This is a genomic window from Aeromonas dhakensis (genome assembly GCF_000820305.1).
Classification (GTDB): domain Bacteria; phylum Pseudomonadota; class Gammaproteobacteria; order Enterobacterales; family Aeromonadaceae; genus Aeromonas; species Aeromonas dhakensis.
The window spans coordinates 283,188-477,450 of the sequence record NZ_CDBH01000045.1 but is presented as its reverse complement, the minus strand read 5'-3'; the positions used below and the strand labels follow the sequence as shown (position 1 = coordinate 477,450).

The window sequence follows — 194,263 nt, the reverse complement described above, 5'->3', positions numbered from 1 at the left end:
CAGCCTCATCATCGGCGGCCACACCCACAGCCTGCTGGGGGAGCTGGCGCCGCTCGGGCTCGACAGCGAAGGCAGCTACCCGCTGATGGTGAACGGGGTGGCCGTCCTGCACGCCGCCCACAGCGCCCTCTGCCTCGGGGTGTGCGAGCTGACCTTTGACGAGCGCGGCCGGGTAGCGCGCAGCCGCGGCCAGCTGGAGTGGCTGCCCTGGCAGCCCTGGCCCTTTGCCGGCAATCCGCCGGCCGGGCTCACCTTCTGCGACCCCGATCCCGAACTGGAACAGCATCTGGCCAGGCGCTACCGGCCCGAGCTGGAGACCATGACCCAGCGCATCGTGACCCGCCTTGACGAGCCGCTGCACCACCAGCGGCTGCCCGATGCCAACCTGCCGGCCGGCAGCCAGGTCGCCCCCCTGGTGGCGAGCGCCATGCTGGCCAGCGCCCGCGAGCAGGTCGGTCAGGTGGACTTCGCCCTGCACAACGCCGGCGGGGTGCGCTGCTCCCTCGAACCCGGGCCGCTCAGCGAAGCGGACATCGCCGGCCGCCTGCTGCCCTTCGCCATCCCGCTCACTCTCTATCGGGTGCACGGTCATGAATTGGCCGAAGCGCTGGAGGGGGCCATCGACAACGCCACCAACAACGGCGTGACGGGCAATGGCAGCGGCAGCTTCCCCTACACCGCCGGAGTGCGCTTCTGTTATCAGGCGGATCAGCCCAAGGGGCGCCGGATCACCCGGCTGGAGTGGGAGCGTGCGCCTGATGAGTGGCAAGCGGTCGACACCGACGCCATCTATCGGGGGGTCTCCAGCGCCTACACCGCCTCCGGCAAGGAGGGCTACACCGCCCTTGCCCGCACCCTGACCCAGCACAATCAGGAGCTCGGCATCACCCTGGCGGATGCCTTCATCCGCTGGGCCCGCTATCTGCCGGCGCTCACCGCCATGCCGGCGCGGGTGGAGTATCAGGGGCCGACCGCCGGCTGAGCCCCCGCCAGCCGGGGCGAAAGCCGGACTCGGCTTCGCCCTTTGTCCCCGTACGCCATAAAACGTGCCGCTTTCTTGTCGTAAAGCGGCACTTTTGCAAATTATTTCAAGCACATTCCCCTGGCCCATTGCATCGTGTGGTCAGGCTCGGCAAGATAGGCCCGCTTTCGAGACTTCCCAGCAGGAACAGGTCACCCATGAATCATGCCATCCGTTTTACTCCTCCTCGCGTCAATCCAGGCCTGCGGCCGCTGGTGATCCTGCTCACCGGTTTGCTGGCCTTGCTGTTCTGCCTGCGCAACCCGCTGTTCCACGGCATGGCGCCGGGCTTCGACGCCTCGCTGTTTGCCGTGATGGGCAAGATGTGGAGCGAGGGGGGCGTGCTCTATCGGGACATGATCGACATCAAGGGCCCCATGATCTTCGCCCTCGACGCCTTCGGCTACGGCCTCGGCGGCTTCTTCGGGATCTGGCTGCTGGAGTGGGCGCTCTGCTGGCTGGGACTGATGGCCAGCTGGCAGGCCTTCGGTCAGCTCGGCCTCTCATTGCGGGCCCGACTCGGCAGCATGCTGGCGGTGCTGGCGCTCTATGGCACCCGCTACTACTACGGCAACATGACCGAGGACTGGACGTTCCATCTGGCCCTCATCGCCCAGTGGGCCTTCATCACCATGCTGCTGGACAAGCGCTGCAGCTGGGGACCGGCGCTGGTGGCCGCGCTTACCTTTGCCATCGTCGCCTGGATGCGCACCAACAACGGCGCCTTCTGGGGCGCCTGGTATCTGGTGCTGTTCTGCCACTGGTGCCTGCGCGAGCAGTGGCGCTGCGCCCTCTCCCTGCTCTGCTCCAGCCTGCTGGGGCTGGCGCTTGTCGGCGGTCCGCTGCTGGCCTACTTCCAGCACCACAACCTGCTGGCCGAATTCAAGTACTACGCCTTCGACATCTTCTTCGAGGGGAGCTACGGCAACGGCTTCTCGCCGGATGTGGGCAGCGTCGGCCTGCTGCGTACCGGCCTCATCATGCTGCTGCCCGCCTTCATCGTGCTGATGATGAGCCGGCGTCAGGAGTGGTACCTGCCGGTGCTGTGCGCCACCCTGTTTGGGGTCATCTTCACCCTGATCGCCAACTCGGTCTCCGGCCACGTGTTCGATCACTACGACGTGCTCTATCTGCAGCTGGCCCTGCTGCCGCTGGCCTGCCTGCTGGATCGCAGCGAACAGCAGGCCGATGCCCTCGGTCTGCTCTGCATCTCGCTGGTGGTGCTGACCGCCAGCTGGCTGCTGGCCCAGCAGCTCGGTTACGGCTGGAGCACCAAGGAGTGGTCACTGGAACGGGTACGTGAAGTGCTCGGCAACAGCCTGCTGTGGGCGCTGCCGGTGCTCATTCTGGTGCCGCTCTGGCGCGCCTGGGACGTGCGCAGTGCCACCCCCTGGCTTGCTTCGCTGGCCATGCTGGCCCTGATGCTCAACAACGCCTGGGAAGGCAGCCAGAAAGGCAGGCCCTTCAACCCACCGGCCCAGGTACGGGTCGACCGGATCCTGGCCGAAAGCACCCCTGCCGACAAGATCTGGGTGGATGGCATCCAGCCGCAATATTACCTCTGGACCGATCGCCAGCCGGCCTCCGCCTACCTGTTCTTTGCCAACGTCAACCCGCCCTACGACGTGCGTGAACGGGTGCTGGCCGACCTCAAGCGCCAGAGCCCCAAGTTCATCATCGCCAAGCCGGATCGGGTGGCCGATGAGCTCAAGAAGCCAAGTTCCCCCTCCAGCCTCGCCTTCTATCAATACCTGGTGAGCCAGTATGAAGAGGTGGATCCGGGTCTCTATCGCAGACGCTGAGCCCCCCCTTGAGCGCACAGGGCCGTCATCCCGCGATGATGGCCTTTTCATTGCGGTGAGGCAGGCCCGGCCCGAAACGGTAGGCAAGCGGCGACGCGCTGACTACAATGGCGCTCTTTTGATGTATTGAGTAATGCAGACATGGCGGAACTGACCTATCTCGGTGGCTACCCCGAGCCCCTCAAGGCCCAGGTGCAACAGCTGATCGCGGCGGGCAAGCTCGGGGAGGTGCTGGCCAGGCGCTATCCTGAGACCCACCTCATCCAGAGCGACAAGGCGCTGCTCGCCTACACCATGGAGCTGAAGAACCGCTACCTGAAGAGCTCGGCGCCGCTTTCCAAGGTGATCTTCGACGGCAAGATCAACGTGATCAAGGATGCCCTCGGCCTGCACACCTATGTAAGCCGGGTGCAGGGCAGCAAGCTCAAGGCCAAGAACGAGATCCGCATCGCCGCCCTGTTCAAGGAGGCCCACCCGGCCTTCCTGAAGATGATCGTGGTGCATGAGCTGGCCCACCTGAAAGAGAAGGATCACAACAAGAGCTTCTATCAGCTCTGTCAGCATATGGAGCCGGACTATCATCAACTGGAGTTTGATCTGAGGCTCTGGCTCACCTGGCGTGATCTCGAGCGTGCCGCACGCTGACCCATCGCAGGTTTCAAGGAGGAGACATGACCCCGTTGCGCCGACCACTTGCCCGCTGGTTGATGGCGGCACTCTTGCTGAGCCCTTCCCTCTCGGCGGCTGAACGCTGGCAGAGCGATGCCTATCTCACCGCAAGCTTCTTTGAGATCGCCATGAAGCGGGAGTACGGCCACGAACAGAACGTGCGCTTCTCCCGCTGGCAGCAGCCCATCCGGCTCAAGCTGGTCAACGAGTTTGGCGACAAGGCGCTGCAAAGCGAGGTGGTCAGGGTGCAGAGCCAGCATCTGGCCGGCATCATCGGCCGCCCCATCGCCCTGGTCAGCGAGCGGCCCAACATCACCCTGATCATGACCGAACGCGCCAAGATGGCGAGCTGGGCCAAGCGCACTATGGGGCAGGATGCCTCCGTCAAGACGGCGCTCAAGGAGGGACTCTGCATGGCCAACTTCACCACCAATACCCGCCGCGAGATGGCCCGCGCCACCATCATCATTCCGGTGGATTACAGCCGGGCCAAGGGGCGCTTCCTCGACTGCGTGGTGGAGGAGCTCACCCAGGTGATGGGACTGCCCAACGATTCGGACAAGGTGTTTCCCTCCATCTTCAACGACAACAGCATCGACAGTTTCCCGACCGGGCTCGATTACGTGCTGCTCAAGCTCGCCTATCACCCGGCCCTGCAGGCCGGCATGACGGCCAGCGAAGTGCGCGCCGCCCTTCCCATCGCCCTCAAGGCGCTGCGGGCCAGCGGCGACATCGCCCAGGCCGATCAGCGGGTGCAGGTCAACAGCCTCAAACGCTGGGCCGGGCTCTAACACTTGCTGCCTGTTCTGGGCTTTAAGGATTGAGGATTAAGGGCTGAGGGCAGAGAGCACGACAAGCACTGGCTCCCATCCCGCGAAAACAAAAAACGCAGCCGAGGCTGCGTTTTTCTGTCTATCTGGCTTGCATATGCTCGACGCCCGCCCCGCCTGGCTCAGGAGGCTGCACTCTCCGGCATCCAGCTGTCTGCGTTCTCCCACACCTCCTGCACCATGGCTTCTGCCAGCTCCTTTTCCTCCTTGCTGGCCCGGCTGACGGTCAACGCCATGGCACTGCCGGGGGCGACGCGAACATGCAGGTCGGGGAATTTCTCGCCCAGCTGCTTGAGCAGCTCCTGGCGCAGCGCCTCCATGGTCGAGGTGGGCACCTGATGTTTCTTGTCGATGATGATTTCCAGACGCATAGGATACTTCTCCATGATTTTTACTGTATTTTTATACAGTAAAAATCAAAAGTAAAGAGGGCGCCAGCGGCTGACCAAAAACTCTTTCCTGCAAGACCTTCTCCCCTGATGCAATTGGCTGTCTATTCAAGCGGTCAACCGAGCAAACGGCGCAACGCGGCAACTTCATTCTCCTCGCTCAACCCTGATGCAGTGCAAAAAGTTGTTGATATTGATTCTCAACGGAGGCATTATTTTATTGTTATAACATAACACGAAATCACACAGAGCAAACCATCATGCGTCCAGACATTCACCCCGAGTACCGTCAGGTTCTGTTCCACGACCTGACCGCCAACACCTATTTTCTGGTGGGTTCCACCCTCAAGACCGATCGCACCAAGCTGTGGGAAGACGGCAACACCTACCCCTATGTGACGCTGGATGTCTCCAGTGCGTCACACCCCTTCTACACCGGCAAGCAGAAGCAGGTCAGCAAGGAGGGTCAGGTCGCCCGCTTCGGCCAGCGTTTCGGTCAGTTCTTCAACAAAGGAAAAGCGCAGTCATGAAAGTCCTCTCTTCCCTCAAATCAGCCAAGTCGCGCCACCCCGATTGCCAGATTGTCCGCCGACGCGGCAAGCTGTTCGTGATCTGCAAGAGCAACCCCAGATTCAAGGCCCGTCAGCGCTGATCCACAGCATCACAAAAACAAGGCCCTCCTGCGAGGGCCTTGTCCATTTATCACTCCGGCATCACGCCGAATCTGCCGCTGTTGAAGTCATCGATGGCCTGCACTATCTCCTCATGGCTGTTCATCACGAAGGGGCCGTGACCCACGATAGGCTCCTCGATGGGCTCGCCGCTCAGCAGCAACACAGTGGCGTCGCTGTTTGCCTCGATCATGACCTGCCGCCCTGCCCGGTCCAGCACCACCATCTGCGCCTCCCGGGCGATGGCACTGCCGTTGACCTGCACCGACCCCTTCAACACGATGAGCGCGCCGGTCCAGCCTTCGGGCAACTCAAGTGTGCTGATGCTGCCCTTTACCAGACGCAGATCCCAGACATGCAGCGGACTGAAGGTATGGGCCGGGCCACGGCCCCCCTCAAACTCGCCCGCGATAACCCGTACCGACCCCGCGTCGTCGGCAAGCGCCACCGTCGGAATGTCGCGTGCCAGGATGGGCTGGTAACCGGGCGGCGTCATCTTGTGCCGGCTCGGCAGATTCACCCACAGCTGCACCATCTCGAGCTCACCGCCTGACTTGCTGAAGGCCGGGGCATGAAATTCCTCGTGCAAGATACCCGCGCCGGCGGTCATCCACTGCACGTCACCCGGGCCTATCACGCCGCCCCGACCGGTCGAATCCCGGTGCGCCACTTCGCCCTTGTAGACGATGGTCACCGTCTCGAAACCGCGATGGGGATGTTCACCCACTCCGCGCGGCCGGCTGCTCGGCGTAAAGTTGGCCGGGCCGGCATAGTCGAGCAGCAGAAACGGGCTCAACTGCTTGCCGTGGCTGCTGTAGGAGAAGAGGGAGCGTACGGGAAAGCCGTCGCCTACCCAGTGAGGACGGGGTGCACTGTAAACGCCGAGGATCTTTTTCATCTGTCGCTCCTGACATATCTGGTGGAATTGAACACTGGAGACAGCATAGTTTCGAGACGAACAGGTGGGTAGACTGCTAAATTAGGCATCAGCGTCCTATTTTTGGAACGATGAGAGCACTCTATGCAGGATCTGAACGATCTCTACTACTTCGTCCAGGTGGTGGATCACGGCGGTTTTGCCCCCGCTGGCCGCGCCATCGGCATGCCCAAATCCCGCCTCAGCCGCCGGATAGCACAGCTTGAAGAGCGGCTCGGCGTGCGGCTGCTCCAGCGCTCGACCCGCCAGTTTGCGGTGACCGAGCTGGGCCGTACCTATTACGAACACTGCAAGGGGATGCTGGTGGAGGCCGAGGCGGCGCAGGCTGCCATCGAGATGACCCGAACCGAGCCCTGTGGTCTCATCCGCATGAGCTGCCCCATCGCCTTGCTGCATACCCATATCGGCCCCATGCTGGCGGATTTCATGGCCCGTCACCCGCAGATCAGGGTCGAGCTGGAAGGGACCAATCGGCGGGTCGACCCCATCGCCGAAGGAGTCGATGTGGCGATCCGGGTCAGGCCGCCACCGCTGCAGGACAGCGAACTGGTGATCCGGACACTGGCACAGCGTCGCCAGTGCCTGGTGGCCAGCCCGGCACTGATAGCACAACGGGGCTTGCCTGCCGCGCCGGCGGATCTGCACGGCTGGCCCAGCATGGGGCTGGGAGCGCCACGGCAGCACTATGTCTGGTCGCTGTTCGGGCCGCAGGGGGCCCATGTCGAGCTCGCCCACCAACCCCGTTTCGTCACCACCGACATGGTGGCCCTGCGCAGTGCCGCGCTGGCCGGTATCGGCGTGGTGCAGTTGCCGCTGTTGATGGTGCGGGAGCAGCTCGATGCCGGCACCCTGATCAAGGTGGTGCCCGCCTGGGAGCCAAAGCCCGAACTCATCCACGCTGTGTTCCCCTCCCGGCGCGGCCTGCTCCCCTCTGTACGGGCGCTGATCGACTATCTGGTGGCTCGATTCGCCGCCATCGACGAGGAGTAACCTGCCGTGCCCGGCCGCGATCGCCAGGCTGGGCATCCATCCTCGATGTCCGGCACACTGTCGGACGCGGCCAGAAGAAACCGTTGAGACATGCCTTTGTCTTAGAAGATCATGGAGTTGCTCATCTCACCGGGCTGGCCAACCTGCCGCGGCCAATAAACCGCCAACCACGACGACTGCCCTTCGCTCTGCCTGCGCTATGGTTTACCATGCAGGCAACCGAGGTGCATGGCACCCCCACCCAGGCGCCAGACGCCGCCGTCATCGGATATCCCTCTCGAGCAACATGAGCAAAACAGCACACGCCGGCAGCGAGCCGACCTTCTACTTCCACGATTACGAGACTTTCGGCATCAGCCCGGCTAGGGACAGACCGGCGCAGTTTGCCGGCATTCGTACCGACGGGGATTTCAACCTCATCGGTGAGCCGCTGGTCATCTATTGCAAGCCGCCGGCGGACTATCTGCCGGAGCCGGAGGCGTGCCTCATCACCGGCATCACGCCACAAAAAGCGATGAAGGACGGGCTGTGCGAGGCGGATTTCATCCGCCAGATCCACGAGCAGTTCGCCACCCCAGGCACCTGCGTGCTGGGCTACAACAGCATCCGCTTCGATGACGAGGTGACCCGCTACACCCTCTATCGCAACTTCTATGACCCCTATGCCTACGCCTGGCAGAACGGCAACTCCCGCTGGGACATTCTCGACATGCTGCGGGCCTGCTACGCCCTGCGCCCGGAGGGGATCGAGTGGGCGTTTGACGAAGAGGGCAAGCCGAGCTTCAAACTGGAGAAGCTCACCGTCGCCAATGGCGTATCCCACGCCAACGCCCACGATGCGCTCTCCGACGTGCTGGCCACCATAGAGATGGCCAGGCTGGTGAAAAAGGCCCAGCCCAAGCTGTTCGATTATCTCTTTGATCTTCGCAACAAGAACAAGGTGAAGGCCCTCATTGACGTGGTGACCATGAAGCCGCTGGTACACGTCTCCGGCATGTTCTCCCCCTGGCAGGGGTGCGCAAGCTGGGTGTCGCCGCTCGCCTGGCACCCCAGCAACCAGAACGCGGTGATCATGGTGGATCTGACCCGCGACCCCACCCCGCTCATCGAGCTCACCAGCGAGGAGATACGCGAGCGCCTCTACACCAAGAAAGAGGATCTCGGGGATCTTGCCGGCATTCCGGTGAAGCTGGTGCACATCAACAAATGCCCTGTGCTGGCGCCGGCCGCCACCCTGACGCCGGAGCGGGCGGACGAGCTGGGCATCGACCGGGCTCAGTGCCGCAAGAGCCTGGATCTGCTGCGCGCCCACCCCGAAGTGCGGGAAAAACTGGTGGAGGTATTCAATCAGGAGTTTGCCGGCAACAATGACGGTGATCCGGATACCCAGCTCTACGCCGGCTTCTTCGGTCACGGCGACAAGTCCACCATGGATCTGGTGCGCGCCACCCCGGCGGATCTGCTGGGCGAGCGGGAGTTTGCCTTCACCGACGCCCGGCTGCCGGAGATGCTGTTCCGCTACCGCGCCCGCAACTGGCCGCACACCTTGAGCGAAACGGAGCAGAAGCGCTGGCGGCTGCACTGCAGCGACTACTTCAGCCGTCGTCTGCCCGACTATGTGCCACGCCTGGAAGCGCTGGCCGAGCAGAATCAGGGTAACGATCGGAACTTTGCCATCCTCAAGAGCCTCTATCACTACCTCGAAAATCTGTGAGATGTGACCCGCCTCACGGTTAAATGACTGTACGCTCCCCCGCCCCGCGACATAATGGGAAGGGGAGCAAAGACTCCTGATGTTTCAATTATTTGTGCGCTAACATTGCACTAACGGCCGGTTGGCCTATCGACCCTTGGGGATGCCTCATCCGATGCGTTCAGGATTATCCGGTTTTGGTTTGCTCATCTGCGCCCTGCTGCCATCGACCAGCATGGCGGGTGTGCGCTTTGATATCCCCGACTACCTGCTGCAGTTGCCGCAGCAGACCTATGAGCTGATCGAGAGCAACTTCAGTCGCCTCTATCGGCAGACCGATTTCACCCCCCAGATCACCAACAGCTATTTCAACCGCTCCGATCTCTACAACTTCGTCGGCGTGCCACTGGCCATCACGCCCCAGGCCGGTTTTCAGCTGGAGGTATTCGGCCAGCTCTACAACCGCGCCTCCCAGAGCTATGTGCACATGAGCCAGGACATGTCGCTCTATCGGATGATCCGGGCCGACATGATGGGCAACACCAACGACGAGGTGGCCCTCGGCATGGGGCTCGGCATTCCGCTCACGGCGCAGCTCACCTTCAAGGCCCTGCTCTCCAGCAACGAGATCCCGGGCTATGGCGCCGCCAACTACGCCATCGGCTTCGAGTGGCGTTATTGACTCCGCTATAGCAGCTCCTTTCACAATAAATTCAGGCTCCCACGGGAGCCTGAATCATGATTGCCAGCCTGCTCAGCGGTAGCGGATCACCCGCCCCTCACCCCCCTGCAGGGTGAGCGCGGTACCGACGGCCCCCTCTTCCCAAAAATCCTCGCCACCCGCTGGCAGCAAAAACTCCTGAGGCTGCGCCTCCCAGTTGAAGAGACAGAGCAGGGTACCGCCCTCGGGCAGGCTCACCTCGCCGCAGGCAAAGTCCATCGACTCGAAACGGGCGCAAGGGGCCCGCGCCGCACAGAGCTCGAGCAGCTTGCGCAGTTGCGCCGCCTGTACCTCGTCGAGATCCTGCAGCCTGTCCCCGGCCAGCATCATGCCGCCGCTTGCCACCAGCGCCGCCAGATGAAAACGGTACTCGGCAGGGCTCGCCTGCTGGCTCGGCAGATCCCGCAAACAGATGCAGTCAGGATCGAGGGCCCACAGCCGGTCGCTCTGCCAGGCGCGGCAGAAAGCCTCGCGAGCGATCTGGCGATAGCGCTGGCCATTGCGCTCCACGTCATCGCTCACCCGCATACCGTGCACCAGGCCAAGGCTTGGCCAGATGGGCGCATTGCAACCGAGCAGGAAGGCCCCCTCGCCCGCCCCGCGCAGGATGGCGGCCATGCCGCGCCGGTAGGCCTCGACCCGGGTGGCAGCCGGGTCGTGGAAGCAACCGCCGTGGATGGCCCCCCAGAAGTTGGCGTCAAGCTTGAAGTAGTGGATGCCCCACTGCTCGCGCAGGGTGCGAAACACCCGCTCGAGGTGAGCCTGCACCTCGGGGTGGGTGCCATCCAGCACGTACCAGGGGGTACAGCGCCAGCCGCCGTAGGTAACCCGCTCGGAAGGCAGCGGTAGCCCGTCCTCCCCCTTCACGAACCAGTCGGGGTGATCCTGAAACACCTGGGAGCCGGGCTCGGCGATAAAGGGTGCGACCCAGAGCGCCGGCTCGCAGCCAGCGTCTTTGATCTCGGCGGCCAGGGATGCCACCCCCTGCTCGAACTTGGCCGACGGGGTGAGCCAGTCGCCCATCTTGGCCTGATAACCGTCGTCAATCTGCACGTAGCGCAGGGCTGGGAAACGCTCGGCACGCACCTGCAGGTTCTCGCGAATGTCGGCGGCGCTCACGTCCGCGTAGTAGTGATACCAGGAGCACCAACCGCTGGGGCGCTCGCCAACCTGGCCGATCAGCGAGCCATGCTCGGCCTCGATCCGCTGCGCCAGCTCGGCCAGCAGCGCCTCCCGATCTTTTCCTTCAAGGCAGAGCAACGCCTCGCTCTGCCAGAACTGGCCGGCCGGGAGTGCACGCCCCTCGCCGTTCATCAGGATCTGCAGCCGGCCATCGGGGTAGAGCCGAAACTCCCCGCCAAAGCGCTGGCAGCTGGCAAAGGCGAGCAGCAGCCAGCCCTTGTCATGCTCCACCAGCAGCAGGTTGTGCACCGTGTGATAGCCCTGATCGTCGGTGATGCGATAGACGCCGGCATCGGGGCAGCGGCCGACCGGTTGCGGCGCTTGCCAGCTGCCCATGGTCTGGGCCAGCATCTGGAAGCCTTCGCCGTAGATGGCGCTCGCAGGCGAGAGGCCGAGTTTGCCGTCAAACAGCGTCCAGTGCCCGACCCGGGCCTCGCTGCTGCCGGTGTTGTCGAGCCGCACCCGGCACAGGGGGCCTTCCCACTGGCGGGTTTGCAGCAACGAAGGGGGGAGATGGTGGTCGTCCGCCAGCTGACGCAGGCGGGACAAGAGAGATGTCATGGCGACTCCTTGTGGTTCGAAAAGGGTTCTATCTGAAAATCTTCAATGAAATCAGCCTCAAACGAACTGATTTCAGCTGTTATTGTTTTAATGCCGCGACCCTGTCTCTCTGGTAGACTGGCGTATTCCTTACTTTACCGTTACCAAGATGGGGCTCCTGTGATCGCGCAACGTGCCTTGCTGTACCTTCGTGACTTTCTGGTCATCGTCGCCTGCCTGCTGGCGGGCAAAGCCCTGGCAGCCATCCTGCCGTTCGCCTTTCCCGGCAGCATCATCGGCATGCTGCTGCTGTTCGTGCTGCTCTCCCTGCAACTGGTGAAACTGCACTGGGTCGAGCAGGGCGCCGGCCTGCTGCTGCGCCACATGGGGGTCTTGTTCGTGCCGGTGGCGGTCGGGCTGGTGGCCTGGCTGGAGCCGCTGCGCCAATCCTTCGGCCTCATCATGCTCTGCATCGTGCTCGGGATCGTGCTGATCCTCGGCACCGTCGGCCGTCTCTACCAGAGGATGAACAGATGATCTTCTGGCTGGCCATTCCCTTGACCCTGGCACTCTATTTCGCCACCCGGGCCCTCTATCGCAAGCTGCCCTGGCCCATCATCAACCCGGTGCTGGTACCCACCGCCGTCATCATCGGCCTGCTGCTCTGGTTCGATCTGCCGCTGGAACAGTACGAGAGCGGCACCCGCCCCATCACGGCGCTGCTGGAACCGGCGGTGGTGGCGCTGGCGCTGCCCCTCTATCAGCAGGCCCGCCAGATCCAGGCCAGGCTCAAGCCCATCCTGATCTGCACCCTGAGCTCGGTCCTGATCTCGGTCTGCACTACCTTGGCAGTCGGTCATTTCATGGGCGCCAATCCGGCACTGCTGGCCTCGCTCGCCACCAAATCCATCACCACCCCGCTCGCCATGAGCGTCAGCCAGTCCCTCGGCGGCATTCCTGCCATCGCCGCCGCCGTGGTGGTGGTAGTCGGGATCGTCGGCGCCCTGGTCGGCTTCCCCCTGCTCAGGCTGATGCGGGTCACCGACCCTGAAGCCCAGGGGCTGGCCATGGGGGCCTGCGCCCACGCCATCGGCACCGCCACCTCCGCCGAGCAGGGCATCACCCAGGGCGCCTTTGCCTCGCTGGCCATGGTGGTATGCGGCATCCTCACCGCCGCCATGGCCCCCCTGCTGTTTGCCATTTACCACTGGTTGAGCTGAAGCGCACCCTTTTCCGCTGCGGCGGGCCTGCAGGCCCGCCGATGTGCGACCTGCCGCACAATTTGCACAAGACAAACGTTTCCATTAACATCCCCCTCCGTTTGCCCGTCAGGGCGTGAGCACGCTCACACATTTAGCCGAGCTTGCTCCCTACAATGGCCCCCCAATTGGCCTTTGAGGACACACTATGCATCCCCGTTTTGCCAAGCCACTCGATACCCTGTCCGCTCCGCTCAAGGCAGCCCTGCTGCCCATGCTGGGCGATGACTTCCAGGCCCGCTTCACCGCTGATCAGGTCGCGACCCTGAAAGCCGCTACCGGTCTTGACGATCGCGCCCTGCGCCTGGCCCTGCTGCCGCTGGCCGCCGCCTGCTCGGTGGCCCCCATCTCCAAGTTCTTCGTCGGCGCCATCGCCTGCGGCCTGAGCGGCAACTGGTATTTCGGCGCCAACATGGAGTTCGCCGGCCAGGGACTGTTCCACTCGGTGCATGCCGAGCAGTCCGCCATCTCCAACGCCTGGCTGGGCGGCGAGACCGGCATCTCCGAGATCACCGTCAACTACACCCCCTGCGGTCACTGCCGCCAGTTCATGAACGAGCTGAGCACCGCCAAGACCCTCAAGGTCTCCCTGCCTGACGACTTGAGCGCGCTGCAATCCTTCCTGCCCCACTCGTTCGGCCCGGCGGATCTGGACATCACGGACGCCCTGATGAGCCCGCAGTCCCACGACGAGCTCCAGCTTGAGAGCGATGATCCGCTGTGGCAGGCCGCGCTGGCCGCCGCCCGCCAGAGCTACGCCCCCTACAGCCAGGGTTATGCCGCAGTGGCACTGCAGTTCGCCGACGGTCGCATCTTCTGCGGCCGCTACGCCGAAAACGCCGCCTTCAACCCCAGCCTGCCGCCGATGCAGATGGCCTGCGCCCATGCGGTGCTGGGCGGCGAGGATCTCGCCACCATCCGCCGCGCCGTGCTGCTGGAGAGCAAGGATGGCCAGATCAGCCAGCAGGACTCCGCCCGCGCCACCCTCAAGGCGCTCGGTTCGGTCGAACTGGAGTATCAGGCGGTCTGATCGGCCATGGCCTGAAACAACAAGGGGAGCCAGTGGCTCCCCTTGTTGCTTTGCGGTGATCAGCTGATCCCCGTCAGGACTCCCAGACGATGCTCTGGGAGGAGGACCAGGCGTCCCCCAGGTTCGCGTACTTCTGCTCCAGCAGGTGGCGGCGGATCTTCATGGTGGGCGTCAGCACCCCGTTCTCGATGTTCCAGGGGCTCTTCACCACCAGGATGCCACGAATTTTGGCATGGGACTCCAGCTGTTCGTTGACCCGGTTGCGGGCCGCCTCCAGCTGGGCATTGACCTGACTGCGATCCCCCTTCATGGCGTGTTCAGCCAGCTGCACCAGCGCCACCGGCTGCGGCATACCGTAGCCGATCACGCACAGCTGCTCGATGATGGGCTCCTGGCCCAGCAGCCCCTCGATGGGCACCGGCGCCACATACTTGCCCTTGGCGGTCTTGAACACGTCCTTCATGCGGCCGGTGATGGTGAGGTAGCCCTCCCGATCCAGCTTGCCCATGTCGCCGGTGTGCAGCCAGCCCTCTTCATCGATGGCCTCGCGGCTGTGCTCGGGATCCTTGTAGTAGCCCAGCATCATGCCCTCGCAGCGACAGAGGATCTCCCCCTCGTCGGAGATCTTGATGTTGACCCCGATCCCCGCCTTGCCGACCGTGCCTATCTTGTCGGCCCTGAACGGGTAGTTGATGGTCGAGTAGGCGTGGTTTTCGGTCATGCCCCAGGCTTCGGTCACCTGAAGGCCGATGCTCAGGTACCACTCAAGCAGGGCCGGCGACACCGGCGCCGAGCCGCAGCCAAGTACCCGCGCCTGATCCAGCCCCAGCCCCTTTTGCAGCTTGCGCTTGATAAGGCCCGAGACGAAGGGGATCTTGAGCAGCAGTGCCAGCTTCTGCTGAGGCAGCTTCTCGAGGATCTTGATGCGGAACATGGCCCACAGCCGCGGCACCGAGATGAACACGGTGGGACGGCAGCGTTTGACGTCCTCGATGAAGGTATCGAGGGACTCGGGGAAGGCGATGGTGGCGCCGCCGTAGAGGCTGCCACCGTAGATGTAGACCCGCTCTGTGATGTGGGCGAGCGGCAGATAGGAGAAACCGCGGTCGGACTGGGTCAGGCCCACCGTCTCCACCAGCTTCTCGCACGACCAGGCGTAACGTTCGACGCTCAGCATGGCCCCTTTCGGCTTGCCGGTGCTGCCGGAGGTGTAGACCAGGCTCAGCAGGGCGTCAGGCGCCTGCACCGGGCTGTCCGGGATCGGTTCGTGGCGATCCAGCAGTTCGTCCCACTGGTGGGCCGCCGGCATGGTGTCATAGGGAAAGGCGATGCGCAGCAGATCGGCAGGCACCCCCGCCTCCTGGCTCTTCCAGTCATCGAGCTTGCCGACGAAAATGGCCTTGGCCTCGCTGTGGCGCAGCACATATTCGATGGTGTCGACGTTGGCGGTGGGGTAGATGGGGACGCTCACGTACTGCCCCATCTGCATGGCGAGATCGGCGATGAACCACTGGGCGCAGTTCTTGGAGAGCAGTGCCACCTTGTCGCCGGCCACCAGCCCCAGTTGACGCAGTGCCGTCACCATGCGGCGGGCCTCGTCGGCCACTTCGCCCCAGGTGAAGTCCACGTATTCTCGGTTGATGGTTTGACGCAGATAGACTCTGTCAGGAGACTGCCGCTCCCAGTGATAGAGCATTTCGAGCGGCAGTTTATTGGCAATACGCGAGGAGGAAGCCATAGTTTAATCCCTGAAACAAAAGGCGAAACTTATTATTAACCTTTCACTAACCTCAGGGAAGAATAAACTTAAACTTCTGTTTGAACTGTGTAACCGATCAAGCTTCTGCCTGTTGTTGCAAACGAATCCACATCGCCTGCACCAGCTTCTCATCCTCTTCCGAGAGTTCACCCTGCAAAATGGCCTCGTTCAGGCTGCGCAGCACATAGCTCTTTACATCCCGCACCAGGGTCTTGCCTTCCAGCTCGGCCCGCGCCACCGCCAGCGAGATGTGGCCGCGCAGGTAGCCCCCGGCAAACAGCTCGTCATCGGTCGCCGTGGCCACCATGCTGTCTATCAGTCCCAACAACTTGTGCTCAAATTCATGAATCGTCATTTAACGCAGCCTCATTTTCCGGGATTGCCGGCAAAATAATTCGGGGGAGTGGAACCGCGATCCGGTTGATCGCGGCTCTCTGGCGCCAGGCCAGCCGCATCCTTGATGTCCTATTCCGGGTTGGCCACCGGGTAGATGACCTGATCCTTGTATCCCGTGGTGATCCGCAGATAACCACTTAACGACCGGTTCAGCGCCGGATCATCGGTATCCACCAACAGCGGACGGCCAGCGAGGGCTGCCAGCTTGGCTTTGGTGGCCAGGACCTGGATCTGGTCCCGCCCGACGGCCCGGATCACCTCTGGACTCAGTTGCTGATTTCCGCGCCCGAACAGATGTCCCTGACCGCCGATCAGGGTGATGATCAGCCGGCAGCGACGACCGCGGATCCGGGTCAGGATCTCGGCGGCGCAGAGATCCTGCCCGATAAGCCGGCCATTTTCCACCAGATCCACACCGAGCAGGGTATTTTCCAGACCCAGCTCCGCCATGCAGGCCGCCACCGTGCTGCCGGATCCCATCAGATAGAGGGTATCGGGCTCCATCTGCTCGACCACACCGGCGGCGATGTCCGCCAGCACCAGCTCTTCGGACTCCCGTCCCCCCTGCTTGACCGCCTGCACGTAGCGCAGATCGCCGGGCACCTGCAGCTGGCCATAGTGGCGGGCGCGCACCTTGCCGGCGCGAAACGCCTCCTCGTCGATGTCCATCACCTCGGCATCCACCAGGCTCAGCAGTTCGCCTGCGATCATCCTGGCCGCCACCCGGCCGCTGGCGGCGGGGGTCACCCCGTACACCCCGGAGTGGATCTTGCAGCCGGCCGGAATGCCCAGCACATGGCACGACTCCCCCACCGCCGCACAGATGTCCCGCGCCGTGCCGTCACCGCCGGCAAACAGCAGCAGATCGACGCCGGCCTCGCGCAGCGCCAGCGCCGCCGCGCGGGTATCGGCCGCCGTGGTGGGCACAGTGGCGGGCTGGTAGACGATGCGACAGGGCAGACCGAGCTCGCCGGCAAGCCCGGCCCCCATCTCCCCCGCCACCGTCAGCAACTCGAAACGCTCCGCCAGTTCACACAGTGGCAGCAGCGCCTGACGAGCCCGCTCGCAAGCCTTGGGCACGGCGCCACGAGCCAGCGCCTCGGCCACCATGCCGTCACTGCCCTTGAGACCGACCGCGCCGCCGATGCCGGCGACCGGATTGATGATGAGTCCTAAACGAAACATATGTCCCTCCCGTTGGATGGTCGCCATTTTTATCTTTTCCAGCCACTGGGACAAGCCATAACCCCCTGCTAGAATGCGCGGTTCCAACCCTCAACCAAAGTTAAACCAAGGTTTCATCATGCTGGAATGGATTGCAGACCCCTCCGCCTGGGTCGCGCTCGCCACCCTGACCCTGCTCGAGATCGTGCTCGGCATCGACAACATCATCTTCATCTCCATCCTGGTCGGCCGCCTGCCGGAAGCCCAGCGCCAGAAGGCGCGGATCCTGGGCTTGGGCCTCGCCATGGGCACCCGCATCCTGCTGCTGCTCTCCTTGGCCTGGGTGATGCGCCTCACCGAGCCGCTGTTCACCGTGCTGGGCGAGGCCATCTCGGGCCGCGATCTCATCCTGTTGCTGGGAGGCCTATTCCTCATCGGCAAGAGTGCCCACGAGATCCACGCCACCCTGGAGGGGGCCGCCGAGCCCGAGAGCGTGAGCACGGCCGCTTCCGGCTTCATCAGCACCCTGATCCAGATCGCCATTCTCGACATCGTCTTCAGCCTGGATTCGGTCATCACGGCGGTGGGCATGGCGGATCACGTGCCGGTCATGGTGCTGGCCATCATGATCGCCGTCTTCATCATGATGTTCGCCGCCAAGGCCATCGGCGACTTCGTCGACAACCACCCCACCATCAAGATGCTGGCCCTCTCCTTCCTCACCCTGGTGGGCTTTGCGCTGATGGCCGAGGGGATGGATCTGCACATTCCGAAGGGCTACATCTACTTCGCCATGGCCTTCTCGCTGACGGTGGAGATGATCAACATCCGCCTGCGCAGTCACCACGACCGCGAGAAGCTCAAGCAGCAATAACGGCGAGCCACAAAAAAGAGCGCCTGATGGCGCTCTTTTTGTATCTACACAACCGTGTCATTCATTGCTGATGACAATCGCCACGCGGCGGTTCTCGGCCCGACCGGCAGCCGTCTTGTTGTCGGCTATCGGATCGCGCTCGCCACGGCCCCGGATGTCCAGGTTGGCCTGCGGCATGCCGACCGAAACCAGCACGTCGGCCACCGACTGTGCCCGCTTGTAGGAGAGCTGATCGTTATAGTCCGCCGCCCCGTTGGAGTCGGTATGGCCATCGATCCGCGCCCGGTTCAAGCCCACTTCCAGCAGAGTCGTCCCCAGTTTTTCCACCACGACGCGCGTCTTGGGGGTCAGGGCATCCGCGTTGTTGGCAAACAGCACACGGTTGGAGAAGTCCAGAGTCCAACCCTCGTCGGTCAGGCGAAAGCCTTGCTCCTTGAGTACGGCGATCTGCTCTGCCGTGAGGCCGTGGGGGGCACTCTGGCAACCCATCAGCACGCTCAGCAGCAGACCGATCAAGCCGGTTTTCATCAGGACATGGATCTTCATTGTTATTTTTCCTCAGCAGAGACATCAAATTCCAGCTGCTCATGGAGTGCAAGCTCCCGACGCAGCCGTTTGGCTTGGTACATGGCATGGTCCGCCTGCTGCAGCAGATCGGCGGCACTCTGCCCCTGATCCGGATACAGCGCGACGCCAATGCTGACGGCCGCCACCAGCTGGCTGCCGTCCCCCAGTACCACGGGGTCCGCCATGGCCTGCTGGATGCGGGCAACCACATCCTCCGCCTCCTCCACCAGGGAGAGGGGGGTGAGCAGGATGGCAAACTCGTCGCCCCCCAGACGGCATACCAGATCCATCGGCCGCAGCTGATGTTGTACCCGTCTGGCCAGCGCGATCAGCACGTCATCCCCGGCGGCATGGCCCAGGGTGTCGTTGATCTGCTTGAAGCGATCACAATCGAGGTAGAGCAGCGCGAAGCGCTCGTCATGCAGCCGGCCCGTGGTGACCGCCTGATCCAGACGAGCCTCAAACAGAGCACGATTGGGCAAGCCGGTCAAGGCATCGTGGGTGGCCTGGTGCAGCAGGCTGGCATTCTCCCGCCGCTGGTGGGCCTGCCAGGCCTCCAGTTCGTCGAGCAGGGAGTTGAAATCCTGACCCAGCTCGTGCAGCTCGGCGATGTTGGCCTCCGGCACCCGCATGGCGAGGATCCGCTGGCGGCTCACGCTGTGGGCCACCTGGGCCAGCTCCTTGAGCGGCGCCGTGAGGGAGTGTTGCATCCGGTGCGCCACATAGAGGGCCCCCAGGGTGCTGAGCACCAGGCAGAGCAGCATGGCCAGCAGGGTTTGCAGCAGGAACAACAACAGATACTGGCCGTGCCCCACCAGGTGGATGTGGGCGATCTCCATGCCCCCCCGCATCATGGGCTGATCCACCGGCCCCGGCAGGATGATCCGCGCCAGATACTGCTCAAGGCCGGACCAGGGGGTGCTCATGGCCCGGCTCCAGCTCGCCAGCAGCTGGCCGCTCGGCAGATAGATGCTGGCCTGCGCCACGTCTTCGTGCGTGAGGATGGCCTCCAGCGCCTCCCGGGCCGCCTCCTCGTCGTGGAACACCACGGCCGCTTCGCTGGTATAGCCGATGGCGCGGGCGACCAGCTCCAGATTGTGATCCGCATAGAGCCGCAGCGCCAGCAGGGCGATGCCGGTCAGCAGCAGACCGGCCATGCAGACCGCGGTCAGGGACGTCACCAGGTGGGTGCGTCCCAGACTCTGTCGCAAGGTGAGGCGCTGGGAAGGGGGGCGGAACAGACCTATCATGCCCCCCCCTCATCGGCCTTGGCCAGTTTGAGCACCGCCGGATGCACCCGCACTCCGCTCCTGGCCAGGGCATCCAGATTGACCCTGAACCGGATCCGCTCCTTGCCGATCTGCAGGCAGAAGACGGCGTCGGCCACGCACTCGGAGCTGGATTCGCTGATGCTGAGGATGGGGTAGCCACGCAGCCGTTCAAACAGCGGCAAGCGCCGCTCGGAGGAGAGCACCCCCAGATAGAGCACGTCGCACTGGGGGCCGATCGCCTCGTCATCGATTTCGTAGCGATGGACGCTGACCGGTCGGCCGTTGGCCTGCTGCTTGATGGAAAAGAGCGCGGTGGCGTATTCCGTCGGTGCCGCCACGCACAGGCGCAGCTCGCTCGGTTCATTCGGCCAGCGGGTATAGCTGAGAATGTCGAGCACGGTCTGGCGTACCTGCTCGGACCGCAGCTCGGCCGCGGTGAGCGGGGGCGACTCGCCGGAGAGGGCCAGCGAGCAAAACAGGGGCGCCAGCCAGACCAGGATCCTGAACAGTGAAAAAGTGTGCATCATGCCTGCGCTTACACCCGCCTCAGCAACCACACAGGGCACAGGCCCGAAGGGGGTGAGCCGGCAGGAGATAGTATGGAACTTGTCAGCAGCATGACAAGGCGCAGCCCGCAGAGCAAGGGGCTGACCGGGCTGGCGTCACAATAATGAAGAGGGCCCACCCCGGCGTGAGCCCTGCGATAAGTTACATTCATGGGGTTACTTCTTGCTGATCCCGTATTCCCGCAGTTTGTTGGCGATGGCGGTGTGCGACACCCCCAGCCGTTTGGCCAGCTGACGGGTGGAGGGGAACGCCGGGTAGAGCCGCTCCAGCAGCCGGCTCTCGAAGCGTTTCACCGCCTCGTCCAGCCCCCCTTCGAACCACTCGTCGATGAGCGGCATGGCGTCGGCCGCCACCGGCAAGTCCACGTGCTCAGGGCCGATCTCGTCCCCTTCCAGCAAGGTCATGGCGCGATAGAGGCAGTTGCGCAGCTGGCGCACGTTGCCGGGCCAGCGATAGGCGGTCAGGTACTCGGCCATGTTGCGGGTAAAGCGCGGGCGCGGACGCTGCAGTTCGCTGGCAAAACGGGAGACGAACTGCTGGGCCAGCGCCATGATGTCCGCCTTGCGCTCGCGCAGCGGCGGCAGCGCCAGACTCAGCACGTTGAGGCGGTAGTAGAGATCTTCCCGGAACTTGCCCTCGTGCACCAGATCCAGCAGCTGCTTCTGGGTAGTGCAGATGAAGCGCACATTGACCTTCACCTCCTGCTCGTCGCCGACCCGGCGGAACACACCGTCTTGCAACACCCGCAGGAACTTGGTCTGCAGATGGGGCGACATGTCGCCGATTTCGTCCAGCATCAGGGTGCCACCGCTCGCCAGCTCCAGTACCCCGCGCTTGCCCTCAGTGTTGTTGCCAAAGGCGCCGGGGGCGTAACCGAACAGCTCGCTCTCGGCCACGTTGTCCGGCATGGCCGCGCAGTTGAGCGCCATGAAGGGATGGCTGGAGCGCAGACTGGCACCGTGGCAGGCGCGGGCCAGCAACTCCTTGCCGGTGCCGGTCTCGCCGACGATCAGCAGCGGCGCATCCTGCATCGCCAGCTTGCTCGCCTGGGCCAGCACCTGTTTCATCTTCTGGCTCTCGGCCTGCAGGTGCTCAAAGCCCCCCACTTCCACCGCGTGGAGCGCGCTGAAGTGCATGCCGACCCGGCGGGCGGACTTGAGCACCACCACGGCGCCGGCCAGGGCCTGCTTGCCCTTCTCCTCGGCCACGAACAGCGGCATCAGATCCGCCAGATACTCCTCGCCGCCGATGCTGAGCTTGCAGGTCTGCGGGCGGATCTCGCTCGCCTCCAGCCAGCGGCTGAAGGAGAAGCCCTTGACCAGGGAGCCGAGCGCCGCGCCGCGCACCTCCTCCACCGGCAGGGCCAGGGTGGTGAGGGCGGACTGGTTGGCCTGGGTCACCTTGCCCTTGGCATCGAGGGAGAAGACCAGATCCGGCAGCGCCTTGAGCAGCGCCTCAATCTCGTGGTGCTCCCGCTCGGAGGGCATGTAGGGGATGGTCTTGACGTCATAGACGCCGGGAATGCGGCGGATCTCCGGCATCAGGTGCTGGAAATCACGAAACTCCAGCTCGGGAAAGTTGAGATAGATGATGCCTGAGGTATCGATTTCGATGCCGCGCAGATCGATGTTGTGCTCCACCAGGCGGTCGAGCAGTTCCCGGGTCAGGCCCAGGCGGTCTTCACAGCTGACTTCAAGACGCATTCGGGACACACTTCCTAGCTAACTCTATGAATGACCGGATAATACAGACTCGATCCCGCCAGTGCGAGCGCCAGCCCATAAAAATGCGGGCCCGCCCCGTTTTCACCAGGCAGGCCCGCGTCATCTACAGGCGTTTATTTGAGCGACTTGTCGATGAACGATGGCCTCTTCACTTCAGCAGCTCATCCGTGCGCGCCGCCATGATGAAGTCGTTGCGGTGCAAGCCACCTATCTTGCGGGGCCACCAGCTGGCGGTCACCATCTCGCCCACTCGGTGAGTGAGGGCGTCTTCACTTCAGCAGCTCATCCGTACGCGCCGCCATGATGAAGTCGTTGCGGTGTAATCCGCCAATTTTGTGGGTCCACCAGCTGACGGTCACCTTGCCCCACTCGGTGAGAATGGCGGGATGATGAAACTCTGCCTCCGCCAGCTCGCCCAGGCGGTTGGTGAAGGCGAGCGCCTCCTTGAAGTTGCGGAAGGTGAATTCGCGCCGCAGCTGCAGCTCACCTTTTACCACCAGCGGCTGCCAGTCGGGGATGAGGCGCATCAGTTCGCTCAGCTCCTGCTCGCTCACCTTGGGGGCATCGCCGCGGCACGCTTCACACTGCTGGCTGGCCAGTTCGGACATGGGACTCTCCTTGTGTATCGATGAAAAGGGGTAATCAAATACCGGCGGGCGACTCAACTCGCCTGCTTGCCGCCGGCCGGTGCAAAACGGGGGGGACGCAGCCCCAGACGGCGCGCCTCGGCCACCATGGCCATGATATCCTGCTCCGCCAGACGATAGAGCTCATCAAGCTCGGGCAGCACGAAATAGGTGGGCTGCATGATGTCGATGCGATACGGGGTGCGCAGCACCTCGATGGGATCAAAGGGTTGCAGCACAGGTTGGCCACCGAGGGCATAGGCGGTCTCACCGATGGAGGAGAGAATGCCGCCACCGTAGATGCGAAGTCCCTTTGCCGTAGCCAGCAGGCCAAACTCCACCGTGAACCAGTAGAGCCGCGCCAGAAAGACCCGCTCCTCCTTGCCGGCCCGCTGGCCGAGCTGGCCATAGACATGGGTGAAGTGGGCGAAGGCGGGGTTGGTCAGCATGGCGCAATGGCCGAAGATCTCGTGAAAGATGTCGGGCTCCTGCAGGTAGTCGAGCTCGTCCCGGCGGCGGATGAAGGTGGCCACCGGAAACTGGCGGTTGGCCAGCAGGGCAAAGAAGCGGTCAAAGGAGATGAGCGCCGGCACCGCCGCCACCGACCAGCCGGTGGCCGGTTGCAGCACGGCGTTGATCTGGGCCAGCTGGGGGATCCGATCCCGGGGCAGGTCGAGCCGCGCCAGCCCGGCCTGGTACTCGTCACAGGCCTTGCCCTCAAGCGCCGCCAGCTGACGTGCGATCAGGATCTGCCAGGTACCGTGCTCCTCGTCCGAGTAGTGGATCGTGCCCGCTTCATCCGGCTGGTGGGCGGTGTAGATACTTGCCATGGGTGACTCCATCCTCTGGGTTGCAACCCGCCATCCGGGCGGTGTGGCGCCATTGCGCGATGAGATCACTGTAACGGTTTGCCCCCCAAAAAAGCAGCCGACCCAGGGGTCGGCTGCCGCGGACAATTGTAAATAATTTGTGACAACCACAATCGAGCCCCTGGCCTGGTGCTCACCCCTTGTTGAGGTAGCCCGCCAGCTGACCGATCAGCCGCTTGCGAAGCTCTCCCAATCTCGGCTTCTCGTCCGCGCACCAGGGCAGCGGGCGGCACGCCTCTATGGTGCGCAGGCCGAGGCGGGCGGTGAGCAGCCCGGCCCCCACCCCTTGCGCGGCGCGGGCAGAGAGCTTGGCGGTGAGCTCGGCCCCCAGCAAGTCCATCCCCACCTCGGTCACCAGCTCGGTGGCGCCGGCGTAGAGCATGTTGCGAAACACCTGACGGATGAGGCGAATGCGGCTCCAGTAGCCGAGCTCGATGGCGTAGACGTCGGCGATGTCCTCGATCATCCGCAGGTTGCGCCACAGCATCAGCATCATGTCGACGGTGGCGAGCGGACTCAGGGCCACCAGCACGGCGGCCTCCCCCGACCATTTGGCCACCCGCGCCTGGGCCAGCTTGTCGCGCTCACCGAGCACCAGCTGGCTGTAGAGGGTCAACACCTCCCGATCGTTGTGGCTCTCGTCGAGCTGGGCGAGCCAGGTTTGATACCCCTCGCGCCCCTTGTCGCCGCTGCGCTCGGCCAGCCCTTCGCAAAACCCCTGACCCTGGCCGACCCCCTGATGGGCCAGCAGATCCTCGGCCCGCGAGCGTACATCCTGGCGCCGTTTGAGGGTGCGCAGGCGCAGCCACTCGCGCCCCACCACCCCGGCGGTGCCCGCTGCCACCAGTGCCGAGGCCGCCAGCCAGGCACCGCCCCAGAGCGGGGTGGTGAGAAACTGCTCGTAGAGAAAGGCGCCGTACTGGCCCAGAGAGAGCAGGCCGACCGCTCCCAGCCCCCAGGCCAGCAGCCGATGACGGCGGCGCGGCTTGATGACGAGGGCACTCTCCACCTCGGTGAGCTCTTCCAGCTCATCGAGGCGCTCGAAGCTCGCCTCCTCCAGTCGCTGGGCGGGTGCCGGCGCTCGCTGGTCGTCAGCTGTCGTCAAGGTGGGCTCCAGGATCACCTTGCCCTGCAGCGGCGGCTGCGCTTTTGTCTGATCGTTCATCGCTTCTCCTGAAAACCGTCTTCTGGGTGCGGCGACGGAAACAACCCCGGCCGCACACCCTTATTCGAGGTGATCCCCGAGCAGAAACTCCAGCGCCGCATCGAGCCGGATATGGGGCAGCGCCTGATGGGCGCTCATGGGCAGCGGGCGAAAAGCCTGAAAATCAAAGCCCTGATTGTTCCACCACTGCGCAGGGGGGATATGGGATGGCACCTCACCCGGAAACAGCAAGAGCGGCTCACCCGAGAGGCTGGTGCCACGGATGGCGGGGAACTCGCGGCCATCGGCCACCCCCTTGCCCACCTCGGTCGCCTTGATGGCGGCCAGCGCCAGACACTCGGTGGCAATCCCTTCAAAACGGGCCTGGCCGCGGCCGCTGCGCACCAGGTGCTGCAGCAGGGAGACCATAGAGCCATGCTGCTCCGGGGTGACGTGATCGGCCTTGCTCGCCACGAACAGCAGCTTGTCGATGCGCGGTGAGAAGAGCCGCCGCCACCAGTTGCTCTTGCCGTAGGCAAAGCTCTCCATGATGCGGGCGATGGCCTGCTGCATGTCGCCAAAGCTGGCCGCCCCGGCGTTGAGGGGCTGCAGGCAATCCACCAGCACGATCTGGCGATCGAAACCGGCGAAGTGCTGCTCATAAAACCCCTGCACCAGATGCTGCTTGTACTGCTCGAAGCGCTGTTTGAGGGTGGCGTAGAGAGTCCCCTCGGCGGGCTCGCCGGCAGGCTTGTCCCACACCCAGGGCACAAACTGCAGCATGGGGGCACCGACATACTCCCCCGGCAGCACGAAGCGGCCGGGCTGGATCAGGTGCAGCCCCAGCTCACGCTTGCAGGCGTGCAGATAATCGGTGTAGCGCTCGGCGAGCTGGGCCACCGGCCGCTCCTCGAAGTCCTGCTCCGCCTGCCATGCGGGTGCCAGCCAGCCGGCGGCCAGGGTCTGCAGCTCGGGGCGGCGTAGCTGCTCGCGCACCTGCTCGCTCCACTGCTCGTAGCTCATCTCCAGCAGCGGCAAGTCGAGCAGCCACTCCCCGGGGTAGTCCACCAGATCCACGTAGAGGGTAGAGATCTCCCCCAAGTGTTTGCGCAGCGGATGACGGGTGCGATAGCGAATTTCGAGGCGTACCTCGGCCACCCCGCGGGTCGGCTCGGGCCAGGCCGGCGGATCGCCAAACAGAGAGTCGAGGCCACGCTCGTAGGGGAAGGTGGGAATGTGGGCATTTTGCTGGGGTACCCGGCGAGCGCCGAGGATGCGCCCCTGGCGCAGGGCATCCCACAGGGGCAGCCGGCCATCGATGGCCGCGTGTTCCAGCTGGTTGACCAGCGCCGTGATGAAGGCGGTCTTGCCGCTGCGAGAGAGGCCGGTCACCGCCAGCCGGATGTGGCGATCCCGTACCCGGTTCACCACGTCGCTTGCCTTGTGCTGCAGGCGATTGAATTGCTGTTCCAGTTTATTGAGTATCAAGGCTTGTTCTGTTCTCCCGTAGCTGCCCGGCGAAGCGGGTGGCAGGCAGCACCACCCTCGTCATGATCCCCGCCCGCCTCCCCTGCCATCAGAGGCAAGTCCAGGCCGGCGGGGCCATCGTACCGCTCAGGCCTTACAAGTTGCGAAACTCCCGCTGCAGGGTGAACTCCTTGGAGGTCACCAGCTTCTCGATGCGCTGCACCCTGGGCTCTAGCGCATCCAGCTCCTGGCCGATGCGGGCAAGGGCCTGATGAGGCGTGACGCCTGCCTGCCAGCTGCGCGCCTTCATCCGCACCTCGGCAAAGTCGGCATCCTCCTGGGCGTAAAGGGTGACCGGCTTCTTGTCGAGCAGAAACCAGGCGGCGACGTAGGCGGTGAAGGTGATGAAACCGGCGAAGATGAGGCCGCTGATGGCCAGCAACCGCACGATCCAGGTCTCCACCCCGAAGTATTCTGCCAGACCGGCACAGACCCCGGCTATCTTGCCGCGCTGGGGGTCACGATAGAGGTTGCGCCCCTCTTTGCTCCACTGTGTCATACCTTGTTTCTCCAACCAGGAACCTCGGCATCCAGAATCGACTCCAGGGCGCCGACCCGCTCCTGCATCTTCTCGGCACGCACCAGCAAACCCTGCAGCTGTTCACGCTCGCCATCGGCAAGACCGGCGCCAATGCGCCCCTTGGCGCGGTAGTGCAGCACCAGCCAGATGGGGGCCACCACTACCATGAAGACCACCATGGGAACCATCAACACACCCAGCAGATCTTCCATCTGTTATTCTCCCTGTTTCGGCGTGGTGTCGCTCTGCAGCTTCTGGCGCATGGCTTCCAGCTCTTTGCTTATTTGATCGTCGGCTTCCAGCTCGGCAAACTGCTGGGCCAGCGCCTTGTCGGACTGCCCCAGATCGGCGCGGGCCTCCATCTCGTCGATGCGGCGCTCCATGCGTTCGAACTTGCTCACCACCGCCTGGCTGTCGCCACGGGCCACCTGGCTCTGCACATTGAGACGGCTGCTGGCCGCTTCGGTGCGAATGGCCATCGCCTTCTGGCGGGCACGGGCATCTTCCAGCTTGGCTTCCAGCTGACGGATCTCCTCCCCCAGCTTCTCGATGCCGCTGTCCACCGCCTGCTGCTCACGCAAGAGGGAGTCGGCCAGCTCGGCCTGCTTCTTCTTCTCGATAAGCGCAGCGCGGGCCAGGTCTTCCCGCTCCTTGCTCAGGGCCAGCTCGGCCTTGCCCTGCCACTCGGCGACCCGCTCCTGATGGCGGGCGACCTGGCGGCCGATCTCTTTCTGGTTGGCGAGGAAGCGGGCCAGGTTGGATCGCTCCTTCACCAATTCGTCTTCCATCTCCTGGATGATCAGGCGCACCATCTTCTGGGGATCTTCTGCCTTGTCGAGCAGGGCCGTCAGGTTGGAATTGATGATGTCGGCCAGGCGGGAAAAAATACTCATGATTGTACTCCTGTGGTTGGCATACGTTGTTTCTCCATTGACAATGGCAACTTGTGTGCCAATCTGGAACAGAATTTAACTTGTTGATTTATATGGGGCTGCTCGATCGTATTTCAAGAGGCACCACACAAGTAATGATTAGAATCACCAACTTTTGGTAAGATTGACCAGCTTTCACCGACTCACGGGGATGACTATGACCACGGCCACGGAAAGCCTGTTGGGGGAATCCAACGCATTTCTCGAGATCATTGAGCAGGCCTCCCGCCTGGCGCCGCTGCGCAAGCCCGTGCTGATCATTGGCGAACGGGGTACCGGCAAGGAGCTGATCGCCCACCGCCTACATTATCTCTCGGCGCGCTGGGATCAAAGCTTTGTGACCGTCAACTGCGCCACCCTGAGCGAGAGCCTGCTGGAGACCGAGCTGTTCGGCCACGAGGCGGGCTCCTTCACCGGCGCCGCCAAGCGTCACCAGGGCCGCTTCGAGCGGGCCGATGGCGGCACGCTCTTCCTTGACGAGCTGGCCACCACCAGCGCCCGGGTGCAGGAAAAACTGCTGCGGGTCATCGAATACGGGGAGTTTGAACGGGTGGGCGGCGCCAAGGCCCTCAAGGTGGATGTGCGGCTGGTGTGCGCCACCAACGAGGATCTGCCGGCGCTGGCCGACAAAGGGCAATTTCGCCACGACCTGCTCGACCGGCTCGCCTTCGACGTCATCACCCTGCCCCCCTTGCGGGAGCGGCGCGACGATATTCTGATGCTGGCGGAGCACTTCGCCCACGGCATGACCCGGGAGCTCGGCTATCCACTGTTTGCCGGCTTCTCGCGCAAGGCGACCCAGCTGCTGCTGGATTACCCCTGGCCAGGCAACGTGCGGGAGCTGAAAAACGTGGTGGAGCGCAGTATCTACCGCCAGGGCAACCCCCAGTTGCCGCTGGCCGAGCTGGTGCTCAACCCGTTCGATTCCCCCTGGCGGCCCTTGGCTCGCACCGACACCGCCGCGGCGCTGCCGAGCGAGGCGCAACCGGCGCCCGTTGCGGCCACTGCCACCCTGCCGCTGGACCTCAAACAGGCGGTGGCGGGCTACGAGATTAATTTACTCAAGCAAGCGTTGCAGCAATCCCAGTATAATCAGCGCAAAGCCGCCCAACTGCTGGCCCTGAGCTATCACCAGTTCCGCGGCATGCTGCGCAAATACCAGTTGCTGGACAGTGACAACGATGCGGATTAATAACCCGGGCAGCCCGTGCCAGAGCGGCTTCCACCCCTTGCCGGCCCCATCGCCGGCAATTTCGTATAAAAACATGGTTCGACAATGAGAATGCTCAAACCCCTGCTGCTTGGTGTGCTGGTGCTGCTCACCGGTTGTCACAAACAGGATGACGCGTCCAAGACGGGACTCATCTATTGTGCGGAAGGCTCGCCCCAGACCTTCAATCCCCAGGTCTCCAACTCGGGGGTGACCTTGGATGCCAGCTCGCGCCCCCTCTATGACCGCCTGCTGGAGGTGAATCCCAACACCCTGGCGCTCGAAGGCGGGCTCGCCACCCGCTGGCAGGTGAGCGAGGATGGTCTCTCCTATACCCTGACCCTGCGCCAGGGGGTGACCTTTCACCACACGCCCTGGTTCAACCCCTCCCGTCCCCTCAACGCAGACGACGTTGTGTTCACCTGGCAGCGGCTGCTCAACAAGCTGCACCCCTATCACGAGGTGTCCGGCGGCGAATACCCCTACTTCTACAGTCTGGGGCTGGATCAGCTGATCAAGCGGGTCTACCGGAAGGGGGCCGATAAAGTCGTGTTCGAGCTCATCCGGCCGGATGCCTCCTTCCTCGCCACCCTGGCCAGCGACTACGCCATCGTGCTCTCCGCCGAGTATGCCGAGCAGTTGCAAAAGGCCGGCACCCCGGGGCTCATCGACAGCCGCCCGGTGGGCACAGGGCCGTTCAGCTTCAAGGAGTATCGCCACAACGAATACGTGCGCTACCTGCGCCACCCCGGTTACTGGGGCGGCGAGGCCAAGATTGAGCAGCTCATCTACGACATCACCCCCAAATCCTCCAAGCGGCTGGCCAAACTGCTGACCGGCGAGTGCGACGTGATGAGCACCCCCTCCGCCAGCCAGCTGTCGGTGATCGACAAGGATCCCGACCTCAGCCTGGCGGTGCAGTCCGGCATGAACGTCGCTTTCCTCGCCCTCAACACCCGCAAGGCACCGTTCAACAAGGTGCAGGTGCGCCAGGCCATCGCCAACGCCATCAACATCGACAACCTGCTGCAGGCGGTCTATTTCGAGACGGGCCAGCCCGCCAACAGCCTGCTGCCGCCGCTCTCCTGGGGTTACAACCCCTCCCTGCCGATGCGCCAGCCGGATCTCAAGCGGGCGCGCCAGCTGCTCAAGGAGGCGGGACTGGCGCAAGGCTTCGAGATGCAGGTGCTGGTGCAGCCGGGCTCGCGCGCCTACAACCCGGATGCCCTCAAGACCGCCCAGCTGATGCGAAGCGATCTGGCCAAGATCGGCATCAAGCTCAAAATCGTGCAGCAGGAGTGGCCGGTCATCGAGGCCCGCCTCGCCCAGGGTCAGTACGACAGTCTGCTCAGCGGCTGGATCGCCGACAACGCAGACCCGGACAACTTCTTTCGCCAGCTGCTGAGCTGCGCCGCCGTCGAGCGCGGCAACAACTACAGCCGCTGGTGCAGCCCGGCGTTTGATCAGCTGCTGGACGACGCGGTGACCACGCCCCAGCTGGCGTTTCGGCTGCGCAACTACTATTACGCCCAGACCCTGCTCAACGAACAGATGCCGCTCATTCCGCTGGCCCATGCCCTGCGTACCCAGGTCAGCCGCAGCGACATCGAGGGGCTCTCCCTGATGCCCTTTGGCGGCACCGTCTTCAACCAGGCCTATCGGGAGTAAGCATGTTTCTCTATATCCTGCGTCGCATCAATCTGCTGCTCATCACCCTGCTGGCGCTGACCTTCGTCGCCTACCTGCTGGACGTGCGTCTCATCGGCCAGCAAGCCAGCTTCTGGAGCGGCTACCCCGACTTCCTGCGCCGCATTCTGGATGGGGATCTGGGGCTCTCCAGCGTCTCCGGCCTGCCGGTGCTGGACGAGATCCGTCACTACTTCCCCGCCACCCTGATCCTCTGCGGGGCGGCCTTTGCCATCTCGCTGCTGGTGGGCATTCCGCTCGGCACCCTGGCGGCCCTCTCCCAGGGCAAGCCGCTCGATCTCACCATCATGACCGCCGGCCTCATCGGTTACGCGGTGCCGGTGTTCTGGCTGGCACTGCTGGTGGTGATGTTCTTCTCGCTGGAGCTGGGCTGGCTGCCCGCCTCCGGCCAGATCAGCCTGCTCTATGACGTGCCCTCCATCACCGGCATCGCCCTCATCGACGTCTTGATGAGCCACGAGCCCTGGCGCCAGGCTGCCCTGCACGACGCCCTGCGCCACCTGATCCTGCCCTCGCTGGTGCTGGCGGTGGTGCCCACCACCGAGGTGATCCGCCACGTGCGCAGCTCCCTCATCGACGTGATGAAGCAGAACTACATCAAGGCAGCGGCCAGCCGCGGCCTCTCCCGCCGCCAGATCGTCTGGCGCCACGGCCTCAAGAACGCCCTGCCGCCGGTGCTGCCGCTGCTGGGCCTGCAGCTGGGCAGCGTGCTCACCTCCGCCATGATCACCGAGGTGGTGTTCGAGTGGCACGGCATCGGCCGCTGGCTCATCAACAGCATCGCCCTGCAGGACTACGCCGCCATCCGCGGTGCCACCCTGGTGGTGGCCAGCTTCGTCATCTTCATCAGCGTCAGCACCGAGCTGCTCACCACCATCATCTACCCGGCGCGGCGCAAAGAACTCTATGCAAAACAAGACTGAACGTGCTCATGGCATGACCCGGAGCCAGGAATCCTATGCAAGACAAGACTAGCCTCTACCCCGAGCTCAAGATCCTCTCGCCGCTGGAGCAGACCTGGGCCTCCTATCGCCGCAATCCGCTGGCGATGGCAGGACTCTGGTGCTTCGTGATCCTGCTGCTCATCACCCTGCTCGGCCCGCTGGTGGTGCCCTACGGCATCGACGAGCAGCACAGCTCCCGCCTGCTGCTGGCCCCCTCCTGGGCCAACAGCGGCAACATTGACTACTTCCTCGGCACCGACGATCTGGGCCGCGACATCCTCTCCCGGCTGGTGGTGGGCGCCAGGCTCACCTTTGGCAACGCCCTGCTGGTGGTGGTGATCGCCATGGTGGTGGGCACCGCCATCGGCATCCTCGGCGGCATGAGCAAGGGGCTCAAGTCGAGCGTGCTGCACCACCTGCTCGATACCCTGCTCTCCATCCCCTCCCTGCTGCTGGCCATCATCATGGTGGCCATTCTGGGGCCGGGTCTGTTCAACACCCTGATCGCCATCACCCTGGCGCTGATCCCGCCCTTCATCCGGGCCACCTACAACGCGGTCCACACCGAGATGCAGAAGGAGTACATCATCGCCAGCCGGCTCGACGGCTCGCCCCCCTTGCGGATCATGCGCCTCGCCATTTTGCCGAACATCGTCGAGACCCTGGTGGCCCAGACCACCCGCACCCTGTCGGCGGCCATCCTCGACATCTCGGCGGTGGGTTTTCTCGGCCTCGGTGCCCAGTCACCGCAACCTGAGTGGGGCGCCATGCTGGCGGACTCCAGCGATCTCATCTATCTCGCCCCCTGGACCGTGACCCTGCCGGGCATGGCCATCCTGTTCAGCGTGCTGGTCACCAATCTAGTAGGTGAAGGCATTCGCGAAGCACTCAAAGAGGGGAACGACTGATGCAATGCTCTGTGCCCAAGATAGGCATGCTCACCCTTGTCCCCCGCCAATTCCTGTACGGCGTGCAGGTCAACCCATCGCTGGTTGGCGAGGGCATTCGCGAAGCACTCAAAGAGGGGAATGACTAATGCCTCTGCTCGACATACGCAACCTCACCATCGAGATCGACACCCCGCAGGGCAAGGTCAAGGCGGTGGACAAGGTGAGCCTGACCCTGGCCGAGGGGGAGATCCGCGGCCTGGTGGGAGAATCCGGCTCCGGCAAGAGCCTGGTGGCCAAGGTGATCGTCGGCATCCAGAAGGACAACTGGACGGTGCGCGCCGACCGGATGCGCTTCAACGACATGGACCTGCTGACCATGGCGCCCCGCGAGCGGCGCCGCATCATGGGCCGCGAGATCGCCATGATCTTCCAGGACCCCATCAGCTGTCTCGACCCCTCCGAGGAGATCGGCACCCAGCTGGAAGAGGCGATCCCGACCGACTCGTTCGAGGGGCAGTTCTGGCAGCGTTTCCAGTGGCGCAAGAAGAAGGCCATCGCCCTGCTGCACCGGGTCGGCGTCAAGGATCACCGCAAGGTGATGCGAGCCTACCCCCACGAGTTGTCGGACGGCATGTGCCAGAAGGTGATGATCGCCATGGCCATCGCCAACCAGCCGCGCCTGCTGGTGGCGGACGAGCCCACCAGCGCCATGGAGTCCACCACCCATTCGCAGATCCTGCGGCTGCTGGACAAGATGAACAAGCTGGGCAACACCACCATCCTCATCATCAGCAACGACATCGCTGCCATCGCCAACCTGACCGACACCATCAACGTGATGTATTGCGGCCAGATGGTGGAGGTGGGCACCCGGGAGCAGATCCTGGAGACCCCGCACCACCCCTATACCGATGCGCTGCTCAAGTCGATCCCCGACTTTGACAAGCTGGTGCGCCACAAGTCGCGCCTCGAGACCCTGCCCGGCGTCATTCCGCCGCTGCAGCACCTGCCCATCGGTTGCCGGCTCGGCCCCCGCTGCCCCTACGCCCAGAAGCAGTGCGTGCAGACACCGCTGATGAGCAAGATCAAGGGGCACCAGTTCAGCTGCCACTTCCCGCTGAACATGGAAGAGCCCAAGAAGTGAATTCAATCCCGAATCAGAGCGTGGCAGCATGCCCTCTCACCAAGGAGTCAGGACAGTGATCGAACCCTCTCTGCTGCAGGTCAGGGGCCTGTGCAAGACCTATCAGAACCGCACCGGCCTGTTTCGACGCCGGGCGGTGGAAGCCATCAAGCCGCTCTCCTTTGATCTCGAGGTGGGCCAGACCCTGGCCATCGTCGGCGAGGCCGGCTCCGGCAAGAGCACCCTGGCCCGCATTCTGGCGGGCATGATAGAGCCGAGCGGTGGCGAGATCGCCATCGAGGGGCAGCCGATGATCCATGGCGACTATCAGACCCGCTGCAAGCTGCTGCGGATGATCTTCCAGGACCCCAACTCCTCCCTCAATCGCAAGATCCGGGTCGGCCAGATCCTGGAGACACCGCTGCGCCTCAACACCGAGATGACCGAGGAGGAGCGCCGCGACAAGGTGATACAGACCCTGCGCATGGTGGGCATGCTGGCGGATCACGCCCTCTTCTACCCGCAGATGCTCTCCGCCGGCCAGCAGCAACGGGTGGCGCTGGCGCGGGCGCTGATCCTCAACCCCAAGATAGTGGTAGCTGACGAGGCGCTCTCCACCCTGGATATCTCGGTGCGCTCGCAGATCATCAACCTGCTGCTGGAGATGCAGGAGACCATGGGGCTCAGCTATGTGCTGGTGGCCAACGATCTGGGGGTGGTGAGCCACATCAGCGACGAGGTGCTGGTGATGCACGAAGGGCGGGTGGTGGAGCGCGGCAAGACCCTCAAGGTATTCGCCGATCCCCAGCATGAGGTGACCCGCCGCCTCATCCAGAACTACGACAACGAATACCGCCGCTGAGCCCTGCCCGGCGGCCTGCCGCCGGCCCTTTCCCGCTGTTTCCGCTGCCCCGAAAATGAAACAAAAAAATCCCGGCTCAGGGGCCGGGAATTGCGCTCAAAAGTAAATGCGTCGCTCGTAGTAGGAACGCTGCAATGGTAGGCAGCCCCCTTCGCGTCAACAACTGTCAGATCTGACAGGAAGACCGCTATGGAACCTGAACTGCGGATCCGGCGAGCGGATCAGCTCCGCCTCCAGCTGGCCGAAGAAGGCCACCCGCTCGCTGATGTCCTCCCCCGCATATTGCTCGGCCAGCGCCAGATAATCCTGATAGTGGCGCGCCTCTGAGCGCAGCAGGGAGACGTAGAAGCGACCCAGCTCCTCGTCCAGATGGGGTGCCAGCTTGGCAAAACGCTCGCAGGAGCGCGCCTCGATATAGGCGCCGATGATCAGCTTGTCGACTATGGTGGCGGGCTCGTGGGTGCGCACGTGCTGCATCAGGTTGCGCGCGTAGCGGGAGGCGGTCACCGGGCCGTAGGGGATGTCGCGGGCGGCCATCAGCTCCAGCACCTGCTCGAAGTGGTGCAGCTCCTCCTGAATGAGCCGCACCATGGGAAACAGCAGCGGATTGCGAGAGAGCTCCTCGAACACGGTGCGATCGGTCTCTCCCATGGTCCGCTTGCCCAAGATCTCGGCCTTCTCCGGAATGGCGTCCAGCTCCCGATAGAACTCCAGCTTGGGCAGCAGATGTCGCTTGCCCTTGGGCAGGCAGTAGCGGCGCACCAGGCTGTGGGCGGTGAGCGCAGCCTTGTTTTCGCAGTTGGCGTGATCGATGAGCAGGGTCGGCAGCTGGGCGGGATCCCGCGCCATCTCGATCCACGCATCCGGGGTCTCGCAGTGCAAAAACTGGCGCACGGGGGCTAGCAGGTCATCCATCTGAACTCTCGTCTGGTCGGGTTGATACGGCGGCGGCCCATGCTAGCGGATCCCGCCGCCACTGCCCATAGCTGCGGCTACAAACGCTGCTTTTTCAAGCAGATGCAGAGCCCTTTTTGGCAAGCGGAAACAACAATGGGGGCCTTGGCCCCCATCTCGTTGCAACACCTCAGCGTGGAAAACGTTTAACTGCCTTCGTTAAAAATTTCCAGGTTGCTGGTGCCTTCCTGCCACTCGCGCACCGCCTTGTTGTCATCGCTGCGCATGGCGTTGAGGTGGTCGAGGTAGGACTGATCCACGTCGGAAGTGACGTAGTGGCCGTTGAACACCGAAGTCTCGAAGTGACGCAGCTCGGGGTTGATCTCCCGCACCGCCGCTTCCAGATCTTCCAGATCCTGGAAGATGAGGCCATCGGCACCAATCAGTTTGCACACCTCTTCCACTTCCCGGCCATGGGCGATCAGCTCGTTGGCGGTGGGCATGTCGATGCCGTAGACGTTGGGGAAGCGAATTTCCGGCGCCGCCGAGGCGAAGTAGACCTTGGCGGCCCCCGCTTCACGGGCCATCTGGATGATCTGCTCGGAGGTGGTGCCGCGCACTATGCTGTCGTCCACCAGCAACACCTTCTTGCCCTTGAACTCGGAGCTGATGGCGTTGAGCTTGCGACGCACCGACTTCTTGCGCTGGGTCTGGCCCGGCATGATGAAGGTACGGCCGATGTAGCGGTTCTTCACGAAGCCCTGACGGTACGGCAGATCCAGGGTGTGGGCGATTTCCAGCGCCACGTCGCAGGAGGTCTCGGGGATGGGGATGACCACGTCCACGTCGAGATCTTCCCACTCGCGGGCGATCTTCTGACCCAGCTTGCGACCCATGTTGAGGCGGGCGGCATAGACCGACACCTTGTCGATGCACGAATCAGGGCGAGCGAAGTAGACGTACTCGAAGATGCAGGAGCTCATCTGCGGGTTCTCCGCACACTGCTCGGAGAAGAGCTGGCCCTGCTCGGTGATGTAGATGGCCTCGCCCGGGGCGATGTCGCGCACCGTCTCGAAACCGATGGCATCGAGCGCCACGCTCTCGGAGGCGAGCATGTACTCCACCTGCCCCTGCTCGTCGACCCGGCGACCCAGGATCAGCGGGCGAATGCCGTTGGGATCGCGAAAGCCGATGAGGCCATGGCCAATCACCAGGGAGACCACCGCATAGGCACCGCGGATCTGCTGATGCACCTTGCGCACCGCAGCGAAGATGTCCTCCGGTTGCAGGGCCATCTTGTCGCAGCGATCCAGCTCGTGGGCCAGCACGTTCAGCAGCACTTCGGAATCCGAGGTGGTGTTGATGTGGCGGCGGGCCACCTTGAACTGCTGCTCCTTGAGCTCCTTGGCGTTGGTGAGGTTGCCGTTGTGGGCCAGCACCATGCCGTAGGGAGAGTTCACGTAAAAAGGCTGGGCTTCAGCGGCACTGGAGCTGCCTGCGGTGGGATATCTGACATGTCCTATGCCGATATGCCCTTTCAGGCGCTGCATGTGACGCACTTCAAACACGTCCTTCACCAGGCCGTTGGCCTTGCGTTGCCGGAAGTTTCCACTGTCAATGGTCACGATCCCGGCGGCATCCTGTCCCCTGTGCTGCAACACCGTCAAGGCGTCGTAGAGGGCCTGATTGACGGGGGTGGTGCCAACTATACCGACAATACCACACATGTCTTTGCTACCTCGAAGTCACTATACCTGTTTAAGAAAACTGGACGAGTTCAGCATGAACCCGAAGAACCACTGGATGACCGGCTTGAACTCGGGCACCAGCTTGGATGCCACCCACCAGTCGCTCTGGGAGAGGCTGGTGAAGGTATCCATGAAAAAAAGCAGGGCACTGACGATCAGTACCCCGCGAATTGCGCCAAAACAGATGCCGAGCACCCGGTCGGTGCCGGACAGCCCCGTCTTGTCTACCAGCAGGCCCACCACGTAGTTGACCACGCTGCCCAGGATCAGGGTCGCCACGAACAGGGCGGCGATGGCCAGGCCATTGCGCACCAGGGGATCGCTGAACGAGGTGAAATAGACGGCTAGATCGGGATAGAAATGGCTGGCGATGAAGAAGGCGACGAACCAGGTGACAAGAGACATGGCCTCCTTGACGAAGCCGCGCACCAGGCTGATGAGAGCAGAGAAACCGACGATGCCGATGATGGCGTAATCAATCCAGACCATAGAAAAAGATGTCCTGCGAAATTGCGGCGCAGTCTAACAAAAACGATTGCGCAATGCTTGATAAAATTGTGTTACATGTTCAAAGAGGCGCTGGCAACGCAGATTTATTCACGATTAAAACGGTTGACCGGCGCCAGAATGCACAACGCCATGGCATGCCATGGCGTTGTCGTCTGCAATGAGCGCTTACCCGATGTGGGTCAGGCCGCCCATGTAGGATTGCAGCGCAGCCGGGATGGCGATGCGGCCATCTTCCTGCTGGTAGTTCTCCAGCACCGCCACCAGGGTGCGACCCACCGCCAGGCCAGAGCCGTTCAGGGTGTGCAGCAGCTGCGGCTTGCCATCGATGCGCACGCGAGCCTGCATGCGGCGTGCCTGGAAGTCGGTGCAGTTGGAGACGGAGGAGATCTCGCGATAGGTGTTCTGGGCCGGCAGCCACACTTCCAGATCGTAGGTCTTGGCAGCGCAGAAGCCCATGTCACCGGTAGAGAGTGCCATCACGCGATACGGCAGCTCCAGCAGTTGCAGTACCTTCTCGGCGTGACCCACCATCTCTTCCAGCGCGTCCCAGGATTTTTCCGGGTGTACCAGCTGTACCATCTCGACCTTGTCGAACTGGTGCATGCGGATGAGACCGCGGGTGTCACGGCCGTAGGAGCCCGCTTCGGAGCGGAAGCAGGGGCTGTGGGCGGTCATCTTGATGGGCAGTTCCTGCTCGTCGAAGATCTCGTCGCGGGCCATGTTGGTGAGCGGCACTTCGGAGGTCGGGATCAGGGAGAACTTGCGTACCTTGCCCTCTTCTTCCCCTTCCCCTTCGATGCCGGTATTGAAGAGATCCTGAGAGAACTTGGGCAGCTGACCGGTGCCGTACAGGCTGTCCGGGTTGACCAGATAGGGCACGTAGCACTCGGTGTAACCGTGCTGCAGGGTGTGCAGGTCCAGCATGAACTGGGCCAGAGCGCGGTGCAGGCGGGCAATCTGGCCCTTCATCACCACGAAACGGGAACCGGAGAGTTTGACGCCGTTCTTGAAGTCGACGCCCTTGGCCGCTTCACCCAGATCGATGTGATCGCGTACCTGGAAGCTGAACTCGCGCGGGGTACCCCAGCGGCGCACTTCTACGTTGTCGTTCTCGTCACGACCGACCGGCGTGGTGTCGCTCGGCAGGTTGGGGATGGCGTCGGCGATGGTCTTCAGCTCGGCCAGCAGGGCATCCAGCTCGACCTTGCTGGTCTCGAGCTCTTCGTTGATCTTGGAAACGATGGACTTGAGGGGGGCAACATCTTCGCCGCGACGGGCAGCCTCACCGATGGATTTGGAGCGGGCGTTGCGCTCGGCCTGCAGCTCCTGGGTACGGGACTGCAGATCCTTGCGTTTCTCTTCCAGAGCATTGACAGCCGCTACGTCCAGAGCGTAGCCACGTGTCGCCAGACGAGCGGCGGCATCGTCGATGTCGCTGCGCAGATATTTGGGATCCAGCATGGTTTACCTACTTTTTTAAAATGGGATCTGGGCCTGAGTCATCATGACGGGCTGGGAAACAGATCCGGAAGTTAACATCGGTTGGCACACCCCTGTCGTCTTTTTGCATCGGGCCAACAAGAGCAAGCCTTCGAAATCAAGAAGATGGCACCAGGCCAAGACAAGCGGGGTCAGAGGGGCAGTGTATCAGACCGCCCCCCCGCCCGAACAGGGACTATTGCGCCCGTTTTGCCCTGTTTTCCGGGGGATGACGACCTGGATCAAATCGGCTGACCAATTAACGTGCAATCGGCCCGAATTGGTCAGGCAGAGGCACGGCCACTCCCCTGCCCCGGCCGGTTATTTCTCCCGCTGACGCGGGCTCTGCTTGTCCAGTTCGTGCAGGTAGTCGAGCTTCTGGCCGATCTGCTTCTCAAGGCCGCGATCGGTGGGCTGATAGTACTGCTTGCCAGCCAGCTCAGGCGGGAAGTACTGCTCGCCGGCGGCATAGGCGCCCGGCTCGTCGTGGGCATAGCGATACTCGGCGCCATAGCCCAGCTCGCTCATCAGCCTGGTCGGTGCGTTGCGCAGGTGCGGCGGCACCTCGAAGTCCGGCAGGTTCTTCGCATCATGAAGCGCCGCCTTCCAGGCGGTATAGACCGCATTGCTCTTGGGGGCGCAGGCGAGATAGACGATCGCCTGGGCGATGGCCCGCTCCCCTTCCGCCGGGCCGATGCGATGGAAGCAATCCCAGGCCGAGAGCGCCACCTGCATGGCACGGGGATCGGCGTTGCCCACGTCTTCCGAGGCAATCGCCAGCAGCCGGCGCGCAATATAGAGCGGATCGCAACCGGCGCTCACCATGCGGGCATACCAGTAGAGCGCCGCATCCGGTGCCGAGCCGCGAATGGACTTGTGCACCGCCGAGATGAGGTCGTAGAAGTGATCGCCACCCTTGTCGAAACGCGCCACGTGTTCCCCCACCACGGCGGCGAGCAGGCTGCTGTCGATCACCCGCGCCCCGGCACTGTCGGTTTCGGCCATGTCGGCCAACAGCTCCAGATAGTTGAGGGACTTGCGCCCATCCCCGTCCACGGCTTTCGCCAGCGCCTCCTTCACCCCGGGGGCGAAGGCGAGGCTCGGGTCATTGAGGCCACGGGGGTCCTGCATCGCCTGATCGATCATGGCGAGGATATCCTGCTCCTCCAGCCGTTTGAGCAGATAGACCCGGGCCCGGGAGAGCAGCGCGTTGTTCAGTTCGAACGAGGGGTTCTCGGTGGTGGCACCGATGAAGGTGATGGTGCCGTCTTCGATGTGGGGCAGGAACACATCCTGCTGGCTCTTGTTGAAGCGGTGCACCTCGTCCACGAAGAGGATGGTGCGCACCCCGCGCCAGCTGTTCTCCTTGGCCTTGTCGATGGCGGCGCGGATCTCCTTGATGCCGGAGGTCACCGCCGAGAGCCGCTCCACTTCGGCCTGGCAGTAGTGAGCAACCAGTTCTGCCAGCGTGGTCTTGCCGGTGCCAGGAGGGCCCCACAGGATCATGGAGTGGCAGTGGCCCGCTAGGATCGCCTTGCGCAGCGGTTTGTCGGGCCCGAGGATATGTTGCTGACCTATGTACTGCTCGAGGGTTTGCGGCCGCATCCGGGCCGCCAGCGGACGAAAGTCCGACGAGAAATCCAGCGATAAATTGCTCATCTGCATTGACCGTCAGGAAGGGTGCAGGCCGCCGTTGCCGGGCGGCCTGCCAATAAAGCCAGCGCCTGCTTGCGCATCAGCGCTGATCGTCCAGTGCGACCCCCGCAGGCGTCTTGAAAACAAATTCGTTGCCCTTGAGCGCCGGCTTGCGGTTGAAGTTGCTCAGGGTGAACTCGCTCCACTGCCCCTGGGCCTCTTTCACGTCGAAGCGGTTGATGTTGTTCTGACGGTCGAAGGTGATGCGAAAGGAGGCGATCAACTCGTCCTGGTTGCGGCTGGTGACTGTGTAGACATCCCCCTGCTGGGTCACGTCGTAGTTCTTCCAGAGCGAATCGTCGTTGCCGGCGATCAGCACGAAGGGGGTGTTGAGCACCGCATCCTTGAGCTTGAGGGCAGTGACCTGCTCGACGAAGGGATCGTAGATCCAGACATCCTTGCCATCGGCCACGATCAGGTTCTCGTCCGGCGTGGTGGTATGCCAGTTGAAACGGTTGGGACGCTGCACCAGCAGGGTACCGCCGGCACGCTGCAGCTCCTTGCCCTTGCTGTCATAGACCACCTGGGCAAACTTGGCGGAGAAGAGACTCACCCCCGCTAGCTTCTGCTTGAGATCGCTGGCCGCATCGGCCCACGCCTGGCTGCTGGCCACCAGCAGCACAGTGCCCATCAACAGTTGTTTTTTCATCACGCTTTTCATAACGGCTATCTCGATAAAAGGCCATGCCCGCAGAGGGCATGGCCAGGATGATAGAGGGGTGAGCCTTAGTCCCGCACCGGCGGCGGGGCCAGCACGTCGCGCTGACCATTGCCGCCCGGGGCGCTGACGATGCCCTGGTTTTCCATCTGTTCGATGAGACGGGCCGCCCGGTTGTAACCAATCTTGAACTTGCGCTGCACGCTGGAGGTGGAACCACGGCGCGACTCCACCACGAAGGCCACCGCCTCGTCGAACAGGGGGTCGAGCTCTTCGTCGTCACCACCGCCATATTCGCCGCTGCCGCCCTCGCCGCCCGACTCACCGGAGAGGATCTCCTCGATGTAGTTCGGCTCGCCGCGCAGTTTCCAGTCCGCCACCACCTTGTGCACCTCGTGGTCATCGACGAAGGCGCCGTGCACCCGGGTCGGGTTGGAGGTACCGGCCGGCATGTAGAGCATGTCGCCCATGCCGAGCAGGGATTCGGCCCCACCCTGGTCGATGATGGTACGGGAGTCGATCTTGCTCGACACCTGGAACGAGATACGGGTCGGGATGTTGGCCTTGATGAGGCCGGTGATGACATCCACCGACGGACGCTGGGTCGCGAGAATGAGGTGGATACCGGCCGCCCGCGCCTTCTGGGCGATACGGGCGATAAGCTCTTCCACCTTCTTGCCGACGATCATCATCATGTCGGCAAACTCGTCCACCACCACCACGATATGGGGCAGTTTTTCCAGCTCAGGCGGCATCTGATCCATGGAGTCGCCCGGACGCCACAGCGGATCCAGCAGGGGGTCGCCCTCTTCGATGGCCGCCAGCACCTTGTCGTTGTAGCCCTTGAGGTTGCGCACCCCGACCGCCGACATCAGCTTGTAGCGACGCTCCATCTCGCCCACGCACCAGCGCAGGGCATTGGCGGCGTCCTTCATGTCGGTCACCACCTCGGTCAGCAGATGGGGGATCCCTTCGTAGACCGACAGCTCCAGCATCTTGGGGTCGATCATGATGAAGCGCAGATCGTCCGGCGTCGACTTGTAGAGCATGGAGATGATCATGGTGTTCACCCCCACCGACTTGCCGGAGCCGGTGGTACCGGCCACCAGCAGGTGGGGCATCTTGGCGAGGTTCACCACCACGGGTTCGCCGGCAATGTCCTGACCCAGGCCCATGGTGAGCGGGTTGCGGCTGCCCGAGAACGCCTCGCAGTCGAGGGTCTCGCGCAGGTAGACGGTCTGACGCACCCGGTTGGGCAGCTCGATCCCCACATAAGTCTTGCCCGGGATCACCTCCACCACCCGCACGCTGCTGGCCGACAGAGAACGGGCCAAGTCACGGGAGAGGTTGGTGATCTTGCTCGCCTTCATGCCGGGCGCCAGATCCAGCTCAAAGCGGGTGATGACGGGGCCCGGATAGACGCCCACCACCTTGGCCTGCACGTTGTAGTCGGCGAGTTTCGCCTCCACCAGCCGGCCCATGCGTTCCAGCTCGTCCTTGCTCATCATCTGGGTCTTGGCGGGCGGACGGTCCAGCAGCTCGATGCTCGGCAAGGGGGGCAGCCCTGGTTGCAGACGGCGCTTGGGCTTGCCAGGAGTTGGGGCAGCCGGGACCGGCGCCTCCTCATCCCCTTCGGCCCAGGGCAAGTCGAGATCATCGTCCTCGTCATCGGCCGTCACCAGCGCGGGCTGACGACGGGCGCCGGTCGCGGCGGCCCGCTTGGTGCGGGTAACCGGCGCAGGCGCGTCATCATCGTCGTCGTCAAACTGCGGATCGAACTGGAAGGTATCCTCGTCGAGCTCGGGCAGCCACTCCTCGGACTTGGCCTTCTGGCCCTTGGCGGTCACCTTCTCCTTTGGGCGACGGGTCCAGCCGGTATGCGGCTCATCCTCCTCGTCGTCACCCAGCTCGATGGCACCTACGCCCCCTTCCAACAGGGGATCCGGCCCCTCGTAACGGGGCTGGCGCCAGCCACCGGTGAGCCAGCGGCCCAGGGTGGCAGGAAAGTGATAAACGGCGCTGACCGAGCCGGTGCAGGCGGCACCGATCCGCTCGACGATGGTGAGCCAGGACCAGCCGGTAAACAGGGTGATGCCGGTGGCCACGAAGCAGAGCAGCAGCAGGTTGGCCCCGACGCCGCCAAACAGCGGCACCACGGCGGAGGAGATGACGTCCCCCACCAGGCCGCCGGCGGAGAAATTCTGCAGATCGTTGAAGTTCATGCTGGCGATGGCGGACATGCCGAGCACGGTCAGGATGAAACCGACGATGCGCACCGACAGGGTGAGGTAGTCCACATCGAGCAGGCGGCTCGGGCGCCAGAACAAGCTCCAGCCAAGCAGCACGACCAGGGGGGGCACCAGGTAGGAGAAAGCCCCGAAGGTAAACATGGTGATATCGGCGAGCCAGGCCCCCGCGCTGCCGGCGAGGTTCTTCACCTCCCCTTGCCAGGAGGTCTGGGACCAACCGGGATCGGCGGGGTGGTAGGACAACAGGGCAAGCAAGAGATAGGCAGCCATCAGGGTGATGGCGATCAAGACGGCTTCGAAGATCCGTTGTGTACCTGATAAAGGAGTAAACAGCTTTTTATCGGCCAAACTCCGGCTCCTTTCTGAAAACATGTAATGCAGGGGGATAAGGGGGCCTAGTATCCCTGAAAAGCCCACCGGTTGTCAGCCAGTGCCCGATGTGCCGACCGTATTCACAACCGGCACGATAAGAAGAAACGAGCGGACCGGCCGCTCGTTTCTGAATGTCGTGACTTGTCGCAAGGCTGGCAAGCCACAGCATAACCCAACTCAACGGGTGCTGATCACCAGCCGACTGCTCTGTTTGACCTCTTCCATCACCACGTAGGTGCGGGTGTCGTTGACGCCGGGCAGACGCAGCAGGGTTTCCCCCAGCAGGCGGCGGTAGGCCGACATGTCGCTGACTCGGGTCTTGAGCAGATAGTCGAAATCGCCGGAGACCAGATGGCACTCCTGGATTTCTTCGAGCACCTGAACAGCCTTGTTGAACTGTTCAAATACATCCGGGGCACCGCGATTGAGGGTGATTTCCACGAATACCAGCAGAGACGCATCCAGATAATGAGGGTTCAGAATGGCGGCATATCCTTCGATATACCCTTGTCGCTCGAGGCGACGAACCCGTTCCAGACACGGTGTGGGACTCAGGCCAACACGTTTGGACAACTCAACGTTCGAAATTCTGCCATCCTTTTGCAGCTCATTCAGAATGTTGCGGTCAATCCTGTCCAAATCCTTTAGCCGACTCTTAGCTTCCATCATTTATTCCATCCTTTGGCTATTTTTTGGTAAGAATCACCAGTCATTTTATAATTATGGTCACAAATCCTGTCAATACCTGAATATGCTAGGCGCAAATGTTGCGGAAAACGAACGCAACACAAAACACCAATCGATAGTCGAGGGATAGCATGATTATCGGTGTACCTGAAGAAATAAAAAACCATGAATACCGCTTAGGCATGGTTCTGGCCAGTGTACGTTAACTAACAGCACGAAACCATACCGTTTTCGCCCAAAGCGGCGCAGGAAGCGGCAATGAGTTTGCCAATGCAGATTATCACGCTGCCACTGCTGCTATTTTGTCCTGTGTTGCCGAGCTTTTCGCCAGGGCAGAGTCACCACAACGATCAGCCAAGGCCGCCAAGCCGGCTGCAGCCCTCTCGTGTTTCCCTCCTTTCTATAGATATGCACCTCACCGCTCCAGCGTGTTTTGCATCCGATGTGCCATAACGAGGGCGTTTCTTCGGCAAGAGAGCTCAGGCCCCTCCCCCAAGCTGTGCCGCCGAAGCGACTCTCGCTGACAACCGGGCCTCCTGGTGAGCCCCATCGAAGCCAAATTGCCCCACCCACGGCGGGCCCCATTGCGCCAGAAGCTGTCAATCCTGGCGAGCTTGTCTCCATGTGAGCGGGGTCTGGTTCACTTGTGCCGGCAATCAGTACGCACGAGCCCCACTCCCCTTGTTGTCGGCTGTAGGGCCACCAGGCATTGCTCGCCCGGGCCCATGACGACTGCCAGGGACAACCTGTGACAAGAGAGCGCTTCCCCTTCATGAAGGGCCTTGAGGCCGATTGATGCAATCGACGCACTGGCCTTTGACCCCATATCACGAATTACCTACAATCGCGCAAACTCATCACGTCTCGGAAATCACATCATGAGCCAAGTCACTCATAGCAAACTGCTGATCCTGGGCTCCGGCCCGGCTGGTTACACCGCGGCCGTCTACGCCGCCCGTGCCAACCTCAATCCGCTGCTCATCACCGGCATGCAGCAAGGCGGTCAGCTGACTACCACCACCGAAGTGGAGAACTGGCCCGGTGACCCCGAGGGTCTGACCGGTCCGGCCCTGATGGAGCGCATGAAAGAGCATGCGGAGAAGTTCGATACCCGCATCCTGTTCGATCACATCAATGAAGTGGAGCTGACCCAGCGTCCGTTCCGCCTCAAGGGCGACAACGGCGAATACACCTGTGATGCGCTGATCATCGCGACCGGTGCCTCCGCCAAGTACCTGGGCCTGCCTTCCGAAGAGGCCTTCAAGGGCCGCGGCGTCTCCGCCTGCGCTACCTGTGACGGCTTCTTCTATCGCAACCAGGAAGTGGCCGTGGTCGGCGGCGGCAACACCGCCGTGGAAGAGGCACTCTATCTGGCCAACATCGCCAAGAAGGTGCACCTGATCCACCGCCGCGACGAGTTCCGCGCCGAGAAGATCCTGATCAAGCGCCTGCACGACAAGGTTGCCAGCGGCAACATCGTGCTGCACACCCACCAGACCCTGGACGAAGTGCTGGGTGACGACATGGGGGTGACCGGTGTGCGCCTGCGCAACACCCAGAACGATACCACCACCGACCTGCCACTGATGGGGGTATTCATCGCCATCGGTCACCAGCCCAACACCCAGATTTTCGCCGGCCAGCTAGAGATGCAGAACGGCTATCTGAAGGTGCGTGGCGGCCTGGACGGCTTTGCCACCCAGACCAGCATCGAAGGGGTTTTTGCCGCCGGTGACGTGGCTGACCACACCTACCGTCAAGCCATCACCTCCGCCGGTACTGGCTGTATGGCCGCCCTCGATGCAGAGCGTTATCTGGACGCGCAATAAGCACAAGGGATATAAAAGGCATGCCGCAAGGCATGCCTTTTTGCTTTAAGGAGCCGGATGAAACAGAAAATATTGATTGTCGAGGATAGTCTGACTATTCGTCGCATGCTGATCCAGGCCATTGCCCAGCAAACCGGGCTGGAAATCGATGCGTTCGAAACCCTGGAAGGGGCCCGACACTGCCGGGGAGAAGAGTATGTGGTTGCCCTGGTGGATCTCACCTTGCAGGATGCCCCCAGCGGAGAAGCGGTCAAGGTATTGCTGGAGCGCGGCCTGCCGGTGGTGATCCTCACCGCCGACATCAGCGAGGAGAAACGGGAAGCCTGGCTTGAGGCCGGGGTGCTCGATTACGTGATGAAAGATTCACGCCACTCCCTGCAGTATGCCGTCAGCCTGGTCCATCGCCTCTACCTCAACCAGCGCATCGAAGTGCTGGTGGTCGATGATTCCCGTACCTCCCGCCACCGCACCATGGCCCAGCTGCGCAAGCAACTGCTGCAGGTGCACGAGGCGAGCCATGCCCGTGAAGCGCTGGCCCAGCTCGAACAGAACCCAGCCATCCGGCTGGTGCTGGTCGACTACTATATGCCAGAAATTGACGGGATCAGCCTGGTACGCATGTTGCGCGAGCGCTACAGCAAGCAGCAGCTCGCCATCATCGGGATCTCGGTGTCGGACAAACGCGGCCTCTCCGCCCGCTACCTCAAACAGGGTGCCAACGACTTCCTCAACCAGCCGTTCGAGCCGGAAGAGCTGCAGTGCCGGGTCAGCCACAATCTGGAGGCGCTGGAGCAGTTCAACAGCATCCAGGAGTCGGCCAATCGTGACTACCTGACCGGGCTCTACAACCGGCGCTACTGGTTCAACGAGGGTCAAAAATGGTTCGAGGAACACCAGCGCCAGGAGACGCCGCTTGCACTGTGCGTGCTCGATGTAGATCACTTCAAGCAGGTCAACGATCACTGGGGTCACGCCATCGGCGATCAGCTGTTGTGTCACCTCACCCGTCTGCTCACCCAGTTCTTCCCCGATGCCATGATCGCCCGCTTTGGCGGCGAGGAGTTTGCCCTGATGGTGCCTCACTGCACCGTGCCCGTGCTGCTCAAGCGGCTGGAAGGGTTGCGCCAGCAGATGCGCCAGCAACCGCTGTCACGGGAAACGCCGCTGTTCGTTCGCGCCAGTTTCGGGGTGATCCAGGTCGGGCGCGTCTCCATGGACGAGGCATTGAGCGAAGCGGATCGCCTGCTCTATCAGGCCAAGAACACCGGTCGTGACAAGATAGTGTCTCAAGGCTCAGCGGCCTGATCGCACCATCCCGGATGCTCGTCGTGTAGTACCGCCCGACCGCAGCCCCTCCCCGGGCACACGTCGGGTTCCCCTCCTGTTACCTCCCCGTCATGCCACAGCCCTGCTCAGTAGGTCTTGTCGACCCGCACGCCATCGTCGAAATAGAGGATGCGCACCTTGTCACCGTTCATGAATACCATGGCCGGATCGTAATCCTGAATGACGTTGACCAGCCCGTTCTGTTCGTTGCGAATGAGCAGTTCCACCAGCTTGTTCTCCACCACTGTGCCGCCGGATTGATACTGCTGCGCCGCAGCGGCGCCCGCCAGAGCCCCGACGGCAGTGGCGATTTCCCGACCATGGCCGCCACCGAACTGGTTGCCAAGCAGACCACCCAGTACGGCGCCGCCCAGGGTTTTCCAGCCTGAACGCTCGGACTCCAGGATCTGACGCTGGGTAATGTTGCGCACCGTTTCAACTTGGCCAAACACCACCTGATTCACGGGCCTGGCGGTATTGCGCTCGTAGACCTGGGCCCAGGCGGGCGCAGTGACAAAGCAGAACAAGCTGGATACTATCAGGATAATGGCCTTCATCTATGAACCTCGTTGCCTTATGTCTCGCTATCTTACCCAATTGGATGATGAGCTGTGCTGGTTTCCCGACCCCGAGCACGCCCTGGATGAACCCAACGGCCTGCTGGCGATCGGTGGCGATCTCTCCCCCGCCCGTTTGCTGGCAGCTTACCACAAGGGGATCTTCCCGTGGAACGAACCCCACCAGCCGCTGCTGTGGTGGTCACCCGATCCCAGAGGCGTTGTACTGCCGACGCAACTGCACATCGGCCGCAGCCTGCGCAAATTTATCCGCCGAACCCCATTCGATATTTCCATCGATCGCGCCTTTAATGAGGTGATAGCGGCCTGCGCCGCCCCCCGTCGCAGTGCCAGTGGAACCTGGATAAGCACACCCATGATCGACGCCTATCGACAACTGCACCGCCTTGGCCATGCCCACTCCGTCGAGATTTGGCAGGATGGCCGGCTGCAGGCCGGCCTCTACGGCCTCTCCCTCGGCCGGGTGTTCTGTGGCGAGTCCATGTTCAGTCGCATCGACAACGGCGCCAAGCTGGCCATGGTAGCCCTCTGCCAGCACTTTGCCCGGCATAACGGGGCCCTGATCGATTGCCAGATGCAGAACGACTTTCTGGCCACCATGGGAATAGAGGAGTGGCCGAGAAGCAAATTCCTGACGACGCTGACCCAGCTGAGTCGGCAACCACTGGCGGCCGGCTGCTGGCAGGCGGGGAGCATGACACTATGACCGAAGAAGTGATCCTCAAGGTAGGACTGACCCCCAAGCATCAATGCAGCTATCTGGGTCATGAACAGGAACAACTGCTGGTATTGATGGATCACAGCCTGCTCAACGCCAGCGGTTACGAGCGCCTGCTGACGGCCGGCTTCCGGCGCAGTGGCAACGACATCTATCGCCCCCACTGCCCGGCCTGCAATGCCTGCCAGTCACTGCGCATCCACAGCGAACGGTTCGTGCCCAGCCGCAGCCAGAAGCGGATCCGCCAGCTCAACCGGGATATCGAGCTGGTGCTGAGCTACGATGACAAGCCCGAATACTATCAGCTCTATGAGCGCTACATTCGCGAACGCCACCATGACGGCAGCATGTATCCCCCCAGCCGCACCCAGTACAAGGGGTTTCTCCATTGCGACTGGATGCCTCCCCTCTATCTGGAAATGCGCAAGGATAATCGGCTGATCGGGGTTGCTACTACGGATCTGCTGCCCCATTCCCTCAGCGCAATGTACACCTTCTTCGACCCGGCCCATGCCGATCGCTCACTCGGTACCTTTGCCATTCTGAGCCAGTTGGAACTGGCCAGGCGTACAGGCCGCAGCTGGCTGTATCTGGGCTACCTGGTGGAGGAGTGCCGCAAGATGAATTACAAGAGCCAGTACCTGCCTCATGAGCGTCTGATACAGGGAGAATGGAAAAATATCGACAGCAAGCCCGAGTAAACTTTACACATAGCCTTAAATCCGGCATGATCCAGCGGATTTTTGTTGTGGCTTATCAAGAGGATTCAATGGCTAAAGAAGACAGTATTGAGATGCAGGGCACTATTCTCGAAACCCTGCCCAATACCATGTTCCGTGTGGAACTGGAAAATGGTCACGTGGTTATCGCTCATATTTCCGGCAAGATGCGCAAAAACTACATCCGTATCCTGACTGGAGACAAAGTAACGGTAGCTCTGACTCCGTACGATCTCTCCAAGGGACGTATTGTTTTCCGCTCTCGCTAAGCCAGGAATTCAGCAAAAAACCCCAACCTTTCGGTTGGGGTTTTTTGTGGTCTTTCAACTGTTCAATGCTTAGTGGGAAACGGCTTCAACATTGACCTGATAGTCAAAGCTGAGGCTGTCGTTTATCAACTCAACCTTCACAACCCCCCCATCGACCAGCGCCCCGAACAGGATCTCGTTGGCCAGGGGTTTCTTGAGGTGTTCCTGGATGACCCGTCCCATGGGTCTTGCCCCCATGGCCCTGTCATACCCTTTCTCGGCCAGCCAGTGGCGGACACCCTCGGACACTTCAAGGGATACCCCTTTCGCATCCAGCTGAACCTGCAACTCGACGATGAACTTGTCGACCACCTGATGGATGATCTGCATGTCCAGATGGTTGAACCAGATGATGTGATCAAGCCGGTTGCGAAACTCCGGACTAAACGTCTTGTTGATCACCGCCATGGCATCGTGGCTCATATCCTGTTGCTGGAAGCCGATTGACTTGCGCTGGGTCTCCTGTACCCCCGCGTTGGTGGTCATCACTAGGATCACGTTGCGAAAATCCGCCTTGCGCCCGTTGTTGTCAGTCAGGGTGCCGTTGTCCATCACCTGCAGCAGCAGGTTGAACACGTCCGGATGCGCTTTTTCGATCTCGTCCAGCAGTACCACTGAGTGCGGATGCTTGAGGACAGAGTCGGTCAGCAGGCCTCCCTGCTCGAACCCCACATAACCGGGAGGCGCCCCGATAAGGCGAGAGACGGTATGGCGCTCCATGTACTCGGACATATCAAAGCGCAGCACCTCCACGCCAAGCGCCTTGCCGAGCTGCTGGGTGACCTCGGTCTTGCCTACCCCGGTCGGGCCGGCAAACAGGAAGCAGCCCACAGGGCGACGCTCGTTGCCCAGCCCTGAGCGGGAGAGGCGAATGGAGTCTGTCAGTACCTCGATGGCCTTGTCCTGGCCAAAGACCACCATCTTGAGATTGCGCTCCAGGTTCTTCAGCACTTCCTTGTCGGAAGAGGAGACAGATTTCTCCGGGATGCGGGCAATCTTGGCAACAATGGTTTCGATCTCCTGCACATTGATCACTTTCTTGCGCTTGCTCACCGGCAGCAAGCGTTGACCCGCCCCGGCCTCGTCGATCACGTCGATCGCCTTGTCCGGCAGATGGCGGTCATTGATGTATTTGGCGGAGAGCTCCACCGCGGCACGAATGGCCTTGACGGTGTAACGTACCCCGTGGTGAGCCTCATAGCGGCTCTTGAGGCCCATCAGGATGCGCGTAGTGTCATCCACGCTGGGCTCGACAATGTCGATCTTCTGGAAGCGACGCGCCAGGGCGCGGTCTTTTTCAAAGATCTGGGAGTATTCCTGATAGGTGGTAGAGCCGACGCAGCGCAGCAAGCCATTGGAGAGCAGTGGCTTGATGAGGTTTGCGGCATCGAGCTGGCCACCGGACGCGGCCCCCGCCCCTATGATGGTGTGGATCTCGTCGATGAAGAGGATGGCCCCCTCCTGACGCTCGATCTGCTTGAGCAGCACCTTGAGGCGCTTCTCGAAGTCACCGCGATATTTGGTCCCCGCCAGCAGCGACCCCATATCCAGGGAGTAGATGGTACTGCCCGCAATCACCTCGGGCACATCACCCTTGACGATACGATAGGCCAGCCCTTCCGCGATGGCTGTCTTGCCCACCCCGGCTTCGCCCACCAGCAAGGGGTTGTTCTTGCGACGGCGGCAGAGCACCTGAATGGTACGGTTGAGCTCCTGATCGCGCCCGATGAGGGGATCGATACGCCCTTCCAGTACCAGCTGATTGAGGTTGGTGGCAAAGCTCTCAATCTGGGCAGCAGAGACCTCATCGTCAGACTCGACGTTGTTGTTGCTGTTGTCCGGTTTGCTGTCTTTGCGTACCCCATGGGAGAGGAAGTTGACCACATCCAGCCGGCTGATCTCGGCCTTTTTCAGGAAGTAAGCAGCTTGGGACTCCTGCTCGCTGAAGATGGCAACCAGCACGTTGGCTCCACTGACCTCGGTGTTGCCGGAGGACTGAACGTGAAACACGGCGCGCTGCAGCACCCGCTGGAAGCCCAGTGTGGGCTGGGTCTCGCGGTCTTCATCATCACGGGGGATAAGCGGGGTTGTTTGACTGATGAATGCGCTGATCTCTTTGCGCATCTGCTCCACGTCAGCACCACAAGAACTCAGCGCCTCATTGGCTGAGCTGTTATCCAGCAGGGCTAACAACAGGTGCTCGACGGTCATGAATTCGTGGCGCTCGTCACGGGCCAGTTTGAAAGCCTCGTTCAGCGTCTTTTCTAGATCTTTATTCAACATAGGCACCTCCCCTAGTACAGCAACAATGTGGTGTCGTCATCGCCATCAAGTCATCAGATTCAAGCCTTTTCCATGGTACAGAGCAGTGGATGTTCGTTGTTACGTGCATAGGTGTTGACCTGGACCACTTTGGTTTCGGCAATCTCGGCGGTGAATGTGCCACAGACTCCCTTACCACTATAATGCACGCTCAGCATCACCTGAGTGGCCTTGTCCAAATCCATACCAAAGAACTTTTGCAGCACCTCCACCACGAACTCCATCGGTGTGTAGTCGTCGTTGTTCAGGACGACCTTGTACATGGGTGGCGGTTGCAGCTTGGTTTTCTCTGCCTCTGCAATCTCTTCATTAGCAAAGAGTTCTTTCTGCTTGCTCATAGTCGCGCTTTGGTACCTCTAGATTACTACCGCCTAACACAAGATTGGTCAATAGACTTGTTAACCAGATCACATCAGTTGTTAACAACTCCTTGACTCGCTCAAAAGTTAGACTAGATTGGTTACTTGCTAATCGGCGCCCGTCTGCTATGGGCTATGTTACTAGTTATAAAGGGCTGGCGCAGGTTACTCAACGACTTCAAGGTAATCAATAAAAGGATGTAGATGTATGGCAACCGGAACAGTCAAGTGGTTTAACAACGCAAAAGGATTTGGGTTTATCTGTCCGGAAGGAGGTGGCGAAGATATTTTCGCCCACTACTCCACGATACAAATGGAAGGCTACAAGACGTTGAAAGCAGGTCAAGCAGTCAACTTCGAACTGCAGCAGGGGCCGAAAGGCAATCATGCCTCTGTCATTGTGCCAAACGAAGCACAGAACTTGTAAGAGTCGAACTGGATAAATAAAAAAACCGGCAACCTTGCGGCTTGCCGGTTTTTTTATTGCTGCGATCCTAGAGGAGAAGTGCATTCTCTTGGCGGATCAGGCAAAGATCATCGCGCGTTGTCGTGATAGTCCTGACAGGCGCTCAGAGTGTTTTCCATCAGGCTGGCGACCGTCATGGGGCCCACCCCACCCGGTACGGGCGTGATGAAGGATGCGTGGTTGCGGGCCGTTTCAAACTCCACGTCACCGACCAAAGAGCCATCCGCCAACCGGTTGATACCCACGTCGATCACCAGTGCCCCCGGCTTGACCCACTCACCCGGGATGAAATTGGGTTTACCAACGGCGACCACCAGCAGATCAGCACGGCGAACCTGCTCTTCCAGATCCTGAGTGAAACGGTGGCAGGTAGTGGTAGTGCAACCGGCCAACAGCAGCTCCAGCGTCATCGGCCGGCCAACGATGTTGGACGCACCGACCACCACCGCATGCAAGCCGTGTGTCTTGACCCCGGTCGTTTCAATCAAGGTCATGATGCCCTTGGGCGTGCAGGGACGCAGTGCCGGAATACGCTGTGCCAGCCGACCCACGTTGTAGGGGTGGAAACCATCCACATCCTTGTCAGGACGAATACGCTCCAATACCTGAGTCGTATCGCAGTGAGCCGGCAAGGGGAGCTGCACCAGAATACCGTCAACGTCTGCGTCTTCATTCAGTTTATCGATCAGTGCCAGCAACTCTTCCTGGCTTGCCGTCGCATCCAGATCGTAAGAGCGGGAGATAAAGCCCACCTCTTCACAGGCACGCCGCTTGCTGCCGACATAGACCTGAGAGGCAGGATCTACCCCGACCAGGATCACCGCCAGACCCGGCGCCCGTTTTCCTTGTGCCAACCGCTGTTGGACTTGCGCTGCGACCTGATTGCGAATCGTTTGCGCAACCTGTTTTCCATCAATGATTTTGGCAGACATCGTTCTTCACTCACCATGTGTTCAACTGCCGCGCATTGTCGCATTTTTTTGCCACGGGTGTTAGCGGCTCTCGCATGGAGGGCAATAAGTAGGCATTTGAATTCATTGGTGGAAAAATTCGTTGACGCTGGCTTTCCCGCTTGGGTATGATGCCGGCCCGTTGCCCAGTACAGCCGCTGTCGCTATGCTGGAGACGAGATTTTCGGTGATTAGCGCAGCCCGGTAGCGCATCTGGTTTGGGACCAGAGGGTCAAAGGTTCGAATCCTTTATCACCGACCAGGTTTTTCGACATGCCGCCAGGCTTGTCGAGGCAATGCGCCCTTAGCTCAGTCGGATAGAGCAACGGCCTTCTAAGCCGTGGGTCGCAGGTTCGAATCCTGCAGGGCGCGCCATTGATGATATGCATCTCCCCGATGCAAGCATTGATGGTTATCTTCAGTGGTGGCTGTAGCTCAGTTGGTAGAGTCCCGGATTGTGATTCCGGTTGTCGTGGGTTCGAGCCCCATCAGCCACCCCAATATCTCCTTTCAGAAGACATCCAGTCTTATCTATTTAAATCCGGTAGAAATAAACCCCTTTTTTCATCCGGGTGGTTCACTGCAAGATGTCTGCAATAGGTTTCATTCGTGCTCATTCCAAGTGGCATCAACGTCGGTACGGGCGGTCTGAGTGGCGTATGACAACGTCACGACCTGCACGCCAGATACGACTGTTTGTTGCGCCTCGAGAAAAACCACCAAGAACAAACGATTGTGCTCAATGACGAGCAAATTCGCCTGCTCGAACGCTTCAGTCCCGAGTTCATAGAACACTATATTGAGGTTCACTACACCGGAAAGCTGATGGCAGTCGACACCTTCGCTCAAGGGGATTGGTGAGGTGTACCTGCAAGCTGTATAGGTTGCTACAACCAACACACCTGAGGACGACGCTACCGCTGCAAGCAGCCGGTGACCCCGGTCCATGCGCTCAATGAAACGCACAGCTGCTCTTCGAAGTCCATAGGCGCAGTTTTATACTGTCTCGTAAGTTCTAGCAGTGTCCTTACCATCATCCCTACGATCTGTTCCTGCACCTGAAAGGGATTCGCCACCGGAAAACCAAGGTGCATAGGCCACAAAGCAACAGCTTTATCGAGCGGTTACATCAACCTCTGCTCGATGAGCGCTGCCCGGACGAACCGGTGGAGCAGATGCAAACAGGCCTGGACAGCTACCTAGAACACGACAACAACCAGTGATCTCGTCAGGGCCTAATGATGGAGGGACAGTCCCCCTTATTACATGTTCAAGAAGGCTATGAAATTGGTACCGAAGAAGATGTGTAGTGGTCAACTAAATCCGGACACACAGTTAAGCCGATTCTCGGCCTCTGCTGGCGGTATCCCGTCATTGTATTGATGTGGACGCCGCCAGTTGTAGTAATCCATCAGGTAATAACTAATATCCCGCTTCGCTTCCCGCAGGCTCATGTATCCCGTTGCCGGGAGCCACTCTGACTTCAGGCTTCTGAACAACCGCTCCATCGGGGCGTTATCCCAGCAGTTTCCACGCCGACTCATACTCTGGGTCATGCGATAGCGCCACAGTCGTTGCCGATATGCCCGACTGCCATATTGGCTGCCCTGGTCGGAGTGAAACAGCACGCCGGGCGGACAACCCCGCTGCTTATACGCAATCTCAAGTGCTTTCACGGCCAGCTCGGCATCTGGTTTATCTGACATCGCCCACCCCACAACCCGCCGGGTATGCAGGCCAAGCACCGCTGCCAAGTAATGCCAACGGCCACCTGCCCAGACGTAGGCGATATCGCCACACCACACCTGATTGGGTTGCTGGACATCAAATTTGCGGGCCAGCAGATTGGGAATGTCCGGTCGTTCAGACTGTGCCACCTTATAACGGTGTGCGCCCGGCTGCTTGGATGCCAGCCCGGCTTCCTTCATCAAGTTACGTATTTTGAATCGGCCAATCTGATACCCCAACTCCCGCATCATCGACATCAAGGCCCGGCTGCCTGCCGAGTCCCTGCTCGCTTTGAACAACCGGCGCAACTCACTGCGCTGCTGCTGCATACGCTCATGGTTAATCGTCCGCCTGCGAGCCAGATAATCGTAAAAACACAGGAGGTGGGAACATCGAAAGCGCAGCAGACCAAGGTGATGGGGGCTTGCTCCCTTAATCGGTCTATCAGCGCGTACGTGTGAACTCGTCCGCCATCAAGAGAGCTGTAGCCTTTTTTAGAATGTCCTTTTCACGTTCGAGCCAGTTGATACGGGCCTCCAGCTCCTGGATTTTCTGCTGCTCCGGAGTCAGCGCTTTGCTGATTGGGGTAGTGCCACAGCGTTCGGATTGAAGCTGCTGAACCCAGCGGCGAAGTACGGTTTCACCAACATCCAGTAAGCGGCTGGCTTCTGGGACAGAATATCTCTGGTCGAGCACCAGGGATGCGGCTTCGAGTTTGAATTCAGCAGTAAATGAGCGACATACTCATGTCATTGAACACCTCAGGTCAAGGTGGTGACTGTACCACCTAAAATGGTGTCCGGGATGATTAGACCACTACAATGACGATAAAACAACACCGGCGCTAGGCCGGTGTTATGTAATAGCTACTCGCTTTATCTTATACCTAACACCCTCATAGCACACAGATGATCTCACCCGGTTGAAAACGCTAGCTATAAACTGAAAATTACTTTTCAGTCATCAGATACCATTCATTTTCATCTTTTAACAACTGACTATTTAAATAAAATTTATTGTTTTTAACTTTGATTTTAAACTGTGGTGATGGGGAGTCACAAAAATAGTCTTTCCCATTGACTGATACATTCCATGAAAGCGATATGATACCATTATTATTTATAGCAACATAGTTCCCATCGCAGGAATACATAGAATGCCATGACTTTATCTTTAGAAAGGCTTTATTGCCATCAAAATCAAATATATATGTTTGACTAGCCATGCTACCATCAATCAATTCCTCTTGCTTTTGATTTAGGATTAATTTTTTATTAAATACACTAGAAAAAGCCTCTACTGGAAAAACACAAGAAAAAATAAAAATCAAAACCATTGCTTTTTCTGAAAGAAATTTATTCATACATAAACCTATCGCAATCTGGTTTAACACTATATCCCAGAGAATAGTATACATGACTATTGATTTTTTTGTTTATAGAAAGTGTGTACAAGTGAACACCCTCTTCAGACTTACAAACAAATCCTTTATTCATATCCCCATCAACATTAATAACGTATTGCCCCCCCTCTTTTATTAAACTTATCCTAGATAGATTTTTTTTATTCAAAAAATAGTATGCAATTGTAATTTCATTTTTAATATTTATACCTGAAACCTCGTATCTATAAACTTTATTGAAGTTAATCTCATCGCTAGAATTTAAATCCTCCCCTTTATTAAGCATATACGAAGAGTCTACTTCCTTGTAACATTTAGAGCCTTCACATTCATCAGCGACCAGCAGTACACCTCCACTATTAATACCACCACTTACAATAAAATTATATTTACCATTAGAATTCTTTACAAATATTCCGGGTTGATAAGAATCGGAAGCATAACTCCCCCACGCGATAGAGCTTATAAAGAAAAACAAAATATATTTCAAAATATTATCTCCCATCAATGGACCAATGCGGAGGGTCACTTACCAACTTAAAGACATTATAACTGGCTCCAACACGGTGCAGGTCATCGCTATTTTTTATCTCAATAAGCTTCCCATTATTCGTTTTAATAAATAGACCTCGAACTCCAGTGATTGTCATATCTATGGCTTTTTTCTCTGTATGTCGAGAGGTTAAAGATGGCTTATATATTATGTTGTATGCTGCTACCATTTTTTTAGCTGCCATGATTGCAGCTTGCTTATCTGGTATGCCACTTTCATTATTATGTTCCCAATCAATATCAACACCTTGAATCTTTGGTACTTTTTCAGGAGCAAACCCCTCTTTAGCAATTCGCCAACAATAATGCATCAAGTAAGCACGTTCAACTGGCCGATAGGTTGCAGAAATTCTAACTTGCCCACCAGCAGACTCTATCGCAGATATAAACTTCCTTACATTTTTAGAAAATCCAAGTTCAAGGTCATCTATACTCTTGCTTGTTGGATAGCGGCTTACCCATTTTTCGCCACTCAATTCTAAACGAGAGAGTTCTTTTTTAGAGATACCACAGCAGCACTCGTTAATGTACTCCTCCCCCTCAACCATTAATTTCCTCAACCTTGACAATAGTTCTTTCTTTTGGATTTTCTGATCATTGTTACCTTCATTACCATGAAGATTTGAATCTAAGCTACTGTTGCTCTTATAATAATCAACCCCAAATTCATTATCATCTTGTTTACTATAAAGAACATAATCATCATCTTTTCCAACACCTTCAGGACAGAAAATAAAAAGATATATATCCTCCGGTCCATTGAATTTTTCTAGAAGGTCTTTTCTTGATGTGAAGTATTTCTTTACATAATCCAACTGTTCAAGTTCATCCATTAACGCCAAATCTTGTTTGGTTATATTGGTAGAATGAACTTTGTTAATTTGCTGGACCGCAGGTCCAGTAAATTGTATTAAGCCAACCGGATTTTTTTTAGCAATACTTACATCATTTATAATTTCTTTTTTAGGTACAGGTTGATATGATTTTTTAATCCTACCATTTTTATTATATATATATGCACCATTAGTATCTCTAAGTGGTTTAAGAAGAATCACCGAAGAAGTGAATATCCTTGATGTTTCAACAGCCATACAAGCCATTAAAACATTTGCATACTCAATTTTTTTATTCTCACCCCACACTTCAGCACATATATCAACAACTCTACGTCTGAACTCACAAGCTTTTTCGCTTCCTAATGAAACTGTTACTTTCTGCCCCCAAAGCAATCGATAACATGAATTGACTTTTTTATTAATCAATACTAGCAATGGATTAAAATGCCAGACCTCCTTATCAAGCTTTAGCTTGGCAGCACTCTGCATCCACTCCAGCTTATCGATACGCTGTTTCTCGTGATCCACCAAGAGGTCAAAATCAGGCAAACCAATTTTTTTCATTAATTTATCTAGCCAAAGATAACTACTGGCTGATGATTTTTCATACCACTCACTGGGATGCTTGACGATTAGTTTGTGAAGTTTTTCTGCATTGCTGCTGTTTTGCAAGGCCGCCTGTATTTCTTCACTGCTAAGCTCACCACTCTTATCAGTATCGAAACTCTTTACCAATTCGGTAAAGAAGCTGGGTGGCGCATCGGGATCCAGATAGCCATCGGAGCCTGAACCATCGACCTTTTTAAAACCAATCTTCAGCCAGTCATGCTGGCTCAACAGTTCGACTTGCTCTTTCTTGACATACTTTCCTGACGAAACACAAACCCACTCCTGTTTGGCGGCATCTTTTTCAAACTTTGGTGACTCAACCAACTCTTCCAGACTCTTGTCACCGGTTGCCACCCAAAGATCTTTATCTTCCTGCTTTTTCTTTTCGTGCAAGACGAGTCCCGCCGGGACCTTGGCATAGGTAGCACCACCTTTTGTTCCCGCCTTGTTGGCCAGCACATCGTCAAGACGAGGATCCTGGGTGAAAACTTCAAGATGGACTTGATACTTGCTCTTTTTGCCTCCCATCAGAGAGCCTGGCGTTTCCACCAGACCGAGATAGCCTATGGTCTCACCTGCGGCAATGGCCACGGGAGATGGCAACACATAGAGTTCGCCAAGATGAGAAGGTGTACGCGCATTTACCTTGATAAATTCATCTTCGACGCACACCCAGGCCATACCGCAATTACCCGCAGCACCATCTGCATTCGGTGTCACATATTCGCATCTTGCCATCTTGCGCGCCTTGTCACCCACCCAATGGAATTCGAGTTGGTGGGCATCATACGTCACTTTTGTTCCTGCGGGCAGAGAAACGCTTCGGTCTCCCGCCATCAGACGGCCTGTAGGCCCATTGAGAACAGGATCCGCACGACCAACCATATTAGTCAGCAGTTCCGCCTCTATCTGATCGAATAGCCAAGTAGGCAGGTTGGGTTTAATCACCTCAACAGCGGCCGGACTATTGGCGATCCAGACCGAACTCCCTTGACTGACCACAACACCGGCCTTCTCAGCCTCTTTCATCTGGGTATTGGAAAGCTGACTCTTGATCGTCACCCTGATGAAATCATACTCCTTGCCTCCCACAATCCCCTTTTGAGAAGGCGTACCGTTGTCCATTTCCATTTCGGTATCTTTTGGCAGGGTGAAACGGGGCAAGGTGGTATTGGCACGAGCCTGCTCGGCATCAGGAACGGAATTTCGTGCATTCCACCCCTTCTTCAGTATCAGCTTCTCTGTACTTTGGTACTGACCCCAAGGCAGCAGATGCATATAGAGCGAGTAGAAAGTGAACTCGTTTTTCGCCTTGGTCTCTGCATTCACTTCACAATATTCATGCTGTACCAGGCAGAAGCAGTTGGAATAACGCAAGGACTCCCCCTGAAATTCAGAGGTCAGGTAATCCTTCATCATCCGGAAGGCCACCACCTTGCCATCGGCCATGGCTCTGACAGGGTACTTATCCTTGCACCAAGGAGCACTCTTGTCGCTGATATGAATGCCGCCATGCCATTTGTTGTGATTGCCAAGAAGATAGTGACCCGATTGCTCGCCATTGATCAGCGCCGTCAGTGCCTTGACGTCCTTGAACTCTTCCCCTGTGGCAGTGAGGATGGGAAATGCAAACTTCATGCTGTTTCCTTATTCAGAAAAGAGGTAAAACGCACCGGGCTTCTCTTCTTTCAAGAGCGCCTCCATCGCCTTCTCGGTAGGGATGGCCTTGACCAGCTCGACCAGTTCGGGAGCCTTGACCACTTCTACTCCCTTGGGCACCACGGGAGCCTTCCCCCCCCAGCCAGAGCCTGAACCTGCGCTGCCGCCGGCATTGAGTTTGATGGCGGGGCCGACCAGCTTGATGCCGCTCGGGTCCACTTTCACAAAGCTGCCACCTCCCTTGAGGGTTATTTCAGAACCCGCCTCCAGCACCAGCTTGTCGCCCACCTTGATATGCACTTCCTGCCCGGCTTCAACCAGCAGTGACAGCCCCAGCTTCTGATGCAGACTGGCATCCACCGTCAGCGAGTAGTCAGCTTTTATCTGGTCGCGCTTCTCACCCTCCACCGTCAGGTGGTCGTTGCCCTTGATGCGGGTCACCCGCTCGTTGTCGATGTCCCGATGCTCGTCGTGCTTGATGTGCCAAGCCGCATCGTTTTCGATGAGCACGTTCAGGTCTTTCTGACCGTGGATATAAATCTCTTCCTGCCCCGCCTGGTCTTCAAAGCGCAGTTCGTTGAAACCCTCCCCCTGGTGGGTCTCGGTGCGCAGCACGGTGCGGGTCTTGTTGGCCGGTAACTCGTAAGGCGGGCGGTTGGTGGCGTGGTAAGTTCGACCCGTCACGATGGGCTGGTCCGGGTCCCCTTCTAGGAAACTCACGATGACCTCGTGGCCGATGCGTGGGATGGCCATCATGCCGTATTGACCGCCGGCCCAGCCTTGCGAGACTCGCACCCAGCAGGAACTCTGGTCGTTGCTCGAACCATAGCGGTCCCACGGGAACTGCAGCTTCACCCGGCCATGTTCGTCGCAGTAAATCTCCTCCCCTTCGGGACCCACCACCATGGCGATTTGCGGGCCATCCACCATGGGCTTGTGAGGGGCTTCCGGGCTGCCGATGCGGGCCCGCCAGGTGGAGCTGGCTTTCACCACGCCGAATTCGTTGTGATAGACGGTGGGGCCGCTGCCCCCCTCCTCTTCCAGCGCCTGTGGCTGCAAGCCGGTGTGCTGGATGTGCACCACTTGCCAGTCGGTGTTGAGGCTGCCGTTGGGGTGTTCGGTGAGGGAAAACATCTGCCCCGGCAGCAAGGCGGCGCAGTTGGACTTAGCCTGGCCCGCCACCGCATCGTTGCGCAGCGCATCGAGCCTGTGCTGGGCAAAGGCCTTGCCGCTGCCATCCTGCTTGTAGCGACCCGGGTAGTCGAAGTGCTGATAGGTATCGCGCTGGTGCTCGAGTTCTGCGCCCTGCTTTTTATGGGGGAGACCATAGGCCGGGGTCTTGAAGCTGTAGTCCTTGAGCTCCACATCCGAGGGGCGCACAGCCTCCCGGTAGTGGAACTGGCGCACATAGGGCCCCTGCTCCAGCGAGCGGTTGCCGAGGTTGAAGAAGAGTTCGGGGCCTTGAGTCAATGCCGCCGCGTCATCGGCAAACACGATGCGGTGCTTGCCCGCTTCAAACTCGTGGAAATAGAACATCCCCTCTTCGGCGGCGAGGCGGTTCACGAAATCGAGGTCGGTTTCCCGGTACTGGACGCAGTACTCCCGCTTGGCATGCTCATTCTTGAGCGCAAAGGCGTAGTCGGTGATGCCGTGCTCTTGCAGAAGAATGCTGAGAATTTCATCGGGCTTCTGCGCCTGGAAGATGCGGGAGTTCTGGCGAAGTGACAGCCGCCACAGCGCCGGCTGCACCATGAGCTGATAGCGGGTACGACGAAAGCCGCTGTCACCCTGCGCCATGTCACTCACCACCCCACAGACCCGGCGCTGCAGCTCGCCGCTGTACCACACCAAGAGCTCGCAGGGCTGATCCAGCACGGCGCCAAAGTCGATGTCGGGCTGGGCACTTGCCAGCTCAAGGCGCAGGTTGAATGGCCGGTTGAGCGCTTCATCCAGCGCAAACTCGGCCACCACGAAGGTGCTCTCGGGCAAGGCCCCCACCTTGACGGTAAATTGTAATCCTGTGATGTCTGCCATGAAGCGCTCCTTAACCTGCCTGTCCGCTGCCCGAGCCAATCACCACACCGCCGCAACCGACGGCGGTGCCGGTCACGGCGATGGGCTTGCCGTTGACCAGCACAGAGCCGACCCCGCCCGAGATACTGCGCGGATGGGGAGGATTGTTGGGTTTGTCGTGGGGGGCCAGCGGATCACCCTGGCGGGCCACCGGTTTGCCATCGAGGAACACATCGGGACTGGCGGCAATCACGGGGGATGGGTGGAAACCCTCGTGGTCGGTGCCGATGTCACCGAGCAATGCAATAGAAGGACACATCTGGATTCTCCGTGGGGCAACCATGGTGCAAGCGCAGCCTGGTGCAGAGACAGTTGAAGCGGCGACCCAGCAGCCTCCATGCCATGGCAAAGTCACCCACAATCACATTAAAAATCAGTCAATTACGATTCAATCTCGTTGAATCTGACAAATCTGCTGCAATCCATTGCGCAAGACAGGGCAAGTTTTCCGGCAAACCTTGCCTTGCCAGTCAAATTCACCACGCCTTGCGCAACTCTTTGCTCAGATCAGCATTTTCAGCTACCAGAAGCGCCCTGTTGCAGCTGATAGAGGCGGATGTTGAGCGCTTTCAGATCATTTTCCAGGCTCTTGAGCTCGGCTGCCGTGATGGGCTCCTGGGAGGCTTTTCTCGCCTCCAGTTCATCCAGGCGCAGACTGAACGGGATGTTTTGCATCAGGTTCTTCTGCACTTCGTAGAGCTGGGATTTGAGGTAGGAGATAGTCACCGTCTTGCGCTGGCGCTCCAGCTCCAGCAGCTGATCAAGCAGCGCATCCACCCCGGCGCGGGCATCCAGATAGGTGGGCACGCTGATGACATCCCCCTGCTGGCTGCCAAGCTGCGTCTGCCACTGTTTGTCCAGCGCCTTGACCGCCAGCGAGTCGGGATAGAGCATCTGTAACGAGTTGCGCAGTCCCTCGCCGTAGCGATACCAGTAGAGCGGCGACGTCTGCTCGAGCCGGGTCAACTGGTTCTGGTAGCGGGCCACCAGATCGCTCTCCATGTTCTGCAGGGTCTGCTCCCCCAGCACGATACGCGCCTGACGAATGTCGTCATAGCTGAGGGCTCGGGGCAGCTCGGCGGCCGGCTGTACCAGGCGCTGGGCCGCCACGGTTTTCTCCTGCTGATGTTGCTGCCAGCCCAGCCACCCCATCACCGGCAGGGCGCAGCTGAGCAGGCCGCAGCCAAACCAGAACCAGGCGGGACGCTGCCGACGGTGCTGCTCTATCTTGAGTACGGTGGGCTTGACCTGCCCCTTCTCGCGCCCCACCAGAATGCTGCCCTGGGGCAGGTGCGGGGTCGATGCCGAGACCGTGCCGCCGTGATCACTTTCCATGTCTGACTTGAAGAACACCATGGGCGGGATCTGCAGATCCTCCTTGAGGCCCGGCTCGTCGGAGACGATGACGATCTCGGTCTCATCGAACAGATGGGTATACCCCTCGATGAAGTGCACCAGATTCTCGACCCGGGGAATGCGGCTCAGATCCGCGTTGTGCAGCTTCTCGCTGATGAGCTGCAGCGCCCGCTCGCAGCGATAGATCAGCCGCTTGTCCTCGTGACTGATCTGGTACTGGCGAATGACGTCGCTGATGCGGGCGATGAACCAGTCGAGCATCTCGATGCGGGCCCGCTCCTGATGCACCGGCGGCCAGAAGCTCTCCCACTGGGTGACGATGAGGTTGGCGAGAAACTCGCACCCTTCGGTAAAACCGCTCAGCCCCTGCAGGCGCGAACGGGCCAGGGTGAAATAGATGGCGGTCTGCAGATCCACCCCGTGTTTTTCGAAGATAAGGCTGGCGAGCTGATGGATCCGCTGCCAGTCCACCTCGGGGCGCGAAGCGTGGCTGAGCTTGTTGATCTCGGCCCGCAGCGCCTCGTACTCCGGCAACATCCTGGGGTCGCGCCCCACTTTCAGGGCCTGCTGACCTTGTTGATTCTGTGACATATGAACTTCCAACACAGGAAGGGGGCACAGCGTGCCCCCGACGCGATCAATAGAGGGATTCGGGCAGTCTGAACTGGCTGAACAGACCGCCGGTGAAGGGGTTTTGCGCGCTGTCGGTGTAGACGCGATAGGTCATGGCCCCCTGATCCACCGGGAAGCGCACATCGAAGGTGGCGTCATTGACCTGGGTCAGCTCCCCCTTGTCCATCAGGCGGAACATGGCCCAGGGGCCGACGAAGCCTTCGCTGCGCGGTGAACGCTCGCGGGCGGCCGGCACCAGGGTTATCTTGCTCTCGGCCCCGTCGCGCATGGTGTTGGGCCACACCAGCGGGATCTTGGTACGGCGGCCATGGGCATATTCCAGCAACTGGCCATCCAGGTTCAGCACGCTGCGCCGCTTGTTGGCGGTGAGCTCGATGGGCTCGAGGGCGAACTGCACCTCCAGGTTGCCCTGCTGGCTGAAGAAGATCTGACGGATGCGGGCAGCACGGTCCAGCTGCTTGACCAGCTCGGCCTGGATGGGCGAGCTGAACTCCCCTTCCATCAGGCCGCTCTCCACCATGGGTTTGAGGTTGACCTGATAGAAGCTGTCCAGCGTCCCGCCCGGCGCAAAGAAGCGCTCCATCTCGGAGAGGGGCACATCCTTGTTCGAGCTCGGATCAAACGGATAACGGCCGGCCAGCTGGCTGTTGAAGGGCGCCAGCACCTTGTCCTGCCACTCCTGATTGAGGGAAGACATGGCAAGATCGATCACCAGCCGCGAGCTCTGCTCGGAGAGCTGACCCACCCAGCGATCGAGCGGGGCCGGCAGGCTGCGGGCATATTGCTGCAGGGCGAACACCGGATCGGCGTACTTGTTGGTCATGCGCAGCTGCACCGCTTTCAAGGCGGACTGACCCGGCTCGGTGGCGTTGACGATGAGCTCCAGGTAGTGCTGCAGCTCCACCAGCTTCTGGTTCACCTCCTGAATGAGCGGCCCCTGCTCACCACGTCCAGCCAATACTCCATTAGTGGCCATAAAGGGACGACCGATGCGGGCGCTGATGGCCTGAGCCGGGTCCCCTTCCACGTCGGAGATCTTGCGAATGCGGGTGTTGTCATCCAGCGAGGCCAGCACCCGCTGGAACGGCTGATCGTTGCCGGTGATGGCGGCAAGCACGTCCAGCGCCTGCTCAGGGCTCTCCAGGGTTTGCACATCCAGATTGGTCAGCAGTTTTTGCCACTGGTTGACGTAATCGGTGACGTAACGGTCGTTGACCTGACGAGTGATCTCCTTGCGATCCGCCTCGCTCAACTGGCTCAGCTTGCGCTGGCCCAGCACCCAGGCATCCATCGCGGTGAGATCGATGAGGGCCTTGTCTTGTTTCAGGAAGAAGTCGTTGAAACCGGGCCAGGTCAGCAGCCGGGGCACCTGGCCGGCGTTGTCGCTGCGCAGGGCAAACACGGTGTCAAAGGTGGGGCCCACCTCGTCACGCACGTTGAGATCCGGCGGCAACACCTCGTCCGCCTTCACCACCAGGTTCTGGTAGACCCGCTGATACATGGGCAACTTGCCGAGCTCGCGCTGGGCACCGTAAACCGGCTCCTTGAAGGGCACGAAGGCGGTGATGGCGGCCTGATCCCGCTCGGCTCTGGCACCATACCAGTTGGTGTGATCGAGGGCATAGTCCAGGTGCCCCATCAGCTGCTCCTGCACCGCCCCCTGCCCCGGGAAGGCCTTCTGCCAACGGCTCGCCATGTACTGCGCCACCAGCTCCTTGTTGCGACCGGACGCATCGTCCAGCATCCGCATCACCCGCAGGATGGCAAGCTTCTCCTCGCTTCCCGCAGGTGCCTGGTTGAGATCCTCAAGCAACCCCTGCATCTGGGCCGGCAGGAAGCGCAGGCTCAGCAGTTGCAGGTAGGAACCCTCCACATAGGGACCAATTTCGTCCCCCTGGTAGAGGCCGAGGTCGGCCACCAGCGGCATCCGCTCGCGGTAGTTGCCAAAGGAGAGGGTCGCCTCGCGAATGAGGTTGAGGCGCGGCAGCTGGCTCACCCCGAAGGCGTGGGCATCAGCCACCTCGTTGGTCTCCATAAAAGCCTGGGCCTTGGTCAGTACGTTGCGGCCCGCCTCCTCGTTGACCCGGTAGAAGTAGTGCCAGCCACCGATGAGGGCGGCCGAGAAGAGCGACAGGCAGCTGAGGCCGATGGCCATGCGGCGACGGCGATAGAGGGTGTGCAGCCGGTTCTCGCCGGCCAGATGGGCCTCCGGGAAGATGATGGAGGAGAACAGCTGGCGCACGAAATAGGTGTTGGACTCCCCGCGCAGGGCCGAGTGGATGGGCTCTGGCAGGTTGTAGCGACGGGAGGCCGCCTGGGCAAACGCATCGAACGGCACCCCTTGCTGATAGACGGAGCTGACATAGACCCCGCGCACCAACAGTGGCTTGCTCTCCTCGATGGCCAGGGTCTCGGCCAGCAGGCTGGTCACGTAATCCTTGAGTCCCGCCAGCTGGCGCACGAACGAGAACAGCGCGTTGCGCTGGGCGGCATCGAGCCGGCTCAGCATCAGCTCGGGCAGATTCTGGTTGAGGTTGTCCACCCACTGATCCCAGAACAGGGCCAGATCCTGCTGCCAGTCGGCGCCCGGCTTGAAGGTCACCCCCAGCACGGCCTCGCGGGCCTCCTTGTCTAGCTGCTGGTAGATCACGTCAAAGCCGCGCAGCAGATCGAGCTTGGTGAAGGTGACATAGAGCGGCAACCGGGTATTCATGGTGGCCGACACCTCCTGCAGGCGCGAGCGCATCAGCTGGGCATAGGCCTTGCGCTCGGCCACGCTGGCGTGGGAGAGCCAGGCCAGATCCACGGTCAGCACCAGGCCGTTGAGGGGCTGGCGACGACGGTGTTCATTGAGCCAGCCAAGCAGGTGCAGCCAGAGTCGCTCATGTTTGCGCGCCTGCGGATCCAGTTCGGCTTCGCTCTGGGAGAGCAGTACCCCGGCCGGATCCAGCATCACCGCCTGCTCCCCCAGCCAGCAATCCACCAGCTGATCCTGCGCCACGTCGCGCAGCTCGGTGTCGAGTCTCGGGTTGAGCTTGTTGGCCGGGTTGGCGCGGTGAATGAGGCTGCTCTTGCCGCTGCCGGGCAGCCCCAGCACCAGATACCAGGGCATGGCGTAGAGCGCCCCCTTGCCCAGATGGGTATTCAGCGCCTGCAGCCAGCGATCGAGGAACAGCGCCTGCCTGTCGATGAGCCCCTTGACAGGATCCTGCTCCAGCACCTGTTCGTGCTGACGCTCGGCCTTGAGTTGCTGCATCTTGCGCCACACCCGCCAGGAGACCCCCCCCAGCAGCAGCCAGAGCCAGAGCAGGGTGAACACCACCCGCCCCCACAGCGGCTCGAACGGCTTGGCACCGCGTACCTCGAGACGAGGGCCCAGCCACCACACCAGGATGAGGGCGAGCACCCAGAGCACAGCACCGAGCAGGGGCCAGGAGGGTTTCAATTTCGGCAGCTGTTGCCGCAGAAAAGTAAAAATGGTTTTGAACATAAAATGTGATCCAACTCCGACTCAATGACTCATTTCGGCACTCATTTCGACAACGGCGCCGCCAGGCTCTCCAGGCGGTTGACCAGCCCGGGCTCCCAGTGCGACAACCCGAGGCGACTGGCCTCTTGCCACAAGTGTTGATAGTGCTGGCGCGCAAGCGCCTCCATGCCTTCCTGCGCCAACAGCTCCGCCTGCACCAGCAAGGCGTGGAAACGATCTCTTGGCTCTTTCAACTGCGCAATCCGCTCATCGAGCAGGGCGAGCGCCGCCGCGACCCCCTGCTCGCCATGGCGCTGTGCGACCTCCTCGGCCAGCCCTGTTTCGCCACTGCCGGCACTGCCGCCCTTGGCCGGTTGCAGCCAGCGGCTGCACTCGGGGGGGAGAAACGGCGAGCCGTCGCTGAAGGCGAGCTCCCGCAGGGCCGGCAGGCGCTGCAGAAAAGTCCCGAGCTCCTCGGCGATCGCTTGGGCCACCGCTCCAAAGCCGAGTTTCTGGGCCACCTCGGCCGAGAGCCTGTGCCCCTCGAACCAGTAAGGCGCCAGGGTCAGGCTCTGCTCGATGCGCTGCCAGAGCCCCTGATCAGGGGCGTTCATGGCGGCGCGGTACTCATCCACCATGTCCGCCGACATGGGCGCCAGCGGGGTTTTATTGCCCGCCCCGCTCATGGGAACCGCCGTGATCCCGGCCCAGACGGCATGACGGCGCAGCCGATAGCCCACTGCCGCCTCCGGCTGGCGCTCGATCAGGATCTCCGCCACCTTGAGCTGAGTCTGGCGCCAGGCGCGATCGTTGGAACTGTCGACATCGACGCCGGCACTGCCGCCACCGCCGCTGAGTACCATGGCGCCGCTGGCACTCGGCCCAGCCGCTGTCGGGTTACTCGCTGCCGCCGCGCCGCTGCTCTGGGGCTGCCCGGCGGCATCAGCCTGCGCCTGTGCCACCTGCTGGCGCTGGGCCCGTTTCAACCCCATCACCAACGGGTCGAGCAGCTCTCCCTTGTCGGGACACTGCGCCAGCCAGACCCGCTCCAGTTGCTCGGCCTGGGCCAGCAACTGGGCCAGCTCGGCCGCCGAAGCGCTCTCGCAAATGCGCGGCAGGGCCCCTTCGAAGCGCTTGACGATCTGCACCATCAACCGCTGTTTCTGGCTGGCATTGCCGGGCCAGGCCAGCAGCCAGTAAGCCTGGATCCAGGCCTCCAGCAGGCTGATCGCCGCCCCCAGCGGGGTCGCCTTGGCCGGATGCTGCAGGCAGCGCAGCAGCTGGGCCAGCACCCGCATGTCCTTGGTGCGGCTCTCCAGCAAGCCGAGGCAGGCCTCGGCCACCGCATTGAGATCGACCTGGCTGTGAGCGAGGGAGCCCAGCTTGACCAGCTCGGTCTCCACATAGTCCCAGCGCGGCTCGTCGGCCAACACGGCGCCTCTGATCTGTTCATCCGGCAGGCTGGTGAGCAGGCGTGCACACCAGGGGTGTTGATAGCTCATCTTCCCCCCTACCAGCGGCACTGCTGACGCAGCGGTGCCAGCGCCTCTTTCAGGCCGCTCAAATCGACCCGCAAGAGGGCACCGTTGTCGGCCCGCACCTGCAGCTCGCGATGGCCCAGCCAGCGTTTGAGCTCCTCGATGGCGGGCAGACCGCGGCCATATTCCAGCAACAGACCCTGATCCCGAATAAACCAGCTCTGGGAGCCGGCACTCGGCTGACCATCCAGCTCGACCTGCACCTTCTCGCCACTCCAGGGCTGATCCAGCCGCAGCCGGATATGGGTGATGCTGTCGACGCAGCCGATGGAGAGCGTCGCCCCGCGCAGCGCCGGACGGGTCAGGGTTTCACTGCCACGCGCCTCATCGCTTTGCAGGAGGAAGGGGGCGCTCGCTGGCGTGCGGGCCAGCTCCTGAGCCCAGATGGCATGCCAGGCCGCCGATTTTGGGGAATCCCCTTCGGTGGCACTGGCCGCGCCATTGCCGATGGCGTCGTAGCAGGCGAGTCGCACCAGCGGCGAGGGCTCCTGCCGGCAGGCCTGCCAGCGCGCCATGTCCAGCGGGATTTCGGCCGCACTGGTGGCCAGCAGCAGAGGCAATAGGGCGATGACGCTCATCAGTTCACCTCCAGTTTCTGGCACTTGTGATCCAGGGTGCGCTTGGGAATGTTGAGACTCTCGGCCACCAGCATCCGGTTGCCGTGGAAGTGGCGCAGGCGCGCCTCGATGACGGAGGCCTCGTACTGCTGCATGGCCCGGCGCAGATCGCGGATGTGGTTGTAGTCGTCCATGTAGCCGGGCAACTCGACGCAGACCCGCTCGCGCAGCTCTGGCGGCAACGCCTCAAGCCCCACCTCCTCCCCGGAGCGGGTATGGGCACAGGCCACCTCCAGCAGGTTGCGCAGCTCGCGCACGTTGCCGGGGAAGTCATAGGTCTGCAGCTGTTTCAAGAACTTGCGCTGCAAGCCGGCGAGCGTCTTGCCATCCTGGGCGGCAAACTGGGCCATGAAGTGCTGGCAGAGCAGCGGCACATCCTCGATATGCTCGCGCAGGGGGGCGATCAGCAGCAGGCACTGACAGAGACGGTGGTAGAGGTCGGCCCGAAACCGCCCCTCCTCCACATGACGGGTGAGCGGCTGATGGGTCGCGGCGATGAGGCGAAAATCGGAGTGATACTCCTGCTCGGCTCCGAGCGGCCGGTAACTGCGGGTTTCCAGCACCCGCAGCAGCTTGGCCTGCATGGCGGCGGGCATGTCGCCCACCTCGTCCAGAAACAGGGTACCACCGTTGGCCTGGGCCACCAGCCCGGTCTTGTTGGCAAGGGCGCCGGAGAAGGCCCCCTTCTGGTAACCGAACAGCTCGCTCTCGATGAGGTTCTCCGGGATGGCGGCGCAGTTGATGGCGACAAACGGCTTGTTGGCGCGATCGGAGCACTGGTGCACCAGCCGTGCCACCACCTCCTTGCCGCTGCCAGTCTCACCCTGGATCAGCACGGTCAGCTTGTGCTGGCCAGCCTGGTTTACCTGCTCGCGCAGCCCGCGGATCACCGCCGACTGGCCGACCAGCTGATCGCCGAGCAGCTTCTCGTGCTGACGCAGCCGCTCCCCCTCTCCCTTCATCTGGCGCAGGGAGTCACGCAGTACCCCCTGATCCCGCCGGCTGCGACCGAGATCGCGAATGAGGGTGAGCTGGTTGCAAAAGACCTGGGAGAGCTGGGCCAGCTCGGGGCCGTCGGCCCAGGCTCGCAGCACCTCCCCTTCATCCATCAGGGCCAGCACGGCAAACGGCTTGCCGTTGCCATCCAGCAGCGGATAGGCGTGCAGGCCGCACTGCTGGCCAAGGTCGGCCAGCAGTGCGCGAAAACCGGCGTGCTCGATGCGGGCACCGCCATAGAGGGAGTCCCAGGTGCGGGATTGGGCCTTGTGCAGCACATAGGCAAGGGGGTGGGAAAAATCGTCCACCGCCAGCCCCAGCGCCACTTCTTTCCCCCTGACCCAGCCTTGGCACTCCAGCTGACGGCCGCTCACATCCAGCATGCCGAGCAGCAGCCCCCTGGGCTGGAAGCTAGCATGGACGGTCGAGCTCCACCAGTGGCACAGGTGCGGCTCATCGCGCTGGGCGGTGAGGGCCAGGGCAAATGCGAGGGCTTGCTCCATACTCAAGCCCCCACCTCGGCCACAAACTGGTGATCGGCCACGGAAAAGTGGACGCGCTTGATAGGTTCACCGGCCGAGAGGCGCTGCAGCAGCTGCAGGGAGACCGGTGGCAGCAGGGCACCATCGATGACGGATTCGAGCATGCGGGCACCGTTCTCGCTGCGATTGGCCCGCAGCAGGATCTCCTCGGCCACCTCGTCGTCCAGCACCACCTCGGCGCCGAAGCGCTCCTTGAGCAGCTTGACCAGCCGGTTGAGCTTGCCGCCCACGATCTGCACCAGGGTATCGTGACCGAGCGGCAGATAGGGGATCACCTCCATGCGCGCCAGCAGCGCCGGTTTGAAGAAGGCGGCGAGCTCCGGATAGAGGGCGTCCAGCAGCACGTCGGGCTGCTCGGCATGATCGACTATGGTCTGGAAACCGAGGTTGGAGGTGAGGAAGAAGACCACGTTCTTGCAGTCGATGATGCGCCCTTCCCCATCCGCCAGTTCACCCTTGTCAAACGCCTGATAGAAGAGGTTGAGCACGTCCGGGTGGGCCTTCTCCACCTCGTCCAGCAGCACCACGGAATAAGGTTTCTGCCGAATGGCCTCGGTCAGCACGCCCCCTTCGCCGAAACCGACGTAGCCGGGCGGCGAGCCGATCAGGCGGGAGACGGTGTGCTTCTCCTGATACTCGGACATGTTGATGGTGGTCAGGTACTGGCGACCACCGAACATCAGCTCGGCAATCTGCAGCACAGTTTCGGTCTTGCCGACCCCGCTCGGTCCCACCAGCAGGAAGGCACCGAGCGGGCGGCCGGGACGGCGCAGATCGGCGCGGGCGGTCAGCAGATGCTTGTGCAGGTGGGCCACCGCCACATCCTGTCCCTTGATAAGCTCGCCGAGGTACTCCGGCAGACGGGTCACCACGTCCAGCTCCCCTTGCGAGATACGATTGAGGGGCACCCCGGTCCACTCGGCGATGACGGCTGCAATCTGGGTCTTGTCGACGTGGGCGGAGACCAGCACTTGCCCCTGCTGCAGCTCGGTCAGCTCGCGCTCGAGGGTGGCCAGCTGCTCGGCAGCGGCTTGCGGATCGAGCGGCGCATCGGCGAGATCCAGCGCCTCTCTGGCCAGCATCTCATCCTGCTGATCGGCCAGCAGGGCTGCGCGCAGCTCGACAATCTGGTGCACCAGCCCCTGCTGTTGCTGCCAGCGGGCCTCCTGCTCGGCCAGCTCTTCACGGCAAGCCTGCTGGGCCCCCTGCAGTTCGGCCAGGCGCTCTGCGTTGTCACCGAGACCTATCAGGCTCTGGCGCTCCAGCTGGCGGATCTCCAGCTCGCGCTGGCGCAGCGCGTTTTGCAGGTGGCTGACCGCGCGCGGCGGCGTGGTGAGGTTGATGGCCACCCGGGCACAGGCGGTATCGAGCACGTCGATCGCCTTGTCTGGCAGCTGACGGCCGGAGATATAGCGGGCGGAGAGCTGGGCGGCGGCCTGCAGCGCCTCCTCGTCGATCAGCACCCCATGGGCCTTCTCGTAGATGCTGCGCAGGCCGCGCAGGATCACGGTGGCCTCGTCTGCATCGGGCTCACCGACCTTCACCAGCTGGAAGCGGCGCGACAGGGCCGCGTCTTTTTCCACGTATTTCTTGTACTCGCCCCAGGTGGTGGCGGCGATGGTGCGCAGCTCGCCCCGGGCCAGCGCCGGCTTGATGAGGTTGGAGACATCCAGCCCACCCGCCTGGTTGCCGGCCCCAATCAGGGTGTGCGCCTCGTCGATGAAGAGGATGACAGGTTGCACGGCGTCCTTGACCTCCTGCATCACCCCCTTGAAGCGCTTCTCGAACTCCCCCTTGACCGAGGCGCCGGCCTGCATGGCACCGAGATCCAGCGTCATCAGCTCGACCCCGCGCAGCTTCTCGGGCACCTGACCCGCCACCATGCGCAGGGCCAGCCCCTCGATGAGGGCGCTCTTGCCGACACCGGCCTCCCCCACGACTATGGGGTTGTTCTTGCGACGACGGGAGAGGATGTCGATCATCAGGTCGATTTCGTGATCCCGGCAGAGCACAGGATCCAGGCTGCCCTGGCGGGCCTGTTCGGTCACATTGACGGTAAAGCGGGCCAGCAGGCTGGCATCGGCCGGCAGGGCGGCCTGGGCCGTCTTGCCGCCGGGGGTAGTGGTCACTTGCGTCTCGGCGGACTCCTTGACCCACTCGTCAAACTGCTGGCGCAGCAGCTCGCGATTGACCTTGGCGAGCAGGCGGGTCACCGAGCCCGGCAGATAGCGCTGCGGGGTCATCAACAGCACCAGCAGCATGACACCACTGCGCAGCTGGGCGTGTTGCAGCTCGGCGGAGGCGAGCAGCCAGCTGTCTTGCAGCCACTCCACCAGCATGGGCGAGAAGGAGGGGTAACCCTGGCCATAACCATTGTCAGCCGGCGAGGGTTGCAGCAGGGCCTTCAGCTCTTCAACGTCGACCTCGGCCACCTTCAGGATCTGGCGCACGTCGCTCAGCGGGGTTTCCAGCATCTTGAGCAGCAGGTGCTCGATGCGGATCTCGGCCCCCTGGTGATTGACACAGAGGGCCGCGGCCTCCTCCAGCATGTGACGGCAGATGGGGTTGAGTCTTTCCACCAGTACCGGTAGCTCTATACGAATCAAGGCGTGCTCTCCTTAGTATTTTATTTTAATAATTCGCCCAGTTGACGCAGTACGTCCTGGGTCTGGTTATTGAGTTGGTGATGATAGAGGCCGAAGATCAGCGCCAGGATCAGCGCCCCGCCCATGAACAGGCTGCGCAGGGAAACCTGCTTGCGCAGCTGATAGCGGGAGGCCTGCTGCCCCAGATCGAGGTGAAACACGCTGGGCGCCTCACCACCTGCCTCGGGGGCCAATTGCTTGTGCAGCTGGCGCACGATGCGTTCGAACTCTTCCCGCCCCTGGCTCATCACCTTGTAGCGCCCCTCGAAGCCGAGGCAGAGGCACAGGTAGATGAACTCCAAGATGTCGCGGTAGCGCACCGGGTCTTCCTGCAGACGGGCCAGCAGCACGAACACCTTCTCGCCGCCCCAGGTCTCGTTGTGGAAGCGGGCCAGCAGGGAGTGCTGGGACCATTCGCTCTGGCTGCCCCAGTCGCGCCCCATCACGGCCTCGTCGATGAAGGTGCAGAGGATGTAGCGAAACGACAGCACCACCCCGTTCTCGTAACCCTGGGCCATCAGCTCCTGTTCGATGGCCTGGATCTCGGTCACCACCCGCTGGTAGAGCTCGGGCACCTGGTCATAGCGCGACAGCAGGCGCACCCGCTGCACCAGCCCCAGCAAGGGGGTCACCGCATCGATCATCGGGTTGATGCTCTGGCCGCGCAGGCGGAACCAGTAATCCGAATCCATGTCCAGCTGCTCGGCGTGATCAAACAGCAGGTCGCTGAGTTGCTCGTTCTTGATAATGTCCGTGGTCATCTCTGCTTATTCCTTGGTACGATCACTGGCTGCGAATGGCCCAGAGCTGCATGTCAAGCTCGGGGAAGTCGCCGGCAATGTGGAAGGCAAGGGTGTTGCTGACCGCCAGCATCTGCCAGGCCGGGCTCTGCCGGTCGAGCTGGAAGTAGCTGTAACCGGCGTGATAGGGCAGCTGGCGCGGCGCCACCGGCAGCGGCAGCAACGGAATGCCGGGCAGTTGCAGGCTGATGAGCTCGCGGATCTTGTCGCTGGAGGCCACCTTGGTCTGCTGCAGCAGCTGCTTGCGCAACTGCTCCTGCGGCATGCGTGCGCGCACCGCCAGCACGAAGTCGGCGCTTTTCATCAGCTCGCTCTCGTTCACCATGGCCACCATGATGCCGTACTGGTGCTTGCGCAGCTGGATGGAGACGGCGCGCGGCGACAGCACGGTACTGAGCGCCTGACGCAGAGCCAGCATCACCGGTTCGAAGCTCACCTGCTGATCGTCATGACGATAGGCCGGGAATTCGGGCGGCAGGCGGGATTCGTCAGTGAAAGTCATCAGCTCGCCGCAGAGCTGCACCAGCGACTCATGCAGCCGCTCCGGGTGCAGGGTGCCAAGGCGCGCCAGATGGGAGAGCTGGGGCTGAGCCCTGTTCAGGAGCTGCAACATCATGAACTCGGCCACGTCGGCCACCCCTTGCTGACCGGGCGCCGCGATGCGCTGGGAGAGGCTGCGGGCCCGCTCGGCCACGAGACCGGCCGACTCGCCGAGGAAGCGTTTGAGGGTCGGGATGGCGGAGACGCTGATGCTGCAGGGCATGAAGTTGGGATCTAGCACCAGACCGCCGTCCGGACGCTTGTCCAGGATGCGGGCGATGGCGAGCGACGCGTAGGCGCTGCGATCTTCACGCTCCAGCATCAGCCGCAAGCTGACCCGCCCCACTTCGAGGGAGACCACATCCCCCCCTTCGCTGTGCAGGTCGCGCACGTCGTGGCGATGAGCCTGCAGCCGGGTGGCCACCTGGCCGCCCTGCCCCACCTCGTTGACGCCACTCACCGAGAGCGGCAGCGCCAGATAGACCTTCTGGTTGGCCACCGAGGCGTCGGTGATCTCCAGCGGGGTCGGCAGCATGTCGTCGTTGGGGATGTTGAACACGGTTCCGTCCGGCAGGATGCCGGTTGCCCCCACCAGGGCGATGCGACCAAAGCCCAGGTAATCCTCGTTGATGGCGAGCGACTGCAAGCCGTAGAAATAGTCGGACAGCGCGCTCAGGCGAGCGTGCAGTGCGTAATCCGAATGCCTTTGTTGTTGCTGGAAGTGCTGGGGCTTGATGAACAGCCCCTCACGCCAGATAACCCGATTTCGACTCGACATGGTTATTCTTCTTCTTTTTGCAGTTCCACTTCATCCAGGCGCAGGTGCACCAGGATTTGATAAGCCGCGCCCTTGCTCTTGATCTTGATGACCTTGCGCCACTCGGCACTGTCCGGGTCGGCGTAGCGTGCGATCACGCCGATGTAACGGGTCTTCTCGTCGAGCTTGACGGGGGGCAGGTATTTGAACTGGCCCGGCAGCAGGGTGTAGTCCTGATGATCCAGGTAGTTCTTGCCAAGGGCCTTCTCGACATCTGCCGTCACCTGGTCGTAGTCGGTGGCGAGCAGCTTGGAATCCTCGGCCAGCAGCACCACCTGAAACTCGATGGGCGCCGCCTCCCCGCTCTCGTTGGGGTTGACATCTGGCTCCGCCAGCAGGCTCAGCCCCAGGGTGGAGGGTTGACTGTTATTGCTGCCCACCTGGATATCCGGGTTCATGGCGACATCGGCCATCTTGCCCATGGTGGTACAGCCAGCCAGGGCCAGCAGCGCGGCGCCCAGCATCAGCGCACGTATCATCAAATCAGTCCCTGTTGCTGACGCACGGCCTGGTCATAGGCCTGGGCATACACCTGGTGGAACAGCTTGTCGAACCCCTGCTGGCGGGCGGAGGTGAGCTCGCGGTAGTAGTGCTGGTACATGTTCCAGGCCCAGCCTTCATCGGTCATGCCCGGCGCGCCGCTGCGGCGGTATTGTTCGAACCGGCCGATCAGCGCCTCGGGCGAGAAGGCTTGCAGAATACTGTCCAGCGCCGCGCCGATGGCCTGCTGGTTCGCCACGTGGTGAATACGCACGTTGTGCAGGCTCTCGGTCACCGCCGCCGGCGCGCTCAGGTGGACCGGGCTCTTCTGCTCGGCAAACAGCACCGCCAGGGTCTCGTCATAGTCAAGACCCAGGCGCAGCGGGTTGTCCTCGATGGGGCGCAGATGCTTGTCTGCAAGCGCCGCCTGTTCGGTTTGCAACTGCAGCAACCCCTCCACCATGGCCCGCACCGTCTTGCCCATCTCTTCGAGCATGTCGTGGGCCTGCTGAGTGTCCTGCAGTTGCAAGGGCTGACCCAGGCCACGCATCAGCGGGGTCAGGGCCACGTGATCGACGCCGTCCAGCGACAGCTGATAATCGGGGTGGTTCTCGATGCTGGGCATATCCAGAAATTCTTGGTTCATGGTGTTCTCGACAGCAGAAAAGGGGGCAAGGGGGGGAACGTCCACATCCGGCTGTGAACGCGGTGAAGCCTGCAGGCGACTATCCGCCAGCGGGCCATCCGTCGGCACGCCAGCTGTTGGCAAGCCATCCATCAACGAATTGGGGGTCCGGCGCTCCTGTTGCAGTGCCAGCAGGGGATCGGCCGCCAAGGTGCGCGGATCATCGGCCCGGGCGGCGGGCTCATCACCGGTCAGCCACTCGTCGAGCTGCTCGGTGGCACGATTGCCCAGCACCTGCTGCAGGCTCTGCTCCGGGGTGATGGCCCCCAGGTAGGTACGCAGCCGGAACGGGCCGACGATGAGCTCGTCCCCCTGTTCCAGATGCACCTTGCGGGCCCGCCCGATGGGTGAGGTGGCGCCATTGATGTAGGTCTGGCCGCTCAGATCGCACAGGCAGAAGCGACCGTCGTTGAGCTCGATGCGGGCGTGGGCGGGCAGCACGGCCCCCAACCTGTCCCGCAGCTGCCAGTCATCCTGCTCGGAGGCGCCCAGGGTCCCCCCCATCTCGTCGAAGCGGTACTGCACCTGCTGGCTGCCGTCGAGCTGTTCGCTGTTGAGCACCACCAGGGAAAGTTGCTGGTTAAAATCGTCCACGGTTACTCCTGCACTGATCTCTGTACTTAAATGTTCTGCGCAGCTTATTTCTGCACTTATTCCTGCACACAAATGGTCACAAACGGATCGCTCGGCGGTTGGCCGAGAAAGGTACTCCACCCCAGGCGGGCACTCTGCTCTTCACCGAGTCTCAGTCCCTTCGCCTGCTCCTGGCCGAAACCAAGCCGTAGATCCCAGGCCAGCTGATCGCGCAGGATGAAGGAGACGAAGGTCACCAGGGCGTGGAAGTGCTCCCCGTTCGGCAGAAAGCCGAGAAACTGGCCAAAACTCAGGTTGTTGATCTTCAACAAGAACTTGCCAGCACAGTCGTTCACCTTGTCGCCGATGACAAAGTCATCCCCCAGGGTGGCGCAGGCACCGCCGAGGCGGTTTTGCTGATCCTGATGAATAGGCACCTTGCGCCACTGCCAGGCGCTCACCTCCACGTCCGCCAGATCGAAACAGTGGGCCACCAGACCGGCCACCACCTCGGGGGAACGGCTGGGGCTCGCCAGCATGCCCGCATAGGAGAGCATCTTGGCCCGATTGACCGGCAGGCTCTGGCAGACCGCCTCGTTGCCAAGCCCCACCAGGGCAAACATCAGGCGGGAGAAACCATCCTCACCGTTGTCCTGAAACCGGACGTGGTAGCGATACTTGCGCCAGATCCGGTGCAGCAGGGTCAGCAGGCGGTGATGGAAGAAATCCAGGAACAGGCCGAGCTTCTGCTCCCCCTGGGCGTACTCCCACGCCAGCGAATCGAGGTAATAGCCGGGCATCGGCGACTGGCTGCCGTGCAGGCCGAGAAAGGCCACCTCCAGCTCGTGGCGGCCCTGTCCGTCCCGGCCAATCTGCAGCACGTCGCTGGTAGGGAACCCCAGGGACGCAGTCGCCTTGAAGCGGATGTTCTCGTCACCGGGCAGGTAGTCGAGCCCCCGCTCCTGATCAGCACCATCCAGTCGGTTGAGCAGCTCAACCAGCTGGAAGAAGTTGAAGCGGGGCGCGTCCTTGCCGGACGTCACATCAGGGAGTGCTGACCGATCTGGACTGGCCACTGATAGCGCTCCTTGTTGTCGAGATTGACCACCTCAAGCAGGTGGAAAGCGTTGACGCTGGCGTACAGCGAGAAGAAGTGGGCCAGCACGGTGCTGAACAGATAGAGCTCCCCTTCGCTGCCAAAGGCGGACTGGCGGATGGAGAGCACCGACTTGAGCCCCCGCACCGGCATGCCGCGCACCAGCCGGTCCACCGGCTTGGTTTCGATCTCCTCGATCCCCGCCAGCCGCTTGCGCGAAGCCTGTTCCGCCTGCTTGTCGTGCAGCGCCGGAAAATCGTAGGTGCGCAACACCTGCACCAGGGCATCGCGGCGCAGCAAGGAGACATAGTTGAGCGACAGGTTGGATATCAGCGTCCAGTGCAGACTGCCGTCCAGCGCCGGGCGCAGCGGCCGGGTCGGCCGGATCAGGTTGCGGAAGGTGGCAAACGAGGGTGAGCTGCCGGTCGGCACGCAGACGCTGCCCACCTTGAGGCGAGCGGCGCGGGAGCGGTTGGTGCAGGTGAGCGTCACCGAGATAGATTCATCCAGTTCGACCGTGGTGGTTTCATCCCCGCGCACGAACGAGAGGCTGTGCTCGAAACCATCCCCGCTCACCGCCTCCTTGACCCGTACCCGGTAGTAGAGCGCCAGCCGCTGCTTGGCCCGCTCAATCTGGTGCTGGAAGCTCTCGAACGGCTGATAGATGCGCGGCGTGCCGCGGGAGCGGCCAAGATTCCCCTCGACCCAGCCTTCCACCTGGTCCACCGAGAAGATCTCGAAGCTGTCGGCATGGCGATAGCTCGCCTTGAGGGGGTACTCCGCCTGGCGACCATTGAGGTTGACCGGCTCGCTGTCGTGCTGGAACAGGTTGATGGCCGGCACGCAGTTGAGCATGAAGGAGTCGGGACGGATCTTGAGCTCCGCCGGCAGCGGCCGGTCGAAGCAGAAGTGCACCTTGAATTCGCTCACCGGCAACGGCTGTTTGGGCCAGTCGCCACCGGCGAGTTCGAAGAAGAGGAAGCTTTCCGGGAAGCAGAAATACTCCTGCAGGATCCGGTAGCCGGAATAGACGTTGTTCGGATAGGGCAAGAGCGCATCGCCGCGCTCGAAGCCGACCGGTTTGAGGGCCTTGGCCTCCTGACGAAAGCGCTTGCCGTCGATCTCAAGCTCGATATGGGATAGCTGGTTGGAGAGCCAGAAGTAGAGCTCATAGGCGGTGTAACTGTCGCCACCGAGGAAGAAGCGCAGCTTGTCCAGCTGCAACTCGCAAAGCGGCAGAGGGGCATGCAGGGCGATATCCAGCGAGATGGTGGAGAGATCGTTGCCACTCTGGGCGGCAATATGACGGATATCGGCCGGATAGACCCAGGTATCGTGACAGGTCTGGAAATGGCAGGTCACTTCGTCCAGGGGCAGGCTGTCGAGCTGGCAGCCTTGCCTGACCAGCGCCGGCTGGGCGATGGCCCCAGGAATGACCGAAAACTGCATGATGGTCATGCTGGGCACGGGACGCAGGTAGTTGGGCCAGAGCATGTTGAGCAGACCGTGGGTCAGCTCGGGAAACTCATCCTCAATCTTGGCGCGCAGGTTGCCCGTGAGGAAGGCGAATCCCTCCAGCAGGCGCTCCACGTCCGGATCGGTGTTCTGCTCCGACAGAAAGCGGGTGAGTTCGGGATAGGCGTCGGCAAATTCACGCCCTTGCAGGCGCAAAAATGCCAGTTCATCCCTGAAGTAATGTTCCAGCGACATTGATCAGACCATGCGGTAGTGACGGTGACTGTCCATATGGACGTTGAACGAGGTAACTTGCTCGATATGCTCCAGCCGCACGTGGGCCGTCACCTGAAACGACATCTCAAGCGGGCTCGCCTGATAGTCCGGTGAACGAACATCCACATGGATGATCCGCGGTTCATAACGGCGGATGCATTGCCGGATCGCTTCCCGGATCCGTCCTTTGATATCCGCACTGCCCTGAGTGGCGTCATTGAGATCAATGACCCCGAGGTCAGGTGCGCTGCGACAATTGCCGGGACGGGTGTTGAGGATCTGGTCGAGCTGCCGTTTGACAGAGTCGACCAGTTCATCAACTTCCGAACGAGGGGAGGAGCCAAGCCCCTCCCCCCGGATGCGATCAAACAGGCTGGCCGCATTTCCTCTATCCCAGGAAGAGAGATGCGGCATCGGGCCTTATTCCTTGTCCAGTCGACCTACCAGAGAGAGCTCGAAGCTCGCCCCCATGTACTTGAAGTGCGGGCGCACGGCCATGGCAACCTGGTACCAGCCCGGCTCCCCTTCCACATCCAACACCTTGATCTGGGCAGCGCGCAGCGGACGGCGGCTACGTACGTCTGCCGGCGGGTTCTCCTGATCGGCAACGTACTGCTTGATCCAGCCATTCAGCTCGCGTTCCAGATCCTGACGCTCCTTCCAGGAGCCGATCTGCTCGCGCTGCAGCACTTTGATGTAGTGCGCCAGGCGGTTGATGATGAACATGTAGGGCAGCTGGGTTCCCAGCTTGTAGTTGGTTTCCGCTTCTTTCCCTTCCTTGGTGTTCGGGAACACCTTGGGTTTTTGCACCGAGTTGGCGGAGAAGAAGGCGGCGTTGTCGCTGTCTTTACGCATGGTCAGGGTGATGAAGCCCTCTTCCGACAGCTCGTATTCACGACGATCGGTGATGAGCACCTCGGTCGGGATCTTCGCCTGCAGCTGGCCCATGGCTTCATAGACGTGTACCGGCAGATCGTGGATGGCACCACCACTCTGCGGGCCTATGATGTTCGGACACCAGCGATACTTGGCGAAACTGTCGGTCAGGGAGGTGCCCATCAGATAGGCGGTGTTGCCCCACAGATAGTGGTCGTGATCCGAGCTGATATCTTCCTGATAGTTGAAGCCCTTGATGGGGTTCTCGGTCGGGTCGTAGGGCAGACGCGCCAGGAAGCGCGGTGCGGTCAGCCCCAGATAACGGGCATCTTCCGATTCACGCAGGGAACGCCACTTGGTGTAGGCCGGGCCTTCGAAAACCGATTTCAGATCCTTGATGGAAGGCAGATCGGTAAAGCTGTCGACACCGAAGAAAGCGGGTGCGACGGAAGAGATGAACGGCGCATGGGCCATGGCACCCACCGCGCTGACATACTGCATCAGCTTGATGTCGGGGGAGCTGTGGGTAAAAGCGTAGTCACCGATCACGGCGCCGACGGGCTGACCACCGAACTGACCGTAGCCAGTCGAGTAGACATGCTTGTAGAGACCGGACTGGGTGATTTCGGGTGAGAACTCAAAATCTTCCAGCAGCTCTTCCTTGGTGGCATGCAGCACCTGGATTTTGATGTTCTCGCGAAAATCGGTGCGATCCACCAAAAGCTTGAGGGAGCGCCAGGAGGACTCCATCTCCTGCAGCTCCTTGGCATGCAGGATGACGTCCATCTGCTTGCTCAGCTTCTTGTCGAGCTCGACAATCATGCTGTCGACCAGCGCCTTGTTAACCGGCTCACTGGTAGTACCGCTGTCCAGGATGTTGGCGATCAGGGCTGCAACCCCCTGCTTGGCAACGCTGTAACCCTCGTCCACCGGGGTGATACGAGCCTGCGCCATGATTTCGTCCAGCAAGGACGAGGAGGCTGCACTCGCCCCCGCTTGAACCTGTTCTTCGACCAAAGACATGTTTGTTCCTTTCTCGTTCAGTCAATCCAACCCGGCGATCACTCGGCAGGCTTAATCAAATCCAGCTCCTTGAGCAGTTGCTCACGAGCATCATCACTGGACAGCAGATCCTGCAAACGATTGCGGAAGGCAGGGATATTACCCAGTGGTCCCTTCAGGGCAACCAAGGCCTCGCGCAGTTCCAACAGCTTGCGCAGCTCGGGCACTTGCTGTGCCACGCTGTCGGGGGTGAAGTCTTCCAGAGACTGGATCTTGATCGAAACCGGCAGCTCATCCTGGCTATTCTCTTCCAGACGATTGGGAACGGAAAACTTCAGTTCCAGCGCGGATTCTTTCATGACAGACGAGAAGTTATTCTTGTCGATGGAGACGGTCTGACGCTCCTCGATCGGAGTGTCTTCGGTACGACCCTTCATATTGCCGACCACCATCATGGTCAACGGAAGCTCTATTTCCGCCTGCTGACCACCGGTTGCCGGTACATATTTGATGTTGATACGTTCTTTGGGCGCAACAGTGCCGCCGTCAATTCCTTTTCCCATGCTCTAAATACCAAGTTAAAGGTCAACAAAGACCCTAAAGCTTATAGCCAATGCACATACCAACAACTGTCAAAAATGACAGTTGACTGAACTCACTGACGGATTAAGTGAGTAGTTCATCAGCTGACGATGCGTCTCCGATATACAAAAGCAAAAGCTCTAATAATCAAAAACGCAGTATGCATCTTGTTATCTATACAATCCGATTTTGCCTCTACTCTTTGTTAGAGGTCATATTGGCCCTAGAGCCATTTGCGCCGCATGGTATATGCGTGTAGCACAGATAGTCAATTGATTATTTATCAACGAAGAAGAGCGAGAAGAAAAAAGCGAAGCAAAAACAACAAGTTAACGCAAAATCACAATGCCTTTGCGTGATATTTTAAAATACACCCCATATCCTCCACGCTCTCAGAAAAACATATTCCAGAGTCATTCACTTTGAGCGTTAGTGATTCATACATTTCACCACGTTCTAATGCGACAAAGATTGTCGTAACCAGACATGGATATGTAACAAAAAATTACCGCTCAAGAACGAAAAATCCCTTCATCATGCAAAACAATGAAGGGACTGGAGAACATAATATGCACGACGATATCACCAGGATAAGGCGGCTTATATCAAGCACTCTGGATCATCGACCGTTCAGGTAGATTGTAAATCTCATCATTGTTGACAAGAAACAAACTAACTGTTCAATTTCTTCCCTTTGGCAAGCGCTACAAACCAATGCTGAGCCAGTTTTTGCCCTGCGCTCTTCTCTTTTTCAGTCATACCTTTTTCAAGCTCGTCACGTGCTTCAGAAGCCTCACTGTTTCCATCCGTGGCAGCAAGCAGATACCATGCATAGGCATGCAGTCTATTGCGTGGAGCTCCCAACCCCTGCTCTCGCATCATACCCATGCGGTATTGAGCTGATCGGTGCTGGGCATTGGCGGCCAGTCGATACTCTTTAAGGGCCTGCGGGTAGTCTTCCTTGCCGCCCAATCCCAGCCGTAGCATCTCGCCATAAGCATAGTGAGCATCGACGTTGCCCTGTACTGCTGCCAAAGCAAAATAGTGGCGAGCGGTCACTAGGTCACCTTGCTCTTGCTGCCATTGAGCCAATGCCAGCTGAGCTTCGCTGAATCCCCCTTCTGCGGCACGTGTCAACCAATGTTCTCGCGCGACACTATCGCTCTGTTGCAGGCTCAATTGATATTCTGCCTCGTGGGAACCACTGCCCGCGGCCAGCTCCAGCCAATAGCGGCCAAGCTCAAGATCCTGAGCAACCAGATCACCGACCAGATAGGCTTGTCCCAACCACAACTGTGCCGATACAGCCCCCGCATTGGCAGCTCGCTGATAGAGAACGAATGCCTCTTCAGATGGCGCCTTGCGCGCCAGCACCAACAAGGCATCCGGCTGTTGCTGAGCGGCTGCTTTCTCATACCAGCGCAGGGCAACATCGGGGCGCTTGCCCACCCCTTTCCCTTGTTCATAGCGAGTGCCAAGCTGGAATTGGGCATCCCGATTCCCTTGTTCGGCGGCTTTCTCCAGCCATTTGACGGCATCTTCATCAGCCCCCGCCTGACCTGCATACCATTGTCCAAGTATCAACTGGGCACTCGCATGATCGCGCTTGGCCGCCTGTTCGAACCAGTCAAGGCACTCACTGGCCAGCTTGCCCTTGTGCCGTTGACGGCAGTCCTGACCCAGTTGATAACTGGCTTCCGCATTGCCCAACTTGGCGGAGCGCTGCCACCACTGCTTGGCCAGTACAGGATTTTTAGGTTCTCCCAACCCCGCCTGATACCAGCTTCCCACCTGTAATGCGGCCTTGCCCCGAATATCAACATCCGCCGCCAGCGGACCGACTTGATCGGCGGCCTGCTTCATCCAGCGCATCGCCTCGGGATAATCAGGCTTGGTCACCAGACGCTTGGCTAGCTCATATTGCGCCTTGCCCTGGCCCTGCTGGGAAGCCAGCAATAACTGCTGTTCAGTTACAGGCAATGTATTCACTGAACAGCCAGTGACTATCCACGAAAATAAAAGGATACCAATTGATATTTTAAATTTACAGACCATATCACCTTCATTACCTTTTCGGATGGGCTTTACCAATTAAAATGATTTATTAAACTAAAAATCATGAGGGAATTTAATACCAATGATGCTTTCGCACCATTTTACCGTGGTAACTTAACATGTCGAACCACAGAACACCCTAGAATAGAAATCCACATAAATACATGTTCTGCAGCTTAATCAAGAGTTGAGCCAGAACACTCTGGTCATCTATAGTTAATTAAATTAATGCATACTAACAGAAAATGATTAAAATCCCTCTAGGCATCCTTTCTTGTTTTATTACAGGATCCTATCCACAATGTAACTCCACAACAAAGAACCATTTTGACAACAAAAAAAACCAACAGGCTTACTACAATTTCAATTTGGTCACAGACTATCACCTCATCCTTGCATTATGTATCTCCGGAGGGGAGCTACTCTTTCATTCATCGCCATTTTGCAAGTGGCTCTGAAATAGTTCCACTTTCAAGATTAATATCATGTTGCCAAAAACGCTCACCTTTAAATGGCGGTTCATGTGCAAGAACAACTCTCACTGTTTTTTCTACAGAAGCAGATTGGCTTGCTAAGCAATATATGCAACTACCAGGTTCTTTAAATGAAAAACGGGTAATGAAAAGTAAATCCCCTTCCTTATCAAAAAAACTAATGCCAGAGGCATTTAAAGCCGTCACACCATCTAACTTCTTATCATAAGCAGCGTCAACATAATCACCTATCACTTTTATTTCTTTACCATCATAAACCCAAGAAATATCATTGTCATTTAAATCAACCCTCATTATCACTCCTGTGGCAAAGCTATATCAGAGATTATTTTTAGGTAAGCATTATCTGTATAATTATTTTTCTTACTGGGGACAGCATTTTCGAAATCTTTGTAAAGAAGTCTAATCTGTTCTCCTCCCCCTGGATAATACTTGTATGAACCATCAGACATTTTTTCTATTTGTGGTCCCACGGGACCATATTCTATGTCAAATGGACGTTGTACTTCATAGGTAACTCTTCTATCAAGTGTTCCTTTCCATTCTTCTTTGATTGCGAGATTTGCTCTACCAAAGCTAGAGTTAGGGATCTCACTTTGAGTGCCAAATTGACCTGGAAACTGAGCTCTGCCCTCATTAGTGATCATATTAAAACGTTCTCCAGGCTGAATAATTCGCGTCTTAGGAGTAAACCCAACAGGCCATGGGGACTCATTGTCCCTCACATTCTCAAATGCGCTAACCAATGCATGGTCATCGTTAAACTGGCCAGTATGATGCTGCTCAAATTGTTTGAATACATCTTGCTGCTCAACTGGGATCCGAGCTCTAGGCGTATCCAATGGACACTGTCCCGGCACATTACTCAACCCCAGCGGGTCCACCCAGCCAGTCGGGTTAGGAGCATACTGGTAGTTGTTGAGCCCGCCGGCCAAGCCTATCGGGTCGGGGGTAATAAATCTACCCGTGTCGGGCTGATAGTAGCGGTGGCGGTTGTAGTGAAGCCCCGTCTCGGCGTCAAAATACTGTCCCTGGAAACGCAAGGGCGTTGCCACCTCGGCGATTTCTTCGCGCCAGACATTACCATAGGCTCGATAGCGCACCTGCCAGACGGTGGCCCCGCTTGTGCGGGTCAGTGCCAAGGGAGTGCCCAGGTGGTCAAGCTGGTAATGGAATACCTCCGCCTCTTGCCCTTCCCCTTCCAGCTGTGCCAGGGGTTTGAAACTGCCTGGTTCATAGATAAAAGTGCGGTACTGCTCGTCAGTACGGCGCTGATCATCACCGAGCTGATAACTGCTCTCGGCAATCAGGTTGTTGGCCTGCCACAAGAATTCAGTGACCTGCACGCCTTTTGCTCCGCTCACCGTCTTGCGAATGCGGCGACCAAAGGCATCGTAGTAATAACAGGCGGTGCTGCCATCAGGCAGTTCAGCCCTCACCAGCTGGTGCTGGCAGTCGTAGTGATAGCGGGTCACCAGTTGCTGACCCTTGCCGCGCCGCTCCAGCGCCAATCGGCCAAATTCGTCGTACTCGAAGTGGCGATCGCCACTGAACAGCAGCCGGTTCCCTTGGGTACGGGCCCCATCGAACTGACCACCCGAACTCTCCCCCAGGAGGTTGCCGGCCGGATCATGCAAGAAGCGCTCGGTCAGCTCGCCCCGCACCTCCAGCAAGCGGTCCAGCGGATCGTAGCGATAATGCAGCTCCCCCTGCACGCTGTCATCAATGCGCAGCAGGTTGCCCGTTCCGTCATAGCCATAGCGCCGCTCGCGGGCGACCTGCTTGCCCCGCTGCAGACGCAGCGCCGAGAGGCGCCCCTGCTCGTCATATTCGTACTGCTGGGTCAGTGCCCCTTGCTGCCGGCGCAGCTCAAGCCCCCCCACCACCTGGTGGCGCGTGAGCTCGGCGCCGTTGAGATCAATTCCGCCAAGCGCTCCGTGCTGATAGTGATAGCCAAGCTGGTTGCCGTCGGGCAGTTGCCAATGTGACAGCCGCCCCATGGCATCGTATCGGAAATGGCTTGAGGCCCACCCCTGATGCTCGGCCAGCAGATGACCGGCACCATCGTAGTCAAATGCCAGGGGCCATGCACCGTCGTCGACCCGGATGAGCTGGCCATGGCCGTCATACTCGAAGGCGATCTCGCGGCCATCTGGCAGGAATTTTGTCAACAAGCGACCCAAGGGGTCGCGCTCATAGCGAGTGACCAGTTCGGTCTCCTGCTTGCCGAACTCTACCTTTTCGCTCAGACGTCCGTTGAGGTCATAACGGTAGGCGGTGGTGCGCCCATCAAAACCGGTTTCCCGTGCCACCAGCCCGTTGGGATGGTAGTGGATACGATGCTGTTCACCATGCTCGTTCTCAATCTCGCTGAGGAAGAGCTTGGCGTTGTCATAGCGGTATTTGAGCTCGCTGCCATCTGGGTTGATGCGCCGACTCACCAGATGCAGGCCGGGGTGATATTCAAAACGTGTCTCACGGCCCAGCTCGTCCCACTGCGCCGTTACCTTGCCATAGGCGTTGTACTCATAGCGGCGAATGCCGCCCCCGGGCAAATGAACGGCACTCAGACGATCGGCTGCGTCCCATTCATAGCGTGTAATTGCACCACGCGGGTCTTGCCGCACGATCTGGCGGCCCCGCTCGTCATAGCGCCAGCGGCTTATCCCGCCATCGACCCCTTTCTCTTCGATCAACTGGCCTAGGCGGTTCCACACCAGCTCGGTGCGGCTCCCGTCTGGGTGAAGCACAGCGCAGAGCTTGCCCTGGGGGGTATAGCCATAACGGGTTTCGTTCCCCAGGGGATCCCGCCTGGCAATCAGACCCCCTTGCGGATTGTGCTCAAAGCGCCATTCGCGCTCCCCCTGCACTACCTTGCGAACCCGGCCATCCCAGTAGTGATAGGCAGTCTGACTGCCGTCGGGAGCCACTTCGAGGGCCAACATCCCCTCTTCGTCGTAGTGATAATGGGTCTCGGCCCCCAGCGGGTCGCGGGCCAGTACTTTCTGGCCCTTGTCGTTGTAGGCAAACTCGGTTATCGCACCATCCGGATCCTGCTGGCGGACAAGGCGTGCCTGGCTGTCGTGCTGATACACCTCCTGACTGCCATCGGCATTGAGTACCGTCACCTCACCCTTGTCATCATCCCAGCCATAGGTGACATCAAAACCCGCCACATCGCTCCAGTGACGGATGGCTCGGGCGGCCTTGCCTTCCCCTTCCCACTCCCAGAAGAAACCGGCACCGCCAGCCAGGCGGCGCTCCACAATGACCCCATCATCGCGATAGCGATAACGCTCGCACTCCCCGGCCCCATTCTCGGCCGCCACCAGGTGACCATGGTCATCGTAGTGGTAGCGTTGCAGCGTGGCCTGGGGCTGCCAGGCAATGCCATCAAAGCGCTGCAACTCGAGCGCCATGATGTGGTCGCCCTCATAGACGAGACGAAGGGCCAGCCCCCCTTCATTTTCAACCCAGGCGGGGCGCCCTTGACGGTCAGAACGCACCGTCAGTCGATTGCCGTAAGGATCGGAAAAACCGGTTAGCCGTCCGCGGTCCCCATGCCAGGTAAAATGCAGGAACGGCGAACCGGCCTTGGCCAGGATCACTTCATCAGCCTCGTCACCGAGGTAGACCGCCGCCTCCGACAGCAGATTGGTCACCATGGGTCTGACGGCTGATGGCAACGGCAATTCGGTTGCCAGGGACTCCTCATCCCACCAGGTCAGAGTATCGCCGTGACGTTCAAGACGATGCGCAAGAGCATGCGTCCAGCCAAGCCCCATGCCGCAGGATTGCGCGACGGCGGAGGAGCGATAGAGGCGCCCGAAGACAAAGGGAAGCAGACCCAGCAGTTCGCCATCTTGCAGAGCCAGCAACTCTTCCCCCGTCACCATGGAGACCGGGCAGTTGTTCTTGCAGGTGCTGGCCTCCGGTTGATGGGGCCGGTTGGCCGGGGTAACTGCCTGTTTGGAGGCATCCGGAGTCTTGTTCACCTGCTTGATCTCGGTGTGCCCCTGGAACCGGCGTTTGGCCGCCGTTCCTTTTTCCACCAACGTTTTGGCATTGCCATCGACCAACTTGAGATCCGCTTTTTTGGCCGGGCTCAACGGTGCAGCTCCCGCGACCAGCACCTTCTTCGCCTTCTGGGCGTGCTGGGCCAAATTGTGCTTTTTGGAGAGATTGACCAAGGAGGTGACCAGTCGCATGACCCGGTCACTGTTCTTGGCCATGGAGGCAGCCTTGGCACCATAGCGCGCCGCGAGGCCAGCTCCTCCGGTCAGCACCACACCGATGATCACATCAATCAGCACCGACGAAATCACCTGAGCACCAAACTCGGTTTGCTGATCAGGGGGCAACATCTTGACCCAGCACACCAAGGCATAGGCATAAAGATAAAGCAGCGCTTCATCTTGCAGTACCAACATGGCAGCTTCCATCTGGGAGGCCCCAGCCTTGGCCATGGCCGCTGCGTCCACGCCGAAGGCGGCCAGCTTTTTGGCATTGCCTACCGGATCGGCCAGCAGGTTGTAGATGGTTTTAAGATCGTCCCACACCCCGACCAGTGCCTTGCCGATACCGCTTGCTGCCGCCAGAGCATGGCTGCCAAACCCACCACCAGTGCCGCTGTAACGAGCCCAAGCAGCCTTGTGCTCACTGTTCCACTCCTTGGTAAGCCACGCCTCCAGGTCTTTTTGAACGGGCACATAAGAGGTGAACAAGGTATCCAGGTCGCTCTTCTTCACATTGGGGTAGAAGGTCACCCGATAGGACTTGCCCGGGGTCAGCTTACCAACCTCGGCAATGCCCTTGGCATCCAGGGTTCCCTCCTTGGCTACCGCCTCGCTGACAAATCGTCCGCGCACCAGTTTCCCCGCTTCCACCTTGTACGGGGTATTGCCTATGGGAATAAAACGTACGGATTCAAACAGATGAACCAGACGCAAAGTACCGCTCAGCGGGCATTGCGTCACCACGGACTGCGCCTTCTTGCTGCTGGACGATGCCGTGATGGTCTTGTCGCCCACCTTGATGGTTTGCTCCATGTCCATGCTGAGCATGTCGCCCAGAAAGAAACTCTCGGCATCCTTGCGATAGGCATTCAGAACGTTGCGATAATCGGCGGTCACTTCGTTGAAGACGGCTTGGCCGGCATTGCTCATGCTTGAACCTCATTGATCAGCGCCGCTTCCAGCGCTGGAAACAGATCGATATCAGGGGATGAATGACGGGAGACAAAGCGGGCGACCTTGCAGCGCAGGTTCGCCTCGGGAAACGCCCAGTAGAGCTGACCGTTTTGATCCGCCAACTGCTGCATCAGGTTGTTGATAAGAGGGGCGGGATCCTGTCTCGCCAAGGTCACGGCAATGGCGGGGGGCAGCTCCCACCAGGGGAATGCGCGTGGTACTGCGGCTTCTGACGCAGCCCATTCGAAGCCGTCCCCTCCGACCCAGATCCCGCTCAACCCAGGCATCAAGGCAGTGAAGCCCTCCCCCAGCTGGACCAGAATGCGCTTCAGATAAACGCCATCCCAGTAACGGAAGAACACCGCTTCCCCCTGGTGCCAGATCTGGGTCAGCCCCTGCAGATGGGCATAGAGGGTATCGACAGGCTGCTCGCTTGCCACTATCCAGCCCCAGTCGCTTGCCTCGGTGCTCTGCGCCCACTCGATAAAGGGGCTCTCCTTGTCGAGGGCCACCAGATAGGGCATGACGGGATGCCAGTCTTCATAAGGGGTGCCGAGATAGAGCCCGCGTGGCGTTTCGCGGCCATCGAGCTGGTAGTAATTCTGCAAGGGAGCCGCATCGCTGGCTCCGGCCAGCACAGCATAAAGAGGGGCTGATTGCCTCTGTATCCACTCTTCCAGCGGCGTGATCTCAAATTTCACAGCCACCCTCCTTGCATTTTTCACACTCTTCACAGAAAGGGGCGGCACTCTTCATGGTGGCCAGTTGCGCAGGAGTGAGCGGTACCTTGGGTTTGGGGGGAACACTGACACCCAGAGGGTCAACTGGTGACTTGCCGCCCCATCCCGAACCCGAACCTGGGCTGCCACCCGAGTTCATCTTGATGGTGGGTCCCACGAGGGTCACACCACCTCCATCGACCTTGATAAAGCAGCCGCCGACCTTGACAGTAATTTCAGAGCCGGCTTCCAGCACCACCTTGGCACCGGCCTTGACGTGCACCTCTTGCCCCGCCTGGGTGAGCCAGCTGTCACCCAGTTTTTGGTGCATGGAGGTATCCACTGTCAGCGAGTAGTCGGCTTTTATCTGGTCGCGCTTCTCCCCCTCCACCGTCAGGTGGTCGTTGGTCTTGATGCGGGTCACCCGCTCATTGTCGATATCGGTATGCTGGTCATGCTTGATGTGCCAGGCGGCATCATTCTCGATAAGCACGTTCAGGTCTTTCTGACCGTGGATGTAAATCTCTTCCTGCCCCGCCTGGTCTTCAAAGCGCAGCTCGTTGAAGCCCTCGCCCTGGTGGGTCTCGGTGCGCAGCACGGTTCGGGTCTTGTTGGCCGGCAACTCATACGGCGGCCGATTGGTGGCGTGGTAGGTGCGACCAGTCACGATAGGCTGGTCCGGGTCCCCTTCCAGAAAGCTCACGATGACCTCGTGGCCAATGCGCGGGATGGCCATCATGCCGTACTGACCGCCGGCCCAGCCTTGCGAGACTCGCACCCAGCAGGAGCTCTGGTCGTTGGAGCTGCCATATCTGTCCCACGGGAATTGCAGTTTCACCCGGCCATGCTCGTCGCAGTAAATCTCCTCCCCCTCCGGGCCCACCACCATGGCGATTTGCGGGCCATCCACCATCGGCTTGTGAGGGGCCTCCGGGCTACCGATGCGCGCCCGCCAGGTGGTGCTGGCTTTCACCACCCCAAATTCGTTGTGGTAGACGGTGGGGCCGCTGCCCCCCTCCTCTTCCAGCGCCTGCGGCTGCAAGCCGGTGTGCTGGATGCGCACGATTTGCCAATCGGTGTTAAGGCTGCCGTTGGGGTGTTCGGTCAGCGAGAAGGTCTGCCCCGGCTGCAGGGCCGCACTGTTGGACTTGCCACTACCGGCTACCGCATCGTTGCGCAGCGCATCGAGCCTGTGCTGGGCAAAGGCCTTGCCACTCGGGTCTTCTTTGTAGCGACCCGGATAGTCGAAGTGCTGGTAGGTATCGCGCTGGTGGGTCAGCTCAGCTCCCACCTTCTTGTGGGAGAGGCCATAAGCCGGGGTCCTGAAGCTGTAGTCTTTGAGCTCCACATCCGAGGGGCGCACCGCCTCCCGGTAATGGAACTGGCGCACATAGGGTCCCTGCTCAAGCGAGCGGTTGCCGAGGTTGAAGAAGAGCTCGGGGCCAGCGGTCAGGGCGGCCGCGTCATCGGCAAAGACGATGCGGTGCTTGCCCGCTTCAAACTCGTGGAAGTAGAACATCCCCTCTTCGGCGGCGAGCCGGTTCACGAAATCGAGGTCGGACTCGCGGTACTGAACACAATATTCCCGCTTGGCATGCTCGTTTTTCAGCGCAAACGCATAGTCGGTGATGCCGTGTTCTTGCAAGAGGATACTGAGGATTTCATCGGGCTTCTGCGCTTGGAAGATGCGGGAGTTCTGGCGAAGCGACAGACGCCACAGCGCCGGCAGCACCCGCAGCTGATAGCGGGTGCGGCGAAAACCGCTGTCACCCTGCGCGAAGTCACTCACCACCCCGCACACCCGGCGCTGCAGCTCGCCGTTGTACCACACCAGCAGCTCGCACGGCTGGTCCAGCACGGCGCCAAAGTCGATGTCGGGCTGGGCGCTTGCCAGCTCCAGGCGCAGGTTGAACGGCCGGTTGAGCGCTTCATCCAGCGCAAACTCGGCCACCACGAAGGTGCTCTCGGGCAGGGCCCCCACCTTGACGGTAAATTGTAATCCTGTGCTGTCTGCCATCGTTGCTCGCCCCTGAGATATCGTGCAGCCCCATCAGGCGGGGCACTTCAAGCCGTGTGAGAGATCCGCCTTCGCCCTGGTTATTCTGACACCATGGCTACCGCACGCCCTTGACGGCGTGCGGCAAGACGTAAACTCGGATTTTTTCTTGTGCCCCCTCACCTCAGGCAAACGGGCAGAAGAAAAAACACGTGTGATTGAAACGGAGCGGGAAATGCCAGAAACGGCAAAAGGGCACCGCAAGCAGTGCCCTTTGACTGAGAATTACGCTTCGATCGGTGCGCGCCAGTCGTCCGCACCAGAGGTACCGGCAACGGTGTGCTCCCAATCGATCTTGCGATAGGCCATGGAGACCTGGATCAGCTGGGTGAAGTCAGACTTCGCCGGATCCTGGCAGTGCGGCATCTGGCAGTCGATGTCGACGATGGTGGCATCGGTCAGCACGGTAGAGAAGAAGTGCTCCTGCTTGCCCTCGACGGAGGTGCGGTACCACTTCAGGGTCACTTTCGGCAGCATCTCGCCGGAAGCCAGCGCGTTGTACATCAGCGGCACGGCCTTGTTCAGGGCCACGGTGAACTTGAACGGCTTGTGGACGCGCTGGCCAGCAGGCTGACCAGATTGCGGATCGGTCGGCACGGTGACGACGTGCTGGAACTCTTGCACCAGCATCTCGTCTTCGTGGCCCTGCACGAAGATGTTGCCGACGGAATCGGAAGTGAAGGCACCGGCGGTGATGTTGCCCTGAGTTTTACCTTCGATGCTGATATAACATGGAGTTGGCATGGAATTGCTCCTGATTGGTTGAACGGTAATGACACTCGACCGAATCCGTTAGCAGTGACCATGCCAATTCATTTTATTGTTTTAAAACAATAGGTTGAGTCAATTACCAATCAAACCATTATCGCAATAACGCAACAAGTTGCGCATCCGATATATTCATCCAAATAAAATTGCATATACAGAATAATAATCTTGAAATTCCGCAATGCATTGCGCAAGTCAGAACTTATTTCAACCTGATGATCCGCACGGGTGTGATGGCAACTGAGCTATGCGTTGACAATAGGAAACATCGGGGGCCGGCTGCCCGTCGATACAACCGGGTTATAGATGATAAAAAAACTGTGGAGACAGCAGGAAGCGACAACCTATCCCGCAAAACAAAAAACCGACCATCAGGTCGGTTGTTCAATCTATACGCTGGGTCGGGATTGACTCGCACCGTCCCTGGCGCTCGCCCTTCGGGCGGCCTCTGGCCGTCCATGCGGGCTGTCCTGCCCGCCTGTCGAACCAGGGCCCGAACCGAGCCGCCCGTCACCGGATAAAACAAAAGGGCCTGTCGCAAGACAGGCCCTTTTGTTTTATTTGGCGGTGAGGGAGGGATTCGAACCCTCGATACGTTGCCGTATACACACTTTCCAGGCGTGCTCCTTCAGCCACTCGGACACCTCACCAAATTTTTACTTCTTGAAGTGGCTTTCGGAGCACGCTGCGCGTGCATCTTGCCGACTTCGTCGCTGGGCAGCCTCTCGGTCACCTCACCCAATTTTGGTCTGTTGTTTAACGTGCTCAGCCAGCACATCGTTCGTTGCGCCGTTGCGCTGGAACGGGGCGTAATTTAGGGGAAAGCCCCGCCGGCGTCAACGGCTTTTTGCATCTGGCGAACCGTTCGCACATTTAACGCACAAATCAGTGCACAGACTCCGGTGCAACCTGGATTTCCGGCAGATTCAGGAAGCCCAACCGCTCGCATTCGGAGACCACTTCATGGGTCGCGGCTATGGTGCTCTCGACAAACAGCAGGAACTGCTCAACGCTGAGCCCCGCCTTGGTAAAGACGGTATGCCCCACCACCAGCCGCGGCAGGTTGTCATCGATGATGTCGAGGAACACTTTGAGCGACGGATACTGCATGTTGAGGCGACCCAGCTCGGCCACCAGCGGCAGCAAGGCGGAGGGACGCACCTCCAGCTCGGATGAAAACAGCACCCCTTCCTCTTCGACGAAGATCCGGCTCTCCTGGATGCCCTCGACGGACTGCAGGGAGACGATGTGGATACCATGGCACTGATCACAGACATAGTGCTCGATACGAGCCTGCTGCAACCAACGCATTATCATTTCGGAGCTGGGGATATTCATCATTTCCACGACACAATTGGGATCAAGGGGCGCAGTCTAAACCAATTTTCAGGCAACCAAAAGCGCACTGGCCGGATAAGCACGGCCCTCGCTTCTTTTTGGCAAGCAGCCTGCATATACTCAGCCCATTCCAGCGCCACACTCGCCCCACAGGGGGCTAAATGACCATCCAAGAAAAGTACCGTCTGCATCTGAAATCCCTCTCGGATGAACTCTTGATCCTGCAAAAGCCCATCCGCATTCTGGATGCCATCAAGTGGCCCCGTCACCTGCAGGCCGACTTTCTGGCCAGCGGAGGGCGCACGCTGCCGGCCGTCGACAAGGCCTTCTATGATGGCCTTCCCCTCGGCTTCGATCCCCGCAACAAGTACCTGGAGCTCAAGGAGCTGCGGGACAGGATCCGGCGCCGGCTCGGTCCCCAGGATGAGCTTGGCCGCATCCTGCAGGAGACGGTGGATCAATACATGGTGGTCATCGAGATGCTGCGCCAGCGTGGGCAACCGGACTTTCTGCGCTACAGCCGGCTGCTCTACGGCTCGGCCGGCGATCACCTGCGCGGCGATCGCAAGACCCTCAAGGAGCTGGGGGCCAAGCTGTGCGACATCTTCTCCCTGCCCGGCGCCCGCCACCTGGTGCGCCCCTACCCCAAGGAGTTCGAGGGGGAAGCGGCGGTGGCCAGGTTGCAGGGCAAGCTGTCGAACTACTTCAGTGACGGCACAGTGCAGGTCAAGCTGAGCGATGGCATCGTCTCCGATGCCGCGGCCGGCGGCGATTACATCAAGCTCAACTCCCACGCCTGCTTCTCCGAGCTCGACCTGCAAGTGCTGGAGGTCCATGAGGGCTGGGTGCACGTGGGCACAACCCTCAACGGGCGCCAGCAACCCTATGCAACCTGGCTCAGTGCCGGTTCGCCGCGCATCACCGCCTGCCAGGAGGGGCTGGCGGTACTGATAGAGACCCTCACCTTCAGCTCCTTTCCGGACAGGGCCAAGCGCATCTCGGATCGGGTGATGGCCATCGATATGGCGGAGCGCGGCGCCGACTTCATCGAGGTGTTCCGCCATTTCGTCGGCCAGGGAGCCAGCGAGCACGACGCCTACAAGATCACCCAGCGGGTGTTTCGCGGCGGCATGGTCGAGGGGGGAGCCTGCTTCACCAAGGATCTCTCCTATGTGAAAGGCTATGTGGAGACGGTCAACTTCATCCGCAGCGCCGTGCTGGAGGGGGTGCCCGAGATCCTGCCCATGCTGTTTGTCGGCAAGGTGACCCTGGACGACATCCCGGTGATCTATCAGCACTATCTGGAGGGGCTCATCAGTGCGCCCCGTTATCTGCCCCCCATGTTTCGCGATCTCACCGGCCTCTACGTCTGGTTCGGCTTCGCCTCCGGCATGTCGCTGGTGGATATCGGCCGGGTACAGCAGCACTTTCGCCAGCTGTTCCACCGCCTGCCGGTGGCCGATCCCATCATCGCCCCGGTCGATATCGAGATAGATTGACCCCTCGGAAACAAGCAAGGCGCCAGATTGGCGCCTTGCTTGTTCATGTTATCCCCATCAGCCGCGGGTTATTTGAAGGCCCGCCCTTCCAGGTAGTGCTTGCGGCACAGGGAGACATAGCGATCGTTGCCGCCGATCTCCACCTGCTCGCCATCTCGCATCACCTGGCCTGCTTCGTTGACCCGGGAGTTCATGTGCGCCTTGTTGCCGCACCAGCAGATGCTTTTCAGCTCCTCGAACTTGTCGGCCAGGCAAAGCAGGTGATAGGAGCCGGGAAACAGCTCGCCGCGAAAATCGGTCTTGAGGCCGTAGGCGATCACCGGAATGTCCTGCTCGTCGACGATACGGGCCAGCTGATAGACCTGCTCCCTGGTCAGGAACTGGGCCTCATCGACGATGAACACATCGATACGCTTCTCGGCATGACGGGCTTTCACCATCTCGAACAGATCACAACTCTCTCTGAACACTTCGACTTTCAGCTCCAACCCCACCCGGGCGCTGATCACCCCGACCCCGAAGCGGTCGTCGATGGCGGGTGTCATGGCCAAGGGATGCATGCCCCGCTCCAGATAGTTGAAGTGCGCCTGAATGAGCTGGGTCGATTTGCCTGAATTCATGGTGGCAAACTTGTAGTGCAGTGAAGCCATGATACTGTTCCGAAACTGAATTTATGGGGCGCATGCTAACCAAAGCCCCCAACAAAACCAAGGGGCCTTGCGGCCCCTTGTACGTTTTAAGCAACAGCCAGGTCCGCCTGGGACCTTGCCTTGCGCAAATGGTAGCTGGAGAAGATGACGAACCAGAGGGCGCTGACGCTGAAGCCCGCCAGCACCGAGTGCATCAGTCCCATCACCAGATAACCGAGGGCGGCGCCAAAGGCGATGGCCAGGGCATAGGGCAGCTGGGTCATCACGTGATCGATGTGATGGCAACCGGCGCCGGTGGCCGACAGGATACTGGTGCTGGAGATGGGCGAGCTGTGATCCCCGAACACCGAACCCGCCAGCACGGCGGCCAGCATCGGCAACATCAGGGCCGCATCGCTGGCCGCCGCCATGTCACCCGCCAGCGGCAGCATGATGCCGAAGGTGCCCCAGCTGGTGCCTGTGGCAAACGCCATGGCGCAGGAGAGCACGAACACCACGGCCGGCAGCACTTCCACCGGCAGATTGCCGTTGGCCAGGGAGGCCAGGTACTTGCCGGTCTCCACATCGCGCACCACGGCGCCAATGGTCCAGGCAAACAGCAGGATGTTGATGGCCGGCAGCATGGCCATCACCCCTTGCGGCGCGGCCTTGAGCCAGTTCTTGGCACCGAGCTTCAGACGCATGGCCAGACCGATGGAGACCACCAGACTGCACAGGGCACCGTAGACCAGGGAGGAACCCACGTTGGTATTCTCGAACGAGCCAAGGACGCTGAACGGCTCGCCATTGGCGGCCAGCACGGCGGCGCCGGAGTCGATCATGAAGTAGACGGTGGCCGCGGTCAGGGTCAGGATCGGCAGCACCATATCGATCATGCCGCCGTTGCTCTCCTCGGGGCTCTCCATGTCTAGACCGATGGGGCGGCCTTTGGACTCATCCCACAGCTTGCCTTCCAGCGCCCACTGCTCGTGCTGGCGCATCGGACCGATATCGAGCTGAAACGCGATCACCACCAGCACCATGATGAGGGTAAACACCGCGTAGAGGTTCATCGGGATCATCTCGACGAAGGCGGAGATGGGGCTCTGCCCAGTGATGCCGTGAGCCGTCATGATGCCGCCCACCAGGGCGATGATGTAGGCCCCCCAGGAGGAGATGGGCATCAGCACGCAGACCGGCGCCGCGGTGGAGTCCAGCAAGTAGGCCAGCTTGGCGCGGGAGATCTGGAAGCGGTCGGTAACCGGACGGCAGATAGCCCCCACCGACAGACTGTGGAAGAAGTCGTCGATGAAGAAGGCAAACACCATCATGCCGGTGAGCGCCTTGGCCCCCTTGCGGGTCTTGGCTCGCTTGGCAGCCCACTCGGCAAACGCCCGGGTCGCACCGGAGACGCTCATCAGACTGATGAGGCCGCCCAGCAGCAGCATGAACAGCAGCATATTGATGTTGTCACGGTTGAGCGCCCCGTCGACCCAGAAGATCTTGAGCACTGTGTTCAACATGTAATGCAGGGAGTCGAGGGGGGAAAACTGGTTCAGCAGCAGGCTGCCGGTAACGATACCGACGCCAAGCGACAGCAGCACACGGCGGGTGAGGATCGCCAGTGCGACGGCCAGCAGAGGGGGAATGATTGACCAACCGGAGTCGGCGTAGTGAACGATGTCCATGATCTCTTTGCACCTAAAGACAGCAGGTGGAGATCTACCGAGAGGATAAAGAAACAAAACCCATGGGGAGGTAATACTCCTCAGCCCCTTCAGGTAGCGCTCCATAGTGGATGACTATGGCAGTCCTGCACCTATTAGATGCAGAACCAGCAGCCCGGTATGATGGCCTGGCCACTTCGGCGCTGACTCCTTTCCTTGTGCATCATCGGCATCACCCTCCGCACAAGTAGTCATAGGCAGCGCGCCTCTACTTAAAGGTATTCGAGGCACATTTTATCGTGCCGACACGTTATAGCAAGTTTTTTGATTAAATCCCCAAACAAGCCAGATCAAAAGGGCAAAGAGGTAGTCAAATGGTGCAAACATTATGATTTTGTCGCTATTTTCATCTACCTGGAACTCAGTCGAGTATGCCACTGGCCAATATTGCTGAATCGGGCCTGAATTCAATTGCATTACTTAATTCCAGGCATGAATTTATTAATTCGACTCGCTTGACTTAATCCCGAACGGCCGTATAAATTAGCCAAAATAACTATTTTTATTTAATTCACTCTTTTGCTCGCGTGGTGAACACTATGAACGAATTTTTGAAAGTACTGCTGAATATCCGTAGCCTGCGCGCCGCTTGCCGTGAGCTGACGCTGGAACAATTGGAAGAAGGCCTGGAAAAGCTCTCCGCGATTGTCGGCGAACGCCAGCAGGATGAAGCCGCCGAGCGTCAGGCTCGTGAAGAACATCAGCGCAAAATTAATGAATATGCCGAAATGCTGAAAGCCGCCGGTATTGATCCGGCAGAACTGGTTGGCACAGTCGCAGCCGAACCGGCCAAGGCGACCAAGAGCAAACGAGCCCCTCGTCCGGCCAAATATCGCTATATGGACAACGGCGTGGAAAAAACCTGGACCGGTCAAGGTCGCATGCCGTCCGTGATTGCCAAGGCGGTCGCCGAAGGTAAATCCGTCGAAGACTTTGCCATCTGATAAAACAGCATTGGCCCAATAAAAAACCTCGCCTTGCGAGGTTTTTTATTGCCTGCGGCCTGCCGTCAGCCCCGCTCTGCCGCCTTGACCCAGAGCACTTCGGGCGTCGCGGTACAGGCCAGCAGGTAGCGGGCAATGGTGAAGAACCAGTCACTCAGCCGGTTCATGTAGGGCAGAATGGCCGGGTTGATCTGTTCGCTGCGGCCCAAAGTCAGCAGCAGACGCTCGCAGCGCCGGGTCAGGGTGCGCACCACATGGGCTTGCGCCGCCGCCCGGGAGCCGCTGGGCAGAATGAAATTGCGCAGCAGCGGCAAATTGGCGCTGTAGGCATCGATCTGTTGTTCCAGCCGCAGGGTCCACTCGTTATTCACCTGCCAGATGGCGGCCTCCTGAGCGTCACTGGAAAATGCCAGCTCCCCGCCAAGATCGAACAATTCCTGTTGCAGCAATAACAGGTCTGCCAATAATCCGGTTTCCGCTGCGGGCACCTCGGCAATAAGAAGACCTATATGAGAATTTAATTCATCGATATAGCCGTAGGTTTCCACCCGCATATCGTCTTTGGCCAGTTGCACGCCATCGGCCAGCCGAGTCATGCCCTTGTCGCCCTGCCTCGTATATATCCTCATACCGACATCCTGTTAATAATGGGAACAATCATGGATTCAAGCCCGTTGAGCTTGATTTCATAGGCAAGCGCCAGCGTTTGACCAAGCGATCCGGCCGGGAAACCGGTACGGGCCAGCCACACCAGATAAGGCTCCGGAATATCGATGATGCGGCGCCCCCGATATTTGCCGTACGGCATCTTGTTGGCCAGCGACAGCAAGACCCGCTCGTCGGACAACCACTCCATTTCAATCGATATCCAGATATTTGTGGGTTTGGATGGAGAGTCGCCAATTGCGGGCAATGCAGGTTGCCATGGCCAGCTGGGTCGCCCTGGGTTTCTGGCTGATGGGTTGCAGTGCAATCACCACGTCGTCGCGCAGACGAGCGGTGGCCAGCAGCGCATCCAGCTCCTCCACGTGGCGCTCGGTGGCTATCGGATGCTTGATCTCGTTGGCGCGCTCAAGGGCCGAGACCAACACCGGCAACCCACCCTTCATATTGATCTTGGGGGATACGGTGACCCAGGTCTGCTCATGGGTTTTGATCTCGCTGATACCACTGGTTTCAATCTGCACCTGATAGCCTGCCGCAATGAGGGCGGTAGAGAGATCCTGCAGGTCATAGAGGCAGGGTTCGCCCCCGGTGATCACCACGTGACGCGCCTGATAGCCAAGTTGCTGGAAGCTGGCCAGGATCTGCTCCGTGCTCATCTTGCTCCAGCCATCGGATTCGTTGGAGCAATCGAGCACCGCCTGCACGCCCACTTCACGAGCAGGATCGACCACCCAGGTATGACGGGTATCGCACCAGGGGCATCCCACCGGGCAACCCTGCAGGCGAACGAAAATGGCGGGCAGGCCGGTGAAGACCCCCTCCCCCTGGATGGTCTGGAATATCTCGTTGATTGGGTAATGCATCTTGGTCACGGCTGGTTGCAAAAGTCGCGGATTATACCCCAAGCATGGCCGAGACGCAGGCTCAGCATCCGCTTTTCTCACCTAGCCCGGTTTTTTGGTGCAGACGCGCCAGCACGCCCGCCTTGTCGGCCAGGTACTGCTGCAGGCCGCGGCTGCGCAGATCGCAGGCAGGACAAGCTCCGCAACCATCGCCGGCAATGCCGTTGTAGCAGGTGAGCGTCTGCTGGCGCACGGTATCGAGGTGGCCGTAGTGATCCGCCAGCGCCCAGGTCTCGGCCTTGTCGAGCCACATCAGCGGGGTCTCGAAGCGGATGGCACGATCCAGCCCCAGCGAGACGGCCTGATTGAGCGCCTTGACGAACTCGTCGCGGCAATCGGGATAACCAGAGAAATCGGTCTCGCACACCCCGGTGATCACCGCCTCGGCGCCCACCTGATAGGCGTAGATGGCGGCCAGGGTGAGGAACAGGATGTTACGGCCCGGCACGAAGGTATTGGGCAGGCCATTCTCCTGCAGCTCGAAGCTCACCGGGATCTCGTCCCGGGTCAGGGCCGAGATGGCAAGCTCCCCCAGCATGGTCACGTCCATCACCTTGTGGGCGGCGATGCCGAGCCGGCTGGCCAGACGGCGCGCCGTCTCGATCTCTTCACTATGGCGCTGGCCATAATCGAAGGTGATGGCGTGCACCTCGTCATAACGGGACAAGGCCTGGACCAGGCAGGTGGTACTGTCCTGACCACCACTGAATACCACGACGGCTTTTTTCACGTATGTCACTCCTCTGGGCAGTTCAACTGCGTCGGCCCTGGGCAAAATCATGCCACTGCCGGTTCAAATGGGTAAAAAGGGTCATCAGCGGGGCGAAGCGATCGGGTGCGCCCTCCCACTGGGACAACAGATGGTAGCCCGCTTCCAGGGTCGAGAGCGCCTCAGGAAACGGCTTCTTGCGAATGGAATATTGCCCCGCGACGGCATCCAGCCCAATTCGCGGCAACTGCTGCAACTCGGGGTTGCTGTGCAGCATCCGGTAGGCCTTGCGCCAGGTGCCATCGAGCAGCAGAAAACAGACTCGGCGAGCCGGCTCAGCCGTCTCCCTCTCTCTCACCTCGGCAAGGGTGATGGCCTCCTCATCCGGCCACAGCAGATAACACTGCAGCGCGGGATCGGCCAACAAGGCCGCCAGCTCGGGGACGTCGGCCACCTGTTCACCCACATGCAGACGGGCCTGCGCCAGCGAGGCGGCCAAAAGGACGGCGGTCCCCTTGGGATGACCCACCTCCCCCGGATGCTGCAGGATGTGCAGGGGCGCATGGGGTGAAACCGGCCGAATATAATCGCACAGACAGGCTTTGAGGGCTCTGGTGCAACGTGTACAGTATCGACTCTTGTTGTCGTCGGACTGTTTCATGTTGTCAGAAAAATCAGGATTGCTCTGGGTCATCACGCTTTCACTCGCCAGTTTGCTGCTCTTTTTCACCGTGCCGAATCACCAGCTCTCCTTCGATCGCACCCTGATAGCCCAAGGTGAAGGGTGGCGCATCATAACAGGCAATCTGGCCCACACCAATCTGTGGCACCTACTGCTCAACCTGAGCGGTCTGTGCGTGCTTTACAGCCTGTTTCGTGAATACCTGACAGGCTGTCGCCTGCCGCTGCTGCTGCTGTTGCTGGGGAGCGCCGTCGGGCTCGGCATCTGGTGGTGGTGTCCGCAGACCCAGTGGTACATGGGGCTGTCGGGAGCGTTGCACGGCCTGTTCGTGTGGGGCGCGCTGCAGGATATCCGCTATCGCCGCCACTCCGGCTGGTTGATGCTGGCAGGGGTAGCGATCAAGCTTGGGGTGGATTTCTACAGTGCGGGGGAAAGTCCGGTGTCCGCCCTCATCGGGGCCAGGGTACACATTGAATCACATCTGATTGGCTCGGGCGCCGGCCTGTTGCTCGGCCTGCTGCCGGTTACCTTGCGCCCCCACGCCGTCAAGGAGTAAGCCTGCACCGGATGCAATGCCGGCCCCATCGGGCCGGCATTCTATTTTTTATCAGCGACCCGCCAGCTCCGCGTTGATGCCGGCCAGCATGGCGGCAGGATCGGCCGCCTGGGTGATGGGGCGACCAATCACCAGATAGTCGGCACCCGCCTCCACCGCCGCCAGCGGCGTCATGACCCGGCGCTGATCCCCGGCAGCCGAGCCGGTGGGACGGATCCCCGGTGTCACCAGCTTAAACTCGTCACCGAGCAGCGCCTTGAGCTCGCGCGCTTCGTTGGCGGAGCAGACCACCCCGTCCAGCCCGGCGTCCCTGGTCAATTTGGCCAGCCGGATCACCTGCTCGGCCGGCGTCACATCAAGGCCCAGCGGCGCCATGTCGGACAGCTCCATGCTGGTCAGCACGGTCACCCCGATAAGCAGCGGCGCCTTGTCGCCATAAGGCAGCAGCGCCTCCTTGGCGGCCCGCATCATCCGCTCGCCACCGCTGGCGTGCACGTTCACCATCCAGACGCCGAGTTCGGCACTGGCGGCGACCGCCTTGGCGACGGTGTTGGGAATGTCGTGAAACTTCAGATCCAGAAAGACATCGAACCCCTTGGCAACCAGCTGACGCACGAACTGGGGGCCAAACAGGGTAAACATCTCCTTGCCTACCTTGAGACGGCACTGGGCCGGGGAGATACGTTCAATGAAGGCGAAGGCATCGGCCTCGTGCTGATAATCCAGCGCAACCAGTACTTTGGGATCTAGCATCTCACTTCCTATCGATGGTTATGCGCCGTCCGGAGCGAGTCCGGACCGGCCTGAAAAAACCAGGCCACAGGGGCCTGGTTGATGACATTGTTGTGGCTCTTACTCCCCGTCCAGACCGCGGATCGGCTTGATGGCTCCCCACTGGCGGCAGGAGGGGCACTGCCAGAACAGGGAGTGGGTGGCAAACCCGCACTGCCGGCACTTGTGGGTGGATTTGATCTTGATCTGCTCGTCGACCAGCGCCTTGAGCATGGTCAGGCTCTCCTTGGCCTGCCCCTCTTCAGCACCACGCAACTGCAGCGCCATCAGGTGCTGGAAGCCACGCAGCGACGGCGTGCGCCGCAGCTGGCGCAGCACCAGCTCGGAGGCTGCCTCGCGCCCGTTGTGGCGCTCCACATAATCGGCCAGCCGCAAGGTGACCGGGAAGCCGGCCCGCGCCTCCTGGGCCTGGCCGAGCAGCTCGGGGATACGCGCCTCCTCACCGCACAGCTCCAGGCTCTCACACAGGGGCTCGAGCACTTCGCTCGCGAAGTCGATGTCCTGGGTCAGCACCCGCTCAAACTCGCGGGCCGCCTGGCGCGGATCGCCCTCCCCCTTGGCCAGCCAGCCGAGGCCGAGCGAGGCACGCACGCAGTTGCCATCGGCGGTCAGGGCCTTGCGAAAACGCAGCTGGGCCTGCTTGCGATTCTCTTCGCGCAGGGCCATGTCGGCCAGCTCGCACTGGTAATGGGCGATGGTGGGAGCCAGCTTCTTGCCCTGAAATTTTTGCAACCGCTCGCTCACCACGATCGCCTTCTCCCAATCACGCAACTGCTGGTAGATGAGCTGCAACTGGGCCAGCGCCGTCTCCTCATACTCCCCGTCCTCGGTGAGCTCGAGCCACAGCTTCTCGGCCCGATCGAGCAGGCCGGCGGCGAGGAAGTCCCTCGCCAGCTCCTGCAGGGCGAGCTGACGCTGCTCCATGGTGAGCTGGCGGGTAATGAGGTTCTGGTGGATCTTGATGGCCCGGTCTACCTCGCCCCGTTGACGGAACAGGTTGCCGAGAGAGAGGTGGGTTTCGATGGTCTCGCTGTCCACTTCCAGCAGCTGGATAAAGAGATCCACCGCCTTGTCGGATTCGTCGGACAGCAAATAATTGAGACCCGCCACATACTGGCGGGAAAACTGGTTACTCTGTTTCTGGGTGTCCTGGCGAACACTCCTGCGCCCCATATACCAGCCGTAGCCGGCGGCAATGGGCAACAGCAGGAAAAGCAGTTCAAGCATCGAGGGACATTATTCCTTGGCAGCCGTTCGGGCCAGCTCCAATTCACGGGATTGACGGCGCATGGTGCGATTGAGGGTGCGGTTTTGCATCTTGAGGCGCAAGAACAGCAAACCGAAGACCAGCCAGCCCAGCAGGAAGCCACCACCAAAGAAGAATCCCAGCAACATGGAGAGCGAGAACTCCCCTTGGGCAATCAGATAATTGAACTGCACCAGCTGGCCATTTTGCGAACCGATGGCCAGCGTCAGGATAAACACCAGCACCAGTGGAATGAGGGCCAAGATACGCTTCATAGGAGCTCCCTGTCAGTAGCTAATGAGAGGCTGATTATCCTTAAAATCACCGGCAGACTCTAGAGCGAATGGGAAAAGACTTGGCAAAACCGGACAATTGCCACAATAGAAACCGTAAAAACAAAAAAGGCATACCCAGGTATGCCATTTTCTGCATTATTCGATGATGTTCACGCGCTCGCGTAACTCTTTGCCGGGCTTGAAATGCGGAACATATTTCCCGGTCAATTCAACCTTGTCCCCGGTCTTGGGGTTGCGGCCCACACGGGGTGCACGATAGTGCAGTGAAAAACTTCCAAATCCGCGGATTTCAATCCGGTCGCCGTTTTGCAAAGTCGACGCCATCTGCTCAAGGATCTCCTTGATGGCGGCTTCGACATCTTTGGCCGGCATATGCATGCGGCTGGCAGCCAATTGTTCGATGAGATCTGATTTGGTCATAACGTTAAATCTCCTTCCCCGATCACATGCAATATTCATTACGCCAAGATAAAAAAGGGCGGCGTGACACGCCGCCCTTTTCTTGCATCAAGGATTATTCACCCTTGGCGGCTTTGAACGCTTCGGCCATGGCATTGCTGAACACAACTTCTTCTTGTTGGTTCAGGTTGTCGATGGCAACACGCTCGTCAGCCTCGTCCTTGGCACGGACAGACAGGCTCACGGTGCGGTTCTTGCGATCAACGCCCATGAATTTAGCTTCAACTTCGTCACCAACAGACAGCACCAGAGTGGCGTCTTCTACGCGGTCACGAGCAGCATCGGAGGCACGCAGGTAGCCTTCTACGCCGTCAGCCAGTTCGATCACGGCACCCTTGGCATCAACCTCGGTAACCTTACCCTTCACAATAGCACCTTTCTTGTTGTCAGACAGGTACTTATTGAACGGGTCTTCTTCGATCTGCTTGACGCCCAGGGAGATGCGCTCACGCTCCGGGTCAACTTGCAGAACAACGGCTTCGATTTCGTCGCCTTTCTTGAATTCACGAACTGCTTCTTCACCCTGGTTGTTCCAGGAGATGTCAGACAGGTGAACCAGGCCGTCGATGCCGCCGTCCAGACCGATGAAGATACCGAAGTCAGTGATGGACTTGATCTTGCCGGAAACACGGTCGCCCTTGGCGTGAGTTTCGGCAAACAGCTGCCACGGGTTGGATTTGCACTGCTTCAGACCCAGGGAGATACGACGACGCTCTTCGTCGATGTCCAGAACCATCACGTCAACCACGTCGCCAACGTTAACAACCTTGGACGGGTGGATGTTCTTGTTGGTCCAATCCATCTCGGATACGTGTACCAGGCCTTCAACGCCTTCTTCGATTTCAACGAAGCAGCCGTAGTCGGTCAGGTTGGTCACGCGGCCAGACAGACGGGTGGTCTCCGGGTAACGCTTGGCGATAGCAACCCAGGGATCTTCGCCCAGCTGCTTCAGACCCAGGGATACACGGGTACGCTCGCGGTCGAACTTCAGAACCTTGACTGCGATCTCGTCGCCAACGTTGACGATTTCGGAAGGATGCTTAACGCGCTTCCACGCCATGTCGGTGATGTGCAGCAGGCCGTCAACACCGCCCAGATCTACGAATGCACCGTAGTCGGTCAGGTTCTTGACGATACCCTTAACTTCTTGACCTTCTTGCAGGTTAGCCAGCAGGCTTTCGCGCTCGGAGGTGTTCTCGGTCTCGATCACGGCACGACGGGAAACAACAACGTTGTTGCGCTTCTGGTCCAGCTTGATGACTTTGAACTCGAGTTCTTTGTTTTCCAGGTGAGCAGTGTCACGGATCGGACGCACGTCAACCAGAGAACCCGGCAGGAAGGCACGGATGCCGTTCAGTTCAACGGTGAAACCACCCTTGACCTTGCCGTTGATGATACCGATAACGGTAGCTTGCTCTTCGTAAGCTTTTTCAAGCTGCAGCCAGGCTTCGTGGCGCTTGGCTTTTTCGCGGGACAGCTTGGTTTCGCCGAAACCATCTTCGATAGAGTCCAGAGCCACGTCAACGGAGTCGCCTACGTTGATTTCCAGCTCGCCCATGGCGTTCTTGAATTCTTCAGCCGGGATAGCGGACTCGGATTTCAGACCGGCGTCAACCAGTACGAAACCATTTTCGATAGCAACGACAGTACCCTTGACGATGGAACCTTGACGGGTTTCAACGGCGTTCAGGGACTCTTCAAAGAGTTGAGCAAAAGATTCGATCATTGTTTATGTCACAAATGAAACATCCACTTGTCATCCAGCACAAGCGGGGTTGTTTTAAATAATCTGCGCCATCCATGGTGCAGACGACCGGATGTCAGCTTGCGCTGGCATCACCGAGTTGTTGCTCCGCATAGGCGAGCACCGTTGCCAGCACTTCGTCTATGGACATGGCGGTTGAATCCACCACGAGAGCATCTTCTGCCGGTTTCAGGGGGGCAACGGCGCGATTTCTGTCGCGATCGTCACGCTCCCGAATCTCGGTTAAAAGACGCTCAAAGTTAACATCAAAGCCCTTATCTTGCAACTGCTTATAGCGGCGAGCCGCCCGTTCTTCGGCGCTGGCGTCGAGGAAAATCTTCACTTCCGCCTCGGGGAAAACCACGGTACCCATGTCGCGACCGTCGGCGATGAGGCCGGGGGCCTGGCGAAAAGCGCGCTGACGGCGCAGCAGGGCTTCGCGCACCCGCGGAAAGGCGGCAATCTTGCTCGCGGCATTGCCCACTTCCTCGGTACGAATGGTACGGGAAACATCCTCCCCTTCCAGCACGACCTTCACCTGCTCGGCATCGACCTGGAACTGCACGTCCAGATTGGCGGCCAGGGGAACCAGCGCGGCTTCGGAATCGAGCTCGACATCGTGATGCAAGGCCGCCAGGGCCAGCACCCGGTAGATGGCGCCGGAGTCGAGCAGGTGCCAACCCAGTTTTTCAGCCAGCAACTGGCACAGGGTGCCCTTGCCGGCACCACTTGGGCCATCAATTGTCATCACGGGGGCCATCTGCGGCATAACGTCTCTCCTGCACACTTGTTGCACACATCCCGGGAGGGATGGGGTAATGGGCGCCGATTATACCCAAATGTGCCGAGCCTGGCAGTCGCCAGCACACACAATTGCGCAAAACCGGTCGCAACTGTCCTCTTTGTGTACAACGGGGCAAGCCATTAAACAGTGCAAGGTTTTGTTCTTATGGTTGTTCCGGACAAGGCGCGCTAAACTGGCCGCCCTTTTTTAAGCAGCTGTAGTAAGGAGCAACCTATGAGCAGCGTTACCCTCGTGGCCAAATCCAAGTTGCCAACCCCCTGGGGCACCTTCACGCTGGTCGGCTTTCAGGAAACCGGCACCGGCAAGGATCACGCCGCGCTGGTGATGGGCGATATCACGGGTGATGAGCCGGTGCTGGGCCGAATTCACTCCGAATGCCTGACCGGCGATGCCCTGTTCAGTCTGCGTTGCGACTGCGGCTTCCAGCTGCAAGCCGCACTGGAAAACATCGCCAAGGCGGGCCGTGGCGTCTTGCTGTACGTGCGTCAGGAAGGACGCGGCATCGGTCTGCTCAACAAGATCCGGGCCTATCATCTGCAGGATCAGGGCGCCGACACCGTTGAAGCCAACGTGGCACTCGGCTTTGCCGCCGACATGCGCGACTACACCATCTGCGCCGACATGCTCAAGCAGCTGGAGGTGAAATCCCTCAAGCTGATGACCAACAACCCGCGCAAGATGAAGGCGATGGAATCCTTCGGCATTCCGGTAGCGGAGCGGGTGCCCCTGCAGGAAGGGCGCAATCCCCACAACGAGTTCTACCTCTCGACCAAGGCCAGCAAGCTGGATCACATGTTCAAGAAGTGATCCCGCCTCGCCGCTCGTCGCCATGAAAAACGCCTCCCATCGGGAGGCGTTTTTTGTTGCTCTCGTATCGCCGCAGCGCTAGCGGATGGGCAGCTCGATATCGGCAAACATGGCATCCACGTCGTCGCTGGAGCGCAGGGCAATGGCCCGCTCCACCACGTCCCGGGTCAGATGGGGGGCAAAGCGGGTCATGAAGTCATACATGTAGGTACGCAGAAAGGAGCCCTTGCGAAAGCCGATCTTGGTGGTGCTGTGGGCAAACAGGTGGCTTGCATCGAGGGCCACCAGATCGGTATCGACCTGGGGATCCAGCGCCATGGTCGCCATCACGCCAATCCCTACCCCCAGCCGGACATAGGTCTTGATCACGTCCGCGTCGGTGGCGGTGAAGACGATGTTGGGCTCGAAACCGGCCCGGTTGAAGGCAGTATCGAGCTCGGAACGGCCGGTAAAGCCAAACACATAGGTCACCAGCGGGAAGCGGGCGATGTCGGCAATGGAGAGCTTGCCGACCTGGGTCAACGGGTGGCCCTTGGGGACGATCACGCTGCGGTTCCAGTGATAGCAGGGCAGCATGATGAGATCTTCGTACAGGTGCAGCGCCTCGGTGGCGATGGCAAAGTCGGCCTGCCCCTTGACCACGGCTTCGCTGATCTGGGTCGGCGTGCCCTGATGCATGTGCAGGGAGACCTTGGGAAAGCGCTTGATGAAGCCTTTTATCACGTCAGGCAGCGCATAACGGGCCTGGGTGTGGGTCGTCGCGATATGAAGCGTGCCCTGTTCGGGGTGAGTGTGCTGACTCGCCACCGACTTGATGCTCTCCACCTTGCCCAGGATCTCGTTGGCAATCTTGATCACGTCCCGTCCAGCCGGGGTGATCTGGGTCAGGTGTTTGCCGCTGCGCTCGAAAATCTGGATCCCCAGCTCATCTTCCAGCATGCGCACCTGCTTGCTGATCCCTGGCTGAGAGGTGTAGAGACTCTCTGCCGTTGCCGACACGTTCAGTCTGTGGTTGGCAACCTCAACGATATAACGCAATTGTTGGAGTTTCATGATGTTAGGCTCTAAAGGCGACTTGAACTAATACTAACAAACTTTTGCCTGATAGCCTTTCCTTCTTGGCCATTTATGGCTGTGCTTGCGCCAGCAGAAAATCCCGCAAGGCCCGGTTGGCCATGGAGAGCGGATCCCCCCGCCGCCACGCCACGCAGAGATCGAGAAAGATCGGGGGCGCGAACGGGATCCCGGTCAGGGCCGGCTCTTCGTCCAGCGCCATCCGCAAGAAGGTGGTCACCGCAAAACCCTGCTTTACCACCGCCTTGAGCAACGGGATAAGGTTGCTCTCAAAGGCGATGTCGGGCTCGCAGCCCAGTCCCTGAGCCAGCGCTTCCATGTGCTCGCGGTGATAGAAGCCGCGGCGAAACATCGCCAGCTCCTGGCTGAAAAACTCGCTCAGCGACACACTCCTGGCCTGACGCAGCGGATGCTCCTCCCCCACCACCATCAGCATCTCTTCACGCAGCAGCTGGGCCCCTTCCAGCGCCGGCGGCAGATCGCTGGTGATGAGGATGGCGAGATCCAGCGAACCGTCCACCATCCGGCTCAACAGCTCGCGGGTACCCGCCTCCTCCACCCGGATCTTGAGGCCGGGGTAGCGGTGCTTGAAAGCCATCAGGATCGGCGGGAAGTAATAGGAGCCCATCATGTAGGGGATGCCGATGCGCACTTCTCCGCGCTCCAATCCCTTGAGCTCGGCCATCTCGGCCTCGGCCTGATGCATCTGACGCAGCAGGCGCTCGGCATGACGGCAGAGCACCTCCCCTTCCGGGGTGAGCCGCACGTTGCGATCCTGACGGTCGAACAGGCGCAGCTCGAGCTGCTGCTCCAGCTTGGCGATGGCCATGCTGATGGCGGGCTGTGCCACGTGCAACCCGTTGGCCGCCTTGGTAAAGGAGCCGGCATCCCGCACCGCCAGCAGATAGGTGAGCTGTTTGAGGTCCATATCAATTTGGTTTATCAGATGGATAACTTAAATATATTATATTTATGCTCTGGCGCGCACTAACCTGCAACAAAGCTGTCAGGACAATTGCATATGATCGAAGTCGGTAGTCGTGAATGGATCCGCGCCACCCTGGCCCTCAGCCTGGGCTCCTTCCTGGTGTTTCTCAATCTCTATCAGACCCACCCCCTGCTGCCGCTGCTGGCCGAGGTGTTTTCCGTCAGCTCGCTGTCGGCCGGCTGGACTCTGGCCGGCTGCACCGCAGGGCTCGCCGTCTCGCTGCTCGTCTGCGCCCGGCTGGCGGATCGCTTCGGTCGGCGCCGGATCATGCTATGGAGTCTGGCCGGCGCCATCCTGCTCTCCCTGCTCATCAGCCTGGTCAGCCAGTTTGAACAGCTGTTGCTGTTGCGGATCCTGCAGGGTGTGCTGCTGGCAGGGCTGCCCGCCACCGCCATCGCCTACATGGGGGAAGAGTTCAGCAAGCGGGCCCTGCTCTCCGCCGTCGGCGTCTACATCGCCGCCAACTCGCTGGGGGGCATCGCCGGTCGGGTGGTCGGCGGTCTGCTGGCCGGCTGGTTTGGCGACTGGCAGCACACCTTTCTCGGCATCGGCCTCATCAGCCTGGCGCTGCTGCCCCTCGTCATCTGGCTGCTGCCGGCCCAGACCCGCTTCGTGCCCGTCATCGCCAAGCCGGGCCAGTTTCGCCAGGCCATCACCAGCCACCTCGGCAATCCGCTGCTGGTGGGGGCCTACCTCATCGGCGGCCTCAACTTCATGGTGTTTCTGAACCAATTCAGCTACCTCACCTTCCTGCTGGCCAGCCCCCCCTTCTCCTTGCCGACCCAGTGGCTCGGCATGTTGTTTCTGACCTATCTGTCGGGGACGGTGGCCTCCTCCCTCAGCGGGCGCTGCGCCCATCGCTGGGGGGCACAGCGTCTGCTGCTGGTCGGCATAGCCCTGATGGCGCTCGGCAGCGCCCTGCTGCTGTGCGGCTCGCTCGGTGCCATCCTCTCAGGCCTGCTCATCTCGAGTTTCGGCTTTTTCCTTGCCCACGCCTGCGCCAGCGCCTGGGTCGGCCAGCACGTGGAACACAACCGGGCGCTCGCCTCATCGCTCTATCTGGTGGGTTACTATCTGGGGGCCAGTCTGGGGGGACTTTATCTTCACCCCTTCTGGGAGCAGGGAGGACTCGGGGGATTGGTGCTCGGCATCGAGCTGGTACTGGTGATCACGGCGGGATTGAGCCTCTGGCTCGGCCACTTGAAGGGACGCCCCGCCCGCCCCCGCATCTGCCATCCTTGATGCTATCTCGGCTATTAAACGGGGCCGGTCAAGCGGCCCCGTCTCATCAAGCCTGGTCGTAGTACCCGGCAGGCACCGGCACCACGGCGCCGCTCGCCACCTCTTCTTCGATCACCTCGGCCAAGGTGCGCAGATGAAATTTGATCTGCCCAGAGGCCAACATCACCGCCACATCGGGATTGCGTTCATCATTCAGGTTGCCGGTCTTGAAGGCCACCTCGGGATGGGCAGCCAGCAAGGCATCCAGCGAAGGCACCACCAGCTCGATATGTTCCAGCCCGGCCTGATGGCTGCGACCGGGTTTGGGCGCCGCCAGCTCGATGCAGGGCACGCTGCCGTGGGCATGGGGCACTGGTTGATGCAGGCGGTAGGTGGCGATGGGCCGTCCGCCGATCATCCCCTCCACCAGCAGGTCGCCATGGGTTGCCAGCAGCCCCTTCAGGGTCAGGTACTCCACCAGTGTGGCGGCCCGATAGCAGAGGTGGTCGACCTCAATGGCGGTAGGATGGATGGCAAGTGCGTCCAGCTCGGTCAACAGCTGGCAAACAAATGGGGCCATCGGCCCCAGTGTGGTATCGAGTGGATGTGACATGATCACCATTTCTTCTTGGGTTGGAACAAGACGTCCAGTTCGTCCGCCTCTTTGTCCTTGATGTTTTGCAGCTCTTTTTCGCTGTGCTCTTGGAGATGGGCGTCGAGTCCGGCCAGCCCCTGGCGCATGTCCTCTTCCCGCGCCATCAGATAGGGATCTTTATCCGCGACGCTGGCCAGGGCGGAGAGCCCCTTGGTGTAGAGCTGGCGACAGGTGCCGTATTGCCCCTGGATCTGGGCATCCATGGCCCGCTTCACCAGGTTGGCGATGTTGACCTTGAGCTGCATCAGCTCGAGGCGGCGATCCTCCTGGGCAAAGCCCTGCGGATCTATCTTGCCCTTGTTGTGCTCGACCCGCAGCACGGCCCGCATCTTCTTGACCAGCTGCAACATCTGGATGGCCTGACGATCCGATTCGGGGGTCTTGAAATGCCCCTCATCCTGGCTGCTGTAGTTCTCCTGCACGTTCTTGATCTGGGTCTGCACGTCGACAATGCGCTGCTTGATCTGGGCATTGGGCATCACCAGGGCGATGGCACGATAGGCATCAAGGATCCGGTGCTGCAACAGCAGCACTATGTTCTTGGAGAAGGGCACCAGGTTGACGTTGAGCAGCATCTCTTCGGTTTCATCCACCACCGACTTGTAGCGGGCGATGGCGTGACGCTTGTCGGCCTCTGCCTTCTGCTTATATTGCTGCATCACGTTATAGGCGATGACCAGAAACAGGAGTGCGCCAATAGACAGCAATACCAAGGTTAAAATCATAGGAAGTCCAAACTCCTGTCCCAATTCAATTGCGTGATCCTACAACAGCTTACCTAGTTAAGGTAGTCCGCACCGCAAGGCTTGCCCCCGATTTGTGCCGCAAGGTGGGCACAAACACGGGGGAAAACCGGGATCACGCGGCGCTGGCGACACCGCCATTACCTCTTAGTATCGCCCATCGGGCTCATTACTTGAGGCTGAAGCCCCGGGATCGCAGGAAATCCTGCATGAAGGGCCGCGCCTCCTTGCCAAGAATGCCCCGGATCTGGCTGCTCCAGCTCTGCTGCTTGTTGTTGCTGCTGCGGGACTGGTAATAAGCCTCGATCTGCCGGTCATAGCTGGCAAGCAGCTCCCGATCCAGTTCAGCCTGATAGCGGTTCTCATGCACCACCAGAGCGCGGGGCAAGCGGGGTTTTTGCTCAGGCGCCTGAGCCGGATGGCCGAGACAGAGACCGAACAGCGGGATCACCTGATGCGGCAGACCCACCGCCTCGCTCACCGCAGCCGGGTTGTTGCGGATCCCGCCGATGTAGACACCGCCAAGCCCCATGGATTGGGCTGCCAGCAGGGCATTCTGGGCCATCAGGGCGCCGTCGATGGCGCCGATCAGCAACTGCTCGACAAAGCCGGTCTGGGCGTCCGGTACCACCTCGCAGTGGCGATGATAATCGGCGCAAAAGAGCAGGAACTCGGCCGCCTGGGCCACATAGACCTGATGCCCCGCCAGTTCGGCAAGCTGGCTGCGCAGGGCCTTGTCGGTCACCCGGATGATGCTGTTGGCCTGCAGAAAGCTGGAGCTGGAGGCGGCCTGGGCCGCACTCAGGATCTGGTCGAGCTGGGCCTCGCTGATGGGGTCGGCGGTGAATTGACGAATGGAGCGATGGGCAAGAATAAGGTCGAGAGTCGGGTTCATGTTGCCTCCATATGAAGAAGCCCACACTCTACCCAAAAACAGCGGGGGGCCCAAGGCCCCCCGCGCTCTCGTCACAGCACGACCGGCTAACCGGCCAGCGGATAGTTGCCCGCCTTGCAGCTGACCACGAAGCCGCTCTCTTCCACCTGCGCCACCGACATCGGCTTGCTGAACAAGAATCCCTGAAACACGTGGCAGCCCTGGGTGCGCAGGGCGGCCAGTTCGTGTTCGTCCTCCACCCCTTCGGCCATGATGCCAAGGCCCAGGCTGGTGGCCATGGCGACGGTGGCCCGGATCACCGGCAGGTTGAGCCCCACCACGAAGGAGCGATCCAGCTTGATGGTGTCGATGGGCAGCCGGTTGAGATAGGCCAGCGACGAGTAGCCGGTACCGAAATCGTCGATGGCAATCTTGATCCCTTGCTCGCTCAGGCCATCGAGGATCTCGATGCACCCCTTCATGTCCAGCATCAATACCGTCTCGGTCAACTCCAGCGTGAGCAGGCCGGCATCCACGCCAAACTCCTTGAGCTGCTGGGCCACCAGCTCCGGCAGGGAGGACGAGAGCTGAAAGCCGGATAGATTGACCGACACCGGCACGCTCACCCGCCACTCCTTCTGCCAGTGGGCCATCTGGGCCAGTGCCGTCGACAGCACCCAGCCACCTATCTCGCGAATGAGCCCCATCTCTTCCGCCAGCGGGATGAACTCCACCGGCGAGACATGGCCCAATACGGGATTGTGCCAGCGCAGCAGCGCCTCGTACCCGAGCAACCTGCCTTTTGCCACATCCACCTGGGGCTGGTAGCAGAGGCTCAGCTCCCCCCGCCCGATGGCCTTGGCCAGGAACTGCTTCAGGGTCAGCTTGCGATGCAAGGTCTGCTGCATGCTGGGGGTGAAACGCTGCCAGCGCAGCCGCCCCATCTGCTTGGCCTGGTACATGGCCATGTCGGCGCGGGTGATGAGGTTGTCGCCATCGTCCGCATCATCCGGATAGATGGCGATGCCGATGCTGCCACCTATGGTCACCTCGGGCACCCCGCTCAGCTGCAACGGCTTGGTCATCTGGGAAAGCATGAGGTCGGCCACCTCCTGCGCCCGATCGCTGGAGTGGCTGAGCGGCACCAGCGCGGTAAATTCGTCGCCACCGAGCCGGGCCAGCTCCACATCGCGCGGACAGATCTGCTTGAGCCGGCCGGCGACCCGCTCCAGAAGCCGGTCACCAGCCTTGTGGCCGTAGTTGTCGTTGACCAGCTTGAAGTTGTCCAGGTCCATGAACACCAGGGCGAAACGCCCGCCCAGCCCGCAGTAAGCTTCCAGCGATTTCATCAGCCCATAACGGTTGAGCAGACCTGTCAGCGAGTCGTGCCAGGCCAGGTGGCGATGCTCCAGCTCCTCCAGCTTGCGGTCGGTGATGTCACGCATGGTGAGCAGGATCTGGGCCCCCTGCTGGATGTGACGAAACTGGTACTGAAACCAGCGCATCCCCTTGAGGGTGCGGCACTCCCCCTCGGCCACCACTTCATCGAGCCGGGAGAGCTTCTGATAGAAGGCGTCGTCATTGCCGGAGAAGAGCTGGGAGAGGTGATGTACCTCATCACCGAAACACATCTCGAAGTGGTGATTGCCGCTCTCGAGCCGGCCCAGGTTGTCAAACAGGCAGGCCAGGGTATCGCCAGTGGCGAGGGAGGACTCCTGATAGAGGGTGTCGGCATCGATGACCGCCTCGGTCATCATCATCAGCCGCCCCGCCAGCTGGATGCCGGAAAGGCGCAGATAAACCTGTTTTTTGACCCCCTTTGGGGAGAGGGTCCACCACTCGCTGTAACTGCGCCCCTGCTGAAAGTCCCCGAGGTAGCGCTGCAACAGCAGATCGATGGCCTGTGCCATGTCGGCCGAGAAATCGCGCGACTGCAGTTCGTCCAGCGAGCTGGCCTCCCACACATTCAAGGCGGCGCGATTGGCCCAATAGATATGGTGATGCCGGATGTCATACACCCAGATTGGGGTATGCAACACATCCATCCCGTTCAATAACCGTTCGTCTAGCGTATTCATCTAATATGGTGATTCATGGTATGTGATCACTGGGAAACCCAGCGGCGGAGAGCCCTCCCGGGCAACCGATGCTGGTACAAAATCGGATCCAGCCCATAATGGAAACAAGCATGCGCAAGGGGCTGACTTCATATGAAAACGCTACATGTGAAACCCATGGTCAGGAAAAACGGACTCACGTTGGTATTGTTGGGCATCATAGTAAGCATTGCTATGATTTTTATACTTTTTTTACTCGGTGAACAACCACTAATCCCCCCGGTCTCCGGCCTGTTGGCGGGTCTGATGATGATCTTTATCGGCTCATTGAAGCTGGTCGAGCCCCATTTCAGCCTGTCGCTCTGTCACGATTGTCTGCAATATCACCACAAATACGGCGGTTGGATCCTGAAATGGAGAAATATTCAGCGAATCGACCAGCCACGCATTCATCTGGGCTGGGATCTGGTCCCCCTGCCCTACATAGGTTTGAAGATCAAAGATTACGACGATTTTTTGACATTGATCACACCCAGATTGGCCGTGCGCCTGCTGACCGAGCAGCGTGGCGTCCTGTTGCAGGCACTGCGCAGTGAGCAACCCGAATGCATCGGCGGGGGCTGCGGCGACCCCTTTCAGGGGGAAGGCTTGCTGGAAGAGAGTCACTTTCGCTCCCCCTCCGGTCAACGCTATGAGGGGGTGATCGCCATGCTGGCCAACCGCATGACCCGGCTGCGTGATCTGCTCGGCTACGATCTGCTGGTGCCGGACAACAGCCTGGACCGGGATCCGGCCGAATTTGTCCGACTTTTGCACCAGTATCAGCGGGAGTCGAATCTAATCCAGATCAATTAAACGCCGGATTGAGCTTGCCAAGGCTGGCCGCACTTCTTAAGGTCACTGCCTTGTTACACCCAGAACACCGCTTATGAAGTACATCGAAGAGTTCTATCTGTTCGTCAAGGTGGTACAAGAGGGAGGCTTCTCCCACGCGGCCGCCGCACTGGGCATGCCCACCGGCACCATCAGTCGACGTATTTCTCAGCTGGAAGAGCAGCTCGGCTGCTCCTTGCTACACAGATCCACCCGCAAACTCCGCCTGACCGATGAAGGACTGCGCTACTACGAGCGCCTGTGCACCCCGCTCGGTGAAATCGAGCAGGCCACCGGCGAGATCCAGGGCAAAGAGGCCGACCTCAACGGCGTAATTCGCCTGGCAGCCCCCATCGCCCTCTCCAACACCATCCTGGTCGACATGCTGGCGGACTTTGGCCTGCGCTACCCCGAGGTGCAGTTCGACATCACCCAGACCAACGATCATCAACACCTGTTCGACAACGATCGGGATCTGGTGTTTTTCAACGGCGAGCTCCCCCAGTCCCTGCCCAATGCGCTCTGCCTCGGTCACATCGAATACGGCCTGTTTGCCTCCCCCCTCTATCTGGAGAAGATGGGCACCCCCTCCCATCCGGGCCAGCTGGAGGAGCATGCGCTCATCTACTGCTGGCCCCATCAGCACTGGCAACTGACCGACCGGGAGGAGCAGACGGTGCAGATCAAGCGGGCCGCCAGGCTCACCGTCAACCAGACCCAGGCAGCGGTTCGCGCGGCCAGACGGCACCTGGGGATCGTCAACGCCCCGCTCCATTACGTACACCCTTTCCTGCAGGATGAGCAGCTGATCGCGGTACTGCCCGACTGGAAAACCGGCAACCGTCCCTTCTACATGTTGCGTTGCCAGCCTCAGTTTGCCCCGTTGCGTGTTAAGATGTTCGCTGATTTTGTTGAAAAATATTCAGCGCGCTACCGGAGCCTGCAGTGGGACAACCAATTTTCACCGGCGACCAGCCTGTCTCATTGCATCTGACCGTTGGCGGGCCACACTTATAGCAATCCTCGTTGACCAGGCCGGCCTAACACTATGAATGTATTGATATGTGATGACTCAGGATTCGCCCGTAAACAGCTGGCCCGCGCCCTCCCCGCAGACTGGGACGTGACGCTCCACTACGCCGCCAACGGGCTGGAAGGGATAGAGCAGGTCCTGATGGGACATGGGGATCTGATCTTTCTGGATCTGACCATGCCGGAGATGGACGGCTACGGCGTACTGGAGACCCTCAAGCGCGAAGGGCTGCGCAACAAGGTGATCGTGGTCTCCGGCGACATCCAGCCGGAAGCCTATCAGCGGGTGATGGGGCTGGGGGCGCTCGACTTCATCAAGAAACCGGCTGCCCCGGAGACCCTCAGCGCCCTGTTGAAGCAGCATGATCTATGGCAGGCCAAGGGCACTGCCGTATCGGAAGCCGCCAGCCCCACAGCTCAGGCGGTGGTCGATGCCGGCAGCGTCGATACCGGCATCAAGATCAGCCCCGAAGTGCGCGATGCCTATCAGGAGCTCGCCAACGTATCCATGGGTCAGGCCGCCGACCTGCTGGCCCGCCTGCTCAACGCCTTCGTGGTGCTGCCCATCCCCAACGTCAACGTGCTGGAGGTGTCCGAGCTGCACATGGCCCTCTCGGCTGCCGCCGACTCGGATACCCTCTCCGCCGTCTGCCAGGGCTTCATCGGTGCCGGCATCGCCGGCGAGGCGCTGATCCTGTTTCACGACTCCAGCTTCAAGGATCTGGCCCGGCTGATGAACCATCAGGGCACGCTGGATCGCACCGCCGAGCTGGAGCTCTTGATGGACACCGCCAACGTGCTGATCGGCGCCTTCCTGCGCGGCTACGCCAGCCAGCTCGATACCCCCTTCAGCCAAGGTCACCCCGTGGTGCTCGGCCAGCACAGGCCCATCAACGAGCTCATCAACACCAACAAGAGTCGCTGGCGCCGCACGCTGGCCATCGAGATCAACTACCGGGTCCAGGATTACGCGGTGCAGTGCGATCTGCTGCTGCTGTTTACCGAAGATTCCATCGCCACCATGAACAACAAAATCATGCACATGCTCTAGGAGTGACCATGGAAATCCGTGAATTTCATTGGCTGATGAACATAGTCCAGAACCTGGACGTGGGGCTGGTCGTGCTCGACAAGGAGTACAGGGTACAGGTGTGGAACGGCTTCATGGAGAGCCACAGCGGCCGGCTGGCCGGCGAGGTGCGCGATGGCGTGCTGTTCGACCTCTTCCCCGACGTGGATCGCGCCTGGTTCGAACGCAAGGCTAACATGGTGTTCAAACTCAACAACCGCGCCTTCAGCACCTGGGAACAGAAACCCTACCTGCTGCGCTTCTCCAACTACCGCCCCATCACCGGCTCAGCGCCCCACATGTTCCAGAACCTGACCCTGGTGCCGCTGGCCGATTTTGGCGGTCAGGTAACCCACATCGCCGTGATGATCTACGACGCCACCGACGAGGCCATGCTGATGAGCGGCCAGCGCCAGGCATGAAGACTCTTTGCAGCACAATGAAAACAGGGCGCCTTGGCGCCCTGTTTTGTGGTGAGGCGCTCAGCGGGCCCCGAGGTACTCGGTGAAGGCGTCGATCACCTCGTCGATGTCGTCATCGGTGATCTGCAGATGGGTCACCAGCCGCATCTCGCCGTAACCGGAGAAGAGGATCCCCCGCTCCTTCATGAAGGCAAGCAGGGGGCCGCTCTGCTCTTTTGCCAGCTGCAGGAAGACCATGTTGGTCTGCACCTGGGCCAGATCCAGGGTGATGCCGGGCAAGGCAGCCAACCCCTCGGCCAGGCGTCTGGCCCGGCGGTGATCGTCCGCCAGGCGGGCGACGTGCTGTTCGAGGGCAAACAGACCGGCCTGGGCCAGGATCCCCGCCTGACGCATGCCGCCCCCCAGCATCTTGCGCAGCCGTCTGGCGCGGGCAATGAAGGCGCGAGAGCCCACCAGCAGCGATCCCACCGGTGCCCCCAGCCCCTTGGAGAGGCAGATGGAGATGCTGTCAAAGGGAGCAGCCAGTTCGTGTACCCCGTGACCGCTCGCCACGGTGGCGTTGAACAGGCGCGCCCCGTCCAGATGCAGCTGTAGCCCGCGTTCGTCGACGAACTCGCGCATCGCCTGCAGGTAGTGAAGCGGCAGCACCTTGCCATTGTGGGTGTTTTCGAGGCAGACCAGCCGGGTCTGCACAAAATGGGCATCGTCAGGGGCAATGGCCGCGGCCACATCGGCCACCGCCAGCGAACCGTCAGCCTGCATGGGCACCGCCTGCAGTGCGACCGAGCCCAGCACGGCGCTCCCCTGAGCTTCATAACGATAGATGTGGGCCCCTTGGCCCACGATGGCCCCCTCCCCGCGCTGACAGTGGCTCATCACCGCCAACAGGTTGGACATGGTGCCGGAGGGGACAAACAGCGCGGCCTCCTTGCCCAGCAGCTCGGCCCCGCGGGCCTCCAGTGCATTGACGCAGGGATCTTCCCCGTAGACATCATCCCCCACCTCGGCATGCAGCATGCTCTGGCGCATGGCATCCGTGGGCTGGGTGACCGTATCACTTCGTAAATCGATATAGCGCATGACATCCCTCCTGAAGCTGGAGCATGACGTTAGCCAGCCATGGCTGGCTTGGCAAGCGGACCGTTTCCGGAATGTGAAGCCGGTGACGGCTTACCAGGGCAGCGGCTGGCCCTGCAGGTCGAGGAAGCTGCCGGACTGGGCCGGCGACAACTGGTTGAGAAGATCAAGCAGACGCGGCGCCACAAGCGCCGGATCCTGCAGGGTCTCGGTTGCCAGCTCATGCAGGAAGGGCTGATTCATGGGGGTATCCATCAGCCCGGGATGGACGGTGATCACTCCGGCGGCGGGAAAGCGTTCGCGCCACTCGTGGGCCAGCGTTTTCGCCCCCATGTTGAGCGCCGCCTTGCTCATCCGGTAGCTGTAACGGCTGCCCGTCTCGTTGGCGCCGAGGCTACCGGCCAGATCGGAGAGAGTGCAGAGCCAGAGCCGGGTGTCCGGCGTCATGCGGCGGCTCAGGCAGGCGGCCAGAGCCAGATGCGGCCAGGCATTGGCCAGCAGGCTGTCGCACAGCCACCTGGGGTTGACCTCCTCCACTCGCCGCTCCGGCATGAAGTTGATGTCGTGCAGCAGACCTATGGTGTTGATCACCACGCTCGGCAACGCCGCCGTGTCATAGAGGGTGAACAGGGCATCGAAGGAGAGGGCATCCACCTCCTGCAGCGGGAAATAACTGGCGGGATCCACCCCTTTTGGCTGTTGCCGGCCAGCCAGCACCAGCTCCTCGCCGCGAGCGGACAGCTCATGTGCCAGTGCCGTGCCCAAGCCGCCGCTGCCCAAGATCAGATAGCACATCGCCCTCTCCCCGCTGCCCTCATCTGTTTAGAGGGTATCAGAATAATCCCCGGCCGTAGCCGGGCCATCCCCATCCGGGCTTATGCCTCATGCAGGTGCCGGCCAAATTCGCGGGCCCGTGCCAGATCGAGAAACCCGTCAGCCTGCTTGTGGCTGCGCAAGAACTGGTAATAGGCGAGCAGGATCACCTGCGCGTCTGCCTCCGGCAGCGACAATCCGGGCTTCTGCTCCTGCAACAGGCTGCCGGCCGCCTCCAGGGCTTCCCGATCCACTACCTCCGCCTGCCGATAGAGGTAGCCACAGCCGGTGGCGAGCCACTCCAGCGAGCAGTTGGCTGCCATGGCTATCTGGTTCGCCTTGCCAAGCCCGGGTTCAGCACCCTTCAGATATTTACGGATCAGAGCCTCGCTCAACCCCACCTTGCGGGCAAAGGCGCTGACGCTGCCCGTTCCTATCAAGCTCTGCAAGCGTTCGGCAAAACCGTCCATTTCCTCTCCCTCAGAACCAAAGTTCGAATTAACAAAAGCCGCATTATTGCCTTGCCAACCAGAAGAGACCAAGATGCGGGCAGCATCTTTTTACCCTTATGAGCCAAGGAGCCTCCATGTCCGTATCTCGCCTCCCCCTCCATCCCGAGGGCCCGACCTTCTCCCGTCTCATCATGGGCTACTGGCGCCTGATGGAGTGGCAGCTCTCTCCGAACGCCCTGCTGGATCTGATGAAGTACCACCTGGATCTGGGGGTCACCACCATCGATCACGCCGACATCTATGGCGGCTACCAGTGCGAGCAGGCCTTCGGCGAGGCGCTGCGCCTTGACCCCTCCCTGCGCAACCGGATGGAGATCGTCAGCAAGTGCGGCATCGCCCTCACCGCCAAGCCGGAGCACGCGCTGAATCACTACAACACCGGCAAGGCGCACATCATCGCCAGTGCCGAGGCCTCTCTGCAAAAACTCGGCACCGATCACCTGGATCTGCTGCTGATCCACCGCCCGGACCCCCTGATGGATGCCGACGAGGTGGCCGACGCCTTCATCACCCTCAAGCAGGCGGGCAAGATCAAGCATGCCGGCGTCTCCAACTTCACTGCCCGCCAGTTCGAGCTGCTGCAATCGCGCCTGCCCTTCCCGCTGGTGACCAACCAGCTGGAGATCTCGCCACTCAATCAGAGCACCACCCTGGACGGTACCCTGGATCAGTGCCAGCAGCTGCGCATCAAGCCGATGGCCTGGTCCTGCCTCGGGGGGGGACGCCTGTTCCAGGCCCCTGAATATGCCCCGCTGCGCGCCGAGCTCGAGCAGATCCGCCATGAGGTGGGCGCCGAGCAGATCGAGCAGGTGGTCTATGCCTGGGTCATGATGCTGCCAAGCCAGCCGCTGCCGCTGATAGGCTCCGGCAAGCGGGAGCGGATCGCCGCTGCCGTGGCCTCCCAGTCCATCGTCCTCAGTCGCCAGCAGTGGTTCCGCATCCGCAAGGCGGCGCTCGGTTACGACGTGCCCTGACGAACTGGCCAAGGGCGCAAACAAAAACGGCATGGGGGAAACCCATGCCGTTTTGCGTTATCGAGGCTGCTCAGCGATGACGCTGGGGGCGACCACGTGGTGCATCTGTCTTCGGTTTGGCCTGGTTGACCGTAATGGTACGGCCACCAATCTCGGTGCCATGCAAACCGGCGATGGCTTTTTCGGCCTCGCCATTGACAGGCATTTCAATAAAGCCAAACCCCTTGGACTGACCGGTATCGCGATCGATGATGATATCGACCTTGTCTACCTGCCCAAATTGGCTGAACACGGTTTTCAGTTCGTCGGCCGTCATCCGGTACGACAGATTACCTACGTAAATCTTCATGCCATCCACTCTCGATTCAAGGTGCCTTCTCTATCCAATCACCAACACAAAGGTAAGGGCACACCCCCCATGCCGGACCTGCCGGGACGTCGTGTCCGGGCACTTCCCCGCTCCGTTTACTCAACTCATTGATCTGTTGGGCGAACAGAGCGGACAAGATCAATTCGAGTCAATGGCAGTATCTGAGCTTTGGCAAAGATTGTCGAGAAAATAGTCAGCTCATATGGGGAGCAGGGCGTCCAGCAGCCCCTGCAGCGTACGCCGGCCATGCCAGGCCCGCTTAAAGCCGAAACGGTAGATGCCGGGCGCCACGGCGTGGGTTCCCTCGCGGCCGAGCCCCATCAGCGCGGTGGCGGCCGCCAGCTGTTCTTCATCAAGCGCCAGATCCAGGCTAAAGGCCAGCCACTGACCATCGTGGCCCACCTTGCGATCCCGCTCGACCCCGACCAATGCCGCCCTGGGCAGCGCCAGCGCCTGATCGTTGCTGCCATTGAGCAGATAGAGGTGGGTCTCGTCCCAGGCCAGCTCCGCCAGCCGCCAGCGCTGCCAGCTGCGGGGCAGCACCATCATCAGCAGCACGATACCGCCGAACACCAGACCGACCCAGGGCAGCAGCCCCATCTGTGGGTAACCCAGAGCGATGGCGGCCAGCACGGTGAGCAGGCTCGCCAGCAGCAAAACCGCCATCACCGGATAGAAACGGCGGGCGGGGGGCATCAGCCAGACCAGCCCCGTTTTGTTCACCAGCTCACTGACCTTCATTCATCTCTCCTTGTCCATAGACGCTTGGACGCGCCATTTTTGTCGCGCATTGTGCGCGAGCCGCCCCGCAGGATGCAACCCGTGCCGTCGGCTGGATGACGGCTTCGCCGCACTCTTGATATGATTCCCCCATCTGAGTCCATCTGCACGCTTGTCGGGAGTCTCATGCTTGCCACCACCCTGCTTTTCATGGCCAGAGCCTTTCTTGCCGAACCTCACCCCCGCCAGGCCGAGGCCATTGGCGGCTACTCCGCCGGCTGCCTCAAGAACGGGGTGGCACTGCCGCTGAGCGGCCCCGGCTATCAGGTGATCCGCACCAAACGACTGCGCTACTACGGCCACCCCGAACTCATCGCCTACCTCACCACCCTGGCCAACCAGACCCGCATGGCCGGCATGCCGGATCTCTACATCGCCGATCTCGCCATGGCCCGCGGCGGCCCGTTCACCTCCGGCCATCGCAGCCATCAGACCGGCCTCGATGCCGACATCTGGTTTCGCATGGCCAACCAGCCCATCTCCCGCTGGGAGCAGGATGCCCCCAAGGAGTGGGCGCTGATCGACGAACCCAGCTACCGGGTGCTGCCCGGACGCTTCGGCCCCCAGCAGCTCAATCTGCTGCGCCTGGCGGCCAGCAAGCCCGAGGTGGCCCGCATCTTCATCAACCCTGTGCTCAAGGCCGAGGTATGCAAACGGGCGGCCGACGAGCCCTGGGTCGGCAAGCTGCGCCCCTGGGTCGGCCACTTCAGCCACTTTCATGTGCGCCTGCGCTGCCCGGCCGACAGCCCGGATTGCCAACCCCAGGCCCCGATCCCGCCCGGCAACGGCTGCGGCGCCGAGCTGGCCTCCTGGCTCAAGGACAAGCCGCAGTTGCCCAAGGTTTCGATGGCTTATCACAAACCCAGGCTGCCCGCCCGTTGTGGCGGTTGACCACAAGCTGCTATGGTGAGCCGTTATCTGCAAAAAATATCAATGGAGAACAACAAGATGGGCACTTCACTCTGGCAACGGGCAACCCACGCCCTGTTGACCCTGACGCTGCTGCTGGGCCTGACCGGTTGCGGCATGAACAACATTCCCACCCTGGATGAGCAGGTCAAGGCGAGCTGGGGCCAGGTCGAGAACCAGTATCAGCGCCGTGCCGATCTGGTCCCCAATCTGGTGGCCACCGTCAAGGGCTACGCCAGCCACGAGCAGGAGACCCTCAAGGCGGTGACCGATGCCAGAGCCCGGGTCGGCAGCCTGCAGGTGAGCGATCCAGCCCAGCTCAAGGAGTTTGAAGCGGCCCAGAACCAGCTCTCCGGCGCCCTCTCCCGCTTGATGGTGGTGGTCGAGCGCTATCCCGAGCTCAAGGCCGATCAGCAGTTCCTCACCCTGCAGGCCCAGCTGGAAGGCACCGAGAACCGCATCTCGGTGGCGCGGCGTGACTACATAGAGGCGGTGCGCCAGTTCAATACCGAGATCCGCACCTTCCCGGGCGTCATCTGGTCCAAGCTGCTCTACTCGGATCTGGAAGCCAAACCCACGTTCAGCGCCAAGCCCGGTGCCGATGAGGCGCCCAAGGTCAGCTTCCAATGAACCTCGTGATCCGTGCCCTGCTGCCCTGCCTGCTGTTGTGGACGGCGGTGGTGTCCGCCGCCCCCACCTTCCCCGCCCTGAGCGGACGGGTGGTGGACGAGGCCAACCTGATGTCCCGCAAGCAGGCCCACCAGCTCACCCAGCAGCTGGCGGCGTTCGAGAAGCGCAGTGGCATCCAGCTGGTGGTGGTCTCCATCGACACGCTGGCGGGTGACACCATCGAAGAGTACGGCTATCAGCTCGGCCGCCACTGGGGGATCGGTCAGAAAGGCAAGGACAACGGCGTACTGCTCTTGATCGCCCAGGATGAGCGCAAGGTGCGCATCGAGGTAGGCTACGGACTGGAAGGGGCCCTGCCCGATGCCATCGCCGCCAACATCATCCAGACCCGGATCCTGCCCGCGTTCAAGCGCGGCGACATGGTGGCCGGGGTGGTGGCCGGCAGCCAGGCGATCATGCAGGCGCTGGCGGGCGAGTACAAACCGGTAGACAACGCCAGCAAGGAGAAGCTGGGCGGCCCCTGGCTGTTCATCCTGATGGTGATTGTGATGATCGTGCTGCACAACCTGCGTGGCGGCGGCGGTGGTGGTGGTGGTCGAGGTGGCCGGCGCCGCGCCGCTTACCTCGCCGGTGGCTTCGGTGCCGGTCGCTCCGGCGGCGGCTTTGGTGGTGGCGGTGGTTTCAGCGGAGGGGGCGGCAGTTTTGGCGGCGGCGGCGCCTCCGGTGGTTGGTAACAGGGATTAAGAGACGACACATGATTTCGAAACAGTTCTTTCACACATTGCAGGCCAGGGTCAAACAGGCGGAGCAGGCAACCGATGCCGAGCTGGTGACCGTGCTGGCCCCCGCCAGCGACGGCTATCGCTACATCCCCACCCTGTGGGCGGCCCTGCTGGCCATGCTGACACCGCTGCTGGTGTTCGAACTCGGCTTCTGGCTCGGCTGGTACGAGATCCTGCTGGTGCAGTGGTCGGTCTGGCTGGTGCTGAGCATCCTGTTCCACTGGACCCCCATCAAGATGTACCTGATCCCGAAACAGGTGCGCCAGCACAGGGCCGCCCTGATGGCACGCCTGCAGTTTGTCGAGCAGGGGCTGCACCGCACCCGGGATCGGCTGGGGGTGCTGATCTTCGTCTCGGTGGCCGAGCACTACGTGGAGATCCTGGTGGATGACGGCATCGCCCAGCACATCGATAACGCCCAGTGGCAGGAGATCATCGATGACTTCACCCGCCGGGTGCGCAACAAGGAGGTGGAACAGGGTTTCCTCGAGTGCATCGAGCGGACCAGCGCCATTCTGACCGACGCCTTCCCCGCCACCCGGGACCAGAACGAGCTGCCGGACAGCCTGATCATCCTCGACAAGCCCTGAACAGGATTAAAAAACCGGCATTCTGTTCAAGGGATAAGCATTCGATAAAGATTATGAAAAATAAGGGGAAAAGTGGTTGACCCCGGCAGCCCTTTCCCCTAAATTACGCCCCGTTCCAGCGCAACGGCGCAACGAACGACGTGCTGGCTGAGCACGTTAAACAACAGACCAAAATTTGGTGAGGTGTCCGAGTGGCTGAAGGAGCACGCCTGGAAAGTGTGTATACGGCAACGTATCGAGGGTTCGAATCCCTCCCTCACCGCCAAATTTTAAAGAACCGACCTGATGGTCGGTTTTTTGCTTTCAGACTCTGACGAAAGCGGCCCTCTCACCCAGCGTCGAGCAGGCCGGCAGCCTCTATCTATCCTCCAGGCTGTCCTGCTGGCTATGACCCGCCCCATGGCGCACCGATCTCATCGCCCATTTGAACGGCCAACCTGATGGCTGATAGTGACATTCCGCCGCCAGCCAGCCTCTGCAGCCAAGCGCCTCAAACGCAAGACCATAGCACCGCCAAATTCCCTCTGCTGGCAGCAACGTCCACCTTGGTGGCACACCCCTTTCCATCCGGAAAACACCTCTCCCAGGCGGCAGCTGACGCTGACGCGCGTTATTGCTCACCGATTGGATATCATTTTGAAAAACTGATACTTAAGTAGCTACACTAGCCATTATCAATCTTCAGGGATGCGTAATAAATGAGCTTAATCGGCCTGGTTCTGGCATTGATCGCCATTCTGGGCGGCAACATGATCGAGGGCGGCCACCCCAGCGCCCTGCTCGATCTGCCCGCCTTCCTCATCGTGATCGGTGGTACTGTCGGTGCCGCTCTGACCCAGTTCCCCTTCTCCGTCGTCGGCAGCACCCTCAAGCGTTTCAAGTGGTTGCTGACCCCTCTCAAACTCGACATGCAGGAGCAGGCCGAACTGCTGGAGAACCTGGCGGGCAACGCCAGGCGCAGCGGCATGCTGGCCCTGGAAGGGATGATCGACGACATCAAGGACCCCTTCCTGCAAAAGGGGGTGCAGATGATGGTCGACGGCTACGAGAAGACCAAGATCCACGAGGTGCTGGAGAACGAGATCGAGTTCGAACAGGAAGATCTCGAGCAGACCGTCAAGTTTTATGAGGCCATGGGGGGTTATTGCCCGACCATGGGGATCGTGGGGGCGGTATTTGGCCTCATTCACGCCATGGGCCTGCTGGATGCCCCGGACAAGCTGGGGGGCGCCATTGCGGTGGCCTTCATCGCCACCATCTATGGGGTATCGGCCGCCAACCTCATCTTCCTGCCCTTTGGCAACCGCTACAAAGCCTTTGCCCACCAGATCCGCCACTACAAGGAGATGACCCTGACCGGCATCCTCTGCATCGTGGACGGCGAATCCCAACAACGTCTGCAAGTCACCCTCGAACCCTACTTAGGAGGCCATGGTGGCAAAAAAGAAAAAGGCTGAGGCGCCGGAGAACCACGAACGCTGGCTGGTCTCCTATGCCGACTTCATGACCCTGCTGTTCGCCCTGTTCGTGGTGCTCTACTCCTTTGCGATGGCCAAGCAGTCTGAAACCCGGGTGCTGATCCAGGGCTTCATCGAGTCGCTGGGTAAAATAGGCCTGATCTCCCCGCCTGCGGGTTCACCGGTCATGCAAGGGGGGACCGGCATTCTCGAGCCGGAATCCAAGACCACCCCGAGCAGCCCCGAGAAGGAGACTGTGCTGGAGAAGGATGCCCCCGCAGCGGCTTCGGATCCCTTCAACGAGACCATAGGCGCCTCTGAGAAGCCGAGCGCGACGGAGTCCTGGCCCCACAAGACCCAGGAACAGGAGTGGGTGCAGGTCACCAAGAAGAAGCTGGAGCAGCAGCTCAAGGCGCAGATCGAATCCAAGGATCTGGAGGTGGAACAGCTCGGCAGCCAGCTGGTGATCCGCATCGGTGAAAAGGCGCTGTTCCCGGCCGATTCCGCCTTCCTCCAGCCCCAGTTCATTCCGCTGGTCAACAAGATCTCCGGCATTCTGGCGGATATCCCGGGCAAGGTGGTGGTCACAGGCCACACCGACAACACCCAGGCGCCGGTGGAACTCTATCGCAGCAACTGGGAGCTGTCAGTGCTGCGTTCGGCCTCCATCGTGCACACCCTGCTCACCAATCCCAAGCTCGATGCCTCCCGGATCATCGCCCAAGGGGTGGCTGATGCCCAGCCCCGCTATCCCAACGACACCCCGGAACACCGGCAGGCCAATCGCCGGGTCGAGATCACCCTCTCCCAGGGCAAGGCCGCCGAAGAGTCCCTCCCCGTCCTCAAGCCCTGATCCAGCAGACCCCGCCAAGCGGGGTCTCGTTTTTCTCGATTAGTTTATTTTTCGAACTGCCCTGCGATTTTTCCCCCATCACAAAAGCGAGTGAAAATGATTCTCAAATAGGAACATTGACCCCGCTTGCAAAATACGATTTTCCTCCCGCTGATTAATAATTAATCCCCTGAAATGACATGTAAATCAGTATCAAGGTGGCATAATACGTAACATCCTTGTTAAGTCTCGTGATTAATTTGGTTAGGGAAAACTCCTATGTTTGCTGATATTGCTGTCCAGCATTGGGCTTTTGCTGTCTATGTAGTTGGGGCCATCTGTATCTGCCTGATCATGATCGGCCTGGCTGCCATACTGGGAGGCCGCGCCTACGGCCGAGCCAAGAACAAGCCCTTCGAATCAGGCGTGGACTCCGTGGGCAATGCCCGTCTGCGCTTCTCCGCCAAGTTCTATCTGGTTGCCATGTTCTTCGTCATCTTCGACGTGGAGGCGCTCTATCTCTTTGCCTGGTCCGTCTCCGTTCGGGAGAGCGGCTGGGTCGGCTTCATCGAGGCCGCCATCTTCATCTCCTTGCTGCTGGTAGGACTCATCTACCTGTGGCGCATCGGCGCCCTCGACTGGGCACCGAAAAAACGCGTCCTGACCGACAAGAAGCCAGACTGAATTACTGATTATCCCTTTGAGGTTGCACCATGAAGTACACCCTGACCCGGATTGACCCGGATGCGCCGGTTGAGCGCTACCCCCAGGAACAGCGCCAGACCGTCGAGGATCCCCTGGCTCAAGAGGCCTCACGCGGCATCATGATCGGGCGCCTCGAAGAGGTGCTGCAGGATACGGTCAACTGGGGCCGCAAGAACTCCCTCTGGCCCTACAACTTCGGCATCTCCTGCTGTTACGTGGAGATGTGTACCGCCTTCACCTCCCCTCACGACGTGGCCCGCTTCGGCGCCGAAGTCATCCGGGCCTCACCGCGCCAGGCCGATTTCATGGTGATCGCAGGGACCCCCTTCATCAAGATGGCCCCGGTCATCCAGCGCCTGTACGAACAGCTGCTCGAACCCAAGTGGGTCATCTCCATGGGGGCCTGCGCCAACTCGGGCGGCATGTATGACATCTACTCGGTCGTTCAGGGCGTCGACAAGTTCCTGCCGGTCGACGTCTACATTCCGGGTTGTCCGCCCCGTCCCGAGGCATTCCTGCAGGCCTTGATGCTGCTGCAGGACTCCATCGGCAAGGAGCGCCGTCCGCTCTCCTGGGTGGTGGGCGATCAGGGCATCTATCGCCCTCAAATGCCTGCCGAGAAGGACCGCAAGCGTGGCGAGCGGATCAACGTCACCAACCTGCGCACGCCGGATGAGATCTGACCATGAAACTGACTCGAGAATTTCCCAGCAACTACGCCATGGCCCAGTGGCAACCGAGTGATCACAAAGACGCTCAGGTGGTCGGCGAGCTGTTTGCCCATTTCGGTGCCGAACGCTTCACCATCCAGAATACCCGCACCGGTGTGCCGGTGGTCTGGCTCTCCCGCGAGCTGCTGCTGGACGTGATGGGGTTCCTTAAAAAGCTGCCCTCCCCGTTCGTGATGCTGTTTGACTTGAGCGCCACCGACGAGCGGATGCGCAGCCATCGTCACGACCTGCCCGACAGCGACTTCACCGTCTTCTATCACCTCATCTCCATCGAGCGCAACGCCGACCTGATGTTGAAGGTACCGCTCAAGGAGGGGGATCTGACGCTGCCCACCGTCAGCCGCCACTTCCCCAACGCCAACTGGTATGAACGGGAAGTGTGGGATCTGATGGGCATCAACTTCGACGGTCACCCGCACCTGACCCGCATCATGATGCCCAAGAGCTGGCAGGGTCACCCGCTGCGCAAGGATTATCCGGCGCGCGCCACCGAATTTGATCCCTTCATGCTCGATGCCGCCAAGCAGGACATGGAGCAGGGCAACCTGATGTTCAAGCCGGAAGAGTGGGGCATGAGTCGCGGCAACGAGAACGAGGACTACATGTTCTTGAACCTGGGCCCCAACCACCCCTCCGCCCACGGCGCCTTCCGCCTGGTACTGCAGCTCGATGGCGAGGAGATCCGCGACTGCGTGCCCGACATCGGCTATCACCACCGCGGTGCCGAGAAGATGGGCGAGCGCCAGTCCTGGCACAGCTACATCCCGTACACCGACCGGGTCGAGTACCTGGGGGGCGTGATGAACAACCTGCCCTACGTGCTGGCGGTCGAGAAGCTGGCCGGCATCAAGGTGCCACAGCGGGTCGACATGATCCGGGTGATGCTGGCTGAGCTGTTCCGCATCCAGAGTCACCTGCTGTTTATCGGTACCTATATCCAGGACGTGGGCGCCATGACCCCGGTCTTCTTCACCTTCACCGACCGGCAGCGGATTTACACCATCATCGAAGCCATCACTGGCGCCCGCATGCATCCGGCCTGGTTCCGCATCGGCGGCGTGGCCCACGATCTGCCCGTCGGCTGGCAGCGACTGGTGCAGGACAACCTGCTGAGCTGGCTGCCCAAGCGGCTGATGGACTATGAGAAGGCCGCCATGCGCAACAGCATACTGCGTGGCCGCACCATAGGCGTCGCCGCCTACACCACCGAACAGGCGCTGGCCTGGGGCACCACGGGCGGCGGTCTGCGGGCCACGGGGCTCAACTTCGACGTGCGCAAGTGGCGCCCCTACTCCGGCTACGATCAGTTCGAATTCGAGGTACCGGTCGGCTCCAACGGCGATGCCTACGATCGCGCCCTGGTGCGCATCGAGGAGATGCGCCAGAGCATGCGCATCATAGAGCAGTGCATGAAGAACATGCCGGAGGGGCCGTTCAAGGCGGATCACCCGCTCACCACGCCGCCGCCCAAAGAGCGCACCCTGCAGGACATCGAGACCCTGATCACCCACTTCCTGCAAGTGTCGTGGGGCCCGGTCATGCCGGCCGCCGAATCCTTCCAGATGATCGAGGCGACCAAGGGGATTAACAGTTATTACCTGACCAGCGACGGCTCCACCATGAGCTACCGGACCCGGATCCGCACCCCGAGCTTTGCTCACCTGCAACAGATCCCCTCGGTGATCCGTGGCCAGATGGTGTCGGACCTCATCGTCTATCTGGGCAGTATCGATTTCGTTATGTCGGATGTGGACCGTTGAGTAACGGCTGTTACCAAGCGCCGTTACACGACAACAAGAACAAGCCACAAAAGGTTATGCCATGAGCCAGCAATGTCAGTGCCAACACAATCCGTCCCCGCAGGGACAGAGTTCATGCCAGGGCAAGGGGAACGATTTCGTCCTGAGCCAGGCAGAACGCGATGCCATCGAGCATGAGAAACACCACTATGAAGATCCCCGTGCCGCCAGTATCGAAGCGCTCAAGATAGTGCAGCAGGCCCGCGGCTGGGTTCCTGACGGTGCCATCCACGCCATCGCCGCCGAGCTCGGTATCCCCGCCAGCGACGTGGAGGGGGTCGCCACCTTCTACAGCCAGATCTTCCGCCAGCCGGTCGGTCGCCACATCATCCGCGTCTGCGACAGCATGGTCTGCTACATCAACGGCCATGAGCAACTGCTGGCCGGCCTGAAAGAGGTGATGAACCTGGCCCCCGGCCAGACCTCCGCCGACGGCCGCTTCACCCTGCTGCCGGTCTGCTGCCTCGGCAACTGCGACAAGGGGCCGGCGCTGATGATCGACGATGACACCTACGGTGGGCTCGACGCCGTCAGCCTGCTCAAGACCCTGGAGGCTTACCCATGAGTCTGGCATCCCTTGGTACCGCCAACCGCATCGCCCGCGCCGCCGAGACCCATCCCCTCACCTGGCGGCTGCGCGACGACGGCCAGCCGGTCTGGCTGGATGAATACCAGAGCAAGCAGGGTTACGATGCGGCCCGCAAGGCGCTGGGCCATATGAGCCCTGATGAAATCGTCGGCACCGTCAAGGATGCCGGCCTCAAGGGCCGCGGCGGCGCCGGCTTCTCCACCGGCGTGAAGTGGGGCCTGATGCCCAAAGACGAGAGCATGAACATCCGTTACCTGCTCTGCAACGCCGACGAGATGGAGCCGAACACCTACAAGGATCGGCTGTTGATGGAGCAACTGCCTCACCTGCTGATCGAGGGGATGATCATCTCGGCCAAGGCTCTCAAGGCCTACCGTGGCTACATCTTCCTGCGCGGCGAGTACGTCGATGCCGCCACCAACCTGCGCCGGGCGGTAGAAGAGGCCAAGGCCGCCGGGCTCCTTGGCAAGAACATCCTGGGCTCGGGCTTTGACTTCGAGCTGTTCGTCCACACCGGCGCCGGCCGTTACATCTGCGGCGAAGAGACGGCGCTCATCAACTCCCTGGAAGGGCGGCGCGCCAACCCGCGCGCCAAACCCCCCTTCCCCGCTGTTTCCGGCGTCTGGGGCAAGCCGACCTGCGTCAACAACGTCGAGACCCTGTGCAACGTCCCCGCCATCATCGGCAACGGTGTGGCCTGGTATCAGGGGCTGGCGCTGCCGGGTTCGGAAGATCACGGCACCAAGCTGATGGGCTTCTCCGGCAAGGTCAACAACCCCGGCCTGTGGGAGCTGCCGTTTGGCATCACCGCCCGCGAGCTGTTCGAGAACTACGCCGGCGGCATGAAGCCCGGCTATCGCCTGAAAGCCTGGCAACCGGGCGGGGCCGGTACCGGCTTCCTGCTGCCCGAACACCTGGATGCCCAGATGTATGCCGGCGGCATCGGCAAGGTTGGCACCCGGATGGGCACGGGCCTTGCCATGGCGGTGGATGACAGCATCAACATGGTCTCCCTGCTGCGCAACATGGAAGAGTTCTTCGCCCGCGAGTCCTGCGGCTGGTGCACTCCCTGCCGCGACGGCCTGCCCTGGAGCGTCAAGCTGCTGCGCGCGCTGGAGCGAGGCGAGGGTCAGCCTGGGGATCTCGCCACCCTGGAGCAGCTGGTCAGCTTCCTCGGCCCGGGCAAGACCTTCTGCGCCCATGCCCCTGGCGCCATCGAGCCGCTGGGCAGTGCGATGAAGTATTTCCGCTCCGAATTCGAGGCCGGCGTCAGGGCGCCGCAGGATAGCCACAAGCAGCTCAAGGGTATCCAGCCCAACCTGCTGGGCGAGCGCTGGTAAGGCGCACAGTGCGCCCGCTGAACCGGCGCGAGCCACAGAATTTATCTCATTGAAGTCAGGGAAGTTGTATGGCCACCATTCATGTAGACGGTAAAGAGTTCGAGGTAGACGGGGCAGATAACCTGCTGCAAGCCTGTCTCTCCCTTGGGCTGGACGTCCCCTATTTTTGCTGGCACCCGGCGCTCGGTAGCGTCGGCGCCTGCCGCCAGTGTGCGGTGAAGCAGTATCAGAATGCCGACGACAAGCGCGGCCGCCTGGTCATGTCCTGCATGACCCCCTCCACCGATGGCACCTATATCTCCATCGAGGATGAGGAGGCGAAGGAGTTTCGCAAGACGGTAGTGGAGTGGCAGATGACCAACCATCCCCACGACTGCCCGGTGTGCGAAGAGGGTGGCGCCTGCCACCTGCAGGACATGACGGTGATGACCGGCCACAACAGCCGGCGCTACCGCTTCACCAAACGCACCCACCAGAATCAGGATCTGGGCCCCTTCATCAACCACGAGATGAACCGCTGCATCGCCTGCTATCGCTGCGTCCGTTACTACAAGGATTACGCCGGCGGCGAGGATCTCGGGGTCTACGGCGCCCACGACAACGTCTACTTTGGCCGGGTCGAGGATGGCACCCTGGAGAGCGAGTTCTCCGGCAACCTGGTGGAGGTCTGCCCCACCGGCGTCTTCACCGACAAGACCCACTCCGAGCGCTACAACCGCAAGTGGGACATGCAGTTCGCCCCCAGCATCTGCCAGGGGTGCTCGGTCGGCTGCAACATCAGCCCGGGTGAGCGTTATGGCGAGCTGCGCCGCATCGAGAACCGCTATCACGGCGCCCTGAACCACTACTTCCTGTGCGACCGCGGCCGCTTCGGCTACGGCCACGTCAATCTGACCGACCGCCCGCGCCAGCCCCTGCTGCAGGATGGCAGTGACAGGCTGGCCATCACGGTGGACGGTGCCCTGAACCGGGCCGCCGATGCCCTGCGCACCGCCAGTGGCGTCATCGGCATCGGCTCCCCCCGGGCATCGCTTGAGAGCAACTTCGCCCTGCGCGAACTGGTGGGCGCCGCCAACTTCTACAGCGGCGTCGAGCAAAGCGAATGGGAGTGCCTGCAGAAGATGCTGCAGATCCTGCAGCACGGCGGCGTACGCACCCCCAGCCTGCGTGACATGGAAGAGGCCGATGCCGTGTTGGTGCTCGGCGAAGATGTCACCCAGACCGCCGCCCGCATCGCTCTGGCCCTGCGTCAGGCAGTCAAGGGCAAGGGCCGTGAAATCGCCCGCAAGTTGAAGGTGGATCTGTGGCAGGTCGCCGCGGTGCAGACCCTGGCCCAGAACGAGCGCTACCCGCTGCTGATCACCAGTCTCGACACCACCCGACTGGACGACGTGGCGAGCGGCACCCTGCACGCCCCCCACGCGGATCAGGCGCGCCTGGGCTTCGCCATCGCCCATCTTCTTGATGGCAGCGCCCCTGCCCTGACCGATCTCGCCCCCGAACAGCAGGCCCTGGCCGCCAGCTGGGCCGCGCTGCTCGGCAACGCCAGGAAGCCGCTCATCATCGCCGGCACCGGTGCCCGCAGCCAGGCGCTGCTTGAGGCGGCCAGTAACATCGCCCGCGCCCTCAAGGGCCGTGGCCAGGCCGTGGAGCTCGCCCTGGTCGCCCAGGAGACCAACAGCCTGGGGCTGGCCATGCTGGCCGGCAATGCCGCCCCGCTGGAAGCCGCCCTCGAGCGTATCGAAAGAGAAGAGAAGCTCGCGCTGGTGATGCTCGAGAACGATCTCTACCGCCGCGCACCGCGCAGCCGCGTCGATGCCGCCATCGACCGTCTGCAGCACCTGCTGGTGGTCGACCATCAGGACACCGGCACCGCCCAGAAGGCGGACCTGGTGCTGCCTGCCGCCAGTTTCGCCGAGGCAGACGGTACCCTCATCAACATGGAAGGCCGCGCCCAGCGCTTCTTCCAGGTTTATGCCCCCGCCTTCTACGACGCCGACATCCAGGTGCGCGAGAGCTGGCGCTGGCTGGCCGCCCTGCAAGGGGCACTGGATCGCAAACCGCTGCGCTGGAACACCTTCGACGAGGTGAGCAGTGCCTGCGCCGCCAGCGCCCCGCTGCTGACCAGCATGCGCGAGGCCGCGCCCAACGCCGGTCTGCGCATCCGCGGCATGAAGCTCGCCCGCGAGCCGCACCGCTACAGTGGCCGCACCTCCATGCTGGCGGATCAGAACGTGAGCGAGCCCAGAGTCGCCCAGGACCCCGACTCACCCTTCAACTTCTCCATGGAAGGCTACGCCGGTGCCCGCCAGCCGCTGCAACAGGTGCCGTTCGCCTGGGCGCCGGGCTGGAACTCCCCGTCCGCCTGGAACAAGTTCCAGGACGAGGTGGGTGGCAACCTGCGCGCCGGGGATCCCGGTCGCCGTCTGCTGGAAGCGGGCGAGGAGAGCCTCGGCTGGTTCGACACCATTCCCGCCCCGTTCAGCGCCAAAGAGGCGCTGCAGGTGGTGAGCTATGACCAGCTGTTTGGCGGCGAAGAGCTCTCTGCCAGAAGCCCGGTCATCCAGGCCCGCATGAGCGAGCCCGTACTGGTGCTGAACCCGGCCGACGCCAACCGTCTCTCCCTTAATGCCGGCAGCCAGGTCGCCTTCTCCTGGGGTGGCCACCACTGGAGGTTGACCCTGCGTCTGAGCGAGCATCTGGCTGCCGGTCTGGTGGGTCTGCCGCTTGGTGTCAACGGTCTGCCGACCGCCCTGCACCAGCAATATCTCGCCAACCTGCAGGAGGCCATCGCATGAGCGACTCTCTGATCGATCTGTTGCTGGAAATCGGCAAAGCATTGATCGTGCTGGTGGGGATCGTGGGGGCCGGCGCCTTCATGAGCTTCATCGAGCGCCGTTTGCTGGCGCTGTGGCAGGATCGTTACGGCCCCAACCGGGTAGGCCCCTTCGGCCTGCTGCAGCTGGCGGCCGACATGATCAAGATGTTCTTCAAAGAGGACTGGATCCCGCCCTTCGCCGATCGCCGGATCTTCGTGCTGGCCCCCATCATCGCCTTTACCGCCTTCATTCTGGCGTTTGCGGTGGTGCCGATCACCCCCACCTGGGGCGTGGCCGATCTCAACGTGGGACTGCTCTACATCCTGGCCATCGCGGGGCTGGCAGTCTATGCCGTGCTGTTCGCCGGCTGGTCGAGCAACAACAAGTACTCCTTGCTCGGCAGCCTGCGCGCCTCGGCCCAGACCCTCTCCTACGAGGTGTTTCTTGGCCTCTCCTTGATGGGCATCGTCATCCAGACCGGCAGCTTCAACCTGCGGGATATCGTGGAAGCCCAGGCAGGACTGTGGAACATCATCCCCCAGTTCCTGGGCTTCATCACCTTCCTGTTTGCCGGCGTCGCCGTCACCCACCGCCATCCGTTTGACCAGCCGGAAGCCGAGCAGGAGCTCGCCGACGGTTATCACATCGAGTATGCGGGCATGAAATGGGGTCTCTTCTTCGTGGGCGAGTACATCGGCATCGTGCTGGTCTCTTCGCTCATCGTGACCCTGTTCTTCGGTGGCTGGCACGGCCCCTGGCTGCCGCCTTTCATCTGGTTTGCCCTGAAGACCGCCTGCTTCATGGTGTTCTTCATTCTGCTGCGGGCCTCCCTGCCCCGCCCGCGCTTTGACCAGGTGATGTCGTTTGGCTGGAAAGTCTGCCTGCCGCTGACCCTGCTCAACATGCTGGTCACCGGCGCCGTGGTGCTGATGAATGCGCAGTGAGGCCCCGATGGACAGAAAAATTGTGATGCCGTTTGGCTGGAACGTCTGCTTGCCCGCCGCCCTGTATCCCGCACGGGATGCAGCCGGTATGGGCTGTGGTGCTGATGAATGTGCAGTGAGGCACGACTATGAAAATTATTAACATCATCAAGGGTGTCGGCACCCAGTTACGCAGCCTCGGCATGGTGTTCTCCCATGCCTGGCGCCCCCGCGAGACCCTCAACTACCCGGAGCAGGCCGTCTATGCGGCCCCCCGCTATCGCGGCCGCATCGTGCTGACCCGCGATCCGGACGGCGACGAGCGCTGCGTGGCCTGCAACCTGTGTGCGGTGGCCTGCCCGGTCGGCTGCATCTCGCTGCAAAAATCCGAACGGGAAGATGGTCGCTGGTATCCGGAGTTCTTTCGCATCAACTTCTCCCGCTGCATCTTCTGCGGCCTGTGCGAAGAGGCCTGCCCCACCACCGCCATCCAGCTGACGCCGGATTTCGAGATGGGCGAGTACCGCCGACAGGATCTGGTGTACGAGAAGGAAGATCTGCTGATCAGCGGCCCCGGCAAGTACCCGGACTACAACTTCTATCGCATGAGCGGGATGGCCATCGACGGCAAGCCGAAAGGGGATGCCGAAAACGAAGCCAAGCCCATCGATGTCAAGAGCCTGCTGCCCTGAGGAGTCAATCATGGAACTGGCATTCTATGCCGCGGCCCTGGTCGCCATTTACAGCACGCTGCGGGTGATCAGCACCAGCAATCCGATGCACGCGCTGCTCAATCTCATCATCTCCCTCATCGCCGTGGCCATGATCTTCTTCTGCCTGGGCGCCGCCTTCGCGGGCGCCCTGCAGGTGATCGTCTACGCAGGCGCCATCATGGTGCTGTTCGTGTTCGTGGTGATGATGCTGAACCTGGGCTCGGCCCAGGATCAGGAGAAGCACTGGCTCACTCCCACCACCTGGGTGGGCCCGGGCCTGCTCTCGCTCATTCTGCTGGGCTTTCTGGCCTACGGCATTCTCGGGGTCACCGGCGGTGAACTCGGTCTGACCGACGTCAGTGCCAAAGCGGTCGGCATCGCCCTGTTCGGCCCTTACGTGCTGGCGGTGGAGCTTGCCTCCATCCTGCTGCTGGCCGGTCTGGTGACCGCCTATCACCTTGGCCGTGAAGACAAGAGCGGTGAGGTACTCTCGGTGCCCCGCACCCCGGCCCGTCCATCACAAGAAGGAGGTCAGCAATGAATGGCATCCCCATGGAGCACGGACTGCTGCTCGCCGCCGTGCTGTTCTGCATCGGCTTGTGCGGCCTGCTGATCCGCCGCAACTTGCTGTTTATCCTCATGAGTATCGAGATCATGATGAACGCCTCGGCACTGGCATTCGTGGTGGCTGGCAGCCGCTGGGCCCAGGCTGATGGCCAGATCATGTACATACTGGTGATTTCTCTGGCGGCAGCGGAGGCCAGTATCGGCCTCGCCCTGTTACTGCTGCTCTATCGTCGTTACCACACCCTCAACGTGGACACTGTGAGCGAGATGCGCGGATGAGCCTCCTATACCTGACTTTTCTGTTTCCGCTGCTGGGATGGCTGGTGCTGGCCTTCTCCCTCGGTCGTTTCGGCGAGCGCACCTCGGCGCTCATCGGCGTCGGCAGCATAGGGTTGTCGGCCCTCACTACCCTGTGGGTCGGCATCGATTTTCTCAACACCATGCCGGCAGGCGGCGTCTATACCCAGACCCTGTGGCAGTGGATCTCGGTGGGCAGCTTCAGCCCCAGCTTCCGCCTGGCACTGGACGGCCTGTCGCTGACCATGCTCGGCGTGGTCACCGGGGTGGGCTTCTTCATCCACCTGTTCGCCTCCTGGTACATGCGCGGGGAAGAGGGCTATTCGCGCTTCTTCACCTACACCAACCTCTTCATCGCCAGCATGCTGTTCCTGGTGCTGGCCGATGACCTGCTGTTCGTGTATCTGGGCTGGGAAGGTGTGGGTCTGTGCAGCTACCTGCTGATCGGCTTCTACTACAAGGATCGCAATAACGGCGCCGCCGCCCTCAAGGCGTTCGTGGTGACCCGGGTCGGCGATGTCTTCCTCGCCATCGGCCTGTTCATCCTCTATCGCGAGCTCGGCACCCTCAACATCCATGAGCTGCTGGTGCGTGCCCCCACCCTGTTTGCCGAAGGCTCCCCCGCCCTGTCGCTGGCCTGCCTGATGTTGCTCGGCGGCGCCGTCGGCAAATCGGCCCAGCTGCCGCTGCAGACCTGGCTGGCGGATGCCATGGCGGGCCCGACCCCGGTCTCGGCACTGATCCACGCGGCCACCATGGTGACCGCTGGTGTATACCTGATTGCCCGCACCCACGGTCTGTTCCTGCTGGCCCCCGAGATCCTGCATCTGGTGGCGCTGGTCGGTGCCATCACGCTAGTGCTGGCGGGCTTTGCGGCCCTGGTGCAAACCGACATCAAGCGGATCCTGGCCTACTCCACCATGAGCCAGATTGGCTACATGTTCCTGGCCCTCGGCGTTGGTGCCTGGGAAGGGGCCATCTTCCACCTGATGACCCACGCCTTCTTCAAGGCGCTCTTGTTCCTCTCCGCCGGTGCCGTGATCGTCGCCACCCACCACGAGCAGAACATCTTCAAGATGGGGGGCTTGCGCAAGAGCCTGCCGCTGGTCTATGCCTGCTTCCTGGTAGGGGGCTCGGCCTTGGCCGCGCTGCCGCTGGTGACCGCCGGTTTCTACAGTAAAGACGCCATCCTGTGGCAGGTGCAGGCCAGCGGCCAGAGCGCCCTGCTGTGGGCTGGCCTTGGCGGTGCCTTCCTCACCTCCCTCTACACCTTCCGCCTCATCTTCATCGCCTTCCACGGCGAGGCGAAGACCGAGGCTCACGCCGGTCACGGTCTGGCCCACCAGCTGCCGCTGCTGGTGCTGCTGGTGCTCTCCACCGGCATCGGCGCCCTGATCGTGCCGCCGCTGGCGGGGGTACTGCCGGCGGGTCCGGGGGATCACATCGAAGAGGGGCGCCACGCGTTGGAGATCACCTCCGCCGTCATCGCCATCGCCGGTATCGCCCTGGCTGCCTTCCTGTTCCTGGGTGAGCGCCGCCTGGCCAGCAGCATAGCCAACAGCGCGCCGGGCAAGTTGCTCAGCACTCTCTGGTTCAATGCCTGGGGCTTTGACTGGCTTTACGATCAGCTGTGGGTCAAACCGTATCTGCTGGCGACCCGGTTGCTCGGCAAGGATCCGCTGGACTGGATGATGAACCTGCCGGCCTGGCTGGCCCAGAGCGGCCACCAGCTGCTGGCCTGGACCGTTTCCGGCAAGTTGCGCTGGTATGCAGCCTCCATGGGGATGGGCGCCGCCCTGATCCTGGCCCTGCTGCTGCTCGGCTGATCCCGTGATGCAGCCCCTGAACTCGCAGCAAGCCCACGGGCCTGCACAGTGACTAGAACATAGACGAGAGCTGATATCGTGACCTTACTCTGGATCTTGTTAATACCCTTCATCGGCGGTCTGCTCTGTTGGCAGACCGAGCGATTCGGCGAGTACTTCGTACGCTGGGTCGCCCTGCTGTCGATGAGCGCCTGCCTGCTGCTCTCCTGCGCCATCTGGTGGAGCGGCGACTTCACCCTGGCAGCCCAGGGCGGCGTGCCCGTCTGGGCCGCCGAACTGCAACTGCCCTGGATCCCCCGCTTCGGCATCTCACTGCACCTGGCGGTGGATGGCTTGTCGCTGTTGATGGTGATCCTCACCTGCTTCATCGGCGTGTTGGCCATCCTCTGTTCCTGGAAGGAAATCGTGCAGCGCATCGGCTTCTTCCACCTCAACCTGCTGTGGATTTTGGGTGGCGTGCTCGGCGTCTTCATGGCGCTGGACCTGTTCCTCTTCTTCTTCTTCTGGGAGATGATGCTGGTGCCCATGTACTTCCTGATTGCGCTGTGGGGCCACTCGGTCACCGACGGCAAATCCCGGATCAACGCCGCCACCAAGTTCTTCATCTACACCCAGGTCAGCGGCCTCATCATGCTGGTCGCCATCCTGGGCCTGGTGCTGACTCACCACGCCGCCACCGGCGTGTTCACCTTCAACTATCAGGACTTGCTGAACACCCCCATGAGCGAGGGGGTGCAGTGGCTGCTGATGCTGGGCTTCTTCATCGCCTTCGCGGTCAAGATGCCGCTGGTGCCGCTGCACGGCTGGCTGCCGGATGCCCACAGCCAGGCACCGACCGCGGGTTCCGTGGACTTGGCGGGGATCCTGCTCAAAACCGCCGCCTACGGTCTGCTGCGCTTCGCCTTGCCGCTCTTCCCCGAGGCATCCGCCGAATTTGCCCCCTACGCCATGGTGCTGGGCCTCATCGGCATCGTCTACGGCGCCATCGTGGCGTTCGCCCAGACCGACATCAAGCGGCTGGTGGCCTACACCAGCATCTCCCACATGGGCTTCGTGATGATCGCCATCTATTCGGGCAGCGAGCTGGCCCTGCAGGGTGCCGTGGTACAGATGATCGCCCACGGTCTCTCCGCCGCCGGCCTCTTCATCCTGTGCGGTCAGCTCTACGAGCGTCTGCACACCCGAGACCTGCGCCTGATGGGCGGGCTGTGGGGTCGTCTGCGCTACCTGCCCGGCGTGATGCTGTTCTTCTCGGTCGCCTCTCTGGGGATGCCGGGCACCGGCAACTTCGTCGGCGAGTTCCTGATCCTCATCGGCAGCTTCCAGGTTGCCCCCGTGCTCACCATCATCGCCACCTTCGGGCTGGTACTGGCCTCGGTCTACTCCCTCATCATGCTGCAGCGCGCCTGCTTCGGTACCCCCAAGGACGAGAGCGTCCTCAAGGGGCTCGACAGCCGCGAGCTGGTGATGATGATGACCATCGCCGGTCTTTTGGTGCTGCTCGGTGTCTATCCCCAACCTGTGCTCGACACCGCGGGCAACAGCCTGCTGAGCGTGCTGCACTGGTACGCTCTGCCCTTCGCAGGAGCATTGCAATGAGAGTGACCGCTGTTAAACCGCTGGCCCTGTTGCCTTCCTTGTCCCTTACAGGAGCACTGCAATGACCTTCACCGCTTCGCAACTGCTGGCCCTGCTGCCCCTGTTGCTGACAACCGGGGCCATGGTGGCCCTGATGCTGGCCATCGCCTGGAAACGGTGCGATGACACCGCCTTCGTGGTCACCATCGCCGGCCTCAACCTGGCGCTCTTCTCCCTGCCCATCGTGATGGCGCAAGGCGATCAGGGGGTCACCCCGCTGCTGCAGATCGATGGCTACGCCGTCTTCTACATGGGCCTGGTGCTCATCGGCGCCCTGGCCACCTGTACCTTCGGCCGCTCCTGGCTCAAGGGCTATCCGGACAACCGGGAAGAGTTCTACCTGCTGCTGCTGATCGCCACCGCCGGTGGCCTGGTGCTGGCCGGCTCACGTCACCTCGCCTCCCTGTTCATCGGGATCGAGATGCTGACCCTGCCGATGTTCGGTCTGGTGGGCTACGCCTATCGCGAGCGCCACTCGCTGGAGGCCAGCATCAAGTACATGGTGCTCTCCGCCGCCGCCACTGCCTTCCTGCTGTTCGGCATGGCGCTGCTCTATGCCCAGGCCGGCAGCCTCAGCTTCAGCGATCTGGGGCTGACCCTGGCCACCACCCCGGCCCACCACCCGCTGCTGATGGGCGGTCTGGGTCTGATGCTGGTCGGCTTTGCCTTCAAGCTCTCCCTGGCACCGTTCCACCTCTGGACCCCGGACGTGTACGAAGGGGCACCGGCACCGGTGGCCACCTTCCTCGCCACCGTCAGCAAGATCGCGGTGTTCTGCGTGCTGCTGCGCTTCTACCTGGCGGTGCCCGCCGCCGCGGATCCCATGATCCACTGGCTGCTGGCCGCCATGGCGGTGGTCTCCATCGTCATCGGCAACCTGCTGGCCCTGCTGCAGACCAACATCAAACGGATGATGGGTTACTCCTCCATCTCCCACTTCGGTTACCTGCTGGCGGTGATCGTGGCGAGCCGTCTCGGCCAGATGCCGGTGGAAGCGGCAGGCGTCTATCTGCTGATGTACCTGTTCACCAGCCTGGGGGCCTTCGGCGTCATCAGCATGATGTCCAGCCCCTATCGCGGCAAGGATGCGGACTCCCTGCACAGCTACCGCGGCCTGTTCTGGCGTCGCCCCTACCTGACTGCCGTGCTGACCGTGATGATGCTCTCGCTGGCCGGTATCCCCATGACGCTCGGCTTCATCGGCAAGTTCTACCTGATCGGGGTGACCGTCGATGCCAAGCTGTGGTGGCTCTCCGGCGCCATCGTGCTCGGCAGTGCCCTGGGTCTCTACTACTATCTGCGGGTCATGGTCACCCTCTACCTGCGCGAGCCCGGCATGCAGCTGCGCGACGCCAAGGGGGACTGGGCCATCACCTCCGGTGGTCTGGTGGTATTGCTCTCCGCCGCGCTGGTGGTGGCACTGGGTCTCTATCCCCAGCCGGTCATCAGCCTGGTGCAGGGCTTCCAGAACGTGGTGCTGCGCTGATTTCACTCCACTTCAAAAACCGGCCCAGGTGGCCGGTTTTTTTATCTGCCCAAAACTGGATGCCTGACCAGCCATCTCAAATTTATCTGCCTTTATAACGGCTTATAAGCGCTTATCGGACACGACCGGGTATCCACCTCGCCCGCCTTGCTGATATATTGGCCATTGGCAGGAAAGGAGTTCCGAGGGATGATGCAGCCCGCTTTTCTTTCATTCGATGCGCAACCACTGGCCGATGCACTGCAACCCTATCGCGGGGAGCGGCTCGATCTCTTGCTGGCCGAGCAGGATGCCGGGCACGTGGCCGAGCTGCAGCAGCAGTGCAGGCGGCTCGATATTCAGCTCAGCGGCGCACTCTTTCCCCGCCTCATCAGCCGCCACGGCTTTCATGAGCACGGTGCCTGGCTGCTGCCGCGCCCGGCCTCCCACGCCCCCCTGCTCATCCCGCTCGATCCCGCCGCCAGCACAGACCTGCAAGTCAGCACCCTTTGCGATGCGCTGCTCCCCCAGCTTGCGCAGTGGCCAGAGGCCGCGGGCGTACCGACCCTCTTTCTGACCTTTGATGCCATGATCCCCAACATCGCCTCCCTCCTTGAGGGGATCTATCTGCATCTCGCGGACAGGGTCAATTATGCCGGCGTCAATGCCGGCAGCGGCCAGTTCCGCCCCATGCCCTGCCTGTTCGACAACCACAGATTGCTGGCGCAGGCGGTCTGCTGCACCCTGCTGCCCCACCACAGCTACCCGCTGCTCGAGCACGGCTATCAGCTCACCGCCCAGCCCATGCTGGCCACCAGCAGCGAGGGCAACAAGATTGCCTTCATCGACTGGGAGCCGGCCTTCAGTCGCTACCAGTCCCTGGTCCAGCAACAGTTCCAGCAGCGCCTCACGCCGGATCAGTTCTACCAGTACGGCGTCCACCTGCCGCTCGGGCTGCTGCGGGCCAACGGCGACGTCATCGTGCGCATCCCGGTCGCCGTCACCGAAGAGGGGGCCCTGCTCTGCGTCGGGGAGGTACCGGATCACAGCATCCTCACCCTGCTCAAGGCGCCGCAGAGCCCGACCGCCCACGCCATCGAGCTGGCCGAAAAGCTGAGCCGGCACGGTGCCCCCGAGCGCCTCGAGATCTACTACTGCGCCGGCCGTCAGCAGCACTTCGGCGAGCAGAGCACGCTGGAGCTGAAGACCCTCTTCAGCCACAGCGGTGCCCACGAGCTGGTGGGCGCCCTCTCCCTTGGCGAGATTGGCAGCCTGCGACCGGGGGAGTATCCGCTGTTTCACAACGGCGCCATTCTCTGCAACGGGGAGGGACGGCGATGAACAACGACCACGCCATGGCCATCGTCTGCGATCTTGCCCTCTGCATCGGCCGCGAGGTCACTCTGGACGCCCTGCTGACCAAGGTACTGCAGCGTTTTCTGTTTCACTGTGCCTGCCCGGTCGGGCTGGTGCTGCAGCAGTTGCCACAGGGGGAGTACAAGATCATCAAGGCGATCGGGGATGAGCAGCTGGTCAGCCATCAGGGGGAGCCGCTCGCGCTGCCCCACTGGGTCGGCGACGGCGAGCAGTGCATCCTGCGCGCCCCGCTGCCACTGCCCGCGGCACGCCCCTACCCCTTTGCCTACCGGCTGCGGATCGAGGGGGGCTATCTGATGCTGCTGCTCTCCCCCAATACGGAGCAGCAGGGAGAGCGGCTCTGCCACCTGTTCAGCCCCATCCTCGGCAACCTGGCCCGCGCCATCCAGCTGTGCCGGGACAGCGAGCAGCTGGCGCTGCGCCAGCAGGCGGAGCTGGTCGACATGCAGCGCTTCAACGAATCCCTGTTAAGGGCAATCCCCATCCCGGTGTTTTACAAGGATGTCGAGGGGCGTTTCATCAGCTGCAACCCGACCTTCACCCAGATCACCGGCATCAGCAAGGCCGAGCTGCAGGGCAAGCGGGTGGACGAGCTCCTGCCCCCGGAGATGGCCGACGAATACACCCAGCGCGACCTGGAAGTACTGCGCAGCAGGCAACCGCAATATTTCGAGCACACCCTGTTTGACCGGGAGGGCCGCCGCTATCAGGTGCTCAACTTCAAGGATCTCTTCTACGACCATCAGGGCGAGGTGGCCGGCATCATAGGCGCGCTGGTCGACATCACCCACATCAAGGAGAGCGAGCAGCAGCAACGTACCCTGCTGTTCCAGACCATAGCGGCGCTCTCCTCCGCCATCGCCCACAAGGATCCCAGCACCGCGGGCCACGAGCGGCGCGTGCACGATCTGGCGCTGGCCATCGGCCAGCATCTGCAACTCGCGCAGGATCGGCTGGATGGACTGGGCCTCGCCGCCATGGTGCACAACATCGGCCTGCTGCAGATCCCGGCGGAGATCCTCACCCGCCCCCGCGAATTGCGGGAGGTGGAGTTCGAGCTCATCAAGCTGCACCCGCAGGCGGGCTGTGAAATTTTGCAGCAGATAGACTTCCCCTGGCCCATCGCCACCATAGTGCAGCAGCACCATGAGAACATGGACGGCAGCGGCTATCCGCAGGGATTGCAGGGGGATGCCATCTGCCTGGAGGCGCGCATCATCCGGGTGGCCGACTCCCTGGCGGCCATGACCGCCCACCGTCCGTTTCGGCGGGCCCTCTCCTTCACCGATGCCTTCGCCGAGCTGACCCGCTATGCCGGTGTCCACTACGACGAACAGGTGGTCAGCGCCTGCTTCGCCGTCTGGCAGGCGGGCTACCGCTTCACCCCCCTTTGACCGAGGCTGGATGACGATGAGTTCAAGACCCGCACCGCCCTTTACCCCGCTGCCCACGGCCGCCCTGCTTGGCCAGGTGATGGATCAGCTGCCCTACCGGGTGCTGCTCAAGGATACCCGCTCCCTCTTCATCGCCTGCAACCGGCTGCTGGCAGACGATCTCGCCCTCACCCCGGCCGAGCTGGTCGGCAAGTGCGATGCCGACTTCTTCCCAGCCGAGCTGGCCCAGCGCTATCGGGACGACGATCTCAGGGTCATGACCAGCGGCACCACCCAGCGCCACGAGGAACCCTATCTCAAGGGAGGCGAGGCCCGCTGGCTCAGCACCACCAAGTTTCCCCTGTTCGACGAGCTGGGTCAGGTGGTCGGCGTCGGGGTCTTCTTCGATGACATCACCGAGAAGAAGCAGCAGCAGGAGCGGCTGCAACAGTACACCTGGACCCTGGAAGCCATCGGCCGCGCCCATCACGCCATGCTCAGACCGGACGACGAGCAGACGCTGCTGCAGGAGATCTGCGACGCCATCACCTTCGACGGCCGTTTCCCCCTCGTCTCCGTGCTGCAGGAAAAACCTGACCAGCACACCCTGCAGGTGCTGGCGCAGGCGGGCAACGCAACCTGGTTTGCCAGCGACGAGTGGCTCACCCGGGATCCCGCCCTGCACCAGGCCATCAGCACAGAGATGCCGTGCAACGAGGCGCTCCCCTGCGAGCTGGTACATCATTCGGCCACCCTGCGCGCCCGCCTGCTGCTGCCGCTGCAGTGGCACACCGGCGGGCACGGCGGCCTGCTCATTCACAGCGAGCAGGCCCGCCCCTTCACCGACGAGGAGGTGCACCTCTTCAGCCAGCTGGCGGACTACCTTGCCTATGGCCTGCAGGCCCGCAGCACCCAGCAGGCCTACCTCACCGCCCAGCGCGACAAGATGCTGCATGCCCGCCAACTGGAGCTGGCGCTGGAAGATGCCCTCGGCGCCATAGCCGCCGTGCTGGAGCAGCGCGATCCCTACACCGCCGGCCACCAGAAGCACGTTGCCACCCTGGCGCTGGCCATAGGTCGCGAGCTGCAGCTAGATGAGAAGCGATTGCGGGGACTCTATCTGGGGGCCATGGTGCACGACATCGGCAAGATCCAGGTACCGGTCGACATCCTCACCAAGCCGGGGCGGCTGACCCCGCAGGAGTTCAACCTGGTCAAGGAGCACCCGGGCGCCGGTTATCAGGTGCTCAAGGACATCGCCCTGCCCTGGCCCATCGCCCAGATGATCCACCAGCACCACGAGTACATCGACGGCTCAGGCTACCCGGCCGGGCTCAAGGGCGAGCAGATCCTGCTGGAGGCCCGCATCCTCACGGTGGCCGACATCGTGGAGTCCATGTCCTCCGATCGCCCCTACCGCGCCGCCCTCGGCATTCCCCAGGCCAGGGCCCATATCATCCAGCTGCGCGGCACCCGGCTGGATGAAGCTGTTGTGGACGCCTGCCTGCGCATTCTCGATCGCGGTGACTTCATCCCCCACGAACTGGGTCACGGCCGCCCCTAGCGGGAACGTCGCCATAAAAAAACCGGCCACAAGGGCCGGTTTTTTTTTGCGTCGCAGGCTTAGCCCAGACGAACCCGGGCATTGCGGAACATCCGCATCCAGGCGCCATCCTCGCCCCAGTTGTCCGGGTGCCAGGAGTTGGCGACGGTGCGGAACACCCGCTCCGGGTGCGGCATCATGATGGTGGCGCGGCCATCCGTGGTGGTCACGGCGGTGATGCCGTCCGGCGAGCCGTTCGGGTTTGCCGGGTACAGCTCGGTCACCTGACCGCTGTTGTCGACGAAACGCAGCCCCACCAGACCGCTGGCTTGCAACGACGCCAGGTGGGCGGCATCGCGCACCTCCACCCGCCCTTCCCCGTGGGAGACGGCAATCGGCATCACGGAGCCCGCCATGCCGGCGAAGAAGGCGGACGGGGAGTCCTGTACTTCCACCAGGCTGAAGCGGGCCTCGAAGCGCTCGGAGCGGTTGCGCACGAAGCGCGGCCACAGAGCGGCGCCCGGGATCAGCTCGCGCAGGTTGGACATCATCTGGCAACCGTTGCACACCCCCAGAGAGAGGGTATCGCCGCGCTCGAAGAAGCGCTGGAACTGCTCGCGGGCGCCCTCGTTGAACAGGATGGACTTGGCCCAGCCCTCGCCCGCCCCCAGCACGTCGCCGTAGGAGAAGCCGCCACAGGCCACCAGGGTCTGGAACTGCTCCAGCTTGATGCGGCCACTGAGGATGTCGCTCATATGGACGTCGACGGCGGTGAAGCCGGCGCGGTCAAACGCTGCCGCCATCTCCACGTGGGAGTTGACCCCCTGCTCGCGCAGCACCGCCAGACGGGGGGAGACACCTTTGGCGATATAGGGCGCCGCCACGTCCTCGGCCGGGTTGTAGCTGAGCCTGGCCTGCAGACCCGGATCGGCTGCGTCCTGACGGGCGGCATGCTCCTGATCCGCGCACTCGGGGTTGTCGCGCAGACGCTGCATCTGCCAGCTGGTCTCGCCCCAGATGGTGCGCAGGGCAGTGCGGCTGGCGCGATAGACCTCCTGACCGGCCCGCTGCAGGGTGATGAGATCCCCCTCGCGCACCGTGCCGAGCACGTGGGAGCAGGCCGCCAGACCGTGACCGGCCAGCAGGGTCATCACCGCTTCCTTGTCCTCACGGCGTACCTGGATGACGGCACCCAGCTCCTCGTTGAACAGGGCCGGCAGCAGCTCGCCACCGATGCGATCCAGCTGCAGGTCGAGACCGCAGTGACCGGCGAAGGCCATCTCCACCAGGGTGACGAAGAGGCCGCCGTCGGAGCGGTCGTGATAGGCGATCAGCTTGCGATCGGCCACCAGCGCCTGGATGGCGTTGAAGAAGCCCTTGAGCTGGACCGGGTTGTCCAGATCCGGCGCCTTGTCACCCAGCTGGCGATAGACCTGGGCCAGGGCGGAGGCGCCGAGGCGCTGCTTGCCGTTGCCAAGGTCGATGAGGATCAGGTCGGTTTCACCAAGATCGCTGCGCAGTTGCGGGGTGACAGTGTTGCGCACATCCTCGACTCGGGCAAAGGCGGAGATGAGCAGGGAGAGCGGCGAGGTGACGCTCTGCTCCTTGCCATCCTGCTGCCAGCGGGTCTTCATGGACATGGAGTCCTTGCCCACCGGAATGGTGATGCCAAGGGCCGGGCAGAGCTCCTCGCCCACCGCCTTGACCGCCTCGTAGAGACCGGCATCTTCGCCCGGGTGACCGGCAGCGGCCATCCAGTTGGCAGAGAGCTTGACCCGCTTGAGGGAACCGATGTGAGCAGGCGCCAGGTTGGTCAGGGCCTCGGCCACCGCCATACGGGCGGAAGCCGCATGAGAGAGCAGCGCCACCGGGGTGCGCTCGCCCATGGACATGGCTTCGCCATGGTAGCTGTCGTAGGTGGCGGCGGTGACGGCGCAGTCGGCCACCGGGATCTGCCAGGGGCCGACCATCTGGTCGCGGTTGACCAGACCCGTCACGCTGCGATCGCCGATGGTGATGAGGAAGGATTTCTCCGCCACGGTGGGCAGACGCAATACCCGCTCGGCGGCGTCGCCGAGGGTGATGCCATCCAGTTGCAGTACCTTGCCCTGGGCCGGCAGGCTCGCTACGTCGCGGTGCATCTTGGGGGTCTTGCCCAGCAGCACGTCCAGCGGCAGATCGATGGGGTGGTTGTCAAAGTGCTGGTCGGAGAGGGTCAGGTGTTTCTCTTCGGTGGCGCTGCCGATGACGGCATAGGGTGCACGCTCACGCTCGCACAGCGCCTTGAACAGCGGTAGCTTCTCTTTGGCCACCGCCAGTACGTAGCGCTCCTGGGATTCGTTGCACCAGATCTCCAGCGGGCTCATGCCCGGCTCGTCGTTCGGAATGGCGCGCAGGTCGAAACGACCGCCGCGATCGCCGTCGCTCACCAGCTCCGGCATGGCGTTGGAGAGGCCACCCGCCCCCACGTCGTGAATGAAGACGATGGGGTTGTCGTCCCCCAGCTGCCAGCAGCGATCGATCACCTCCTGGCAGCGGCGCTCCATCTCGGGGTTGTCACGCTGCACCGAGGCAAAGTCGAGATCTTCCGCCGACTGACCGGAGGCCATGGAGGATGCGGCGCCGCCGCCCAGACCGATGTTCATGGCCGGGCCACCCAACACGATGAGGGCAGCCCCTACCGGGATCTCCCCTTTCTGGACGTGTTCGCTGCGGATGTTGCCGATGCCGCCCGCTAGCATGATGGGTTTGTGGTAGCCACGCACCTCGACGCCATTGTGGCTCGGCACCTCCTCTTCGAAGGTACGGAAGTAACCGAGAATGGCCGGACGGCCGAACTCGTTGTTGAAGGCGGCGCCGCCAAGCGGCCCCTCCTGCATGATGTCAAAGGCGCTGACGATGCGGCTCGGCTTGCCGAAATCCTGCTCCCAGGGCTGCTCGAAACCGGGGATGCGCAGGTTGGAGACGGAGAAGCCCACCAGGCCCGCCTTGGGCTTGGCGCCACGGCCTGTCGCACCCTCGTCGCGGATTTCGCCGCCGGAGCCGGTAGCGGCGCCCGGGAAGGGGGAGATGGCGGTCGGGTGGTTGTGGGTCTCCACCTTCATCAGGATGTCGACCTGCTCCTGGTGGTACTGGTATTCGCCGTTGGCGGGGCTCGGGAAGAAGCGGCCACCCTGGCTCCCTTCCATCACGGCGGCGTTGTCTTTATAGGCAGACAGGACATGATCCGGCGTCTGCTCGAAGGTGTTCTTGATCATCTTGAACAGCGACTTGGGCTGCTGCTCGCCGTCGATGGTCCAGTCGGCGTTGAAGATCTTGTGGCGGCAGTGCTCGGAGTTTGCCTGGGCAAACATGTAGAGCTCGATGTCGTTGGGATTGCGACCCAGCCGGGTGAAGTTCTCCACCAGATAGTCGATTTCGTCGTCGGCCAGCGCCAGACCCAGTGCCACGTTGGCCTCGGCCAGGGCGGCGCGGCCACCGGCCAGCACGTCCACCTGGGTGAAGGGGCGCGGCTCCTGATGGGCAAACAGGGCGGCGGCCTCGTTCATCTCGCCAAACACCGTCTCCATCATGCGGTCGTGCAGCACGGCGGCCACGTCGGCGCGCTGGACAGCGCTCAGCTCACCCTTGGCCTGCACGTAGTAGGCAATGCCGCGCTCGAGCCGCTTGACCTGGGTCAGGCCGCAGTTGTGGGCGATGTCGGTTGCTTTGGAAGACCAGGGGGAGATAGTGCCGGGGCGGGGGGTAACGAGAAACAGCTGACCGCTGGGGGTGTGTTCGGGGATGGTCGGGCCGTAGCGCAGGAGCTGGCCCAAGGTCGCTCGCTCCGGGGGCGACAGCGGGCTCGAGAGCTCGGCGAAGTGCACATATTCGGCATAGACATCCTCTATCTCTACTCCTCTCTCCTGTTTCATCTGCGCGAAGCGTTGCAGCAGTTTTTGGACACGAAACTCAGACAGTGCGGGGGCACCACGCAAGATATCCATATGACCTTTCTCACCAAGTGTTGAAGTGGGGGGGAATTGAGACGCGCGTATTATAGGGATCAGGCCGACGGCGGACAAACGTTTTTCTTGTTTTGCCAAGTGTGACTCGGTCCACACTCTCTGGTATAAAGGTGCCTCTTTTTTGACAAATGCCGATTTTTTCAACAAGGGTACTCACCTACTTGCGCTGCATTTTTCGACTGTTTATCGGGCTGATGTTGCTGCTGACCCTGGTCGGTTGCGACTTCTACACCCCCTCCAGCCAGCTGGAGCAGATCCGCCAGCGGGGCGAGATCCGGGTTGGCACCATCTACGGCCCCACCTCTTATTACCAGCGTGACGACACCGCCCAGGGGTTCGATTACGAGCTGGCGAGAAGCTATGCCGACTGGCTGGGGGTCAAGCTGACCATAGTGCCGGTCTACTCCACCGCCGAGCTGGTGGATCTGCTCAAGAAGGGCAAGCTCGATCTGGCCGCCGCCGCCATCGTCATCACCCCGGAGCGGCGCCAGCTGTTTCGCTTCGGCCCCGGCTTCTACCAGGTCTCGCCCAAGCTGGTCTATCGCAACGGCTCCCCCAAGCCCAGGGACATCGGCGATCTCAAGGGCAACATAGTGGTGCCTGCCGGCTCTACCGGGGAGGATCTGCTCAAGGAGCTGGCCAAGCAGCACCCCAACCTCAAGTGGAGCACCAACCGGGACGCCGACGTGGAGGAACTGCTCAAGCAGGTGGCCGACGGCAAGATTGACTACACGGTGGTGCAGGATACCGTGCTGGCCCGTACCCAGCGCTACTACCCCGAGCTCACCGAGGGGATAACGCTGGCCAAGAACCAGACCGTGGCCTGGGCCATGACCAAGCTGCCGGACGACAGCCTCTACGCCAGCATCATCGACTTCTTCGGCCAACGCTTCATGGATGGCGCCATCGCCAAGCTCGACGAGAAGTATTTCGGCCACGTGCAGAACTTCGACTTCGTCGACACCCGCACCTTCCTGCAGCGGGCCAAGAGCCTGCTGCCCAAGTATCAGGATCTGTTCAAGACCCACGCCAAGCTGGTGGACTGGCGCCTGCTGGCCGCCATCAGCTATCAGGAGTCCCACTGGGATCCTGAGGCGCGCTCCTACACAGGGGTGCGCGGCATGATGATGCTGACCGAGCCCACCGCCAAGGCGATGGGGGTCAACAACCGGCTGCACCCGGAGGAGAGCATCAAGGGGGGCGCCCGTTATCTCGAGCAGATGATGGCGAAGGTGCCCGCCTCGGTGCCCGATGACGAGAAGGTGTGGTTTGCCCTCACCGCCTACAACATCGGCTACGGCCACATGATGGATGCCCGCCGCCTGACCAAGGATCTCGGCAAGAATCCGGACGCCTGGAGCGACGTGAAAGAGGTGCTGCCGCTGCTGCAGCAGTCACGCTGGCACCGCAAGGTGCGCTACGGCTATGCCCGCGGCGGCGAGGCGCGCAACTACGTCAACAACGTGCGCCAGTACTACCAGAGCCTGCTCTGGCTCGACAACGAGCAGCAGAAGGCCCATCGCCGCGAAGAGCTGGATGAGGATGACAGTAGCGAGCCGACCAGTGCCGAACGTCCCACCGTCATTGCCGAGGTGGTCAAGCAGATCACCCTGCGCTGATCCCTGTTGACAGGTTTGTTTTTCGGGTGGTTTCTCTGTTACCATCCGACCACACCGGAGCCTATCCGAATCTGTTTTTATCGCACTATTTCATCCACTTGCACTCGGATGACAGCACTTTCAGATAGGCTCCCATCATCACCCAAGGCCGGGATGGCCACCCCATGGGAGGAGACCAAGATGCGAGCTCGCAGAAGAACGACACTGGTCAAGAAGACAAGGTGCGGCTGGAGCCCCAGACGCAAGCTCAAGCTCAACGAGATCAAACGCAAGATATGGCGCCGAAACCGCTCCTTCACCTTGCTGATAGCAGAGCACACAGCATAAACCCGGCATTCGCCGGGTTTTTTATTGCCTCAATTTTCCGTCAGCGGGCTCACCTCGAAGAGCACTGCCCGCTTCGACACCAGGCTGTTGCAGTGGTTGCAGAAGTAATCCACCGCGCCGCAGGCCTTGAGCCGCTCCAGCTCCTGCCGGCAGGTCGGGCAGAGCGCCCGGATCTGGTAACGGGCCTGGCATTGACCACAGGTGGTCTCGCGGCTGCGGCTGTCCAGCTCGCCCTGGCAGGCAGGGCAGACAAGTTGACTCATGGTTGGCTCCTTGCAAAGTGAATGTGCACTGGGCGGCCCCACTGCACATTCCCCTCCCCTTCAATAGACCACTAGAAAAGCGGCTGCCGGTGAGGGCAGCCGCTGGGCCTTATTTCTTGGCTTTGGCCTTGAGCAGGCGCTTGCGCTGGCGCTCCTGGCTCAGGGTCAGGGTGTTCTTCTTGCCCTCGAACGGGTTGACCGACTCCTGGAACTCGACCCGAACCGGCGTCCCCATGATTTTCAACGACTTGCGGAAGTAGTTGATGAGGTAGCGCTTGTAGGAGTCCGGCAGGTCGTTGAGCTGGTTGCCGTGGATCACGATGCGCGGCGGGTTGTAGCCACCGGCGTGGGCGTACTTCAGCTTGACCCGGCGACCGTTCACCATGGGCGGCTGGTGGTCTTCCTGCGCCATCTGCATGATACGGGTCAGCATGGCGGTGCTGGTACGGCGGGTGGCGGACTGGTAGGCCTCCTGGATGGATTCGAACAGGTGGCCGACGCCGCTGCCGTGCAGGGCGGAGATGAAGTGCACGCGGGCGAAGTCGATGAAGCCCAGACGACGATCGAGCTCGTTCTTAACGTCCTCTTTCACCTTCTGATCCAGACCGTCCCACTTGTTCACTACCAGCACCACGGAGCGGCCGGTGTTGAGCACGAAACCGAGGATGCTGAGATCCTGATCGGTGATGGTCTCCTGGGCGTCGATCACCAGCAGGCAGACGTTGGCATCTTCAATCGCCTTGAGGGTCTTGATGACGGAGAACTTCTCCACCGTCTCGTGCACCTTGCCGCGACGACGCACGCCGGCGGTGTCGATGATGACGTACTTCTGCTCGTCGCGCTCCATCGGGATGTAGACGGAGTCGCGGGTGGTGCCCGGCATGTCATAGACGATGACCCGATCTTCACCCAGCATGCGGTTGGTCAGGGTCGACTTGCCGACGTTGGGACGACCGACGATGGCGAACTTGATGGGCAGGTCGGCGAACGGGGTCTCCTTGGTGTCTTCCTTGGTGTCGAGTTCACCGGCAGCCACCATGCGCAGCAGGGCCTCTTCGTCGAAGTCTTCCTCTTCTTCATCCAGCTCGGCTTCTTCGCCGGCGGCTTCGACCAGGGTCTCCAGATGGGGGGCCAGCGCCAGCTCGAGCAGGCTCAATACGCCGCGACCGTGGGCGGCCGCCATCTGGTAGACCTCGCCCAGGGCCAGACCGTAGAACTCGGAGACGGCGGAGTCACCGTCGATGCCGTCGGTCTTGTTGGCCACCAGAAATACCTTCTTGTGGGTCTTGCGCAGGTGCTCGGCGATGGCCTGATCCGCCGCGGTCAGACCGGCGCGGGCATCCACCATGAACAGCACCACATCGGCCTCTTCGATGGCCAGCAGGGACTGCTCGGCCATCTTCAGCTCGATCCCCTCTTCGGTGCCGTCGATACCACCGGTATCCACCACGATAAATTCCAGCTCGCCCAGCTTCGCCTGGCCATATTTGCGGTCCCGGGTCAGACCGGGGAAGTCGGCCACCAGGGCGTCCCGGGTACGGGTCAGGCGGTTAAACAGGGTGGATTTCCCCACGTTGGGGCGGCCCACCAGGGCTACTACAGGAGTCATAAAAGCCTCATTCTCAAGACGACAAAGGCTCCGGGTCCGAAGACCAGGAGCCGGATATTCACATTATCGGGCGATCAGGGACGCTTGACAGCGTACAGCTTGCCGCCACGGCTCTGCACATACAGGGTGTCACCGTCCACCAAGGGGGCGGCGTACAGACCACTGCTGTCGAGCTGCTGCATGGCCTTGATGGACCCGTCGGTCCGATCCAGCCAATACAGGTAACCTTCCACATCGCCGACCACCACATAGTCACCCATGATGACGGGGGCGGTCACGGTGCGGTTTTCCAGCTGGGTGTTGGACCACAGCTCGAGACCGTTGCGACGGTCGACCGCAAACAGATGGCTGCGGCTGTCGGTCAGCACGATGGCATTGCCGGTCACCGCCATGTCGCGGTAGCCGGAATACTTGCGCTTCCACACTTCGTCACCGCTCATCAGCTTGCGCGCCATCAACTGGCCATTATACGCGATGGCATAGAGCTCATCGCCGGCGATGAGCGGCGTGGCATCCACGTCCACCATGCGGTCGAGCTCGGTGGCGCCGCGCGGGTCGGCCACCTTGGACTGGCGCACCGGCTGGCCGTTGCTCAGCAGGGCGATGCCCACCTTGCCATCGGCGCGGCCGTACAGCACGGCGCCGTTGGTGATGATGGGGGCACCGGCGCTGCGCAGGGTCAGCGGCGGCTGCTCTTCCGCCAGGGTCCACTGCAGCTTGCCCTCGTCGGTATCAAGCGCCACCAGGCGACCCGAGGTGGTCAGTACCACCACCCGGCCATCCTCGACGGCGGGGCTCGCCACAACTTCACCCGGTACCGTGGTCTGCCACAGCACTTCCCCGTTCTCTTCGTTCAGGGCGTAGACCACCCCGTTCTCGGAACCCAGGAACAGCTTGCCGTAGCGGGAAACCAGGCCACCGGAGAGGCGGGCGCTGCGCTTGTCGGCGTTGATTGGCAGATCCGCCAGATCGACGCTCCACAGCTCCTTGCCGCTTTCGCGGTCAAAGGCGGTGACGTCACCGTCACGGGCCGCCGCATAGATGCGCTCCTCTTCCACCACCGGCTTGAGCTGGGAGTAGAAGTCACCGATGCCGTCACCCACCGAGGAGGACCAGGCGGTATCGGCCGTGAACGCGGACTCGACCTTGGGCAGCGGGGCCATGGGGTTGAGATCCTCTTCCGAACTGAACAGGGAGCAGCCCTGCAGGGCGAAGGAGACCGCAGCCCCCAACGCCACCATCTTGAACAGATTACGCATCCGGAGCCTCACCCGTGGTCACCGCTGGCAACGCCAGATCGTCCATCTTCAGCTTGAGCTCGGCGCTGCTCTGCAGACCGCCGGCATCGGCCGCCGCCTGATAGGCATCGCGAGCCTCTTCGCTCTTGCCCTGCTTTTGCAGGATGTCGCCGCGCACTTCGGCCACCTGGGCCTTGAAGGCGTCGTTGTTGATCTTGCCAAGCTGGGCCAGCGCTTCATCGGCCTTGCCCTGATCGTTCAGCACCCGGGCCAGACGCAGGGCAGCGATGGGACGAATGCTCTCGTCACCGCTGGTGGCCACCTGGGTCAGCTGCTCGGCCGCCAGATCCAGCTTGTCCGCCTTGACCGCGGCCGCCGCCAGTTGCAGCGCCGCCAGCTCGGCGTAGGAGTCGCCCTTGTGGGCGCTGATGAAGCTTTGTGCCTGCTCGAAGCCGGCCGCGTCACCCTTGGCCAGCTGGGCGCTCATCTCGTTGTAAGCCTGGGAGGCGGCTTCCTGGGTGGTCTGCTGATGCTCGTTGTAGTAGCGCCAGCCAAAGAGTCCAACCAGACCGATAACAGTTCCTGCGATCACCGAGGTTCCGTTCTCTTTCCACCAGTTCTTGATGACCTCAACCTGTTGTTCTTCGGTGGTATAAACTTCCACAGCTTACTCTCCTTTCGCTGCCAGCAGGGCAATGGCGGCGTCGACCGTGACGGTCTGTTGCTCGGCCTGGCCACGCAGATATTTGATGGTGATCTCCCCGTTTTGCACCTCGGTCTCGCCAAGGATCAGGGCAATGGCCGCGCCGCTCTTGTCGGCACGCTTGAGTTGTTTCTTGAAGTTGCCGCCGCCGCAGTGGCTCATCAGGCGCAAATCAGGCAGGGCATCACGCAGCCGCTCTGCCAGCTGGAAACCGGCCTGTTCAGTGCCCTCACCCACCATGCAGAGATAGACATCCACCGCCGGGCGGATGTCGGCATTGAGCTCGAGGGTTTCCAGCATCAGCACCAGACGCTCCATGCCCATGGCAAAGCCCACCGCCGGGGTCGGCTGACCGCCCAGCTGCTCCACCAGGCCATCGTAGCGGCCACCGGCACAGACGGTGCCCTGGGCACCCAGGCTGTTGGTGACCCACTCGAACACGGTGAGGTTGTAGTAGTCGAGGCCGCGCACCAAACGCTCGTTTACCTCGTACTTGATGCCGGCAGACTCGAGCAGGCGCTTGAGCCCCTCGAAGTGGGCCAGGCTCTCTTCGCCCAGGTGATCGAACAGACGCGGCGCGCCCACCAGGATGGCTTGTACCTTCTCGTCCTTGGAGTCAAGCACCCGCAGCGGGTTGCTGTACATGCGGCGCTGGCTCTCTTCGTCCAGCTCGCTCTTGTACTGCTCCAGGTAGGCGACCAGCGCATCGCGATAGGCGGCACGCTCGGCGCTCTGACCGAGGGTGTTGAGCTGCAGGGTCACGTGTTCACTGATGCCGAACAGACGCCACAGGCGGTGAGTCAGCATGATGAGCTCGGCATCGATGTCCGGCCCGTTGATGCCAAACAACTCGACCCCGAACTGGTGGAACTGGCGATAACGGCCCTTCTGGGGACGCTCGTGACGGAACATGGGGCCCATGTACCACATCCGGCGTTCCTGGTTGTAAAGCAGACCGTGCTCGATACCGGCACGCACGCAGCTGGCGGTCCCTTCCGGACGCAGGCTCAGGCTGTCGCCGTTGCGGTCTTCAAAGGTGTACATCTCTTTTTCGACCACGTCGGTCACTTCACCGATGGCGCGCTTGAACAGATGGGTCTGCTCGACAATCGGCATGCGCACTTCGCTGTAGCCATAGCTGGCCACGACCTGGCGCAGGATCTCTTCTACTTTCTGCCATACCGGGCTCTGCTCCGGCAGGCAATCATTCATACCGCGAATAGCTTGGATCTGTTTTGCCACGTTGATACTCGAGAAAAAGAGGTAAAATTTGGCCGCATTATAGGGATTTTCGACCCCGAGGTAAAATCAGGGTATTCCAATGCGGGATGTAAAATCAGCAACCTAAAGACAGGGCCACCCTGAGTGGCCCTTGGTTGCTCAACCCTTATCCACCTGGATCTGGTTGGCCGGATCCAGCATGGCGGCCCGGGCGCGAATGCGGCGCTCCAGGGTCGGAATGAGATCCTTGTTGTCGAGCCGGTCGACCCGCTGCCCCCCTTCATAGAAGGCGCTCTTGTTGGCCGCCCCGGCAAGGCCCAGATCGGAGACCAGCGCCTCCCCCGGACCGTTCACCACACAGCCGATGATGGAGACATCCATCGGAGTGATGATGTCTTCGAGCCGCTCTTCCAGCGCATTGACGGTGCCGATGACGTCGAACTCCTGGCGGGAGCAGGAGGGGCAGGCGATGAAGTTGATGCCGCGGGAACGGATGCGCAGGGACTTGAGGATGTCAAAGCCCACCTTGATCTCTTCCACCGGATCGGCCGCCAGCGAGATGCGCAGGGTGTCGCCGATGCCTTCGCTCAGCAGCATGCCCAGACCGATGGCAGACTTCACCGCGCCGGCGCGAAAACCACCCGCTTCTGTGATGCCCAGATGCAGCGGCTGCTCGATCTGCTTGGCCAGCAGGCGATAGGCGCCGACCGCCAGGAAGACGTCGGAAGCCTTGACGCTCACCTTGAAGTTGTCGAAGTTCAGGCGATCCAGATAATCCACGTGGCGCATGGCCGACTCGAGCAGCGCCTCGGGGGTGGGTTCGCCATATTTTTCCTGGATGTCCCGCTCCAGCGAGCCGCCATTGACGCCGATGCGGATCGGGATGTTGTAGTGGCGGGCACAGTCCACCACGGCGCGCACCCGCTCCTCGTTGCCGATGTTGCCCGGGTTGATGCGCAGGCAATCGGCGCCGTATTCGGCCACTTTCAGGGCGATGCGGTAGTCGAAGTGGATGTCGGCCACGATGGGGATGCGGGTCTGCTGCTTGATGAGCTTGAACGCTTCCGCCGCCTCCATGGTGGGGACGGAGACCCGGACGATGTCGGCACCGACCCGCTCGATCCGCTGGATCTGCTCGACGGTGGCGGCCACGTCCGTGGTCTTGGTGTTGGTCATGGTCTGTACCGTGATGGGGGCATCGCCCCCGACCGGTACGTTGCCGACCATGATCTGCCTGGATTTACGACGAATGATGGGAGATTCGTGAGCGGACATGGCGGACAGATTACTCCTGCGGCAGTGAGAGGCGAGCAGTCCGGCCGTTGTTGTAACGGCTCATGTCGATGGACTTGCCCTTGTATTCGATATTGATGGCCATGGGCGCACCAATGATGAATTTGAGCGGCTCGGGTCCTTCCAGTACCAGTTCGTCATTGGCCTTCTTGAGGCCGCTGAACAGGGTCTTGCCATTGGCATCCTTGACGTCCAGCCAGCAGTCGGCGGTGAAGCTCATCTTGAGCTGGGGCACCTTGGCAGGCTCGCTCGCGGCGGTGTCGTCAGCCGGTTGCGTGGCGGCAGCAGCAGACGTCTCGGCAGTGGTGGTCGCCACGGCGCTGCTGACATCCGCCGGCAGAGTGGTCGCGGCAGCATCGCTTACCACTGGGGCAGCATCTGTGGCGGCGGAAGCGGCAGGAGCCAGTACCGGCTCGGCAACATCGACGGCCGGAGTGGCGCTCGGAGTATTGGTGTTGCGGGCTGCGCCCATTTCGGTCGCGGCCAGGGCCTCGTCACCGGCGGAGCGACGCGCCGTGCTCTGCCACCACCAGACGACGGAGAGGGCGATCAGCACCAAGATCACCAGCCAGGTCACCACCTTGAGGCGACTGTCATTGGCCTGCTGGCGGGAGCGGCGGGAGAAGCTCTGCATGTCGATGTTGTCGGGCGGCGTCAGGCCCAGCTTGTCATAAGCGGCGAGGATGGTCTCTTCCGGAATACCGACCAGCTTGGCATAGGTGCGCAGATAGCCGCGGATGAAGGTATGGGAGGTATGTTTGTCATACGTATCCGATTCGATCGCGGCAATCAGGGTCAGACGAAGGTGAATGCGGGACGCAACCTGTTCTCGCGTCCAGCCGAGCTGTTCACGGGCGTTGCGCAGCAGCTGGCCTGGGCCAACTGCCTGGGAGTCGTCTTGGAAATCGTGTGGCTGTTCAGTAGTCATTGGCTAAGTAACGCTTGGCTTGTTGCGAAGTGGGATATTGCCTTACCAGCTCAGTCCCGAATTGGTGAAGTAGTGCCGGTTTGTCCATGGCCTGCGCCAGCCGCAATCTCAACCAGAGACTGTTCTCGTTCTCGTCCGATACATCGGCAAAACGGGCGAGATAGGCCTGCACATCAGGCAGCTTGCCATCTTTCATGGAAAGCTCCGCCATGTCCAGCAATAACCTTGGATTGCGGGGATTATACCCCAAGGCCAAGCGATAGTACTCGCTTGCTTTATCATTTCTGCGATTTTGCGCGGCGCAAAGTGCCGCGTTTTCATAGGTATCGGCGATCTTGATGTAGTTCGGCTGGCTGACGGCCTGCAGGAAGGCTTTCTCCGCCTCGTCGAAACGACCGCGATTGCAAAGGAAGGCGCCATAGTTGTTCATCGCGTCAGCATTGGACGGATCCACGGCAAGGGCTTTCTGGTAACTGGCTTCGGCCGCCTTGTAATCCTGCACCTGCTGGTAGAAGTAGGCAAAACCGATGTAAACCTGAGGATTGGCGGCGTCGTACTGGAGGGCGCGATCAAGGTTGAACTTGGCCTGCTCGGCGTTGCCCTGCTGCAGATACTGGATGCCCAAATCCAGACGGGTCTGGGCTGCCGCCTTGAGGTCGGGACCGACCTCACGCTGGGTGGAATTCTGGCCAGCGTAAGTGGTCTCGGTAACACAGCCTGGCAGCGCACAGAGCGCTGCCACTACGATCAATGTACGTGTATCCATTCCCTGACTATACAATGGCTTAGCAAGTTAAACCATTTTGACGGAAATCCCATCCTGTTGCATCCGATTTTTCATGGTGCGCTTGGTGCGATCGATCACCTCCCCCACCAGCTGACCGCAGGCGGCATCGATGTCGTCACCACGGGTCTTGCGGACGATGACGGTGAAGCCGTACTCCATCAGCACCTTGGAGAAACGGTCGATGCGACTGTTGCTCGGCTTGCCGTAGGGGTTGCCCGGGAAGGGGTTGAACGGGATCAGGTTGATCTTGCTCGGAGTGTCCTTGAGCACCTTGGCCAGCTCATGGGCATGCTGCATGTCGTCATTGATGTGATCGAGCAGCACATACTCCACCGTGACCCGGCCGCCGTTGGCATTGGACTTGCCGAGGTAGCGACGCACACCGGCCAGGAAGGCTTCGATGTTGTACTTGTCGTTGATCGGCATGATCTCGGAGCGCAGCTTGTCGTTGGGGGCGTGCAGGGAGATGGCCAGCGCCACGTCGATCTGGTCGCCCAGCATGTCCAGTGCCGGCACCACGCCGGAGGTGGAGATGGTGACCCGGCGCTTGGAGATGCCGTAGCCGTAGTCATCCATCATCAGGCGCATGGCCGGTACCACGTTGGCGAGGTTGAGCAGCGGCTCGCCCATGCCCATCATCACCACGTTGGTGATGGGACGCTTGCCGCCGACGATCTTGGCGGCACGCCACACCTGACCGATGATCTCGGAGACTTTCAGGTTGCGGTTGAAGCCCTGCTGGGCGGTGGAGCAGAACTTGCACTCCAGGGCGCAGCCCACCTGGGAAGAGACACACAGGGTCGCCCGATCGTCCTCGGGGATGTAGACGGTCTCCACCTCCTGGCCGCCAACCTGCAGCGCCCACTTGATGGTACCGTCGGAGGAGCGCTGTTCTCGGCTCACTTCCGGCGCCCGGATCTCGGCGATCTCCTTGAGACGCTCGCGCAGCACCTTGTTGACGTTGTTCATCTGATCGAAATCATCACAACCAAAGTGATAAATCCACTTCATTACCTGATCTGCCCGGAACGGCTTCTCGCCCAGTTCGACGAAGAAGGCACGCATGGCATCCCGATCGAGATCCAGCAGGTTGGTTTTTGTTTCGCTCATCAAGGGCCTCAGCTCACACACTTCATAAATTATCGGCTGACCTACGTCAGGGGGCGGCATTGTACAAATTATGGGTCCGGCTTTCCACCTGGAGAATAAGGGGATATTGACCGAATGACCAAAAAACAAAAGGGAGCCGAGGCTCCCTTGAGATTCTGCTGACGAAAATCAACCGCGCGGGCAGATCTCGGCGTCAGAGAAGAAGTAGGCGATTTCACGAGCGGCAGAGGCCGGCGCATCGGAGCCGTGCACGGCGTTGCGATCGATGCTCTCGGCGTAGCAGGCGCGCAGGGTGCCGGCCAGGGCCTCTTTCGGGTTGGTGGCGCCCATGATTTCACGGTGACGACGGATGGCTTCTTCGCCTTCCAGCACCTGGATCATGACGGGGCCGGAGGTCATGAAGCTGACCAGACCATCATAGAAAGGCTTGCCCTGGTGCTCGGCGTAGAAACCGGCGGCTTGTTCGCTGCTCATGTGCAGCATCTTGGCGGCGATGACTTTCAGGCCAGCGCTCTCGAAACGGTTGTAGATGGCACCGATCAGGTTCTTGCTGACGGCGTCCGGCTTGATGATGGAGAAGGTACGTTCGATGGCCATTGAGATCTTTCCTTAACTACAGAGATTTATTGTTAGAATCCATGTTCGGCGGCGATTATACGTAAACAAAAACCGAAATAACACACAGAAAAGCAACTTTTTATTAAACAATTCCATCCCTAAAACAACATCACCACTCATCTTGGCCCAGGCCGGCAGGAAAAAATGTGCGCTTGCGCACGATCACCATGCTAACCCCCTGAAACATTGGCTATTGCCCATCTTCTGCAATATGGGAAAGGGCACCCTCAGGTGCCCTTGATGTGGTCCTCTCAGCGGGTCTCCGCCAACAGGGTGTGGGCGATGGTGCGCATCCCCAGGGTATTGGCCCCCGGTGCCCACAGATTGTCGCCGTTGTCGCTGAAGCAGGCAGCGAGATCCACGTGCAACCAGCCTCGCCCTTCGTTGCCCACGAAGCGGGAGAGGAAACCTGCCGCATTGGAGGCGCCGCCCGGGCCACCGCCCGGCACGGGGCGGCTGTTGGCGGTGTCGGCATAGTGGGACGGACACTGCTGGCTGTGCCAGGGCTCCAGCGGCAGCGGCCAGGCAGGCTCTTGCTCCGCATCCGCATAGGCCATCGCGCGGCTCACCAGCCCCTTGTCGAGGCCAAACAGCGCGTTGTAGCGTCCGCCCAGCGCCATCACCGCCGCCCCGGTAAGAGTGGCGGCGTCGATGACCAGCGGCGCGCTGGATTCGCCGGCCAGTTGCAGACCGTCGGCCAGCACCAGGCGCCCCTCGGCGTCGGTGTTGACTATCTCCACCGTGGTGCCGTTCTTGTAGGTGAGGATGTCACCCAGCTTGTAGGCGTGACCCGAGACCAGGTTCTCGGCGCAGCAGAGGATAAGCTTCACCCGCTTGTCGAGGCCGCGCAGGATGGCCAGCGCCAGCGCGCCGGTGACGATGGCGGCGCCCCCCATGTCGTGCTTCATGGTGAGCATGCCCAGGGAGGTCTTCATGGAGTAGCCGCCAGAGTCAAAGGTGATCCCCTTGCCCACCAGGGCCGCGGCCACCGGGGCCTTGGGATCCCGGCCTGGATTGAAGTCCAGCTCCAGCATCACGGGCTCGCGCTCGCTGCCACGACCGACCTGGTAGAGACCGACCCAGCCCGCCTGTTGCAGCGCCTCCCCCTTGAGGATGCGATGGCTGATCTTGTCGGGGGCCAGCTCGGTGAGGAAGGCGGCTGCTTCGACCGCCAGCTCCAGCGGCCCCAGCTGCTCGGGGGTGGCATTGGTCATCTCCCGCACCCAGCGCCCGCACAGCCAGCGCGCCTCCAGCTCCTCTCTGTCCTCCTCGGACGAGGTGGCCCACTGCAGCGCCACTTCCGCCTTGGGTGTCTGCAGCCCCTGGGCAAAGGCCCACTGCTGCTCGCGCTCCCAGTGACCGGCCAGCACCACCTGCTGGATCCCCTGGCTGCACAGGCGCCGCGCCGCCTGCTGGATGTCCAGCAAGGGGGTGGCGGTCACCAGATGGATCACCATGCCATCGGCGCGGTGAGAGAGCAGCGCCCCCTCCCCCCACTCGGTCGGCGCAAACTCTCGGCTCAACCAGACGTTCATGCGCCCACCTCCTGCAACCAGCGGGCAATCGTGCGCAGACCGTGGCCCTTGGCCCCGGTCGCCCACAGATCGTTGCCCGATTTTTGATAGGAGGCGGCCAAGTCCAGGTGTACCCAGCCCTTGCCTTCATCACGCACGAAGCGCGACAGGAAGGCGGCTGCCGTGGTGGCACCGGCGGTGCCTTCGGCGGATGCCACGTTGCCCAGCTCGGCAAAGGCGGAGGTGAGCTGGCCCGCGTGCCAGGGCTCCAGCGGCAGCGCCCAGGCCTGTTCGTTTTCGGCTTTGGCGGCCGCCAGCGCGCGCGCCTGCTCGGCCTCATCAAGGGCAAACACGGCGTTGTAGTCGCGACCCAGCGCAGTCTTGGCGGCGCCGGTCAGGGTAGCGGCGTCGAGGATATAGGCTGCCCCGCTTTCGCTGGCGGCCAGCAGGCCATCGGCCAGCACCAGACGGCCTTCCGCGTCGGTGTTCTGGATCTCGACCGAGATGCCGTTGCGATAGGTGAGGATGTCGCCGAGCTTGAAGGCGTGGCCGGAGACCAGGTTCTCGGCGCAGCAGAGGATCAGCTTGACCCGTTTGTCGAGGCCGCGGCTGATGGCCAGCGCCAGCGCACCGGTCACCATGGCGGCGCCACCCATGTCGGATTTCATCGGCAGCATGTTGTCGGAGGACTTCATGGAGTAGCCACCGGAATCGAAGGTGATCCCCTTGCCCACCAGGGCCGCCAGCACGGGAGCGTTGGCATCCCCGGTCGGGTTGTAGTCGAGCTCGAGCAGCACCGGCTCGCGCTCGCTGCCACGGCCCACCGACCAGATCCCGATGTGACCGGCCTCCTGCAGCGCCTCCCCGGCGGTGATGCGGGCAGTCACCTTGTCACCGGCGAGGCTGCGAATGAGCAGCAGGGCGGACTCCGCCAGGCTCATGGGATAGATCTCCTGCGGGCAGCCGTTGGTCACCTCGCGCACCCAGCGAGCCGCTTTGAGCAGGGCTTCCAGCTCACGGGCCTCCTGTGCTGACTGCTCACCAAAGTCGAGCTCGCGCACACCCTTGGCGGCATAGAAGCCTTGGGCGAAGGCGTAGCGACGCTCCCGATCCCAGCCCTCACCCACCAGCTTGACGCGCTTGATGCCGCTCGACTCGAGGCGTCTGGCCCCGCGCTGGATGGCGCGCAGCGCCTCCTTCTCCTGGCCGCCGCTGCCCAGATGGAGATGGGCTTCGTCGCCGTTGAAACTGAGCAGGGCACCCTCGCCCCAGTGGGCGGCGGCAGCCTGGGAAGACAACCGTACGTTCATCATGTCAGCCATGTTCTCTTGCTTCCTTTTTATTGGCACTTTCATCAACGAATAGGGAGATCGCGGGCACAAAAAAGGCCGCGCCCTCAAGGGTCACGGCCTTCACCATATCATTACTGCACCACGAGATGCTGCACGCGCAATTCACTCATGTGTAATTAAGGGGTCATCAGTGGCGCTCAGACGCCAGATTCAGGGTGTACTTGGGCAGTTCCACCACCAGATCCTCGTCCGCCAGTCTGGCCTGGCAGCTGAGACGGGATTCCGGCTCCAGTCCCCACGCCTTGTCCAGCATGTCGTCTTCCAGCTCGTCGCTCGGCTCGAGGGAGTCGAACCCTTCCCGCACCACACAGTGGCAGGTGGTGCAGGCGCAGGACTTCTCGCAGGCGTGCTCGATCTCGATGCCGTTGCGCAGCGCGATGTCCAGAATGGTTTCACCGGTCGCGCCTTCGAGGGCCGCACCGTCCGGACAGAGCTCGGGATGGGGCAGAATAATCAGTTTTGGCATATTACACCTTGTTGACGTTTTGTCCGGTCAGCACCTTGCGGATGGAGGCATCCATCCGGCGGGCTGCAAATTCGCCACTGGCAGCGTCCGCCGCCTCGATGGCCTCTTTGATCTGGTTGGTGGTACCCGTGCTGCGCATGGTCAGCAGATGGGCGATGGCAGCATCCAGCTCGGCCCGCTCGGCGGCGCTCAACAGCGCCTCGCCATCGGTGGCCAGGGCGGCGTTGAGGCTCTCGACCACCCGGTCGGCCTCCACCTGCTGCTCCGCCAGCATGCGGGCGTCCATGTCCTGCTGGGCATTGGCGATGGAGGCGCTCAGCATGTTGAGGATGTCGTCTTCCCCCAGCCCGTAGGAGGGCTTGACCTGGATCTCGGCCTGCACGCCGGAGGATTTCTCCATGGCGCTGACCGACAGCAGACCGTCCGCATCCACCTGGAAGGTGACGCGAATGTGGGCCGCCCCCGCCGCCATAGGCGGAATGCCGGTCAGGGTGAAACGGGCCAAGGAGCGGCAATCCGCCACCAGCTCGCGCTCGCCCTGCACCACGTGGATCGCCATCGCTGTCTGGCCATCCTTGAAGGTGGTGAACTCCTGGGCGCGGGCCACCGGAATGGTGGTGTTGCGCGGGATCACCTTCTCGGCGAGGCCGCCCATGGTCTCAAGACCCAGAGAAAGCGGAATGACGTCCAGCAGCAGCATCTCGGCATCGGGCTTGTTGCCCACCAGGATGTCGGCCTGGATGGCGGCACCAATGGCCACCACCTTGTCGGGGTCGATGCTGGTCAAGGGCGTGCGCTGGAAAAACTCCCCCACCAGCTCGCGCACCAGCGGCACCCGGGTCGAGCCGCCAACCATCACCACTTCCAGCACCTCTTGCTGTTCGAGACCCGCATCGCGCAGGGCACGGCGACAGGCCAGCAGGGTGCGTTTGACCAGCGGCTGGATCAGCTGGTCAAACTGGCTGCGGGTGACAGAGCCCTGCCAGCCGGCAAAGGCGCAGGCAACGGCATCGGCATCGGTCAGGCCGTGCTTGACGGCGGCGGCGGCGTCCAGCAGCTCGCGCTGGGTACGGGCATCGAGCTGACCGGACAACCCGGCTTGCTCTTTGAGCCACTCCGCCAGCAGGTGATCGAAATCATCGCCGCCGAGGGCCGAATCGCCGCCGGTGGCCATCACTTCAAACACCCCGCGATGCAGGCGCAGAATGGAGATGTCGAAGGTACCGCCACCCAGGTCGTAGACGGCGATCACCCCTTCCTGACCGGAGTCGAGGCCATAGGCGATGGCGGCGGCGGTCGGTTCATTGAGCAGACGCAGCACGTGCAGACCGGCCAGTCTGGCCGCATCCTTGGTGCCCTGGCGCTGGGCGTCATCGAAATAGGCGGGCACTGTGATGACCACGCCGTCAAGATCGCCACCCAGGGCGGCGGCGCCCCGCTCGGCCAGTTTTTTCAGGATCTCGGCCGAGACCTGCACCGGGTTGACCAACCCCTGACGGGTCTGCAGCTGCGGCATGCCGTTGTCGGCCGCCACGAACTCGTAGGGCTGCTGGCGGGTATCGATGTCGGCCAGCGCCTTGCCCATCATCCGCTTGGCGGAGACGATGGTGTTGTGGGGATCGAGGGCGGCCTCGCGCTTGGCATCGAAGCCGACCCGGATGGTATCGGCCTGGTAATGCACGACGGAGGGCAGCAGATCACGCCCCTGCTCGTCACAGAGGGTGTCGGCCTGACCGCTGCGCACGGCGGCGACCAGCGAGTTGGTGGTGCCAAGGTCGATGCCGACGGCACGCTTGTGCTGATGAGGTGCGGCGCTCTGGCCGGGCTCGGCGATTTGCAGTAATGCCATGGGTAATCAAACTTCCAGCGTTAAAGGATCAAGACTCGAACAGGGAGTCTTCGAATCGTTCCAGCTCCTCGAGGAGCTTGTCGACAAACTTGAGCTTGCGAACGCAGTCAGCGGCCTTCTGATCATCGCCGGTGGCGAGGTTCAGGGTCAGCTGCTGCATCAACTGCTGGTGATCATGCCTGATCTCCTGGCGAAAATCCTTGATGGCCCGCTCAGGGTCGGCTTCGCCTTTCAGATCGGCCAGCCGCTCGCGCCACTCCAGTTGCTGCATCAGGAAAGCGGGATCTTGCAGCGTCTGCTGCTCGCCGCGGATATCGGTACCACGCAGGGAGAGCAGGTACTCGGCTCGGCGCAGGGGCGCCTTGAGGGTAGTGAAGGCATCGTTGATCTGGGCGGCACGTTGCACCGCGGCCAGCTGTTCCCGCTCGGGAGCCGTGGCAAAACGATCGGGATGGAACTGGGTTTGCAACTGACGGTAGGTATCCGCCAACTGACGGGTATCGAGCTCGAAGCCTTCCACCAGCCCAAACAGCTCGAAATGATTCATGCAGACCTCTTAGACCCTGATGCGACCGCCGTCCTGCTCGCCCTCGGCAAACGGGACGGCGTGGTTGAACTGGCCGTGGCCGGCCGGTTCAACACATGCGCAATCAGGTGTAGCAAACATCTCAGACACTGAAGCTTTCGCCGCAACCACACTCGCCCTTGGCGTTGGGGTTGTTGAACTGGAAGCCCTCGTTGAGGCCCTCCTTGACGAAGTCCAGCTGGGTACCATCCAGGTGGATCAGGCTCTTGGCATCGACGATGATCTTGACGCCGTCCTGCTCGAATACCTGATCTTCATCCGCCAGCTCGTCGACAAATTCGAGCACGTAGGCAAGACCGGAACAGCCGGTGGTCTTGACGCCGAGGCGCAGGCCGATGCCCTTGCCCCGGTTGGCCAGAAAAGAGGAAACCCGTGCCGCTGCGGCATCTGTCATGGTAATGGCCATACTGCGCTCCTGACCTTAGAGACCTTTCTTCTGCTTGTAATCGGCAATGGCGGCCTTGATGGCATCCTCGGCCAGAATGGAGCAGTGGATCTTCACCGGCGGCAGCGCCAGCTCTTCGGCGATGTCGGTGTTCTTGATGCCGGCGGCTTCGTCCAGGGTCTTGCCCTTGACCCACTCGGTCACCAGGGAGCTGGAGGCGATGGCGGAGCCACAGCCATAGGTCTTGAACTTGGCATCTTCGATGATGCCGTCGTCGCTGATCTTTAGCTGCAGCTTCATCACGTCACCACAGGCCGGCGCACCGACCATGCCGGTAGCGATGCTGGGATCGTTCTTGTCGAAGCCACCTACGTTACGGGGGTTCTCGTAGTGGTCGATTACTTTTTCACTGTAAGCCATATCTAACTCCTGCTAATTCCGTTGTTCACCAAACACTTGCTCTCTTGGCAAGGATCAGTGATGAGCCCATTCGACCGTGTTCAGATCGACGCCGTCCTTGTACATCTCCCACAGGGGAGACATCTCGCGCAGACGACCGATGGAGTCACGGATAAGCTTGATTGCGTAATCAATCTCTTCTTCGGTGGTGAAGCGACCCATGCTGAAACGGATGGAGCTGTGCGCCAGCTCGTCATTCAGGCCCAGTGCGCGCAGCACGTAGGAGGGCTCCAGGCTGGCCGAGGTACAGGCAGAACCGGAAGAGACCGCCAGATCCTTGAGCGCCATGATCAGGGATTCCCCTTCCACATAGGCGAAGCTGACGTTGAGGTTGCCCGGTACACGCTGTTCCAGGTCACCGTTGATGTAGACCTCTTCGATATCCTTGATGCCGTCCCACAGACGCTGACGCAGTGCCATGATGCGCTCACCCTCGCTCGCCATCTCTTCCTTGGCGATGCGGAAGGCTTCGCCCATGCCGACGATCTGGTGGGTCGGCAGGGTGCCGGAACGCATGCCGCGCTCGTGGCCACCACCGTGCATCTGGGCTTCCAGGCGCACACGCGGCTTGCGGCGCACGTAGAGGGCACCAATGCCTTTCGGGCCATATACCTTGTGAGCAGACATGGAGAGCAGGTCAACCTTGAGCGCTTCCACGTCCACCGGAATTTTACCCACGCTCTGTACTGCATCCACGTGCAGCAGGATCTTGCGGGAGCGGCACAGCTCGCCGATGGCGGCGATGTTCTGCACCACGCCGATCTCGTTGTTGACGTGCATGATGCTGACCAGGATGGTGTCGTCACGCAGGGCGCCTTCGATCTGCTCCAGAGTGAACAGGCCGTTGGGCATCGGCTCGAGGTAGGTCACCTCATAGCCTTCGCGCTCCAGCTGGCGGCAGGTATCCAGTACCGCCTTGTGCTCGGTCTTGGAGGTAACGATGTGCTTGCCCTTGCCGGCGTAGAAGTGGGCGACGCCCTTGATGGCCAGGTTGTTGGACTCGGTGGCGCCGGAGGTGAAGACGATCTCGCGCGGGTCGGCACCGATCAGCTCTGCCACTTGATTACGGGCCAGGTCAACCGCCTCTTCGGCTTGCCAGCCGAAACGGTGGGAACGGGAAGCTGGATTGCCGAACAGGCCATCCATGGTGAGACACTGCATCATTTTTTCTGCGACACGCGGGTCCACCGGACAGGTTGCCGAATAATCAAGGTAAATAGGCAGTTTCATGTTTTTCTCCGTTACAGCCTGGGTCATACATCGACCGGCTGTGGAAAGCACGTTTGTTTATAGTTGGACTTTCAAGCTCACATCGCCGCGTTCTGCCCGCTCAACCAGGGACAACACGGTTTTCATCTGTTCGTCTTGCTTGCCGGCAATGCGGCGCACATCCGCCTGATCAACCAGCTCGGCCAAGGTGATATCCCCCAGGAAGCTGGAGATCCGCTCGCTCAGGTCACGCCACAAGGAGTGAGTAAGACACTGGGTGCCGCCGTGGCAGCCGCCCTTGCCGAGGCACTTGGTGGCATCCACCGATTCATCCACCGCGGTGATCACCTGACCGACCGAGATAGCATTCGGGGCCAGACCGAGGCGATAGCCGCCACCGGGGCCACGCACGCTGCTTACCAGGCCATGCTTGCGCAGGCGGGCAAACAGTTGCTCCAGATAGGACAAGGAGATGCCCTGGCGTTCTGAAATATCAGCCAGGGGCACGGGCCCCTGCTCTGCATGCAACGCCACGTCGAGCATGGCAGTCACAGCGTAACGTCCTTTTGAGGTCAGTCTCATATGCCTTACCGTCTTGCGAACCAATCAATATGGGCATATGGTCACATACCCGACTAAATCAGTCAAGTATATGGTTGAGTAATTCAGTCGGGTTTAATCCTGCGGCCTGGGTTTTTGTACCGAGGTCAGAATGCCGCGCAGAATGTTGAGCTCCACCGCCTCCGGACGCGCCCGGTTGAACAGGCGACGCAACTTGTTCATCACCTGCCCCGGGTGGTCATCGGTGATGAAACCGGTCTTGAGCAGCGTCTGCTCCAGATGCTGATAGAAACCTTCCAGTTGCTCGGCACTGGGATACTCCACTGCCATCCCGCTGTCGCCTGCTTGCTCTTGCTGCTGCAGCCAGTGCATGCGCACCTCATAGCAGAGGGTCTGCACCGCCATGGCCAGATTGAGGGAGCTGTACTCGGGATTGGCCGGGATGGCCACGTGGTAGTGGCACTTTTGCAGCTCGTCGTTGGTGAGGCCGGTACGTTCACGGCCAAACACCAGCGCCACCGGATGCTGCATACCTTCAGCCACCAACTTCTCGCCCGCTTCACGGGGATCCAGCATGGGCCAGCTCAGGGTGCGGGAACGGGCACTGGTACCGATCACCAGGCCGCAGTCGGCGATGGCTTCATCCAGCGTCGCCACGACACGGGCATTGGCCAGGATGTCGCTGGCACCGGCGGCCAATGCATTGGCATTGCCATCAGGCAGGGCTTGTGGATCAACCAGCACCATCTGACTCAAGCCCATGGTCTTCATGGCGCGTGCCGCAGACCCCATGTTGCCGGTGTGAGAGGTGTTTACCAACACGATACGAATCTGATCCAACATGCCCAGTCAATCTTCAGTCAAAAATGGCGCGCAATTGTAACATAGCCAATCGCTATTTTGGCACCGTAAATGGCGCTCCATTTCACAACTATCGCGCCGGTTTGTAGAACAAAGCGGCATGAGGCAGGCACAAGGGCGGGCTAAACTTGGAGGATGGGAAGGTGAAAGAGGGGAGACAACATGTGTCCGCGCTGGCTTTATGAGAAGCTGCCGGCCTGCTATCTGCTGGCAGCCATCGGCATCATCGCGCTCAGCCACTCCCCGCTGCTCTGGCTGGCGGGAGGCCTGCTGTTTGTCGCCGGGGCCGCCAGCTGGATGATGCGCTCCAGCTATCGGCGCACCGACCTGGTCATCTTCCCAAACAAGGTCTGGCTGCAGCCGGAGTGGCTCTACGAGGCCCAACCTTTCCTCTGGCTGGTGCTGGGTCTGCTGTTGTCACGCCAGCAAGGCGCCGGAGCCCTGCTGGCGCTGCTGCCCTGCCTCTGGGCCCTGCGCTGCCTGTGGGCCCGCAACCACTATCGCCATCATGCCGAGGGGCTCGCCTCACAGCTGAGACGCCACCCCACCCGCCGGCGCAGAATGCGCCTCTTGCGCTGAGCTGGCCCTGGCCTGCTCGATAAAGGTGGCGAGATCCATCAGCGGATAGCGCACCAGGCTCGGCAACCCGTCCAGATCCAGGCTGTCCATCAGGTTTTTTACCTCCAGTCCCAGCTCGGTATTGCCTTCTATTTTCAGCTTGCGCTGGAAGAAGAGGGAATCGGGGTCTTCCTTGCGACCGGCGATCAGGATGAGATCGTTGCTGCTGCCGCTGAAGCATACATCGGCCTGTTCACAGTGACGAGCCACCACCAGCTTGCCCTCCTGCTCGCTGATGAACCAGCAGAGCTCGAGATCCGATACCTCGACCTTGAGCCACTTGCCGGCCAGAAATGCAAAGTCGCCATCGGCGATGGCCTCCTTGAAGACGCTGGCGAGCAGGCGCTCCATCAGATGCTGTTGCAGGGCAAAGGGCACCAGCTTGAGGGGATGGCGCAAGAAGCGGGGGGCCTGTTCGACCAGGCGATGCTGCAGTTGTTTGAACACGATGAACTCCCAGTTTTTTGCGCATTCAAACACAGGGTCAGCGCCATGATCCTGTTGGAAATCAAACTTGTGCCCACTTACCTCAAGAAGGGTAAAGCCACACAAAGCTGCCTCAGGTCAAAAAGTGGAAGGACGCCGGTGAATACAATCGGGCCACTTTTTTGCATTTTTGCCCTCTCGGAGCGTACCGATGGAATTACTCTGTCCGGCAGGCAGTCTGCCGGCACTGAAAACAGCCGTGGATAACGGGGCCGATGCCGTCTATATCGGCTTCAAGGATGACACCAACGCCCGCCATTTCGCCGGGCTCAACTTCACCGACAGCAAGCTGGAGAAAGCGGTCGACTACGTGCATCAACATGGCCGCAAGCTGCACATCGCCATCAACACCTTCGCCCACCCGGGCTCCGATGCCCGCTGGCAGCAGGCGGTGGACAAGGGCGCCGCACTGGGAGCCGATGCCCTGATCATCGCCGATCTCGCCGTGCTCGATTATGCCAGCCGCCGCTACCCGGATCTGGAGCTGCACGTCTCGGTGCAGGCCAGCGCCACCAACGCCGCCGCCATCCGTTTCTACCAGCAGCACTTCAACGTCGGTCGGGTGGTATTGCCGCGCGTGCTCTCCATGCACCAGGTGAAACAGCTGGCCCGCGAGACCGACGTCGGCCTCGAAGTCTTCGCCTTCGGCAGCCTCTGCATCATGGCGGAGGGGCGCTGCTACCTCTCCTCCTACATGACCGGCGAGAGCCCCAACACCGTCGGTGCCTGTTCACCGGCCAAGTTCGTGCGCTGGGAAGAGACCCCAAGCGGCCTCGAGTCTCGCCTCAACGAAGTGCTGATCGACCGTTACGGCCCGGGGGAGAACGCCGGTTACCCGACCCTGTGCAAGGGGCGCTTCGAGGTGGACGGCCAGACCTACCACGCGCTGGAGGAGCCCACCAGCCTCAACACCCTGGGCCTGTTGCCCGAGCTGTTCCAGACCGGCATCCAGTCGGTCAAGATCGAGGGGCGCCAACGCAGCCCCGCCTACGTGGAGCAGGTAACCCGGGTCTGGCGCGCCGCCATCGACGCCTATCAGGCCAACCCAGAGGCCTATCGGGTCAAGGCCGAGTGGGATGCCCAGCTCGCCCGCGTCTCCGAGGGGAGCCAGACCACCCTCGGCGCCTATCATCGCCAGTGGCAATAAGGAGCCCTGTTCATGAAATTCTCTCTCGGCCCCCTGCTCTTCTACTGGCCCAAGACCGACACCCAGGCCTTCTATCAGGCGGTCGCCCAAAGCCAGGCCGACATCGTCTATCTGGGGGAAACCGTCTGCAGCAAGCGCCGCGAACTGAAAGCGGATGACTGGATTGCCCTCACCCGTCAGGTGGCGGGCTCCGGCAAGCAGGCGGTGCTCTCCACCCTGGCGCTCATCTCCGCCCCCTCCGAACTCAAGGAGGTCAAGCGGCTGGTCGACAACGGCGAGCTGATGATCGAGGCCAACGATCTGGGCGCGGTCCAGCTCGCCAGCGAGGTCGGGCTGCCGTTCGTCTGCGGCCCCGCCATCAACGCCTACAACGCCGACGTGCTGCGCATGCTGCTCAAACAGGGGATGCAGCGCTGGGTGATGCCGGTGGAGCTGTCGCGCGACTGGCTGGTGCAGCTCAATCAGGATCTCGGCAACGTCCGCCAGCAGTTCGAGGTGGAGGTGTTCGCCTACGGCCACTTGCCGCTCGCCTATTCGGCGCGCTGCTTCACCGCCCGCTCCCTCGATCGGCCCAAGGACAACTGTGAACTGGCCTGCATCGACTACCCCACCGGCCGGCTCGCCAGCAGTCGCGAGGGGCAGAAGGTGTTCAACCTCAACGGCATCCAGACCCAGTCCGGTTACTGCTACAACCTGGGCAACGATCTGGCCGGCATGGAGGGTTTGGTGGATGTGGTACGGCTCTCCCCCGAGGGGTTGGATACCCTGACGATGCTGGATCGCTTCAAGGCCAACGAACGGGGTCAGGCCCCCCTGCCCCTGCAGCAGGAGCGGGACTGCAACGGCTACTGGCGCCAGATCCCCGGTATGATGCTGGCGCAGTAATTCCGGCCTTACTGGCGGGCAGGCACGGTGGTCACTGGCCTATGTCGATGCAATGGCGCCGTAAAACCTGACACCCAAACAGCAAAAAGGCCTCGCTATGAGGCCTTTTCCATATCGTTCAAAGCAGCGACAACCAGCAAGATTCAGGATGCCTGCTTGCTGCTCTTGCCCTGGGCACTCTGGGCGCCGGGCGGCAGGGGTTTGCGCGCCATCAGCTCCAGCTCGAGCAGGGCATATCTGTGCTCGATGAAGTCATACACGTTGTTGGCCAGCGCCAGCTTGAAGTAGCTGATGGCCTCCTTGCGGTTGCCCCTGGCCAGCTCGAACTTGCCGAGGTAGAAGTAGGTTTCGCACAGGCGCTCGGCGAGCTCCCGGTTGTCCTTCACCCCTTTCACCACATTGCCCATCAACTGGGTGGCGTTGAGTTCACCGGTATAGAGGCGCACCAGATCCCAGTTCCAGGCGTCGTCGTCATACTTGTTGAGCCGCTCGCGCATCCGGCTCATGGCGGCCGGCGCATTGAGCTTCTGCTCGGCCAGATAGAGCCAGATCACCCGGTAGGGATCTTCCGGCTGCGCCTCGTAGAAGCGCTTCATATCTGCCGCGGCCAGCTCGGGGCGATTGCCGTAATAGAGCGCAATACCGCGGTTCAGATAGGCATAGTCATAATCGGGAGCCAGCTCGAGGGCGGAATCAAATGCCTCGTAGGCTTCGTCATAATTCTGCTGCTGCACCAGATAGACGCCGATGAAGTTGTAGGCTTCGGCGAAATCCGGCTTCTCCCGCAGGGCGCGGTTGAAATCCAGCCGCGCCAGAGAGCGCAAGCCTACCCGGTCAAACACGACAGCACGCTCATAAAACAGTTCGGCCCGTTGCTCGGTGGTCAATTCCATCTCACTGAGCATCTGCCCGAGTCGCGCCAACGCCAACTCGCTCTGGTAAGAGACCTGCAGGGGGGTCGCCAATACCAGTGAAGCGGGTTGCGGCTTGGGAACTTGAGGCGTTTGAACCTGACTGCTACTGCTGCAACCCCACATGGGGAGCAGCAACAGGATACCAAGGAGGTATCCAATCCCTTTCCTGACGTTCAATGAACACTCCGACGCTTACGCTTGACCCGGCATATGGTAAAGGTCAGCCGACACTTTGTCATGTGGCTGAGCCTCTCTCCCTCAAATAAATCAGGATTCGACAGGGTATCCGGCATCGCACCAGCCCCGAAAGCCACCATCCACGCTGACCACCCGGCCGTAGCCCATCTTCTGCAGGTTCTCCGCCACCAGAATGGAGCGAAAACCGCCACCACAATAGAGGTAGAGCTCGGTGTCGGGATCCGGATAACGGGTCTCGATATCCCGCTCGATCACCCCGCGCCCGAGGTAGGTCGCGCCCGGCAGATGGCCCCTGGCCCACTCGCTCTCTTCCCGCACGTCGACCAGGTGAAAGGTGCGCCCCTCCTCCTGCCAGCGCTTGATCTGGTGCACGTCGGTCTCCTGCACATGAGGGCGAATGGCCTCTACCAGCGCCAGAAAACGGGGATTGTGTTGCATGGCTTGCTCCTTGCCTCTTGGCCAATGGCCGTGGGTGAAACCGTCATAATGGCTCACCCGGATGATAAGAGAAAGGGCGCCTCGTGGCGCCCTTGTCATTTACGGCAGGATCTCTTGCTGATCCGCGCCCTCTTTCTCCACCTGGGTCGGCAGCATGTGCTCCCGCTTGACCCCGAAGAACATCGCGAACGAGCTCGCCACATAGATGGAGGAGTAGGTACCAAACGCCACACCGATCACCATGGCCACCGAGAAACCGTGGATCAGCGGACCGCCCTTGAGCAGCAGCGCCAGCACTACCACGAAGGTCAGGCCGGAGGTGATGATGGTCCGGCTCAGGGTCTCGGTCATGGAGAGATCCAGGATGTACTCGGTATCCCCCTTGCGCACCTTGCGAAAGTTCTCCCGCAAGCGGTCGAACACTACGATGGTGTCGTTCAAGGAGTAACCCACGAGCGTCATCAAGGCCGCCAGCACGGTCAGGTCGAACTCGTACTGGAAGTAGGCGAAGACGCCCAGGGTGATCACCACGTCGTGCACCAGGGAGAGGATGCCGCCCATGGCCAGACGCCATTCGAAGCGTACCGCCACGTAGATCATGATGCAGATGATGGAGGCCAGCATGGCTAGCGCACCGTCCGTCGCCAGCTCGTCACCCACGGAGGGGCCGACGAACTCCACGCGCTTGAGCACGGCGCCCTGATCGATCACCTTGGCGGCCGCCAGCACCTCGTTGCCCTGCTGCTCCACCTTGACCCCCTCTTTCGGGGTCAGGCGCACCAGCACGTCACGGCTGGAGCCGAAGTGTTGCAGGGTCGCCCCTTCAATCTTCTGCTCGTCCAGCACCTCGTGCATCTTCTCCAGGCTCACCGACTGCTGGAAGCCCACCTCGATGGTGGTGCCACCGGTAAAGTCCAGACCCCAGTTCAGACCCCGATCGAACAGGAAGAACAGGGAGATCACCATCAGCAGGGTAGAGAAGACCACACCCGGCTTGGCAAAGCGCATGAAGGGGATGGGCTTTTCAAAATGTAGAATCTGAAACATGTCTCTTCCTTAGATCGGCAGCTTGTCGAGGCGCCGACCACCCCAGGCCAGGTTGATGATGGCGCGGGATACCGTGATGGCGGTAAACATGGACGCACTCAGACCAATCCCCAGCGTCAGGGCGAAGCCCTTGATGGCGCCGGTACCGATACCGAACAGGATCACACAGGTGATAAGCGAGGTGATGTTGGAGTCGGCGATGGTCGAGAATGCCCGATCAAAGCCCAGGTGGATCGCCTGTTGCACGCCGCGGCCGTTGCGGATCTCTTCACGAATGCGCTCGTAGATCAGCACGTTGGCGTCCACCGCCATGCCCAGCGTCAGCACGATACCGGCGATCCCCGGCAGGGTCATGGTGGCCCCCGGGATCATCGACATGATACCGACGATCAGCACCAGGTTCATGGAGAGAGCAATGTTGGCCACCCAACCGAAGGCACGGTAGTAGATCCCCATGAACAGCACGATCACCAGCATGGCCCAGCCGATGGCTTCCATACCGCTGTCGATGTTCTGCTGACCCAGGCTCGGGCCAATGGTGCGCTCTTCCACGATCTGGATCGGGGCGATCAGCGCACCGGCACGCAGCAGCAGCGCCAGGTTGTGGGCTTCGTTGGCGTTGTCGATGCCGGTGATGCGGAACTGGCTACCAAGGCGCGACTGGATGGTGGCGACGTTGATCACCTCCTCCTGCTTGCGGAACTTGCGCTTGCCGTCCGGACCCGGCTGACCGACCGGCTTGTATTCGATGAATACGGTGGCCATGCCCTTACCGACGTTGTCCTTGGTAAAGTTGGCCATCTTGTTGCCACCCTGGCCATCGAGCTTGATGTTGACCTGGGGACGGCTGTATTCGTCGAAACCGGACTGGGCACCCACGATGTGGTCACCGGTCAGGATGATGCGCTTTTGCAGCACCACCGGACGACCGTTGCGATCGTTGTAGACCTTGGAGCTCGGCGGTACGCGACCGTCGGCCGCAGCCTGGATGTCGGCGGTCTCATCGACCATGTGGAATTCCAGGGTCGCGGTCGCGCCCAGGATCTCCTTGGCACGGGCGGTGTCCTGGATACCAGGCAGTTCCACCACGATGCGCTCGGCACCCTGCTGTTGTACCAGCGGCTCGGCGACACCCAGTTCGTTCACCCGGTTGCGGATGATGGTGATGTTCTGCTCGAGGGCGTACTTCTTCACCTCCTTGACCTTGGCTTCACTCAAGGAGGCCAGCAGGACGAACTCGTCCCCCTTCTGCTCGGTGGTGAAGGTGAGATCCGGGTTCTGACGACGCAGGAAGGAGACCGCCTTGCTCTGGTCGGCTTCGTCGCGGAAGACCACCTGCACCTGATCACCGACCCGGCGCACGCCGGAGTAACGGATCTTCTGGGTACGCAGCTCGGAGCGGAAATCCTGCACCATCTGCTCCTGCTGCTTGGCCAGCGCTTCGGCCATGTCCACTTCCATCAGGAAGTGCACACCGCCACGCAGGTCCAGACCCAGCTTGAGCGGGTTGGCACCGATGGCTTCGAGCCAGGCAGGGGTGGAAGGCGCCAGGTTGAGCGCGGTGATGAAGTTGTCACCCAGCTTGTTGGCGACCAGATCGCGCGCCTTGAGCTGCTCTTCGGTGTTCTTGAAACGAATCAGAATGAAGCCGTGTTCGAACGCCGCATGCTTGACCGGGATCTTCGCCTCATCGAGGGTCGCTTTCACCAGGTCAAGGGTATCAAGCTTGACTTCGGCACCCCGGCTGGCAGAGATCTGCAAGGCCGGGTCTTCGCCGTAAAGATTGGGGGCTGCATATAGAAAACCGATGGCGATCACCACGATCACCATCAGGTATTTCCACAGCGGATAGCGATTTAACACGCTGTGCTCCTCGGGAGATTAGAGGGACTGGATAGAACCCTTGGGCAGAACGGCAGAGACGAAATCACGCTTGATGGTGACCTGGGTCTGATCGTTCAGGGACAGCACAATGTATTCGCTGTCGGCGGAAACCTTGGCGATCTTGCCGACCAGGCCGCCGGAAGTGAGCACTTCGTCACCCTTGGAGAGGGAACTCATCAGATTGCGGTGATCCTTGGCACGCTTGGCCTGGGGACGATAGATCATGAAGTAGAAGATGAGACCGAACACGGCCAGCATGATGATCATTTCCATGCCACCACCCTGTGCCGCCGGAGCCGCGCCTTCTGCATATGCCTTGGAGATAATGCTCATTTAACAACCTCTTATTGATGTAAATTTGATAACTAGCTTATAAATCGTTGTTATTTCACGTCATTTTCAGCTAACGGAGGCACGGGCTTCCCTTGCCGACGGTAAAACTCAGTTACAAAGTCGTCTAATTTACCCTGCTCGATCGCGTCCCGCAAACCCTGCATCACACGCTGGTAATAACGCAGGTTGTGAATGGTGTTCAGACGGGCACCGAGGATCTCGTTGCACTTGTCCAGATGGTACAGATAACTGCGGGTGTAGTTCTTGCAGGTGTAGCAGTCGCAGTCCGCATCCAGAGTGCTGGTGTCCTCGCGATACTTGGCGTTGCGGATCTTGACCACCCCGTCGGTGGTGAACAGGTGACCGTTGCGGGCGTTGCGGGTCGGCATCACGCAGTCGAACATGTCGATGCCGCGGCGCACCCCTTCCACCAGATCTTCCGGCTTGCCCACCCCCATCAGGTAGCGTGGCTTGTCGGCCGGAATTTTCGGGCAGACGTGCTCGAGGATGCGATGCATGTCCTCTTTGGGCTCACCCACCGCCAGACCGCCGACCGCGTAGCCGTCGAAACCGATCTCCAAGAGACCGTCCAGCGACACATCCCGCAGATCTTCGTACACGGAGCCCTGGATGATGCCGAACAGGGCGTTCTTGTTGCCCAGCGCATCGAACTTGTCGCGCGAGCGCTTGCCCCAGCGCAGGGACATCTCCATGGACTTGCGCGCCTCTTCGTAAGTGGCCGGGTACGGCGTGCACTCGTCGAAGATCATCACGATGTCGGAGCCCAGATCGTACTGGATCTCCATGGATTTCTCGGGGTCGAGGAAGATCTTCTCGCCGTTGATGGGGTGACGGAAGTGCACCCCCGCCTCGGTGATCTTGCGGATATGCCCCAGGCTGAACACCTGGAAACCGCCGGAGTCGGTCAGGATCGGGCCCTGCCAGTTCATGAAGTCATGCAGATCGCCGTGGGCGCGCATCACTTCCTGCCCCGGGCGCAGCCAGAGGTGGAAGGTGTTGCCAAGCAGGATCTGGGCACCAGTTTCACGTACCTCTTCCGGGGTCATCCCCTTGACGGTGCCGTAGGTGCCGACCGGCATGAAGGCCGGGGTCTGCACGGTGCCGCGCTCGAATACCAGCTGACCGCGACGGGCACGGCCGTCGGTGGTTTTCAGTTCAAATTTCATTGCTACCTCGGTTTCAGTCAGAGAAACAGTCTGACAAATAGTAGGGCCGCACCGGCCCGGTACAAGAAGCCGGCCGGGATCCTGACGATCAGGTCCTGAACGGCTTCTGAAGGGCAGCCGCTTAAGCTGCTGCCCGGCGACGGGTGACGAACATGGCATCCCCGTAGCTGAAGAAACGATACTGCTCGGCCACGGCGGCCTGATAGGCGGCCATCACGTTGTCATAACCGGCAAAGGCGCTGACCAGCATGATCAGGGTCGACTCGGGCAGATGGAAGTTGGTGACCATGGCATCGACCACCTGGAACTGGTAACCCGGGAAGATGAAAATGTCGGTGTCGCTGAAAAACGGCTCCAGCGGCTTGCCCTGGGCCAGGGTCACCTTGGCCGCGCTCTCAAGCGAACGTACCGAGGTGGTCCCCACCGCAATCACCCGGCCGCCGCGGGCACGGGTCGCCGCGATGGCGTCCACCACCTCCTGCGGCACTTCGGCGTATTCCGAGTGCATGTGGTGATCTTCAATCTTGTCCACCCGTACCGGCTGGAAGGTGCCCGCCCCCACGTGCAGGGTGACGAAGGCCGTTTCCACGCCCTTGGCACGAATTTTCTCCAGCAGCGGCTCGTCGAAGTGCAGGCCGGCGGTCGGCGCCGCCACGGCGCCCGGCTTCTGGTTGTAGACGGTCTGGTAGCGCTCCTTGTCGGCATCCTCGTCGGGACGATCGATATAGGGAGGCAGCGGCATGTGGCCGATGGCTTCCAGGATCTCCAGCACCGGGCGCGGGTCCAGGAAGTGGATCTCGAACAGGGCGTCGTGACGGGCGCGCATCTCGGCCTCGACGGGCACGCCGTCGGCACCGGCATCCAGGATCAGGCGGGTGCCTGGCTTGGGGGACTTGGATGAGCGCACGTGCGCCAGCACGCTGTGCTCGTCCAGGATGCGTTCCACCAGCACCTCCAGCTTGCCGCCGCTGGCCTTCTGGCCAAACATGCGCGCAGGGATGACCCGGGTATTGTTGAACACCAGCAGATCACCGGGGTTGAGCTGGTCCAGCACATCGACAAATTGACCGTGGCGCAGGGCGCCGGTTTGACCGTCGAGCTGCAGCAGACGACTGGCGGTACGCTCCGCCATCGGATAGCGGGCAATCAGCTCGTCTGGCAGATCAAAATGAAAATCGGATACTTGCATCTTTCACCTCGGGGGAATCGGCGGCTAGTCTAGTTATCCCCCTCTTGCAAGGCAACCCAAAAGACCAAAAACCCAAGAGAGACAAGGGATAGCGAGCAATTATGTGAAGCAGGGCCAGTTAAGAAACCTTTAAGGTTTTGTATTGACCCTGATCATGTTTTGCCGAAGGGGGCTGGGCTAGGGTGAAAGCAGATACACAAGGAGGCCCACCATGATGACCCTATCCGAGATCATGACTGAACACCCCTTCACCCTGGGTCCGGAAAACAGCGTCAAACAGGCGATGGACCTGATGCAGCAGGAGCGGATCCGCCACATCCCCATCGTTGACGACCACCATCATCTGCTGGGCCTGGTCACCCTCTCCGATATCCTGGCCACCCGCGAATCCAAGCTGCTGCTGATCAATCCGGAGCGGGAGGCGGAGTTCACCGACAGCGTCCAGCTCGACGAGATCATGACCCGCCAGGTGGCGAGCGTGGATCCCCATGCCGGCATCAAGGAGGCGGCCCTCTATCTGCAGCGCCACAAATATGGCTGCCTGCCGGTACTCAAAGGGCACAAGCTGGTAGGCATAGTCACAGAGTCGGACTTCATTGCCGTGGCCATCAATCTGCTGGAACTGATGGAAGAGCAGGAGCCATCTGATGACTTTTGATCTGCGCGACCTGTAATTAAATTACAATAAAAGCGTTTTCAGCCTGAATTATCGGCATAAATGGTGAAACACTTTCATTTTGATTGAAAAATTACACCACTAACTTGCTTTGTGATCCGCATCACACTATTATGACCGCCATGCAATAGTTGCCGAGGGGGAGACGAGGGATTGTGCACCCATCCTCTTCCTCTCATTTGTCTGCAAGTTTGCACACCCCGTAGTTAGTCTTTGCTGTAAAGCTTTTGTTTATATAGCCATTCCTTGTTTGATGACCCGGCCTTGTCCTTGCGACGACGCCGGGATTTTTTTATCCGCGTTGTACCCCTCCCCTTCACCTGGCACGCTCGCGCTGCCCGTTCGCTCACCCCCGACGCCCCTCTGCGCCACGACTTGACGGCCCTCTCCCCTCTCCCCTTGAAAAGCCGAGGTCGCGCACAGATGTTGAATCTCGACAAGGAGTTATCTCTGCATGCTGGCGATATTCATGTTAGGTACAGCAGAGGTGGTTTATCTAATAAGTCGATTTAAGTGATTCAAAATTGCGGCTTTGACCGATTAGGAAAAGCCCCTATGATGACTCCATCGAAAGTTAAACGCCTCGTCTGGCACGACTCTTCACTACCGGACGAGCACATATACATCACCAAGGAGCAAATACATGTCTACCTACATCAACACTGAAATCAAGCCGTTCAACGCCACCGCCTACCACAATGGCAAATTCGTTCAGGTGTCTGACGCTGACCTGAAAGGCAAGTGGTCCGTGGTGTTCTTCTACCCGGCTGATTTCACCTTCGTCTGCCCGACCGAGCTGGGCGACCTGGCTGACAACTACGCCGAATTCCAGAAGCTGGGCGTCGAGATCTACGCCGTCTCCACCGACACCCACTTCACCCACAAGGCCTGGCACGACACTTCTGACACCATCCAGAAGATCCAGTACCCGATGATCGGCGACCCCACCGGCACCATCACCCGCAACTTCGGCGTGATGATCGAAGAAGCCGGTCTGGCTGACCGCGGTACTTTCGTCATCGACCCGCAGGGCATCATCCAGATCGTTGAAATCAACGCTGGCGGCATCGGCCGTGACGCCCTGGAGCTGCTGCGCAAGGTCAAGGCTGCCCAGTACGTTGCCGCTCACCCGGGTGAAGTGTGCCCGGCCAAGTGGAAAGAAGGCGACGCCACCCTGGCCCCGTCCCTGGATCTGGTAGGCAAAATCTAAGCCTCCCCGCTCTGAAGACCGGCCCGTTCAAGGGCCGGTTTTGTTTACGGACCTCAGAAAAGGCGCCGGTCTGCTTTCTGGCCTGACAAAACGCCGACCCGCATTCAACAAGAAGGAATTCGACCATGTTAGATACCAACCTCAAACAACAACTCAACGGTTACTTGCAGTACATCGTCAATCCCATCGAGATCAGCGTGTCCGGCAACGACAGCGACAAATCCGCCGAACTGCTGGCATTGGCCAGCGAGATCGCCGAGATGTCCCCCAAAATTACCCAGACCTCTGGCACCAATGCCCGCAAGCCTTCCATGAGCGTCGCGCCGAAGGGCCAAGCCCCGCGCGTTCATTTTGCCGGCATCCCCATGGGTCATGAATTCACCTCTCTGGTGCTTGCCCTGCTGCAAAGCGGCGGTCACCCCTCCAAGGCCGATGCGGCCGTGCAGGAGCAGATCAAGAATCTGAAGGGCGAGTTCCACTTCGAGACCTATATTTCGCTCTCTTGCCACAACTGCCCGGACGTGGTGCAGGCGCTCAACCTGATGGCAACCCTGAACCCCGGCATCACCCACACCATGATCGACGGCGCCCTGTTCCAGGACGAGGTCAACGAACGTCAGATCATGGCAGTACCGAACGTCTACCTGAACGGTCAGCCGTTCAGCCAGGGCCGCATTTCGCTGGAAGAGATCGTCGCCAAGCTCGACACCGGCGCCGCCGAGCGCAAGGCCGCTGAACTGAGTGAAAAAGCTCCCTACGACGTGCTGGTTGTCGGTGGTGGCCCGGCCGGTGCCGCAGCGGCCATCTATGCCGCTCGCAAAGGCATTCGCACCGCCATCGTCGCCGAGCGTTTCGGTGGCCAGGTGATGGACACCGTCGGCATCGAGAACTTCATCTCAGTGCCCTACACCGAAGGCCCCAAGCTGGCCGCGAGCCTGGAGCAGCACGTCAAGCAGTACGGCGTGGAAGTGATCACCGAGCAGCGCGCCGCCGCCATCAGCCGTGATGGCTACGTCAACGTGGATCTCGCCTCCGGCGCCACCTTGAAGAGCCGCGCCGTGATCCTGGCGACCGGTGCCCGCTGGCGCGATCTGAACGTGCCGGGCGAGCTCGAGTACCGCACCAAGGGCGTGGCTTACTGCCCGCACTGTGACGGCCCCTTCTTCAAGGGCAAGCGAGTGGCGGTGATCGGTGGCGGCAACTCCGGCATCGAGGCGGCCATCGACTTGGCTGGCATCGTCGAACACGTCACCGTGGTGGAGTTCGCCGACACCCTGCGTGCCGACGAGGTGCTGCAGAAGAAGGCCCGCTCCATGGGCAACATCGACATCATCATGAGTGCCCGCACCACCGAAGTGATCGGTGATGGCAGCAAGGTGGTGGGCATGGATTACGAAGATCGCACCACCGGCGAGATCAAGCACCTGGCCGTAGCCGGTATCTTCGTCCAGATCGGTCTGGTGCCGAACACCGAGTTCCTGAAAGGGAGCGAAGTGGCCCTGACCCGCTTTGGCGAAATAGAGATCGACACCAAGGGCGCCACCTCCCTGCCCGGCGTCTATGCCGCTGGGGATGCCACCACAGTGCCGTTCAAGCAGATCATCATCTCCATGGGCGCAGGGGCGACCGCCGCGCTGGGGGCGTTTGATTACCTCATTCGCAACCCGGCGCCAGAAGCCGCTGCGACCAAGGCCGACGCCGTGACCGCCTGATAGCGACCAGATGGACAAAAAGCCGACTCACAGAGTCGGCTTTTTTTATTGGTGCGAAAAGGCTCAGCCGGCTTTCGACGGTTGGCCCTCATCCGGCCCGGGCGTGGCGTAGCTGGCGGGCACCGCCTCCCCGTCCAGATCCGTTCTCGGTTCCAGCTCCGCCGTCATGGGGGTATTGGGCGGCACCGGCATGAAGACCTGGTGCTCGGCCAAGGGGATGGGTGCCCGCTGCCGCCTGCGCCAGCCGAGATAACCCGCCAGCAGCAGACCGCAGAGGGCAAAGTAGACGAACAGCCCCTCTGGCCCGAACTGCGCCATGACAAACGGTGCCAGCAGCGGCCCGGTCATGGCCCCCAGGCTGTAAGCGAGCAGCAGCCCCTGATTGGCCCCCAGCACCTGATCCGGACGCAGCTCGTCACAGGCGTGACTGAGGCTCAGGGGATAGATGGAGAACGCCATCCCTCCCAGCAGGAACACCAGCCCCCCCTCGGCGGGGCCGCGCCAGGCATCCGGCAGCAGCACCATCAACAGGGCCAGCAGCGCCAAAACGGCGCCGAGCAGCAGGATCACCCCTCGCCTGTCGTAGCGATCGGAGAGGCGACCGATGGGGTACTGCAGGCACATCCCCCCCAGGATCACCAGCGCCATCATCTCCGCCACCTGGGAGAGGGACGAGCCGCTGTCGGTGAAATAGAGCGGCAACAGGCCATAGATGGCCCCCAGCACCAGACCGGAGGTAAAACTGCTGCCCATCCCCGCCGGAGTGAGCCGCACCAGTTCCAAGACGCCGACCGGCTGGGGCGCCACCATGGCCGGGGTCGCCACCCGGGAGATAGCCAGCGGGATCACCGACAGGGTCGCCGCCATGGCGCACAGGGCGAACGGGGTCAGCACCATGGGATCCACCCACTTGAGCAGCAGCTGTCCCAGCGCCAGGGAGCCGTAGAGCAGGATCATGTAGAGAGACATCAGCCGGCCCCGGTTCGCCGGGGTGCTGGAGACCAGCATCCAGGACTCCAGCACCACGAACAGGCCGCCGGTGGCAAAGCCCCCCACCAGCCGCAGCGCCGCCCAGCTGAGCGGCTCTACCACCATGCCGTGCAGCAGAAACAGAAAGCAGAGCAGGGAGGCGTAGGCCGCATAGGCCCGGATATGGCCCACCCGGATGATGAGGCGGGCATTGACGAAGGCCCCCAGCACCAGACCGCCGAAGTAGGCGGCCGAGACCAGGCCAATGGCCTGGGCCGATACCTGCTCGGCAGAGAGGCGCACCGTCAGCAGGGTGTTGAACATGCCGTGACCCAGAATGAAGATCACCAGACTGGTCAGGGGTGAGAAGAACCTTGCGAGTGTCATGGGGTCTCCCTGGTTGGCGCAATTGTGAGCAAAACAGTCATGGTACCGTTTGCTTCCCGCTCGCTTCAACCCCGCGGGGTCAGTCAACGCATGACACGCAGGGCCCGCGCCGGACAACTAGAATGGGAATACAGTCCATTCACCCCAGCCCCAGCAAACAGGAACGCCTTCATGTCTGCGAGCCTATCCAAGTACCCGATCGCCCCCGAGTTCGAGATCCCGGACTCCCTGCGTCTCTCCTGGCAGAAGACCGTCAACCTGATGGCTGAGCTGTTTCACGTGCCGGCCGGGCTCATCATGCGGGTACACCCTCGCGAGATAGAAGTGTTCATCACCAGCCAGACGCCGGACAACTGCTATCCGGCCGGGGCCCGTGAGCACCTCGACTCCGGCCTTTATTGCGAACGGGTCATGGATACCCGCCAGGAGCTTCTGGTGCCCAATGCCCTCAAGGATCCCGAATGGCAGCACAATCCGGACATCAAAGTCGGCATGATTTCCTATTGCGGTCTGCCGCTCTGCTGGCCCGATGGCAGACTCTTCGGCACCATCTGCGTGCTGAGCCGGGAGGAGAACGACTACGGCGGCCTCTACCGGCAATTGCTCCTGCAGTTTCGTGATTCGGTGCAGCAGGGTATGCACACCCTCTACGACAATATTCGTCTGCAGGAGACGCAAGAAGAGCTGGAGCAGCACAAGTCGCAGTTGACCCACACCCTCGACAGTCTGAAAAAAACCCAGGAGGAGCTCATCCACACCGAAACCCTGGCGGCGCTGGGGGCCATGGTGGCCGGCATCTCCCATGAGCTGAACACCCCCATCGGCAACGCCCTGATCGCCACCACGGCCCTGCAGGAGCAAACCCGGCAGCTGGCCGCCCAGCTGGGGGCTCAGACTATCCGTCGCACCACGCTGGAGGAGTTTGTGCACGCCAGCCAGGAGATGAGCGAGCTGGCCCTGCAGGCCATCACCCAGTCGGCCAAGCTGATCAGCAGCTTCAAGCAGGTGGCCATCGAGCAGACCTCGGAGAGCCGGCGCAGCTTCGATCTCAGGCGCCTCATCGACGACAACCTGGCCAACCTCAAGGCCGGCCCCGGGTTTGAGCAGGTCGTGCTGCACAATCTCATCGACGAGGAGCTGCTCTGCGACAGCTACCCGGGCCCCCTCAGCCAGGTGCTGCTCAACCTGATCCACAACACCCTCCTCCATGGCATCGGGGATCGCCAGGATGGACGCATCGAGATCCGGGCTCATCAGGACCAACAGTCCATCCACCTGGAGGTACTGGACAACGGTCGCGGCATGGCGCCCAACGTACTGGCCCACATCTTCGATCCCTTCTTTACCACCACACTGGGCAAGGGGGGCTCCGGACTGGGGCTCTCCATCTGCCGCCGCATCGCCACCTCGGTGCTGGGTGGCGGCCTGACGGCTCGCTCGGCGCCGGGCAAAGGCAGCTGCTTTACCCTCTCCTTTCCCCGCATCGCCCCTGGCCGCGTCTGAGGGGCAGAGCTCAACCCCCTCTCGCAGAGTGAATCGAGTTGCGATGCCGGCCAACACAAGGGCGGCGGTGAGGTCTATCCTTGCTGATGTCCACCAGCGAGGTAATCAAGATGAAACCAGCCCTGTTTCTGTTAACCCTGCTCTTTACCGGCAGCGTGCTTGCCTTTCACTGTCCCGCCGACATGAAGAAGATTGACGATGCCCTGGCCAAGTCCCCGCCTTTGAGCACCGAGCAACTGGCACAGGTGAAGAAACTGCGGGCCGAAGGCGAAGCGCTGCACAATGCGGGCAAGCATCAGGAATCCGTCGATACTCTGGCCAAGGCGATGGCCATGCTGGGCCTGAACAAGGGTTAGCCCGGCGGCAACTCACGCGCAGCAAGCCTATTGCACTACCCACTTGCGGCCCCTCCGCCCCCGATGCGAGGGGCCGCTTTTATCTGACCCGGCTACACCCGACCGCTGTAGAGCAGGGTGTTGTAATTGAAGGCAATCACACCGTTGACGGCGTGGCGCTCAAATTCCCGGGCAATCAGCGCCGTCAACTCGGTATGGGCCTGCGAACCGGCCACGGGGGCATAGGAGGAGGAGTTGAGCCGCCCCAGCACCCCGTCGAGATCGAACAGCTGACGGTTGGCGAAGCGCTCGAGCCGGTAATATCCCTCGAAGAAGGCGGCAAAATCCGCCTCCCCCAGGTTGCGATGATTGACCTCCTCATAGTCCCCCGAATAGGTGCGCAGCCCCGCCTCGTAGGCCTTTAGAAACGGGGTGTCAGTCAGCCTGTCGTTCCAGATGAGGGCCACTCTGCCACCTGGCTTTAGCAGGCGCCGACACTCCTGCTTGAAGGCGGGACGATCGAACCAGTGAAACGCCTGGGCCAC

At 61.1% G+C, this 194,263-nt stretch carries 178 protein-coding genes, 5 tRNA genes, 3 pseudogenes and 1 riboswitch (1 of these 187 running past the window's edge); of the genes and pseudogenes, 71 read left to right on the top strand and 115 right to left on the bottom strand.

Features of this window, described 5'->3' with window-relative positions; translation table 11 throughout:
* From BN1143_RS13580 to BN1143_RS13565, 4 genes are all read left to right on the top strand, one after another.
* On the top strand, positions 1–982 hold a 982-nt coding region (locus BN1143_RS13580; protein ID WP_042050982.1), incomplete at its 5' end, for a 5'-nucleotidase C-terminal domain-containing protein.
* Positions 983–1,179: 197 nt separating this feature from the next.
* Positions 1,180–2,823, top strand: a complete 1,644-nt coding sequence (locus BN1143_RS13575) for a hypothetical protein (RefSeq protein ID WP_042050980.1) — start codon at positions 1,180–1,182, stop codon at positions 2,821–2,823.
* Positions 2,824–2,964: 141 nt separating this feature from the next.
* Positions 2,965–3,468, top strand: a complete 504-nt coding sequence (locus tag BN1143_RS13570) for a M48 family metallopeptidase (protein ID WP_005300181.1) — start codon at positions 2,965–2,967, stop codon at positions 3,466–3,468.
* Between the two features lie 26 nt (positions 3,469–3,494).
* On the top strand, positions 3,495–4,283 hold the full coding sequence (locus tag BN1143_RS13565) for a DUF2927 domain-containing protein (RefSeq protein ID WP_042050979.1): 789 nt from the start codon (positions 3,495–3,497) through the stop codon (positions 4,281–4,283).
* Positions 4,284–4,444: 161 nt separating this feature from the next.
* On the opposite strand, the gene BN1143_RS13560 is transcribed toward BN1143_RS13565, so the two are convergent.
* Positions 4,445–4,693: a DinI family protein gene (locus BN1143_RS13560; protein WP_005300177.1), complete on the bottom strand. Its 249-nt coding sequence runs from the start codon at positions 4,691–4,693 to the stop codon at positions 4,445–4,447.
* Positions 4,694–4,971: 278 nt separating this feature from the next.
* On the opposite strand from BN1143_RS13560, the gene BN1143_RS13555 reads away from it, so the two are divergent.
* Both BN1143_RS13555 and ykgO read left to right on the top strand, forming a co-directional pair.
* On the top strand, positions 4,972–5,241 hold the full coding sequence (locus BN1143_RS13555; protein ID WP_010634187.1) for a type B 50S ribosomal protein L31: 270 nt from the start codon (positions 4,972–4,974) through the stop codon (positions 5,239–5,241).
* The gene (gene ykgO / locus BN1143_RS13550) at positions 5,238–5,363 is read left to right on the top strand and encodes a type B 50S ribosomal protein L36 (RefSeq protein ID WP_005300174.1); all 126 of its coding nucleotides are present in this window, start codon (positions 5,238–5,240) and stop codon (positions 5,361–5,363) included. The genes BN1143_RS13555 and ykgO overlap by 4 nt, the downstream gene beginning before the upstream one ends.
* 50 nt (positions 5,364–5,413) lie before the next feature.
* Here ykgO and BN1143_RS13545 read toward each other — a convergent pair whose 3' ends face one another.
* Positions 5,414–6,280 (bottom strand): pirin family protein, encoded by an 867-nt coding sequence (locus BN1143_RS13545; protein WP_042050977.1) that lies wholly within the window; start codon positions 6,278–6,280, stop codon positions 5,414–5,416.
* Between the two features lie 123 nt (positions 6,281–6,403).
* Between BN1143_RS13545 and BN1143_RS13540 the strand changes: the two genes are divergently transcribed.
* The 3 genes from BN1143_RS13540 to BN1143_RS13530 all read left to right on the top strand — a co-directional run bounded on the left by BN1143_RS13540 (position 6,404) and on the right by BN1143_RS13530 (position 9,684).
* On the top strand, positions 6,404–7,309 hold the full coding sequence (locus BN1143_RS13540; RefSeq protein WP_042050976.1) for a LysR family transcriptional regulator: 906 nt from the start codon (positions 6,404–6,406) through the stop codon (positions 7,307–7,309).
* Between the two features lie 286 nt (positions 7,310–7,595).
* Positions 7,596–9,023 carry an exodeoxyribonuclease I gene (sbcB, locus tag BN1143_RS13535; protein ID WP_042050974.1) on the top strand — a complete coding sequence of 476 codons (1,428 nt, stop codon included), beginning with the start codon at positions 7,596–7,598 and terminating at the stop codon, positions 9,021–9,023.
* Positions 9,024–9,177: 154 nt separating this feature from the next.
* On the top strand, positions 9,178–9,684 hold the full coding sequence (locus tag BN1143_RS13530) for a hypothetical protein (protein ID WP_005300120.1): 507 nt from the start codon (positions 9,178–9,180) through the stop codon (positions 9,682–9,684).
* 72 nt (positions 9,685–9,756) lie between these two features.
* On the opposite strand, the gene BN1143_RS13525 is transcribed toward BN1143_RS13530, so the two are convergent.
* Positions 9,757–11,466 carry a glycoside hydrolase family 36 protein gene (locus BN1143_RS13525; RefSeq protein ID WP_042050973.1) on the bottom strand — a complete coding sequence of 570 codons (1,710 nt, stop codon included), beginning with the start codon at positions 11,464–11,466 and terminating at the stop codon, positions 9,757–9,759.
* 159 nt (positions 11,467–11,625) lie between these two features.
* On the opposite strand from BN1143_RS13525, the gene BN1143_RS13520 reads away from it, so the two are divergent.
* From BN1143_RS13520 to cdd, 3 genes are all read left to right on the top strand, one after another.
* Entirely contained in the window at positions 11,626–11,982 is a 357-nt protein-coding gene (locus tag BN1143_RS13520; protein WP_017785392.1) for a CidA/LrgA family protein, read from the top strand.
* Complete coding sequence (locus BN1143_RS13515) at positions 11,979–12,665, top strand: LrgB family protein (protein ID WP_042050971.1); 687 nt, start codon at positions 11,979–11,981, stop codon at positions 12,663–12,665. The genes BN1143_RS13520 and BN1143_RS13515 overlap by 4 nt, the downstream gene beginning before the upstream one ends.
* Before the next feature lie 187 nt (positions 12,666–12,852).
* Positions 12,853–13,734 carry a cytidine deaminase gene (cdd, locus tag BN1143_RS13510; protein WP_017779977.1) on the top strand — a complete coding sequence of 294 codons (882 nt, stop codon included), beginning with the start codon at positions 12,853–12,855 and terminating at the stop codon, positions 13,732–13,734.
* Positions 13,735–13,807: 73 nt separating this feature from the next.
* Here cdd and BN1143_RS13505 read toward each other — a convergent pair whose 3' ends face one another.
* The 3 genes from BN1143_RS13505 to BN1143_RS13495 all read right to left on the bottom strand — a co-directional run bounded on the left by BN1143_RS13505 (position 13,808) and on the right by BN1143_RS13495 (position 17,074).
* Complete coding sequence (locus tag BN1143_RS13505) at positions 13,808–15,472, bottom strand: AMP-binding protein (RefSeq protein ID WP_005300110.1); 1,665 nt, start codon at positions 15,470–15,472, stop codon at positions 13,808–13,810.
* A gap of 97 nt (positions 15,473–15,569) precedes the next feature.
* Positions 15,570–15,848 (bottom strand): YfcL family protein, encoded by a 279-nt coding sequence (locus BN1143_RS13500; protein ID WP_005300108.1) that lies wholly within the window; start codon positions 15,846–15,848, stop codon positions 15,570–15,572.
* A 110-nt stretch (positions 15,849–15,958) separates the two neighbouring features.
* Entirely contained in the window at positions 15,959–17,074 is a 1,116-nt protein-coding gene (locus tag BN1143_RS13495) for an ATP-NAD kinase family protein (protein WP_019838656.1), read from the bottom strand.
* 118 nt (positions 17,075–17,192) lie between these two features.
* On the opposite strand from BN1143_RS13495, the gene BN1143_RS13490 reads away from it, so the two are divergent.
* On the top strand, positions 17,193–17,927 hold the full coding sequence (locus BN1143_RS13490; RefSeq protein ID WP_026141382.1) for a TerC family protein: 735 nt from the start codon (positions 17,193–17,195) through the stop codon (positions 17,925–17,927).
* Positions 17,928–17,984: 57 nt separating this feature from the next.
* On the opposite strand, the gene BN1143_RS13485 is transcribed toward BN1143_RS13490, so the two are convergent.
* The 12 genes and pseudogenes from BN1143_RS13485 to pspA form a co-directional block, all read right to left on the bottom strand.
* Positions 17,985–18,473 (bottom strand): outer membrane lipoprotein YfiB, encoded by a 489-nt coding sequence (locus BN1143_RS13485; protein ID WP_005300102.1) that lies wholly within the window; start codon positions 18,471–18,473, stop codon positions 17,985–17,987.
* 2 nt (positions 18,474–18,475) lie between these two features.
* Positions 18,476–19,744: a diguanylate cyclase DgcN/YfiN gene (locus BN1143_RS13480; RefSeq protein ID WP_017765502.1), complete on the bottom strand. Its 1,269-nt coding sequence runs from the start codon at positions 19,742–19,744 to the stop codon at positions 18,476–18,478.
* Positions 19,741–20,292, bottom strand: coding sequence for a regulatory sequestration protein YfiR (locus BN1143_RS13475; RefSeq protein WP_010634200.1), 552 nt, complete (start codon positions 20,290–20,292; stop codon positions 19,741–19,743). Before BN1143_RS13475 ends, BN1143_RS13480 begins: the two co-directional genes overlap by 4 nt.
* 195 nt (positions 20,293–20,487) lie before the next feature.
* Positions 20,488–22,035, bottom strand: a complete 1,548-nt coding sequence (gene tyrR / locus BN1143_RS13470; protein ID WP_010634201.1) for a transcriptional regulator TyrR — start codon at positions 22,033–22,035, stop codon at positions 20,488–20,490.
* A gap of 169 nt (positions 22,036–22,204) precedes the next feature.
* Positions 22,205–22,335: pseudogene (locus tag BN1143_RS13465) on the bottom strand (4a-hydroxytetrahydrobiopterin dehydratase); the annotation flags it as partial.
* Positions 22,326–22,664, bottom strand: coding sequence for a 4a-hydroxytetrahydrobiopterin dehydratase (locus tag BN1143_RS13460; protein WP_042050969.1), 339 nt, complete (start codon positions 22,662–22,664; stop codon positions 22,326–22,328). The pseudogene BN1143_RS13465 and the gene BN1143_RS13460, both read right to left, overlap by 10 nt.
* A gap of 53 nt (positions 22,665–22,717) precedes the next feature.
* A complete protein-coding gene (phhA, locus tag BN1143_RS13455) occupies positions 22,718–23,512 on the bottom strand; it encodes a phenylalanine 4-monooxygenase (RefSeq protein ID WP_042050968.1) in 795 nt (264 codons plus the stop codon).
* Between the two features lie 172 nt (positions 23,513–23,684).
* A complete protein-coding gene (locus tag BN1143_RS13450) occupies positions 23,685–24,716 on the bottom strand; it encodes a YcjF family protein (RefSeq protein WP_010634204.1) in 1,032 nt (343 codons plus the stop codon).
* Positions 24,717–24,776: 60 nt separating this feature from the next.
* Positions 24,777–26,183 (bottom strand): YcjX family GTP-binding protein, encoded by a 1,407-nt coding sequence (locus BN1143_RS13445; RefSeq protein WP_042050966.1) that lies wholly within the window; start codon positions 26,181–26,183, stop codon positions 24,777–24,779.
* 133 nt (positions 26,184–26,316) lie between these two features.
* Positions 26,317–26,721, bottom strand: a complete 405-nt coding sequence (gene pspC, locus BN1143_RS13440; protein WP_005300085.1) for an envelope stress response membrane protein PspC — start codon at positions 26,719–26,721, stop codon at positions 26,317–26,319.
* Entirely contained in the window at positions 26,718–26,954 is a 237-nt protein-coding gene (pspB, locus tag BN1143_RS13435; protein WP_005300084.1) for an envelope stress response membrane protein PspB, read from the bottom strand. The genes pspC and pspB overlap by 4 nt, the downstream gene beginning before the upstream one ends.
* Before the next feature lie 3 nt (positions 26,955–26,957).
* Positions 26,958–27,635 carry a phage shock protein PspA gene (gene pspA / locus BN1143_RS13430; RefSeq protein ID WP_042050965.1) on the bottom strand — a complete coding sequence of 226 codons (678 nt, stop codon included), beginning with the start codon at positions 27,633–27,635 and terminating at the stop codon, positions 26,958–26,960.
* Positions 27,636–27,831: 196 nt separating this feature from the next.
* On the opposite strand from pspA, the gene pspF reads away from it, so the two are divergent.
* The 6 genes from pspF to BN1143_RS13400 all read left to right on the top strand — a co-directional run bounded on the left by pspF (position 27,832) and on the right by BN1143_RS13400 (position 34,410).
* Positions 27,832–28,866 carry a phage shock protein operon transcriptional activator gene (gene pspF / locus BN1143_RS13425; RefSeq protein WP_042050964.1) on the top strand — a complete coding sequence of 345 codons (1,035 nt, stop codon included), beginning with the start codon at positions 27,832–27,834 and terminating at the stop codon, positions 28,864–28,866.
* A gap of 90 nt (positions 28,867–28,956) precedes the next feature.
* Positions 28,957–30,552 (top strand): ABC transporter substrate-binding protein SapA, encoded by a 1,596-nt coding sequence (gene sapA, locus BN1143_RS13420; protein ID WP_042050963.1) that lies wholly within the window; start codon positions 28,957–28,959, stop codon positions 30,550–30,552.
* Positions 30,553–30,554: 2 nt separating this feature from the next.
* Positions 30,555–31,514, top strand: a complete 960-nt coding sequence (locus BN1143_RS13415) for an ABC transporter permease (protein WP_005300071.1) — start codon at positions 30,555–30,557, stop codon at positions 31,512–31,514.
* Positions 31,515–31,549: 35 nt separating this feature from the next.
* Positions 31,550–32,443, top strand: a complete 894-nt coding sequence (locus BN1143_RS13410; RefSeq protein WP_005300069.1) for an ABC transporter permease subunit — start codon at positions 31,550–31,552, stop codon at positions 32,441–32,443.
* 127 nt (positions 32,444–32,570) lie between these two features.
* Complete coding sequence (locus BN1143_RS13405) at positions 32,571–33,569, top strand: peptide ABC transporter ATP-binding protein (protein ID WP_005300065.1); 999 nt, start codon at positions 32,571–32,573, stop codon at positions 33,567–33,569.
* Positions 33,570–33,624: 55 nt separating this feature from the next.
* Complete coding sequence (locus tag BN1143_RS13400) at positions 33,625–34,410, top strand: peptide ABC transporter ATP-binding protein (RefSeq protein ID WP_005300064.1); 786 nt, start codon at positions 33,625–33,627, stop codon at positions 34,408–34,410.
* Positions 34,411–34,566: 156 nt separating this feature from the next.
* On the opposite strand, the gene miaE is transcribed toward BN1143_RS13400, so the two are convergent.
* The 8 genes from miaE to lrp all read right to left on the bottom strand — a co-directional run bounded on the left by miaE (position 34,567) and on the right by lrp (position 44,684).
* The gene (gene miaE, locus BN1143_RS13395; RefSeq protein ID WP_017779989.1) at positions 34,567–35,325 is read right to left on the bottom strand and encodes a tRNA isopentenyl-2-thiomethyl-A-37 hydroxylase MiaE; all 759 of its coding nucleotides are present in this window, start codon (positions 35,323–35,325) and stop codon (positions 34,567–34,569) included.
* A 185-nt stretch (positions 35,326–35,510) separates the two neighbouring features.
* Positions 35,511–37,031, bottom strand: a complete 1,521-nt coding sequence (gene purF, locus BN1143_RS13390; RefSeq protein WP_005300060.1) for an amidophosphoribosyltransferase — start codon at positions 37,029–37,031, stop codon at positions 35,511–35,513.
* 21 nt (positions 37,032–37,052) lie between these two features.
* Positions 37,053–37,541, bottom strand: coding sequence for a CvpA family protein (locus tag BN1143_RS13385; protein ID WP_005300057.1), 489 nt, complete (start codon positions 37,539–37,541; stop codon positions 37,053–37,055).
* A gap of 186 nt (positions 37,542–37,727) precedes the next feature.
* Positions 37,728–39,023 (bottom strand): serine--tRNA ligase, encoded by a 1,296-nt coding sequence (gene serS, locus BN1143_RS13380; RefSeq protein WP_042050962.1) that lies wholly within the window; start codon positions 39,021–39,023, stop codon positions 37,728–37,730.
* A gap of 339 nt (positions 39,024–39,362) precedes the next feature.
* Positions 39,363–40,706 carry a replication-associated recombination protein A gene (locus BN1143_RS13375; protein ID WP_017785406.1) on the bottom strand — a complete coding sequence of 448 codons (1,344 nt, stop codon included), beginning with the start codon at positions 40,704–40,706 and terminating at the stop codon, positions 39,363–39,365.
* A gap of 70 nt (positions 40,707–40,776) precedes the next feature.
* Positions 40,777–41,385: an outer membrane lipoprotein periplasmic chaperone LolA gene (lolA, locus tag BN1143_RS13370; RefSeq protein WP_042050961.1), complete on the bottom strand. Its 609-nt coding sequence runs from the start codon at positions 41,383–41,385 to the stop codon at positions 40,777–40,779.
* Positions 41,386–41,462: 77 nt separating this feature from the next.
* Positions 41,463–43,991: a DNA translocase FtsK gene (locus BN1143_RS13365; RefSeq protein WP_042050959.1), complete on the bottom strand. Its 2,529-nt coding sequence runs from the start codon at positions 43,989–43,991 to the stop codon at positions 41,463–41,465.
* Between the two features lie 201 nt (positions 43,992–44,192).
* The gene (lrp, locus tag BN1143_RS13360) at positions 44,193–44,684 is read right to left on the bottom strand and encodes a leucine-responsive transcriptional regulator Lrp (RefSeq protein WP_005300047.1); all 492 of its coding nucleotides are present in this window, start codon (positions 44,682–44,684) and stop codon (positions 44,193–44,195) included.
* 896 nt (positions 44,685–45,580) lie between these two features.
* On the opposite strand from lrp, the gene trxB reads away from it, so the two are divergent.
* Positions 45,581–46,531, top strand: coding sequence for a thioredoxin-disulfide reductase (gene trxB, locus BN1143_RS13355; protein WP_042050956.1), 951 nt, complete (start codon positions 45,581–45,583; stop codon positions 46,529–46,531).
* A gap of 57 nt (positions 46,532–46,588) precedes the next feature.
* The gene (locus BN1143_RS13350) at positions 46,589–47,836 is read left to right on the top strand and encodes a diguanylate cyclase (RefSeq protein WP_042050955.1); all 1,248 of its coding nucleotides are present in this window, start codon (positions 46,589–46,591) and stop codon (positions 47,834–47,836) included.
* Between the two features lie 107 nt (positions 47,837–47,943).
* On the opposite strand, the gene BN1143_RS13345 is transcribed toward BN1143_RS13350, so the two are convergent.
* Positions 47,944–48,414: an outer membrane lipoprotein gene (locus tag BN1143_RS13345; protein WP_005300039.1), complete on the bottom strand. Its 471-nt coding sequence runs from the start codon at positions 48,412–48,414 to the stop codon at positions 47,944–47,946.
* A gap of 19 nt (positions 48,415–48,433) precedes the next feature.
* Between BN1143_RS13345 and aat the strand changes: the two genes are divergently transcribed.
* The 3 genes from aat (at position 48,434) to infA (ending at position 50,141) form a co-directional block, all read left to right on the top strand.
* A complete protein-coding gene (gene aat / locus BN1143_RS13340) occupies positions 48,434–49,141 on the top strand; it encodes a leucyl/phenylalanyl-tRNA--protein transferase (protein ID WP_042050953.1) in 708 nt (235 codons plus the stop codon).
* Complete coding sequence (locus tag BN1143_RS13335; protein WP_005300035.1) at positions 49,138–49,854, top strand: arginyltransferase; 717 nt, start codon at positions 49,138–49,140, stop codon at positions 49,852–49,854. The genes aat and BN1143_RS13335 overlap by 4 nt, the downstream gene beginning before the upstream one ends.
* A gap of 68 nt (positions 49,855–49,922) precedes the next feature.
* Positions 49,923–50,141, top strand: a complete 219-nt coding sequence (gene infA, locus BN1143_RS13330) for a translation initiation factor IF-1 (RefSeq protein ID WP_005300033.1) — start codon at positions 49,923–49,925, stop codon at positions 50,139–50,141.
* Between the two features lie 69 nt (positions 50,142–50,210).
* Here the strand turns inward: infA and clpA are convergent, their stop codons facing one another.
* Both clpA and clpS read right to left on the bottom strand, forming a co-directional pair.
* Positions 50,211–52,463: an ATP-dependent Clp protease ATP-binding subunit ClpA gene (clpA, locus tag BN1143_RS13325; protein ID WP_017787132.1), complete on the bottom strand. Its 2,253-nt coding sequence runs from the start codon at positions 52,461–52,463 to the stop codon at positions 50,211–50,213.
* A 59-nt stretch (positions 52,464–52,522) separates the two neighbouring features.
* Positions 52,523–52,840 (bottom strand): ATP-dependent Clp protease adapter ClpS, encoded by a 318-nt coding sequence (gene clpS / locus BN1143_RS13320; protein WP_005300028.1) that lies wholly within the window; start codon positions 52,838–52,840, stop codon positions 52,523–52,525.
* Between the two features lie 229 nt (positions 52,841–53,069).
* Here clpS and cspD point away from each other — a divergent pair, with 229 nt between their 5' ends.
* Positions 53,070–53,288, top strand: a complete 219-nt coding sequence (gene cspD / locus BN1143_RS13315; RefSeq protein WP_042050952.1) for a cold shock-like protein CspD — start codon at positions 53,070–53,072, stop codon at positions 53,286–53,288.
* Positions 53,289–53,395: 107 nt separating this feature from the next.
* On the opposite strand, the gene folD is transcribed toward cspD, so the two are convergent.
* A complete protein-coding gene (folD, locus tag BN1143_RS13310; protein WP_042050951.1) occupies positions 53,396–54,259 on the bottom strand; it encodes a bifunctional methylenetetrahydrofolate dehydrogenase/methenyltetrahydrofolate cyclohydrolase FolD in 864 nt (287 codons plus the stop codon).
* Positions 54,260–54,462: 203 nt separating this feature from the next.
* Between folD and BN1143_RS13305 the strand changes: the two genes are divergently transcribed.
* The 4 genes and pseudogenes from BN1143_RS13305 to BN1143_RS22785 all read left to right on the top strand — a co-directional run.
* Positions 54,463–54,539: transfer RNA gene (locus BN1143_RS13305), tRNA-Pro, on the top strand.
* Positions 54,540–54,575: 36 nt separating this feature from the next.
* Positions 54,576–54,652 (top strand) — tRNA-Arg (locus BN1143_RS13300).
* Between the two features lie 49 nt (positions 54,653–54,701).
* A tRNA-His gene (locus tag BN1143_RS13295) sits at positions 54,702–54,777 on the top strand.
* A gap of 124 nt (positions 54,778–54,901) precedes the next feature.
* A pseudogene (locus BN1143_RS22785) lies at positions 54,902–55,660 on the top strand (transposase family protein); the annotation flags it as partial.
* Here BN1143_RS22785 and BN1143_RS13285 read toward each other — a convergent pair.
* From BN1143_RS13285 to BN1143_RS13155, 29 genes and pseudogenes are all read right to left on the bottom strand, one after another.
* Positions 55,591–56,704 (bottom strand): annotated as a pseudogene (locus tag BN1143_RS13285) (IS3 family transposase). The pseudogenes BN1143_RS22785 and BN1143_RS13285 sit on opposite strands and share 70 nt — an antisense overlap.
* Before the next feature lie 250 nt (positions 56,705–56,954).
* The gene (locus BN1143_RS22430) at positions 56,955–57,368 is read right to left on the bottom strand and encodes a hypothetical protein (protein WP_156141307.1); all 414 of its coding nucleotides are present in this window, start codon (positions 57,366–57,368) and stop codon (positions 56,955–56,957) included.
* Entirely contained in the window at positions 57,361–57,936 is a 576-nt protein-coding gene (locus BN1143_RS22425; RefSeq protein ID WP_156141306.1) for a hypothetical protein, read from the bottom strand. The genes BN1143_RS22430 and BN1143_RS22425 overlap by 8 nt, the downstream gene beginning before the upstream one ends.
* On the bottom strand, positions 57,902–61,042 hold the full coding sequence (locus BN1143_RS21535) for a hypothetical protein (protein ID WP_052444037.1): 3,141 nt from the start codon (positions 61,040–61,042) through the stop codon (positions 57,902–57,904). The genes BN1143_RS22425 and BN1143_RS21535 overlap by 35 nt, the downstream gene beginning before the upstream one ends.
* A 9-nt stretch (positions 61,043–61,051) precedes the next feature.
* Complete coding sequence (locus BN1143_RS13270) at positions 61,052–63,097, bottom strand: type VI secretion system Vgr family protein (protein ID WP_042050947.1); 2,046 nt, start codon at positions 63,095–63,097, stop codon at positions 61,052–61,054.
* Positions 63,098–63,107: 10 nt separating this feature from the next.
* Positions 63,108–63,395, bottom strand: coding sequence for a type VI secretion system PAAR protein (locus tag BN1143_RS13265; protein WP_005300007.1), 288 nt, complete (start codon positions 63,393–63,395; stop codon positions 63,108–63,110).
* A gap of 257 nt (positions 63,396–63,652) precedes the next feature.
* Positions 63,653–65,083, bottom strand: coding sequence for a VasL domain-containing protein (locus tag BN1143_RS13260; protein ID WP_005300006.1), 1,431 nt, complete (start codon positions 65,081–65,083; stop codon positions 63,653–63,655).
* Between the two features lie 46 nt (positions 65,084–65,129).
* Positions 65,130–68,615, bottom strand: coding sequence for a type VI secretion system membrane subunit TssM (gene tssM / locus BN1143_RS13255; protein ID WP_042050946.1), 3,486 nt, complete (start codon positions 68,613–68,615; stop codon positions 65,130–65,132).
* Between the two features lie 41 nt (positions 68,616–68,656).
* Entirely contained in the window at positions 68,657–70,096 is a 1,440-nt protein-coding gene (gene tssA, locus BN1143_RS13250) for a type VI secretion system protein TssA (protein ID WP_042050993.1), read from the bottom strand.
* 8 nt (positions 70,097–70,104) lie between these two features.
* Positions 70,105–70,710 (bottom strand): type VI secretion system-associated protein VasI, encoded by a 606-nt coding sequence (gene vasI, locus BN1143_RS13245; protein WP_042050945.1) that lies wholly within the window; start codon positions 70,708–70,710, stop codon positions 70,105–70,107.
* Positions 70,710–72,248: a sigma-54-dependent transcriptional regulator VasH gene (vasH, locus tag BN1143_RS13240; protein ID WP_042050944.1), complete on the bottom strand. Its 1,539-nt coding sequence runs from the start codon at positions 72,246–72,248 to the stop codon at positions 70,710–70,712. Before vasH ends, vasI begins: the two co-directional genes overlap by 1 nt.
* Before the next feature lie 2 nt (positions 72,249–72,250).
* Positions 72,251–74,893 carry a type VI secretion system ATPase TssH gene (tssH, locus tag BN1143_RS13235; protein WP_042050942.1) on the bottom strand — a complete coding sequence of 881 codons (2,643 nt, stop codon included), beginning with the start codon at positions 74,891–74,893 and terminating at the stop codon, positions 72,251–72,253.
* A gap of 20 nt (positions 74,894–74,913) precedes the next feature.
* Positions 74,914–75,693, bottom strand: coding sequence for a type IVB secretion system protein IcmH/DotU (gene icmH, locus BN1143_RS13230; RefSeq protein ID WP_017764291.1), 780 nt, complete (start codon positions 75,691–75,693; stop codon positions 74,914–74,916).
* A gap of 22 nt (positions 75,694–75,715) precedes the next feature.
* Positions 75,716–77,050, bottom strand: coding sequence for a type VI secretion system baseplate subunit TssK (tssK, locus tag BN1143_RS13225; RefSeq protein ID WP_017764290.1), 1,335 nt, complete (start codon positions 77,048–77,050; stop codon positions 75,716–75,718).
* A gap of 2 nt (positions 77,051–77,052) precedes the next feature.
* Positions 77,053–77,568 carry a type VI secretion system lipoprotein TssJ gene (tssJ, locus tag BN1143_RS13220; protein ID WP_042050941.1) on the bottom strand — a complete coding sequence of 172 codons (516 nt, stop codon included), beginning with the start codon at positions 77,566–77,568 and terminating at the stop codon, positions 77,053–77,055.
* A complete protein-coding gene (gene tagH, locus BN1143_RS13215; protein WP_042050940.1) occupies positions 77,568–78,848 on the bottom strand; it encodes a type VI secretion system-associated FHA domain protein TagH in 1,281 nt (426 codons plus the stop codon). The genes tssJ and tagH overlap by 1 nt, the downstream gene beginning before the upstream one ends.
* Before the next feature lie 56 nt (positions 78,849–78,904).
* Entirely contained in the window at positions 78,905–79,903 is a 999-nt protein-coding gene (gene tssG / locus BN1143_RS13210) for a type VI secretion system baseplate subunit TssG (protein WP_017785421.1), read from the bottom strand.
* Positions 79,867–81,633 (bottom strand): type VI secretion system baseplate subunit TssF, encoded by a 1,767-nt coding sequence (gene tssF / locus BN1143_RS13205; RefSeq protein WP_017787287.1) that lies wholly within the window; start codon positions 81,631–81,633, stop codon positions 79,867–79,869. The genes tssG and tssF overlap by 37 nt, the downstream gene beginning before the upstream one ends.
* A 3-nt stretch (positions 81,634–81,636) precedes the next feature.
* Positions 81,637–82,068: a type VI secretion system baseplate subunit TssE gene (tssE, locus tag BN1143_RS13200; RefSeq protein WP_005299981.1), complete on the bottom strand. Its 432-nt coding sequence runs from the start codon at positions 82,066–82,068 to the stop codon at positions 81,637–81,639.
* A 6-nt stretch (positions 82,069–82,074) separates the two neighbouring features.
* On the bottom strand, positions 82,075–83,553 hold the full coding sequence (gene tssC, locus BN1143_RS13195) for a type VI secretion system contractile sheath large subunit (RefSeq protein WP_005299978.1): 1,479 nt from the start codon (positions 83,551–83,553) through the stop codon (positions 82,075–82,077).
* Between the two features lie 38 nt (positions 83,554–83,591).
* Positions 83,592–84,095 carry a type VI secretion system contractile sheath small subunit gene (gene tssB / locus BN1143_RS13190; protein ID WP_005299975.1) on the bottom strand — a complete coding sequence of 168 codons (504 nt, stop codon included), beginning with the start codon at positions 84,093–84,095 and terminating at the stop codon, positions 83,592–83,594.
* A gap of 691 nt (positions 84,096–84,786) precedes the next feature.
* The gene (locus tag BN1143_RS13185; protein ID WP_042050938.1) at positions 84,787–86,169 is read right to left on the bottom strand and encodes a tetratricopeptide repeat protein; all 1,383 of its coding nucleotides are present in this window, start codon (positions 86,167–86,169) and stop codon (positions 84,787–84,789) included.
* Positions 86,170–86,600: 431 nt separating this feature from the next.
* A complete protein-coding gene (locus BN1143_RS22420; protein ID WP_156141305.1) occupies positions 86,601–86,957 on the bottom strand; it encodes a hypothetical protein in 357 nt (118 codons plus the stop codon).
* Positions 86,958–86,959: 2 nt separating this feature from the next.
* Positions 86,960–91,828: an RHS repeat-associated core domain-containing protein gene (locus BN1143_RS13180; RefSeq protein ID WP_042050937.1), complete on the bottom strand. Its 4,869-nt coding sequence runs from the start codon at positions 91,826–91,828 to the stop codon at positions 86,960–86,962.
* Entirely contained in the window at positions 91,825–92,553 is a 729-nt protein-coding gene (locus BN1143_RS13175; RefSeq protein WP_042050936.1) for a DUF4123 domain-containing protein, read from the bottom strand. The genes BN1143_RS13180 and BN1143_RS13175 overlap by 4 nt, the downstream gene beginning before the upstream one ends.
* On the bottom strand, positions 92,543–94,588 hold the full coding sequence (locus BN1143_RS13170; RefSeq protein ID WP_042050934.1) for a type VI secretion system Vgr family protein: 2,046 nt from the start codon (positions 94,586–94,588) through the stop codon (positions 92,543–92,545). Before BN1143_RS13170 ends, BN1143_RS13175 begins: the two co-directional genes overlap by 11 nt.
* 264 nt (positions 94,589–94,852) lie before the next feature.
* Positions 94,853–95,371, bottom strand: coding sequence for a type VI secretion system effector Hcp1 (gene hcp1, locus BN1143_RS13165; protein ID WP_010634242.1), 519 nt, complete (start codon positions 95,369–95,371; stop codon positions 94,853–94,855).
* 586 nt (positions 95,372–95,957) lie between these two features.
* Positions 95,958–96,045, bottom strand: a tRNA-Ser gene (locus BN1143_RS13160).
* Positions 96,046–96,280: 235 nt separating this feature from the next.
* Positions 96,281–96,736, bottom strand: a complete 456-nt coding sequence (locus tag BN1143_RS13155) for a type III secretion system chaperone family protein (protein ID WP_005299960.1) — start codon at positions 96,734–96,736, stop codon at positions 96,281–96,283.
* A 158-nt stretch (positions 96,737–96,894) separates the two neighbouring features.
* On the opposite strand from BN1143_RS13155, the gene BN1143_RS13150 reads away from it, so the two are divergent.
* Positions 96,895–98,232: a flavohemoglobin expression-modulating QEGLA motif protein gene (locus tag BN1143_RS13150; RefSeq protein ID WP_042050933.1), complete on the top strand. Its 1,338-nt coding sequence runs from the start codon at positions 96,895–96,897 to the stop codon at positions 98,230–98,232.
* A gap of 68 nt (positions 98,233–98,300) precedes the next feature.
* Here the strand turns inward: BN1143_RS13150 and BN1143_RS13145 are convergent, their stop codons facing one another.
* Together BN1143_RS13145 and BN1143_RS13140 are read right to left on the bottom strand one after the other, a co-directional pair.
* Positions 98,301–98,882 (bottom strand): thymidine kinase, encoded by a 582-nt coding sequence (locus BN1143_RS13145; RefSeq protein ID WP_042050931.1) that lies wholly within the window; start codon positions 98,880–98,882, stop codon positions 98,301–98,303.
* 86 nt (positions 98,883–98,968) lie between these two features.
* A complete protein-coding gene (locus BN1143_RS13140; protein ID WP_042050929.1) occupies positions 98,969–100,549 on the bottom strand; it encodes a Na+/H+ antiporter NhaC family protein in 1,581 nt (526 codons plus the stop codon).
* Between the two features lie 86 nt (positions 100,550–100,635).
* Positions 100,636–100,807, bottom strand: a riboswitch (Lysine riboswitch).
* Between the two features lie 320 nt (positions 100,808–101,127).
* Between BN1143_RS13140 and BN1143_RS13135 the strand changes: the two genes are divergently transcribed.
* Positions 101,128–101,532 (top strand): H-NS family histone-like protein, encoded by a 405-nt coding sequence (locus BN1143_RS13135; protein WP_005299952.1) that lies wholly within the window; start codon positions 101,128–101,130, stop codon positions 101,530–101,532.
* 65 nt (positions 101,533–101,597) lie between these two features.
* Here the strand turns inward: BN1143_RS13135 and BN1143_RS13130 are convergent, their stop codons facing one another.
* The 5 genes from BN1143_RS13130 to BN1143_RS13110 all read right to left on the bottom strand — a co-directional run bounded on the left by BN1143_RS13130 (position 101,598) and on the right by BN1143_RS13110 (position 104,539).
* Entirely contained in the window at positions 101,598–102,161 is a 564-nt protein-coding gene (locus BN1143_RS13130; protein WP_017785428.1) for a cob(I)yrinic acid a,c-diamide adenosyltransferase, read from the bottom strand.
* Positions 102,158–102,388, bottom strand: a complete 231-nt coding sequence (locus BN1143_RS13125) for a DUF3820 family protein (RefSeq protein ID WP_005299948.1) — start codon at positions 102,386–102,388, stop codon at positions 102,158–102,160. Before BN1143_RS13125 ends, BN1143_RS13130 begins: the two co-directional genes overlap by 4 nt.
* A 1-nt stretch (position 102,389) precedes the next feature.
* Positions 102,390–103,061, bottom strand: coding sequence for a 7-carboxy-7-deazaguanine synthase QueE (gene queE, locus BN1143_RS13120; protein WP_042050991.1), 672 nt, complete (start codon positions 103,059–103,061; stop codon positions 102,390–102,392).
* Between the two features lie 61 nt (positions 103,062–103,122).
* Complete coding sequence (queC, locus tag BN1143_RS13115) at positions 103,123–103,830, bottom strand: 7-cyano-7-deazaguanine synthase QueC (RefSeq protein WP_017780007.1); 708 nt, start codon at positions 103,828–103,830, stop codon at positions 103,123–103,125.
* Positions 103,831–103,852: 22 nt separating this feature from the next.
* A complete protein-coding gene (locus BN1143_RS13110; protein WP_017785431.1) occupies positions 103,853–104,539 on the bottom strand; it encodes a tRNA-uridine aminocarboxypropyltransferase in 687 nt (228 codons plus the stop codon).
* Here BN1143_RS13110 and rrtA point away from each other — a divergent pair.
* Positions 104,469–105,047, top strand: a complete 579-nt coding sequence (rrtA, locus tag BN1143_RS13105; RefSeq protein ID WP_172442662.1) for a rhombosortase — start codon at positions 104,469–104,471, stop codon at positions 105,045–105,047. The two genes, BN1143_RS13110 and rrtA, sit on opposite strands and share 71 nt — an antisense overlap.
* Before the next feature lie 51 nt (positions 105,048–105,098).
* Here rrtA and pyrF read toward each other — a convergent pair whose 3' ends face one another.
* From pyrF to cmk, 6 genes are all read right to left on the bottom strand, one after another.
* Positions 105,099–105,800 (bottom strand): orotidine-5'-phosphate decarboxylase, encoded by a 702-nt coding sequence (gene pyrF / locus BN1143_RS13100; RefSeq protein ID WP_042050927.1) that lies wholly within the window; start codon positions 105,798–105,800, stop codon positions 105,099–105,101.
* Positions 105,801–105,899: 99 nt separating this feature from the next.
* Positions 105,900–107,066, bottom strand: coding sequence for a lipopolysaccharide assembly protein LapB (gene lapB, locus BN1143_RS13095; RefSeq protein WP_042050925.1), 1,167 nt, complete (start codon positions 107,064–107,066; stop codon positions 105,900–105,902).
* A gap of 9 nt (positions 107,067–107,075) precedes the next feature.
* Positions 107,076–107,360 (bottom strand): LapA family protein, encoded by a 285-nt coding sequence (locus BN1143_RS13090; RefSeq protein ID WP_005299936.1) that lies wholly within the window; start codon positions 107,358–107,360, stop codon positions 107,076–107,078.
* Between the two features lie 156 nt (positions 107,361–107,516).
* Entirely contained in the window at positions 107,517–107,801 is a 285-nt protein-coding gene (ihfB, locus tag BN1143_RS13085) for an integration host factor subunit beta (protein WP_005299934.1), read from the bottom strand.
* A 94-nt stretch (positions 107,802–107,895) separates the two neighbouring features.
* Complete coding sequence (gene rpsA / locus BN1143_RS13080; protein ID WP_005299919.1) at positions 107,896–109,566, bottom strand: 30S ribosomal protein S1; 1,671 nt, start codon at positions 109,564–109,566, stop codon at positions 107,896–107,898.
* 94 nt (positions 109,567–109,660) lie between these two features.
* On the bottom strand, positions 109,661–110,353 hold the full coding sequence (gene cmk / locus BN1143_RS13075) for a (d)CMP kinase (protein ID WP_010634252.1): 693 nt from the start codon (positions 110,351–110,353) through the stop codon (positions 109,661–109,663).
* Positions 110,354–110,602: 249 nt separating this feature from the next.
* Here cmk and ribA point away from each other — a divergent pair, with 249 nt between their 5' ends.
* Positions 110,603–111,196, top strand: coding sequence for a GTP cyclohydrolase II (gene ribA, locus BN1143_RS13070; RefSeq protein ID WP_005299914.1), 594 nt, complete (start codon positions 110,603–110,605; stop codon positions 111,194–111,196).
* 78 nt (positions 111,197–111,274) lie between these two features.
* Here ribA and cysB read toward each other — a convergent pair whose 3' ends face one another.
* Together cysB and BN1143_RS13060 are read right to left on the bottom strand one after the other, a co-directional pair.
* Positions 111,275–112,249 carry an HTH-type transcriptional regulator CysB gene (gene cysB, locus BN1143_RS13065; protein ID WP_010634254.1) on the bottom strand — a complete coding sequence of 325 codons (975 nt, stop codon included), beginning with the start codon at positions 112,247–112,249 and terminating at the stop codon, positions 111,275–111,277.
* 73 nt (positions 112,250–112,322) lie between these two features.
* Positions 112,323–113,198 (bottom strand): LysR family transcriptional regulator, encoded by an 876-nt coding sequence (locus tag BN1143_RS13060; RefSeq protein WP_010634255.1) that lies wholly within the window; start codon positions 113,196–113,198, stop codon positions 112,323–112,325.
* Positions 113,199–113,291: 93 nt separating this feature from the next.
* On the opposite strand from BN1143_RS13060, the gene BN1143_RS13055 reads away from it, so the two are divergent.
* A complete protein-coding gene (locus BN1143_RS13055) occupies positions 113,292–114,500 on the top strand; it encodes an MFS transporter (protein ID WP_042050924.1) in 1,209 nt (402 codons plus the stop codon).
* A 46-nt stretch (positions 114,501–114,546) separates the two neighbouring features.
* Here BN1143_RS13055 and BN1143_RS13050 read toward each other — a convergent pair whose 3' ends face one another.
* From BN1143_RS13050 to BN1143_RS13035, 4 genes are all read right to left on the bottom strand, one after another.
* Entirely contained in the window at positions 114,547–115,101 is a 555-nt protein-coding gene (locus BN1143_RS13050; protein WP_042050922.1) for a VOC family protein, read from the bottom strand.
* On the bottom strand, positions 115,095–115,859 hold the full coding sequence (locus tag BN1143_RS13045) for a hypothetical protein (protein WP_005299895.1): 765 nt from the start codon (positions 115,857–115,859) through the stop codon (positions 115,095–115,097). The genes BN1143_RS13050 and BN1143_RS13045 overlap by 7 nt, the downstream gene beginning before the upstream one ends.
* A 187-nt stretch (positions 115,860–116,046) precedes the next feature.
* Positions 116,047–116,772 carry an oxygen-insensitive NADPH nitroreductase gene (gene nfsA, locus BN1143_RS13040; protein ID WP_042050921.1) on the bottom strand — a complete coding sequence of 242 codons (726 nt, stop codon included), beginning with the start codon at positions 116,770–116,772 and terminating at the stop codon, positions 116,047–116,049.
* An 86-nt stretch (positions 116,773–116,858) separates the two neighbouring features.
* The gene (locus tag BN1143_RS13035) at positions 116,859–118,796 is read right to left on the bottom strand and encodes a putative bifunctional diguanylate cyclase/phosphodiesterase (RefSeq protein WP_010634259.1); all 1,938 of its coding nucleotides are present in this window, start codon (positions 118,794–118,796) and stop codon (positions 116,859–116,861) included.
* A 165-nt stretch (positions 118,797–118,961) separates the two neighbouring features.
* Between BN1143_RS13035 and BN1143_RS13030 the strand changes: the two genes are divergently transcribed.
* The 4 genes from BN1143_RS13030 (at position 118,962) to BN1143_RS13015 (ending at position 122,204) form a co-directional block, all read left to right on the top strand.
* On the top strand, positions 118,962–119,663 hold the full coding sequence (locus tag BN1143_RS13030) for a DUF2982 domain-containing protein (RefSeq protein WP_005299887.1): 702 nt from the start codon (positions 118,962–118,964) through the stop codon (positions 119,661–119,663).
* A 73-nt stretch (positions 119,664–119,736) separates the two neighbouring features.
* A complete protein-coding gene (locus tag BN1143_RS13025) occupies positions 119,737–120,675 on the top strand; it encodes a LysR family transcriptional regulator (protein WP_017786151.1) in 939 nt (312 codons plus the stop codon).
* Positions 120,676–120,729: 54 nt separating this feature from the next.
* Positions 120,730–121,764, top strand: coding sequence for a response regulator (locus BN1143_RS13020; protein ID WP_042050920.1), 1,035 nt, complete (start codon positions 120,730–120,732; stop codon positions 121,762–121,764).
* An 8-nt stretch (positions 121,765–121,772) separates the two neighbouring features.
* Positions 121,773–122,204 carry a PAS domain-containing protein gene (locus BN1143_RS13015; protein ID WP_005299876.1) on the top strand — a complete coding sequence of 144 codons (432 nt, stop codon included), beginning with the start codon at positions 121,773–121,775 and terminating at the stop codon, positions 122,202–122,204.
* A 60-nt stretch (positions 122,205–122,264) separates the two neighbouring features.
* On the opposite strand, the gene ltaE is transcribed toward BN1143_RS13015, so the two are convergent.
* The 3 genes from ltaE to BN1143_RS13000 all read right to left on the bottom strand — a co-directional run bounded on the left by ltaE (position 122,265) and on the right by BN1143_RS13000 (position 124,564).
* Positions 122,265–123,284: a low-specificity L-threonine aldolase gene (gene ltaE / locus BN1143_RS13010; RefSeq protein ID WP_042050919.1), complete on the bottom strand. Its 1,020-nt coding sequence runs from the start codon at positions 123,282–123,284 to the stop codon at positions 122,265–122,267.
* Positions 123,285–123,374: 90 nt separating this feature from the next.
* Entirely contained in the window at positions 123,375–124,076 is a 702-nt protein-coding gene (locus tag BN1143_RS13005) for an SDR family oxidoreductase (RefSeq protein ID WP_042050917.1), read from the bottom strand.
* An 80-nt stretch (positions 124,077–124,156) separates the two neighbouring features.
* Positions 124,157–124,564, bottom strand: a complete 408-nt coding sequence (locus BN1143_RS13000; RefSeq protein ID WP_010634263.1) for a helix-turn-helix domain-containing protein — start codon at positions 124,562–124,564, stop codon at positions 124,157–124,159.
* Between the two features lie 116 nt (positions 124,565–124,680).
* Between BN1143_RS13000 and BN1143_RS12995 the strand changes: the two genes are divergently transcribed.
* Positions 124,681–125,580 (top strand): aldo/keto reductase, encoded by a 900-nt coding sequence (locus BN1143_RS12995; RefSeq protein ID WP_042050915.1) that lies wholly within the window; start codon positions 124,681–124,683, stop codon positions 125,578–125,580.
* A gap of 70 nt (positions 125,581–125,650) precedes the next feature.
* Here BN1143_RS12995 and BN1143_RS12990 read toward each other — a convergent pair whose 3' ends face one another.
* Positions 125,651–125,929, bottom strand: a complete 279-nt coding sequence (locus tag BN1143_RS12990; RefSeq protein ID WP_005299863.1) for an RNA recognition motif domain-containing protein — start codon at positions 125,927–125,929, stop codon at positions 125,651–125,653.
* A gap of 219 nt (positions 125,930–126,148) precedes the next feature.
* On the bottom strand, positions 126,149–126,691 hold the full coding sequence (locus BN1143_RS12985; protein ID WP_017787266.1) for a hypothetical protein: 543 nt from the start codon (positions 126,689–126,691) through the stop codon (positions 126,149–126,151).
* 165 nt (positions 126,692–126,856) lie between these two features.
* On the opposite strand from BN1143_RS12985, the gene mepA reads away from it, so the two are divergent.
* The 23 genes from mepA to BN1143_RS12870 all read left to right on the top strand — a co-directional run bounded on the left by mepA (position 126,857) and on the right by BN1143_RS12870 (position 151,656).
* A complete protein-coding gene (mepA, locus tag BN1143_RS12980) occupies positions 126,857–127,621 on the top strand; it encodes a penicillin-insensitive murein endopeptidase (protein ID WP_042050912.1) in 765 nt (254 codons plus the stop codon).
* Positions 127,622–127,663: 42 nt separating this feature from the next.
* Entirely contained in the window at positions 127,664–128,269 is a 606-nt protein-coding gene (locus BN1143_RS12975; protein ID WP_017765889.1) for a LemA family protein, read from the top strand.
* On the top strand, positions 128,266–129,003 hold the full coding sequence (locus tag BN1143_RS12970) for a TPM domain-containing protein (protein WP_042050910.1): 738 nt from the start codon (positions 128,266–128,268) through the stop codon (positions 129,001–129,003). Before BN1143_RS12975 ends, BN1143_RS12970 begins: the two co-directional genes overlap by 4 nt.
* 20 nt (positions 129,004–129,023) lie before the next feature.
* A complete protein-coding gene (locus BN1143_RS12965; RefSeq protein WP_010634269.1) occupies positions 129,024–129,641 on the top strand; it encodes a TPM domain-containing protein in 618 nt (205 codons plus the stop codon).
* A 177-nt stretch (positions 129,642–129,818) separates the two neighbouring features.
* Positions 129,819–129,906, top strand: a tRNA-Ser gene (locus BN1143_RS12960).
* 433 nt (positions 129,907–130,339) lie between these two features.
* Positions 130,340–131,098 (top strand): flagellar motor protein, encoded by a 759-nt coding sequence (locus BN1143_RS12955; protein ID WP_005299846.1) that lies wholly within the window; start codon positions 130,340–130,342, stop codon positions 131,096–131,098.
* Complete coding sequence (locus tag BN1143_RS12950; protein ID WP_042050908.1) at positions 131,073–131,951, top strand: flagellar motor protein MotB; 879 nt, start codon at positions 131,073–131,075, stop codon at positions 131,949–131,951. Before BN1143_RS12955 ends, BN1143_RS12950 begins: the two co-directional genes overlap by 26 nt.
* Before the next feature lie 258 nt (positions 131,952–132,209).
* Positions 132,210–132,614, top strand: a complete 405-nt coding sequence (locus BN1143_RS12945) for an NADH-quinone oxidoreductase subunit A (RefSeq protein WP_042050906.1) — start codon at positions 132,210–132,212, stop codon at positions 132,612–132,614.
* 29 nt (positions 132,615–132,643) lie between these two features.
* A complete protein-coding gene (locus tag BN1143_RS12940; RefSeq protein ID WP_005299840.1) occupies positions 132,644–133,318 on the top strand; it encodes a NuoB/complex I 20 kDa subunit family protein in 675 nt (224 codons plus the stop codon).
* 2 nt (positions 133,319–133,320) lie between these two features.
* Positions 133,321–135,126, top strand: coding sequence for an NADH-quinone oxidoreductase subunit C/D (gene nuoC, locus BN1143_RS12935; protein WP_042050905.1), 1,806 nt, complete (start codon positions 133,321–133,323; stop codon positions 135,124–135,126).
* Positions 135,127–135,187: 61 nt separating this feature from the next.
* On the top strand, positions 135,188–135,730 hold the full coding sequence (nuoE, locus tag BN1143_RS12930) for an NADH-quinone oxidoreductase subunit NuoE (RefSeq protein WP_005299836.1): 543 nt from the start codon (positions 135,188–135,190) through the stop codon (positions 135,728–135,730).
* The gene (nuoF, locus tag BN1143_RS12925; protein WP_042050904.1) at positions 135,727–137,094 is read left to right on the top strand and encodes an NADH-quinone oxidoreductase subunit NuoF; all 1,368 of its coding nucleotides are present in this window, start codon (positions 135,727–135,729) and stop codon (positions 137,092–137,094) included. The genes nuoE and nuoF overlap by 4 nt, the downstream gene beginning before the upstream one ends.
* 68 nt (positions 137,095–137,162) lie before the next feature.
* Positions 137,163–139,892, top strand: a complete 2,730-nt coding sequence (gene nuoG, locus BN1143_RS12920; RefSeq protein WP_042050903.1) for an NADH-quinone oxidoreductase subunit NuoG — start codon at positions 137,163–137,165, stop codon at positions 139,890–139,892.
* The gene (gene nuoH, locus BN1143_RS12915) at positions 139,889–140,857 is read left to right on the top strand and encodes an NADH-quinone oxidoreductase subunit NuoH (protein ID WP_024941387.1); all 969 of its coding nucleotides are present in this window, start codon (positions 139,889–139,891) and stop codon (positions 140,855–140,857) included. Before nuoG ends, nuoH begins: the two co-directional genes overlap by 4 nt.
* Before the next feature lie 128 nt (positions 140,858–140,985).
* A complete protein-coding gene (gene nuoI, locus BN1143_RS12910) occupies positions 140,986–141,528 on the top strand; it encodes an NADH-quinone oxidoreductase subunit NuoI (RefSeq protein WP_005299827.1) in 543 nt (180 codons plus the stop codon).
* 10 nt (positions 141,529–141,538) lie between these two features.
* On the top strand, positions 141,539–142,090 hold the full coding sequence (nuoJ, locus tag BN1143_RS12905; RefSeq protein ID WP_010634277.1) for an NADH-quinone oxidoreductase subunit J: 552 nt from the start codon (positions 141,539–141,541) through the stop codon (positions 142,088–142,090).
* Positions 142,087–142,395 carry an NADH-quinone oxidoreductase subunit NuoK gene (nuoK, locus tag BN1143_RS12900; RefSeq protein WP_005299823.1) on the top strand — a complete coding sequence of 103 codons (309 nt, stop codon included), beginning with the start codon at positions 142,087–142,089 and terminating at the stop codon, positions 142,393–142,395. The genes nuoJ and nuoK overlap by 4 nt, the downstream gene beginning before the upstream one ends.
* A complete protein-coding gene (nuoL, locus tag BN1143_RS12895; protein WP_042050902.1) occupies positions 142,392–144,239 on the top strand; it encodes an NADH-quinone oxidoreductase subunit L in 1,848 nt (615 codons plus the stop codon). Before nuoK ends, nuoL begins: the two co-directional genes overlap by 4 nt.
* 78 nt (positions 144,240–144,317) lie before the next feature.
* Positions 144,318–145,838, top strand: a complete 1,521-nt coding sequence (gene nuoM / locus BN1143_RS12890; protein WP_026458937.1) for an NADH-quinone oxidoreductase subunit M — start codon at positions 144,318–144,320, stop codon at positions 145,836–145,838.
* 61 nt (positions 145,839–145,899) lie between these two features.
* Positions 145,900–147,363 (top strand): NADH-quinone oxidoreductase subunit NuoN, encoded by a 1,464-nt coding sequence (gene nuoN / locus BN1143_RS12885; protein ID WP_010634280.1) that lies wholly within the window; start codon positions 145,900–145,902, stop codon positions 147,361–147,363.
* Positions 147,364–147,552: 189 nt separating this feature from the next.
* A complete protein-coding gene (locus BN1143_RS12880; RefSeq protein WP_042050901.1) occupies positions 147,553–148,683 on the top strand; it encodes an FIST signal transduction protein in 1,131 nt (376 codons plus the stop codon).
* Positions 148,680–150,113: an HD domain-containing phosphohydrolase gene (locus BN1143_RS12875; RefSeq protein WP_042050900.1), complete on the top strand. Its 1,434-nt coding sequence runs from the start codon at positions 148,680–148,682 to the stop codon at positions 150,111–150,113. The genes BN1143_RS12880 and BN1143_RS12875 overlap by 4 nt, the downstream gene beginning before the upstream one ends.
* A 16-nt stretch (positions 150,114–150,129) precedes the next feature.
* Positions 150,130–151,656, top strand: coding sequence for an HD domain-containing phosphohydrolase (locus BN1143_RS12870; protein ID WP_042050898.1), 1,527 nt, complete (start codon positions 150,130–150,132; stop codon positions 151,654–151,656).
* Between the two features lie 59 nt (positions 151,657–151,715).
* Here the strand turns inward: BN1143_RS12870 and purL are convergent, their stop codons facing one another.
* Complete coding sequence (gene purL / locus BN1143_RS12865; RefSeq protein ID WP_042050897.1) at positions 151,716–155,621, bottom strand: phosphoribosylformylglycinamidine synthase; 3,906 nt, start codon at positions 155,619–155,621, stop codon at positions 151,716–151,718.
* Positions 155,622–155,770: 149 nt separating this feature from the next.
* Between purL and mltF the strand changes: the two genes are divergently transcribed.
* Positions 155,771–157,261 carry a membrane-bound lytic murein transglycosylase MltF gene (mltF, locus tag BN1143_RS12860; RefSeq protein WP_042050896.1) on the top strand — a complete coding sequence of 497 codons (1,491 nt, stop codon included), beginning with the start codon at positions 155,771–155,773 and terminating at the stop codon, positions 157,259–157,261.
* A 77-nt stretch (positions 157,262–157,338) separates the two neighbouring features.
* Here the strand turns inward: mltF and BN1143_RS22890 are convergent, their stop codons facing one another.
* The 21 genes from BN1143_RS22890 to trmJ all read right to left on the bottom strand — a co-directional run bounded on the left by BN1143_RS22890 (position 157,339) and on the right by trmJ (position 176,582).
* Complete coding sequence (locus BN1143_RS22890) at positions 157,339–157,527, bottom strand: hypothetical protein (protein ID WP_042050894.1); 189 nt, start codon at positions 157,525–157,527, stop codon at positions 157,339–157,341.
* 90 nt (positions 157,528–157,617) lie between these two features.
* Entirely contained in the window at positions 157,618–157,851 is a 234-nt protein-coding gene (locus BN1143_RS12850; protein WP_010634287.1) for a zinc ribbon domain-containing protein, read from the bottom strand.
* A gap of 109 nt (positions 157,852–157,960) precedes the next feature.
* Entirely contained in the window at positions 157,961–159,460 is a 1,500-nt protein-coding gene (gene der, locus BN1143_RS12845) for a ribosome biogenesis GTPase Der (RefSeq protein WP_005299803.1), read from the bottom strand.
* Between the two features lie 74 nt (positions 159,461–159,534).
* Positions 159,535–160,719, bottom strand: a complete 1,185-nt coding sequence (gene bamB, locus BN1143_RS12840) for an outer membrane protein assembly factor BamB (RefSeq protein WP_010634288.1) — start codon at positions 160,717–160,719, stop codon at positions 159,535–159,537.
* A complete protein-coding gene (locus BN1143_RS12835) occupies positions 160,712–161,362 on the bottom strand; it encodes a YfgM family protein (RefSeq protein WP_010634289.1) in 651 nt (216 codons plus the stop codon). Before BN1143_RS12835 ends, bamB begins: the two co-directional genes overlap by 8 nt.
* A gap of 3 nt (positions 161,363–161,365) precedes the next feature.
* A complete protein-coding gene (hisS, locus tag BN1143_RS12830; RefSeq protein ID WP_042050893.1) occupies positions 161,366–162,643 on the bottom strand; it encodes a histidine--tRNA ligase in 1,278 nt (425 codons plus the stop codon).
* A gap of 138 nt (positions 162,644–162,781) precedes the next feature.
* Entirely contained in the window at positions 162,782–163,897 is a 1,116-nt protein-coding gene (gene ispG, locus BN1143_RS12825) for a flavodoxin-dependent (E)-4-hydroxy-3-methylbut-2-enyl-diphosphate synthase (RefSeq protein WP_042050892.1), read from the bottom strand.
* Between the two features lie 10 nt (positions 163,898–163,907).
* Entirely contained in the window at positions 163,908–164,843 is a 936-nt protein-coding gene (gene rodZ / locus BN1143_RS12820; protein ID WP_042050891.1) for a cytoskeleton protein RodZ, read from the bottom strand.
* Positions 164,833–165,624 (bottom strand): PilW family type IVa pilus biogenesis/stability lipoprotein TapF, encoded by a 792-nt coding sequence (gene tapF / locus BN1143_RS12815; RefSeq protein ID WP_017765910.1) that lies wholly within the window; start codon positions 165,622–165,624, stop codon positions 164,833–164,835. Before tapF ends, rodZ begins: the two co-directional genes overlap by 11 nt.
* A gap of 12 nt (positions 165,625–165,636) precedes the next feature.
* On the bottom strand, positions 165,637–166,740 hold the full coding sequence (gene rlmN, locus BN1143_RS12810; RefSeq protein WP_005299790.1) for a dual-specificity RNA methyltransferase RlmN: 1,104 nt from the start codon (positions 166,738–166,740) through the stop codon (positions 165,637–165,639).
* Between the two features lie 168 nt (positions 166,741–166,908).
* The gene (gene ndk / locus BN1143_RS12805; RefSeq protein WP_005299787.1) at positions 166,909–167,337 is read right to left on the bottom strand and encodes a nucleoside-diphosphate kinase; all 429 of its coding nucleotides are present in this window, start codon (positions 167,335–167,337) and stop codon (positions 166,909–166,911) included.
* Between the two features lie 272 nt (positions 167,338–167,609).
* Positions 167,610–168,893, bottom strand: coding sequence for an aminopeptidase PepB (pepB, locus tag BN1143_RS12800; protein WP_042050890.1), 1,284 nt, complete (start codon positions 168,891–168,893; stop codon positions 167,610–167,612).
* On the bottom strand, positions 168,890–170,194 hold the full coding sequence (pepB, locus tag BN1143_RS12795) for an aminopeptidase PepB (protein ID WP_017765911.1): 1,305 nt from the start codon (positions 170,192–170,194) through the stop codon (positions 168,890–168,892). The genes pepB (BN1143_RS12800) and pepB (BN1143_RS12795) overlap by 4 nt, the downstream gene beginning before the upstream one ends.
* A 157-nt stretch (positions 170,195–170,351) precedes the next feature.
* Positions 170,352–170,690 (bottom strand): ISC system 2Fe-2S type ferredoxin, encoded by a 339-nt coding sequence (gene fdx / locus BN1143_RS12790; RefSeq protein ID WP_005299781.1) that lies wholly within the window; start codon positions 170,688–170,690, stop codon positions 170,352–170,354.
* A 1-nt stretch (position 170,691) separates the two neighbouring features.
* On the bottom strand, positions 170,692–172,539 hold the full coding sequence (gene hscA, locus BN1143_RS12785) for a Fe-S protein assembly chaperone HscA (RefSeq protein ID WP_042050889.1): 1,848 nt from the start codon (positions 172,537–172,539) through the stop codon (positions 170,692–170,694).
* Positions 172,540–172,567: 28 nt separating this feature from the next.
* Positions 172,568–173,086 carry a co-chaperone HscB gene (gene hscB / locus BN1143_RS12780; protein WP_042050888.1) on the bottom strand — a complete coding sequence of 173 codons (519 nt, stop codon included), beginning with the start codon at positions 173,084–173,086 and terminating at the stop codon, positions 172,568–172,570.
* A 121-nt stretch (positions 173,087–173,207) separates the two neighbouring features.
* The gene (iscA, locus tag BN1143_RS12775) at positions 173,208–173,531 is read right to left on the bottom strand and encodes an iron-sulfur cluster assembly protein IscA (RefSeq protein WP_005299772.1); all 324 of its coding nucleotides are present in this window, start codon (positions 173,529–173,531) and stop codon (positions 173,208–173,210) included.
* Between the two features lie 15 nt (positions 173,532–173,546).
* On the bottom strand, positions 173,547–173,930 hold the full coding sequence (iscU, locus tag BN1143_RS12770) for a Fe-S cluster assembly scaffold IscU (RefSeq protein ID WP_005299770.1): 384 nt from the start codon (positions 173,928–173,930) through the stop codon (positions 173,547–173,549).
* A gap of 54 nt (positions 173,931–173,984) precedes the next feature.
* On the bottom strand, positions 173,985–175,199 hold the full coding sequence (locus BN1143_RS12765) for an IscS subfamily cysteine desulfurase (protein ID WP_017781684.1): 1,215 nt from the start codon (positions 175,197–175,199) through the stop codon (positions 173,985–173,987).
* 57 nt (positions 175,200–175,256) lie between these two features.
* Positions 175,257–175,760: a Fe-S cluster assembly transcriptional regulator IscR gene (gene iscR / locus BN1143_RS12760; RefSeq protein ID WP_042050887.1), complete on the bottom strand. Its 504-nt coding sequence runs from the start codon at positions 175,758–175,760 to the stop codon at positions 175,257–175,259.
* 93 nt (positions 175,761–175,853) lie between these two features.
* Positions 175,854–176,582 carry a tRNA (cytosine(32)/uridine(32)-2'-O)-methyltransferase TrmJ gene (gene trmJ, locus BN1143_RS12755; protein WP_010634299.1) on the bottom strand — a complete coding sequence of 243 codons (729 nt, stop codon included), beginning with the start codon at positions 176,580–176,582 and terminating at the stop codon, positions 175,854–175,856.
* A 180-nt stretch (positions 176,583–176,762) separates the two neighbouring features.
* Between trmJ and BN1143_RS12750 the strand changes: the two genes are divergently transcribed.
* Entirely contained in the window at positions 176,763–177,179 is a 417-nt protein-coding gene (locus BN1143_RS12750; RefSeq protein ID WP_010634300.1) for a hypothetical protein, read from the top strand.
* On the opposite strand, the gene ubiT is transcribed toward BN1143_RS12750, so the two are convergent.
* Positions 177,126–177,665, bottom strand: a complete 540-nt coding sequence (gene ubiT / locus BN1143_RS12745; protein ID WP_025201837.1) for a ubiquinone anaerobic biosynthesis accessory factor UbiT — start codon at positions 177,663–177,665, stop codon at positions 177,126–177,128. The two genes, BN1143_RS12750 and ubiT, sit on opposite strands and share 54 nt — an antisense overlap.
* A 190-nt stretch (positions 177,666–177,855) precedes the next feature.
* Between ubiT and ubiU the strand changes: the two genes are divergently transcribed.
* Both ubiU and BN1143_RS12735 read left to right on the top strand, forming a co-directional pair.
* Positions 177,856–178,851 (top strand): ubiquinone anaerobic biosynthesis protein UbiU, encoded by a 996-nt coding sequence (gene ubiU / locus BN1143_RS12740; protein ID WP_005299752.1) that lies wholly within the window; start codon positions 177,856–177,858, stop codon positions 178,849–178,851.
* A 12-nt stretch (positions 178,852–178,863) separates the two neighbouring features.
* Positions 178,864–179,736, top strand: coding sequence for a U32 family peptidase (locus tag BN1143_RS12735; protein ID WP_042050886.1), 873 nt, complete (start codon positions 178,864–178,866; stop codon positions 179,734–179,736).
* Positions 179,737–179,879: 143 nt separating this feature from the next.
* Here the strand turns inward: BN1143_RS12735 and nlpI are convergent, their stop codons facing one another.
* The 7 genes from nlpI to queA form a co-directional block, all read right to left on the bottom strand.
* Positions 179,880–180,827: a lipoprotein NlpI gene (nlpI, locus tag BN1143_RS12730; RefSeq protein ID WP_005299750.1), complete on the bottom strand. Its 948-nt coding sequence runs from the start codon at positions 180,825–180,827 to the stop codon at positions 179,880–179,882.
* Between the two features lie 90 nt (positions 180,828–180,917).
* Positions 180,918–181,286, bottom strand: coding sequence for a rhodanese-like domain-containing protein (locus BN1143_RS12725; RefSeq protein ID WP_017765920.1), 369 nt, complete (start codon positions 181,284–181,286; stop codon positions 180,918–180,920).
* Between the two features lie 99 nt (positions 181,287–181,385).
* Positions 181,386–182,333, bottom strand: coding sequence for a protein translocase subunit SecF (gene secF, locus BN1143_RS12720; protein WP_005299746.1), 948 nt, complete (start codon positions 182,331–182,333; stop codon positions 181,386–181,388).
* A 9-nt stretch (positions 182,334–182,342) separates the two neighbouring features.
* Complete coding sequence (gene secD, locus BN1143_RS12715) at positions 182,343–184,196, bottom strand: protein translocase subunit SecD (RefSeq protein ID WP_005299734.1); 1,854 nt, start codon at positions 184,194–184,196, stop codon at positions 182,343–182,345.
* A gap of 18 nt (positions 184,197–184,214) precedes the next feature.
* Positions 184,215–184,550 (bottom strand): preprotein translocase subunit YajC, encoded by a 336-nt coding sequence (gene yajC, locus BN1143_RS12710; protein WP_005299732.1) that lies wholly within the window; start codon positions 184,548–184,550, stop codon positions 184,215–184,217.
* Positions 184,551–184,600: 50 nt separating this feature from the next.
* Positions 184,601–185,737 (bottom strand): tRNA guanosine(34) transglycosylase Tgt, encoded by a 1,137-nt coding sequence (tgt, locus tag BN1143_RS12705; RefSeq protein WP_010634306.1) that lies wholly within the window; start codon positions 185,735–185,737, stop codon positions 184,601–184,603.
* 121 nt (positions 185,738–185,858) lie between these two features.
* Positions 185,859–186,926 (bottom strand): tRNA preQ1(34) S-adenosylmethionine ribosyltransferase-isomerase QueA, encoded by a 1,068-nt coding sequence (queA, locus tag BN1143_RS12700; protein WP_042050885.1) that lies wholly within the window; start codon positions 186,924–186,926, stop codon positions 185,859–185,861.
* Positions 186,927–187,137: 211 nt separating this feature from the next.
* Here queA and BN1143_RS12695 point away from each other — a divergent pair, with 211 nt between their 5' ends.
* From BN1143_RS12695 to ahpF, 3 genes are all read left to right on the top strand, one after another.
* On the top strand, positions 187,138–187,584 hold the full coding sequence (locus BN1143_RS12695) for a CBS domain-containing protein (protein ID WP_017765922.1): 447 nt from the start codon (positions 187,138–187,140) through the stop codon (positions 187,582–187,584).
* Between the two features lie 661 nt (positions 187,585–188,245).
* A complete protein-coding gene (gene ahpC, locus BN1143_RS12690) occupies positions 188,246–188,812 on the top strand; it encodes an alkyl hydroperoxide reductase subunit C (protein WP_005299724.1) in 567 nt (188 codons plus the stop codon).
* A 125-nt stretch (positions 188,813–188,937) separates the two neighbouring features.
* Entirely contained in the window at positions 188,938–190,524 is a 1,587-nt protein-coding gene (ahpF, locus tag BN1143_RS12685; protein WP_042050884.1) for an alkyl hydroperoxide reductase subunit F, read from the top strand.
* A 63-nt stretch (positions 190,525–190,587) separates the two neighbouring features.
* Here the strand turns inward: ahpF and BN1143_RS12680 are convergent, their stop codons facing one another.
* On the bottom strand, positions 190,588–191,880 hold the full coding sequence (locus BN1143_RS12680; RefSeq protein WP_042050883.1) for an MFS transporter: 1,293 nt from the start codon (positions 191,878–191,880) through the stop codon (positions 190,588–190,590).
* A gap of 171 nt (positions 191,881–192,051) precedes the next feature.
* On the opposite strand from BN1143_RS12680, the gene BN1143_RS12675 reads away from it, so the two are divergent.
* Both BN1143_RS12675 and BN1143_RS12670 read left to right on the top strand, forming a co-directional pair.
* On the top strand, positions 192,052–193,383 hold the full coding sequence (locus tag BN1143_RS12675) for a GAF domain-containing sensor histidine kinase (RefSeq protein WP_042050881.1): 1,332 nt from the start codon (positions 192,052–192,054) through the stop codon (positions 193,381–193,383).
* Between the two features lie 110 nt (positions 193,384–193,493).
* On the top strand, positions 193,494–193,739 hold the full coding sequence (locus BN1143_RS12670) for a hypothetical protein (RefSeq protein WP_005299713.1): 246 nt from the start codon (positions 193,494–193,496) through the stop codon (positions 193,737–193,739).
* A gap of 92 nt (positions 193,740–193,831) precedes the next feature.
* Here BN1143_RS12670 and BN1143_RS12665 read toward each other — a convergent pair whose 3' ends face one another.
* A protein-coding gene (locus tag BN1143_RS12665) for a class I SAM-dependent methyltransferase (RefSeq protein ID WP_042050879.1) crosses the window boundary here: on the bottom strand, positions 193,832–194,263 show its 3' portion. It continues 318 nt past the right edge of the window; 432 of the gene's 750 nt are visible here — the last part of the coding sequence; the start codon falls outside the window, past its right edge — the gene reads right to left on this strand; its stop codon occupies positions 193,832–193,834.

Bases quoted from the DNA above. Each gene is read 5' to 3' on its own strand.
- BN1143_RS13570 (WP_005300181.1), top strand. From the start codon at position 2,965: ATGGCGGAACTGACCTATCTCGGTGGCTACCCCGAGCCCCTCAAGGCC.
- BN1143_RS13020 (WP_042050920.1), top strand. From the start codon at position 120,730: ATGAATGTATTGATATGTGATGACTCAGGATTCGCCCGTAAACAGCTG.
- ahpC (WP_005299724.1), top strand. From the start codon at position 188,246: ATGTCTACCTACATCAACACTGAAATCAAGCCGTTCAACGCCACCGCC.
- BN1143_RS12870 (WP_042050898.1), top strand. From the start codon at position 150,130: ATGAGTTCAAGACCCGCACCGCCCTTTACCCCGCTGCCCACGGCCGCC.
- tgt (WP_010634306.1), bottom strand. From the start codon at position 185,737: ATGAAATTTGAACTGAAAACCACCGACGGCCGTGCCCGTCGCGGTCAG.
- BN1143_RS13265 (WP_005300007.1), bottom strand. From the start codon at position 63,395: ATGTGTCCTTCTATTGCATTGCTCGGTGACATCGGCACCGACCACGAG.
- rlmN (WP_005299790.1), bottom strand. From the start codon at position 166,740: ATGAGCGAAACAAAAACCAACCTGCTGGATCTCGATCGGGATGCCATG.
- clpS (WP_005300028.1), bottom strand. From the start codon at position 52,840: ATGAGCAAGCAGAAAGAACTCTTTGCTAATGAAGAGATTGCAGAGGCA.
- BN1143_RS12850 (WP_010634287.1), bottom strand. From the start codon at position 157,851: ATGAGTCAACTTGTCTGCCCTGCCTGCCAGGGCGAGCTGGACAGCCGC.
- BN1143_RS13575 (WP_042050980.1), top strand. From the start codon at position 1,180: ATGAATCATGCCATCCGTTTTACTCCTCCTCGCGTCAATCCAGGCCTG.
- nuoJ (WP_010634277.1), top strand. From the start codon at position 141,539: ATGGAACTGGCATTCTATGCCGCGGCCCTGGTCGCCATTTACAGCACG.
- ykgO (WP_005300174.1), top strand. From the start codon at position 5,238: ATGAAAGTCCTCTCTTCCCTCAAATCAGCCAAGTCGCGCCACCCCGAT.
- hscA (WP_042050889.1), bottom strand. From the start codon at position 172,539: ATGGCATTACTGCAAATCGCCGAGCCCGGCCAGAGCGCCGCACCTCAT.
- BN1143_RS13130 (WP_017785428.1), bottom strand. From the start codon at position 102,161: ATGAGGATATATACGAGGCAGGGCGACAAGGGCATGACTCGGCTGGCC.
- BN1143_RS13025 (WP_017786151.1), top strand. From the start codon at position 119,737: ATGAAGTACATCGAAGAGTTCTATCTGTTCGTCAAGGTGGTACAAGAG.
- BN1143_RS13375 (WP_017785406.1), bottom strand. From the start codon at position 40,706: ATGCAGATGAGCAATTTATCGCTGGATTTCTCGTCGGACTTTCGTCCG.
- aat (WP_042050953.1), top strand. From the start codon at position 48,434: ATGTCTCGCTATCTTACCCAATTGGATGATGAGCTGTGCTGGTTTCCC.
- BN1143_RS13405 (WP_005300065.1), top strand. From the start codon at position 32,571: ATGCCTCTGCTCGACATACGCAACCTCACCATCGAGATCGACACCCCG.
- nuoF (WP_042050904.1), top strand. From the start codon at position 135,727: ATGAGTCTGGCATCCCTTGGTACCGCCAACCGCATCGCCCGCGCCGCC.
- BN1143_RS13180 (WP_042050937.1), bottom strand. From the start codon at position 91,828: ATGAGCAATGCCGGCCAAGCCGTCTTCAACGAAGTGACCGCCGATTAT.
- BN1143_RS12765 (WP_017781684.1), bottom strand. From the start codon at position 175,199: ATGAAACTGCCTATTTACCTTGATTATTCGGCAACCTGTCCGGTGGAC.
- cdd (WP_017779977.1), top strand. From the start codon at position 12,853: ATGCATCCCCGTTTTGCCAAGCCACTCGATACCCTGTCCGCTCCGCTC.
- cmk (WP_010634252.1), bottom strand. From the start codon at position 110,353: ATGCCGCAGATGGCCCCCGTGATGACAATTGATGGCCCAAGTGGTGCC.
- BN1143_RS13450 (WP_010634204.1), bottom strand. From the start codon at position 24,716: ATGAACGATCAGACAAAAGCGCAGCCGCCGCTGCAGGGCAAGGTGATC.
- mepA (WP_042050912.1), top strand. From the start codon at position 126,857: ATGCTTGCCACCACCCTGCTTTTCATGGCCAGAGCCTTTCTTGCCGAA.
- BN1143_RS12990 (WP_005299863.1), bottom strand. From the start codon at position 125,929: ATGAAGATTTACGTAGGTAATCTGTCGTACCGGATGACGGCCGACGAA.
- BN1143_RS13565 (WP_042050979.1), top strand. From the start codon at position 3,495: ATGACCCCGTTGCGCCGACCACTTGCCCGCTGGTTGATGGCGGCACTC.
- ubiU (WP_005299752.1), top strand. From the start codon at position 177,856: ATGGAATTACTCTGTCCGGCAGGCAGTCTGCCGGCACTGAAAACAGCC.
- BN1143_RS13000 (WP_010634263.1), bottom strand. From the start codon at position 124,564: ATGGACGGTTTTGCCGAACGCTTGCAGAGCTTGATAGGAACGGGCAGC.
- nuoI (WP_005299827.1), top strand. From the start codon at position 140,986: ATGAAAATTATTAACATCATCAAGGGTGTCGGCACCCAGTTACGCAGC.
- BN1143_RS13055 (WP_042050924.1), top strand. From the start codon at position 113,292: ATGATCGAAGTCGGTAGTCGTGAATGGATCCGCGCCACCCTGGCCCTC.
- pspF (WP_042050964.1), top strand. From the start codon at position 27,832: ATGACCACGGCCACGGAAAGCCTGTTGGGGGAATCCAACGCATTTCTC.
- BN1143_RS13170 (WP_042050934.1), bottom strand. From the start codon at position 94,588: ATGGCAGACAGCACAGGATTACAATTTACCGTCAAGGTGGGGGCCCTG.
- BN1143_RS13410 (WP_005300069.1), top strand. From the start codon at position 31,550: ATGCAAGACAAGACTAGCCTCTACCCCGAGCTCAAGATCCTCTCGCCG.
- BN1143_RS12695 (WP_017765922.1), top strand. From the start codon at position 187,138: ATGATGACCCTATCCGAGATCATGACTGAACACCCCTTCACCCTGGGT.
- BN1143_RS13135 (WP_005299952.1), top strand. From the start codon at position 101,128: ATGAACGAATTTTTGAAAGTACTGCTGAATATCCGTAGCCTGCGCGCC.
- purL (WP_042050897.1), bottom strand. From the start codon at position 155,621: ATGGATATCTTGCGTGGTGCCCCCGCACTGTCTGAGTTTCGTGTCCAA.
- trxB (WP_042050956.1), top strand. From the start codon at position 45,581: ATGAGCCAAGTCACTCATAGCAAACTGCTGATCCTGGGCTCCGGCCCG.
- queE (WP_042050991.1), bottom strand. From the start codon at position 103,061: ATGCATTACCCAATCAACGAGATATTCCAGACCATCCAGGGGGAGGGG.
- BN1143_RS12995 (WP_042050915.1), top strand. From the start codon at position 124,681: ATGTCCGTATCTCGCCTCCCCCTCCATCCCGAGGGCCCGACCTTCTCC.
- BN1143_RS13125 (WP_005299948.1), bottom strand. From the start codon at position 102,388: ATGGAGTGGTTGTCCGACGAGCGGGTCTTGCTGTCGCTGGCCAACAAG.
- tssB (WP_005299975.1), bottom strand. From the start codon at position 84,095: ATGGGAAAAGGAATTGACGGCGGCACTGTTGCGCCCAAAGAACGTATC.
- BN1143_RS13540 (WP_042050976.1), top strand. From the start codon at position 6,404: ATGCAGGATCTGAACGATCTCTACTACTTCGTCCAGGTGGTGGATCAC.
- icmH (WP_017764291.1), bottom strand. From the start codon at position 75,693: ATGACCACGGACATTATCAAGAACGAGCAACTCAGCGACCTGCTGTTT.
- BN1143_RS13350 (WP_042050955.1), top strand. From the start codon at position 46,589: ATGAAACAGAAAATATTGATTGTCGAGGATAGTCTGACTATTCGTCGC.
- tssC (WP_005299978.1), bottom strand. From the start codon at position 83,553: ATGTCTTTGGTCGAAGAACAGGTTCAAGCGGGGGCGAGTGCAGCCTCC.
- miaE (WP_017779989.1), bottom strand. From the start codon at position 35,325: ATGGATGACCTGCTAGCCCCCGTGCGCCAGTTTTTGCACTGCGAGACC.
- iscU (WP_005299770.1), bottom strand. From the start codon at position 173,930: ATGGCTTACAGTGAAAAAGTAATCGACCACTACGAGAACCCCCGTAAC.
- queA (WP_042050885.1), bottom strand. From the start codon at position 186,926: ATGCAAGTATCCGATTTTCATTTTGATCTGCCAGACGAGCTGATTGCC.
- tssE (WP_005299981.1), bottom strand. From the start codon at position 82,068: ATGCCGCATCTCTCTTCCTGGGATAGAGGAAATGCGGCCAGCCTGTTT.
- lapB (WP_042050925.1), bottom strand. From the start codon at position 107,066: ATGCTTGAACTGCTTTTCCTGCTGTTGCCCATTGCCGCCGGCTACGGC.
- BN1143_RS12945 (WP_042050906.1), top strand. From the start codon at position 132,210: ATGTTTGCTGATATTGCTGTCCAGCATTGGGCTTTTGCTGTCTATGTA.
- BN1143_RS12985 (WP_017787266.1), bottom strand. From the start codon at position 126,691: ATGAAGGTCAGTGAGCTGGTGAACAAAACGGGGCTGGTCTGGCTGATG.
- tssJ (WP_042050941.1), bottom strand. From the start codon at position 77,568: ATGATACGTGCGCTGATGCTGGGCGCCGCGCTGCTGGCCCTGGCTGGC.
- BN1143_RS13460 (WP_042050969.1), bottom strand. From the start codon at position 22,664: ATGTCCGAACTGGCCAGCCAGCAGTGTGAAGCGTGCCGCGGCGATGCC.
- BN1143_RS12725 (WP_017765920.1), bottom strand. From the start codon at position 181,286: ATGCAACACAATCCCCGTTTTCTGGCGCTGGTAGAGGCCATTCGCCCT.
- BN1143_RS13505 (WP_005300110.1), bottom strand. From the start codon at position 15,472: ATGGCTTCCTCCTCGCGTATTGCCAATAAACTGCCGCTCGAAATGCTC.
- tssM (WP_042050946.1), bottom strand. From the start codon at position 68,615: ATGTTCAAAACCATTTTTACTTTTCTGCGGCAACAGCTGCCGAAATTG.
- vasI (WP_042050945.1), bottom strand. From the start codon at position 70,710: ATGAGCGTCATCGCCCTATTGCCTCTGCTGCTGGCCACCAGTGCGGCC.
- hscB (WP_042050888.1), bottom strand. From the start codon at position 173,086: ATGAATCATTTCGAGCTGTTTGGGCTGGTGGAAGGCTTCGAGCTCGAT.
- phhA (WP_042050968.1), bottom strand. From the start codon at position 23,512: ATGGCAAGTATCTACACCGCCCACCAGCCGGATGAAGCGGGCACGATC.
- lrp (WP_005300047.1), bottom strand. From the start codon at position 44,684: ATGATGGAAGCTAAGAGTCGGCTAAAGGATTTGGACAGGATTGACCGC.
- iscR (WP_042050887.1), bottom strand. From the start codon at position 175,760: ATGAGACTGACCTCAAAAGGACGTTACGCTGTGACTGCCATGCTCGAC.
- nuoC (WP_042050905.1), top strand. From the start codon at position 133,321: ATGAAACTGACTCGAGAATTTCCCAGCAACTACGCCATGGCCCAGTGG.
- BN1143_RS13090 (WP_005299936.1), bottom strand. From the start codon at position 107,360: ATGAAGCGTATCTTGGCCCTCATTCCACTGGTGCTGGTGTTTATCCTG.
- mltF (WP_042050896.1), top strand. From the start codon at position 155,771: ATGCCGATTTTTTCAACAAGGGTACTCACCTACTTGCGCTGCATTTTT.
- BN1143_RS12950 (WP_042050908.1), top strand. From the start codon at position 131,073: ATGGTGGCAAAAAAGAAAAAGGCTGAGGCGCCGGAGAACCACGAACGC.
- infA (WP_005300033.1), top strand. From the start codon at position 49,923: ATGGCTAAAGAAGACAGTATTGAGATGCAGGGCACTATTCTCGAAACC.
- pspC (WP_005300085.1), bottom strand. From the start codon at position 26,721: ATGACACAGTGGAGCAAAGAGGGGCGCAACCTCTATCGTGACCCCCAG.
- cspD (WP_042050952.1), top strand. From the start codon at position 53,070: ATGGCAACCGGAACAGTCAAGTGGTTTAACAACGCAAAAGGATTTGGG.
- vasH (WP_042050944.1), bottom strand. From the start codon at position 72,248: ATGGAGCAAGCCCTCGCATTTGCCCTGGCCCTCACCGCCCAGCGCGAT.
- rpsA (WP_005299919.1), bottom strand. From the start codon at position 109,566: ATGATCGAATCTTTTGCTCAACTCTTTGAAGAGTCCCTGAACGCCGTT.
- tyrR (WP_010634201.1), bottom strand. From the start codon at position 22,035: ATGCGTCTTGAAGTCAGCTGTGAAGACCGCCTGGGCCTGACCCGGGAA.
- der (WP_005299803.1), bottom strand. From the start codon at position 159,460: ATGACTCCTGTAGTAGCCCTGGTGGGCCGCCCCAACGTGGGGAAATCC.
- BN1143_RS13050 (WP_042050922.1), bottom strand. From the start codon at position 115,101: ATGGTGATCATGTCACATCCACTCGATACCACACTGGGGCCGATGGCC.
- BN1143_RS13345 (WP_005300039.1), bottom strand. From the start codon at position 48,414: ATGAAGGCCATTATCCTGATAGTATCCAGCTTGTTCTGCTTTGTCACT.
- BN1143_RS13525 (WP_042050973.1), bottom strand. From the start codon at position 11,466: ATGACATCTCTCTTGTCCCGCCTGCGTCAGCTGGCGGACGACCACCAT.
- BN1143_RS21535 (WP_052444037.1), bottom strand. From the start codon at position 61,042: ATGAAGTTTGCATTTCCCATCCTCACTGCCACAGGGGAAGAGTTCAAG.
- BN1143_RS13485 (WP_005300102.1), bottom strand. From the start codon at position 18,473: ATGAAGATCCATGTCCTGATGAAAACCGGCTTGATCGGTCTGCTGCTG.
- BN1143_RS12975 (WP_017765889.1), top strand. From the start codon at position 127,664: ATGGAGAACAACAAGATGGGCACTTCACTCTGGCAACGGGCAACCCAC.
- secF (WP_005299746.1), bottom strand. From the start codon at position 182,333: ATGTTTCAGATTCTACATTTTGAAAAGCCCATCCCCTTCATGCGCTTT.
- BN1143_RS13155 (WP_005299960.1), bottom strand. From the start codon at position 96,736: ATGATGAATATCCCCAGCTCCGAAATGATAATGCGTTGGTTGCAGCAG.
- pepB (WP_017765911.1), bottom strand. From the start codon at position 170,194: ATGGCTGACATGATGAACGTACGGTTGTCTTCCCAGGCTGCCGCCGCC.
- nuoE (WP_005299836.1), top strand. From the start codon at position 135,188: ATGAGCCAGCAATGTCAGTGCCAACACAATCCGTCCCCGCAGGGACAG.
- iscA (WP_005299772.1), bottom strand. From the start codon at position 173,531: ATGGCCATTACCATGACAGATGCCGCAGCGGCACGGGTTTCCTCTTTT.
- serS (WP_042050962.1), bottom strand. From the start codon at position 39,023: ATGCTGGATCCCAAATATCTGCGCAGCGACATCGACGATGCCGCCGCT.
- BN1143_RS13335 (WP_005300035.1), top strand. From the start codon at position 49,138: ATGACCGAAGAAGTGATCCTCAAGGTAGGACTGACCCCCAAGCATCAA.
- BN1143_RS13005 (WP_042050917.1), bottom strand. From the start codon at position 124,076: ATGTGCTATCTGATCTTGGGCAGCGGCGGCTTGGGCACGGCACTGGCA.
- BN1143_RS12965 (WP_010634269.1), top strand. From the start codon at position 129,024: ATGATTTCGAAACAGTTCTTTCACACATTGCAGGCCAGGGTCAAACAG.
- BN1143_RS12735 (WP_042050886.1), top strand. From the start codon at position 178,864: ATGAAATTCTCTCTCGGCCCCCTGCTCTTCTACTGGCCCAAGACCGAC.
- trmJ (WP_010634299.1), bottom strand. From the start codon at position 176,582: ATGTTGGATCAGATTCGTATCGTGTTGGTAAACACCTCTCACACCGGC.
- BN1143_RS12680 (WP_042050883.1), bottom strand. From the start codon at position 191,880: ATGACACTCGCAAGGTTCTTCTCACCCCTGACCAGTCTGGTGATCTTC.
- pspB (WP_005300084.1), bottom strand. From the start codon at position 26,954: ATGGAAGATCTGCTGGGTGTGTTGATGGTTCCCATGGTGGTCTTCATG.
- ahpF (WP_042050884.1), top strand. From the start codon at position 188,938: ATGTTAGATACCAACCTCAAACAACAACTCAACGGTTACTTGCAGTAC.
- BN1143_RS13475 (WP_010634200.1), bottom strand. From the start codon at position 20,292: ATGATGCACACTTTTTCACTGTTCAGGATCCTGGTCTGGCTGGCGCCC.
- BN1143_RS13530 (WP_005300120.1), top strand. From the start codon at position 9,178: ATGCGTTCAGGATTATCCGGTTTTGGTTTGCTCATCTGCGCCCTGCTG.
- clpA (WP_017787132.1), bottom strand. From the start codon at position 52,463: ATGTTGAATAAAGATCTAGAAAAGACGCTGAACGAGGCTTTCAAACTG.
- ndk (WP_005299787.1), bottom strand. From the start codon at position 167,337: ATGGCCATCGAACGTACCTTCTCCATCATCAAGCCGGACGCCGTCAGC.
- tssK (WP_017764290.1), bottom strand. From the start codon at position 77,050: ATGTCGAGTCGAAATCGGGTTATCTGGCGTGAGGGGCTGTTCATCAAG.
- ihfB (WP_005299934.1), bottom strand. From the start codon at position 107,801: ATGACCAAATCAGATCTCATCGAACAATTGGCTGCCAGCCGCATGCAT.
- BN1143_RS13045 (WP_005299895.1), bottom strand. From the start codon at position 115,859: ATGATTTTAACCTTGGTATTGCTGTCTATTGGCGCACTCCTGTTTCTG.
- BN1143_RS13030 (WP_005299887.1), top strand. From the start codon at position 118,962: ATGAAAACGCTACATGTGAAACCCATGGTCAGGAAAAACGGACTCACG.
- pyrF (WP_042050927.1), bottom strand. From the start codon at position 105,800: ATGCTAGATCCCAAAGTACTGGTTGCGCTGGATTATCAGCACGAGGCC.
- folD (WP_042050951.1), bottom strand. From the start codon at position 54,259: ATGTCTGCCAAAATCATTGATGGAAAACAGGTTGCGCAAACGATTCGC.
- fdx (WP_005299781.1), bottom strand. From the start codon at position 170,690: ATGCCAAAACTGATTATTCTGCCCCATCCCGAGCTCTGTCCGGACGGT.
- hcp1 (WP_010634242.1), bottom strand. From the start codon at position 95,371: ATGCCAACTCCATGTTATATCAGCATCGAAGGTAAAACTCAGGGCAAC.
- tssA (WP_042050993.1), bottom strand. From the start codon at position 70,096: ATGAGCTATCAACACCCCTGGTGTGCACGCCTGCTCACCAGCCTGCCG.
- BN1143_RS12750 (WP_010634300.1), top strand. From the start codon at position 176,763: ATGTGTCCGCGCTGGCTTTATGAGAAGCTGCCGGCCTGCTATCTGCTG.
- sapA (WP_042050963.1), top strand. From the start codon at position 28,957: ATGCTCAAACCCCTGCTGCTTGGTGTGCTGGTGCTGCTCACCGGTTGT.
- BN1143_RS13140 (WP_042050929.1), bottom strand. From the start codon at position 100,549: ATGGACATCGTTCACTACGCCGACTCCGGTTGGTCAATCATTCCCCCT.
- nuoK (WP_005299823.1), top strand. From the start codon at position 142,087: ATGAATGGCATCCCCATGGAGCACGGACTGCTGCTCGCCGCCGTGCTG.
- BN1143_RS13555 (WP_010634187.1), top strand. From the start codon at position 4,972: ATGCGTCCAGACATTCACCCCGAGTACCGTCAGGTTCTGTTCCACGAC.
- BN1143_RS12940 (WP_005299840.1), top strand. From the start codon at position 132,644: ATGAAGTACACCCTGACCCGGATTGACCCGGATGCGCCGGTTGAGCGC.
- BN1143_RS13560 (WP_005300177.1), bottom strand. From the start codon at position 4,693: ATGCGTCTGGAAATCATCATCGACAAGAAACATCAGGTGCCCACCTCG.
- BN1143_RS12875 (WP_042050900.1), top strand. From the start codon at position 148,680: ATGAACAACGACCACGCCATGGCCATCGTCTGCGATCTTGCCCTCTGC.
- BN1143_RS12955 (WP_005299846.1), top strand. From the start codon at position 130,340: ATGAGCTTAATCGGCCTGGTTCTGGCATTGATCGCCATTCTGGGCGGC.
- lolA (WP_042050961.1), bottom strand. From the start codon at position 41,385: ATGAAAAAACAACTGTTGATGGGCACTGTGCTGCTGGTGGCCAGCAGC.
- BN1143_RS13270 (WP_042050947.1), bottom strand. From the start codon at position 63,097: ATGGCAGACATCACAGGATTACAATTTACCGTCAAGGTGGGGGCCTTG.
- nuoH (WP_024941387.1), top strand. From the start codon at position 139,889: ATGAGCGACTCTCTGATCGATCTGTTGCTGGAAATCGGCAAAGCATTG.
- BN1143_RS13035 (WP_010634259.1), bottom strand. From the start codon at position 118,796: ATGGATGTGTTGCATACCCCAATCTGGGTGTATGACATCCGGCATCAC.
- nfsA (WP_042050921.1), bottom strand. From the start codon at position 116,772: ATGAACCCGACTCTCGACCTTATTCTTGCCCATCGCTCCATTCGTCAA.
- bamB (WP_010634288.1), bottom strand. From the start codon at position 160,719: ATGCGTAATCTGTTCAAGATGGTGGCGTTGGGGGCTGCGGTCTCCTTC.
- pspA (WP_042050965.1), bottom strand. From the start codon at position 27,635: ATGAGTATTTTTTCCCGCCTGGCCGACATCATCAATTCCAACCTGACG.
- BN1143_RS13385 (WP_005300057.1), bottom strand. From the start codon at position 37,541: ATGGTCTGGATTGATTACGCCATCATCGGCATCGTCGGTTTCTCTGCT.
- BN1143_RS13145 (WP_042050931.1), bottom strand. From the start codon at position 98,882: ATGGCTTCACTGCACTACAAGTTTGCCACCATGAATTCAGGCAAATCG.
- BN1143_RS12675 (WP_042050881.1), top strand. From the start codon at position 192,052: ATGTCTGCGAGCCTATCCAAGTACCCGATCGCCCCCGAGTTCGAGATC.
- rodZ (WP_042050891.1), bottom strand. From the start codon at position 164,843: ATGACTACTGAACAGCCACACGATTTCCAAGACGACTCCCAGGCAGTT.
- BN1143_RS12670 (WP_005299713.1), top strand. From the start codon at position 193,494: ATGAAACCAGCCCTGTTTCTGTTAACCCTGCTCTTTACCGGCAGCGTG.
- BN1143_RS13545 (WP_042050977.1), bottom strand. From the start codon at position 6,280: ATGAAAAAGATCCTCGGCGTTTACAGTGCACCCCGTCCTCACTGGGTA.
- tssF (WP_017787287.1), bottom strand. From the start codon at position 81,633: ATGTCGCTGGAACATTACTTCAGGGATGAACTGGCATTTTTGCGCCTG.
- BN1143_RS13150 (WP_042050933.1), top strand. From the start codon at position 96,895: ATGACCATCCAAGAAAAGTACCGTCTGCATCTGAAATCCCTCTCGGAT.
- BN1143_RS13260 (WP_005300006.1), bottom strand. From the start codon at position 65,083: ATGTCACAGAATCAACAAGGTCAGCAGGCCCTGAAAGTGGGGCGCGAC.
- nuoG (WP_042050903.1), top strand. From the start codon at position 137,163: ATGGCCACCATTCATGTAGACGGTAAAGAGTTCGAGGTAGACGGGGCA.
- nuoL (WP_042050902.1), top strand. From the start codon at position 142,392: ATGAGCCTCCTATACCTGACTTTTCTGTTTCCGCTGCTGGGATGGCTG.
- BN1143_RS13500 (WP_005300108.1), bottom strand. From the start codon at position 15,848: ATGACGATTCATGAATTTGAGCACAAGTTGTTGGGACTGATAGACAGC.
- BN1143_RS13185 (WP_042050938.1), bottom strand. From the start codon at position 86,169: ATGGTCTGTAAATTTAAAATATCAATTGGTATCCTTTTATTTTCGTGG.
- BN1143_RS13060 (WP_010634255.1), bottom strand. From the start codon at position 113,198: ATGGACCTCAAACAGCTCACCTATCTGCTGGCGGTGCGGGATGCCGGC.
- ltaE (WP_042050919.1), bottom strand. From the start codon at position 123,284: ATGCGCTATATCGATTTACGAAGTGATACGGTCACCCAGCCCACGGAT.
- BN1143_RS13480 (WP_017765502.1), bottom strand. From the start codon at position 19,744: ATGATAGGTCTGTTCCGCCCCCCTTCCCAGCGCCTCACCTTGCGACAG.
- BN1143_RS12880 (WP_042050901.1), top strand. From the start codon at position 147,553: ATGATGCAGCCCGCTTTTCTTTCATTCGATGCGCAACCACTGGCCGAT.
- BN1143_RS13415 (WP_005300071.1), top strand. From the start codon at position 30,555: ATGTTTCTCTATATCCTGCGTCGCATCAATCTGCTGCTCATCACCCTG.
- BN1143_RS12970 (WP_042050910.1), top strand. From the start codon at position 128,266: ATGAACCTCGTGATCCGTGCCCTGCTGCCCTGCCTGCTGTTGTGGACG.
- sbcB (WP_042050974.1), top strand. From the start codon at position 7,596: ATGAGCAAAACAGCACACGCCGGCAGCGAGCCGACCTTCTACTTCCAC.
- purF (WP_005300060.1), bottom strand. From the start codon at position 37,031: ATGTGTGGTATTGTCGGTATAGTTGGCACCACCCCCGTCAATCAGGCC.
- BN1143_RS22420 (WP_156141305.1), bottom strand. From the start codon at position 86,957: ATGAGGGTTGATTTAAATGACAATGATATTTCTTGGGTTTATGATGGT.
- ispG (WP_042050892.1), bottom strand. From the start codon at position 163,897: ATGTCCGCTCACGAATCTCCCATCATTCGTCGTAAATCCAGGCAGATC.
- BN1143_RS13515 (WP_042050971.1), top strand. From the start codon at position 11,979: ATGATCTTCTGGCTGGCCATTCCCTTGACCCTGGCACTCTATTTCGCC.
- BN1143_RS22430 (WP_156141307.1), bottom strand. From the start codon at position 57,368: ATGAATAAATTTCTTTCAGAAAAAGCAATGGTTTTGATTTTTATTTTT.
- ribA (WP_005299914.1), top strand. From the start codon at position 110,603: ATGAGCAGCGTTACCCTCGTGGCCAAATCCAAGTTGCCAACCCCCTGG.
- nuoN (WP_010634280.1), top strand. From the start codon at position 145,900: ATGACCTTCACCGCTTCGCAACTGCTGGCCCTGCTGCCCCTGTTGCTG.
- BN1143_RS13015 (WP_005299876.1), top strand. From the start codon at position 121,773: ATGGAAATCCGTGAATTTCATTGGCTGATGAACATAGTCCAGAACCTG.
- BN1143_RS13490 (WP_026141382.1), top strand. From the start codon at position 17,193: ATGCTGGAATGGATTGCAGACCCCTCCGCCTGGGTCGCGCTCGCCACC.
- cysB (WP_010634254.1), bottom strand. From the start codon at position 112,249: ATGAAACTCCAACAATTGCGTTATATCGTTGAGGTTGCCAACCACAGA.
- rrtA (WP_172442662.1), top strand. From the start codon at position 104,469: ATGTTGTCAGAAAAATCAGGATTGCTCTGGGTCATCACGCTTTCACTC.
- yajC (WP_005299732.1), bottom strand. From the start codon at position 184,550: ATGAGCATTATCTCCAAGGCATATGCAGAAGGCGCGGCTCCGGCGGCA.
- pepB (WP_042050890.1), bottom strand. From the start codon at position 168,893: ATGAACGTCTGGTTGAGCCGAGAGTTTGCGCCGACCGAGTGGGGGGAG.
- BN1143_RS13495 (WP_019838656.1), bottom strand. From the start codon at position 17,074: ATGTTTCGTTTAGGACTCATCATCAATCCGGTCGCCGGCATCGGCGGC.